The 212,554-nt window shown below is 40.1% G+C and carries 179 protein-coding genes (1 of these 179 cut by a window edge); 92 read left to right on the top strand and 87 right to left on the bottom strand.

The window, feature by feature from the left end; all coding sequences use genetic code 11:
• Positions 1–221: 221 nt before the first annotated feature.
• Together VOI17_RS14090 and VOI17_RS14085 are read right to left on the bottom strand one after the other, a co-directional pair.
• Positions 222–1,190 carry an MBL fold metallo-hydrolase gene (locus tag VOI17_RS14090; RefSeq protein WP_323757861.1) on the bottom strand — a complete coding sequence of 323 codons (969 nt, stop codon included), beginning with the start codon at positions 1,188–1,190 and terminating at the stop codon, positions 222–224.
• A 3-nt stretch (positions 1,191–1,193) separates the two neighbouring features.
• Entirely contained in the window at positions 1,194–1,361 is a 168-nt protein-coding gene (locus VOI17_RS14085) for a hypothetical protein (protein WP_323757860.1), read from the bottom strand.
• A 129-nt stretch (positions 1,362–1,490) separates the two neighbouring features.
• Here VOI17_RS14085 and VOI17_RS14080 point away from each other — a divergent pair, with 129 nt between their 5' ends.
• The 4 genes from VOI17_RS14080 to VOI17_RS14065 are packed head-to-tail and all read left to right on the top strand — an operon-like array spanning position 1,491 to position 4,749.
• Positions 1,491–2,057, top strand: a complete 567-nt coding sequence (locus VOI17_RS14080) for an RNA polymerase sigma factor (RefSeq protein WP_323757859.1) — start codon at positions 1,491–1,493, stop codon at positions 2,055–2,057.
• Between the two features lie 17 nt (positions 2,058–2,074).
• On the top strand, positions 2,075–2,947 hold the full coding sequence (locus VOI17_RS14075; protein WP_323757858.1) for a DUF4097 family beta strand repeat-containing protein: 873 nt from the start codon (positions 2,075–2,077) through the stop codon (positions 2,945–2,947).
• An 8-nt stretch (positions 2,948–2,955) separates the two neighbouring features.
• Entirely contained in the window at positions 2,956–3,753 is a 798-nt protein-coding gene (locus VOI17_RS14070; RefSeq protein ID WP_323757857.1) for a HEAT repeat domain-containing protein, read from the top strand.
• Between the two features lie 24 nt (positions 3,754–3,777).
• Entirely contained in the window at positions 3,778–4,749 is a 972-nt protein-coding gene (locus VOI17_RS14065; protein ID WP_323757856.1) for a DUF4097 family beta strand repeat-containing protein, read from the top strand.
• 70 nt (positions 4,750–4,819) lie between these two features.
• On the opposite strand, the gene VOI17_RS14060 is transcribed toward VOI17_RS14065, so the two are convergent.
• On the bottom strand, positions 4,820–5,758 hold the full coding sequence (locus VOI17_RS14060; RefSeq protein WP_323757855.1) for a carbon-nitrogen hydrolase family protein: 939 nt from the start codon (positions 5,756–5,758) through the stop codon (positions 4,820–4,822).
• Positions 5,759–6,116: 358 nt separating this feature from the next.
• On the opposite strand from VOI17_RS14060, the gene VOI17_RS14055 reads away from it, so the two are divergent.
• Positions 6,117–6,305, top strand: a complete 189-nt coding sequence (locus tag VOI17_RS14055) for a hypothetical protein (RefSeq protein WP_323757854.1) — start codon at positions 6,117–6,119, stop codon at positions 6,303–6,305.
• Between the two features lie 141 nt (positions 6,306–6,446).
• Here the strand turns inward: VOI17_RS14055 and VOI17_RS14050 are convergent, their stop codons facing one another.
• The 5 genes from VOI17_RS14050 to VOI17_RS14030 form a co-directional block, all read right to left on the bottom strand.
• A complete protein-coding gene (locus tag VOI17_RS14050; protein WP_323757853.1) occupies positions 6,447–7,865 on the bottom strand; it encodes a flotillin family protein in 1,419 nt (472 codons plus the stop codon).
• A 10-nt stretch (positions 7,866–7,875) separates the two neighbouring features.
• The gene (locus tag VOI17_RS14045; RefSeq protein ID WP_323757852.1) at positions 7,876–8,457 is read right to left on the bottom strand and encodes a hypothetical protein; all 582 of its coding nucleotides are present in this window, start codon (positions 8,455–8,457) and stop codon (positions 7,876–7,878) included.
• Between the two features lie 121 nt (positions 8,458–8,578).
• Positions 8,579–9,343, bottom strand: coding sequence for a DUF6503 family protein (locus VOI17_RS14040; RefSeq protein ID WP_323757851.1), 765 nt, complete (start codon positions 9,341–9,343; stop codon positions 8,579–8,581).
• 175 nt (positions 9,344–9,518) lie between these two features.
• The gene (locus tag VOI17_RS14035; RefSeq protein ID WP_323757850.1) at positions 9,519–11,714 is read right to left on the bottom strand and encodes a TonB-dependent receptor; all 2,196 of its coding nucleotides are present in this window, start codon (positions 11,712–11,714) and stop codon (positions 9,519–9,521) included.
• Positions 11,715–11,762: 48 nt separating this feature from the next.
• The gene (locus VOI17_RS14030) at positions 11,763–12,074 is read right to left on the bottom strand and encodes a hypothetical protein (protein WP_323757849.1); all 312 of its coding nucleotides are present in this window, start codon (positions 12,072–12,074) and stop codon (positions 11,763–11,765) included.
• Positions 12,075–12,190: 116 nt separating this feature from the next.
• Here VOI17_RS14030 and VOI17_RS14025 point away from each other — a divergent pair, with 116 nt between their 5' ends.
• Positions 12,191–13,009 (top strand): hypothetical protein, encoded by an 819-nt coding sequence (locus tag VOI17_RS14025; RefSeq protein WP_323757848.1) that lies wholly within the window; start codon positions 12,191–12,193, stop codon positions 13,007–13,009.
• A gap of 88 nt (positions 13,010–13,097) precedes the next feature.
• Here the strand turns inward: VOI17_RS14025 and VOI17_RS14020 are convergent, their stop codons facing one another.
• The 7 genes from VOI17_RS14020 to VOI17_RS13990 all read right to left on the bottom strand — a co-directional run bounded on the left by VOI17_RS14020 (position 13,098) and on the right by VOI17_RS13990 (position 22,868).
• Positions 13,098–13,550, bottom strand: a complete 453-nt coding sequence (locus VOI17_RS14020) for a DUF3347 domain-containing protein (RefSeq protein WP_323757847.1) — start codon at positions 13,548–13,550, stop codon at positions 13,098–13,100.
• Positions 13,551–13,670: 120 nt separating this feature from the next.
• The gene (locus VOI17_RS14015; protein WP_323757846.1) at positions 13,671–15,449 is read right to left on the bottom strand and encodes an efflux RND transporter periplasmic adaptor subunit; all 1,779 of its coding nucleotides are present in this window, start codon (positions 15,447–15,449) and stop codon (positions 13,671–13,673) included.
• Between the two features lie 4 nt (positions 15,450–15,453).
• Positions 15,454–16,680 (bottom strand): exo-alpha-sialidase, encoded by a 1,227-nt coding sequence (locus VOI17_RS14010; RefSeq protein ID WP_323757845.1) that lies wholly within the window; start codon positions 16,678–16,680, stop codon positions 15,454–15,456.
• A gap of 3 nt (positions 16,681–16,683) precedes the next feature.
• Positions 16,684–17,175, bottom strand: coding sequence for a TlpA disulfide reductase family protein (locus tag VOI17_RS14005; protein WP_323757844.1), 492 nt, complete (start codon positions 17,173–17,175; stop codon positions 16,684–16,686).
• Positions 17,172–18,563, bottom strand: a complete 1,392-nt coding sequence (locus tag VOI17_RS14000) for a TolC family protein (protein ID WP_323757843.1) — start codon at positions 18,561–18,563, stop codon at positions 17,172–17,174. Before VOI17_RS14000 ends, VOI17_RS14005 begins: the two co-directional genes overlap by 4 nt.
• Positions 18,560–22,306, bottom strand: coding sequence for an efflux RND transporter permease subunit (locus VOI17_RS13995; RefSeq protein ID WP_323757842.1), 3,747 nt, complete (start codon positions 22,304–22,306; stop codon positions 18,560–18,562). The genes VOI17_RS14000 and VOI17_RS13995 overlap by 4 nt, the downstream gene beginning before the upstream one ends.
• A 142-nt stretch (positions 22,307–22,448) precedes the next feature.
• Positions 22,449–22,868: an HYC_CC_PP family protein gene (locus VOI17_RS13990; protein WP_323757841.1), complete on the bottom strand. Its 420-nt coding sequence runs from the start codon at positions 22,866–22,868 to the stop codon at positions 22,449–22,451.
• 117 nt (positions 22,869–22,985) lie between these two features.
• On the opposite strand from VOI17_RS13990, the gene VOI17_RS13985 reads away from it, so the two are divergent.
• Positions 22,986–26,084: a VPS10 domain-containing protein gene (locus tag VOI17_RS13985; RefSeq protein WP_323757840.1), complete on the top strand. Its 3,099-nt coding sequence runs from the start codon at positions 22,986–22,988 to the stop codon at positions 26,082–26,084.
• A 78-nt stretch (positions 26,085–26,162) separates the two neighbouring features.
• Here VOI17_RS13985 and VOI17_RS13980 read toward each other — a convergent pair whose 3' ends face one another.
• The 3 genes from VOI17_RS13980 to VOI17_RS13970 form a co-directional block, all read right to left on the bottom strand.
• Positions 26,163–26,699 (bottom strand): hypothetical protein, encoded by a 537-nt coding sequence (locus VOI17_RS13980; protein ID WP_323757839.1) that lies wholly within the window; start codon positions 26,697–26,699, stop codon positions 26,163–26,165.
• A gap of 191 nt (positions 26,700–26,890) precedes the next feature.
• On the bottom strand, positions 26,891–27,385 hold the full coding sequence (locus tag VOI17_RS13975; protein ID WP_323757838.1) for a hypothetical protein: 495 nt from the start codon (positions 27,383–27,385) through the stop codon (positions 26,891–26,893).
• Positions 27,386–27,513: 128 nt separating this feature from the next.
• Positions 27,514–29,160 carry a S41 family peptidase gene (locus VOI17_RS13970; protein WP_323757837.1) on the bottom strand — a complete coding sequence of 549 codons (1,647 nt, stop codon included), beginning with the start codon at positions 29,158–29,160 and terminating at the stop codon, positions 27,514–27,516.
• 179 nt (positions 29,161–29,339) lie between these two features.
• Between VOI17_RS13970 and VOI17_RS13965 the strand changes: the two genes are divergently transcribed.
• From VOI17_RS13965 to VOI17_RS13910, 12 genes are all read left to right on the top strand, one after another.
• Positions 29,340–30,092, top strand: a complete 753-nt coding sequence (locus tag VOI17_RS13965) for a hemerythrin domain-containing protein (RefSeq protein ID WP_068419025.1) — start codon at positions 29,340–29,342, stop codon at positions 30,090–30,092.
• A complete protein-coding gene (ruvX, locus tag VOI17_RS13960; protein WP_323757836.1) occupies positions 30,092–30,502 on the top strand; it encodes a Holliday junction resolvase RuvX in 411 nt (136 codons plus the stop codon). The genes VOI17_RS13965 and ruvX overlap by 1 nt, the downstream gene beginning before the upstream one ends.
• A gap of 1 nt (position 30,503) precedes the next feature.
• Entirely contained in the window at positions 30,504–31,058 is a 555-nt protein-coding gene (gene def, locus VOI17_RS13955; protein ID WP_323757835.1) for a peptide deformylase, read from the top strand.
• Between the two features lie 268 nt (positions 31,059–31,326).
• Positions 31,327–33,009, top strand: coding sequence for a sodium:alanine symporter family protein (locus VOI17_RS13950; protein ID WP_323757834.1), 1,683 nt, complete (start codon positions 31,327–31,329; stop codon positions 33,007–33,009).
• A 79-nt stretch (positions 33,010–33,088) separates the two neighbouring features.
• Positions 33,089–33,679, top strand: a complete 591-nt coding sequence (rdgB, locus tag VOI17_RS13945; protein ID WP_323757833.1) for an RdgB/HAM1 family non-canonical purine NTP pyrophosphatase — start codon at positions 33,089–33,091, stop codon at positions 33,677–33,679.
• A 17-nt stretch (positions 33,680–33,696) separates the two neighbouring features.
• A complete protein-coding gene (udk, locus tag VOI17_RS13940) occupies positions 33,697–34,329 on the top strand; it encodes a uridine kinase (RefSeq protein WP_323757832.1) in 633 nt (210 codons plus the stop codon).
• Positions 34,330–34,363: 34 nt separating this feature from the next.
• Complete coding sequence (locus tag VOI17_RS13935; RefSeq protein WP_323757831.1) at positions 34,364–34,735, top strand: hypothetical protein; 372 nt, start codon at positions 34,364–34,366, stop codon at positions 34,733–34,735.
• Between the two features lie 149 nt (positions 34,736–34,884).
• A complete protein-coding gene (secDF, locus tag VOI17_RS13930) occupies positions 34,885–37,920 on the top strand; it encodes a protein translocase subunit SecDF (RefSeq protein ID WP_323757830.1) in 3,036 nt (1,011 codons plus the stop codon).
• A gap of 105 nt (positions 37,921–38,025) precedes the next feature.
• Positions 38,026–38,265, top strand: coding sequence for a hypothetical protein (locus VOI17_RS13925; protein WP_323757829.1), 240 nt, complete (start codon positions 38,026–38,028; stop codon positions 38,263–38,265).
• Complete coding sequence (locus VOI17_RS13920) at positions 38,262–38,675, top strand: DUF2721 domain-containing protein (RefSeq protein ID WP_323757828.1); 414 nt, start codon at positions 38,262–38,264, stop codon at positions 38,673–38,675. Before VOI17_RS13925 ends, VOI17_RS13920 begins: the two co-directional genes overlap by 4 nt.
• A gap of 258 nt (positions 38,676–38,933) precedes the next feature.
• Complete coding sequence (locus VOI17_RS13915; protein ID WP_323757827.1) at positions 38,934–39,389, top strand: MarR family transcriptional regulator; 456 nt, start codon at positions 38,934–38,936, stop codon at positions 39,387–39,389.
• 173 nt (positions 39,390–39,562) lie between these two features.
• The gene (locus VOI17_RS13910) at positions 39,563–40,576 is read left to right on the top strand and encodes a GntG family PLP-dependent aldolase (RefSeq protein ID WP_323757826.1); all 1,014 of its coding nucleotides are present in this window, start codon (positions 39,563–39,565) and stop codon (positions 40,574–40,576) included.
• 22 nt (positions 40,577–40,598) lie between these two features.
• Here the strand turns inward: VOI17_RS13910 and VOI17_RS13905 are convergent, their stop codons facing one another.
• Positions 40,599–41,126, bottom strand: a complete 528-nt coding sequence (locus VOI17_RS13905) for a DinB family protein (RefSeq protein WP_323757825.1) — start codon at positions 41,124–41,126, stop codon at positions 40,599–40,601.
• A gap of 195 nt (positions 41,127–41,321) precedes the next feature.
• Between VOI17_RS13905 and VOI17_RS13900 the strand changes: the two genes are divergently transcribed.
• The gene (locus VOI17_RS13900) at positions 41,322–42,269 is read left to right on the top strand and encodes a lysophospholipid acyltransferase family protein (RefSeq protein ID WP_323757824.1); all 948 of its coding nucleotides are present in this window, start codon (positions 41,322–41,324) and stop codon (positions 42,267–42,269) included.
• Between the two features lie 22 nt (positions 42,270–42,291).
• On the opposite strand, the gene VOI17_RS13895 is transcribed toward VOI17_RS13900, so the two are convergent.
• Positions 42,292–44,796: an ABC transporter permease gene (locus VOI17_RS13895; RefSeq protein ID WP_323757823.1), complete on the bottom strand. Its 2,505-nt coding sequence runs from the start codon at positions 44,794–44,796 to the stop codon at positions 42,292–42,294.
• A 736-nt stretch (positions 44,797–45,532) separates the two neighbouring features.
• Entirely contained in the window at positions 45,533–47,425 is a 1,893-nt protein-coding gene (gene htpG, locus VOI17_RS13890; protein WP_323757822.1) for a molecular chaperone HtpG, read from the bottom strand.
• A gap of 268 nt (positions 47,426–47,693) precedes the next feature.
• On the opposite strand from htpG, the gene VOI17_RS13885 reads away from it, so the two are divergent.
• Entirely contained in the window at positions 47,694–47,954 is a 261-nt protein-coding gene (locus VOI17_RS13885; RefSeq protein WP_323757821.1) for a hypothetical protein, read from the top strand.
• Positions 47,955–48,881, top strand: coding sequence for a DUF4221 family protein (locus tag VOI17_RS13880; RefSeq protein WP_323757867.1), 927 nt, complete (start codon positions 47,955–47,957; stop codon positions 48,879–48,881).
• Between the two features lie 10 nt (positions 48,882–48,891).
• Here the strand turns inward: VOI17_RS13880 and VOI17_RS13875 are convergent, their stop codons facing one another.
• The 3 genes from VOI17_RS13875 to VOI17_RS13865 form a co-directional block, all read right to left on the bottom strand.
• Entirely contained in the window at positions 48,892–52,029 is a 3,138-nt protein-coding gene (locus VOI17_RS13875; RefSeq protein ID WP_323757820.1) for a gliding motility-associated C-terminal domain-containing protein, read from the bottom strand.
• A 267-nt stretch (positions 52,030–52,296) separates the two neighbouring features.
• Positions 52,297–53,427: a P1 family peptidase gene (locus VOI17_RS13870; RefSeq protein WP_323757819.1), complete on the bottom strand. Its 1,131-nt coding sequence runs from the start codon at positions 53,425–53,427 to the stop codon at positions 52,297–52,299.
• A gap of 26 nt (positions 53,428–53,453) precedes the next feature.
• On the bottom strand, positions 53,454–58,802 hold the full coding sequence (locus tag VOI17_RS13865) for a gliding motility-associated C-terminal domain-containing protein (RefSeq protein WP_323757818.1): 5,349 nt from the start codon (positions 58,800–58,802) through the stop codon (positions 53,454–53,456).
• A gap of 205 nt (positions 58,803–59,007) precedes the next feature.
• On the opposite strand from VOI17_RS13865, the gene VOI17_RS13860 reads away from it, so the two are divergent.
• Entirely contained in the window at positions 59,008–60,039 is a 1,032-nt protein-coding gene (locus VOI17_RS13860) for a type IX secretion system membrane protein PorP/SprF (RefSeq protein ID WP_323757817.1), read from the top strand.
• Between the two features lie 6 nt (positions 60,040–60,045).
• Positions 60,046–61,293 (top strand): M48 family metallopeptidase, encoded by a 1,248-nt coding sequence (locus tag VOI17_RS13855; RefSeq protein ID WP_323757816.1) that lies wholly within the window; start codon positions 60,046–60,048, stop codon positions 61,291–61,293.
• 3 nt (positions 61,294–61,296) lie between these two features.
• On the opposite strand, the gene VOI17_RS13850 is transcribed toward VOI17_RS13855, so the two are convergent.
• From VOI17_RS13850 to VOI17_RS13835, 4 genes are all read right to left on the bottom strand, one after another.
• Positions 61,297–63,171, bottom strand: coding sequence for a hypothetical protein (locus tag VOI17_RS13850; RefSeq protein WP_323757815.1), 1,875 nt, complete (start codon positions 63,169–63,171; stop codon positions 61,297–61,299).
• Between the two features lie 170 nt (positions 63,172–63,341).
• Positions 63,342–64,376: an NAD(P)H-dependent glycerol-3-phosphate dehydrogenase gene (locus VOI17_RS13845; RefSeq protein WP_323757814.1), complete on the bottom strand. Its 1,035-nt coding sequence runs from the start codon at positions 64,374–64,376 to the stop codon at positions 63,342–63,344.
• Complete coding sequence (locus tag VOI17_RS13840) at positions 64,369–66,072, bottom strand: 1-acyl-sn-glycerol-3-phosphate acyltransferase (RefSeq protein WP_323757813.1); 1,704 nt, start codon at positions 66,070–66,072, stop codon at positions 64,369–64,371. Before VOI17_RS13840 ends, VOI17_RS13845 begins: the two co-directional genes overlap by 8 nt.
• A gap of 55 nt (positions 66,073–66,127) precedes the next feature.
• Positions 66,128–67,258: an 8-amino-7-oxononanoate synthase gene (locus tag VOI17_RS13835; RefSeq protein ID WP_323757812.1), complete on the bottom strand. Its 1,131-nt coding sequence runs from the start codon at positions 67,256–67,258 to the stop codon at positions 66,128–66,130.
• A 61-nt stretch (positions 67,259–67,319) separates the two neighbouring features.
• On the opposite strand from VOI17_RS13835, the gene VOI17_RS13830 reads away from it, so the two are divergent.
• The 16 genes from VOI17_RS13830 (at position 67,320) to ftsZ (ending at position 86,701) form a co-directional block, all read left to right on the top strand.
• A complete protein-coding gene (locus VOI17_RS13830; RefSeq protein ID WP_323757866.1) occupies positions 67,320–68,270 on the top strand; it encodes a lipid A deacylase LpxR family protein in 951 nt (316 codons plus the stop codon).
• 117 nt (positions 68,271–68,387) lie between these two features.
• Positions 68,388–69,362, top strand: a complete 975-nt coding sequence (locus VOI17_RS13825; RefSeq protein ID WP_323757811.1) for a polyprenyl synthetase family protein — start codon at positions 68,388–68,390, stop codon at positions 69,360–69,362.
• A gap of 179 nt (positions 69,363–69,541) precedes the next feature.
• Positions 69,542–70,645 (top strand): CaiB/BaiF CoA-transferase family protein, encoded by a 1,104-nt coding sequence (locus VOI17_RS13820; protein ID WP_323757810.1) that lies wholly within the window; start codon positions 69,542–69,544, stop codon positions 70,643–70,645.
• Between the two features lie 391 nt (positions 70,646–71,036).
• Positions 71,037–71,483 (top strand): division/cell wall cluster transcriptional repressor MraZ, encoded by a 447-nt coding sequence (gene mraZ, locus VOI17_RS13815; protein WP_323757809.1) that lies wholly within the window; start codon positions 71,037–71,039, stop codon positions 71,481–71,483.
• A 7-nt stretch (positions 71,484–71,490) separates the two neighbouring features.
• A complete protein-coding gene (gene rsmH, locus VOI17_RS13810; RefSeq protein ID WP_323757808.1) occupies positions 71,491–72,399 on the top strand; it encodes a 16S rRNA (cytosine(1402)-N(4))-methyltransferase RsmH in 909 nt (302 codons plus the stop codon).
• Positions 72,400–72,409: 10 nt separating this feature from the next.
• A complete protein-coding gene (locus VOI17_RS13805; RefSeq protein WP_323757807.1) occupies positions 72,410–72,793 on the top strand; it encodes an FtsL-like putative cell division protein in 384 nt (127 codons plus the stop codon).
• Complete coding sequence (locus VOI17_RS13800) at positions 72,783–74,888, top strand: penicillin-binding protein (protein WP_323757806.1); 2,106 nt, start codon at positions 72,783–72,785, stop codon at positions 74,886–74,888. Before VOI17_RS13805 ends, VOI17_RS13800 begins: the two co-directional genes overlap by 11 nt.
• A gap of 5 nt (positions 74,889–74,893) precedes the next feature.
• On the top strand, positions 74,894–76,357 hold the full coding sequence (locus tag VOI17_RS13795; RefSeq protein ID WP_323757805.1) for a UDP-N-acetylmuramoyl-L-alanyl-D-glutamate--2,6-diaminopimelate ligase: 1,464 nt from the start codon (positions 74,894–74,896) through the stop codon (positions 76,355–76,357).
• Between the two features lie 17 nt (positions 76,358–76,374).
• Complete coding sequence (gene mraY / locus VOI17_RS13790; RefSeq protein ID WP_323757804.1) at positions 76,375–77,589, top strand: phospho-N-acetylmuramoyl-pentapeptide-transferase; 1,215 nt, start codon at positions 76,375–76,377, stop codon at positions 77,587–77,589.
• Between the two features lie 239 nt (positions 77,590–77,828).
• On the top strand, positions 77,829–79,160 hold the full coding sequence (gene murD / locus VOI17_RS13785) for a UDP-N-acetylmuramoyl-L-alanine--D-glutamate ligase (RefSeq protein ID WP_323757803.1): 1,332 nt from the start codon (positions 77,829–77,831) through the stop codon (positions 79,158–79,160).
• Between the two features lie 22 nt (positions 79,161–79,182).
• Positions 79,183–80,340, top strand: a complete 1,158-nt coding sequence (locus VOI17_RS13780) for an FtsW/RodA/SpoVE family cell cycle protein (RefSeq protein WP_323757802.1) — start codon at positions 79,183–79,185, stop codon at positions 80,338–80,340.
• Positions 80,341–80,342: 2 nt separating this feature from the next.
• The gene (murG, locus tag VOI17_RS13775) at positions 80,343–81,455 is read left to right on the top strand and encodes an undecaprenyldiphospho-muramoylpentapeptide beta-N-acetylglucosaminyltransferase (protein WP_323757865.1); all 1,113 of its coding nucleotides are present in this window, start codon (positions 80,343–80,345) and stop codon (positions 81,453–81,455) included.
• Complete coding sequence (gene murC / locus VOI17_RS13770) at positions 81,452–82,828, top strand: UDP-N-acetylmuramate--L-alanine ligase (protein WP_323757801.1); 1,377 nt, start codon at positions 81,452–81,454, stop codon at positions 82,826–82,828. Before murG ends, murC begins: the two co-directional genes overlap by 4 nt.
• Positions 82,825–83,592, top strand: a complete 768-nt coding sequence (locus VOI17_RS13765; protein ID WP_323757800.1) for a cell division protein FtsQ — start codon at positions 82,825–82,827, stop codon at positions 83,590–83,592. Before murC ends, VOI17_RS13765 begins: the two co-directional genes overlap by 4 nt.
• 89 nt (positions 83,593–83,681) lie before the next feature.
• Positions 83,682–84,989 carry a cell division protein FtsA gene (gene ftsA / locus VOI17_RS13760; protein WP_323757799.1) on the top strand — a complete coding sequence of 436 codons (1,308 nt, stop codon included), beginning with the start codon at positions 83,682–83,684 and terminating at the stop codon, positions 84,987–84,989.
• A 143-nt stretch (positions 84,990–85,132) separates the two neighbouring features.
• Complete coding sequence (gene ftsZ, locus VOI17_RS13755) at positions 85,133–86,701, top strand: cell division protein FtsZ (RefSeq protein WP_323757798.1); 1,569 nt, start codon at positions 85,133–85,135, stop codon at positions 86,699–86,701.
• Positions 86,702–87,338: 637 nt separating this feature from the next.
• Here ftsZ and VOI17_RS13750 read toward each other — a convergent pair.
• The gene (locus tag VOI17_RS13750; RefSeq protein WP_323757797.1) at positions 87,339–87,935 is read right to left on the bottom strand and encodes a ribonuclease HII; all 597 of its coding nucleotides are present in this window, start codon (positions 87,933–87,935) and stop codon (positions 87,339–87,341) included.
• Between the two features lie 54 nt (positions 87,936–87,989).
• Here VOI17_RS13750 and VOI17_RS13745 point away from each other — a divergent pair, with 54 nt between their 5' ends.
• Positions 87,990–88,538 carry an NUDIX hydrolase gene (locus VOI17_RS13745; protein ID WP_323757796.1) on the top strand — a complete coding sequence of 183 codons (549 nt, stop codon included), beginning with the start codon at positions 87,990–87,992 and terminating at the stop codon, positions 88,536–88,538.
• Complete coding sequence (locus tag VOI17_RS13740; protein ID WP_323757795.1) at positions 88,538–89,902, top strand: MATE family efflux transporter; 1,365 nt, start codon at positions 88,538–88,540, stop codon at positions 89,900–89,902. Before VOI17_RS13745 ends, VOI17_RS13740 begins: the two co-directional genes overlap by 1 nt.
• A gap of 19 nt (positions 89,903–89,921) precedes the next feature.
• Here the strand turns inward: VOI17_RS13740 and VOI17_RS13735 are convergent, their stop codons facing one another.
• From VOI17_RS13735 to VOI17_RS13695, 9 genes are all read right to left on the bottom strand, one after another.
• Positions 89,922–90,602, bottom strand: a complete 681-nt coding sequence (locus tag VOI17_RS13735) for a lysoplasmalogenase (RefSeq protein ID WP_323757794.1) — start codon at positions 90,600–90,602, stop codon at positions 89,922–89,924.
• 10 nt (positions 90,603–90,612) lie between these two features.
• Positions 90,613–91,815 (bottom strand): MFS transporter, encoded by a 1,203-nt coding sequence (locus VOI17_RS13730; protein ID WP_323757793.1) that lies wholly within the window; start codon positions 91,813–91,815, stop codon positions 90,613–90,615.
• A 38-nt stretch (positions 91,816–91,853) separates the two neighbouring features.
• A protein-coding gene (gene prfB / locus VOI17_RS13725; protein WP_323757792.1) for a peptide chain release factor 2 occupies positions 91,854–92,931 on the bottom strand; the annotation gives its coding sequence in 2 pieces (ribosomal slippage) (positions 91,854–92,870 and positions 92,872–92,931; 1,077 coding nt in all).
• Between the two features lie 171 nt (positions 92,932–93,102).
• A complete protein-coding gene (locus VOI17_RS13720) occupies positions 93,103–94,602 on the bottom strand; it encodes a RagB/SusD family nutrient uptake outer membrane protein (RefSeq protein WP_323757791.1) in 1,500 nt (499 codons plus the stop codon).
• Positions 94,603–94,612: 10 nt separating this feature from the next.
• Positions 94,613–97,771 carry a SusC/RagA family TonB-linked outer membrane protein gene (locus VOI17_RS13715; RefSeq protein ID WP_323757790.1) on the bottom strand — a complete coding sequence of 1,053 codons (3,159 nt, stop codon included), beginning with the start codon at positions 97,769–97,771 and terminating at the stop codon, positions 94,613–94,615.
• 848 nt (positions 97,772–98,619) lie between these two features.
• The gene (locus VOI17_RS13710; RefSeq protein WP_323757789.1) at positions 98,620–100,119 is read right to left on the bottom strand and encodes a RagB/SusD family nutrient uptake outer membrane protein; all 1,500 of its coding nucleotides are present in this window, start codon (positions 100,117–100,119) and stop codon (positions 98,620–98,622) included.
• 10 nt (positions 100,120–100,129) lie between these two features.
• Positions 100,130–103,288 carry a SusC/RagA family TonB-linked outer membrane protein gene (locus VOI17_RS13705; protein ID WP_323757788.1) on the bottom strand — a complete coding sequence of 1,053 codons (3,159 nt, stop codon included), beginning with the start codon at positions 103,286–103,288 and terminating at the stop codon, positions 100,130–100,132.
• Between the two features lie 453 nt (positions 103,289–103,741).
• Positions 103,742–106,426, bottom strand: a complete 2,685-nt coding sequence (locus VOI17_RS13700) for a valine--tRNA ligase (RefSeq protein WP_323757787.1) — start codon at positions 106,424–106,426, stop codon at positions 103,742–103,744.
• 136 nt (positions 106,427–106,562) lie between these two features.
• Positions 106,563–107,021: an Lrp/AsnC family transcriptional regulator gene (locus VOI17_RS13695; protein ID WP_323757786.1), complete on the bottom strand. Its 459-nt coding sequence runs from the start codon at positions 107,019–107,021 to the stop codon at positions 106,563–106,565.
• 175 nt (positions 107,022–107,196) lie between these two features.
• Here VOI17_RS13695 and VOI17_RS13690 point away from each other — a divergent pair, with 175 nt between their 5' ends.
• The 7 genes from VOI17_RS13690 (at position 107,197) to VOI17_RS13660 (ending at position 114,114) form a co-directional block, all read left to right on the top strand.
• Positions 107,197–108,423 (top strand): Glu/Leu/Phe/Val dehydrogenase dimerization domain-containing protein, encoded by a 1,227-nt coding sequence (locus VOI17_RS13690; protein ID WP_323757785.1) that lies wholly within the window; start codon positions 107,197–107,199, stop codon positions 108,421–108,423.
• A 48-nt stretch (positions 108,424–108,471) separates the two neighbouring features.
• Positions 108,472–109,632: a homogentisate 1,2-dioxygenase gene (locus tag VOI17_RS13685; protein ID WP_323757784.1), complete on the top strand. Its 1,161-nt coding sequence runs from the start codon at positions 108,472–108,474 to the stop codon at positions 109,630–109,632.
• A 6-nt stretch (positions 109,633–109,638) separates the two neighbouring features.
• Entirely contained in the window at positions 109,639–110,778 is a 1,140-nt protein-coding gene (gene hppD / locus VOI17_RS13680) for a 4-hydroxyphenylpyruvate dioxygenase (RefSeq protein ID WP_323757783.1), read from the top strand.
• A gap of 15 nt (positions 110,779–110,793) precedes the next feature.
• Positions 110,794–112,065: a fumarylacetoacetase gene (gene fahA / locus VOI17_RS13675; RefSeq protein ID WP_323757782.1), complete on the top strand. Its 1,272-nt coding sequence runs from the start codon at positions 110,794–110,796 to the stop codon at positions 112,063–112,065.
• Between the two features lie 64 nt (positions 112,066–112,129).
• Positions 112,130–112,528 (top strand): DoxX family protein, encoded by a 399-nt coding sequence (locus tag VOI17_RS13670; protein ID WP_323757781.1) that lies wholly within the window; start codon positions 112,130–112,132, stop codon positions 112,526–112,528.
• Positions 112,529–112,589: 61 nt separating this feature from the next.
• Positions 112,590–113,483, top strand: a complete 894-nt coding sequence (locus VOI17_RS13665; RefSeq protein ID WP_323757780.1) for a flavin reductase family protein — start codon at positions 112,590–112,592, stop codon at positions 113,481–113,483.
• Between the two features lie 31 nt (positions 113,484–113,514).
• Positions 113,515–114,114 (top strand): outer membrane beta-barrel protein, encoded by a 600-nt coding sequence (locus VOI17_RS13660; protein WP_323757779.1) that lies wholly within the window; start codon positions 113,515–113,517, stop codon positions 114,112–114,114.
• A 59-nt stretch (positions 114,115–114,173) separates the two neighbouring features.
• On the opposite strand, the gene bioB is transcribed toward VOI17_RS13660, so the two are convergent.
• Complete coding sequence (gene bioB / locus VOI17_RS13655; protein ID WP_323757778.1) at positions 114,174–115,277, bottom strand: biotin synthase BioB; 1,104 nt, start codon at positions 115,275–115,277, stop codon at positions 114,174–114,176.
• 75 nt (positions 115,278–115,352) lie between these two features.
• Here bioB and folK point away from each other — a divergent pair, with 75 nt between their 5' ends.
• Entirely contained in the window at positions 115,353–115,838 is a 486-nt protein-coding gene (gene folK / locus VOI17_RS13650) for a 2-amino-4-hydroxy-6-hydroxymethyldihydropteridine diphosphokinase (RefSeq protein WP_323757777.1), read from the top strand.
• A gap of 41 nt (positions 115,839–115,879) precedes the next feature.
• Here the strand turns inward: folK and VOI17_RS13645 are convergent, their stop codons facing one another.
• The 4 genes from VOI17_RS13645 to VOI17_RS13630 all read right to left on the bottom strand — a co-directional run bounded on the left by VOI17_RS13645 (position 115,880) and on the right by VOI17_RS13630 (position 121,024).
• Positions 115,880–116,605: a hypothetical protein gene (locus VOI17_RS13645; protein ID WP_323757776.1), complete on the bottom strand. Its 726-nt coding sequence runs from the start codon at positions 116,603–116,605 to the stop codon at positions 115,880–115,882.
• Positions 116,606–116,761: 156 nt separating this feature from the next.
• Positions 116,762–117,634 carry an ACP S-malonyltransferase gene (fabD, locus tag VOI17_RS13640; RefSeq protein WP_323757775.1) on the bottom strand — a complete coding sequence of 291 codons (873 nt, stop codon included), beginning with the start codon at positions 117,632–117,634 and terminating at the stop codon, positions 116,762–116,764.
• A gap of 81 nt (positions 117,635–117,715) precedes the next feature.
• Positions 117,716–118,120: a thiol-disulfide oxidoreductase DCC family protein gene (locus tag VOI17_RS13635; RefSeq protein ID WP_323757774.1), complete on the bottom strand. Its 405-nt coding sequence runs from the start codon at positions 118,118–118,120 to the stop codon at positions 117,716–117,718.
• 51 nt (positions 118,121–118,171) lie between these two features.
• On the bottom strand, positions 118,172–121,024 hold the full coding sequence (locus VOI17_RS13630; protein WP_323757773.1) for a gliding motility-associated C-terminal domain-containing protein: 2,853 nt from the start codon (positions 121,022–121,024) through the stop codon (positions 118,172–118,174).
• A gap of 182 nt (positions 121,025–121,206) precedes the next feature.
• Here VOI17_RS13630 and VOI17_RS13625 point away from each other — a divergent pair, with 182 nt between their 5' ends.
• From VOI17_RS13625 to VOI17_RS13615, 3 genes are read left to right on the top strand one after another with little or no spacing between them, the layout of a single operon-like run.
• Positions 121,207–121,881, top strand: a complete 675-nt coding sequence (locus tag VOI17_RS13625; protein ID WP_323757772.1) for a succinate dehydrogenase cytochrome b subunit — start codon at positions 121,207–121,209, stop codon at positions 121,879–121,881.
• Positions 121,882–121,894: 13 nt separating this feature from the next.
• Positions 121,895–123,904, top strand: coding sequence for a fumarate reductase/succinate dehydrogenase flavoprotein subunit (locus VOI17_RS13620; protein ID WP_323757771.1), 2,010 nt, complete (start codon positions 121,895–121,897; stop codon positions 123,902–123,904).
• Positions 123,905–123,950: 46 nt separating this feature from the next.
• A complete protein-coding gene (locus VOI17_RS13615; protein WP_221405717.1) occupies positions 123,951–124,706 on the top strand; it encodes a succinate dehydrogenase/fumarate reductase iron-sulfur subunit in 756 nt (251 codons plus the stop codon).
• 79 nt (positions 124,707–124,785) lie between these two features.
• Here the strand turns inward: VOI17_RS13615 and VOI17_RS13610 are convergent, their stop codons facing one another.
• Positions 124,786–125,163, bottom strand: a complete 378-nt coding sequence (locus tag VOI17_RS13610) for a MotA/TolQ/ExbB proton channel family protein (protein WP_323757770.1) — start codon at positions 125,161–125,163, stop codon at positions 124,786–124,788.
• Between the two features lie 159 nt (positions 125,164–125,322).
• Here VOI17_RS13610 and VOI17_RS13605 point away from each other — a divergent pair, with 159 nt between their 5' ends.
• The 3 genes from VOI17_RS13605 (at position 125,323) to VOI17_RS13595 (ending at position 127,139) form a co-directional block, all read left to right on the top strand.
• Positions 125,323–126,090: a LytTR family DNA-binding domain-containing protein gene (locus tag VOI17_RS13605; protein ID WP_323757769.1), complete on the top strand. Its 768-nt coding sequence runs from the start codon at positions 125,323–125,325 to the stop codon at positions 126,088–126,090.
• Between the two features lie 106 nt (positions 126,091–126,196).
• On the top strand, positions 126,197–126,787 hold the full coding sequence (locus VOI17_RS13600; RefSeq protein ID WP_323757768.1) for an RNA polymerase sigma factor: 591 nt from the start codon (positions 126,197–126,199) through the stop codon (positions 126,785–126,787).
• Positions 126,771–127,139, top strand: coding sequence for a hypothetical protein (locus VOI17_RS13595; RefSeq protein ID WP_323757767.1), 369 nt, complete (start codon positions 126,771–126,773; stop codon positions 127,137–127,139). Before VOI17_RS13600 ends, VOI17_RS13595 begins: the two co-directional genes overlap by 17 nt.
• Before the next feature lie 104 nt (positions 127,140–127,243).
• Here the strand turns inward: VOI17_RS13595 and VOI17_RS13590 are convergent, their stop codons facing one another.
• The 3 genes from VOI17_RS13590 to VOI17_RS13580 form a co-directional block, all read right to left on the bottom strand.
• Positions 127,244–127,936, bottom strand: coding sequence for a hypothetical protein (locus VOI17_RS13590; protein ID WP_323757766.1), 693 nt, complete (start codon positions 127,934–127,936; stop codon positions 127,244–127,246).
• 50 nt (positions 127,937–127,986) lie between these two features.
• Entirely contained in the window at positions 127,987–128,268 is a 282-nt protein-coding gene (locus VOI17_RS13585) for a DUF427 domain-containing protein (RefSeq protein ID WP_323757765.1), read from the bottom strand.
• Positions 128,269–128,410: 142 nt separating this feature from the next.
• Positions 128,411–129,634: an NADP-dependent malic enzyme gene (locus VOI17_RS13580; protein WP_323757764.1), complete on the bottom strand. Its 1,224-nt coding sequence runs from the start codon at positions 129,632–129,634 to the stop codon at positions 128,411–128,413.
• Between the two features lie 279 nt (positions 129,635–129,913).
• Here VOI17_RS13580 and VOI17_RS13575 point away from each other — a divergent pair, with 279 nt between their 5' ends.
• The 3 genes from VOI17_RS13575 (at position 129,914) to VOI17_RS13565 (ending at position 132,236) form a co-directional block, all read left to right on the top strand.
• Entirely contained in the window at positions 129,914–130,762 is an 849-nt protein-coding gene (locus VOI17_RS13575) for a universal stress protein (RefSeq protein ID WP_323757763.1), read from the top strand.
• A 72-nt stretch (positions 130,763–130,834) separates the two neighbouring features.
• The gene (locus VOI17_RS13570) at positions 130,835–131,188 is read left to right on the top strand and encodes a translation initiation factor (protein WP_323757762.1); all 354 of its coding nucleotides are present in this window, start codon (positions 130,835–130,837) and stop codon (positions 131,186–131,188) included.
• A gap of 127 nt (positions 131,189–131,315) precedes the next feature.
• Positions 131,316–132,236, top strand: coding sequence for an alpha/beta fold hydrolase (locus VOI17_RS13565; RefSeq protein WP_323757761.1), 921 nt, complete (start codon positions 131,316–131,318; stop codon positions 132,234–132,236).
• Positions 132,237–132,238: 2 nt separating this feature from the next.
• Here the strand turns inward: VOI17_RS13565 and VOI17_RS13560 are convergent, their stop codons facing one another.
• The 6 genes from VOI17_RS13560 to VOI17_RS13535 form a co-directional block, all read right to left on the bottom strand.
• On the bottom strand, positions 132,239–132,979 hold the full coding sequence (locus tag VOI17_RS13560; RefSeq protein WP_323757760.1) for an SDR family oxidoreductase: 741 nt from the start codon (positions 132,977–132,979) through the stop codon (positions 132,239–132,241).
• 50 nt (positions 132,980–133,029) lie between these two features.
• Positions 133,030–133,611 (bottom strand): Crp/Fnr family transcriptional regulator, encoded by a 582-nt coding sequence (locus tag VOI17_RS13555; protein WP_323757759.1) that lies wholly within the window; start codon positions 133,609–133,611, stop codon positions 133,030–133,032.
• Between the two features lie 128 nt (positions 133,612–133,739).
• On the bottom strand, positions 133,740–136,001 hold the full coding sequence (locus VOI17_RS13550; RefSeq protein ID WP_323757758.1) for an aminotransferase class III-fold pyridoxal phosphate-dependent enzyme: 2,262 nt from the start codon (positions 135,999–136,001) through the stop codon (positions 133,740–133,742).
• Between the two features lie 37 nt (positions 136,002–136,038).
• A complete protein-coding gene (locus tag VOI17_RS13545; RefSeq protein WP_323757757.1) occupies positions 136,039–136,620 on the bottom strand; it encodes a peptidylprolyl isomerase in 582 nt (193 codons plus the stop codon).
• A 99-nt stretch (positions 136,621–136,719) separates the two neighbouring features.
• The gene (locus tag VOI17_RS13540) at positions 136,720–137,601 is read right to left on the bottom strand and encodes a hypothetical protein (RefSeq protein WP_323757756.1); all 882 of its coding nucleotides are present in this window, start codon (positions 137,599–137,601) and stop codon (positions 136,720–136,722) included.
• A 167-nt stretch (positions 137,602–137,768) separates the two neighbouring features.
• Complete coding sequence (locus VOI17_RS13535) at positions 137,769–138,074, bottom strand: HesB/IscA family protein (protein WP_323757864.1); 306 nt, start codon at positions 138,072–138,074, stop codon at positions 137,769–137,771.
• A gap of 213 nt (positions 138,075–138,287) precedes the next feature.
• Here VOI17_RS13535 and VOI17_RS13530 point away from each other — a divergent pair, with 213 nt between their 5' ends.
• The 5 genes from VOI17_RS13530 (at position 138,288) to VOI17_RS13510 (ending at position 141,690) form a co-directional block, all read left to right on the top strand.
• The gene (locus tag VOI17_RS13530; RefSeq protein WP_323757755.1) at positions 138,288–139,325 is read left to right on the top strand and encodes a glycosyltransferase family 2 protein; all 1,038 of its coding nucleotides are present in this window, start codon (positions 138,288–138,290) and stop codon (positions 139,323–139,325) included.
• Between the two features lie 129 nt (positions 139,326–139,454).
• On the top strand, positions 139,455–139,976 hold the full coding sequence (locus VOI17_RS13525; RefSeq protein WP_323757754.1) for a hypothetical protein: 522 nt from the start codon (positions 139,455–139,457) through the stop codon (positions 139,974–139,976).
• 6 nt (positions 139,977–139,982) lie between these two features.
• Entirely contained in the window at positions 139,983–140,405 is a 423-nt protein-coding gene (locus tag VOI17_RS13520; RefSeq protein WP_323757753.1) for a YkvA family protein, read from the top strand.
• Between the two features lie 38 nt (positions 140,406–140,443).
• A complete protein-coding gene (locus VOI17_RS13515) occupies positions 140,444–141,082 on the top strand; it encodes a thioredoxin family protein (RefSeq protein ID WP_323757752.1) in 639 nt (212 codons plus the stop codon).
• Positions 141,040–141,690, top strand: coding sequence for an NAD-dependent epimerase/dehydratase family protein (locus VOI17_RS13510; protein ID WP_323757751.1), 651 nt, complete (start codon positions 141,040–141,042; stop codon positions 141,688–141,690). Before VOI17_RS13515 ends, VOI17_RS13510 begins: the two co-directional genes overlap by 43 nt.
• A gap of 332 nt (positions 141,691–142,022) precedes the next feature.
• Here the strand turns inward: VOI17_RS13510 and VOI17_RS13505 are convergent, their stop codons facing one another.
• Complete coding sequence (locus tag VOI17_RS13505; protein ID WP_323757750.1) at positions 142,023–143,210, bottom strand: hypothetical protein; 1,188 nt, start codon at positions 143,208–143,210, stop codon at positions 142,023–142,025.
• Positions 143,211–143,271: 61 nt separating this feature from the next.
• Here VOI17_RS13505 and dtd point away from each other — a divergent pair, with 61 nt between their 5' ends.
• The 3 genes from dtd to VOI17_RS13490 all read left to right on the top strand — a co-directional run bounded on the left by dtd (position 143,272) and on the right by VOI17_RS13490 (position 144,984).
• Positions 143,272–143,724 (top strand): D-aminoacyl-tRNA deacylase, encoded by a 453-nt coding sequence (gene dtd / locus VOI17_RS13500; RefSeq protein WP_323757749.1) that lies wholly within the window; start codon positions 143,272–143,274, stop codon positions 143,722–143,724.
• A complete protein-coding gene (locus VOI17_RS13495) occupies positions 143,724–144,068 on the top strand; it encodes a nucleotide pyrophosphohydrolase (protein ID WP_323757748.1) in 345 nt (114 codons plus the stop codon). The genes dtd and VOI17_RS13495 overlap by 1 nt, the downstream gene beginning before the upstream one ends.
• 115 nt (positions 144,069–144,183) lie before the next feature.
• Positions 144,184–144,984, top strand: a complete 801-nt coding sequence (locus tag VOI17_RS13490) for an aspartyl/asparaginyl beta-hydroxylase domain-containing protein (protein ID WP_323757747.1) — start codon at positions 144,184–144,186, stop codon at positions 144,982–144,984.
• A 7-nt stretch (positions 144,985–144,991) separates the two neighbouring features.
• Here VOI17_RS13490 and VOI17_RS13485 read toward each other — a convergent pair whose 3' ends face one another.
• The gene (locus VOI17_RS13485) at positions 144,992–145,690 is read right to left on the bottom strand and encodes a 2-phosphosulfolactate phosphatase (RefSeq protein WP_323757746.1); all 699 of its coding nucleotides are present in this window, start codon (positions 145,688–145,690) and stop codon (positions 144,992–144,994) included.
• A 25-nt stretch (positions 145,691–145,715) separates the two neighbouring features.
• On the bottom strand, positions 145,716–146,810 hold the full coding sequence (gcvT, locus tag VOI17_RS13480) for a glycine cleavage system aminomethyltransferase GcvT (RefSeq protein ID WP_323757745.1): 1,095 nt from the start codon (positions 146,808–146,810) through the stop codon (positions 145,716–145,718).
• A gap of 167 nt (positions 146,811–146,977) precedes the next feature.
• Here gcvT and VOI17_RS13475 point away from each other — a divergent pair, with 167 nt between their 5' ends.
• Both VOI17_RS13475 and VOI17_RS13470 read left to right on the top strand, forming a co-directional pair.
• A complete protein-coding gene (locus VOI17_RS13475) occupies positions 146,978–149,359 on the top strand; it encodes an ABC transporter permease (RefSeq protein ID WP_323757744.1) in 2,382 nt (793 codons plus the stop codon).
• Positions 149,360–149,439: 80 nt separating this feature from the next.
• On the top strand, positions 149,440–149,904 hold the full coding sequence (locus VOI17_RS13470; protein WP_323757743.1) for a nuclear transport factor 2 family protein: 465 nt from the start codon (positions 149,440–149,442) through the stop codon (positions 149,902–149,904).
• A 39-nt stretch (positions 149,905–149,943) separates the two neighbouring features.
• Here VOI17_RS13470 and VOI17_RS13465 read toward each other — a convergent pair whose 3' ends face one another.
• From VOI17_RS13465 to VOI17_RS13445, 5 genes are read right to left on the bottom strand one after another with little or no spacing between them, the layout of a single operon-like run.
• Positions 149,944–151,215, bottom strand: coding sequence for a pitrilysin family protein (locus VOI17_RS13465; protein ID WP_323757742.1), 1,272 nt, complete (start codon positions 151,213–151,215; stop codon positions 149,944–149,946).
• A gap of 5 nt (positions 151,216–151,220) precedes the next feature.
• Complete coding sequence (gene porV, locus VOI17_RS13460) at positions 151,221–152,372, bottom strand: type IX secretion system outer membrane channel protein PorV (RefSeq protein WP_323757741.1); 1,152 nt, start codon at positions 152,370–152,372, stop codon at positions 151,221–151,223.
• A 31-nt stretch (positions 152,373–152,403) separates the two neighbouring features.
• Positions 152,404–155,802: a type IX secretion system sortase PorU gene (gene porU, locus VOI17_RS13455; RefSeq protein ID WP_323757740.1), complete on the bottom strand. Its 3,399-nt coding sequence runs from the start codon at positions 155,800–155,802 to the stop codon at positions 152,404–152,406.
• 20 nt (positions 155,803–155,822) lie between these two features.
• Positions 155,823–156,521, bottom strand: a complete 699-nt coding sequence (gene pssA, locus VOI17_RS13450; RefSeq protein ID WP_323757739.1) for a CDP-diacylglycerol--serine O-phosphatidyltransferase — start codon at positions 156,519–156,521, stop codon at positions 155,823–155,825.
• 3 nt (positions 156,522–156,524) lie between these two features.
• The gene (locus tag VOI17_RS13445; protein WP_323757738.1) at positions 156,525–157,172 is read right to left on the bottom strand and encodes an MBL fold metallo-hydrolase; all 648 of its coding nucleotides are present in this window, start codon (positions 157,170–157,172) and stop codon (positions 156,525–156,527) included.
• Between the two features lie 71 nt (positions 157,173–157,243).
• On the opposite strand from VOI17_RS13445, the gene VOI17_RS13440 reads away from it, so the two are divergent.
• From VOI17_RS13440 to VOI17_RS13430, 3 genes are read left to right on the top strand one after another with little or no spacing between them, the layout of a single operon-like run.
• Positions 157,244–158,296: an FAD-binding oxidoreductase gene (locus VOI17_RS13440; RefSeq protein ID WP_323757737.1), complete on the top strand. Its 1,053-nt coding sequence runs from the start codon at positions 157,244–157,246 to the stop codon at positions 158,294–158,296.
• A gap of 24 nt (positions 158,297–158,320) precedes the next feature.
• Positions 158,321–161,587 (top strand): hypothetical protein, encoded by a 3,267-nt coding sequence (locus VOI17_RS13435; RefSeq protein ID WP_323757736.1) that lies wholly within the window; start codon positions 158,321–158,323, stop codon positions 161,585–161,587.
• Between the two features lie 59 nt (positions 161,588–161,646).
• Positions 161,647–162,528, top strand: coding sequence for a YicC/YloC family endoribonuclease (locus VOI17_RS13430; protein WP_323757735.1), 882 nt, complete (start codon positions 161,647–161,649; stop codon positions 162,526–162,528).
• Positions 162,529–162,600: 72 nt separating this feature from the next.
• Here the strand turns inward: VOI17_RS13430 and VOI17_RS13425 are convergent, their stop codons facing one another.
• The 16 genes from VOI17_RS13425 to VOI17_RS13350 all read right to left on the bottom strand — a co-directional run bounded on the left by VOI17_RS13425 (position 162,601) and on the right by VOI17_RS13350 (position 184,097).
• Positions 162,601–163,263 (bottom strand): energy transducer TonB, encoded by a 663-nt coding sequence (locus VOI17_RS13425; protein ID WP_323757734.1) that lies wholly within the window; start codon positions 163,261–163,263, stop codon positions 162,601–162,603.
• Between the two features lie 72 nt (positions 163,264–163,335).
• Positions 163,336–164,010: an energy transducer TonB gene (locus tag VOI17_RS13420; RefSeq protein WP_323757733.1), complete on the bottom strand. Its 675-nt coding sequence runs from the start codon at positions 164,008–164,010 to the stop codon at positions 163,336–163,338.
• A gap of 147 nt (positions 164,011–164,157) precedes the next feature.
• Positions 164,158–164,832 carry an energy transducer TonB gene (locus VOI17_RS13415; protein WP_323757732.1) on the bottom strand — a complete coding sequence of 225 codons (675 nt, stop codon included), beginning with the start codon at positions 164,830–164,832 and terminating at the stop codon, positions 164,158–164,160.
• A gap of 53 nt (positions 164,833–164,885) precedes the next feature.
• A complete protein-coding gene (locus VOI17_RS13410; protein WP_323757731.1) occupies positions 164,886–165,254 on the bottom strand; it encodes a VanZ family protein in 369 nt (122 codons plus the stop codon).
• A 14-nt stretch (positions 165,255–165,268) separates the two neighbouring features.
• A complete protein-coding gene (gcvH, locus tag VOI17_RS13405; RefSeq protein ID WP_323757730.1) occupies positions 165,269–165,649 on the bottom strand; it encodes a glycine cleavage system protein GcvH in 381 nt (126 codons plus the stop codon).
• Positions 165,650–165,703: 54 nt separating this feature from the next.
• Positions 165,704–172,837 (bottom strand): cell surface protein SprA, encoded by a 7,134-nt coding sequence (sprA, locus tag VOI17_RS13400; RefSeq protein ID WP_323757729.1) that lies wholly within the window; start codon positions 172,835–172,837, stop codon positions 165,704–165,706.
• Between the two features lie 13 nt (positions 172,838–172,850).
• Complete coding sequence (gene ruvA, locus VOI17_RS13395; RefSeq protein WP_323757728.1) at positions 172,851–173,444, bottom strand: Holliday junction branch migration protein RuvA; 594 nt, start codon at positions 173,442–173,444, stop codon at positions 172,851–172,853.
• 108 nt (positions 173,445–173,552) lie between these two features.
• The gene (locus VOI17_RS13390) at positions 173,553–174,656 is read right to left on the bottom strand and encodes a DUF4837 family protein (protein ID WP_323757727.1); all 1,104 of its coding nucleotides are present in this window, start codon (positions 174,654–174,656) and stop codon (positions 173,553–173,555) included.
• A gap of 89 nt (positions 174,657–174,745) precedes the next feature.
• Complete coding sequence (locus tag VOI17_RS13385) at positions 174,746–176,107, bottom strand: lytic transglycosylase domain-containing protein (RefSeq protein ID WP_323757726.1); 1,362 nt, start codon at positions 176,105–176,107, stop codon at positions 174,746–174,748.
• A 14-nt stretch (positions 176,108–176,121) separates the two neighbouring features.
• Entirely contained in the window at positions 176,122–177,546 is a 1,425-nt protein-coding gene (gatA, locus tag VOI17_RS13380) for an Asp-tRNA(Asn)/Glu-tRNA(Gln) amidotransferase subunit GatA (protein ID WP_323757725.1), read from the bottom strand.
• Positions 177,547–177,549: 3 nt separating this feature from the next.
• Positions 177,550–177,756: a Sec-independent protein translocase subunit TatA/TatB gene (locus tag VOI17_RS13375; RefSeq protein WP_068414417.1), complete on the bottom strand. Its 207-nt coding sequence runs from the start codon at positions 177,754–177,756 to the stop codon at positions 177,550–177,552.
• A 167-nt stretch (positions 177,757–177,923) separates the two neighbouring features.
• Positions 177,924–179,111 carry a murein hydrolase activator EnvC family protein gene (locus VOI17_RS13370; protein WP_323757724.1) on the bottom strand — a complete coding sequence of 396 codons (1,188 nt, stop codon included), beginning with the start codon at positions 179,109–179,111 and terminating at the stop codon, positions 177,924–177,926.
• Complete coding sequence (locus tag VOI17_RS13365) at positions 179,098–179,838, bottom strand: DUF4292 domain-containing protein (protein WP_323757723.1); 741 nt, start codon at positions 179,836–179,838, stop codon at positions 179,098–179,100. Before VOI17_RS13365 ends, VOI17_RS13370 begins: the two co-directional genes overlap by 14 nt.
• A gap of 10 nt (positions 179,839–179,848) precedes the next feature.
• Positions 179,849–181,612 carry a tetratricopeptide repeat protein gene (locus VOI17_RS13360; RefSeq protein WP_323757722.1) on the bottom strand — a complete coding sequence of 588 codons (1,764 nt, stop codon included), beginning with the start codon at positions 181,610–181,612 and terminating at the stop codon, positions 179,849–179,851.
• 78 nt (positions 181,613–181,690) lie between these two features.
• Positions 181,691–183,184, bottom strand: a complete 1,494-nt coding sequence (locus tag VOI17_RS13355) for a lipopolysaccharide biosynthesis protein (RefSeq protein WP_323757721.1) — start codon at positions 183,182–183,184, stop codon at positions 181,691–181,693.
• Positions 183,185–183,311: 127 nt separating this feature from the next.
• Positions 183,312–184,097 (bottom strand): enoyl-CoA hydratase/isomerase family protein, encoded by a 786-nt coding sequence (locus VOI17_RS13350; protein WP_323757720.1) that lies wholly within the window; start codon positions 184,095–184,097, stop codon positions 183,312–183,314.
• Positions 184,098–184,281: 184 nt separating this feature from the next.
• Between VOI17_RS13350 and VOI17_RS13345 the strand changes: the two genes are divergently transcribed.
• Entirely contained in the window at positions 184,282–185,733 is a 1,452-nt protein-coding gene (locus tag VOI17_RS13345) for an NADP-dependent isocitrate dehydrogenase (RefSeq protein ID WP_323757719.1), read from the top strand.
• A gap of 79 nt (positions 185,734–185,812) precedes the next feature.
• Here VOI17_RS13345 and VOI17_RS13340 read toward each other — a convergent pair whose 3' ends face one another.
• The 4 genes from VOI17_RS13340 to VOI17_RS13325 form a co-directional block, all read right to left on the bottom strand.
• The gene (locus VOI17_RS13340; RefSeq protein WP_323757718.1) at positions 185,813–186,316 is read right to left on the bottom strand and encodes a hypothetical protein; all 504 of its coding nucleotides are present in this window, start codon (positions 186,314–186,316) and stop codon (positions 185,813–185,815) included.
• 224 nt (positions 186,317–186,540) lie between these two features.
• Positions 186,541–186,834 carry a type II toxin-antitoxin system RelE/ParE family toxin gene (locus VOI17_RS13335; protein ID WP_323757717.1) on the bottom strand — a complete coding sequence of 98 codons (294 nt, stop codon included), beginning with the start codon at positions 186,832–186,834 and terminating at the stop codon, positions 186,541–186,543.
• The gene (locus VOI17_RS13330) at positions 186,819–187,058 is read right to left on the bottom strand and encodes a hypothetical protein (RefSeq protein WP_323757716.1); all 240 of its coding nucleotides are present in this window, start codon (positions 187,056–187,058) and stop codon (positions 186,819–186,821) included. The genes VOI17_RS13335 and VOI17_RS13330 overlap by 16 nt, the downstream gene beginning before the upstream one ends.
• A gap of 253 nt (positions 187,059–187,311) precedes the next feature.
• Positions 187,312–188,262: an NAD-dependent epimerase/dehydratase family protein gene (locus VOI17_RS13325; RefSeq protein WP_323757715.1), complete on the bottom strand. Its 951-nt coding sequence runs from the start codon at positions 188,260–188,262 to the stop codon at positions 187,312–187,314.
• A gap of 223 nt (positions 188,263–188,485) precedes the next feature.
• Between VOI17_RS13325 and VOI17_RS13320 the strand changes: the two genes are divergently transcribed.
• The 3 genes from VOI17_RS13320 (at position 188,486) to VOI17_RS13310 (ending at position 191,185) form a co-directional block, all read left to right on the top strand.
• Positions 188,486–188,752, top strand: coding sequence for a hypothetical protein (locus VOI17_RS13320; RefSeq protein ID WP_323757714.1), 267 nt, complete (start codon positions 188,486–188,488; stop codon positions 188,750–188,752).
• 2 nt (positions 188,753–188,754) lie between these two features.
• Positions 188,755–189,948 carry a glycine C-acetyltransferase gene (gene kbl, locus VOI17_RS13315; RefSeq protein ID WP_323757713.1) on the top strand — a complete coding sequence of 398 codons (1,194 nt, stop codon included), beginning with the start codon at positions 188,755–188,757 and terminating at the stop codon, positions 189,946–189,948.
• 121 nt (positions 189,949–190,069) lie between these two features.
• A complete protein-coding gene (locus tag VOI17_RS13310; RefSeq protein WP_323757712.1) occupies positions 190,070–191,185 on the top strand; it encodes a 6-bladed beta-propeller in 1,116 nt (371 codons plus the stop codon).
• Between the two features lie 61 nt (positions 191,186–191,246).
• Here the strand turns inward: VOI17_RS13310 and VOI17_RS13305 are convergent, their stop codons facing one another.
• Positions 191,247–191,453 (bottom strand): DUF2892 domain-containing protein, encoded by a 207-nt coding sequence (locus tag VOI17_RS13305; RefSeq protein WP_323757711.1) that lies wholly within the window; start codon positions 191,451–191,453, stop codon positions 191,247–191,249.
• 390 nt (positions 191,454–191,843) lie between these two features.
• Between VOI17_RS13305 and VOI17_RS13300 the strand changes: the two genes are divergently transcribed.
• The 5 genes from VOI17_RS13300 to VOI17_RS13280 all read left to right on the top strand — a co-directional run bounded on the left by VOI17_RS13300 (position 191,844) and on the right by VOI17_RS13280 (position 197,811).
• Positions 191,844–192,995, top strand: coding sequence for a 6-bladed beta-propeller (locus VOI17_RS13300; protein ID WP_323757710.1), 1,152 nt, complete (start codon positions 191,844–191,846; stop codon positions 192,993–192,995).
• 34 nt (positions 192,996–193,029) lie between these two features.
• Positions 193,030–194,196, top strand: coding sequence for a 6-bladed beta-propeller (locus VOI17_RS13295; RefSeq protein ID WP_323757709.1), 1,167 nt, complete (start codon positions 193,030–193,032; stop codon positions 194,194–194,196).
• Between the two features lie 108 nt (positions 194,197–194,304).
• Positions 194,305–195,456, top strand: coding sequence for a 6-bladed beta-propeller (locus VOI17_RS13290; protein WP_323757708.1), 1,152 nt, complete (start codon positions 194,305–194,307; stop codon positions 195,454–195,456).
• Positions 195,457–195,469: 13 nt separating this feature from the next.
• A complete protein-coding gene (locus tag VOI17_RS13285; protein ID WP_323757707.1) occupies positions 195,470–196,627 on the top strand; it encodes a 6-bladed beta-propeller in 1,158 nt (385 codons plus the stop codon).
• Positions 196,628–196,647: 20 nt separating this feature from the next.
• The gene (locus VOI17_RS13280; RefSeq protein ID WP_323757706.1) at positions 196,648–197,811 is read left to right on the top strand and encodes a 6-bladed beta-propeller; all 1,164 of its coding nucleotides are present in this window, start codon (positions 196,648–196,650) and stop codon (positions 197,809–197,811) included.
• A gap of 5 nt (positions 197,812–197,816) precedes the next feature.
• Here VOI17_RS13280 and cdaA read toward each other — a convergent pair whose 3' ends face one another.
• On the bottom strand, positions 197,817–198,665 hold the full coding sequence (cdaA, locus tag VOI17_RS13275) for a diadenylate cyclase CdaA (protein ID WP_323757705.1): 849 nt from the start codon (positions 198,663–198,665) through the stop codon (positions 197,817–197,819).
• A complete protein-coding gene (gene folP, locus VOI17_RS13270; RefSeq protein WP_323757704.1) occupies positions 198,662–199,519 on the bottom strand; it encodes a dihydropteroate synthase in 858 nt (285 codons plus the stop codon). Before folP ends, cdaA begins: the two co-directional genes overlap by 4 nt.
• Positions 199,520–199,550: 31 nt before the next feature.
• Here folP and VOI17_RS13265 point away from each other — a divergent pair, with 31 nt between their 5' ends.
• From VOI17_RS13265 to VOI17_RS13255, 3 genes are read left to right on the top strand one after another with little or no spacing between them, the layout of a single operon-like run.
• Positions 199,551–200,099, top strand: a complete 549-nt coding sequence (locus tag VOI17_RS13265) for a DUF1599 domain-containing protein (protein ID WP_323757703.1) — start codon at positions 199,551–199,553, stop codon at positions 200,097–200,099.
• Entirely contained in the window at positions 200,096–201,088 is a 993-nt protein-coding gene (locus tag VOI17_RS13260) for a DoxX family protein (RefSeq protein ID WP_323757702.1), read from the top strand. The genes VOI17_RS13265 and VOI17_RS13260 overlap by 4 nt, the downstream gene beginning before the upstream one ends.
• On the top strand, positions 201,089–201,607 hold the full coding sequence (locus tag VOI17_RS13255; protein WP_323757701.1) for a shikimate kinase: 519 nt from the start codon (positions 201,089–201,091) through the stop codon (positions 201,605–201,607).
• Between the two features lie 7 nt (positions 201,608–201,614).
• On the opposite strand, the gene VOI17_RS13250 is transcribed toward VOI17_RS13255, so the two are convergent.
• On the bottom strand, positions 201,615–203,153 hold the full coding sequence (locus VOI17_RS13250; protein WP_323757700.1) for an outer membrane protein transport protein: 1,539 nt from the start codon (positions 203,151–203,153) through the stop codon (positions 201,615–201,617).
• A 26-nt stretch (positions 203,154–203,179) separates the two neighbouring features.
• A complete protein-coding gene (locus VOI17_RS13245) occupies positions 203,180–204,703 on the bottom strand; it encodes a hypothetical protein (RefSeq protein WP_323757699.1) in 1,524 nt (507 codons plus the stop codon).
• Positions 204,704–204,836: 133 nt separating this feature from the next.
• Here VOI17_RS13245 and proS point away from each other — a divergent pair, with 133 nt between their 5' ends.
• From proS to floA, 3 genes are read left to right on the top strand one after another with little or no spacing between them, the layout of a single operon-like run.
• Positions 204,837–206,315: a proline--tRNA ligase gene (proS, locus tag VOI17_RS13240; RefSeq protein ID WP_323757698.1), complete on the top strand. Its 1,479-nt coding sequence runs from the start codon at positions 204,837–204,839 to the stop codon at positions 206,313–206,315.
• A 44-nt stretch (positions 206,316–206,359) separates the two neighbouring features.
• Positions 206,360–206,836 carry an NfeD family protein gene (locus VOI17_RS13235; protein ID WP_323757697.1) on the top strand — a complete coding sequence of 159 codons (477 nt, stop codon included), beginning with the start codon at positions 206,360–206,362 and terminating at the stop codon, positions 206,834–206,836.
• A gap of 3 nt (positions 206,837–206,839) precedes the next feature.
• Positions 206,840–207,844, top strand: coding sequence for a flotillin-like protein FloA (floA, locus tag VOI17_RS13230; RefSeq protein WP_323757696.1), 1,005 nt, complete (start codon positions 206,840–206,842; stop codon positions 207,842–207,844).
• A 55-nt stretch (positions 207,845–207,899) separates the two neighbouring features.
• Here the strand turns inward: floA and VOI17_RS13225 are convergent, their stop codons facing one another.
• On the bottom strand, positions 207,900–208,772 hold the full coding sequence (locus VOI17_RS13225) for a hypothetical protein (RefSeq protein ID WP_323757695.1): 873 nt from the start codon (positions 208,770–208,772) through the stop codon (positions 207,900–207,902).
• Between the two features lie 55 nt (positions 208,773–208,827).
• Here VOI17_RS13225 and VOI17_RS13220 point away from each other — a divergent pair, with 55 nt between their 5' ends.
• The 5 genes from VOI17_RS13220 to VOI17_RS13200 all read left to right on the top strand — a co-directional run.
• Positions 208,828–209,214, top strand: a complete 387-nt coding sequence (locus VOI17_RS13220) for an FdtA/QdtA family cupin domain-containing protein (protein WP_323757694.1) — start codon at positions 208,828–208,830, stop codon at positions 209,212–209,214.
• Complete coding sequence (locus VOI17_RS13215; RefSeq protein ID WP_323757693.1) at positions 209,211–210,146, top strand: GNAT family N-acetyltransferase; 936 nt, start codon at positions 209,211–209,213, stop codon at positions 210,144–210,146. The genes VOI17_RS13220 and VOI17_RS13215 overlap by 4 nt, the downstream gene beginning before the upstream one ends.
• A 56-nt stretch (positions 210,147–210,202) precedes the next feature.
• Complete coding sequence (locus VOI17_RS13210) at positions 210,203–211,420, top strand: hypothetical protein (protein WP_323757692.1); 1,218 nt, start codon at positions 210,203–210,205, stop codon at positions 211,418–211,420.
• Positions 211,417–212,343 carry a glycosyltransferase gene (locus VOI17_RS13205; protein WP_323757691.1) on the top strand — a complete coding sequence of 309 codons (927 nt, stop codon included), beginning with the start codon at positions 211,417–211,419 and terminating at the stop codon, positions 212,341–212,343. The genes VOI17_RS13210 and VOI17_RS13205 overlap by 4 nt, the downstream gene beginning before the upstream one ends.
• A 126-nt stretch (positions 212,344–212,469) precedes the next feature.
• Positions 212,470–212,554, top strand: partial view of a pyruvate carboxylase gene (locus VOI17_RS13200; RefSeq protein WP_323757690.1) — the 5' end (the start) only. 3,362 nt of this gene lie beyond the right edge of the window; the window shows 85 of its 3,447 coding nt (coding positions 1–85); its start codon is at positions 212,470–212,472; its stop codon lies off the right edge, out of view.

Here is a 212,554-nt window from a genome sequence, read left to right as displayed (position 1 = left end):
GATTAAAATCGGAATCAAAAATAATTAATGATCTTTTGTTAAGGTTTAAATAAGGGGTCGGGGTTCGCTCCGAAGCTTCGGAGCCTCAGCGCCCACCAAAAGGCAGTCATTTATGGCTGCCTTTTTTAGTGTTTATGCACTACGTATATATTCTATATTCGCGCTAAGTAAGAGTGCTCTCTTTTGTTCCGATTCAAAAAGAAGAACGAGTTGAATGTGCTCTAAAACTTTAAAATCTGACCCTCATAAGAAATATTAAAGCCTTTGTCGCGTACCAATTTTGATTCATTGCTATCACTGAAGTTCATGGGGTTGGTGTGGTTAAAATGAATAAAGTGAACTTTGGCCCTGTCTTCGTCAGAGAGTTTGCCAAATAATCCCATGCTTTCTTCCACAAACGGGTGTGGTATTTCGCTCATGTCGCGCCCTTGTATTTCGCCATTTTTAAAGAATGAGGCGTCAAGTAGCGCTATGTCACTTTTACGAATTACTTCAATGATATCTTGATTCCATTTACTCCATTTATCAATGTCTGGAATAAAGATGATAGACTTATCCTTGATTTTAATTTCGTAACCAACGGTTTCTGAAAACTCATCGCGGTGTGGAACGATGAAAGGCGTAACAGAAATACTATTGTTCAGCTGAATGGCGATGCTGTCTTGCTGAGGCTTGATTTCGATATTCTTTAAATCGACCAACTGACTCCAAGGGCCATTTTCTTCCAAGAATGTCTTCATTTTAGGCATGGCATACACAGGAACACCCGAAGTCCCCATTACCTCTCGTCCCAAATGAATAAGTCCAGTATAATGACCAATATGTGCATGGGTTAAGAATATTCCATCCAAAGGGTAATGATTGGTTTCTGAAACATCATCTAACATTTGCAACTGGAGTTTAAAGTCAGGAGTAGCCTCGAAAAGCCATCTTTGTTTTGTAGTAGGATCAACGAGGCCAAGTGCTACTGTATTCTTTGGTCGGGCGCTTCTCTCTTTAATTAATTCCCATTCTTCCTGTTGACCCGCCTGAGGGTAACCAGCATCTTGTGCAACGCCCAAAACTACAATGAAAGGAGCTTCGGTAGGAATTTCTCTTTGAATATTCGTTTCGCTACATGCGGTGAATAAAAATAAAAAAAGAGCCAAAAGAGGCTCAATTTTGATGGTTGAATTTGGTGCTATTTTCATGGCTTAGCTTCCACAGCCTACACAATCAATAGACGAATCCATAGGTTTTACCCCTTTCAGTTTCATCGTTAAATTGTGTATTTGATCTTTAATGTCCATGTCTTTAAACATGTCTCCAGTAAGTTGCGCAGTGAGTGCTTGAATTTCTTGTTCGAGGGTTTCTGTCGTCATTTCCATTGTTCAATATTACTTAGGGTGTATGAATATAGGGCATATCTGAATAAAAACAAAAAAGTGTACCTTGAATGTAACCTTTCTAAAAAGCTTAGGTTTCCCCCATTGAATTCTTAAAACAGACTATTGGACTCTCTCTCTGACAACGCGTTGATGCTACAAGTAAAAGAAGGACAGCTCGATAAACTCGGGTTGTTGTTCGAACGATATCATAAAAGCCTTTATGGTTTTTTCTATCGCTTAACTATTGACCGTGAGGTGAGTGAGGATCTTGTGCAAAATGTGTTTCTACGGATGATGAAATACAAACACACCTACAAAGGAGACGGCCAGTTTAAAACCTGGATGTACCATATGGCCCGAAATCTATTTTCTGATCACTATCGGAAAAATAAGAAGATGGGCTACAAAGAAGATGTAGAAGTGGCTGATAAATATTTCAGAAACGAGAGTAATGCAGAGTCGAATAGAATTCAAAAGGAAGAAATGGATTTGCTGCAGCATGCCATGAATCAACTGACTTTCGAAAAGAAGGAAGTGCTTATACTTAGTAAGTATCAGGAAATGCGATATAAAGACATTGCCGACTTGCTAGGGATTACTGAAAGTGCAGTGAAGGTGCGAATCTTCAGGGCATTGAAGGATTTAAAAATGGTCTATACGCAGTTAGAGGCAACTCCTACTGCGCAGTGAAACAACAAAATAGCTGAATGATGAAAGTGATAAAGTGTATGGTTTTACTTGTGGCATTTTTGCCAGCCCTGATGGTTAAGGGGCAAAGTGAAACTGAAACGGTAAAGAAGAGTTTTACTGTGAAAAATGAAAAGGTAACATGGCTGGCGGTATGTAATATCGAAGGTGATGTTGAAGTGGAAGCTCATGATGGCAACACCATAGAAATTGAAGTGCAAAAACGAATTTCTGGAAAGCAATCTGAGATTGAAAAGGGAATGGAGGAAGTTAAGCTGGATTTTGCCCAAGGTGATGATTTCGTGAGAGCGAGATTTACTACACCAAACAATCAAGTGAGAGAAAAGGATGATCCTTTGGCTTGCGGTTGGGACTGGAATCAGAATCGAGAGCGAGTCGATTACAGGGTAAGGCTTGACTACAAAATTAAAGTGCCTAGAAACATCAGTGTAAAAATTTCTACTGTGAATAATAGTGATCTCTACATTAAAGGAGTGAAGGGAGAGGTGTATGCCAATAATGTGAATGGCGATGTAACGCTGATTGATGTAGAAAGTAATACAAAAGCAAGTACTGTAAATGGTAAAATCGAGGTGAATTACTTGAAGATGCCTGCAGAGTTTGCAGAGTTCCAAACGGTGAATGGGGAGATAGAAATTTCTACTCCAGAAAATTTGGCCGCGACCTACAACTTCGAAACTCAATGGGGAGAAGTATACAGTGACCTAGAGTTCTCTCAAAAGCTATCGCCAAGAATGGTAGCAAATACGGGCGAACGAGGGGGGACAAAATATAAGGTTGACAACTCCAATGGTTACCAAGTAGGTAATGGAGGTCCCAAATTCACATTCAAAACACTGAATGGAGATATAAGGGTGATGAAAGCTAAATAGTGGAAAAGATGGAAGAGAAATATATGTCGATGATTACCGAATATATTGATGGCACATTGACTCCTGAAAGGGAAAAGGAATTTCAACAATACGTTCAAGAAGGACATATTGATATGGCCGAGGTAGAAGGATTGGCAAAACTTCAGGGGGTAATGCTGAGCTCATCGGTACCCGAACCCTCTTCTGCTTTGAAAGAGAATTTCTATCAAATGCTGAATGAGGCAAGTGAAAAGTCATCTCAAGTTGAAAATGACTCTTCTTTATTTGAAAGGATAAAGAGCTTCCTTTTCGGTAACCAGTATGGTAGAATGGCTTTTGGAATAGGGGTGTTAGTCATCGGTCTTTTCCTGGGGACAAACTTTGGGAACAATTCTTATAAGGAAGAGCTCTCCGATTTGAATGGACAGATGGTAGAAATGCGTGAAATGATGATGATGGCAATGCTGGAGAAGGAATCTGTTTCAGATCGACTGAAAGGAGTGCAAATGTCGTCTGAGCTTTCTTCTTCGAATCAAAAAGTAATTGATGCACTTTTCCTTACCCTCAACAGCGACCCAAGTACGAATGTTCGAATTGCTGCGCTGAATACCCTGGCTGAATACGCTAATGATCCTCAGGTGAGGGCAGGATTGGTCAGCAGTATTTCACAGCAGAAATCACCATTGATGCAAGTGAACCTTGCCGAACTGATGGTGAAGCTTCAGGAAACAAAAGCCAAAGATGAATTAAAATCTATTCTGGAAAGTGATCGAACACCAGAAGATGTAAAAGTGACGCTCAAAGAGAGCATTGAAAAAATTATTTAATCAAAGACTCAAATAACAAACAATATGAAAAAGGTAATTATAACATTATTAATGGTTGGTGTGGCTTTTGGCCTCACAGCCCAGAATATTAAAGTTGACCCAAATATTAAAGTTGAAGTGACTCCAGACCTTAAAATGACCGTGGGACCAGACTTTGAAATTGACCTTGGTGCACATATTGAACAAGCCATGAGCAGTATCGAAGGCATGTTCGGAATGGACTTTGGGGATGAAGAAGGGAGATGGAAAGAAAAGTACCAGCAAGACACTGAGGAACTTGAAATTCCTTTAAGCAAACCAGGAGAGAAAGGAAAACTACAAGTTGAATCGCATAATGGAACAGTGAAGGTTTCAGCTTATTCGGGGCCTACGGTGAAGGTAAAGATGATAAAATACAGCAAAAAGGTAGAACGCGAATCAGGTGAAAATGGAATGCGATTATTGAGTAGTGGTGGTTTTAATGTGCAGGCAGAAGAACGCAATAACATCGTGAAAGTAGAAACTGAAGGCTGGAATAATCGAGTTGATTTTGAGATTCAGGTGCCAACTAATTTTAGTCTGGATATAAAAACTTATAACAATGGAGGTATTGAAATTGAGGGCGTGAATGGCGAACACAGTGTAGAAAGTTACAACGGGCCAATTACTTTGAACAATGTAAGTGGATCTGCAAGTGCAAGTACTTATAATGGAGCAGTTAAAGCGACTTTCAAGGCTGTAACGGCAAATGCGCCAATGATTTTTACCACGTACAATGGTGATGTAGATTTGACTGTGCCAGCGGGTACAAAGTTCTCCACTAAGATGAAAACATCAAGAGATATTTTTACTGACTTCGAAAATTTTGCACTGCAAAAAACTACTCCTCAAAAGAGTAAAGAAGCCAATGGTTATAAGGTGAAGTACGAAGATTGGGTGGAAGGAAAACTCAATGGTGGCGGAGCCGAAGTAACAATGGAAACGAGAAACGGGAACATCTATATCCGAAAAGGGTAATTATTAAGGTTATAGCACAAATCACTCTCATTGAGAGTGATTTGTGACCTAATAAATTTTAAAGACCGATTTACTTCGGTCTTTTTTTGTTTACAGTCAGTTCGAAAACATCATGGCGTTGATAATGGCCTGTTACATCTAACGCCAATCGTTCTTCATAACATTTGTTGAGGTCTACCTCGGCTATAAATACACCTTCTATATCCCACTGCGGTTCTAATATAGTTTCGCCACTGGGACCGAAAATACAGCTCCCACCATTTAAAATCATATGGTCTGGTTTGCCTTCAAATTCTAAGGGGAGTTTAAATTCTGAAGGAATATCCTTTACCCTCATGATTTGACCCACACCAACGGCAAAACAACGGCCTTCAAAAGCGTAAGAACGTGTTGCTACTTGTAACATCTCATGAACTTTTGGCCAAACCGCCACGTGAATATGCTCACCCGAATTGTGCATGGTTTGGCGTGTCAGAGGCATCCAGTGTTCCCAACAGATTAATCCACCAATTCTTCCAAAGGTTGTGTCAACAGCTTGCAATCCAGCGCCATCCCCTTGACCATAAAGAAGTCTTTCAGTATGCGTTGGCATTAATTTACGGTGGTGATTGGCCAATTCTCCTTTTTCATTCCAAGTGAGGAGGCTGTTATAAATAGTGCCATTTCCAACTCCCGAATCTACTTTTTCATTGATGCCCATTACGACAACTACGCCTAGCTCTTTGGCCCATTTTCCAATTTGTTTTACTTCTGGCCCGTTCACATCTAAGCTATGTTCATGTGTTCGGGCAAAAACGGTTTTGGTGGCCGGAAAGTCCCAACGGGCATACTCGTCACAATAGTCAATCCAGGCGGGGTAGCCAGTAAACCAAGTTTCGCCAAAAGTAATCAGCTGAGCGCCTTTAGCTGCGGCTTCTCTTAAAAGCGCTTCCACCTTCTGCATTGACTTTTCAACATTAAGGTACTCTGGCGCAGACTGCACAACTCCGATGGTTACTTTCTTATTCATACTGCCATATTACATAATCGCTCAATAAAATGTAAGAGTGGATTATTAGAAAGGAAAAGTTTACTATTAAATTTTATCATCGCGTCATTCAATTGACTAGGAATGAGGTTGGCGAGATGCCAAATTACTATCGGTCACTCGGCACAGCCGAGCGACTGTTAACATGCTTAGGTTCAGAACAGCAGTCGCTGACAGGTAGCATTCAATCTCCAAAACATGCAGGCTTGGTTTTATCATTCGCTAGATGCCAAAACGCTAATTGTCACAGGGTATAGTCGAGCGACAGTAGAAAATTTGGACATTATGTCAGAAAAGAATCGAATAATCCTTTTGGAATGACAATTGCCAAAGTTTAAGTATGTCCAAGTTTAAATTTCAGAAGCTGCTGCTCAAAACATTCGCATTCTTTAGGGTGCTAATAGTAGCTTGGATGGTTGGTATTGCTAATAGTGTTAAGCAGGAAAATCGATTCATGGATGATACCAATTATCAGGTAGAGGTAAATGAAGAACAATCAGATGATGAGCCTTTTGAAGAGTTGCCTTAGAAACCCTGCTGGATTTGGGTGAAATGTAAAACTGTCAAAAACCCAAATTGCTTTTCATCATTCCTTACAGTCTACAGATTGGAATCAACAAAAAAAGCCAAGCCTTTCGACTTGACTTTTAAAGTTCTCACTTGATAAAATTTAGGCTTTATCTTCTTCTTTACCTTTTACTTCTTCTGCCATTTGCTGGATTTCATCAGCAGATTTTCCTTTCAGATAGTCTGGCAACTGCATTCCTGCCATGTTGAACATGTCTTGTAATGGAGGAACTGATTTGTACAATCCAGAAATAAAGTTGGCGGTAGAGTTTTTGCCGTCAGTGGTGTTGCCACCTTCCCAAACAGTAACCTTATCAATCTTGATGTTTTTGATCGCTTCAGTTTGCAACCTTACCAATTCTGGTAGTTTATCAGCAATCAGTAGGAGTACAGCATCTCTAGAATTTTCGCCAGCAGCTTTTACAATTTGTTCCAAACCTTGTGCTTGCTTGGTGAGTACTTCGTAAATACCTTTTGCTTCCGCTTCTTTCATGTAAAGAATGGCATCGGCTTCACCTCTTGCTTTTCTTCTAATCATTTCAGCTTCTGCTTCCGCAGCAATTTCAACGCGCTGCTTATCAATTTGAGCTGGGATTACAACATCAGCGGTCTGGCTCGATTTGTCTCTTTCCGCTCTGGCATTTTCTGCTTGTTGTTCAGCAGCATAAGCTTCTTCTAAGGCTTTGGCTGACTGTACTTTTTCCGCAGCGGTGGCAATTTTTCTTGCCTCGGCTTCTTTCTCCAAACGAAGGGCATCAGACTGTGCTACCTTGATCTTCGCTAAGTTTTCACCCTCTACAGCACTTGCTCCAGCTGCAGCTACTTGCGTACGTTGATCTTGGTGTGCGTTGGCTTGACCAATCAAACCATCACGATCTTTTTCGGCTACGCTCTTAATGGCGTCATTAATGGCTTTTGCAGCCGCTTCTTTACCCAAAGCTTCAATATAACCCGACTCATCTTTGATATCGGTTACGTTTACGTTGATCAGCTTCAAACCAATTTTTTTCAGCTCTTGCTCAACGTTAGAAGCTACATTGGCCAAGAACTTATCCCTGTTAGAGTTAATTTCCTCAATGTCCATAGTAGCAACCACCAAACGTAACTGACCGAAAATAATGTCTTTTGCTAAATCATGAATGTTTTGTTGCGAAAGGCCTAAAAGTCTTTCGGCAGCGTTCGTCATTACACCTTCTTCTGTTGAAATACCAACAGTAAACCTTGAAGGAACATCCACTCGAATGTTTTGTCTACTCAGTGCGTTGGTAAGGTTTACTTCTATAGAAATTGGAGTGAGATCTAGGAAGGCATAGTCTTGGATGACGGGCCAAATAAATGCAGCACCCCCGTGAATACACTTTGCCGATCTACCAGTCTCGGAGCCAGCATTATTGCCTACTTTTCCGTAAACAACTAGAATTCTATCTGAAGGACAACGTTTGTAACGCCTGAAAATGCCGATCAGCATCACAAAGATAAAGACGACCGCAGCGGCAATAATAATGATAAAAGTTTCGCTCATATTGATTAGGTTAATTTTTAGACACTAAAAGTATGTTGTTGTTAATGACGTCTTTTACGTTGACAACCGAGCCCATTGGGATGTCTATTTCGTCATCGGTTATGGCTTCTAGCTCTCTTAAAGAGCCCTGCACCTTAATCAATATTCTCCCTACATTGCCCCTTTCGGCAGAAATGCGCATGTACACTTCACCAATTCCGCCTTTTGCGTTGTTGATGTTCATCGTACCGCTGTCGGTAAGTTTACTGAAAAAGTAGAAAAGTGAGGCCATTATGCTCATCATAATAAGGCCAGATATTGTTGCAATGATTAGCGTAGTAAGGCCGCTATACCCAGAGTCGATCGAGGCTATTCCTGTCCAAGAAAAAATGGTAAAAAAGCCGATGAAGTTTTTAAGGGTAAAAAACTGAAAGCCTGCACCTCCGTCATTGTCCACATCAAAGTCTGCGTCTCCATCAACCTCTACTTCGCCACCCACAAAGGTCATGATCATCTGAATCACAAAGATGATGGAAAATGGAATGGCCAATCCCCAATAAATTTTATGGGTAGTTTCTAGGGCATCCCACCATTCTGAAAAATTAAAAGACATAGCAATAGAATTATATGTCTTAAAGTATTGATTTATTTCCTTAGCATATTCACCTTTTTGTCGAGGTGGTTTAAAACTTAGGGTGAAAGGTTGGTTGAGCAGTTAGCGTCATCCAGCTTGGCTATTTAAGTGAGAACTTGACATCTTCATTGATGATTTCGGAAAGCACTTCAAGCTCACCTGCATGATGCAAGTCGGCAATGTTCATGATGTCCATACGTTCGTCTTCTGGCTTTAAATTCAAATAGTCTTGAATTAGAATCCCATTTACTCTCCTAGGGTTAATGGCTTCGCGAAAACGCATTCCACCTCCATCGGTATGATATAAGTAGGCCAAATAATCCATGCTGTAATCTTCCTTGTCGAACCAATAAAGGAATACATCGTCAAAATCTTCCCCACCGCCTTCTTGGGCAAAGGTCACTTTTACTTCGTAATAGGTTTTGCCTTTGATCTCTTTTTCGCCCACATAAGTTTTATTTACCGCAGCATCATTCAAACCAAATGGTAACCTAAAAAAGTAAATTACGGAGTTAACCGATCGGGTATAAGCGGCCCTATCTTCTTCCGAAATGTCTGTGGTATCCCCATCCGTTAGCCTTACTAAACCGCTATTATTCATCACATCAAAAACCGTTTGGCCAACGCTATCTACTTGTGTACGGGTGTATTCAAACAGACCGCTGCTGTTATTGTAGGTATAGTCAATGTCTCTGAAAGTGAGTGAAAATTCAGCATTATTCAATCCTCCCATGCCATGAAAGGCAATGGCTTCATCAACAATTTCTTGAACTTTAGATTTAGGTTCAGCTTTTTCTGTTTTCTGTGGAGAAGAACAAGCCATGGCAAAGGCAGATAGAAGTAGGGCAGATGTTTTAAGGTTCATTTTTTTAATATTATGAAAGGACTTACGGCTAAGATAAAACAAAGTTAGCGATCTCACCATGAATTGAGCTTTGGTGTAATGTGTCTGACCTAAAGCGAAGAGATATGAGCAGTTCATAAAAAAAATGCCACGCTTCAAATAACTATGAAACGTGGCATTAACTGCGGTTTAGTTTTTAATGATGTTCTGAATGACCGAAATCTATGATGACTCCGAAATTCACGACAAAACCTTCAAGTGGTGCCCAGATATCTAACAACTCAGGATTCATGTCTGAACCCAAATTGATGTTCTCGAACTTAGATTGTCGAGTATCAGAGAAGTTTTCGAAATTACTGTACAGGCTGATGTTTTTGAACTTACGCAACACCATTAAGCCAGTAATCCAGTAATTATCAGTCCTGGTCAAGTCTCTTCGGTATTGCTCGCCTGTGTAATAAGCTTCAAGGCCAATTCGCCATTTCCCCTCTTCTTCATACACCAAAACCGCCCCAATGTTATGCTTGGCCGTTAATGGTTTTTGGTCATTTCTGTTGTCAAATTTCTCTTGCGCATCAATTAAGGCATAATTGAAGAACAACTTGAAATCGTTGTAAGTCAGCTTCAAATTCGTTTCCAAACCTTGAGAACGCATGTGGTCACCAGCGTTTTCAAATCTAAAAGAGTTTGTAAGCGGCACCTGACGAAGTGCCAGAGGATCGTTTAATTGGGTGTAGAAAAACAACTGATTTATACTGAACGTCCAACGTTCACCAATGGAGGTTTTGTAGTTAATATCGAAGTTTCCACCAAAGGATTTTTCGGCATCAAGGCTGGTTAAGTTCGAAGCATCCAAACCTCTGAAGGATAATCTCTCGGTATCTTCTGTAAAGATAGTTGGTGTTTTATAACCCAAACCGCCACCTAATCGATATGAGAATTTCGAAGCAGGATTATAGAAAAGTGCTACTCTTGGAAGTGCAAACCAGCCGTAATCATTATTGTGGTCAAAGCGAACGCCTGATTCAACTGAGAAGTTTTCTGATACTTGCTCTACTTGCTGTATAAAAGCACCTGCTGTAATTTGCTCGTAATTACGATTGTTATTTGTACCGCTATCTTCGGTAAAATTGTCAGAATAAAGGTTAGCACCTAAAATCCATCTGCTTTTGTCTTGTCCAAAAGAATAAGCCGCTTCACTAAAAGTAGCGTATTGCTGGCCGTTAAAAACAAGGTTTGGCTCTTGAATAGTGCGGTCAAAACTCAACAAACTGTTTTTGATTGTGAATGACCTGCTTGCATCCCAATTCTTCTCATAGCTCAATTGATATGAAAGTCTGTTGGTGGTGTTTTCTTGCAAATACGCATTCGCATTACTTTGTTCTGTATCAATGGCGTCTAAGTTTCCGCCTAATCGATCTTCGAAAGTACCGCTCAAAGCAAGCCTAATTTTACTGCCGTCAGAAGGGTAATAAAAGAATGTAGGGTTGAAGGTTAAGGCTTTCGATTCAGGAATGTCAGAGAAGTTATCATCGTTTACATCATAAGCATTTTGCAAACCTCCTGAGGCAAATAAGCTCATTCCAAATTTATCATTTCGCTTGGCATAAAAGGTGTTCACCGTTGTACCTCCTGCCGAAGTTTGGTCTAGCATTAATCTAAACCTTGCTTCGTCTTCTGGCTGAATACTTACCAAGTTTACTAAGCCAGCAATGGCTCCACCACCATATAAAGTGGCGTTACTGCCTTTAATTACTTCCACCTGTTTTAAATCTAAAGGAGGGATTTGCATAATACTCAAGCCACCAGAAAAACCACCGTAAAGCGGAAATCCGTCTTTTAAAAGCTGTGTGTAACGTCCATCCAAACCTTGGATTCTGATGCTTTGATTGGCTGAACTCGGTGAGGTAATCTGCATCTGAATTCCTGTGCTTTCGCGAAGCAACATGGCGATATTGGATGATTTCATTACTGCTTTTTCTTCCAACTCCTCCGTTCCTAAAAACTCAATTCGCGTTGGAATTTCCTCAATACTTCGGCTGGAACGAGTGGCAGTAACAATGGCCACTTCCTCATGCTCTTCAGTGGCAGATTCCATTATGATTTTGATGGTTTCAGTGCCTACTTCGTTAAAAATATAAGTGTTGGTTTGTGTTTCATAACCCACAAAAGAAAAGCGAACTTCAACTTGAGTTCCGCTTAAACCGGTGAGGTTTACATAACCTTGGCTATCGGAAATCCCTCCTTTAGTATCACTTACATAAGCCGTAGCCCCAATTAACGGGGTATTGGTTTCTTCATCGAAAACCTGAAATTGAATGTTATTTTGGCCAATGGCCATATGGGTAAAAAGCATCATTAATACAGATGCTAAAAAGAATCTTTTGATCATTTTTGAATTGAATTTGAATTAAAAATCTAATTGTATACCAAAGTGGAATTAGATTTTCGGGGGATGCCAAATTTCAAAAAGTGGAGGAGTAATGCTTCCCGATACTTCAACTAAAAAATCACCTGGGGGGTCATTTTCTGGCATTTTCGGAAAAACGTAGACAGTAATGAGTGGAATGTGGCAGCAGGCGCAGGCACAAAAAGGAGTGCATGTGTCTGCTTCCTGATGAGAATCAATGGGCTCAGATTCTGCATGAATTCCACTCTCGTTTGCGCAATTGTCTTCTCCCCAACCTTCGGCACAAGGCGTAAGGCTGAAGAAAAGAATTAATAAGGCCATGAAGGTCTTTGACCACTGCATTACGCAAAGTTAATCAATCAAACCAATCAGCACGGTTTATAGTGAAAAATATACTACTAAGGCGCCTTAAACCAAGAACCTCAGCACGTGTCTAAGTGGGATTAAATAAACTACACATGAGAAATATTTTTTTATTGGCGGGTCTGCTTTTTACTTGTCAGGTGATCAAAGCCCAAGGAACTCAGGTTGAAGCAGCTTCTAATGGCGAAGTTTGGACAGCCGAAGAGTTAATCAAAGACGAGAAAACCTCGTTCTTAACAGGGGTCAAAAACGATAATGAAAACTTGTATCTAATTTTTCAAACTGCAAATCAGCAAAGTTTAAATAAGGTAATGCAGGCCGGCATGAGTGTAAAATTAAAGGCCAAGACAAAGCCAAAGCTTAATGCTAATATCGATTACCCCTTAGCTTCTAAGGATAAGTCTAGCGGAATGTTAAGGGCTCAGGGTACGGCAGAGGACAAGGCACTGCTTCAGGAAATGTTATTAGTAGGGTTGTTAGACTCGAAGATTGAAGCAAAACTGAAAGGTTTTTCAAATTTGAATGGAACCCTAGGACTTTACGAGATGAATGATACTCAGCTGATACTTAGTCTCGAAGGAGAAGGTAGAACTAGGTTGTTGAGTTATGAACTGGTTCTTCCATTAAAGGAGCTTTTTGATGGGGAAGTAGATTTGAATACCTTAAGTCAGTCTGATATAGAAATTTCATTTACTGTGAATGCGATGTCACAACCTCAAGGAGGTGGGGGCGGTGGCGCTCAAGCTGGCCCTGGTGGCGGATCAGGTGGCGGAGGCCGCGGTGGTGCAGGAGGCGGAGGTCGGGGAGGTGCTGGTGGTGGACAAACTGGCGATGGTGGCGGTGCATCTTCTGAAAGAGGTGGAACGCTTTCTGAACAAACCGTAAAGATTGATTACAAATTGAAAGCTAATTAGGACTTTCCGAATCCGTATTAGATATAATAAGTATAAGAAATTTTAATTGGGTGGTTATCAAGCCTCAGGCGCTAACCACCCAATTGTGTTATTGACTAATAGTCTCTTGAACGCTTCCACAATGAAGCATTAGATCTCCGAAATAAGGGTTATTCACTTCTTCTTCAGCTGCTAACCAATACGCTCCTTTATTGCCGAAAGCCATTGGGCAATACTGCTTGTAGAGCACAGTTTCAGAGCCACCTGCTTTTACAATAGAATACATATTTGCAGATAGGCCTTCGAATGCGATACGTTGAGTTGCTACATCGGTGCTGCTGGCTATGGCTTTCAAGTCTGCTGTTAGGGCATCGTTGTTGTTCACTTCTAAAAATGCTTTGGCAGTTGATTGCGCTTGTGCAGGATTAGTGGCTACTAGTGCATCTTTTAGTGCTAAGTAGTTTTCTACCAAGTTTACTTCTGCTGTTGACTTTTCTTCTTTGTTTCCTCCACAGGCTACCACTGTGGCTACCAATGCGATTAATATAATTGCTCTTTTCATGTTTTTTTAGTTTTAGATTTTTATTTCGTTGCCGTCATTCTTTCGGTCAAGTCCTTCTTTGTTAAGAAGTCCTTTTCCTCAGAATGACGGTTAATTGTTTGTTTCGTTTTTCTCTATTGACTATTGACCAATCACCGACTCCACACTTCCGCAGGTTAGCATCATATCACCAAAATATGGGTTAATAATGTTTTCATCCTTACTGATCCAAGTCGCTCCTTTGTTGTCGTTTGCCATAGGGCAGAACTGTACGTAGAGCGGATTGTTAATATCAGTACCGAATGATTGAACCGCATTGATTAAAGCCTTAGAAAGATTAATGAATTCCAATCGCTGTTGGTCTCTGTTATCACTTTCCTCAATTTTCTTCAAGCTTTCATTCATTGGGTTCAGTATGGCCATCCAATGCAAATGCCCATCACCTTTGGTAAGGCTCATGTCTACTTTAGACAGTTGCTCCTTCACTTTTGATGCGGCATTTTTAATGGTATTTCCTTCTCCTTCTACCATTTTATCCTTTAGATTGATGTAGGCATTGGCTACGGCTCCAAGTTGCTTTTGGAAAGGAGCCACAACTAGGCTTTTGAAGTCTTTTGATGCTGGTAAAGTCACTACAGGGAAAACAGCGTTAGATGTTCCCTCTGCGTTTTTGCTTGGGCTCATCATGCTTATTTTTCCCTTTAGCTGCGACTCGGAATCTAAAGTAAATGCACCGTTGGTGACCACTTCGTCACCGCTAGATAGACCAGATTTAACCTGATAGTAGTCGCCAGAAGCATCACCCAAGGTGACTTCATTCAGCATAAAGTATTCGTTGCCTTCTTCATTCACTTTGGAATAAACCACTGAACGCTCACCTGTCCATAATACAGCTGACTTAGGTACCATTAGGCCATCGCTTTGTGAATTCATAGCTACTTTTCCCTTTAAGAAAACATCTGGCTTTAATGCACCATTCGTATTATTAACATCCACACGAACTTCTACAACTCGGTTCTTGGCATTTAAAACGGGTTCGATAAAGGCTATTTTTCCAGAAAACTGCTGACTTGAAACTGATCTGGCTGTGAAATCAATGTTCTGACCGAGGTTCAAGTTCTTTAAGTCTTTTTCATACACTTCAAAAACCGCCCAAACTTGAGATAAGTCTGTCATTTCTAGCAAGACACCGCCTTCTTTGAGGTGGTCGCCAGTATTCACCATTTTCTTGCTGATGACTCCATCATAACCTGCCAGCAGATCAAAAGTACGCATGGGCCTATTTGAGCTTTCAATTTCCTGAATCTGCTCCGTGCTCAGTTTCCAATGGTGAAGCTTTTTTCGCGCAGCTTCGAGCAAAACAGGATTTGATTTCTCCACCTTTTTTGCTTCAATCAGTTCCTCTTGGGCAGTAACCAATTCAGGGGAATATAACTCCGCAATTTTATCGCCTTTGCGCACCTGTTCGCCTTCAAAGTTCTTGTACAACTTTTCAATTCGGGCGGCAAAATGTGTGGTTTGCACATTCACCCTGCGTGCATCAGCTTTCACCTTCCCATTCAATACTAACCCTGCATCCATATTTCCGCTTCCGATGATCGAAGTTTGAATATTGGCCAACTGAATTGCCGCATTCGACATCTTCAGCATTTTTGGATTATCGCTTACGCTGTCTTCTTTCAAAGGGATTAAATCCATGCCACAGAAAGGACAAGCGCCTGGTTCCGACTGCCGTACTTGCGGGTGCATGGAGCAAGTCCATAAACCGGAAGCAGTTTGCTCCAATTGATGGCCTTCGCCCTCATGCCCATCAAGTTGGGCAGTAGGGGTGGGGCTTCCTCCTAAAAACAGTGCGCCTATGAGTAGCCCTAAACCGAGGGTTACTAAGCCTGTTATTACAATAGATTTGTTTATTTTCATCGGCTTATAAATTAATTTTTGCTGTCCTCACCATTGAAGTTTCACCAATTTCTGTCCATGAAACATAAACATCTTCCTTGTTGCTGGTGAGCACAGGAAATCCACTGCTTCTTGAAGATGATGATTGGGCTACTTCCATTTTTTGGAGTAACTCTCCTTTTTGATTGTATTGGGCTAACATGATTTGTGCTGCGTCATTTTTTGTTTCCATGTAGCTTACCAATACCGTTTGGTCTGGTAACATGGTTGCTCCTACTCTTCCACTTGTGATTTTTTCACTTACTATAATGGGAGCTGAGAAAGTAGCAGCTGCATCGCTCGAGATGGCAATCTTAACCGTAGGAACACCTCCGCTGGCGGTAAACCAGGCTACGGCAGTATTTTGGCCATTTGAAGTAATGGATGGGCCATTTACAGGGCATCCTGCTATTTTCCAATCATCTGCATTAATGATTTTCGGTGCTGTCCATTCTCCATTTACATAGCGAACGATGGACATGTCTCTGATCTCTTCTTCAGACCTGTTACGGTACACCACAACTGGGCCGTTGTCGGTCATGGTTACAGAGGTTTGGCAACAATCGCAAACACGGTTGTCTAATTCCCATTCTTCCAATATTTCTCCAGCTTTGTTGAAAATGGCCGCTCTTAGCGTCATCGCTCCACCTCCTATACTCATTGCGTGGCCATCTGCACTTTCGTGTCCTTCGCCTTTGGTATACCTTCCGTCTAGCCAAGTAGCAATCATTCTGTCCTTATCCATAGGCATCATGCTTACAAAACCATGTTCTGCAGCTATGTTGTCTTTGTGGGGAATAAATGATTCGCTCCAAGTATCTCCTGAGTTGCTGGCCGTGGAAATTTGCACATCGTAATCGTAGGTGCTTTCTGTTCGTTTTTGCAGCCAGTGCGCAGCCATCCAATCTTCATTTACAGCAATGGATGGGAAATCGGCCCAGTTCAAAAACCAGTTGTCTCCTTCTGCTATCTTTTTAGGAGAAGTCCACTGGCCATTTTCTAATTTAGAAAACGAGAGAACCGCTTTCTTCTCCTTTTTTTCAACCCACGATAAATAGACGTTTCCTGCTTTGTCAGTAAAGAGGTTTGGCTCCTGGCTACCTTCAGCGGCAGGGCTATCAATGTTGGTAATTGTTGGTGCTGCTTCTTTTGCTGGTTGGCATGAAGTGGCTGCAATAACTGCAATGATTAATATTGAATAAATCTTTTTCATGGTTTAATTTTTAAGGTGGGATTTGAACAACGAGATATTTTCGGGGCTATCCCATTCTTTCTCTCCCATGTGTTCATAAACGAGATTGCCTTTTCCATCTATAATGTATGAGGCGGGAAGAGCATAGATATTGAGTGCTTCAAGGCCCATTCCTAATTTGGCAAAATCAAACGTATAGTCATTTTTTGCAATGAAGTTTTCAATCTTATCATGCTCTTCATTCGAAACAGCAATAAATATATAGCCTTCGTTTTCCAATTTGGCTTTAACTCTTTCTATTGAAGGCATTTCTTTCAAGCATGGGCCACACCAAGTTGCCCAAACATTTACAAATGCCATTTTTCCTTCTAAATCTTCCACGGTCAGTGCTTTACCGTCCATGGTTTTTAGATCTAGTTTATCGAAAAATGCCTTTTCTTTTTCCTTTGTAGCACATCCACAGAGTAATATGCTCAGTGCAATGATGGGCAATAGGGCTATGGTTTTTGATTTCATTTGAGTTGGTTTAAGGTTGAACCAGTAAGGTACTCTCTCATATAGAGTGCCTCCCTGTGTTTGATTTTAGATTTGATTTTGGCCAGTTGCAACTGTAATAGTTTTTGTTGTGTGGCCAATAGGTCTTCGAAGTTGCGGTTGTCGTTGGTATATTCGCTTGTCAGAACACTCAGTAGTGTCTGCGTTTTGTTCATCTCACTATCAATCTGAGCGATCTCCTTAAGTGAGGCTTGAATATCGAATTCAGTGGTGTTCCAAATGTTACGAAGCTGGTTTTGCAAACCGTAGTACTGCCCTGTAATCACTTCTTTTTTGAGCTCGGCTTCCTTAATCACCGATTGGTTCTTTTTTCCAAAAATGGGTAGGCTCAAGGTAATCATTGGCATCAACACATCCTTACCATTATCGGGTATGACCATGTCCTGCCGCTTATTTACCATAACATAATCCAAGCCAACACCAATGTTTGGCTTTCTTTTCAGTTGGGCTAGCATCACCTCACTGTCTACCGCTTCTAAACTTGCTTGAATTGCCTTAATCCCTGGCTGATTAACAAGCACAGAGTCGAGTGAGGCCGTATGCTGACGGTCGATTTTCACAGACTCATTTATAGGCACTTCCGTATTTAATTCGCGATTAAGCAAGGTGTTGAAATCGCCTACAAGACTGAGTTTTTTAAGTTCAAGAAGTTCTAACTTGGTTTCAGATTGCTCTACGGTAATTTGTACTCGAACTAAATCTGCCAAAGAGACTAAACTGGCCTCATACTTTGTCTTGGTAATGGGTTCATAAGAACGAAGGATGCTGAGGTTTTGGGTGGTGATTCTTATTTCTTCCTGTATCTCTAAAAGCGTAAGCCATTTGGTTTTTACGTTCAGGAAAAGTAGGTTTTTGGCCTCTACAAACTCTTCAAATCTGGCTTTGGAAATCATGGTGGCTGCCTGCTCTTTTGTTTCGAGCGTGCCTATCCATGGGAACATTTGAGAAATGGACAACCTAAGCTGCTGCGCCCCAACACGGGTTTCTACTGGAGAAATGAAATAGCCAAAACTAAGGGTTGGATCAGGTAAAACGCCTTGCTGATTTACATTTTCTAAGGCAATCAAATATTGATTGTACTTGGCTTTTAAAGAAGGGTTTTGTTCAGCGGCAATCTTGAGATAATCATTAAGAGGGGTCTGGGCCCTAAGGCCCATTCCCATCATTATCCATATACCACAGATATAAAAAAGATTTTTCCAAAGGCGACTCTTAGTTGTTCTTCTCTGTTGAGCGCCAATGATTTGAGTGTTTGAATGTAGTTTAATCGTATTTGATCGAATAGCGCTAATAATAAGAACGGTGTATAAGTGTATATGATATATAAAACTGGATGATGACTGGTTCATAGTGATTTTGATTTTAATGATGAACGGAACTGGGCATCCTTGTAATAGGAGTAAAGCACAGGTACAACAAACAGTGTGATTAGGGCAATGAGCATCCCTCCAAAAGATGGAATTGCCATAGGAATCATTACATCCGAGCCTCTTCCTGAAGAAGTCAAAACAGGCAATAGCGCAAGCAAAGTAGTAGCTGTAGTCATTAAACAAGGGCGTACTCTTCTTTTTCCAGCCTCAATTACTAAGGCTCGGGTTTCTTCCTTGTTTAAGTTTTCTTTTCCTTCAAAAGATTGGGTCAGGTAGGTGGCAATCAAAACACCATCATCTGTGGCAATACCAAACAGAGCAATAAAGCCTACCCAAACCGCTACACTTAAATTGATTGGACTCACTTGAAACAGCTCTCGCATATTGGTGCCGAACAATCCGAAATCAAGAAAACCATCCCAACCATAGAGACCCAACATAATGAAGCCTCCGCCAAAGGCTACCGCAATTCCAGAAAACACCATAAGTGTAACTGGTACCGATTTAAATTGGAAGTAAAGGATCAGGAAAATAACTGCCAATACGATTGGAATAACGATGGCGAGTCGGGCTTCTGCCCTTTGTTGATTCTGATAGTTTCCTGCAAACTTGAATGAAACGCCAGCTGGAATTTTCAACTCACCCGCTGCTATTTTTTGGTCAATCAATTTTTGAGATTGCTCCACCACATCAGTTTCGGCATATCCCGTTTTCTTGTCGAAGATCACATAACCAACAAGGAAAGTGTCTTCACTTTTAATCATTTGTGCACCTTGGGTGTATTCTATACTGGCCAATTGGCCAAGAGGAATTTGCCCATTCGATGTTGTGGGGATCAAGATGTTTTTGAGTGCTTCAGGGTCATCTCTTAATTCTCGAGGGTACCTAACTCTGATCGGGTATCGCTCACGCCCTTCAACAGTTTTGGAGAGTTCCATGCCTCCAACAGCTACTTGTAAATACTGCTGAACCTGTACAACACTTAGGCCATAAAGCGCTAGTGCTTCCCGATTTAAGTTGATCAGCAAGTAGGGTTTTCCTACAATTCTTTCAGCAAAAACCGACTGTGCTTTTACCGAAGGCACTTCCTTTAAAATATCTTCGAGTTGTAATCCAAAAGCCTCAATAGTGGCCAAATCTGGTCCTTTTACTTTTATTCCCATAGGGGCTCGCATACCAGTTTGGAGCATGATCAAGCGGGTTTCTATGGGCTGAAGTTTTGGGGCCGAAGTAACGCCTGGTAGCCGAGTGGCCTCTACAATCTCATTCCAAATATCGTCTGGTGAAGAAATATGGTCTCGCCACTGACGAAAGTAAGAACCGTCTTCATCTGGAATCAGATCGCCCTTTGTATCACGAACAAATGCACCATCTTCCTTTTTAAAGCGAAGTCTTCTTCCGTTTTCATCGGTGAGGTATTCACTCTTGTAGTTGATGATGTTTTCGTACATCGAGATGGGTGCAGGGTCCAAAGCACTTTCTGTTCTCCCCAATTTACCCACCACAGATTCAATTTCTGGAATAGCGGTTACTGCCATGTCGAGGTTTTTCAGCACCTCTATGTTTTGAGCCATTCCGGCATGCGGCATGGATGTAGGCATCAATAGGAAGGAACCCTCGTCCAATGAAGGCATGAACTCTTTTCCAATACCAGGGAAGGTGTGGTTCAGGTTTGAATAGGTTTTGTTTGTGCGAACCGATTCACCGAAAGTGGCAGGAATAAAGCCAAAGACTTTATCGAAGCCCTGCCAAATAGTAATTCCTAATAACACGATGAAGGCAGGAATGACTAGGAACTTCAATCGATTTTGTAGACACCAATCGAGAATTCTTGGGTAGAAATGGATAAACAGATTGAAAAACCCAAGAGTAATTCCGATAATCAGCGCCACGAAAATAAAGTTGACGAAGCCACTTACTTGAACCCCCAATGGCATCCATTCTTGACCCAATAATATTGTAATGGACAATAAGGAAATAGCTATAGTTCCGTATTTCAGGAAGCCTAGAGAAGGGACGTAGTGACGAACGAGGTTTAAAATACCAAAGGCAATCAATACCCATCCCGCAAATGAATAAGAGAGGGTTAAAGCCCAGATTCCAAAAACGATAAGGCCAATATTGAGCGCTAATTTTAGGTTTTTGCCTTTAGGTTTGAAACCAAAGCACCAATAAGCCATTGTTGGCAGAATAACCAAGGCAACGATGATGGCCGCAATCAGTGCGAAACTCTTGGTGTAAGCCAAAGGAGAGAATAATTTACCCTCCGCAGCTTGTAAAGTAAAGACAGGGATAAAACTGACTATGGTAGTTAAGACAGCTGTGATAATGGCCGAAGCAATTTCTTGACTGGCTTCTAAAATTGTTTTCAGAAGTGGCTGGTCCTTCTTCTCATCTAGGTGTTGGGTAATGTTCTCGGTCAGCACAATCCCCACATCTACCATGGTGCCAATGGCGATGGCAATTCCAGATAATGCCACAATATTGGCATCGACTCCAAAGTAGCGCATGGCAATAAAACACATCAGTACTGCGATGGGCAGCAAGCTGGAAATTAGAATAGAAGCTCTTAGGTTAAAGAGCATTACCAATACCACCACTACTGTAATTAGAATCTCTAGCGTTAGCGCCTCTTCCAAAGTGCCGATGGTTTCCTTGATTAACTTGGTTCGGTCGTAGAAAGGCACAATGGTAAGTTTGGAAACGGTACCGTTTGCCAATGTTTTTGAAGGTAAACCTTGACTGATCTCGTCAATTTTTAGCTTTACATTATCAATTACAGCCATTGGATTTGCCCCATAACGGGCCACTACCACACCACCAACAGCTTCTGCTCCCGATTTATCCAAAGCACCTCTTCTGGCCATTGGGCCTAAAGAAACATGAGCAACATCTTTAACTAAAATAGGCGTGTTTCCATTTGCCTTGACAACGGCATTTTCTAAATCCGCTAAGCTTTTGATATAGCCCAAACCTCGGACTAAGTATTCAACGCGGTTAATTTCAAGTGTTTTGGCACCAATATCCTGATTCGATTCCTTGACAGCTTTGACCACTTGATCTAGTGACACTCCGTAACCCTCCATGGCATTCGGATCAATGTCTACTTGATATTCCTTGACAAAACCCCCAACAGAAGCTACTTCCGAAACCCCTTCAGCTGAGGCAAGCGCATACCTTACAGTATAGTCTTGAACTGTTCTAATTTCTTGGGGATCCCAGCCACCTGAAGGGTTTTCGTTTGCATCTCTTCCTTCAATCGTGTACCAGAATATTTGGCCCAACCCTGTGGCATCGGGCCCCAAGGCAGGCTGTACTCCATCAGGTAAAAGCCCTTTGGGCAATGAGTTGAGCTTTTCTATAATTCTACTTCTGCTCCAATAGAATTCTATGTCCTCGTTGAAAATAATGTAGATGGATGAAACTCCGAAAATGGAAGAGCTTCGAATAGTTTTTACCCCAGGAATACCCAATAGGGAAGAGGTAAGCGGGTAGGTAATCTGGTCGTCAATATCTTGTGGCGATCTTCCCGCCCATTCAGTAAAAACGATTTGTTGGTTTTCTCCAATGTCTGGAATAGCGTCTACAGGCACAGGGTCCTTTGGCAGGTTAATATCCCAGTCAAAAGGAGCTGTAACTATACCCCAGGCAACAAAAGTTACCATGAACAGAAAAGTAACTAGTCTGTTCTCTAGGAAAAATTTAATTAGTCTATTGATCATTAATGCTTGCTTTACAATCCGAAAATAACGGTTTGGCTCAATGGATTGAGCGATTCAGCACAGATCTTAGGGTTAGATTTAAAAAAGGAATAGTCTGCCACTTTAAAAAAGCACAGCTAAATCTAACCTATGAAAAGGCCGATTAGGATTGTATTGCAGCAGGGATTTTTAGGGAATGGTAGGTGATATAGAGGTCGGGTTTGGGGATGTCGGGTGGCCCAGTGTTTTTGACTTCTAATATTTCTTCTTGTTCGGCCATAACCACAAGGAATGCACTGTAGGGAACTTCATAAAGAAGATAATAATTGGCATTCAAAATTTCGTTATGAACAGAGGCTTGCTGATTGTCTTCGATTTTGGTTAAAGACCATTCATCCTCACAACAGTCTTTCATGCTTTTATGCATTTCGGCAGACATGTTGCACTTTTTTTCCTGTTGTTTGAATAGCGCAGTTTCCTTTATCATGCCCATACAAACATGTTGTCCAACCAGTATTCCGGTGCTGGCAAGCAAGTAAAGGGTAGTGAATAATATGGTTACTGTTTTTTTCAATCTGGCCAAATATACGGAAGTTTTAGAATATGGTTTAACGAATGGCAAATCCCCTTCTATCCGATACTGTTTCCATTGTTTAAATGGGCTTACTACTTTTCCATTGATCAATCACTATAGTATATCATGAACAAGAAAATTTTATTAACACTAATTGTCTTTATAGGCCTTTTAGGCTCCGTTTCAGCCCAAAAAATCGACATGTCACTACTTGAGGACATGAAACCAAGAAGCATTGGCCCCGCAGGAGCAAGTGGTAGGATAACTGCCTTTGATGTAGAGCTTAATAACCCCAATATAATTTACGCTGGCACGGCCGCTGGCGGTTTATGGTTGTCTGAAAATGGAGGGTCCACTTGGGATGTTTTGTTTGATGATGGTAAGTCGGCCTCAATAGGTTCAATTGCCATTAATCAAAATAATCCGAATGAAATTTGGGTAGGAACTGGCGAAGGAAACCCAAGAAATAGCATGAACAATGGCGCTGGAATTTATAAAACCATTGACAAAGGAAGAACTTGGGAATTTTTAGGATTGGAAAAAACAAACGGTATTCACCGTATTATTCTCAACCCTAATGATCCAAAAATAGCAGTGGTTGCGGCCACAGGTACCCCCTGGGGAGAAAATCCAGAACGTGGTATTTATAAAACCACAGATGGCGGAAAAACCTGGACTAAGACTTTATACATAGATGTAAAAACGGGCGCTGCTGACTTAGTAGTTGATCCCTCTAACCCAAATAAGCTCATTGCAGCCATGTGGGAACACAGAAGATGGCCATGGTTTTTTAATTCAGGCGGAGCAGGCTCTGGTATATTTGTAAGTTTAGATGGAGGAGACACTTGGAATAGAAGAACGGCAGAAGATGGTTTGCCAAAAGGTGATTTAGGCCGTATAGGTTTGGCTTTTGCGCCTTCAGATCCCAACAGGGTTTATGCGTATGTAGAATCAAAATCTAACGCGATTTTCCGTTCAGATGATGGTGGCTTTAAATGGCAACAGGTTTCGAAAGATGGAGATAGAAATATAGGAGGAAGACCTTTTTACTATGCCGATATCTATGTTGATCCAATCAATGAAAATCGAATTTACAGTATCCATTCCACCGTTACCGTTTCTGAAGACGGAGGAAAAACTTGGGGCAGTTTTGTGTCCGGAGGAAAAGTACATACTGATCACCACGCATGGTGGATTCACCCAGAAGACCCTTCTTTCATTTTAGATGGCCATGATGGCGGACTAACTTATACTAGAGACCGTGGTAAGAACTGGCATTTTGTGACAAGCCTTCCTCTAACACAATTTTACCATGTAAGAGTAGACAATGATATTCCTTATAATATTTATGGGGGTGCGCAAGACAATGGTTCTTGGCGTGGCCCAAGTCAGTCATGGTTCAGAGGCGGAATACGCAATTTTTACTGGCAACGACTGAGTACCGGTGATGGCTTTGACATGGCACCCGACCCAAGAGATAATCGCTACGGCTGGTCTATGGGGCAGGGCGGAAACTTGAATTACTACGATCGAGTAACGGGCTTAATGAACAAAGTTCGTCCGGTTCACCCAGAAGGAATTGCTTTGCGCTTTAACTGGAATGCGGCTTTAGAAGTAGATGCGATTGACAAATCTGTGGCTTATTATGGCAGTCAGTTCTTACATAAAACCAACGATCGCGGAGCGTCATGGGAAATAATTTCTCCTGACTTGACTACCAATGATCCGGCTAAACAAGATTACAAATCTGGAGGACTTACTTACGATAATACTGATGCTGAAAATCACACTACCATTACTGCGATAGGCCCAAGCCCTAAGCAAGCAGGTGTAATTTGGGTAGGCACAGATGATGGTAATGTTCAAGTGACCCAAGATGGCGGTAAAAGCTGGAGCAATGTAGTGAGCAACATGAAAGGACTTCCTGCCAATGCATGGATTACGCAGGTTCAACCTTCTGAATATGATGCCGCAGAGGCTTTTGTAGTCATCGATAACCACAGAATGCATGATTGGACACCTTATGTGTATCACACCAAGAACTTTGGTCGTACCTGGACAAGATTAGTTGATGACACAGATATGAGAGGAGCAACCTTGAGTTTTGTGCAAGACCCAATTGAACCAAAGCTGATGTTTACAGGCACTGAGTTTGGCCTTTGGGTAAGTGTAGATGCGGGCACCACTTGGTCGCAATGGACCAACGGATATGGATCACTTCCGACTCAGGACATGGTGATTCACCCAAGAGAACATGATTTGGTGATTGCTACTTTTGGTAGGTCTTTCTGGGTACTGGACGATATTCGTCCGTTAAGAGCAATGGCTGCCATGGGAATGAAGAATTTGATGGATAAGCAGGTACAGGCTTTCGATGCGCCAGATGCTTACAAGGCGTTTATCGGTGAATCTTTTGGCTACCGTGCCAACTTGGTTGGGGATGCCATTTTCGAAGGTGACAATCGTTCACCTAATGCCATGATCTCTTTCTACTTTAAAGGGAAGGATGATAAAACGGAACGTGTTAAGGTTGAGATTCTTGATGACAAAGGAGTAGTTGTGAAAACGATAAATCAAAATGCAAAAAATGGTTTGAACCGTTTTGAGTGGAGGCTAGATTCTGATGGAGCGAATCCATCGGCAGGTCGTTTTTCACGTGGGCCAGATGTTTTCCCAGGTAAGTATACTATTCGTGTGAGCTATAAAAACGAAAAAAGCGAGGCCAAAGTGAATGTTTTTGCAGACCCACGAATAGAAGTGAATACGCAAGATATGATTGGCAAAAGGGCATTTATGGAGAAATATAATCAGTTGCAGAGTACGGTATCCTCCATGACCACCGGTTTGCGAAATGCAAAAGCTGCTGTGGAAAAAGTGAATGCCAGAGTGAGAGAGGAACAAAAATCCGTGGCAGATCCAGTTATAAAACGTGGGCAAGAAATGATTAAAGCCATTGATGAATTGTATTATCAGATTTCTAGCAAACCTGCGCCTCAAGGAAGTTATAGTGACGGAACAGTATTGTCCGCTAAATTAGGTTTAGTAAGAGGAGCAATGCAATCGGTACAATTGCCAATCACCAAAAACGATGAAACGGCAATGAAGCTTATCGAAGCTGCTGTTCCTCCAATGGAAGCCAAGGTAAAAGCGCTTTTAGCCAATGACTTTACGGCTTACAAAAACTATGTTAATGGTTTAGGCCTAAAGCTGATTTCGGACAAGTAGTTTTAAGGGTACAGAAAACACGAAAAAAGGCCAGACTTTCTTGAGAGTCTGGCCTTTTTATTTGAGATTTTTGAAGTACTACCTAATGTAGAAACTCGCCCCTAAAGTGATGTTTGCCAGATTTAAGTTAAAGCTGTAGTTTTCTACACCGTTAGTATTTTTAGCGTAGCCTATCATTCCGGAATTCATGTCAAGGGCAAATTTTGGTGACATAAAGTAGGTCATTCCTGGCGATAGCTTAGCATCTATTGTATCGTAAGTGCCATTTGAGTTTGAAAACCCATAGGAGAAAGAAGGTTCGAGATAGAGGTAGAAATTTTCGACTACGGGTTTATGAAACCTAGCATAGGCACCAACATTGAATATAGTTAAATCTTGAGGTTTAAGACTTGAGAAGCCTAAAATTCCTCCGAGGCTTGTTGTTTCTGAAAGGAACACTCCTGCTTTTGATGAAATCGTTATTCTTGAAGTTTCTCGTGTAACAACTTGTGTTATATATGGTCTTGTTTTATTGTATCCAACATTTCCAGTTATCTGTATATCCCCTTTTTGAATCTGGGCAAATCCAAGAGTACTGACCAGAAGAATCGCCATCGTAAAAATTAGTTTTTTCATGATAATGTCTTTGAGTTTTGGGAATGATTTAACCTTTAGACAGTCTTTTGACAGAAAAGGTCATCTATTTCGGACTACTGGAAAAATAATTATTTTAACGGAATTAATTGACTCTTAACAAGAACATAAAACAAAAGTAGATTAATTAGTGAATTGAGTTTGCTTAGTCGAAAAAAAAACTATGTTTTTAGTTATTGAAGTATTCTCGCCTTAAGAAAATCACTTTCATTCACTGTAGCGTCTTCGCTAGTGTCAGCATCCATATAGATTTTCCAGATGCCATTCATGCGTTTTAAGGTGACGTTGAACTTGCCGTAGAGGTGTTCAGGGTTGAAGCCACTGTAGCGCGTAAGTTTGTATATACCCGTTTCATAAGCCCAATCTCCTTTTTGTATTCGGCTGGTAAAACTGAACTGAATGCGCTGTTTGATTTTATGTTCATTCCAAAGATTGAACATATTGAGGTTAGAATCTTTGTATTCCCTGCCTACTAATATTTTATTTTGATCAATCGGTATTCGGAGTACATCATCTGTGTGGATGTGATTGAAAAGGCTGGCGTTCAAATCCTGATAAGCCTGCATGAAGTTGTACCAAACATCTTTGTTGATTTTGACCTGTTCCGACTGCGCAAATGTATTGGAGTTGCACATGATAAGCATGGCTCCGAGTAAAATCTTCTTCATAATTTAATGACCTTACAAATGCAACGGAGAGGAAGTAGGAATCGTGTTTGAAAGGAAGAAAATTTCGAAATTTAAAAGCCAGAATCATTGAAGTAACTCTGGCTTTTAAAGTATGTGTTGTTCGTTTTCTAGCGCTTTTGAAGCAACAAGCTATTCGATTTGTCTTTCAGTAAAGTTGGGTTTTGGAAAAGCAATAAGGCTTGAGTGTATACCTCGTTGGTCTGATTGTAGATTTTGTAAAAGGCGTTATCGTCATAAATGTCGCGGGCCAATTGTGCTTTGATCAAATAGACTAAAAACTCCTTCGATTTAAGGTATTCCTTTTCTCTGAACCTTACACCATTGGCTTTTCCAATTTCAATCACTTGGTTCAGCATGGCTTCGGTTACCTCAAATTCTTTATTGAATTGCTCAAAGTCCCAATCGTTCAGGTATTTGTTGTTATCCCTATAGTCCAGCGTAAATTCTTTTACAGCATTGCTTGAAAAAAGTCGGTTTACATAGGCTGTAGCGTAAGTTGTATCTAACGGCACAAAGTAGTCTGGCATAATTCCTCCGCCACCATAAACGGTTCTTCCAGAAGTAGTTTCGTACGCCAGGTCTTCATTGAAATGGACGCTGTCTTGACTGAACAACTCACCAGAAACGAAGCGTTGATAATAATCCGAAGCATAAGCCTCTTCTCCTTCACTATAAGGTTTTTGGATTGAGCGTCCGCTTGGCGTATAATATCGGGCAATGGTCATTCGTAATTCTGAGCCATCTTTTAGGTCGAAGGGCAATTGCACCAAACCCTTGCCGAATGATCTTCTGCCGATAATCAAAGCTCTGTCGTTGTCTTGCAAAGCGCCCGCCACAATTTCCGAGGCAGAGGCGCTTCCTTCGTTCATTAATACGGTAACTGGACCTTCTTCAAAAATACCACGTTTGGTAGCCCTTGCCTCAGAATCGTATTTGGACCCTTGGCCTTTCTGACTAACTATTAGCTGTCCGTCAGAAAGTAGTTCGTCAGAAATACCAATGGCTGCACTCATATAGCCACCACCGTTGTTTTGCAGGTCGAGGATCAGCTTTGTCATTCCCTGTTCCTTCAGCTTTTCCAAAGCAGATTTGAATTCAGCATAAGTATTTTCAGCAAACTTGTTTACTTTAATATAGCCCACTTCATCGTCTACCATATAACCTGCATCTACTGAATATTGTGGAATAGCATTACGGATCAGCTTAAAGTCAATTAAGTCATCATCTCCTTTTCTTACGACAGAAATTGCCACTTCAGTGCCTCTTGGCCCTCTGAGTAGGTTGAAAACTTGGTTGTTATCCATGCCGATACCTGCAATGTTTTCACCATCTACTTTCACAATTTTGTCTCCAGCAATAATTCCTGCTTTTTCTGAAGGGCCTCCCGCCAATGGAGTCACAACATATAAAGTATCTCTAAGCAGGTTGAATTCCACTCCGATACCATCAAAGCTCGCGCGTAATTGACTTTCGGCAAGTGCTCTGTCTTGTGGGGGAATATAAATGGTGTGCGGATCTAGTTTGTCCAACATTTGGCTAATGGACTCTTCTAGTAATTCTTCTGTGTCTACTGAATCTACATAGTCGTGCTCAATGTAGTCCATGAGCTGTGTGAATTTTTGGATTGAAGCATTGTACTTGCTATTTCCTCCAGGTGTCGAGAAGCTTGACCCTATCCAGATGCCGATAACCACAGCGGCAGCAAGTAAAAGGGGTAAACGGATTTGATTTTTAGAATTAGGGGTATCACTCACGATGTTGCAAAATTTTGAATTCGGTAAAATTAACTATTTCGTTCAAACAAAATATTCTGTTTGAGCATAGTATGATAGAAACGAAATGCGTTGGTTTGTGTTTAAATAAAAATTTAACTGTGTTCATCAAGGCATAGATCGCTCAAGATTTATTATTTTAGCTGAATAGTCAAATTCAAATGCAAGGTATACAAGAACGTACAATCAATGATTTAGTAGCTGAGAACCATGTTAGGGCTTCGGTACTTTATTATTTTGGGGTTAATTTTTACGACAATCAGGAAAGAACTTTGAAAGAGGTTTGCACCTCTTGCGGTTTGAATATCAAGACTGTCATAAAAAGTTTGGAGTCTGAGCCAAAGAAGTCAGAGGTAAGCGAGCTAAGGCTAATGGCCTACCCAATTGACCTTGTGGTTGAATATTTAAAGCACGCGCATTCAGTGTTCGTGAAAAAACGTTTGGCTTATATAGCGCAACTGATTGACAGTTTGGGCGTGGTGAACTATCGTTACCAAAGCTTGGCCCACGATTTAAAAACCGTATTTCCTTTGTTTGTAGAGGATTTCATCCATCATATTCACGAAGAAGAAGATTCTCTTTTCGTTTACATTCAGCAGCTGAGAGATTTCCTTTCGGGGGAAAATCATGGCACAAAACTTTTCTATACCATGGAAAAGATATCTATTCATGAATTTGCTGTAGATCACGAAGAGCATGAGCATGAAATGGATGGTCTTCGCAAAATCACCAATAACTATACTTATTGCGAAGAGGCTGATTTGCACATTAAAGTGCTTTATGAAGAACTGAAGGCCTTTGAAGAAGACTTACTCATCCACGCCAAAATTGAAGATGATATTTTATTACCGAAAGCGCTTCAATTAGAAAAACTGGTCAAACTTCGTTTTTACGACATTATCAAACAGAATTAATGGGCAGAATCCTCGCCATAGATTATGGCAGAAAGCGTGTTGGCTTGGCTGTTACCGATCCACTTCAAATTATAGCCTCCCCTTTAGATACCGTCCACAGCAAGGATGTAATCCAGTACTTGAAGGATTACGACAAGGCTGAAAACATCGAGTCGTTTGTATTGGGAATGCCCATGAACTTAAACAACCAACCTACGGACGCTACTTTGGGTGCTCAACAATTTGAGAACCTACTTAAAAAGCAATTTCCAGAAAAACCCGTTTATTTGCAGGACGAAAGATTTACCTCCAAAATGGCCATGGACGCGATGATAGCCGGAGGCATGAAAAAAAAGGATAGAAGAGAAAAAGGGAATATAGATAAAATAAGCGCAACCATTATTTTACAGTCCTTTTTGGAAAGCAGATAGCATGATTTACCCAATAGTAGCTTACGGAGATAATATTTTAAGAAAAGAAGCCCAGGAGTTCCATCGAGATTCTGAAGACCTTACGAAGCTGGTTGAAGCGATGTATGACACCATGAATAACGCCAATGGTGTTGGTTTAGCGGCTCCGCAAATAGGAATGTCCAAAAGGCTTTTTGTAATTGACTCTACCAAAATGGAAGAGGAAGAAGGAAAAGGCATTAAGCGCGTTTTTATCAATCCAGAAATTTTGGATGAATATGGAAATGAGTGGGATTTTGAAGAAGGCTGCTTAAGTATTCCTGATGTACATGGCGATATCCTTCGCCCCGAAAAGCTCACCATTCGTTATTTCGATGAACTTTGGAACGAACACGAAGAAGAGTTTGATTCCATGACTGCTCGAGTGATTCAACATGAGTACGACCACCTCAATGGCGTTCTTTTTACTGATTATATCAAAGGATTAAAAAAGCAGATGCTTCGTGCAAAGTTGCTGAATATTTCAAAAGGCACGGTAAAGACAGATTACAGAATGAAATTTCCGAGTAAGAAGTAGCCAAGAGTCCAAAGAGGAAGCTTTTCTGATTTTTGATGGCTTAAGCTAAAGTCGGACGGAACGTCAGACTTGGATATTATTTGAGACTTTAAGATCCATATCATCTGGCCTGACCTTCGGTGCCGACCTAGTAGCAGATGGCAATACGATTCCTAAGTAAAAGCCGACTCCGTTAAAACCATGGATTGTCACTAATATAATTACGGGCTTTGTTGGGAAGCATTAATCCCTATTTTTGTGACTTCCTTAAAAACCATAAAACCGAATTATGCAGCAACTCAACGATTTTCTCTCCACTATAGATAGCTATATCGGTAGTGCAGGATGGTTCCCTTTCGCTTTATTAGGCGTGGGTCTGTTTTTTACTATTTATCTAAAATTCCCTCAAATAAGATACTTCGGTTTTGCTTTTAAAATATTAAGAGGAAAGTTTGATAAGGCTGGAGATCAAGGAGATACTTCTCACTTCCAAGCTTTGACCACCGCGCTTTCTGGCACTGTGGGTACCGGAAATATTGCTGGTGTTGCACTCGCTGTACACTTAGGTGGTCCAGCTGCTTTGTTTTGGATGGTAGTTACTGCTGCTATTGGTATGTGTACCAAGTTTGTAGAAGTTACGCTTTCTCATAAATATCGTGAAGTAGCACAAGACGGCACAATGGCTGGAGGGCCAATGTACTACATGAAGAATAAGTTGAATATGAAGTGGTTAGCGGTAGTTTTTGCTGTAGCTACAGTGCTTTCTTCTTTCGGTACGGGTAACATGCCGCAGATCAACAGTATTTCTTCGGCATTGAAATCAACTTTCGCTATTGAGCCTTGGATGACAGGAGCGGTTTTATCTGTTATTTTAGCGTTTGTTATTATTGGCGGGATTAAAAGAATAGCTTCGGTTACAGAGAAGTTAGTGCCTGCCATGGCTATTGTTTATTTCATCGGCTGTTTCTCAGTGATTTTTGCCAACCTAGAAAACTTGATTCCATCAATCACTTCAATCTTTTCAAGCTTATTCACCACAACGGCAGCTACTGGTGGCTTTTTAGGAGCAACAATAATGTATGCCTTTAACGTTGGGGTAGGTAGAGGTCTTTTCTCTAACGAAGCAGGTCAAGGTTCTGCTCCAATTGCTCACGCATCAGCTAAGGGACATGAGCCAGTATCTGAAGGAATGGTTGCGATTTTAGAGCCATTCATTGATACTATTATCATTTGTTCGATCACAGGTCTTACACTTCTTTCTTCCGGTGTATGGCAAGAAAAACATTTGAATGATTTTGCAGTAACCGATATGTCGATTCTTGCCGGTCATGATTATACTGATGATAATAAGCCAGGTAGGGTAGCCTTAAAAGAGCACTTGTCAGGAGAAAATCCATTACCAGTATTTGATGGAATGCTTCAAGTAGAGAACGGTAAAATTACGAGTGTTGTAACCGTAATTCATGCCCGCTCTTTGGCAGAAGATATTACCGTAAACGAATCTTTTGGAGGCTCACCGCTCACAGGTGAAGTTGAAATCTCTAATGGTAAACCAGTGGATGGAAGTATTTCATTCTATGGTAAATCATTAATCCATAGTGTTCCACTTACTGCTATTGCCTTTACCAAAGGTTGGTTTGGTGAATACGGACAGTATATTGTATCTATTGGTATTTTATTGTTTGCCTTCAGTACTGCCATTTCATGGTCTTACTATGGAGATAGAGCCATGACATTCTTATGGGGCTCAGGTTCCGTGAAATATTATAGAATTGTATATGTGGCTGGTTTCTTTATTGCCGCTATTGCTGACACTACCATCATTTGGACTGTGGCAGCTATTGCCATTGCGGTAATGACCTTGCCTAACTTGTTGGGAATTTTCTTACTGAGAAAGGATATGAAGAGCACCATTGCTGATTACTGGAAAGGGATGAAAGAAGATTACCCTGATGAGAAAACGCCTGAATAATAATTCAGTTTAAAGAGTTTAGGAGCCGTCTTAATTAAGTTTGAGACGGCTCTTTTGTTTTCATTCCATAAATTGCGATATGAAAATTTGCTTTGCTACTAACAATAAGAATAAGCTTGAGGAAATATCTCAGATTTTAGGGGATCAGTTTGAACTTGTGTCCCTAGAACAAATCGGTTGCTTGGAAGAACTGGAAGAAACGCATGATACGCTTGAGGGAAACTCCTTACAGAAAGCGTCTTATGTTTTTGAGCATTATGGCATTCCTGTTTTTGCTGATGACACAGGGTTAGAGGTGAATGGTTTGAATGGAGAACCAGGTGTTTACTCCGCTATGTATGCTGGGCCTGTGAGAGATTCCATCATGAACATGAATAAGGTACTGGAAGGACTTGGAACTGTGGCAGACCGTTCGGCAAAATTCAGAACGGTAATCACTTATATCGAAAACAGTGAGCCAATCCAGTTTGAAGGAATAGTGGAGGGAGAAATTACTAAGGAAGTTAGCGGTCAAGGAGGTTTTGGCTATGACCCTATTTTTCAACCCACTGGCTATGATAAAACCTTTGGGGAATTATCGTCAGAAATAAAGAATTCAATCAGCCATAGAAAAAGAGCCTTCGATAAACTTATCATTTTTTTGAAAGGCAAAGAAGGTAAATCAGTTTAGGTTACTACTTTTGCAAAATGTCTGAGCATAAGCCGTATATCATTGGGATCACAGGAGGGAGTGGGTCGGGGAAAACACGTTTTCTTCGTTCACTAATCGAAAGTTTTGATTCGGGAGTAGCCAGTATTTCCCAAGATGACTATTATAGGCCTCGAGAACATCAATTGGTGGACAAAAATGGGGAGTTTAATTTTGACCGACCAGAGTCAATTGATTACGAGCATTTCGCCAGCGATCTTTTGGCCTTGAGCAAAGGGAATGATGTTGAAAAACAGGAATACACCTTTAATAACCCTAATGTTCAACCCAAAAATATAGTAGTCAAGGCCGCACCAGTCATTTTGGTTGAGGGGATTTTTATCTTTCATTATCAAAAAATTTCTGAATTGATTGACTTAAAAATCTTTGTAGACGCAAAGGATTACATTAAGCTTCAGAGAAGATTAACCCGCGACAGAGTAGAAAGAGGTTATGACGCGGATGATGTGCTTTATAAGTATGAGAACCATATTATGCCATCGTATCAGAAATATATTGAGCCACATAAAGAACACGCAGACATTGTGGTGCCCAATAATACTGACTTTGGAGTAGCCTTAGATGTGGTGAAGGCATTTATTCAGTCGAAAATAAATGAGCATACCGTATGATTGTAAAGTCTATTCTATAAATTTGACACGCTAAATGAAAATATCACCAAAAATATTAGGCATCAAAAGAACCCTCTTCTATGTATTGGGGGTGTTGGTGGCTGTATTTGTAGTGGCCCAAGAGCTCATAGACTACCAGAGTTTAAGGATTGATTTAGCCTCAGAATCAATTGATCAGCAACAAGCCGATGATCAAGGAGATGAAAAGGAGCTTATATATGACTACACTTGTGAATTGGCTTTGCCATCTACAGTGGTTCAGTTGCAAGCCTTTATTCCTGTTTTTATAGGAACAGTAATCAGAGAGTCTGAAGAAAAACAGATTCAATACCCTAGCGTTTCGCTATCCGATTCACCTCATTACAAGAATCTTTTTCGAAAGAAAATATCCCCGAACGCCCCATAGGCATTCTTTCTTATAGCATGAATCTTCTGCTATAACCACACACGCACAAAACAAACTTTATTATATCAGGAGTATCGGAAGCTAGTTGTCATTCATTTAGATAACGAATCTCAGAAAACCTCCAAATGATTAACTAACCATAAACCAAAATGAAAAATAAGAATACCATAGTCCTTTTGACAGTGATCATTACGGCTCTGTGTCTTTATTACCTTGGAATCACCTTTTTCTCAAGAGGAATTCAACAAGACGCAGTTGATTATGCTAAAAATGAAGCTGGTGTAATAGACCAGCAGAAGAAGCAATCATACCTAGACTCTATTTGGAGAGAGCCTGTGCTCAATATTTTAGGTGCAGAGTTCACTTACCAGGAAATCAAAGAATATGAATTGAACCTTGGTCTCGATTTACAAGGTGGAATGCATGTTACCTTGGAAGTTTCTCCTATAGCTATTATAGAGGGGCTTGCTGGAAATAGCAAAGATCCACAGTTTAGAGCAGCATTAGCACAGGCAGATGAAGCGCACAAAACGAACACTCAAGCGCCATACTCAAGCTTATTTGAGACAGCATATGCTGACGTTACCTCTGGTGGGCAGTTAAGCAAAGTATTTGCAAATGCAGCTAACAAGGGCAGAATTGAGTTTGGCTCAACCAATGCTGATGTTATGAAGGTGGTTAACGAGGAGATCGATAACGCTATCGATCGTGCCTTCCAAATTCTTAGAACTAGGATTGATCGATTTGGTACATCACAACCAAACATTCAAAGACTTCAGGGAACGGGTAGAATTCAAATTGAATTGCCAGGTGTAGATAACCCACAGAGGGTAAGAAAACTATTACAAGGTGTAGCCAAGTTAGAGTTTTGGGAAGTTTACGGAACAAGTGAAGTTTCTCCAACGCTTTCTGCTATTAACGATGCGCTGCTGAAAATTGAAGCGTCAGAGAAAACAACGGCACCTACAACTGATTTAGCTTCTGAATTGAAAGCTGAAAGTGCTGATGGACAAGAAAATTCTCTTGAAGATCAATTATCTGGCGACACGACCAACACTGCTGAGGAAGAATTGGCTACTCCAGGTCAATCAAAGTTTTTCTCTTTAATGAGACAAGGTCCCTTTGAAGGTTTATACTACGCTCTAGAAGATACTTCGCAGATCAATAGAGTGCTTAATAACCCAAGCATTACCAGATTATTTCCGAGTACCTTAAAGTTCTTATGGGGAGTAAAACCTGCTGAGGGAACTGAATTACTAGAGCTTTACGCCATTAAAATGGGTAGAGGTGGAGAATCTCCTTTAACTGGTGAGGTAATCACTGATGCTCGTCAATCTTTGGATGCAATGATGAGTCCTGCTGTAAGCATGCAAATGAATGCATTGGGAGCAAAAAAATGGAGAAACCTTACTGGGGCTAACATTCAAAGAAGAGTAGCTATTTCACTAGATAACTATGTTTATACAGCACCTAATGTTAATGAAGAAATTCCAACAGGTAGCTCACAGATTAGTGGGAACTTCACCATTGAGGAAGCAGAGGATCTTGCAAACATTCTTAAAGCAGGTTCACTTCCAGCACCAACTAAAATTGTAGAAGAAGCTGTGATTGGCCCAACTTTGGGTAAAGAAGCACAAAGACAAGGGGTAACTTCAATTTTAGCCGGTTTGGCCATTGTGGTTATTTTCATGATTTTCTATTATGCTAAAGGAGGAATTGTGGCGAACGTAGCTTTGCTTTTCAACATCTTCTTTATTCTTGGAATCTTGGCCAATTTAGGTGCCGCGCTGACCTTGCCTGGTATTGCAGGTATTGTGTTGACGATTGGTATGTCCATTGATGCCAACGTACTTATTTTCGAAAGAATCAGGGAAGAGATGCGAAACGGTATTCCGCTTTTGCAATCGATAGCCTCGGGTTATCAAAAGGCTTACAGTTCTATTATTGATGCGAACGTAACAACTTTCCTTACAGGTGTTATTCTTTACGTTTTGGGTCAAGGTCCATTAAAAGGGTTTGCAGTAACCTTGATGATCGGTATTATCTGTTCATTCTTCTCAGCGGTATTCATTACAAGGGTAATCATTACCTACATGACTAAGAAAGGAAATGACAGTAAACTTACTTTCGATACTCCTTTGTCAAAAGGTTGGTTGAACAATGTTCATTTTGACTTCTTAGGTAAAAGGAGATTGGCTTATCTAATGTCAAGTATTGTGATTGCAGTTGGTATAATTTTAATGGCAACCAATGGCTTGAGATTAGGTGTAGACTTTAAAGGCGGTCGTTCTTATGTAGTGAATTTTGATGAGGCTATGACAGCTTCTGATATCAAAACGTCACTTTCTGGAATGGAGACCTTTGCTAATTCAGGTATCGAAGTGAAAACTTACAATACTGCGAATATGCTTAAGATCACCACGTCTTATTTGATTGAGGATGAATCGGCAGAAGCTGATGCAGCTGTAAAAAGCGCATTGACTGGAGCCTTGAGTCAGATCACCAATAAGACCTTTGTGGATGGAACAGTTGATAATGTAGGGGCTGGCCAGTTTATAATTGGAGGTTCTTCTAAAGTGTCGCCTACCATTGCAGATGATATTAAAAATTCATCACTTGAATCATTTGGTTTGGCCATTGTCGCCATATTCTTCTATATCCTTATTAGGTTCCGAAGATGGCAATTCTCACTGGGTGCAATTATCGCCTTGGTGCATGATTCATTAATTGTATTGTCTGCATTTGCAATTGCGGGCCTATTTGGAGTTAATTTTGAAGTGGATCAGGTGTTTATTGGAGCCTTGCTTACAATCATGGGTTATTCTATAAACGATACCGTGGTAGTGTTTGATAGGATTCGTGAGAACCTGCAGCTTAAAGGCTCAAAAGACTTAGTTGGTACTTTCAACGAGTCAATTAATAGCACCATTAGCCGTACGTTGGTTACTTCAATGACCACTTTGATTGTGGTGGTGGTTCTATTCATCTTTGGTGGAGAGGTGCTAAGAGGCTTCTCTTTTGCTTTCATGGTAGGTATTATTGTAGGTACTTATTCTTCAATATTCATTGCTTCACCAATTGTGGTTGATTTGTCTAAAAAGACTTTAGGTAAAGCAGCTGACAAAGAACAAGAATATGCAAGAGCTAAGGCAAGTGCTAAAGCAGCGGCTTCTGCCAATCAATAGAAATCATTAGATTGAATATATAAAACTTAAAGGTGTCTCATTGAGACACCTTTTTTTGTGCTTACAGTAATAATACTTCATTAGCTTTGTAACATGAAGGCTAAGATGGAAAAGCGAATAGTAGCGGTTCTAGTGATCATCATTAGTGTTTGCTTGGTGTTACAATATGTGGTTGGGGTCCATAACTTCTCTGACCCCGTAATGGCTAAATATTGGATAGAAATTATACTATATCCTACTGGACTAGCGATATTGATTCTTGTTTGGCGACTTACCTTAGATAAGAAGATAGAAGGCAAAGACCAGCGGGAGAAAAAAAATGAAGACTTAAAGCGTGACAATTGAATATAGACATCTCAACTCCTGCATTGCTTTTTCCAGCCATAACGCTCTTGCTATTGGCATTTACCAATCGCTTTGTGGCTTTGGCTACCCTAGCGCGTGGTTTAAGGCAACGGTACTTGGATCATAATGACCCGCCTGCCACGATACTTGGGCAAATTAAGAATTTAAAAGTGCGCTTATTACTCATTCGTAACATGCAGGCACTAGGGATTGCTAGTTTTTTCTGCTGTGTTTTGTGTATGGTACTTATGTACTTGCGCGAGCAACAAACTGCCGACTTTGTTTTTGGAGTAAGTCTTTTTCTCCTACTTGCTTCGCTTACGCTTTCCTTTATTGAAACCCAGATCTCCACCAAGGCACTCAATCTTGAGTTGAGTGATTTAGAGGAGAAGTCAATCAAAAAGATCTGAGAGTATCATTTTTAGTATCTAGTGGGTTAATTTACCTTATCTCAAAATAGGTTAGAATTCCTTTAATTCCTCAATCTAAATCTGATGGATAGGGAATATCATTGCCCTCATATTTATATTATGAGGGATTACATCAAGATATTTATAGAGTGACCCCGAATAATAGGTTAATGTATTTCGGCTTTTCTCGAATGGCCTGATTTTTTTAACTAAAGTACTTGTTTAAACAAGTACTTTAGTTAAATTTACTGACTGCTTATGGATTTCGATAAGACTCTCTTTCATCTGAATAGCAACCTTGGCTATAACCTTTACCGTACCTATTTACTTTTTCATAGAGAGTTGATTAGGGCGCTAAAGAGGTATTCGGTTACTCCAGAGCAATGGCAAGTGTTGATTATGCTGTGGAATCACGGAAGCGTAACGCCTACTGAAATCAGTAGGGTGACGCTTCAGGATTTACCTTCAATTTCTCGCATGATCGTGCGTATGCAGCGTAATGGGTGGGTTGAAAAAGAGAGTAATGAAGCAGACGGAAGGTCTTTTCGGGTAAAACTTACTCAGCGTGGTGTGGAGAGTAAGTCTGAGATGATGATGTCAATGGAGGTACACTTTGCTAAATTTTTAAAAAGTGTCCCTGCGCAAACGAATTACAGCATAAAACAGGAGCTGGTAAAGCTTCGGACAATGCTAGGAGATTACACACCCAAATAATGACAGACGGTCAGGTCATTTTGAAGCTAGTTGAGTTTCAAATCTCTAATGTTTAAGTTAAACGGAGAGAATCCGGTTAGGAGCCTTAGGTTCCTAACCGGGAGATGGCTCAAATAAAAACATTTGCACTTCCTCCCTTTTCCCCCTAGATTCCGATCCTAAAAATTATTCCCTTGATAGATTTACGAAGTGATACCCTAACCAAGCCTACTCCTGAAATGCATGCCGCTATGATGGCAGCCGAAGTGGGTGATGATATGTTTGGTGAAGACCCAACCGTAGCTGCCCTTGAGAAAAAGGCAGCCAACATGTTTGGTATGGAAGCGGCACTCTATTGTGCATCGGGCACCATGACCAATCAAATTGGAATCCGTTTACATACCACTTTGCAGGACGAGGTGATCTGTCATAAATATTCCCATATCTACCTTTATGAAAGCGGTGGGATTATGTCAAACTCGGGAGTTTCAGTTCGCTTGCTTGAAGGCGATCAGGGCAGAATTACGGCAAAAGATGTGATGGCTGCAATTCAACCAGACGATATTCATTCACCCGTTTCAAGAATGGTTTCGCTAGAGAACACCATGAATAAGGGGGGAGGAAGCTGTTATGACTTTGATGAAATTCTGGCTATAAAAAAGGTGTGTACCGATAACGGTTTGGCTTTTCATTTGGATGGTGCCAGACTATTCAATGCTTTAATCGCTAAGAACCAAAAGGCCGAGGATTATGGTAAAGCTTTCGATACCATTTCTATTTGCCTTTCTAAGGGTTTGGGCGCTCCGGTAGGGTCTTTGTTATTAGGGACTGCTGAAAAAATTAAACGTGCTAAACGTGTTCGTAAAGTAATGGGAGGTGCATGGAGACAGGCTGGTTACATCGCAGCTGCTGGTTTATATGCTTTGGAAAACAATATAGAACGTTTGGCGGAAGACCATAAAAATGCTCAGATTATCGCTGACACTTTGCAGAGCTTGAATTATGTAGAAGAGATTTATCCTTGCGAAACGAATATTCTGATTTTTAGAATAAGTGATCGCTATACCAACGAGTCGTTTTTAGCGAAGCTGAAAGAGCATGGTGTTTTGGCCTTTGGCTTTGGTCCTCAGCTGATTCGTTTTGTAACTCATTATGATTTTACCCAAGATCATTTGACAGACCTTTTGCAGGTTTTGAGAAAGCTTTAAAGGCTGATTTTGAGTGTAATTATCAAACTCCTTTCAAATATATTTTAATCAAGTTTCGATGATGGTCTGCATGGTGGATAGTAAAGTACATCATTTCTCGGATGGTAATTTTACCCAGTAGTGGATGAGGGAAAATGAACTCATCTAGTTGCGCTTCAGCCCATTTATCTAGTTTTTGATTTATGGATTCGATATTGTTTTGAAGCTGGTTGATAAGTTTCTCCTTCTGATTAAAATCAACTTTTTGAGGAGTAAAAGCTGCACTGGCCACTCCGCCTAAACTTAAATTTTCTTTATATCGCTCGACTAGCTGATCAAAGGTTTTTGAAGGACGATTGGCTTTGCCAAACTTGAGCTTGATCAGAAACTTCGGTAAGCCCATTCCTTTGTGTAATGGAGAGGTACTTTTAATCAGGTGCTCCATTTGCTGCCCAGCCGACCATTTTCCTTCTGGAGCATATTCAAACTCATCTTTGGTGAGTGAGTCGCAGTTGCTTACAAAGTTTAAATAAGAAGCAGTAAGTGCTCCTTTGATTTGATCTTTTTTCATTGTTTTTGTCCTTAGATTGAAGGTAGGTTTTCTTTCTGTGAAGGACAAAAAGAAAACGGAGCCATCCTTCTGATCGCTCCGCTTTGTGACTAACCAAAACACTTTGTTATATACGACTTTAACTTACGAAGTGAAGACTTTGAGTGGATCTAGCCAAAGGAAGATAATCTTTAACTTTTTTAAATTCAGGGGCGAATGGTCACTAGACCTGCTTTTATACACTATTTATCGCTCATCAATTTTTCATTTGTCTATCTTTGCGCGATGTTTTTGATCAGGCTTATATCATTACTTCCGTTTTGGTTTCTGTATGGATTAGGGAAGGTGATTTCTTTTCTTCTGTATCATACTGTAGGTTATCGTAGAACTGTTGTGCGTGATAATTTGAGTAATACTTTTCCTGATTTAACTAATCGAGAGCTGTTTATAATTGAAAAGGCGTTTTATATTCAATTCACTCAGGTTTTTATAGAGTCGATTAAGGCCTACCGTTTTAAAAGAAAGGATTGGGAAAAGCGTGTGCCGCTTGTTAATTCTCAATTGATGCTTGAATATTTGGATCAAGGTCAACCGGTGATCTTGCTTTCGGGACATACGGCTAATTGGGAATGGCCTGCTTTTTCTATTGGCCAGCAAATGGGTTACCCAATGGAGTTTCTATATAAGCCTGTGAAAAACCCCAAGTTTGACCAATTGATGATCAACCTGAGAACTCGCCATGGTGGGCGTGCACTGCCTAAGGATTCTGCCCTAAGGCAAATTATCAAGCGTAAGAATGAGCCTAGAATAATAGGCATATTGGCAGATCAGTTACCTTCTATTGGTGCTGACAAGTATTGGATCGATTTTCTAAATCAGTCTACAGCTTTTTATACGGGACCTCAAAAGATTGCTCAAATTGTAAACTACCCAGTTTTTTATTCACATACTGAACGTACCTCGGAAGGCCATTATCGAGTAGAGTTCAAACCGGTTAAGTTTCCTCCTTTTCAAAAGGAAGGCCACGATATCGTGCAAAGGTTTGCGGTATTGCTAGAGCAAACTATTCGTGAACACCCTTCTGATTATTTATGGTCACACAAGCGCTGGAAGTACGATCAAAAGAAGGAGCAAGAGGCTTTAGCCTCCAACAAAGAAGCCTAAACAATGAACCATTTGACTTTTTTTATTCATCTCTCAATGCCTCAACCGGGTTTCTATAGGCCGATTTTAGGGACTGGAAACTGATAGTTCCCCAGGCAATAAGCAGTGCGGCACCGCCAGCAATAATAAATACCGTAGCCGTTATTGGGGTTTGGTAAGCGAAATCTGCAAGCCATGTTTTCACCGCATAGTAAGCCAACGGAACGGCTATCAGAATTGCAATAATTACCAGTCGTGTGAATTCGGTACTGAACAGCAGTACGATGTCTTTTACACTGGCTCCTAATACTTTTCTTACCCCTAATTCCTTGGTGCGCTGCTCTGATGTAAACGCTGCCAATCCGAATAAGCCAATACAAGCAATCGATAAAGCCATTACGGTAAAGATATTGAGCACTGATGTCATGCGTTGCTCTGTACGGAAACTGCTTTCAAAATCCCTGTCCATAAAACTGTATTCAAAAGGAAGCCCAGGTTTTATGGCGGCTAATTCAGTTTTTACTTCATCTAATAGCTTAGACATCTTCTCTCCAGAATTAATTTGAGTTGGATCAACCCTGGCTGAAAGAAAAGAGGTGCCAATATCAAAGAGCTCTTCATTTCCTTTGTGCGCAATCATTAATGGAGCGATGGTCATTCTTAGGCTGTTGTAATTGAAATCTTCTACCACGCCTATCACTTCAAATTTTATAGTTTCAGAACCAGGAAAGGTAACGTGCTTGCCTAGCGGGCTATCGGTGTCATAGGTTTCTGGACCACCAAAGCCTAAGGTTTTTGCACCTGAAACATTTAGAATCACAGCAAGTTTATCACTAGCGATATTATCGTCAAAATTGCGACCTACAATAAATTGGGGGCTGAGTAAATCAATATAATCTTCGTCTACCATCACTCGGTTGAGTGTGGTGATATCGTTTTCAGGGCCCTCAGCTTTGTATTTATCCTCATTATAAATATTTGGAGCCACTAGGTCTGAATAACCTACTTGAGTAAATGCGGGGTTTTGCTTCAATCTGTTTTGCAAAGTCACAATGCTCGAAGAATCCATTAGCTCCAGATTATGCACCTGAAGAATATTCTCTTTTTCGAAACCAACATTTAAATTGGCAGTGTAAGTCAGTTGCTTCTGAACAAAGAACGTGGTGATAATAAGCGCAACAGAAATGGTGAACTGAAAAACGACTAGGGTATTTCTTATACCTTTCCCCCTAAAACCATTGCTTACTTTACCTTTTAGAGCCTGAATGGGCTTGAAAGAGGAAAGATAAAATGCTGGATAGCTACCTGCTACAAGACCCAAACCTAAAATGAAAACTAACAATCCAGCTAAAAATAAGGGATTGGATATTGCGGTTTGTAAGGAAAGTGTTTTGTTAGCAATTGTGTTGAACGAATTGATGAACAGTTCGCAAAGAATAAGTGCTATCGTGGTGCCTGCTAAAACGAAAATAACAGATTCGAAAATGAATTGGTTGGCTATTGATTTTCTACCTGAACCGAGCACTTTTCTAACGCCAACCTCTTTGGCTCTTCCGGCCGAACGAGCAGTAGAAAGGTTCATGAAATTAATGCAGGAAAGCATAAGCACGAGGATTCCTACAGCGCCAAATATTTTGACGTAAGCGATACTTCCAGATGGACCGATTCTATTGCCCGTAATAGGAGAATGTAAATAGGCCTCTCGAATGGGTTGCATGGTGAGTGTCCATTTTTTACCATCAGGAATAAATTCAGCATAAGATTCGCCAAAGGCACGTTCTACCGCTGGAGCTGCCCACTTTGGTGGAATCGCCTGGAGTTTCTTGTTTATTTTTTCCAGATTGGCACCTGGATCAACTTTTACATAGGTCACAAAGGTTGTCCAAATCCATGTCCATTGGCGTGCTTCTATATGACGATAGGTACTCATGGAAGTCATCATGTCGAACTGGATATGAGAGTTAGAAGGGATGTCTTCTAGCACCGCTGTTACTTTAAACGGTCCAGCGTTTTCGCCTTGCCTTACTTCTAATATTTTGCCTATGGCCTCTTCTTTCCCAAAATACTTGGTGGCCATACTTTTGGTAATGATAATGCTTAATGGTTCTACTAAAGCTGTTTCAGGATTTCCTTCTAAAACAGGAAATGAGAAAAGGTTGAAAAAATTTGCTTCAGCTGCATATATCTTGGATTCTTTAAATGAAACAGGGTCATCGTTTTTTGGCTCATAAGTAACCAAGTTTTCACCAGAATCATGAATTCGCAAGACCTCAGTAAATTCTGGAATATCTTCACGAAGTGCTACCGCTACTCCAGGGGCAGTGGAGCTAAATTCCGCATCCCAATCGCCCCAAATCATAGGTTGGTTAATGCGGTACACTTGGTCGGCATCTTTGTGGAAATTGTCGTAAGACAATTCCTCTTGAACATAAAGGGTAATTAGTAGGCAGGCGGTAATGCCAATGGAGAGCCCAAGAATATTGAGAATGGTGAATTGTTTGTTTGCGATTGCGTTGCGCCAGGCAACGTTGAACATGTTCTTCAGCATGGGAATGAATTTAGGTATTTCTGCTGGTTTGTTTCCAAAACGAGTGCCAAAACAAAACATGTGTTTAGGGGCTCAAATGAGCATTTTTTAGGCTCTTAGCTTTTTATTTTGTGCCGTAGAGAACAGAAGTGTGCGGTGGCGGACGGTGGAAATGTGTTGAAGTGTTGATGTGGTTATGTACTGAAGTGTTTTGGTGTTAAGGTTAAATCTAGAAGTCATACTGAACTTGTTTCAGTATCTTTTTTGAATAACACGGATAAACGCAACTGTCGCAGGTTCTCCGAACCTGTGACGCTTTCCGCCCTTGTTGGAGTTTTCTCCAACAAGTTGATGAAGTATGGATAATTTCAATCTTAGATTAGCCATGGTATTTCAAGCGCTGGAGAGTGAAGAATGTTATTGCGGTTTGTGGGTGACAACACCCACAAAGGCGGGAGTGCTTGGTTGAAATTAAAGCAACTGTCGCAGGTTTTCCAAACCTGTGACTCATTATGGTTTTTAGGACTCTGTCCGTTTAGCACCAAAGCAATTGATCGTTTTTCGGGGGTAAGTTCTTTTTAACGGGACAGAGTCCCTTTTTAATAGATGTCACAGGTTCGGAGAACCTGCGACAGGAGAGTGCTGATGTCAAATCTAAGCTTCATGCTGAGCCTGTCTTAGTATCAATATCTATAAACACAAAAAAGCCTCAATCCATTGCTGAATTGAGGCTTCTGTTTTTATAAGTTATAGAGAATTACTCGCCTAAAATGGCAGTACTTCTTTTGATGAAATCGGTAAGGGCTTTGCCTTCCAACAAACCTTGAGAAAGTAAGGCCAAATCGAATGCTTGTTTTGCCAAACCTTCTTTGTCGCCTTCTTCACCAGCCTTGATGATTTTGTCCACTAATTTATGGTTGCCGTTTACGGTTACATTATAATTGTCTGGCATTGAACCGAACATGTTGAAACCGCCACCGCCTGTTGCTTGCATGTCTTTCATTCTTCGCATAAACTCAGGCATGGTTACAGAAACTGGAGCGTCTGATGGCGCCAAAGGCTCAATTGCTACCGTGTAAGTTTTGTTATTGATCGCTTTATCGAAAACGCCTTTTACAGCCTCTTTCTGCTCGTCATTGATGACCAACTCGCGCTTTTCATCTTTGTCCACCAGCTTGTCGATGTTGTCGGCATCCACACGTTTAATTTGCGTGTTCTCCAACTTGGTTTCCATGTGGTTAATGAAGTGGCTGTCGATTGGAGTATCCAATACAATCACATCATAACCTTTGTCAACCGCATCGCTAATGAATGAATCTTGCTTCGCAATGTTAGTGGCGTATAGCCAAACCTTATTGTTGTCTTTGTCTACTTGGTTGGCTTCAATATGCGTTTCGTACTCTTTCATTGTAAAGTACTTGCCAGCAGTATTTTTCACCAAAACAAAGTCTTTTGCTTTGTCATAGAATTTCTCGTCAGAGATCATGCCGTACTTCACAAAAAGACCGATGTCTTCCCATTTGCTTTCATACGACTCACGCTCTTTTTTGAAAAGCTCACTCAGTTTGTCAGCAACTTTTTTAGAAATGTAAGTATTGATTTTCTTCACATTTCCATCCGACTGCAAGTAACTACGTGAAACGTTCAATGGAATGTCTGGAGAGTCAATTACACCGTGAAGTAACATCAAGAATTCAGGAACCACATCCTTAGTTTCGTCAGTAATAAATACTTGACGAGAGTAAAGCTGGATTTTGTTTTTCTGTACTTCGAAGTCTTTTTTCAACTTCGGGAAGTAAAGAATACCAGTAAGTTCGAACGGATAATCTACGTTGAGGTGAATCCAGAACAAAGGTTCTTCAGAGAACGGATAAAGCTCTTTGTAGAAGTTTAGGTAATCCTCATCTGTTAAATCATTAGGTGATTTCGTCCAAAGTGGCGTAGTGTTGTTAATGATGTTGTCTTCCTTAACAGTCTTATATTTCTTCTTGCCCTCTTTGTCTTCACCGTCTTCAACCTGCTTGTCTTTCTCTCCAAATTTCACTTCGATAGGAAGGAACTTGGCATATTTGGTAAGCACATTCTGAATACGAGATTCTTCCAAAAACTCAACAGAATCTTTGTTCACGTGAAGCGTGATGGTTGTACCTCTTTCTTTTCTTGTTCCTTCAGTAATTTCGAATTCTGTTGAACCGTCACAGATCCATTTGGCAGGTTCTGCACCTTCTTGATAAGAAAGGGTGTCAATTTCTACGTTATCGGCTACCATAAAGGCAGAGTAGAAACCTAAACCGAATTTACCGATGATTTCTTTGGCATCGCCCGCATCTTTAAACTTCTCTACAAACTCAGTGGCGCCAGAGAAAGCAATTTGGTTGATGTATTTTTTGATCTCCTCAGCCGTCATTCCGATTCCTCGGTCGCTGATGGTAATCGTCTTTTTCTTTTTGTTTACGCTTACTTCTACCCTTACCTCTCCGAGGTCACCTTTGTACTCACCGAGTACGGCAAGGCGTTTCATTTTCTGACTGGCATCAACTGCGTTCGATACCAATTCTCTTAAAAAGATCTCATGATCTGAATAGAGAAACTTCTTGATGATTGGGAAAATATTCTCGGTGTGAATCGAGATTGTACCTTTTTCTTGCATGGCTTATTGTCAGTTTTTTATTCCAACTCCATTAAGACAAAGGCCATACCAAGCTAAAATGGGTGACAGGGTGGCAGGATTACTATAGGGGTAAGGAGGATTTGCTGACTGCTTCATCCATCCTAAGTGGTAATGAATAGGGAATAGAAATGTGCGAATTATTAATTAAAATAAATATGGATTTATATCGTATTGATTAACTTGGTACATAATTAATTCTCATAAAAATCAGCTTAGTGCTTTTCAAATCAATAGAGTTTCATCAATTATGAATTCAGATAAGAAGTATTTTTTAATTATATTTTTACTGCTCTTCTGGAGTTGCTCTACACACAAGGACAATGTAAATGGTGATGCCTTTGGCCAATTTGAACTTGAAAAAGTAGCAGAGAAGGTCTTTTATCTTGACAGTACACTAGCTCCTTTTAACCAGTCCATTTTGACTTTTGAACAAGACGGAACTACCAAAATATCCATCCTTAATCATTTAAATGTAAGCGTCAACGTATTTGATTATGCCACTGGTTGAATAGAGAACCAAATTGGCTTTGAAATTGACGGTCCAGATGGAATTGGGAAAATTTCGAAAATGGGGCACTATATGCAAAATTCAGATTCCATTTTCTTTTTTAACCATTGGCAAAGTAGAGTACACTTAATGAATGCTAAAGGTGAGAAATTACGTTCCTATGATGTTGGAATAGGAGAAGATAGTAAGCAGCAATCTCGACAAGGGTTTTATGTGATGATTTCACCCACTTCCCAAGCTTTTAAAAATGGTAATCGACTTTTTATCCCTGTTCAGAATGCAGGAGCAAATCCTTTTGATGATCACCGACTGATCTATATGTTTGAGTTGAATTTAGAGACAGGAGAAAGGGATTATCATTCACTTCCCCAACCTTTAATGTTGAACAACTTCTGGGGTGTTTTTACTCCATTTGCCTCTTCTTTGGCTTTTAACCCAAATACTCAGCAACTGAGTTTGAGTTACACTAAAAACCCAGAAGTGGACATCATTTCAGTTTCAGATTTAGATAACATTCAAGAAAGTAAGTCTGTAAAATCTGAATACATGGGAGAGTTGAAACCGCTTCCTAAGCGTAACGATACGCCTACTTTGTACGGTTATAGTTTTAAAGAGCTTTCCTCTCTTACCAACATGGAGGGTTTTTATATGAACTTCATTTATGACCCTTATAAGGATGTTTATTATCGCATTGCTCTCCATGAAAGAGCGGTTGAGCAGTATGAGCGAGGTAAAAGTAGTTTTAAGCTTTCAGTCATCGTAACGAATTCAAATTTTGAAAAAATAGATGAACTTGATTTACCTAGAGGTTTATATGAATACCAAACATCCTTTGTGAGCAAGGAAGGCTTGCACCTTTCACGCCAAATTGACTATCAGCCTGATGAGGATCAGTTAGTATTTGATGTGTTTTCTTTGAAGAAATAGGGAAACTAACCTACTTATACATCACCACCCGGCCTTTGGTTTGTGCGGCTAGTTCGGGGTTGATGGGGTCGGAATAATCTATTCTATAGATATATACACCAGCAGGAAGGTCTTTGCCTTCTTGTGTGCCGTCCCATTCACCACCTGTTTCTGATATGAAGATTGGCTGCCCCCATCGGTTAAAAATGGTAATTTGGTAATTGACAATACAAGGAGATATTGGTTTGAACGTGTCGTTAATTCCATCGCCATCTGGGGTGAAAATGTTCGGGACAAATAGACTAGGATAGGTCTCCTCTTTTTTAATTTCTCTAGTAATAGTGCATCCATTAGCATCGGTTACAATCACTTGATAAGTTCCTTTTCCCACATCATAAATAGTAGGGGCATTTACATTTGGATGTGATGACCAATGATAAGTATAAGGAAGCGTTCCTCCGGTTACGGATATTGATATTGTCCCGTCTTGTACTTGTGGACATATATCAACGTTATCGGTAACCGTTAATTCTAGAGCCTCAGGGTCAATTATTTCAACATAATGATTGGAAGTACAGCCGTTGTTGTCTGTAACCACAAGCGTATATCTGCCCGCCAATAAGCCTTCGTAGATTGGTTCATTGCTGGTTTCATCATAATTATTACCACTTAGGCTTCCGTAAAGGTGATAGGTGTAGGGTGCAGTACCACCTTTGGGTATAATGCTCACGCGACCGTCTGCTTCACCGTTACAAAACTTGATTATTTCTACGCTGGCCTCCAGTAGCTCAGGAGAAGTAATTTCAAAAGCTTTCGTTAAGCTACATCCGATTTCATCGGTTACTGTTACTTCATATTGGCCAACGGCTAAGCCACTTACGCTTGGGGCTAACTCCTTACCATTACTCCAACTAATTGTGTAAGGTGCTTTCCCACCTTGAATTGAAACACTTGCTTTACCATCGTCCGCATCGAGACAAGAAAGGTCGATGGTTTGAATATCAAAGGTAAGGTCTTCGTAGATAAGAACGTTGAGTTCTTCTGAGGTACCAAAACATGAGCTCTGAAATAAGGTATAAGACACTTTTCCATTGGGTTGAGTCCAGTTTACTTCAATCTGATTTGTGTTTTGGCCAGAAGTAATCGTACCTCCTTCAACATGCCACTCAAAAGTAGCACCTGTAATTTGAGGTGTATAATAGATTTGGCTTGCTTTTTCTTGAAAACAAACCTCGGTGCTTCCAAAAGGAAGGTCTGGATTTAGTTCGTCTTTGGCTTCTAGTACCACAGCGAGTTCTATGGCAGGAATGGCGCAACTAAATTCATCAGAGACATATACCCTCACCATTGCCTGTAGATTTGGTGGACCCCAGTTAACGGTTACTGTTTCTTGGTTGTCTGCTCCAACAATAGTACCCCCGATTACTTCCCAGTTGTAGAAGTAATCCCCATCTTTTATCAGGGTATACACCATGTTCTGAGAGAATGGACAAAGCGAGGTAGGGCCTTCTATTCGTTCGGCAATTATTTCGTGAACTTCCACTTCTCGAATCAGGGTGTGGGTCGTTAGGCAAATGTCTTCATCGGTAAAAATCTTGGCTGAAATTCTGTAGAGCCCAGCTTCATCATAAGTTTTGGTTACGCTTAGACCCTCAGCTGTGGTGCCATCACCAAAATCCCATTCAATGTGGCTATACGTGTTTTCTAGCCCTGGTTTAAGGTAATTTATACTAAAGTCAATCTCGGAGTTTAAACAGGCATCTTCTTTAACCGTACCTAATTGTTGATCATTGATGATCACTTCAAAGCTAAGGTTATTCAAATTTTGAAAAGGATTTTGGCCATAGCTTGTTCCTAGCCCAAAACCATATTCAGTCACAGTAAATTTTCCTGTGCCTGCTTTAAGTCTATAAGCAATATTTGGTTCTACCGAAACGGTAGCATAGGAGAAGCCGCTGGTCCCTATTTCTGTGAAATTTACTGCACCAGGACTTGGTGAAATACTAAAGTTGGAAACGTCAGCTGTAGGTAAACCAATGTTTAAAAACTGGTTAATGATACCCTCGGTTTCAACAATCTCTACCACTGTTTCTTCAATGCCTTGTTCAAAGGGAGATAAGGTGATGGAAAAAGGAGAACCCATATGTTCACCCAAGTTGAAGGGTACAAATGCACTACAACCGTCTTGAGCTGACGCTTGCTGTGTAACTAGAATGGGTTTGTCGGCTTTGATAAATATTGGATCACCTTTAGAAAGTGAAAACCATTCGCCCTTATCAAGCACCTTTGTTGTAGTGACAAACTGGGTGGTGGTCTTTATAGTAGTATTGTCTTCAGTCGCCATATAACTGTATGAGAATTTTTTTTCATCCCTACCTAAAAGTGGGGTTAAAACATATTCTGTACCTATGGTAGACAAGGGAGAAAGTGATTCTACTACGTGGCTGCTGGCAGCGGGGAATGGGCAGTGACCAAATGAGCGTTTTTGACTTCCTGTATATACAATCACAGGGTTACAATAAATGGGTGGAAGACCGACTCCGCCAGGAGGGGGAGGTGGCCCATTGCTAGGTACTATGGTTTGGTCTTTAGATACTATGATTTCGAGTCCTGTAAGATCGCTTGTCGATTCGATGGTGTAAGTGGACATGGCGTCAAGAAATAAGGCTTTTTCTGTGCCATCAGGGTGAATTATTTTTAGTACAGTCTTGCCTCCTGTAGCTATAATATTTACCTGGCTAGTGTAAGGAGGGTTAAGGCCGCCTTCCCAATCATCAGCAACGATATAGTGATGGCCAGCTGAAATCAAAGGAGTTGCAAGGGTAGCATCGGCACTGAAGGAGCTTGAATTACTAAATGCGAAGATTATTTTATTGTCAGAAATGATTTGGGCAGAAGTGTTGTCATTACCTCCATTTGAAATTGAAGTTGTAATAAGTTTTACTTGCTCCGCTGTTAATTTGAAACTTGATTGACCAATTGGCAGGTCATAGTTTACATTTTGCTTATTCGCAAAATTGACTTCTACAGTGCTAGGCTCATTGGCTCTGAAGTGAAAATAAACTTCTTTTTGAGGTGTGTCATGTGGAAACAAACTCACATAGAATTCCCTGCCCCAACTGTCATTCTGCGCAAAGGAAGAATGGCCTAAAAGGAGTAGAAAAAACAATAAATATGTTTTCCTCAATAATAGCACTAGTAGAATCCGATTGATTTGCTAAAGATATAGAAACGACCGTCATCTCAAAACAATATTATATGGTTGAAAAATGCTCATGAATTATGAGTGAAATCAATTGGAGTGAATTAGGGTAGTGGCTTAGTAACTAGGGCGAAATAAGTCATTAGAAAGGTATAATAGGTTGTTTTTTGAGAATTATATCCTGCTGAAGGAATCTGGAAATTATGGCAATCCAAGCAAAATCAATCTTAATTATTATTTAATTACTCCATATTTATTGAGTATCGGCAGTACTTTTTCCATTGGTAGCTTTTGAATAACATGGTTTTCTCTTCCTTTTGAGGTTTCAGCCATCAAGAGGGAGTTGATAATGGCTTCTTCTGTTGCTTCGATGGTGGCCATAAAAATTGAACTTATGTTGTCATTTCTTAGCACATCACCTGAATCCAGCTTCTCTCTGGTTTGATAGGGGATTCGTATTGATTCTGCAGTGGAAGCAGCTATAACGTAATCGCCACTACCGTTTGAAGCTATTCCTCCAGTTTTGGCCAAGCCCATCATGGCCCTTTTTGCTACACGCTCTAGCTGACGGGAGTCTAATGGAGCATCGGTTAATACAACGATCATACATGAACCATCACTTTTTTTTATGGCACTGGAGAAGGGGTATTGTTCGAGTTCTTTTCCAACGGGTGCACCATTAATGGTGAGTACACCCCCAAAATTGGTTTGTACCAAAACGCCTATGGTATAGCCTCCTAAAGATTCTGGTAATTTCCTTGATGAAGTACCGATACCTCCTTTAAAACCAAAGGCAACTGTACCTGTTCCTGCACCAATATTTCCTTCGGGAACAATACCCGATTTTGCATTTTGAATGGCAGTAATCACGTCACTTTCGGAAATATGCATCCCTCGAATGTCATTTAAATAACCATCATTGGTTTCGCCTACTACCGCATTAACTGATTGTACGTTTTCATTTCCTTTTAAAGCGAGGGTGTATTTTACAGTACCTTGAATACCCATTGGTACACTCAATGTATTTGTAAGAATAATGGGGGTTTCTAGGTTTCCCAACTCTTGTACTTGGCTGATACCAGCCAATTTCCCAAAACCATTTCCTATATATATGGCGGCAGGGACTTTGTTTTGAAAAATATTTCCTGAATGGGGTAGAATGGCAGTTACTCCAGTTCGAATATTATCTCCTTTAGTGAGGGTCTGGTGACCAACTTTTACACCCGGAACATCTGTAATGGCATTCAGGCTTCCTGTAGACATTACACCTATTTCAATACCATAGTCCCTTGCCCTCTTTTTTTCTTGGGCTTGAGTAATGGTAAAAAGTAATAGGAACGATAGAGCGAAAATGTAGCGGTTCATTCCCTAAAATAACAATTATTTACGGACTAACGAACTACTGTAATTGCTCCTCTTTGTTCGAACTCACCTCTTTCTGGTCTGAGTCTATTTCTGAATTTCATCACATAAGGATAGGTGCCTATTGGCACCAGTCTGCCATTGAATTTGGCATTCCATTGGAACTCTACCGTACTGCTTTGGAAAATCAATTCACCCCAACGGCTATAAATGAAAATCTGGAAGTCAGATACAAAGTCATTTGGAATGACCGAGAATACATTATTTGGGGGATTACCTTCAGGCACAATTACGTTAGGAGCAAGTATAACAGGGTCACAGCTTTCAATAATTTCAATTTGATCTACTCTTACGCAGCCTGTGGTCGTGGTCATAGTTACTTGATAAATACCAGCTGCAGTAACAGTCAACTCCTGATCTGCATTTGGATAGGGTTGACCATCTAGCGTCCATTCATAGGTTTCAAAACCAATACCTGCCGTTAAGGTTAGCGCGGTAGAAGAAGTTGGACAATAATATTCGAGGTCAGGTAAAAGTCCTTCTGGAATTCCCTTTCTACGAATCAAAATACTTCTTTCAATAGAGCAGCCATTGTTGTCACCAATGGTAACGGTATAAGGTCCTTCATCACTCACTACCAATGGATTGCCAGTTCCTACTGTTTGGTTATCGCGGGTCCAAGTGAAACTGCTAGCATTGCCAGACAAAACATCCACAGTAAGCGTTATTGGTTGTCCGTCATCACAAGCAGGGCTTGAACTTAAGGTAACTTCTAATTCTTCAGGAAAATCAATGGTTTCCGTGTCTGTTCCAGTACAAGTTAAATCTCCTGCCTCTCTCACTGTAACATCATAAGTACCATCGGCTGTAACAGTAATTCGTTTTGTGTTTTGGCCTGTAGACCAAGAATAGTTGTAGACAGTGTTTGGCTTCTCATTGTTAATTTGAGCTTCTAACACTAAAGTGCCATCGCAAAGGTCTCCATCTCTAATAATAGTTATGTCTGGCTGAACGGTGAGCGTAACAATCACCGACTCAGAAGTAGGGCAAGCTACACCTGGTTCATCGGCTGTAACGGTGTAGGTTCCTGATTCGGTTGCGGTAATACTTGCTGTATTCCCTGCGGGTCCGCTAGGGCCAACCCAAGAATAATTTGTTCCAATGGTAGAGCTAGAAGAGCTAGCTGTTAGGTCTGCCGAAGGAGTAATTGCACAGGCGTTCGTGTTATCAATTGCAATCTGAAGGTTCTGAAAATCTGTTGGTTGGTTTACCACTATATCCGCTGCGGTTGCGGTACAGCCTAAAGCCGTAGAGGTTACCTCAATATTGTAAGTGCCACCTTCGAGGCCAGGAATTACAAAGCCATTAGTTGTAGCGTTTCCTGACAATGGAGTGAAACCCAATTCATTTCTGTTGAGCACATAGGTTACAGGAAAAACCGTGGCGTCATCTAAAGTAATGGTAATACTTCCATCCGCTGTATCACATGTAGCATTGGCTGTAACAACAGGTACAACGATATTGAAATTATTATTCTGAATTTGAATGCCTGTAAGTTCATCCGTGCAGTTTGTACTATTATCAACTACGCTGACAGAATATATACCACCAATTAAACCAGTAACGGTCACATCATTGGGGCCATCTATCGAGCTGTTTTGAGCCACAGTAGCGCCAATGGCATTTCTTACAGTATAGCTATAATTGCCAGTTCCTCCAATATTGAATACAAATCCGCCATCTGGTGCAGGACCTACTTGTGGGCAAATGGCATCTTGAGTACTCACCAATGATAAATTTGGGGAGCCGTTGATGGTTACTACTGTTGAGTCATTGGCAAAACAACCTGGTTCAACCGGGTCTTCAATGGAAACTACATAAGTGAATATACCCGGAACACTACTGTCAACAACAGCTGTTCTTTGGTTTGGAAGTGTGGTTGTGGAATTATCGGGGTTAATTCTAGTCCATATATAGTTGTTGGCATTTACGTTTGGATCCAAGGTTAGCGGTTCTCCTTGGCATATAGTAGCGGTTTCTGGTAACTCAATCTCAAAAGGAGGCGCGGCAAAGATTTCAGCACTAGAAACACAGCCTCCTCCTCCAATACTTGTGATAGTGATGGTATAAATCTCCTCTTCAGTAACGGTATAGTATCGCGTATTGCTCACTACAGCACCTTGGCTATTGGTCCATTCAAAACTTAAGGCTGGGTCATCTGGGTCACCACCTAAAGCATCTAAATCATAGCTAGCCCCCTCGCAAAGCACCACGGCAGTTGGCACTGCTGGCCTTGGTGGAATATCGAATACCTGAATGGTTTGAACGAATGTAGTATCGAAACCACAGCGGTTAGAAATGTTCAACGAAATATCAAATCTACCTGCTTGGCCTTGGGGGAAAACATAGGCAGTATCTTGGCCAGAAGCACTGAATACAGTGGTATTTGCATCATCAATAATAGTCCAGAGAAATTCGTCAATATCAGAGGTTTCTACTCCTGATAATTCTATTCTTTCTTCTACACAGGTACTGTCAGGTGCTGACATTGAAGGCTCCATTGGAGGGTTCACATTGTTTTGAACAAAGTTAGGCAGCCCTAAACGCGAATTACCTGTAGTCAATGGTACTTGCGTTTGGTTGAATACCGAAACTGATAGGGAATCTTCATTTGCATTGATGGAGCCAACAAAAGCTGTTCCTGCCGGATTGCCCGGGATTTCCATGGCTACATACAATTGCCCATCTGGTCCAGTTTGTATAGCTCCGTAGTTTACGGTAACCGTAGCACTGCTGGCAATATTGGTTTTAGATACGAGTCGAGTGGCTTCTGTAGAGGCAGTATCAATTCGATATTCCAAAATCCTGCCTCCTGCGGCCCCACCATTTCGGTTGTTCATGGTAGCAAAAAGCTTTAAACCACCTGGAGAAAAATGAACATCATAAATTTGATCGTTCAAGTTTGATCCACCTTCACTAATATCAATTTGGTATAATAAATCAGTCACCTCTCCAGTGCCTCCATCGAAACTAAATAGCTCAACATAGTCTTCGGCACCTTCAATTAAGGCTACCGCTATGCGAGAACCGTCACCTGAGAATTTCATTCCTGCTTGGCCACTTAATGCATCATTGAGGCTATGAATTGAGCCAACAGAAGATAATACAGGCTGGCCAATTCCTTGGTTAGTAATGGGGTAGGCTCTAAAAGTATTAGTACCGTATTCATGAGCCATTAGCCAATAGCCACCACCGCCCTCTAAGGCAATCAGTTTTTCTGTACTCTTGGTAAAGAGTACATTGTCTTTTGATATTACATCTCCTAATCCATTATCTTCTTTGAGGTCGACAACCGAATATTTTAGCATGAAGGTATTGTCGCCATACACCTCCTCTGTAGTGAAAACATAGAATAGGGTTTCGTCATCTTCGAACGGAACAATGACCACGGATTGCGTTGAGGTGGAGTCTCCTCCAATACCTGTTCCACTTGGCATCACACCATTGTCGGCATTCCATACTGTTGATCCATTGGTGTAGAATAACACTTGCCCATTGGCATCAGATATTGTAGAGGTTCCTTCTGGAGCATCCATGGCATGTGGAATGGTAATACTCCTTGGAGGCGGAGGGAGCCCATCTACCTCATTAAAATCTATTCCTGCCCCATTTCCAAAATACCAAATGTTGGCAGTTGGGTTTTCATCACCATATACTTTTACTTCTACTGTCTCATAAATTGGGCAGCCAGTAGATGGCGTAATTACTACCCAATAGTTACCTGCTTCTGTTACATCAATTGAAGATGTCGTTTCTCCTGTATTCCAACGGTATTCAAATGGGCCGCCAGTTGCCCCTCCTTGTTGTCCTTGCCCACCACTCTCAGGTTCGGCATCAAGTGTCAGTGTTTCTCCTTCACAAATAGTGGTGTCTTGAAGATCAACCTGAATATCATTTTCCATGATTTCACCCATGAGGGTATTGGACATTACTGTCCCTATTCCATCAAATTCTACCGTAAGTGTGGCCATGTACATTCCCGCCTCATCAAAAGTGAAAATAGGGGCAATCGCGTTTGAGCTAATTCCGAATGGTTGAATATCCCAAGAATAAGAAGTTGGAATTGCTGTTGAAGGATCAATACTCGCATAAAACTGAACTGGAGTGTTCATACAATAGTCTCCGTCTTCTGAAATAGTAACCGTTGGCCCTATTGCTGCAGGAGGCATAAACTGCTGAAAATAGTCAGATGAGGGGTCAAATCCTTCAAAAAGAGAAGCCTCATACGCTAAGGCGGTAAGTGCACTGTCTGGCTGATTGATCCGAGCCAATAACCTAGGTCCCACTGCAGTTTCTCTATAAATGTGGTAAAGTGCGCGGTCTGGTGCAAGCATTACACTTTGGCTAGCGCCCATTGGATTACTGAAGACCGGTTCTACAGAAGCCATGGGGTCGGTTAAATCTATTCTGTATAGGTTGCCAGAAGCCGCTAAGTTTCTGCTGAAATAAAGTTTGGTTCCATTGTTTGACCAGCCGATGGAGCCTGATAAGGTTTGGTTCGGTACAAATGAATTAGCCACCGAACGATTGAACATTAATTCAGGAGTATTTCTATTAAAATCTAATATTTGAATGTTAACATTGTTTTTTGGTCTTACCGCAATTTGAGTGCCCATGGGATTCAATGACAAATGTGCTGCCTGAACGTTGGATGTTAAGACCGTTGGAGCGCCTTGTGGGTCGAATGGCTGACCTGCCATTGGTACTTCATGAATTTCGAAATTTCCGTTCGCACTATTTTGGCTTACCAACCAAAATTGGGTCATATCATCAGAAGCTACTGTAAGCATGCCATCGCCTCGATCTATAATTCCTGTTACTTGGTTTTTGCTTCCAATTACAACCGCCCCAGCGGGAGGGCCATTTGCCCTGTTTCCCTGTGAACCCATGTCTATTAAAGTGTAAAGTATTTCACCCGCAGCATTACGGTGGAAAATATAATAGCGAGATTCATTGCCAAGCCCAGGGACAGGGCTCAATGCAAGAGGTTGAATACCATTCGGGTCGGTAGTGAGGCCATTTCCATTTTGCATAATGGCATGGGTGGCATCAAAAATATTAATTCCGTCAGAGTAAAAAAGTAGGTCGCCAGTTGTGGGGTTGGTGGCAGTTATCTTTTCACCGACATTTATCTGCGGTGATTTTCCATCTTCTAAAAATGATTTTGCGGGCTGGGCTTTTCCAAAAACAAGGGCTTGGTCATTGTTGGAGAAATACCAATTATGACGCGTAAAGTTCTGAGCAGATGTCAGTACCGAGAAAGTGATCCCTAGTAAACAGAATAAAATGCGAGTTTTTCTTACCACGCTAAATTTCATATAAGTATAAACACCGAAGCTAAAATACAACCCTATTACGTGGTTAACGGAGTTTTTATTATATTCATCGCTCTTTAAAGTCAGGGCTAAGATAGGAGATTCTAATTGTATGCTAGGCTTTAAGCGTTGGGTTTCGAGGAAAAAAAATAACTTTACGTTTCACAATAGTTTGAGGGTACTCAAACGTTAAAGGTTAAAAGTTTAAATGCGCAAAACTTTATTTTTGCTGATTGCCACTTTGGGAGTAGGGTTGGGACAGGCTAAAGCCCAAGATCCACAGTTCTCTCAATTCTATGCGGCTCCATTGTATATTAACCCTGCTTTTACGGGGGCATCTGGTTTTACTCGCTTAGGGGTTAACTATCGAAATCAATGGCCATCTCTCGATGCTTCTTTCGTCACATTTTCGTTTTATGCCGACCATTATTTGGAAAAATATAACAGTGGGGTAGGCTTTATTGTGACCACCGATCGCGAAGGAGTAGCTGGACTGCAGAGCACTAATGTGGGTTTGACTTACGCCTATCAGCTTAAAATTTCAGATAATATTGTTTTTCGTCCGGGTATTCAGGCCAGCTACTTTATGCGGAATGCTAATTTTTCTAATCTTGTTTTTGCCAGTCAGATTGATCCTGTTAATGGTTTTGACCCTAACTTACCGGGTGAAAATTTAGGAGGTAATAACCTTAATGTGAATTACGTAGATCTTGGTGTTGGCGGAATTCTATACTCGAGAAATTTGTTTTTGGGTGCTTCAGTTCAGCATTTAACTGAGCCTAACCAGTCCTTGTTGGATGGTAATAGCCCGCTTAGTAAGCGTGTTAGTATTCATGGGGGGTACAAAATAATGTTAAAAGAAGGGGCACTAAGAAGAGATCTTACTTATACTAGAAAGGAAAGAAGCATTACACCAATTTTTCAGTATAAAACCCAAGGTGAATTTAGTCAATTGGACGCTGGGTTCTTTTTGCACTTAGAACCCATTAATTTGGGGTTACAATACAGAGGCTTGCCTATTAAAACCTTTGAGAATTTTCCTAATAATGAGGCACTCATTTTCTCTTTTGGGGTAACCACTGACGACTTTAATTTTGGTTATAGCTACGATTACACACTTTCGGAATTGAGCAATGCAAGTGGAGGAGCGCATGAAATCTCTATTTCGTACCTCTTTCAATGGGGAAAACCATTGAGGCTGTCGCGCGATCAATGGAGTATTCCTTGTCCGAAAAATTAAGCTAGAATGTCTTCCTTCCAACTGTTGGTTCTCATTATAGGAATTGTTTTGGTTGATTATTTTTTTGATCTACTGCTCGATTTTTTAAATATGAAATCGGCCAAAGGCAAACTACCGAAGGAAGTAGAAGACATTTACCCTCCAGAGGAATACGCTAAGTCTCAGCGGTATTTGAAAGCCAGATCTAAATTTTCATTTCTTACCACTGCTTTTAGTACTTCACTTACTGTACTTATTCTTGTTTTCGGATTTTTTGGAGACTTACATATTTGGCTTTCTGATCATTTCCAAAACCCTATAGCCCATTCAATGGTCTTTTTTAGCATTTTGTTTATTGTTTCCGATATCATTAATATTCCCTTTGAACTGTACTCCACTTTTGTGATTGAAGAGAAATTCGGCTTCAATAAAACTTCATTAAAAACATTTTGGGTAGATAAGTTAAAGGGCTATTTATTGGCCATTATTTTGGGTGGTGGATTAGGGTATGTATTGTTATGGCTGATTTTTGAATGGCAAGAGCAATTCTGGATATTTGCTCTCATTGTTATTACAGCCTTTTCGCTGTTCATGAGTATTTTTTATACTTCACTTATATTACCCTTATTTAATAAGCTGACACCTTTGGCAGATGGAGAATTGAAAAATAAAATCAATGCCTATGCTGATCGTGTTAAATTTCCGTTGGACAATATATTTGTAATAGACGGCTCTAAAAGATCAAGTAAGGCCAATGCGTTCTTCTCTGGTATGGGAAAGAAAAAGAAGATTGTACTTTACGACACGCTCATTGAAAAACAATCTCAAGAAGAGCTGGTAGCCGTTCTAGCACATGAAGTAGGCCATTTTAAAAAGAAGCATGTGATTGTCAGCATGGCCATATCAATAGTACAGATGGCGATCACATTATACATTTTGTCACTTTTTATTTTTAATGAAAGCCTCTCTTTGGCTTTGGGAGCAGATGACATGTCGGTTCATTTAAACCTTGTTGCGTTTGCCTTATTGTACACTCCGATTTCAAAACTTACGGGTGTTTTTATGAATATGATTAGTAGGAAGAATGAATACGAAGCAGATGCTTATGCTTCCACAACTTATGATCCTGTGCCTCTGCAATCAGCACTGAAGAAGTTGTCGGTAGATAGTCTCAGCAATCTCACTCCACATCCTGCTTATGTTTTTGTGAATTACTCACACCCTACCTTGCTTCAGCGGATTAAGCAGATGGATAAATTCAAAAAAGAAAAATAGTCTTTATTTAAAAATACTTGGAGACGGACGAGTGATTAAGAAATCAGAGAAATTAAAACCGCTGTTTCCTGATAAATCTAAATCTGTCATAGGAATTCCAATGGGAGCATCGGGATAATAGGCCAATCGAATTTCTACTGCTTTAAAAGTGAGGTTGTCATTTCTGATTCTAAAACCTACTCCAATTCCAGTTTGAACTTTTTCTCTAAAAATATGGCGTTGGCCATCGTTGACCATACCCAAATCATAAAAACCAAAAATTGCTAATTTGAAATCTGCGGCTTCAAATGGGGTGAAGCTTACGGTTTCAATGTTGATCAAGAAACGCTGGGTGCCTCTCAATGTATTACTCCCCAAACCTCTTATTCCATTTTTGTCCCTAATGTCGATGTACTCATTTGGAAAACGATCTATACCATAAGTATAATTGATATTAATAAATTGTCTAAATTTCCATTGGTTCAAATCAATTAATGAGCTAAAAAACCGGAAGTCTGCTTTGAATACGCCTTGTTCGAAAATTCGGTTTTTTAGAAAACTTTCTAACGAAAATCCGCCCAATAGATAGCCTAAATTCCCAATATACCCACCGCGCCCTGCTTTACCTCCAAGGAAATAGCGGTTGCCAAATTCAGCCCATTCGTAACCTCCCAGTAATTCAACCTGATAGCCATATGGAATATCTTCCGTTCTGCCATAGCCAAAAATCAACTGATCTTTGAAATACCTTCTTTGTGAAATTCCTATTGACGCAATGGACAATGTGCGGTTATGAAATTGTTGATTTAAGTCAATATCGACTTCTGGCCTGAGTGAAAATTTAATATTTGAGACCCTTCCTGAAAGAATAAGTCGTGTTCGATCATTCAGAACAGGGTCTTTTAAGTTAAGCGGAAAGGCCCTGGCCAGCCAAAAATCCTGATAATCATAACGTTCATTGATGGTTTGAATATCATACTCATCATCAGAAATGATATTTGACAATTCTCTGAAACGAAGCCTCTGGTTGGTGATTTCAATACCTCCTGCAAACTTAATTTTAGGAGAAATAAACGCTCTGCTCAACTTGACGCTGCTAAAATCTTTGTTAACGGTATTTGCATAGTTGGCCTCGAAGGAAATAAATGAGCGCTTAATATTAGGTACCCTATATCGAGCTTGATAACTAAACTTCTGATCTGAACTATTGTCAACAGCGAATCGATTGTCGATTTCATGACCAGACCCAAAAATATTTTTGTGGTTTATCCTTAGAATCCCTGAATCAAAATCTCGTGCTTCAATGTCGAATGAAAGGGCTAAAACGTCTTTAGTGATAATTTCTACGTCAACAATATTCGGGTTGTCTGCTCTGGGGGTTAAGTAAATTCTGGCATCTTTTATATAGGGCAGTTCACGAAGTATCCTTTCGTTATCTGATATCACCAGTGGGTCAACAATATCACCACTAGAGAAGAGTAGGTTATTGAGTATTACGCGTTCTCGAGTATTGAAATTGATTGTATTGCCTGTTTTTTGAACAAATGACTTTGGTCTTTCTTCAGGCTTGTCCATTCGTGTGCCGAGTGCCTTAAGCTTTACTAGATTAATGTCACCTATGATTTTTCCGCCATAGTCTTTAAATGGGTTCTCACTCTTCACTAACTGAGTGGAGTCGATTTTAAAGTCATCTGAAGGTAATGAAAACAGAAGGTCGAATAGCTCTTTTGTAAATTTTCGCTGTGACCACTTTCCATGCAAACGTTGATAAAAATTATCGCTTACCTTATAGAAAACGGTGTCGGGTAAAATGAGTGTGGTGTCTTTGTCAAAGGTAAGTCTGGCATCTTTTAAAATGATAGTGGTGTTTTTTGGCAGCTGTAACGTGTCATATTTCACTTGTTTCTTCTGACCATTAAGCGAAAATGAAGACCAAAAAGTCAAACAAAGAATGATGATATGGTGACTTGTGAGTTTGATAGCCTTAGGGATTAGAGCGCCTTTCTCTTAATATAATTGAAAAAAAGGGAATCCGAATGAATGGGAAGGAGATGTTTTTAGATTGACGGCTAAAGGAAGTCAATGTCGATATTGCCAGGGTATTTCATAAGGTAGCTTAGGCCGTCTAGTGGCTTCATGTCTTCATAAAGAATTTTATAAAGCATATCGGTAATCAATGGTTTTATTCCTTGGGCATCAGCCAATTGCTTAATAATCCTAATGGTATTGACCCCTTCAGCGGTTTCTTCCATTTCAGCAATTGCCTCATTCATGGTTTTGCCTTGTGCTAATTTAAAGCCAATGGTGTAATTACGACTGGTTTGACTGGAAGCGGTTGCCACTAGGTCACCAATCCCTGCTAAGCCTATGAAAGATGATATTTCGCCTCCTAGGGCTTTACCCAAATAGATCATTTCTACCAAGCCTCTGCTGATTAATAGTCCTTTGGCATTATCGCCAAAGCCCAAGCCAGAAATGATTCCCGAAGCAATAGCAATGATGTTTTTAAGAACACCGCAAAGTTCAACGCCTTTGAGGTCTTGATTGCCATAAACTTGAAATTTGTCGGACCTCAATAATCTTTTTCCTTCATTAATCACTTCGTTAAACGGAGAAGCAATCACAGTAGCCGCAGGGTGCCCTAAAGCTAACTCTTTTGCCAAATTTGGGCCTGCCATACAACCCACACGTACAACTACACTTTCCTCCCTGATGACTTCACTCATGGTTCTGATACATGAACGATCCATTTTGAAATCTATAGGAATTTCAGTGGGTAGAATCAAATCTAGGCCTTTAGTGCCATGAATTAAAACATGATAAGGGTGGAGGAAAGGAGCAAATTGGCGCATCATTTCTCTGAAATTCGCTGAAGGAACCACAGGGAATATGACGTTGCACTTTTTGGCTACCTCTTCTAAGCTATTTGTAATGGTAATGTTTTCGCTGAGCTCTTGACCATTTGAAATGCGGGTAGACTTAATTTTTTCTACCGTTTCAGCATTTCGAGCATACAATAATACATTCGAATTCTTGGAAAGAATGTTTGCTACGGCTGTCCCGAAACTGCCTGAACCAATTACTCCAACACATTCCTTAGACATATTTCTCCAGGTTATAACCTACTAAACGGTTGTGATAGTAAAACAGCAAATTTAAATCTTGGGTGTAAATGTCACCTTCTTTGTTCTTGATCAACGGGCGTTTGGCATGGTACATACCCATATTGGCCAATCCATGTGCGATAATTTTGTCTGGATCTCCTGTTAGATAAGGAGAAACGCTGATTTCGCCTTTATTATACATTTCGTGAACCCTTCTTAAAACTGTCTGGAAAACAGTTTTAAACTCCTCGTGAGGGATAACTTGATCCTCTTCTGGAATTCTTAATAAGTTATATAAATCCAGCTTGTTGAATTTCTTCTGGAGCATTTCAAAAGCCACAAAGGCTACTAAATGACTCGCAAATACTTTATTAATACGGTGGAATTCTTCTACAATCCTATCACTCAACATTCGGGTGTATTCATCCTCACGTTGCTGATCATGCGAAATTATTTTCCCGTCTTTAGTGAAATACTCTTGCGTATCTATTTGGCGGCCACTTTTGTCGTAACTATTGCCATCTGTATCAACGTAATTGCCTAAAACATCTAACCCACGGCCAATGGATACAGATATGTCTGACCCCTTGGTGAAGAATTTAAGTAAGAAAGCTGAGATTTTATAAGAAGTCGAGTACTCATCATTTTCGACATAGTAACGTTCTTGACCTTTAAGTCTCAAATATTCACGAATAAGCGAGGGTGCCTCAAGTACGAAATTGTAGTTTAAAGTGACTGGAACAATAAAAATTTTGTGAAGTCCATCTCTTTTTCCTTTCTGATAATTGACACGTTGAGCCTCGATGGCAGTACTTAAAAGCCCCAACTTTAATCTTTTTTCTATTTGGCCTGAACGCGAACGAGTTCCACCAGGGAAGAAAAGACTATGACAACCTTTCTGAATGGCAAGGCTTGAATAGCTCTTCAGGGTTTCTAAGTAGAGTAGGTTTTTTTTTCTTCTATCTACTTTATAAGCCCCAAGGCTTTCCATGAAATAGGCAAATATTCTAATGTTGAAGAGGTTTAGGCCAGCACCATAAATAAAAGCTGGCAGCCCTAAAGCGTTGATTACCCATCCAATTAAAATAGAGTCCAGATTGCTAAAGTGGGTAGGAACCATGATAATTGTCCCTTTTTTGGCTAAGGTGCGCAATTCTTCTACTTCGCCTGTAATGTGAATTTTGTCTTGAAGTGAATATCGGGTACTGAAAATAGACCAAAAACCTCGTGCACGGGATGCATTCAATAGCCTGGCGAAGCCAAAGGTTACTATTGAACGGGCCATTCTAAAGCGGGATTTTTTGAAGTTTCCCGCAATTTCGCTAGCGTAACGTTCAATGATTTCGGATAAAATATCTTCTAAAGTCCCATCAATATCCTCTTTATCGTCATTTGTTGAGATTTCGAGGAGTCTATCCTTAATGGACTGGAGGAAATCCGCTTCATCTGGCGGATCCACTGCCCATGGGTTTCTTTTGACCCTTAGCTTCTCCCTGAAAAGAGTAGTCTCTATCTCTTCAATCAGGCTTGAACGTTTTGGGGTCAGTTTTTTTATACGCTTAATGCTTTCAGCAGTCACTTCTTTAATAAAAGCATCCCTGTTATTGCTCAAGCTTACGACAGGCCACTCGTCAATTCCTCCCGGAACCACCTGGTCGTACTTCTTCTTTACGTAGTCTTTGCCGATTGGCTTCATTCAGTTTTTCAAAACCCCAAAGATATGATAAAAATTGTTCCTCTAGCTTCCGCTTTTAACAAAGTAAGGAATTCAGTCCATGCACCAAGCCCATTACTTCATTTTTACTGTTAAAACTATGTATGCAGATTCTCAAACGTTCTTCCCCTTCTTTCACTGTGGGTGAAAGTATTGGGCGAACATCGAATCCGGATTCCTGAAGTTGCATTGACGTGGATTTGGCTTTTTGGTTGCCAGGAGTAATCACTACTTGTACCGCACTTGTAGATAGATGACGGGGAGGTCGCTGAAAATTAAGGGATTGATTGAACAGAGAAATATTTTCTTTTAGATCAGTAGCTAAACTCGGCTTGCTTTCAAGGAATCGGAAAGCTTCGCGTATTGACAAAAACTCAAAAGCCGATGGTGCAGTAGTATATATGAAGGGACGTGAATGATTTATCATATAATCAATTACAGTATGGTTTGAAGCAACACAAGCTCCATGAATACCCATGGCCTTACCAAAAGTGAAAATTACCGCGTAAACTTGTTCAGTCAAACCCAATTCAGCCACTAAGCCTGCTCCATTCTTAGCAAATACGCCTGTGCTATGTGCTTCATCCACTATTAATTTAGCCCCATATTTCCCTGAAAGCTCGCAAAGTGCTTTTAATGGAGCGAAGTCACCATCCATTGAATACACGGCTTCGCAAGCTATATAAATCTCACCCTCACTTACTTTCAATTTCCGTTCAAGGTCCTCTAAGTCGTTATGCTTAAAAGACATTGATTTAGCTAAACTCAATCGACTTCCATCTTTAATACAGGCATGAGAAAGTTCGTCATACAGAATGGTGTCGCCTCTTTGAGGAAGGCAAGAGAAAAAACCCATGTTGGCGGTATAGCCCGAATTGAAAACAAGGCATGATTCAAAACCAAACAGGGTAGCCAATTCTGATTCCACCTGAGTAGCCAAGACAGAATTGCCCGTTAATAGTCTTGATCCGGTTGCACCATTTTTTGGCGCCAATTCTTCATAAGCATTTAAAATTTGAGTTTTCAAATCCTCTGACCTAGAAAGACCTAAGTAGTCGTTGGAGCTAAAGTCAACAAGCTTTTCGTCAGTCAGTTTTAAGCTTCGTTTGTTACCCAGAGAGGCACGTTTATTCAGTTGCTGCTCAATTCTTAAATTCTTTTTATCCATTTGCTGTTAATACGCTGGCTAAAATTATAAATAATTGAGACTTTAGCGGCTCAAATTAAATATCACTGCAATCAAGTCGCTCTTTATTTTCCTATTCCTACCGCTTACCCTTTCACTTTTTGGGCAAAGGGACTATCGTAGGGCTGAATTCTCATTCACAACAGAGAATGATGTTTACCTAATGAATAGGGATGATGAGTATTATTCAAATGGATTTCTTTTTCATTACCGTTACGTACCAAACAAGCCAGACTCTTCTTTGAACAATAAGGAGATTATTGACATAGAGCTTACTCATAAATTCTATACCCCGAATGACTTATTGTTTGATCAAATTTCGGAATTAGACAGGCCTTATGCAGGCTTATTGTCGGTAGGGATTTCTAAGTCTAAATTCAAAAGCCCGCAATCGAGGTTTAAATATGGACTGGTGTTAGGTACAACAGGTAAGGCTTCGGGGGCGGAGGTTTTGCAAAAGTGGTATCATAATGCGGTGGGGTTTAAGCAACCCAGAGGCTGGCAGTTTCAAATTAAAACGGCTTTGGTACTAAATGCCACTGCAGAATACAATAGGCAATTTACTTTGGTGCCAAAAAGTATGGACTTCATCAGTTCATCGTCAACATCATTAGGTACAGGCCACACGAACATTGCTCAAAATTTCGATTTCCGAATGGGAATATTAAATGCACTGAACAAGTCGCCATTTGTGAATGCAATGATCGGAGAAAATAGTCAAGACCTTGAGAAACTAGGTTATGTGGTATTCGGGTACGGAGTGTCCTATGTATTGCATGATATTACCGTTTCGGGGAGTTTGTTCAATGAAGATAGTCCTCACATAGGAAGGCAGATGCCCTGGGTAAGTACTTTTAGAGCAGGCTGGGCGACTAGTAATGAGAAAATAACATTTGAAATAATGTTCCATTGGTTGAGCAAAGATGTTCAAACTGCGAGCAACGATTCATATATTTCATTTAGCTTTGACTTTAGATTGAAGAATAAAAATTGAGAATAAGCTATGTGTAAATTTTTTTAATGGAGAAAGGTTGTACTTTTCTCCTCAAATAAAGCTTCCCTCACTTTGCCATTGAGGCATTACCTGTTAATATTGTGGCATTCTACTGATATGGCATTAAAGCTTTCCGAAATACAAGCCCCCATTGCGAATGAAATGACTGAATTTGAACAGAAATTCAGGTCGTTCATGAAGAGTAAAGTATTTCTGCTCGACCAAATCATGAGTTACATTGTAAAACGAAAAGGCAAGCAAATGCGGCCTATGTTTGTGTTTTTGGCGGCAGGGGTAACTGGTAAGATTTCAGATAGAACTTACAGGGGAGCATCACTTATCGAGTTACTGCATACGGCCACATTGGTGCATGATGATGTAGTAGACGACTCCAATTATAGAAGGGATTTCTTTTCAATTAATGCCCTTTGGAAAAATAAGATTGCCGTTTTGGTAGGCGATTACTTGCTTTCAAGAGGCTTGCTCTTATCTGTGGATAATGAAGACTTTGATTTTTTAAAGATTGTTTCTAGGGCGGTGCGTGAAATGAGTGAGGGGGAATTGCTTCAAATGGCAAAAGCCCGAAACTTAGATATTACAGAAGATATTTATTATGATGTAATCCGCCAAAAAACCGCTTCCCTAATTGCTTCATGCTGTGCCGTTGGTGCTACAGCTTCGAATGCTTCCCAAGAAGATATAGATAAAATGAGAGATTTTGGACTGAAGGTTGGAATGGCTTTTCAGATCAAAGATGATCTTTTTGATTATGGTACGGAGGAAGTTGGTAAGCCATTGGGGATCGATATTAAAGAGCAGAAAATGACTTTACCGTTGATCTACTCTCTACAAAATGCCAGTAGTAGTACTAGGCGAAAAATCATCCGAACTGTAAAAAGCAAAGGAGATCAGTCTAAAAAAGTGAATGAGGTGGTTGCATTTGTTAGAGCATCTGGTGGAATAGAATATGCCCAGAATGTGATGAACCAGTATTACCAAGAAGCAAAAGAAATTTTAGAAACATTTGAGCCAAGCGTTTACCGAGACTCTCTTTCTCAGCTGGTTACCTACACAATAGAAAGGTCTAAATAAAAAACAACGCCACACTTTGAGGTATGGCGCTGTTCAGTTAGTTAGTAGTAAATTTGTTTGATTGCTATAGCATGATATTAAATCAGTCTATGGCAGATGCTAAAATAACAATCTGTCTTTGAAAAGCCCTTACCTAAAATCTTATTTTTTTTAAAAACCACCAATAGCTTTTAGGACACATGAAAAAACTAAAGATAATTGAGTTGGCTTCCGTTTTGGCTGGGCCAAGTGTTGGGCAGTTTTTTGCGGAATTAGGGGCGGAAGTAATAAAGGTGGAAAGCCCTAAAACTGGCGGTGATGTTACCCGTTCTTGGTTATTTAAGGGGGAAAAGATAAATGGCACCGTTTCGGCCTACTTTACTTCTGTAAACTGGGGTAAAAAGTCATTGGCCATAGACCTAAATAATAAGGAAGAAAGAGCAATGGTCTATCAGCTTATAAAGGGTGCCGATATTGTAATTGCCAGCTACAAGCCAGGGGATGCAGAGAAGTTAGGCGTTGATTACAAGACCCTGAAAGAAATTAACCCAGCACTTATCTATGGACAAATTACTGGCTATGGGCTAGATAATTCCAAAGTAGGGTACGATGCGGTCATTCAAGCCGAGTCTGGATACATGAGCATTAATGGGGAGTTAGGGGCTAACCCCTTAAAAATGCCCGTGGCCTTAATCGATGTTTTGGCTGGGCACCAACTGAAAGAAGCCTTACTGGTTGCCCTTATTGAGCAGATGGAGAGCGGTCAAGGGAAGTTTGTTCAAGTGGCTTTGATTGATGCTGCCGTTAGCGCTTTGGTGAATCAAGGTGCGAATTGGTTGGTGGGGCAGAATCAACCTAAATCTATGGGAAATATTCACCCAAACATAGCGCCTTATGGCGAGCTTTTTATCACTAAAGATGAGCGTCAATTGTTACTGGCTGTAGGTAACGATAAACAGTTTTTAAAACTCTGTAGTGTTCTGGGGATTAATGAGATAAACCGTTTTTCTACCAATCAGGAAAGGGTGGCAAATAGGAATGAATTGAATCAGATGATTTCTGATAAAATTCAACTTTGGACTTCGGGTGAGTTAACAGAAATATTAGCAGAACAACAGGTGCCAGCTGGCTTAGTCACCACGGTAAATGAGGCGCTTGAACATGGAGAGCCTCATTGGTTTCTTAAAGCAGGGAGTCTAACAGGGTTGCGATCTTTTGCAGCTTCCGGTTTCGATCGTCTTTCGCTGAGCCCACCTCCCCAATTAGGTCAGCACAACCATGAAATTCTGAGTGATTTGGACTGATTCTTTAACCAAACTCATCATTCACTTTTGTAAGACTATTTTGGTGTAGTTTTCTTCCCACTTTACTCCACCTATTTGAGAATTCGAGTGGTCAGGTGCTTTTTTGAGTGCTTTCGACTGTATTACTGTTATTTGCGTTTCGCAAGTGTAATCTTTTAGACGATCCTTTTTTCTAAAGCATAACTGCCATAGAGGACACTTTTTCTTTCATAAAACCTTTGTTTTTTCAATTGAGATAAAGGTTTTAACCCTTCGTCTTGTAGTCTGTATTTTTTAGCAATGCTTGTTTTTCTGAATAGAAAAAGATACTTTTCATAAAAAGTGGGGAAAAGTGAGTAAAAGTGGTGAAGTGTGGGAAAAAATCTTACTTTTGTAAAGGTTCAGGTGTGTAATGGCTTTTTTTACAAGTGAATATGATTGTAAGCTCGATGTAAAGGGCAGGTTGGCTTTACCTTCAAAGGTAAGGGCTGCATTGCCGGATAATGCATCAGAAGAGCTTGTGCTAAGACGAGGTTTTGAGCCTTGCTTGGTGTTATATCCTATGCTTGAGTATAAAAAGATCTATGCGAAGATAAAGGGACTAAGCGAATTCAGTGAAGAGTACCGTAGGTTTCAGAGAACTTTTTTTAGGGGAAATGTTGACGTTGAGTTGGACGGAGCGGGAAGAATTAACATTCCTAAAAAAATGATGGAATATGCGAGTCTTGAGAAGGAAGTGGTGTTAGTGGGGTTAGGGAATAGAATTGAAATCTGGAATCCTGACCAATATGAGGAATACCTCATCCAAGACGCAGGCGAGTACTCCAAGATGGCTGAGAAATTTTTGGCAGAAGAATAATTAAACTATGTCAGAGTACCATGTGCCAGTTATGCTTAAGGAATGCGTTGATGGCCTCTCTATCAAGCCAAATGGAACCTATGTGGATGTCACCTTTGGAGGTGGCGGACATTCAACCGAAATTTTGAAGCATTTAAATAGTGAAGGCAGACTCTTTGGTTTCGATCAAGATACAGATGCCCGAGCAAACGCAGATAAAATAGAAAATCGTTCTTTCACATTTGTGCAAGCCAATTTTAGGCACATCAAGCGATACCTCAAATTACATGGGGTAAAGCAGGTAGATGGAATTTTGGCTGACTTGGGAATTTCTTCTCATCAGATTGACGAGCCGATGCGTGGGTTTTCCACTCGTTCTGAAGCTGATCTTGATATGAGGATGGATTTAAACGCTTCGCTGAATGCTAGCGATGTGGTGAATGAATATTCAGAAGAGCAATTGCATAAGCTCTTGGGTATTTATGGAGAAGTAAAAAATGCAAAGACTTTAGCCGCGGCTATTGTTTCAGAGCGTTTTTCAAAGCCCTTCAAAACCACCAAAGATCTGATTCAATTGTTAGATCGATTGGCGCCAAGACATAGAGAGTATAAGTATTATGCTCAGGTTTTTCAGGCCATCCGTATCGAAGTAAATGATGAAATGGGCGCGCTGGAAGAGTTTTTGGAGCAGTCGGCAGAGGTGATTAAGCCAGGTGGTCGGTTGGTAGTAGAGTCTTATCATTCTCTCGAAGATCGAATGGTGAAGAACTTTATTAATAAAGGTAAAGTGTTCGGTGAGGTGGAGAAAGACTTTTTCGGAAACCAGTTGAAACCATTTAATGCGATCAACAGAAAGCCGATAGAAGCGAATGAAGAAGAGTTAGTAGTGAATAAAAGGGCAAGAAGTGCAAAGCTTCGTATTGCCGAAAAAATATAAGTAAACGAAAGTGGCAGCGAATAAATTTAAAGCGAAAAAGAATGATAAATCTAGCACTCGAGGTGGTGGTGGGTTGTTTGGTCTTTTGGCAAAGCTGAAAATTGCTGGAAACTTAGAGACAGGTCTTCCGGTGAAGCACCTGCCAAAAGTGGCTTTCGCATTATTGTTGGGTGTGTTCTATGTTTGGAACAGTCACTATGCTGAAAAGGCAAATAGGAATATTGATAAACTAGAAACCGAGGTTGAGGATTTAAGGGCCGATGTTACTACGCTGGAAGCAGATTATATGTACAGCAGTAAGCAGTCGGAAGTCGCCAAGAACGTAAAAAAACTAGGATTAGAAGAAAGTAAAGAACCGCCATACAAAATTGTTGTAGACAAAAGTGAATATTAAGGAGTCGATATTACTAAGAGTAAGAATAGCTTTTTTAGCTGTGATTGCCTTTGTCTTGGTAGTAATCTACCGGATTGCAGACATTCAGTTTGTTCAAGGCGATGAGTGGCGAAAAGAAGCACAAGAAATTGGGCTGGACTATAAAACAATAAAGGCCACCCGTGGAAGTATTTATGCCGATGGTAATGACTTGATGGCGACCTCACTTCCTTTTTATAAAATTGCACTCGACCCATCGCTTGCAAACGATAATACCTTTAAAACAGGTATTGACTCCCTTTCACTACTATTGTCGAAATTTTTTCGAGATCGCTCTCCTGGTGAATATCGGAAGAAGATCTCGGAAGCTCGACAGTCCCGCAAGAGGTACTTAGTTCTAAATAACAACCTCATCAATTATCAGAATAAAGAGATGATGGAGAAATGGCCAATTTTTAGAGAAGGTCAAATGATTGGTGGGGTAATATTTGATAAGTTCGATGAACGTCATCGCCCATTCAAAACTTTAGCCCAGCGTACAATTGGTGGTGTAAATAAGGATGGAGAAGCTACCGTAGGAATAGAGAAGAGCTACGATCAATTTTTGGCCGGTCAAGACGGGAAAGGTTTATATCAAAGAATAGCAGGGGGTAATTGGATGCCTGTAAATGTAGCTTCAGATGTAAAGCCTAGAAATGGATATGATGTGTTTACAACAATCGACATCAATCTTCAAGATGTAGCTCAGAATTCATTATTGAGGCAATTAGAAAGATTCGAGGCGGCCTATGGCACTGTGGTTTTAATGGAGGTTAAAACGGGTGAAATTAAGGCCATGTCTAACCTTACAAGAACGGAAAGTGGTTCATACGTAGAAGATTATAATTATGCGGTCCAAGGCTTAAATGACCCTGGGTCTACCTTTAAACTTGCCTCCATGTTAGCACTTTTAGAGGCGGATAAGATTGAGCTTACGGATTCTGTTGATACAGGTGATGGAACGGTTAAATTTTATGATCGTTCTATGGAGGATCAAAGTGCTTGGAAGGGTGGGTATGGCAAACTTACTGTGCAGGAAGTATTTGAGAAGTCATCCAATGTGGGGGTTTCCAAATTAGTAGATCAATATTTCGGAAAGAACCCACAGAGATATATTGATATTATTAAGTCTACGGGCTTAGGTCAACCGCTCGACTTTCAAATGATGGGTGAAGGCATTCCATACATTAAGAATACAGATGATAAATCTTGGAGTGGAACGAGTTTGCCTTGGATGTCTGTAGGCTATGAAACTGCCATAACTCCGCTTCAGACTTTGGCTTTCTACAATGCAGTTGCCAACGATGGTAAAATGATTCAGCCCATTATTGTGAAAAGCATTAGAAAGGGAAATCAAATAGTAGAAGAATTCAAGGCTAAAACGCTCGATAAAAAAATAGCATCAAAAGCTACACTAGAGAAATTGAAAATCATGCTGGAAGGTGTGGTGGAAAGAGGTACTGCCAAAAACATTAAAAACGACTTTTATAAGATTGCTGGGAAAACCGGGACAGCTCAAAAATTGATCAACGGACGATATTATAAGCAGCGCTACTATGCGTCTTTTGCTGGTTATTTCCCTGCCGATGAGCCTTTGTATTCTTGCATCGTGGTGATTGATGATCCCAAAGGCTGGAACAGTTTCGGGGGAGATGTTTCTGCACCTGTTTTCAAAGAAATTGCCGATATGATATTTGCCCTTGACCTTGGTTTGCATGATACATTCAAAGAAGAGCGCTTGGCCAAAGAAGGAACTTTCCCTGTAATTAGGGCTGGTAATTATGATGAATTGAACCAACTGTTGAATCAGTTTGGGATTTCAAATCATATGGAAGAAGAAAATACAGAATGGGTAAGGGCCAGTGTTAGCAACAATGCGATTGCTTGGAAATCGAATCATCCTGAGTCTAACCTTGTACCGAATGTAGAAGGAATGACGCTTAGAGATGCGCTTTATATACTGGAAAATAAAGGGTTAAAAGTTAACGTCTCTGGTACGGGCCGAGTGCTTAGGCAATCGATCTCGAGAGGGAAAAGAATAGTAAAAGGAACAACGATCAATATTGAACTAGGTTAATTTAGATGTCTGCACTAAAAGACATATTGTACAAAGTGGGGTTGCAGTCAGTGTCTGGCGATACGGCTGTAGAGGTGGCTGCATTGGCTTTCGACTCAAGAAAAGTGGGCGCCAACACGGCTTTTATTGCTACGCGCGGCACCCAAGTTGATGGTCATGATTATATCGAGCAAGCCATTGAAAAAGGCGCTGCTGCTATTATTTGTGAAGAACTTCCAGAAATACTGAATACCTCCATTACTTACATTCAGGTGAAAGATAGTAGTGAGGCATTAGGTATTATGGCTTCTAACTTTTTCGGTAACCCTAGTGCTAAATTAAAGCTGGTGGGTGTTACTGGCACCAACGGAAAAACAACCTGTGTTAGCTTGTTATTCCAGCTGTTCAAGCAACTAGGTTATAATGTTGGCTTACTGTCTACAGTAGTCAATAAAATCAATGATGAAATAATTGTTGCAACTCACACCACTCCCGATGCTATTCAAATGAATGAGTTGATGGCGAAAATGGTGGCCAAAGGTTGTTCTCATTGTTTTATGGAAGTTAGTTCTCATGCCTTGGTGCAACACCGTGTTTCAGGACTTACTTTTCAAGGGGCAGTTTTCACCAATCTCTCCCACGATCATTTAGATTATCACAAGACTTTCGATGAGTACATCAAAGCAAAGAAAATGCTGTTCGATGGACTTCCTTCCTCTGCTTTTGCTTTAACCAATATAGACGATAAAAGAGGAGCAGTAATGCTTCAAAATACTAAAGCTTCGAAATACCGCTATGCACTAAAAACCATGGCCGATTTCAAGGCAAAGATTCTCTCCAATACCCTTCAAGGTTTGGAATTGGATATTGAAGGCCATAATGTTTGGTTCAAACTGATTGGTGATTTCAATGCCTATAATCTGATGGCGGTTTATGGAGCAGCCATTTTGTTGGAGGAAGAACCAGCAGATGTACTTCAAACTTTATCGGATTTAAACCCAGCGCCAGGTCGTTTTGAACAGGTGCTTACTGATACAGGCATAACCGCTATAGTCGATTACGCCCATACGCCAGATGCACTGGAAAATGTGCTTTCTACCATTAAAGTTTTCCGCAGTGGAAACGAGAAAGTGATTACAGTGGTAGGCTGTGGTGGAAATCGAGATACCACCAAAAGACCTGAAATGGCCAAGATTGCTTGTGAGCTAAGTGATAAGGTGGTGCTTACCTCAGATAACCCGCGATTTGAAGAGCCATTGGCGATTATCGAAGATATGCAAAAAGGCGTGAGCCCGAGCAATTATAGAAAAACACTGGTCATGGCAGATAGAAGAGAGGCGATTAAAACCGCCTGCTCAATGGCCGAACCTAATGATATTATCCTAGTGGCGGGAAAAGGTCACGAAACCTATCAAGATGTAAAAGGAGTGAAATCCGATTTCGATGATAGAAAAGTATTGAAAGACATGTTAAACCTAATTCATAAATAAATAGAAGATCATAAAGTATGCTGTACTACCTGTTTAATTATTTAGATAAAGAATTTGACTTGGTTGGCGCGGGAGTGTTTCAGTACATCTCTTTCCGTGCAGGTATGGCTGTGCTTTTATCTTTATTAATCACCATTACTTTTGGTGAGAAGCTGATCAATATGCTTCGAAACAAACAGGTCGGGGAGAGCATAAGAGATTTGGGTTTAGAGGGGCAAATGGCTAAAAAGGGTACGCCTACCATGGGTGGACTTATCATTATTGCTGCGATTGTAATTCCAACTTTGCTTTTCGCTAAGCTTGAAAATATTTATGTCATCCTTTTGTTAATCACCACTTTGGGTTTAGGCGCTATTGGCTTTTTGGATGATTACATCAAGGTTTTTAAGAAGAACAAGGAAGGTCTTGCTGGTAAATTTAAAGTAGTTGGTCAGGTGGGAATTGGTCTTTTGGTGGGTTCAATACTTTATTTTAATGATGATGTGGTGGTTAGGGAATTCAACCCTATTCCTGAAGTTCAAACAGTTAAAGTTGCATCATCACCAAATTATGTTGACAGCAAATCCACTACTACCACTATTCCATTTGTAAAGAATAATGAGTTGGATTATGACGCATTCAACCCGACAGATAGCAAGTGGGTCACTGCCGCCATTTACATTTTGGTTGTGATTTTCTTTGTTACCGCCATTTCTAATGGTGCCAATATTACGGATGGAATTGACGGCTTAGCTGCGGGAACATCGGCCATCATTGGATTGACCTTGGCGATTTTCGCTTACATATCGGGTAACGCAATTTTCTCAGATTATCTGAATGTCATGTTCATACCAAACTCTGGGGAGCTCGTAATTTTCTGTACTGCCTTTGTGGGAGCTTGTGTAGGCTTTTTATGGTACAACTCCTATCCGGCTCAGGTCTTTATGGGTGACACAGGCAGTCTTTCATTGGGTGGAATTATCGCTGTTTTGGCTCTAGTGCTCCGAAAAGAACTTTTGATTCCTGTATTGTGCGGAATCTTTGTGATCGAAAACCTCTCTGTAATCATTCAGGTGAGCTATTTCAAATACACAAGAAAGAAATATGGTGAAGGAAAAAGGGTGTTTTTAATGTCGCCTTTGCATCACCACTATCAGAAAAAGGAAATACCAGAAGCTAAGATTGTAACGAGGTTCTGGATCATCGGAATTCTGCTGGCAATTATAACATTGGCAACACTGAAATTGAGGTAGTTGATAAGGAAACAGGAAAACAGTCCCGAAGTATCGGGAAGAAAACGGGAAAAAGAATTGAAAAAATTGGGAGTCAGGGAACTCAATTCTCTGAAAAAAAACTCAGCCATAACTGATAACTGATAACTGATAACTGATAACTGATAACTGATAACTGATAACTGATAACTGATAACTGATAACTGATAACTGATAACTGATAACTGATAACTGATAACTGATAACTGATAACTGATAACTTGAAAAGGAAGCTAACCATACTAGGTGCAGGCGAAAGCGGAACAGGAGCAGCATTGCTTGGAAAAGCAAAGGGCTATGATGTGTTCGTGTCTGATATGGGGCAGATCAAAACTCAATATATTCAGGAATTAGAGGCCAATGGTATTGAGTTTGAAAGTGGGACACATTCAGAAGAGCGGATTTTAGAAAGTGACTTGGTGATCAAGAGCCCTGGTATTCCTGAATCGGCTCTTTTAATCAAGCAGCTTCGAGCTAAAGGAAATTTAATCATTGGCGAAATTGAATTCGCAGCTCGGCATACGGCCGCAAAGCTCATTGGTATTACTGGAACAAACGGTAAAACCACTACCACCCTTTTAATCTACCATCTTTTGAAAGAGGGGGGATTTAATGTTGGTCTTGGAGGAAATGTAGGAAAAAGTTTAGCACGTCAGGTAGTGGAAGACCAACACGATTGGTACGTACTAGAACTGAGTAGTTTTCAGTTAGATGACTGCTACGAATTGAAATTGAACGTTGCTGTAGTATTGAATATCACTCCAGATCATTTGGATAGATACGATTACGACTTCGAAAAATATATCGCATCGAAGATGCGCATCTTTCACCTTTTACATCTGGGTGGTCATGCCATTTATTGGAGCGATGACCACCAAATTGGGAAGAACATTTCTAAAGCCGATCGTGGTGTGAAATTTCATCCTTATTCGCTCGGAGGAGACGCCTCTGAGATAACAAATGATAGGTTGTTTTTTACCCCTATAAACGTTGAGATATCCGCCCCCAGAGCAGATATCTCAATAAAGGGGCAACACAATATGCTCAATGCCAAGGCTGCTGGTTATGCCGCAAGCCTAGCGGGAGTAAGTGATGAGGCCATTATTCGTGGTTTTAAAAACTTCAAAAATGCACCGCACCGACTAGAGCCTGTAAGGGAAACTGACGGAGTGAAATATATCAATGATTCAAAAGCGACTAATGTGGATTCTGTCTACTATGCTTTGGATGCAGTTGATGCACCTATTGTTTGGATTGCAGGTGGGGTTGATAAAGGAAATGATTATAGCCTGATTCAGGCTTTGGTACAGAATAAAGTAAAAGGCTTGATTTGCTTAGGCAAGGATAATACGAAACTCTTTACGGCTTTCGAAAACTTAGTGCCCAGCATTCAGGCGACAGATGATTTGATTAAAGCGATTAGAATGGCCAAAGATTTGGCCGTACCGGGCGATACCGTTTTGTTATCTCCAGCTTGTGCAAGTTTCGATTTGTTCAAGAACTATGAAGATCGCGGAGACCAGTTTAGAAAAATAGTAATGGAATTAGCGTAAGGGAAAATCTAAAATTAAAGAAATGATTAAGCTAAAAGCATGGGCCGATAAAAACCTTCAGGGCGATCCCGTCATCTGGGTGGTGGTGCTATGCCTTTCGCTCATTAGTATTTTGGTAGTATATAGTGCTACTGGCTCTTTGGCCTACAAGCAAATGGGAGGCAATACTGAGTATTACCTCATTCGCCATACCATTATGGTGGGTTTGGCCATGTTGGTGATGTGGATTGCACATAAAATCGATTACCGATATTATTCTAAAATCACCCGATACGCGCTGTTTATTTCTGTGCCGCTTTTATTGTACACTTGGTTGTATGGATCAACAGTCAACGATGCTTCAAGGTGGATTGAATTGCCATTTATTGGTTTGCAATTTCAGCCTTCCGATTTAGCTAAAATGGCCTTAATCGCAGGTTTAGCAAGTATGTTGGCCAAAAGGCAGCAAAACATTGCAAGTTTCAAAGAATCCTTGATTCCGATGTTAGCATGGTGTGGCGCTATCTGCGGCCTTATTGCAATGACAAATATTTCGACAGCGATTTTGCTGTTTCTAACCTGCATGCTGCTTTTATTTATAGGCCGAGTACCACCAAAGTATTTGGCCATGCTAATGGTCGTTGGTGCGTTTGTAGGAGTACTTGCCATGAGTTTTGGTCAGCGTGGAGGAACAGCAATTAGCAGGGTAACTGACTTTATAAGCCAAGAAGAAGTTCCTTATCAGGCACAACAATCCTATATCGCTATTGCCACAGGCGGAGTAATTGGAAAAGGGCCAGGTAAAAGTGATCAAAGAAATTTCCTTCCATATCCTTATTCAGATTTTGTGTATGCCATCATTATCGAAGAATATGGAATGATTGGAGGTGTGTTCGTTTTGTTCCTCTATTTAGTACTGCTTTATCGAGGAATGCGAGTAATGGCCAACAGTGACAGGGCATTTGGAGGGCTGCTTTCGGCAGGGCTCAGTTTCGCTATTGTCATTCAGGCCTTGGTAAATATTGGTGTTGTGGTGGGTTTAGGGCCTGTAACGGGGCAAACGTTGCCATTGATTAGTATGGGAGGAACCTCATTACTTTTTACTGGTCTTGCCTTGGGAATTATCCTGAGTGTGAGCCGAGGAGAACAAGAAATATTTTCGCCCATAACAGGTGATTTAAGAAATACAGCTAAAGCATAATAATCATAGAAAAGAAACAACCATATCGAATCATTATCAGCGGAGGCGGCACAGGCGGGCATATTTACCCAGCTATTGCTATTGCTAATGCTTTTAAAGCTCGTTTCGATGATGCTGAAATTCTTTTTGTGGGTGCTGAAGGAAAGATGGAAATGCAGAAAGTGCCAGAAGCAGGCTATAAAATCATTGGTCTTTGGATCAGTGGTTTGCAGCGCAGGCTCACTTTCGACAACCTTCTTTTCCCAGTAAAACTGGTGAATAGTCTAAGCAAAAGTGCAGGGATTATTCGAAGGTTTAGACCTCATGCAGTAGTAGGTGTTGGTGGCTATGCCAGTGGGCCTTTGCTAAGGGTGGCTTTGCGAAAAGGGATTCCAGCGGTGATTCAAGAGCAGAATTCATATGCAGGTCTTACCAATAAACTATTGGCGAAGAAAGTGCAAAGGATTTGTGTAGCATACCCTAGTATGGAACAATTCTTTCCGGCCAACAAAATCGCTTTTACAGGAAATCCAGTGAGAAAAGATATAGTTGATTTATCTGGAAAAAGGGAAGCCGCACTAAAGCATTTTGGTTTTAGTGATGCACCAGTATTGTTGATTTTAGGAGGAAGCCTTGGTGCCAGAACACTTAACGACAGTATGGTGCTAGGTTTAGAAAAATTGAAAGCGGAAGGTATTCAAGTGATATGGCAGTGCGGTAAGTTTTACCATGCTGAAATGAAACAGAAACTAGAAGCTTCAGGAGATGCAAAGAGCATTCTTCTTTTCGGGTTTTTGAAAGAAATGGATTTGGCCTATGCAGCAGCAGACGTGGTGATTTCTAGAGCAGGTGCATTATCGGTTTCGGAATTGAGTATAGTCGCCAAGCCGACAATTTTTGTGCCTTCGCCTAATGTGGCCGAAGATCATCAAACCAAAAATGCGAAAGCTTTGGTAGACAATGATGCTGCCATTTTGGTGAAAGATGTGGAAGCCAGAGAAAGATTAATAGACGAAGCCATTGCGCTGATCCGTGATCAGGAAAAGCAAGAAAGGCTGAGTGAAAAAATAAAGGCATTGGCTAAACCCAATGCTGCAAATGAAATAGTTGACGAGATTTTAAAATTGATATCGTGAAGCTGAGAGACATACATAACGTATATTTTCTTGGGATCGGAGGGATCGGAATGAGTGCTTTGGCTCGATGGTTTAAGCACAATGGTAAAGCTGTGTCGGGCTATGATAAAACGCCAACTGCCCTAACCCGTCAATTAGAAAACGAAGGTATTGCAGTTCATTTTGAAGATGATTCTGCTCTAATCAGTAACGAATTCAAAGCGTCAAAGGCAGATGCTTTGGTAATTTATACGCCAGCTATTCCAAAAGACAATAAGGAGTGGGCTTGGCTCAAGGCGGAAGGTTTCACTATTATGAAACGTTCGCAAGTGTTGGGGCTGATTACCGAAAGCATGATTAGTGTAGCGGTAGCTGGAACGCATGGTAAAACTACTACCAGTTCTATGATCGTCCACTTGATGAAAACCGCAGGCATTGATTGTACTGGGTTTTTGGGAGGAATTGCCACCAATTACGGTACAAACATGGTGATGAATGAGGAAACGAATTCTATCGCAGTAATCGAAGCCGATGAGTTTGATCGTTCTTTCTTAACGCTTCGTCCAGATGCGGCAGTGGTTACCTCTATCGATGCGGATCATTTAGATATTTACGGTGATAAAGACGCTTTGAAAGAGTCATTTGCACTGTTTGTTAGTAAAATAGAAAAGAAAGGTAAACTCTTCGCGAAGCAAGGAGTGGGAAGCCAAATATTAGGAGACGAAAATCGAATCCATCATTCGAGCTATGCTTTGGAGTCGGCTGATATTACAGCTGAAAACCTAAGAATTGAAGAGGCTGCCTTCGTTTTCGATTATAAAACGAGCAAGAAAACGATCTCAGGTATTCGATTGAATGTACCAGGTTTTCACAATGTAGAAAATGCCTTGGCGGCCATTTCTGTAACCAAATATTTTGGTGCAGATGATGATTCTATTCGTGAGGGAATAAGTACTTATAAAGGGGTGAAAAGACGCTTTGAATACATTATCAAGACTGAAGACTTGGTGTATATCGATGATTATGCACATCATCCAGTAGAAATTGAGTCACTATTGAAGTCGGTGAGAGCGCTTTACCCAAATAAAAGAATTACGGCTGTTTTTCAACCACACCTGTTTAGTCGCACAAGAGATTTTGCTCCAGAATTTTCTGAGAGCCTAAGCTTGGCTGACGAGGTGATTTTGTTGGACATCTATCCAGCAAGAGAACAGCCGATTGAAGGAATTACTTCAGACATGCTGCTCGAAAAAGTGATTGCTGAAAAGAAAATAGTTAGTGCCAAAGAAGCACTGATTGAGCAGATTAAGGCTTGGCAGCCCGAGGTGCTTTTAACCATTGGTGCAGGCGATATTGATAAGTTTGTAGAACCTATAAAAGCTGAATTGTCATGAGAGCAAAAGAAACAATTTGGAGGGTAGTAGGAATTACTGGGGCATCTGTCCTTCTAATATCTATGATCAGTTTTATTGATAAAAGGGAATTGGGATACAGAATTGACGACATCGAAGTGGACATAGAAAACACCTATGAGAACTTCTTTATCGATGAAGAGGATGTAATGTCGCTCATCTTCGAAAACAAGGGAGATACCGTTTTGGGTGATGCTTACGGAAGGGTGAGTTTGAAGGAAATAGAGCAAAGAGTAGAGTCGCACAGTTTCGTGAAGGATGCTCAAGTGTTTAGAGATTTAAATGGTCATTTGGTAGTGAAGGCCATTCAGGATAAGCCAATAGCAAGGATAGTTGCTAATAACGGAAAGCAAGCCTATTTGGGTGAGGAGGGTGATATTTTACCAGTTTCTAACAAATATACCGCAAGAGTCATTGTGCTTTCAGGTAAATATATGGATGAGTTGACTGCTCGAAAAAGTATTGAGGGAAACGAGTACGACCACCAACTTTATGATTTGGTTGAATACATCAACAAGGATAAGTTTTGGAGTATGCAGATTGCTCAGTTGATAGTGGGTAAAAATGGAAAAGTAGTGATGATTCCACAAGTGGGAGACCAGAAACTTGAATTTGGTTATGCAGAAAACTTCAAGTCGAAGTTTAAAAGGTTGGAAATTTTCTTCAAGGAAATTATGCCAACAAAAGGTTGGAATACATACAGTAGAGTAAATGTAGAATACAAGGATCAACTCATTTGTGAGTGATCAAAAAAAGGAATTTAAAGTGAAAATGAATGTAGAAGTGACAGGTTTACAATCATAGAAGCTCTGAAATATAAAATACAAACAACGCCATGCAAGAAGATAAAATAGTTGTCGGACTAGACATTGGAACCACGAAGATCTGTGTGATTGTGGGGACGAAAAATGAGTATGGAAAACTCGAAGTATTAGGGATGGGTAAAGCCGTTTCTGATGGAGTAATCCGTGGTATAGTGACCAATATTGATAAAACCGTTATTGCAATCGAAAAGGCAATTGCCGAAGCAAGTGAGCAATCGGGTATTGAAATCAATGTGGTAAATGTGGGTATTGCGGGTCAGCACATTAAGAGTTCTGTGCACCATGGTAGCATCACCCGCGAAGTGGTTGAAGACGAAATTACGGTAAGCGATTTAACTCGTTTATCGAATGATATACACAAAATTGTAATGCCTCCCGGCTGTGAGATAATTCACGTAATGCCACAAGATTACATTGTGGATTACGAAGAAGGAATTAAAGACCCAGTGGGTATGTCGGGTGTTAAGCTTGAAGCAGATTTCCATGTGATTACTGCCCAAACTAATGCCATTAGAAATATCAATAAATGTGTGCGAAGAGCTGGTTTAGAAATTGAAAATTTGATTCTAGAACCGTTGGCATCGAGCATGTCTGTTTTAAGTGACGAAGAAAAAGAGGCTGGCGTTTGCCTTGTAGATATTGGTGGTGGTACTACCGACATCGCGATCTTCCACGATAATATTATCCGACACACAGCGGTCATTCCTTTTGGTGGAAATATCATTACCTCTGATATTAAGGAAGGCTGTAAAGTAATGCAAAATCAAGCTGAACTATTGAAAACTAAATTTGGAAAAGCCATTGCAGAAGAGGCTAATCCAAATGAAATAGTTTCGATTCCTGGTTTAAGAAATAGGCCACCGAAGGAAATTTCAATCCGAAACCTCGCCAATATTATTGAGGCCAGAATGGAAGAGATTATTGAATTGGTACATTCAGAAATTATCACTTCAGGTTATGCCAGTAAGTTGGCTGGTGGAATTGTAATTACTGGTGGTGGTTCACAACTGGGTTATGTAAAACAGTTGTTCGAGTACATGACGGGTATGGATGCCAGAATTGGTTACCCGAACGAACACCTTGGCAAGAGCAAAGTTGAAGCAATCAAAAGCCCAATGTATGCAACCACCGTTGGTTTGGTGCTTTCGGGCTTTAGAGCAATAGATGAAAGAGAAAATCGCTACATGGAAAATCAAGTGGCCTCAGGAAAGAAGACAATGAAGAGCGCAAAGAAAAGCTCAGACTTCTTCAAAGGCCTCATCGATAAAACAAAAGGTTTGTTGATGGATGATTTTCAAGACAAAGGCGGAGAGTACTAGGAAGTAAACAAAAAGTGAATTTGATGCTGTTGGCAATTGGTCATTTAATTTGATGACAGCATTTAGAAATAATGTAAAATAACAAATGTCCGTTTTTGTCTTCGGTCTTCGGACTTCAGGCTTCGGACTTAAACATAATAATCATGGCAGAATCTTATATGTTCGAACTTCCAAAGCATCACAAATCGATCATCAAGGTGATCGGAGTTGGTGGAGGAGGAAGCAACGCAGTAAACCACATGTATAATCAAGGAATTAAGGATGTGGAATTTATTGTATGTAACACCGATGCGCAGGCATTGAAAAGCAGTCCTATTCCTAATAGATTGCAAATTGGCATTGGTCTCACCGAAGGTCTTGGTGCAGGCGCTAGCCCAGAAGTGGGTAAAAATGCAGCTTTAGAAAGCAAAGAAGACATCCGTCAAATGCTGGGTGAAGATACCAAAATGGTATTCATTACAGCAGGAATGGGTGGAGGTACCGGAACAGGAGCTGCTCCGATCATTGCTAAAATAGCACGCGACATGGACCTACTTACGGTAGGGATTGTTACGGCTCCTTTTGGCTTTGAAGGAAGAAAGAAAATGAACGCAGCCAACGAAGGTATTGCTGCATTAAAGGAAAATTGTGACACTGTTTTGGTCATTCTCAACGATAAGCTGAGAGAAATCCACGGTAACCTACCGATCAGTAAGGCATTTGCCGAAGCTGATAATATTTTAACCACAGCCGCGAAAGGCATTGCTGAAATCATTACTGTTCCTGGCTATGTAAATGTCGATTTCATGGACGTTCAAACCGTAATGAAAGGAGCAGGTGCTGCAGTTATGGGTTCTGCTTCTGCCGAAGGCGAAGGAAGAGCACTAAGGGCAGCCGAAATGGCAATTTCTTCTCCGTTACTCAACAGTCAAGATATTTTAGGGGCTAAGAAAATATTGCTTTCTATTATTTCTGGCGAAGAAGCTGAACTTCAAATGGACGAGCTTACTGAAATCACTGAGTACATCCAAGATAAGGCGGGTGATGATGCAGAGGTGATTTTCGGTCACGGTATTGATGTAGAGCACGGGCAAAGCATTAGCGTAACTGTAATTGCTACAGGGTTTGAAACTCCAGTGGTGGAAGCGAGACCAAATACAACTAAGAAAACGGTCATCGATTTAGAGAGTAATCAGCCAATCGAACGTAATGTTGAAAAACCTTCTTTCATTGAGAAACCAACACAATCTTCATTGTTTAGTGCAGGTTTTGAAAAGCCAGAACCGCGTCAAGAAATTGATGAAGTAGAAAATAAGGATGACAGCGATGATGATAACATCACTTCGGGTTATACTTTCTTGTCTAGGTTAGCTCAGAAATATGACATCGAAGAAGTAGGTCCAGAAGCCAATGAGGATCCTGAAGTTCGTTTACGTAATGAACGTGTTGAGCTAGATCACGAAGAGCAGCGTTACAAGGATTTCTTGGAAATGAAGCGCAACAAACTTCAGCAGCAAGCAAGACTAAGAGAAGAGAAATTACGTAGCTCTGGAAATTATCAGATCAAGAATGATGATATAAAAGAGAAACTTGAAGTTCCTGCTTATCAGCGTAGGCAAGTGAGGTTAAATGATGCACCACCTTCATCTGAGAGCAATGTATCACGCTATAACCTTAATGATGACGATGAAATTATGGGCAACAATAAATTTCTACATGACAATGTTGATTGATTAAAATCTTTCACCTAAATATAAAAGACGACCTGCTGCCATGGGTCGTCTTTTTTTGTTGCTGCCCAGCCAACCGTCCAAGGGTTATTATAACCAATCCATAAGATTATAATCAACCTATTTCAGGACGATACAGACTGCTGTTTTTAATTCTCTGTCTTGTGTTGCTGAAAAGGATGCTTACAGCATGACTTGGCTTTGAGCTTGGTGCACGAAATTTTGAATGCTGATAAGCCAGCTACTAAGTCATCCCGTAGGGAACTTTTCACGCCTTACAAGTTGCCTGCTACTTTAAGCGTACTCTTATCTTGTGTTGCTAAAATTCCGAGACTTCGGAACTTACAGCATGACTTAGCTTTGAACTTAGTGCATCAAATGTTTGAACGCTGCTAAGTCATCCCGTAGGCTCCGAGACTTCGGAGTTTTCACGCCTTACAAGTTGCCTGCTACTTTCAGCGTACTCTTATCTTGTGTTACTGAAATTCCGAGACTTCGGAACTTACAGCATGACTTAACTTTGATGTTAGTGCACAGAGTTTTTTAATGCTGATAAGCTAGCTACTAAGTCATCCCGTAGGGGACTTTTCACGAATCACAATTCAAATGCTACTCGAAAGAAGCTTTCCTTGTCTTAAAATCAAAACAACTCCATCTGCTCTGGCAGTAACCTAAAAGACTTTCTATGCAATGGCGTGATGCCTAAATCTCGAATGGCTTGACGGTGCTTTTTGGTAGGATAGCCTGCATTGCTTTCCCAGCCATAACCAGGGAACTGTTGAGCCGCGTGACTCATAATTCGGTCCCTTTCTACTTTGGCCAGAATGGAAGCAGCAGCAATCGATAAATATTTCCCATCACCCTTGATAATACATTCATGGGGAATGCTTTGATAGACCTTAAAGCGATTTCCATCAATAAGTAACAGTTCTGGTTTTATCTTGAGTTGGTGGATGGCGCGGTGCATGGCCAAAAATGAGGCGTTTAGAATATTGATTTCATCAATTTCTTCCGGGCTTACTTCGCAAACGGCCCAAGCCAAGGCTTCTGCTTTGATTTCAATTTCAAGTTGCTCTCTGTGAGCCCTTTTTAGTTGCTTAGAATCATTGAGCAATTCATTCTGATAATCAGCTGGCAGAATAACGGCTGAGGCCACTACTGGCCCCGCTAGGGGGCCACGGCCAGCTTCATCGCAACCTGCTTCAATCTTTCCAGAACCAAAATTTGATAATAACATGCCCAAACTTAAAACTTTGATTTGGATGCTGAAACATATGTCTAATTTTGCGGCATGGAATCGCATAAAAATCCTTGGAAGACTTTAGACGGAAAACTGGTTTATGAGAACCCATGGATTAGGGTCGATGAGTTTAATGTGATCAATCCTTCAGGCGGAAAGGGAATTTATGGCAAGGTGTCTTTTAAAGGGCGAGCTGTGGGTATTCTTCCAATAGACGATGAAATGAATACCTGGCTGGTTGGGCAATATCGATATACGTTGAATGAGTACAGCTGGGAAATCCCGATGGGTGCTGTACCCGAAAACGAAATTTTAGAAGAAGGCGCCAAGCGTGAGTTAAAAGAAGAAACAGGGCTAGATTGCCAACAATTAGAGTTTCTGTGTAAAATTCATACTTCCAATTCTGTAACAGACGAGGTGGGGTATGCTTATTTAGCAACAGGCCTTAAAGAGGGCCAAACTAACTTTGATGAAACGGAAGACATTTCAATCCAAAAATTACCTTTTAGGGAAGCTTTAGAAATGGTGCTCGATGGTCGTATTACCGATAGTTTAAGCGTGGCGGCAATCATGAGGTTCGCCAGAATAAAAGGAATCTGATGTTGGAAAAACTATCGTACAAACAGCATTTCGGTAAAACGATTAACCTTGCTTACCCAGTAATGCTGAGCCAAGTAGGCCACGTTACTGTGGGTATTGTAGATAGTATTATGGTGGGCCAAATTGGCACAGAAGCATTGGCGGCATCCTCATTCGCCAACAATGTGATGATGGTATTTCTCATGTTCGGCATTGGTATGTCCTATGGTATTACGCCCCTAGTCGCTCAAGCGGATGGTGAGGGCGATCGCAATAAAATTATGCGCCTGCTCCGTCATGGAATTGTTTTATGTCTAGGGACCAGTTTAGTATTAGTGTTGTCTGGTTATCTATTGTCTTTTGGTTTTGGGAGTTTTTCTCAACCCGAAGAAGTAATAAGGTTGGGGAAACCATATTTCTATGTCATCCTCTTTTCAATGATTCCGATGATGCTATTTCAGAATTTCCGACAATTTGCTGAAGGGCTTTCTATCACCAAACCGACCATGTTTATTACAATTGGTGCGAACCTTATCAATGTGTTGTTCAATTACCTTTTGATTTACGGGAAGTTCGGTTTTCCAGAATTAGGCTTAATTGGTGCAGGTTGGGGTACTTTAATATCCAGAATTTTTATGGCGGCAGGCATGATCCTTTATGTCGGGAAGAGCCAAAGAACTAAGTATTATAGGGAGGCTTTCAAAATCTTCAATATTACGGCTGCCTACTTTAAGCCCATGCTCAAAATTGGAGTGCCAAGCGGAACCCAGTTTGTATTCGAAGTAAGTGCTTTTGCCGGAGCTGCTTTGCTGATGGGTAAAATGGGCGTTGTGCCTTTGGCGGCACATCAAATTGCTTTGAGCTTAGTTTCACTCAGTTATATGATGGCCACAGGTATTGCAGCGGCTTCTACAGTGCGTATTGGTAACCAAGTGGGTAGAAGGGATGCTTTCAACCTGAATCGCGCTGGCAATACCAGTTTTATGATGGCGCTTATTTTTATGGCCTGTTGTTCTGTAGTGTACATCGTCTTCCATAATTTCTTCCCAACACTCTATATTGATGACCCCGAAGTAATAAGAATAGCTGGTTCATTGATTATTGTGGCAGGTTTCTTCCAGTTGTCAGATGGAGTGCAAGTAGTGGGTTTGGGATCACTTAGAGGAATGTCTGATGTTCGGGTGCCTACTGTAATCACTTTTGTAGCCTATTGGGTATTGGGTATTCCGGTCAGTTATCTTTTTGGTTTTGTGCTTGGCTTTGGTCCTGAAGGCGTTTGGTACGGCCTGCTGACAGGTTTGAGTATTGCCGCCATCACACTCTTTATCCGTTTTAAGGTTTTGGCGAAAAGGAAGGCACTTTCATTCGGAACGAAAGATAAATAGATTGAAGGCGTAATGGCTCTTATTCACTTGCCTTAAGTCCCTTAATAAACTCCACAATTCCCTTCACAATCATAAATTGGGCAATAATATAAGTAAGCATAATGAGGAAGTCTGCTTGTGGAAAAGGGGTTCCAAATTGGTTAATGGCCAAAATGCTATCACTGATGATGAAGAAAAAGGCGCCAATCATAATCCACCAAAAACTGGCTTTGTCTGTTTTTCCCCAGCGCTTGCTGGCGGTAATGCCCATAATGCAAATCACGATGGTATAGAGTAGAGCAGGAATCATCATGTCTCCCAAGCCTGGCTTGATTTGCTGGAATATGACCAGACCGTAAATCCCAAATAACAAATCGTGCCATCTGAATTTTAGTTTTCGGTCTTCCGTGTCTATTAGATTCAGGTTAAGGAAAATATAGACAAGGTGAGCGAGTAAAAATGAAGCCAAACCTAGCAGAAAGAAGATGGGTTGATCATCGGTGAAAATCAGGAAAACATCGCCTAGCAAAGAGAGAAATAGGGCTGCGTTAACAAATTTGCTCAGTACTGTTTTTGGTACTTCACTATTGAAGTAAATCATCAAACCCACCATTAAAAGTGGTTTGGTGAAATCAGCCATGGTAGGAAAATCCATAAGCTTGGCCAACAGGTGGAGAAAGGCAAATGCAAAAAATGGGAGCAGTGTCTTTGGTGTTTTCATGTGTTTTCAGCTAAACTGTATTCTTCACAAACCGTTTTGACCAATTTAAACCAAAAGTAAGAAATAAGAAACCAATAAAGGAAAGTGCCCCGCAAAGCAAAAAGGCTTCGCGAAGGTTTTCAATGTGGTTTGCATAAATAAAACCAGCAATGAGTGCTCCTGAACCAATACCAACTTCCAAAGCAATATACATGGTGGCCAAGCCTTTGCCGCGCAAATGGTCTAAGCTTAAATCAATTGTCCATGCATAAATGGTTGGGGTATTCATGCCCACTGCTACGCCAAACATTACCGCACTCACCATGAGCATGGTTTGAGTATGCGTATAGGCAATAAGAACATCGGAGACGACTATGGCCAGTGCTGCTATTTTCAAAACAATGATTCTACCGTACTTATCGGAAGCCTTACCTGCCAAAAGTCTAATGGCCAAAGAAGCGATTACGAATACAGTAAAAAAAATTCCTTTTTGACCTTGATCGTAACCCAATTGCATGGTGAGGTCGGGCACTAAAGTGAGTACCGCCCCAAATGAAAATGCGGTCAATAGAAAGAGGAGGGAGGGGTTGAATACCCTTGGTTCAATAATTTCATTCCATTTGATTTTGAGTAATCTTGGGTGGAACTTAACCTTGTCTTTCAAAGTCTCTTTCATCCCCGCTAGAATGATCACTGATAGTATTGCAGCGATTGAGGAAGTATAGAACGTCATATCCAAACCATAAGCGGCTGTAATTTTTGGGCCAATCGAAGGGCCAGCGGCCATGCCTAAACTTCCGAAAAATCCAGAGAGTCCCATGGCTTCTCCTCGCCTTGTAGAAGGTACTATATCGGCAATATAAGCCGAGGTGCCTGTAGGTTTAAAGCCTGTGGAAAAGCCATGCAAAAACCTGAGGAGTAAAAGTGCCCAAACGGTGCTGACCATTGGATAGAGAAAGCCCATTACAAAGCATACACTGGCTCCAAAGATCATAACTGGTATTCTGCCAATTGTGTCAGACAACCTTCCACTAAAGGGTCTAGAAAGACCTGCAGTGACCGTGAATAATGAAATAATGAGGCCTTTGTATTCACCTCCGCCTAAGGTGGTGATGTAGTCATACAAATCGGGCACGATCATATTAAAACTACCGAAGAAAAGGAAGGAGCTGAAGCAAAGTAAAAAGAACTGTAAGGTGTAAATGCTGGGCTTTCCTGTCTTTCTTTTGAGCATAGTGGTAAATAAAAAATGGAGCCGAAGCTCCATTCAGTTTATTGTTGCATTAAAAAGGCTTTTATGTAACCGTCTAAGTCACCGTCTAACACGTTTTGAACATCAGTTCGTTCATAACCTGTTCGGGCATCTTTAATTAGTTTGTAAGGGTGTAAAACGTAGTTTCGAATTTGAGAACCAAAATCCACCCTCATTTTTGCGCCTTCCACTATATCTCGCGCTGCATTACGCTTGTCCAACTCAATTTGGTACAATCTAGATTTCAACATAGAAAGCGCCTTTTCCTTGTTGCCCAATTGTGATCGCGATTCTGTGTTTTCAATGGTAATCCCAGTAGGTGCATGTTTTACACGCACACCTGTTTCTACCTTGTTTACATTCTGTCCACCAGCACCACCAGAGCGGAAAGTGTCCCAACTGATATCGGCAGGGTTGATTTCAATTTCAATAGTATCATCAACTACTGGATAGGCAAAAATGGAGGCAAACGAAGTGTGTCTTCTTCCGCCAGAATCGAAAGGAGAAATGCGCACTAAACGATGTACGCCAGATTCAGCTTTCAATAGTCCAAAGGCAAACTCACCTTCAAACTCAAGGGTGCAAGATTTACATCCTGCTACATCTCCAGGCTGATAATGGATTTGCTTCACCTTGTAACCTTTACTTTCGCCCCACATGATGTACATACGCATCAATATTTCGGCCCAGTCGTTACTTTCCGTTCCGCCTGCCCCTGGGTTGATTTCAATCATGGCACTCAGCTGGTCTTCTTCACCACTGAGCATCTTCTTGAACTCAATTTCCTCTAAAATTTCAAGTGCTTTTTTGTACTCCTTTTGCACCTCTTCTTCCGATACTTCACCCATCTCGAGAAACTCGTTAAGGGTGTCAACATCTTCTAAAGCGGTCAAAACGTTTTCAAAGCTGGTGGTCCAGACTTTCTTTAAACGAATTTGTTTTAATACTTTTTCGGCCTCTTTTGGGTCATTCCAGAATTCTGGTTGGGCCGTCACCAGTTCTTCTTCTTCTACTTCACTTTTCTTGACATCGTAGTCAAAGATACCCCCTCAAAGCCGCTACCCTGGCTTTTAAATCTTTCAGCTGATCTGAAGTCATAGTTTGTGATTTTTTGAAGCGCAAAGGTGGTGAAATGTAGGGGATAATTCAAGGTAGATTTGAATATCAATAGAGGTTTGATAAGAGGAGTAGAAAAAAGAAGAAGCCCAATTGATACAATTGGGCTTCTGTAATTTATGTAGAGGAAGATATTAAACCTTCTTCTTGTTATTAATCGTTCTGCACCAAATTAGGGTTGATGTTAATCGCGCTAATTGGGAAGAAGAATTGCCACTGAAGGTCACCAGCAGGAATATCAGTAACTCTAGCCTGAGTAAGGCTGAAGCTACCTCTAGTAGATCTTTTCAATGGTAAATTCAATCTTTTAAGGTCTAAGAAATTGAATCCTTCACCCCAAAGCTCAACTCTTCTTTGAACTAAGATTTCATCTAAAAGCGCTTGTCCAGTATTAGTACTGATTACAGCATTTGGATCACGCTGAGAAACTAGAGAGAATAAAGCAGTTCTAGCAGCAACTTCATTAGCTCCTCCTAAGTGAGCATTTGCTTCAGCTTCAATCAAAATCATCTCTGCAGTACGCATTAGCACTACGTCACCATCTCCAATAGTTCCACTAGGCAATGCTTCGAATTTAGTGTTCATATATGGTGCTTTTCTGAAGTTACTTGGGATGTCAACCGCTGCTTGTTCAGCCGCAGTTACTTTCCAGAAACCTTTTCTAACATCTGTAGAAGAAATCATATCATATAAATCAGCATTGATACACTTAGGGTCGTTTCTAATGTGTGAAGAGCTGTAGTTGTATGACATATAAGCAAAGAAAGAGGCAAAGTATGTTCCTTGATCAGGAATAACTTGGCTAGACCAAATCCAACCTGTTGCACCAGAATTGTTAAATCCTTCTTGGATTTGAGCAGAAGACGTTAAGGCATGGCCTTGTCTTGCTGCTTGCGCAAAAGTAATGGCGTTTGCCCATTCACCTTTGGTTAAAGCAACTCTTGCTAAAAGACCATTTACGGCATTTGCACTAATTTGTGATTTATCCGAGAATGTTACTGTTGAAGCATTCAAGCTTTGTAAAGCAATGGTAAGGTCTGCTTCAATTTGAGCATATACTTGATCCACTGTTGAACGTGATTTTGCTTCCCCAAGATTACTTAAATCATCAAGGTTGATCACAATACCTAACTGGTCATTTACTTGACCTGCTTTGTACCTACCACCGTAGAGTTGAACCATGTTAAAGTGGGCAAATGCTCTGTAAAAGTAAGCTTGACCTTTGATGTTGTTCTTTTCATCATCACTTCCTTCAACATCATCAATTGAGTTGATAATATTGTTAGCGTTTGCAATCATGGTATAGAAGTAATCATACGTATGTCTAACTAATGAGCTTCCGTTGTCTCTATGCTCAAGCCATTGATGCACACCAATGAACCAACCAGAACCTCTTTGTGGGTTCACAACGTCTTGTCCTAAGAAGTCATAGTTGATCATCATGTTGCCGTAACCAGACCTCTCATCTTGAGATCCTCCAACACCGTACATGTGACGGTGAATCCCTTCTAAAGCAGCTCTTTGGTTTGAAATAGTACCAAGTACTTGATCAGCTCCAAGTTGATCCGTAGGGAACGTGTCTAGATATTCTTCATTACATGAGCTTATAGCCAATACAATAAAGAGTAATATTATTTTTGAAATATATTTCATTGTCTTTGTTTTAGAAGTTTAGGTTAACACCCAAGGTTAAAACTCTTGAAGGAGGATAAAGTCCAACATTTTGTGTTCCGTTAAACGTTTCCATAGGGTTCATTCCTTTTCTTGCACTAATGAAGAATAGGTTTTCAGCCGAAACGTAAGTTCTAAGGCTAGAAATTCCTAAGCTTTGAATTGCAGTTTTCTTAAACTCATATCCTAGGTTAATATTTCTAAGGTTTAGAAATGAAGCATCTGTCAACCATCTGTCTGAACCAGCAATGTTGTTGGTATTATTGTTAATAGAAATCCTTGGTACATCTGTAATGTCACCTGGGTTCTGCCATCTGTCTGCAATATCAACGCTAAGAGCTCCTCCGTCAAGAGCACCCATTAAGCTTTGCAAGTTGTTGTCATAAATTTTACCACCAACACTATAAGCAAACATTACAGAAAAAGAGAATCCTTTGTAGGAAAGACTGTTTGTGAATGCGCCATAGACATCTGCAATAGAAGAACCATCATAGTGGTATACTGCATTGTTTTGGTTAGTTGTTACTGGAACTCCATTGATTTCTTTCAAAAGGTTCGCTGGTGTAGATTCTGACTCTGGATCGTAAACGTAAAGTGGGTTACCTGTATCAGGGTCAACGCCATACCAATCTTTTAACCAGAAGTCATAAATTGATCGACCTTCTAAAAGTTTCTTAGAACCAGTAATGATGCCGTTCTCTCTTGAATCTTCAGGAAGCTTGGTGATTTCATTTGAAAGCACAGTTGCATTTAAACCAAAGTTCCACTCAAGTCCACCTGTTGTATTCAAAATGTCAACATTGGCATCGAATTCTAAACCTCTGTTCACCATTTTTCCAATGTTTCTGTTTTGAGAAGTATAGCCTGATTCACGTGGGATTGGCACAGAGAACAAAAGGTTGTCAGAATAACGGTTGAAGTATTCAACAGTACCTCTCACTCTACCTAAAACTTCAAAGTCAACCGCTACGTCAGCAGAAGTGTTCTTTTCCCATTGTAGGTCATTGTTTCCAACACTATAGCTAAAGAATCCAGGGTTGTTTGCATTGTTTTGGCCAGAAGAGTATAAAGTTTGATAAGGGTAGAAACCACCCACATTATCATTACCTGTTTGTCCGTATGATGCTCTAAGTTTCAATTCATCGACCCAACTAACGCCACTAAGGAAAGCTTCTTCGCTCATTCTCCAGCTTGCGCCAATTGACCAGAAGTTACCCCATCTCGCATCTTGTGAGAATCTAGAAGTACCATCTCTTCTGAAAGAGAATGACGCATAGTAACGCTCATCATGGTTATAGTTAATTCTTGAGAAGTAACCTTCTGTTTTATAGCGGTTAACTCTAGAAGTTGCACTTGTGATAGTAGTATAGTTATCCAAAACTGGATTGTCTAAAACAATATAACCTGTTTTTGAAGCAGAGAAATCATTGTTCTTAACGCCATAACTCTCATGACCAGCTAAGATGTCAAAGCTGTTTCTGCTGTCCAATTCAAAAGAATATTCTAAAATCTGGTTAAAGTTAGTAGTGATATCGAAGTTGGCGCTTTTAGTCGCTCTACCTACTGGAATATAATCCCCAACGAAAGGGTTACCATAGAATTGACCATTTGATGTTCCAATGTCAACACTACCGTTGATTTTTACGCTTAGGTTTTTCATTGGGGTTAATTCTACATAACCTACAGTTCTGAAGAACAAGGCTTCATTTAAGCTGTTATTCAAAAGAGATTCCTCAGGAGCTTGTCTACCAGAAGTGTTATTTGGTCTTCTTGGTAATCCAAATCTACCATCCCCTCTGTCAAACGCCTTAGTTCCAAAATCAGGATCAGTAATGTAGTTTCCTTGATCGTCAATAGCATAAACAGGGAAAATAGGCCCCATTCTTCTTGCATTGTAGAAAGCATTAGCGAATCCAGAACCTCCACTGGTTACAGAGTTTGTCATTCTGATATCACCAGAGTTGTTTACTCCAACTTTTAACCAGTCTAGAACGTCAACATTAACATTTGTTCTTAAGGTATATCTTTCGAAATCAGAATTTTTGAAAACCCCTTTTTCATTCAAATAACCAAGAGATACATAGTAATCTGCTCTGTCTGTTGCACCTTTAGCGCTGAAGTTATATTCTTGTCTGTAACCTAATCTTTCAATAGGAGCAAACCAATCTAGATCGTCAGAAGAATATCTGATGCCTGCGTTAGGATTGATAGCACCATCAGCCCCAATAATTTGATTATCGGCAACGTTTGTTGCATTGTAAGCTAAGAAGTCAATTAACTCAGCAGTAGCTTCTGCTCCAGCAGTAACAGGATCTGTTCCTCCAGTTACTTTGTCATTCCTTAGCGCTTCCCAATATGCTTGGTAGTAGCTTAATGGATCAACTCTATCATACTCTTGAATACCTCTGGCTGAAATTCCTTGCTTAGTTGAGAAAGAGAAAGTTGGTGCAGAGTTTTTCTTGCCTTGTTTGGTGGTAATGATAATTACACCATTCGCTGCTCTTGCTCCATACAATGAAGTAGAAGCGGCATCTTTCAAAGTAGAAATTGACTCAATGTCATCAGGGTTAATCCTGTTAATGTTTCCACTAAAAGGGACACCGTCAACGATTAAGAAAGGGGTATTACTACCATTAATAGAGCCAATACCTCTTAGTCTAATGGCAGGGCTATCACCCGGCTGACCTGTTGCTGTCGTTACTTGAATACCAGGGCCAGAACCACCAAGTGCAGAAATAGCATTTGAAATAGGTCTGTCTTTGATTTTCTCAGCTGAAAGCGAAGTCACCGAACCAGTGATACTTTTTGTATCCTGAGTACCGTAAGCTACTACTACAACTTCACCCGCGTCAATAATGTCAGGTACCATCGATACATTAATTGTGGATCTGTTTCCAACAGGCTCTTCTGTGGTTTTGTAACCTAGAAACCTGAATACAAGAACCGCATTCTCAGCATTCACTGATAATGAGTATTTACCGTCCGATCCAGTAGTTATTCCAGTGGTTGTTCCTTTAATGGAAACAGTCACGCCTGGAAAGCTAGAACCGAATTCATCTAGCACAGTACCCTCCACGGTACGTTGCTGGCCCATTACACTGCTACTGACGAGTAGCAGAATGAGCATTAATTTGATCTTAAATTTTAGCATTTATAAGTAATTTATTTGTTTCACGAATAACTCCTAAACAGAGGGGTAACGTTACTTTAACGTAACTGTTAGGTTGTATATTTATTTGTAAGGTATTATTGTAGTGTGAACGGTAGTTTTTTAGATTGTTATTTAAGGATTTTTATTGTTCATTTTCGACCAAATTTAGGTTATTTTAAAATTGTAAATATCTATGGATATATTGGTTTTATTAAATTTATGAGTGGTACTGATATGTATGTCGTTCATCATCAAATAAATACAAGAAATAGGGCTTGTCTGAATAGTTATAATATTGTCGTGATTCATATAATATTTACGACATATCGATTTTAACGCACGAACCTGAAGAGGATTTTGGTTAAAATAAATATGTATATATATGTTTAAAAATTGGTATAAAAATTATGTAAATATTATTTACTTAAATACTTGATTTTAAAGTATGAATTTTCTAATTCATTCCATCTGATTTATATTTCATTTTGGCTGAGATTATCACAAGTAATATTGTAAATATTCAGGAAAGATAAAGGTAATTTCCAAGCCCTAGGATTATGCGATTTTGGTGGACAATAGATGGGGCTGTGAACGTGCTTAAATTGTTGAAAAACCACTACATATTATGATTTCAACGGGTCTATTTGAGGGGGGATATGTCAGTGCCTGTTGGTTTAAAGATCCAGACACTCATAAGTAAGTTTATGTAGCAACAAATGAAAACTGTGCCGGCCATGGGGTGTGAATTTTACCTTGGGTAGGTAGGGGTGGAAAAAGAAGAAGCCCAATTGATACAATTGGGCTTCTGTAATTTATGAAGATGAAGATGTTAAATCTTCTTCGTTTTATTAATCGTTCTGAACCAAGTTAGGATTAACGTTAATTGCACTAATTGGGAAGAACCACTGCCATTGTAAATCACCAGCAGGAATATCTGTAATTCTAGCCTGAGTTATGCTGAAACTACCTCTAGTAGATCTCTGAAGTGGTAAATCTAATCTCTTAAGGTCTAAAAAGTTAAATCCTTCACCCCAAAGTTCGATTCTTCTTTGTACTAAGATTTCATTTATAAGTGCTTGTCCAGTGTTAATGCTAATTACAGCATTAGGGTCACGCTGAGAAACTAAAGAGAACAATGCTGTTCTAGCTGCTACTTGATTCGCTACTCCTAAACGAGCATTTGCTTCAGCTTCAATCAAGATCATCTCTGCAGTACGCATCAATACAATGTCACCATCTCCAAGGGTTCCACTACCAGGTGATTTAAATTTAACATTCATGTATGGATACTTTGCAAAACTACTTGGTAGAACAACTGCTGCTCTTTCAGCTGCAGTAACTGCCCAAAAACCTTTTCTAACATCTGTAGAAGAGATCATATCATATAAATCAGCATTGATACACTTAGGGTCGGCTCTAATGTGCGAGGAGTTGTAGTTGTATGACATGTAAGCAAAGAAAGACGAAAAGTATGTTCCTTGATCAGGGATGATACGACTCGACCAAATCCAGCCAGTTGCAGAATAGTCATTGAAACCTTGTTGAATTTGAGCTGCAGAAGTCAAAGGGAAGCCTTGTCTTGCTGCTTGCGCAAAAGTAATGGCGTTTGCCCATTCTCCTTTGGTCAAAGCAACTCTTGCCAACATACCATTAACAACGTTTTTGCTGATTTGAGATTTGTCAGAGAACGTTACTGTTGAAGCGTTCAAATTTTGTAAAGCAGTGGTAAGATCAGCCCCAATTTGAGCATATACTTGATCCACAGTTGAACGCGCTTTTGCTTCACCAAGGTTGCTCAAATCATCAAGGTTAATTACTATACCTAATTGACTGTTCGCTTGACCTGCTTTGTATCTTTCAGCATAAAGCTGGACAAGCGTATAGTGTGCAAACGCTCTGTAGAAATAAGCCTGACCTTTGATGTTGTTCTTTTCATCATCACTTCCTTCTACGTTATCAATTGAATTGATAATGTTATTGGCATTAACAATAATTGTGTAGTAAAAATTATAAGTCTGATTTACTAATGAGCTAGTGTTCGATCTGTGTTCAAGCCATTGATGCACACCAATAAACCATCCAGAACCTCTTTGTGGGTTCACAACGTCTTGCCCTAAGAAATCAAAGTTGATCATGTGGTCACCATATCCACCTGCTTCATCTTGAGAACCTCCAGAGCCATACATATAGCGGTGGATTCCTTCCAAAGCAGCTCTTTGGTTAACAATAGTACTTAGTACTTCATCAGCGCCAAGCTGATCAGTAGGGGCTGTATCAAGATATTCTTCGTTGCATGAGCTTATAGCCAATACAATAAAGAGTAGAATTATTTTTGAAATGTATTTCATTGTCTTTGTTTTAGAAGTTGATGTTAACACCCAAGGTTAAAACTCTTGAAGGAGGGTAAAGTCCTGCATCTTGTGTTCCATTGAATGTCTCCATAGGGTTCAGACCTTTTTTCGAACTAATGAAGAATAGGTTTTCAGCCGAAACGTAAGTTCTAAGGCTAGAAATTCCCAAGCTTTGAACTGCAGCTTTCTTAAACTCATATCCTAAATTGATATTTCTAAGATTTAGGAATGAAGCGTCTGTCAACCATCTATCAGATGTTGCAATGTTGTTAGTGTTATTGTTGATAGAGATTCTTGGTACATCAGTAATGTCTCCTGGGTTCTGCCATCTGTCGGCAATGTCTACGCTAAGAGCACTACCATCAAGAGCGGCCATTAAGCTTTGCGAGTTGCCATCATAAATTTTACCACCAACACTATAAGCAAACATTACCGAAAATGTAAATCCTTTGTAAGAAAGGTTGTTTGTGAATGCGCCATAAACATCTGCAATAGAAGATCCAGCATAGTGGTATAATCCATTGTTTTGGTTAGTTGTTACTGGAACCCCGTTGATTTCTTTCAAAAGGTTGTTCGGAGTAGATTCTGACTCTGGATCGTAAACGTAAAGTGGGTTACCTGTATCAGGGTCAACACCGTACCATTCTTTCAGCCAGAAGTCATAAATAGAGTGACCTTCTAAAAGTTTCTTGGTACCAGTAATGATTCCATTCTCTCTTGAAGCTTCAGGTAGTTGAGTAATTTCGTTTGTAAGCATTGTTGCGTTCAAAGCAAAGTTCCACTCAAGTCCGCCAGATGATTTTAAAATGTCAACATTAGCATCGAATTCTAAACCTTTGTTCACCATTTTACCAATGTTTCTGTTCTGAGAGGTATAACCAGATTCACTTGGGATTGGCACTGAGAACAATAGGTTGTCAGAATAACGGTTGAAGTATTCAACAGTACCTCTCACTCTACCTAAAACTTCAAAGTCAACCGCTACGTCAGCAGAAGTATTCTTTTCCCATTGTAGGGCATTATTTCCTACGTTATAGCTAAAGAATCCTGCGTTATTGGCGTTGTTTCGGCCAGAAGAGTATAATGTCTGAGAAGGGTAGTATCCACCTACGTTATCATTACCTGTTTGTCCGTATGATGCTCTAAGTTTCAATTCATCAACCCAGCTAATACCGCTCATGAAAGCTTCTTCAGACATTCTCCAGCTACCACCAAGTGACCAGAAGTTACCCCATCTCGCATCTTGTGAGAATCGAGAAGTACCATCTCTTCTGAAAGAGAATGAAGCAAAGTATCGATCGTTGTGGTTATAATTGATTCTTGAGAAAAAACCTTCAGTCTTGTATCTGTCAATCTGGGAGGCGGCTGAAACAATTGTAGTGTAGTTATCTAAAACAGGGTTGTCTAAAACGATATAACCTGTTTTTGCAGCATTGAAATCATTGTTTTTAATACCATAGCTTTCGTGGCCAACTAATATGTCAAAACTATTTCTGGCGTCTAGATCGAATGAATAATCAACCAATTGGTTAAAGTTTGTGGTGATATCAAAGTTGGCGCTCTTCGTAGCTCTACCTACTCCAATGTAATCGCCCACAAATGGGTTGCCATAGAATTGGCCATTTGCTGTTCCAATGTCCACACTGCCATTAATTTTAACACTAAGGTTTTTCATTGGAGTTAATTCCACATAACCTACAGTTCTAAAGAATAAAGCTTCAGTCAAACTATTGTTTAAAAGTGACTCTTCAGGTGCTTGTCTACCAGAGGTGTTGTTTGGTCTAGTTGGTATTCCAAATCTACCATCACCTCTATCGAAGGCTTTAGTTCCAAAGTCAGGGTCAGTAATATAGTTGCCTTGATCGTCAATAGCATAAACAGGGAAAATAGGCCCCATTCTTCTTGCATTGTAGAAAGCGTTAGCAAAGCCAGTTCCGCTACTTGTTACAGAGTTAGTTATTCTGATATCACCAGAGTTGTTTACTCCAACTTTCAACCAGTCTAGAACATCAACATTAACATTTGTTCTTAAGGTATATCTCTCGAAATCAGAATTTTTGAAAACCCCTTTTTCATTCAAATAACCAAGAGATACATAGTAATCTGCTCTGTCTGTTGCGCCTTTTGCACTGAAGTTATATTCTTGTCTGTAACCTAATTGTTCAATAGGAGCAAACCAGTCTAGGTCGTCAGAAGAATATCGTACACCTGCGTTTGGATTGATTGCACCATCGGTTCCGATAATTTGATTGCCAGCAACATTTGTTGCATTGTACTTAAGGAAGGTGATTAACTCATTAGTGGCTTCCGTTGCTGCAACCTCAGGAGTCTTTCCTCCAGTTACTTTGTCATTCCTAAGTGCTTCCCAATAGGCTTGGTAATAGCTCAATGGATCAAGTCTGTCATACTCTTGAATACCTCTGGCTGAAACACCCTGCTTAGTTGAGAAAGAGAAAGTTGGTGCAACATTTTTCTTACCTTGTTTGGTGGTAATGATAATTACACCGTTCGCTGCTCTTGCTCCATACAATGAAGTTGAAGCGGCATCTTTCAAAGTAGAAATTGACTCAATGTCATCAGGGTTAATCCTGTTAATGTTTCCGCTAAAAGGAACACCGTCAACAACTATGAAAGGTTCGTTACTTCCGTTAATTGAACCAATACCTCTTAGTCTGATGGCAGGGCTAGAACCAGGCTGACCTGTTGCTGTCGTTACTTGAATACCAGGGCCAGAACCACCAAGTGCAGAAATAGCACTAGTAATCGGTCTGTCTTTGATTTTCTCAGCTGAAAGTGAAGTCACAGAACCTGTGATACTCTTAGCATCTTGAGTTCCATAGGCTACTACTACAACTTCACCCGCGTCAATAATGTCAGGTACCATTGACACGTTAATTGTGGTTCTGTTTCCTACAGGTTCTTCTTTGGTTTTGTAACCTAAGTACCTGAATACAAGAACTGCATTCTCAGCATTCACTGATAGTGAGAATTTACCGTCCGATTCTGTGGTTATCCCAGTGGTTGTTCCTTTAATGGAAACAGTCACGCCTGGAAAGCTAGAACCGAATTCATCTAGCACAGTACCCTCCACGGTACGTTGCTGGCCCATTACACTGCTACTAACGAGTAGCAAAATGAGCATTAATTTTAGTTTAAATTTTTGCATTTATAAGTAATTCATTTGTTTGCGCGAATAACACCTAAAGGGATGTTAATGTTGCTTTAACGTATCTATGAGGCTGCATGATTTTATAAATGGTATATATTTAGTTTGAATGGATGATATTTGTATTGTCATATTTAAATTTTTATTGTTCATTTATGACCAAATTTATGTCATTTTTAAATTGTAAATATCTATGACGATATTGGTTTTATTAAATTAATGAGAGCTACTGATATGTATATGGTTCATCTTCAAATAATTACAAAAAATATTACTTGTCTGATGTATTATAACGTTATCGCGAAATTTATAATTTTTACGATCTGTCGATTTTGGTGTGATAATTATGTAGGGATACACGCTAAAATATTACCGGGTACGTTTTTGAGATTTTGAACAAAAAAAACAGCCCTTTCGAGGCTGTTTCAATGTTTAATAGAGAACTGGTAACCCTTAACTCAGTCCAGCTAGTTTTTCTTCCAATATCTTTATTTTTCCTTCTGCATCGGCTTGTTTGGCCTTCTCTATGGCTACTACTTGCTCAGGTGCGCCAGCCACAAAACGTTCATTACTCAGTTTTTTCAATACGGAGTTCAAAAAGCCTTTAGTGTATTCTAGCTCTTTCAATATTTCGGTCTTTTCTACTTCAATATCAATCGCGCCTTCTTCCATAGGAATAAAGAATTCATCAGATTTGATGACAAAGCCTAAAGTGCCGCTTACTTTCTCATCCGTATAGGTCAGTTGATCGATGTTCGCTAACTTCTGGATGATGTTAATAAAAGGTTCGTAAGCTTCAGCGTTCTCTGATTTAATTGCTAGGTCCAATGCCTTTTTGGGAGAGATACCCTTTGAAGAGCGCAAGTTTCTAAGGTTAGAAACCAACTCAAATACTATTTCGGATTGCTTGTTTAGTGCTTCATCAGCCCCACCAATGATTGGCCAGGTGGATACAATGATGTCCTGACCTTCAGACCTTTCTCTTAGCTCATTCCAGATTTCCTCAGTAATAAAAGGCATAAACGGATGAAGTACCTTCATGATTTTCTCGAAAAAATTCAAGGTTACTTCGTAAGTAGGTCTGTCGATTGGCTCTCCGAAAGGAGGTTTAATCATTTCTAAGTACCAAGAACAGAAGTCATTCCAAATGAGCTTATAGGTGGTCATTAGTGCATCAGAAATCCTGAATTTGCTAAAATGATCTTCAATTTCTTCTAAAGCGGCATTAAATCGAGAATCAAACCAGCGCACTGCTGTTTGGTTTTCTTGTCCGTTAGATTTACCGCCAACTTCCCAGCCTTTTACTAAGCGGAAAGCATTCCAGATTTTGTTGGCAAAGTTTCTTCCTTGCTCTACTAGCTTTTCATCGTATAGCAAATCGTTTCCTGCTGGAGAAGAAAAGAGCATTCCGGTACGGACTGCATCTGCTCCCAACTCTTTAATCAAGTCTAACGGATCTGGAGAATTACCCAAAGACTTGGACATTTTTCTTCGCTGTTTGTCGCGTACAATCCCTGTGAGGTAAACGTGCTTAAATGGTTTCTCTCCTGTGTATTCGTAGCCCGCAATAATCATTCTGGCTACCCAGAAGAATAAAATTTCTGGAGCAGTCACCAAAGTGGTGGTAGGGTAGAAGTAGTCTAGCTCAGCATTCTTGCCTTTAATGATTTTACCTGTCTCTCTATCAAAACAAGAATCGTCAAAGCCATTGAAAACCGCCATTGGGAACAACCAAGAAGAAGCCCAAGTATCGAGCACATCTTCATCTTGCTTTAGGTCACTGGCAGTCAGTTGTGCATTGCCTGATTTCTCTTTGGCCAAAGCCAATGCTTCTTCTGCTGTTTCAGCGACAACAAAGTCGTTTTCGCCTTCTCCATAGAAGTAAGCAGGAATTTGCTGCCCCCACCAAAGCTGACGGGAAATACACCAGTCGCGTACATTCTCCATCCAGTGGTTATAAGTGTTTTTGAATTTCGAAGGAAGAATCTCCACTTCGTCATTCATCACCACCTCATGCGCTGTGCGCGATATTTCTTTCATTTTGATGAACCATTGCAAAGAAAGCTTTGGCTCTATCACTGTATTTGTTCTTTCTGAACGACCGATTCTGGTTGTAAACTCTTCAAAACCGATGTAATAACCAGCTTCTTCTAAGTCTTTTAACATTACTTTTCGGGCCTTGAATCGCTCCATGCCTACATATTTTGGTACACCACAGTTTTCGTTCAAGGCGCCATCAAAACCGATGGTGTCAATCACTTCTAAATTGTGACGCAAACCAATTTCATAGTCATTCGGATCGTGGGCAGGCGTTACTTTCAAGCAGCCTGTTCCGAATTCGATTTCTACATAGTCATCCGCGATGATTGGAATTTCACGGTTAACGAAAGGCACAAGTGCCGTTTTGCCAATCAAATGTTGGAAACGCTCATCTTTTGGGTTTACGGCAATGGCGGCATCACCTAAAATAGTTTCAGGACGCTGCGTAGCAATAATTACCTTTTCGTCAGAATCCTTAATACTGTACTGGAATTTGTAAAGCTTCGATACTTCATCTTGGTCGGCATATATCACCTCCTCATTCGAAACCGTAGTTTGGGCTTCAACATCCCAGTTGACCATACGCAAGTCACGGTAGATGTATCCCTTATTATATAGGTCTACAAAAACACGAAGCACTGCCTTGTGGTAACCTTCGTCCATGGTGAACGCGGTGCGCTCCCAATCGCATGAAGCACCAAGTTTCTTGAGTTGCTCAAGGATGATTCCACCGTACTTTTCTTTCCATTCCCAAGCATGGGTAAGGAATTCTTCGCGGCTGAGATCAGATTTTTTGATGCCTTTTTCGCGAAGCATTTTCACTACTTTGGCTTCAGTGGCAATCGAAGCGTGGTCGGTACCAGGTACCCAGCAAGCTTCTTTGCCTTCCATTCGTGCTTTTCTGATCAGCACATCTTGGATGGTATTATTCAACATGTGGCCCATGTGGAGCACACCCGTTACGTTTGGCGGAGGGATGACAATAGAGTAAGGTTCTTTTTGTGGGTTTACCTTGCCATGGAAATACCCTTTATCCATCCAGTGGGCATACCATTTATCTTCTATCTCGTTCGGGTTATACTTCGTTGAAAGCGACATGTAATTGTTTGAATAAAATTAGGCTGCAAAAATAGGTGGAATAGTCGGAACACGGAAGTTAGAAGCCAGAAGAATGAAGTTTAGAGGATGAAGAACTTGTTAATTCCTCAATGGTCACTACCATTTCACCTCTTCTTTAAAAACTAAATGCCGTAGTGTGAATGTTTTTGGAGAGCACAAAGGAACTTTGTACTTGTCCCAAATTTGCTGTGGTAGAGAGTTTGCTAAGGATAAAGGTTTCGTATGATTCCATGCTCTTTACCACCACTTTTAAAAGGAAATCGAAGTTTCCAGCAATGTGGTAGCACTCCATTACTTCGGGGTAGGCTTTTATTTCGTCCACAAATTTCTCTAAGTACATGCGGCTGTGTTTCGTAAGCGAAATGGAAATAAACGCAGTGAGCATCAAGTCTAGTTTTTTGCCATCGAGCAAAGCCGCATATTTTCTAATAACTCCTTCTCTTTCCAAACGTTTAATCCTTTCAAATACAGGTGTGGTAGAAAGATGGAGTTGATCGGCAAGGGCTTTTGTGGTGATGCGGGCATCTTCTTGCAGAATCTCTAAAATGCGAATGTCGGTGGCGTCTAACTTCATAAAAGTGGAATTTTCTAAAGATACGTGTTTTTGACTTGCTTTAAAGTGGGATTGCCTAATAATTGGTTATAATAAATGTGAATCGCCTAAATATAAAAATCATTTTAGGAGAAAGGTATTTTGCTCGAATTGTAAAAAGTATATTTGTTAGTATTTGACTATAGTAAAAAGAGATATGGAAGCGCTATTAGCGAAATTTGAAAATAAGAGGCCAGAAATCGTTTTTGAGTGGAAGGATTCAGAAACGGAGGCCGAAGGTTGGGTAGTGATCAATTCATTGCGCGGAGGAGCTGCTGGTGGCGGTACTCGTATGCGTGTGGGTTTGAATAAGAGAGAGGTAGAATCGCTTGCCAAAACTATGGAAGTGAAATTCACCATTTCTGGTCCAGCCATTGGTGGAGCCAAGTCTGGCATCAACTTCGACCCACAAGACCCTAGAAAAGAAGGTGTATTGAAAAGATGGTTTGCTGCTGTAAGTCCACTTTTGAAATTCTATTATGGAACGGGTGGTGATTTAAACGTGGATGAAATTCACGAAGTAATTGCCATGACCGAAGAAGCTGGAATCTGGCATCCACAAGAAGGCGTTTTCAATGGTCACTTTAAGCCAACTGAAGCCGAAAAAATCAACCGTATAGGTCAGCTAAGAAATGGGGTGATCAAGGTGATAGAGAACCCAGAGTACACACCTGATTTGAGCAGGAAATACAAAGTAGCCGATATGATTACTGGCTATGGAGTAGCGGAAGCTATACGCAGCTACTATCAAATTTGGGGGGGCAACTACAAAGAGAAAAGAGCTGTGATTCAAGGCTGGGGAAATGTAGGCGCTTCTGCGGGTTATTATTTGGCTCAAATGGGAATGAAAGTGGTGGGAATTATCGACCGTGAAGGTGGTGTGATGAAACAAGAGGGCTTCTCTTTGGAAGAAATTAAAAACTACTTTTTAAACAGAAAGGGCAACCAGCTTGTTGCAAAAGAGATGATCCCTTTTGATCAAATCAATGAAGAAATTTGGGGCTTAGATTTCGAAGTCTTTGTTCCTGCTGCTGCTTCTCGATTAATTACAAGGCCACAGGTAGACCGGATGATCGAATCGAAGTTAGAAGTGATTTCTTGTGGTGCGAATGTTCCGTTCAATGACCCTGAAATTTTCTTCGGCCCTACTGGGTTGTTCGCAGATGAGAACCTTTCAGTGTTACCAGATTTTATTGCCAACTGTGGAATGGCGCGTGTTTTTGCGTATCTTATGCAGGGAGGAATTGCCTTGACTGATGAGGCGATTTTTGAGGATACTGCCAATATTATTCGAAATGCATTGCAGAAAGTACATGACCTTTCTCCAGAAAAAACCGGTATTTCGAAAAGAGCATTGGAGAATTCTCTTAAGCAGTTAGTTTAATGTTAGTAGGCCTCAATACGTTGAGGTGCAAAATAAAAACAAAGCGATATGCCGTTTTATCATCAATTGGGAAAAATCCCGCATAAACGCCACACTACTTTTAAAAAGGAAGATGGTGGCTACTATTACGAGCAGCTTTTCGGGACTGTAGGTTTTGACGGAATGTCGTCATTGCTCTACCATGTTCATAGACCTACTCAGGTCAAAGAGGTACTTCGTTCTTACGATGTTTCTCCTAAAATTGCGGTGGAGAAGAATATGCTTTCCCTTGGGCTGAAGGGTTTTTCTGTGCCTCCAAAGGCAGATTACTTGGAAAGCCGAACACCAGTCTTGGTGAATAGCGATTGTGAGATTATTCTGGCTTCGCCTACAAAATCTCAAACCGACTATTTTTATAAGAATTCCGATTGTGATGAATTGATTTTCATCCATCAAGGAACAGGAAGGCTACGCACTTTGCTGGGTACTTTAGAGTTTGGTTATGGGGATTACCTGATGGTGCCGCGCGGAATGATTTATCAAATCGAATTTGATGATGAGAAAAACCGCTTGTTCATTGTCGAATCGCATCGCCCGATTTATACACCAAAGCGTTATCGCAACTGGTTTGGTCAGCTTTTAGAACATTCACCTTATTGCGAAAGAGATATTAGAAGACCGCAGAATTTAGAGACGCACGATGAAAAGGGCGACTTTATTATTAAGGTGAAAAAGCAAGGCATGATTCACGAATATGTGTACGCCACTCATCCGTTTGATGTAGTGGGCTGGGACGGTTATAATTTCCCTTACGCCTTTTCAATTCATGATTTCGAGCCAATCACAGGGCGTGTGCATCAACCACCTCCGGTACACCAGACCTTCGAGACAGATGCTTTCGTGGTGTGCTCCTTTGTACCGAGGCTCTATGATTACCATCCAGATTCGGTGCCAGCGCCTTACAATCATAGCAATATCGATTCAGACGAAGTGCTCTACTATGTAGATGGTGACTTTATGAGCCGTAATAACATAGAGAAAGGGCAGATTACATTGCATCCAGCGGGGATTCCGCACGGGCCGCACCCGGGAGCGATGGAACGCAGCTTGGGTAAAAAAGAAACTCAAGAATTGGCGGTAATGGTCGATACTTTTAAACCTTTAAAAGTAACCGAAGCCGCAATGAAATTATTAGTAAAAGATTACCATAAATCTTGGTTAGAAGAATAAAAAATCATGGCAACAGAGAACGCAAATTATCCTGGAGAAAAAATATTTAAGGAAGCAAAAGACTTCCTTCCGATCAATGGAACCGATTATGTAGAGCTTTATGTGGGTAACGCAAAACAGTCTGCTCATTATTATAAAACTGCATTTGGTTTCGAATCAGTAGCTTATTCTGGTTTGGAAACTGGTAATAAGGAAAGTGTTTCTTATGTGCTTCAGCAAGACAAAATTAGATTGGTACTTACTTCACCTTTGAAAAAAGATGGCCCAATTAACGAGCACATCAATAATCATGGCGATGGTGTAAAAGTAATTGCGCTTTGGGTGGAAGATGCCACGAAGGCTTGGGAAGAAACCACTTCTCGCGGAGCGGAATCTTTTATGAAGCCTGAAAAAACCGAAGATGAGTATGGTTATGTGGTTCGTTCTGGAATTCATACTTACGGAGAAACCATCCATATTTTTGTAGAAAGAAGTAATTACAAGGGTGTGTTTATGCCAGGCTTTAAGGCTTGGAAAACTGATTTTAACCCTGCGCCAACTGGCCTTAAATATATCGACCACATGGTGGGCAATGTAGGCTGGGGCGAAATGAACAAATGGTGTGAATTCTACGCCAAAGTAATGGGCTTTGCTCAATTGGTTTCTTTCGATGACAAAGATATTTCTACCGAATACACGGCCTTAATGAGTAAGGTGATGAGTAATGGTACGGGTCGAATTAAATTTCCGATTAACGAACCTGCCGAAGGAAGAAAAAAATCTCAGATCGAAGAATACATCGATTTTTATAATGGTGCGGGTGTGCAACACATTGCTGTGGCCACCAATAACATCATCGAAACTGTGCGTAATTTGAGAAGCCGTGGCGTTGAATTTCTTTATGTTCCTGAAGTGTATTACGATAACATTTTAGATCGCGTGGGTGAAATTGATGAGGATTTAGAACCACTAAAGGAAATGAATATCCTGATTGACAGAGATGATGAAGGTTATTTACTTCAGATTTTCACGAAACCTGTTCTGGACAGACCAACCATGTTCTTCGAAATTATTCAGAGAAAAGGAGCACAATCCTTCGGTAAAGGTAATTTCAAGGCCTTATTCGAATCTATTGAGCACGAACAAGAATTAAGAGGAACGCTATAATTCTTAAAAGACATTATGATTAAAGCAAATAATCCGTCACTTCAATCTTGGGTAGAAGTGGCCAAAGATTCAGACTTTCCCATACAAAATTTACCTTTCGGTATATTCAAAACAGAATACTTGCAGCCTGGTGCTGGAGTAGCCATAGGCGATTATGTTTTGGATTTAACCTATTTATACGAAAATGGCTATTTCGATGGTTTAGGCCTTCCTGCTGGCGTTTTCAATCAAAATTCTTTAAATGCATTTATTGCTGTAGGAAAGAAGAAAACGAGCGAGGTGCGCAACCGAATTTCTGAGCTTTTAGAAAAAGGTAATGAAGAACTTCGTGAGAATGTAGCTGCCCGCGAATTGGCATTGATTCCAAAAGAAGAAGTTGAAATGCTGATGCCTGTTCGAGTACCAAATTATACAGATTTCTATTCTTCTGAAGACCATGCCCGGAATGTAGGCACCATGTTCAGAGGGGTAGATAATGCTTTGATGCCAAACTGGAAACATTTACCTGTAGCCTACCATGGTAGAGCATCTAGCATCGTGGTTTCTGGCACTGAATTCCACAGGCCAAAAGGGCAAACAAAAGCCGATGATGCTGAAATGCCATCTTTCGGGCCTTGTCGTTTGCTGGATTTCGAATTGGAAATGGCATTCATTACCTGTAAAGAAAATGCACTTGGAGATCCTGTTTCTGTAAAAGCTGCGCCAGACCATATTTTCGGCTTTGTGTTGTTAAACGATTGGTCTGCAAGGGATATTCAGAAATGGGAATATGTGCCATTAGGACCGTTTTTAGCGAAGAACTTTGCTTCTCACGTTTCTCCTTGGATTGTTACCATGGATGCTTTGGAAGCCTTTAAAGTGGCAGGTCCAACACAAAACCCAGAAGTTTTACCTTACCTAAAAACTGACGGTGACTTACATTACGATGTCAAATTACAAGTGGCTTTAAAACCAGAGGGAGCAGACGAAACAGTGTTGAGTAATTCCAATTACAAATACATGTATTGGAATGTGAGCCAACAAGTGGCACACCATACTGGCAACGGCTGTAATCTACAAGTAGGAGATATGTATGGCTCAGGAACCATTTCTGGTCCAAAGCCAGAAGAATTTGGTTCGATGCTAGAAATTACTTGGCGAGGAGAAAAACCTGTCACTATGAAAGATGGAACGCAACGTAAGTTCATCAATGATGGTGATACCGTCATTATGCGCGGCCATGCTGAAAAGGATGGAGTTCGCGTTGGTTTTGGAGAGGTAAGTGCTTTGGTGTTGCCTGCTAAATAGAAACCATTAGCGGCCAGAAGCGTAAGGGAGTCGAATTCGGTTATTTTTTACGAAATTAGACAACATGAGAAACAAGAAATCAAAGAAGATTGTAACGTGGATCCTTAGGCTTTTGGCTGCTTTAATTATGCTTCAGACGCTATTTTTTAAATTTACTGGAGCTGAAGAATCCATTTATATATTCAAGCAAATAGGTATGGAACCTTGGGGTAGGTACCTGACAGGGACTGTGGAATTGATCGCTAGTGTCCTTTTACTGACAAACCGTTATGAATTAGGAGCGCTACTAGGACTAGGGACAATTTCTGGCGCCATCTTTTTCCATTTAACCAAATTGGGTATCGGAGTGCAAGGTGATGGAGGTTACTTATTTGCCCTAGCCATTGTGGTTTTTGTGAGTTGTGTCATTACACTATTGATGAATTTTTCACAAATCAAGACGAAGTATTTACCAAACAAATAATAGCAGGGCCTGTTAGTAAGGTGTTCTTCTACTGAATGATTAAAACGCTTAGAATTCAATAATGATGAGAATCGATCCTAAAGAAATCCCAACGGGAAAACTGCATGGCTTGATGTTGGGGACTATTGGTCCACGACCAATCGCATTTGCAAGTACTGTAGATCAAGCTGGGAATGTAAACTTAAGTCCCTTCAGTTTTTTTAATGTCTTCAGTGCTAACCCACCAATTCTAGTCTTTTCTCCAGCAAGAAGGGTACGAGATAACACCACAAAACATACACTTGAAAATGCACTTCAAACCAAAGAAGTGGTCATCAATATTGTGAGTTACGATATTGTGGAGCAAATGTCTTTGGCGAGCACAGAATATGCACAAGGAGTGAACGAATTTGTAAAGTCAGGGCTGACTGCGGTGGACTCTGAAATGGTAAAGCCACCCAGAGTGGGAGAGTCGATTGCTGCGTATGAATGCAAGGTGAATGAGGTGATTTCTCTGGGAGATGAGGGTGGAGCTGGCAATCTGATTATTTGTGAGGTGGTTTTAATGCACTTGAAAGAAGAAATTCTTAATGAACATGGAATGCCCGATCCTGTTAAAGCGGACTTGGTAGGTAGAATGGGAGGAGATTGGTATTGCCGGGCCAATGGAGAAGCCCTTTTTGAATTGCCAAAACCCAATAAGAATTTAGGAATTGGATATGATCAAATCCCTGAGATAATTCAAAATAGTGTAGTACTTTCGGGCAATAATTTGGGGCGTTTAGGGAATATTGAAAAACTTCCTGATGCTGAGGCCGTTTCGGCTTTTGGGACTCGTCCTGAAATAGAAGAAGTAAAATTACGTTTCAAGAATGATCCAGAGTCATTGGAATATCATTTACATACAATGGCGCAAGATTTTTTGAGAAACAATGAATTAGAAAATGCATGGTTAACGCTACTGCAAGTCAATTGAATCTATAAATTAAAACTCTAAATAATTGAAAATGAAAAAGTTCTTAATAATGGGATTAATGCTGGGTATGGTATACAGCGTGTCCGCACAGGTAAATTTTGGCCCAAGAGTGGCACTTATCTCTTCTAACCTCAATGTAAAAGAAGGTGTAGCTAGTGTACAAGAAGGTGATGCTGAATTTGGGTACCAATTTGGCGCTTTTTTGAGGGTGAAAGTGCCTGTGATAGGTCTATATATTCAGCCTGAAGCCCTATTAAGCCAAACTAATTCTACTATCACTTCTGGTACAAGTAATGTTGATTTAAGCTTCAACAGAGTAGACGTACCTGTGATGATAGGAGGTAAAATCGGTCCACTGAGAATAAATGCAGGTCCAGCTTTTAGCTTTTTAACAAAAGCAGAAAGTGATGTCAGTGGTGCCGTTGTAGATATTAAGGATAACTATAGTAATACAACAGTTGGCTTTCAAGCGGGCTTAGGTGTAGATGTTATGAAATTCGTGATTGACCTCAAATATGAAGGAGCGTTAAGCGAGAAATTCGGTGAAACAATTACTGCTGGTGGTAGCTCTTTTCAAACTGATGAAAGAAGCAGCCAAATTGTATTAGCTGTTGGATTCAAGTTATTCTAAGAGCGGATTATCTAAAGAATAAACCTCAGACTGAGGTATAAAGTAAAAAAGAAAGGAAGCTATAAAGCTTCCTTTCTTTTTTTATTGGCCTTTTTGGTGGCATCAACATTCTTTTCGATTCTGTGGCCAGGTCGTGACCATTTCGCTTTTTCTGCTTCTGATGGTGTCATTTCATCAGGGTTAACTGGGGTAGGCTTGGCGCCTTTGGCATAAGGCTTCATAGGGTTCAACCCTAAAATATTAAAAAGCTCCATGTCCTCATTCACATCCGGGTTTGGAGTGGTCAATAGTTTGTCTCCAGCAAATATAGAACCTGCTCCCGCTAGAAAACAGAAAGCTTGACCTTCTTTACTCATTTCTGTTCTTCCAGCAGAAAGACGAACAGTTGTTGACGGCAATACGATTCTTGTGGTAGCCACCATTCTAATCATATCCCAGATAGGAATCACTTGCTGATCCTCTAAGGGAGTTCCTTCTACGGCTACCAATGCGTTAATTGGGACAGATTCTGGCTGAGGACTCAAAGAAGCCAAAGCGATCAGCATTCCTGCTCTATCTTCAATGGATTCGCCCATGCCTATAATACCGCCAGAACAAACGGTAACGTTAGTCTTTCGCACATTTTTTAAGGTTTGAAGACGATCGTCAAAACCCCTGGACGAAATAATTTCTTTATAATATTCTTCTGATGAATCTAGGTTGTGGTTGTAGGCATACAAGCCAGCTTCTGCCAAACGCTGTGCTTGGTTCTCAGTAAGCATTCCTAGGGTACAGCATACTTCCATGTCCAATGTGTTGATGGTGCGCACCATGTCGAGCACTTGCTCAAACTCTGGTCCGTCTTCCACATTCCTCCAAGCTGCGCCCATACAAACGCGTGAAGAACCAGTTGACTTGGCCCTTAAAGCTTGTGCTTTCACTTGACTCACAGTCATCAAATCATTGGTTTCGATATCTGTGTGGTAACGAGCTGCTTGTGGGCAATATGCGCAATCCTCTGGGCAACCTCCAGTTTTGATGGAAAGCAAAGTGCTGATTTGCACTTCTCTTGAATTATGGAATTTTCTATGAACCGTTGCCGCCTCATATACAAGTTCAAGCAACGGCTTGTTGTATAATTCAACAATCTCCTCTTTCGTCCAGTCGTTTCTGATTTCGCTCATTCTCCAAATTTATGAGCTGGCAAATTAAGTAGGTTCACTATCAACTCCAATAAGCAAATAGTATATTTGCCAGCTATGGGCGACATCTATTTATTGTTAGGTACCAATTTGGGCGATCGAGAAAATAATTTACAGGTTGCCAAGGAGCAACTTACTGCACATCAATTGACCATAAAGCAGGAGTCTTCAATTTATGAAACCGCTGCTTGGGGTATTGAAGATCAACCTAGTTTTCTAAATCAAGTGGTGATTGTAGATAGCGATAAGAATCCTGAGCGTATCTTAATTATCATCAATATCATTGAAGCTTTAATGGGACGTGTGCGTAACGAGAAATGGGCACAGCGCTTAATTGATATTGATATACTCTATTATGGGGATATGGTGGTGGATAAACCCAGATTAAAAATACCTCATCCTGAAATTCAAAACAGGAGGTTTACATTGGCTCCTTTGGTTGAATTGGCTTCTGACTTTAAGCATCCAATTAATGGGAAAACGCAATTGGAAATGTTGGAGGAATGCCCAGATAAACTGAGGGCAGAAATTTTTAAGGCTTAATTTTGAAAACACTAGCCTAGCTTGAAAATGGAAAGGGTAGTTTAAAAGAATTGCTTAAACACTTTGATCATGTCAGTCTCATCTCCCCATTTGAGTTTATTCTTTTTCACGAAATCTTGAATTTCACTATACTGACTACCTGAAGCCATAGTTTTAAAGCCTTTCTTGTTTAAGGAAACATCTTCATATAAATCTGAGTCTTTTCTGAAAAAATAATTAATCTCTACTCTGTATTTGTCCTCTGGCACGGAAACGTATCTTAACTGACTATCTGCGGGGACAATGCGTTTAGTTTCTTGCTTAAGAATGGAAAATTTTTCACTCTCAAATAGTATTTCAAAAAATGGCAGTTCGTTTTTTAACTCCTTAAAATCGCTTGTAAATTTTCTCACAAAAGATTTGGTTTCCGTACCATAGAGTGTGAATCCCGCGATCTCTTCGCTTTCAACTCTAAAAGGATTGTATTCTTTACTAAGCTTGAAAACTAATGCATTTATATTAGCATCGATATTTAACAGCATTGAATCAGCCCTTTGTTCTGTCTTAAAGCTAATGGTCCCGAACTGCCAGTCTTTATAGACGAGTGGGCTTCTTTCAAAGTCTAAATCATATTGTGTCATTCCAACTAGTTTCTGACCTTTTAATGCGGCATTTTGCTGTGAAATCAAAGTGTTTTCAAGCTGCATGGCCTTAATTTCAGATGTGTATTGCGCAGAAGCGTCAAAGGATAAACATAGAATTGAGAGGGTTAATAAATACCTTGACATAGCTGTAATTTTTAGATACTGTGGTTTCTTCTCTAATCTAAGCAAAAGCCTAGGTTTTGGACAGGCCTTGGTCGGACAGGGTTTTAAACGAAAAATTCCTTCATTGGTTTAATGAAGGAATTTTGGTGACTCTGAAGACTGTAGGGTAGTTTTCTGCTAGATGCTTGACACCTCGGCTTCTCTATGAATTTTTTTCACCAGACCTTGAAGTACTTTTCCAGGGCCAGATTCAGTAAAGTGGGTTGCTCCATCGGCTACCATGGCTTGCACAGATTGCGTCCAACGTACTGGAGCGGTCAATTGAATCTTTAAATTCTCTTTGATTTCGTTAATGTCCGATGATGCTTTGGCAGTTACATTTTGATAGATAGGACATTTGGCTGGATTGAATTGCGTTGCGTCAATTGCTTTCTCTAATTCCTCACGTGCAGGCTCCATTAAGGGGGAGTGGAAAGCTCCTCCCACGGGAAGAGGAAGTGCTCTTTTTGCTCCGGCTTCTAGTGCTGCGGCACAAGCCAGTTCAATACCTTTATGAGAACCTGAAATAACCAACTGACCAGGGCAATTATAATTGGCAGCTACCACCACTTCATCTATTGATGCGCATATTTCTTCCACTTTTTTATCCTCTAAACCAAGAATTGCTGCCATGGTAGAAGGATTGATTTCGCATGCCTTTTGCATGGCTAAAGCTCTTTTGGACACAAGTTTTAAGCCATCTTCAAATGACAAAACACCATTCGCTACTAATGCAGAAAATTCACCTAATGAATGACCTGCAACCATGTCAGGTTTGAAATCTTCTGAAATCAATGCCAACACGACTGAATGTAAAAAAACTGCAGGTTGTGTTACTTTGGTTTCTTTAAGTTCTTCGGCAGTGCCGTCAAACATAATATCGGTGATTCTGAAACCGAGTATTTGATTGGCAGACTCTAAAAGTGATTTTGCTTTTTCTGAAGAAGAGTATAGGTCTTTGGCCATTCCGGGAAATTGGGCACCTTGACCAGGGAAAACGTATGCGTTCATGGACGATCTGATTTTTTGAGAAGGTAAAACTAATTCTACTTTGGTTGTCAAGCAAAAAATGAATCAAATAAGCGCTTGAGCTTAAACAAACCTCTGCTTTAATTCAGGAGTGGGCATTCGACAAGAATCCTGCTTTCCAAACCATTTATAGCGGTTTTTACCAATAATATCATAAACTCCGTGTCGAATAAAAGGAGGGATAATAATGAAGATATAAAGGAAGGGCCAGAGTCCTTTTAATTTTTTGGCGATGCGTAATGCGGCCGAACTTTTTCGATAAATCTTACCATTGCTGAGCAGCACTAAACTGTCAAACTCTTCTTGATTAAAGCCCAGTTCCTTGAGTTTAGTCTGGCCAAAATCAGATTGAAGTGCTGCGAACTTGAAATGCTTCTTCGGATCCCTATCGATTATGAAATTGACAGAACTGTTGCATAGGTTACAAACACCATCGAAGAGCAAAATGTCATGTTCCTGATTTTCCATAGTTGTTTGCATACCATTGAGACAATTAGAAGGCGATTAAAGTTTCAGCGATTACCTTACAATTTTAACCCAGTTTTTAAACTCCATGGTTTCTTTTCTTGGGTTGAAAACATCAAAAGTAACGATGGCCTGATAGTAATAGGTGCCTTCTGGCAATTCTTTTCCACTACTATCGCGTCCATCCCAATCAATAAAGTAGTTTGGTTCTACGGTACTTTTAGTACTATAGCTATAAATTTCTTTGCCACCCCAACGGTTGAATACTTTAAATTCAATAGCTTTTACAAAGCGTGGGCATTTCCCATTTGGTCTATCAAAGGCCCTAAATGTGTCATTTGATCCATCTCCATTTGGAGTGAAAGTGTTTGGCAATTCATAATTAGGACAGTTATCGAAACAGACTGCTGAACTCAAACTACTTTCGTTATTGGAGCGATCAACAGAACTAATCTTGTAACAACCTTTGAATGAACTTAGGCCAGTATGCGTGAAAGTTGCATCTCTTGAATTTCCCACCAGTTTGAATGTGCCTTCTGCCCCAGTTGGAGAAAAGTAAATGTTATAACTGGCGATATCTCCGTCAACATCATCGGCCGTCCAGCTCAGTGTGTTTGAGAAATTAGTGAATGCACAACCTAGATTTTCGAGAGCAGCACAGTTAGGACTGTCCAATACAATTAAACCGTTTATTTGCTCAGCACCATCGGGTACGTCTATTTCTGGCTGTTCCGGTGCTACACTGTCGTTAGGCTGAACACATAACTTCTGCGAATCATTAATAAGGGGTGCAGGAATAAGGTCGTTACCATAACTCCCTTGAGTAGTTACTATGTAGCAATACTCTCGATCATCAAGCAATGGTATATTGTTAAAGCTTCCATCGTCAAAATAAATAAAGCCACGATCGGTTACTTTTACGCTGTCAATCAAGACGAAATTATTTTCATCAATTGCCGCTGCATCGGTGCGGTTTCTCATAATATAATGGTACGGGTATGCCTGCACCTTGTTTGTCCAAGGCACACTGGCTTCCCATTTTAATTCAACAGCTTTCACTAAGCCTAGGGCACTAAGCCAAACTGAGGAAGCTACTGCGGAGCTATCAATTAGATTATCACCAGCATCATAAAATCTAACTTGGTAGTGATAAGGGATATCTCTAGTGTCTAGTCCAGTGTCGGTATAAGATGTGTCAGTTGTAGAAGTTACAAGTGTGCGCCCTGCGGTACCTGTATACCCCTCGTATCTAACTAATTCGTACCTGAATGGAGGTGGGAAAAGGGCTTGGTCTATCTCAAGTGGCGAAGTCCATTTTACAAACATTTCGCCATTGGTTTCGCTGGTTTCTTTTACAGAAACATTTGTGATGACAGGCACATCAATGGGGATCAAAGTACAGGTTTCAATAGAGGCATAACTCGTTCCTCCTTTTGGGAGTGGAAATTCAGCAACAATTCTATAGCAATAGTTGACCCCAGGTCTTACATTATTGGTATCAACATAACTGGTTTGATTGATAGGTACCTGATCAATTAGTTCATAACCCGATCCATCTGGGATTCCAAGGTTGCAATTCTCAGGATCAAAATCGAAGGTGTCTATCTTCCTATAAATTTTCATAACAGGACTCAAGTTTCTTCCTAGGTAATTATCCCAAGTCAGTTGGATAGATCGAGCATCTGCAATGGCAGAATTTAACCCTGTAGGAGCTGGAGCCACAACGGTGACATACCAACTCGCAAATTCGGTTAATGAAGGGGCGTCAGGGTCTGTAGGTTTGTCTGATACTTTAAACTGAATTTCATAAGGCCTTTCTCTCACATGAGAAAAATCAGTCTGCCATCTGAATAATTGGTTTACTGGTTGAGTTTTAAATGCCGGCTCGGGAGTAAACTCTGCAGCATTTGGTTTTAAATCAAAAACACCACCAAAGGCTTCCACTAAAACTTTATTATTATCAGGGTCTGTTCCTCTGATCACAGCCTCCAACATAGCACCTGCCTCGACACAGGTGTCTGCTGGTATTTCTAATTCTGGTCTTTCATTATCACAGTCTTCTATGAGGATCTGCATGTCGCGGGTCACGTAACCAAGTAATTCATGCTTTCCGGTGATTTCAGAATAGCGCCATTCTTCTACTATAAATGCCGCATTATATTCTCCTGCAATCATAGGAGCGTCCCAAGTGAAAGTACCAGTAATTGGGTCAATCTCAAACTTGGCAGGACTTCCGCCATTTTCTCTCATTGTAGAAACTGACGGATCGTTTAACGGCACATAACCGTTTACTTCTACACCCCTATCTTGCAATAAAGGAACCATTCTGTAAGCCAGACTGTCTCCATCAGGATCATATGCTCCTGGGTTATGGACAAACCTGAAGCCTATGCATCCACGATCGATTGGTGGGACTGTTAATTGAGGAGTAGCGTTGACATCTAGTCCTGGGTCTATTCTAAGTACAGTCTCAATATGAAAAGGAACTTGTTTTGAGCTTCCTCCATTGATATTTAAAATCTCATCATTTCGGTTTTGTTCAGTGTAACTCACCACATAGACTCCTGGCCCATCAAAAGTGTGCTCAAATTGGAAGATGGTCATGGCTGTTTTATTTCCAATGAATTTTTCCTCAAAGAAAACCGCAGCTTCAATAAACTTTTGGCGATTTCCCCCCTTCAATGAGCCAATAGTCCGACCTTGGCCAAAATCAAGCATGCCTCCGTCTGCTACTTGTACTCCAGAATCAGTGTCGGAATAGATTACTATTGTAAACCTAAATTTTAAGCTCGTTTGCGAAATTCTAACGGCTGTGATTTCACCAGCCCTTATGTGGGTAGCCCATGCTTGAGCACTGGCCAATATTAAAAACGAAATGATAAAGAATGCTTTTCTCTGTAACCCCATGCAATACCTTGGTTTCTGCTTTAACGCAATATCATTAATAACTTATACTTCTGAACAAAAAAACTTTACAATCTGTTTGATTCATGAATTCTAATTTAGAATGCATTCAAATAAAAGAGCCATTTGATTACTAACGATTGCAAACTTAACTTTGGCTACCAAATTTAATCTTAAATAAATTAATGAGCTGGTTAAAACAAACCTTTACGAGTTCCATCGGCAGGAAATATGCCATGGCGCTCTCAGCCCTTTTTCTAGTTATCTTTTTACTTCAACACTTCATTATCAATTTCACCTCAGTTCTGAGTGAAGATACTTTTAATGAAATTTCTCATTTTATGGGAACCAACGTGTTGGTGCAGTTCGCTCTTCAGCCAGTGCTTATTATCGGAGTGATCTATCACTTCGTAATGGGCTTTGTGTTGGAAATTCAAAACAGAAATGCACGTGCGATTAAGTATGCGATGAACAAAGGAAGCGAAAACTCTACGTGGTTTTCGAGAAACATGATTTACTCAGGCCTTGTAATCCTTGGTTTCATAGGACTTCATTTCTATGATTTCTGGATTCCAGAGATTTCGCACAAGTACATTGAAGTGTTGCCCGAAGATTCTACAAGGTATTTTGGCGAAATGGTAGAGAAGTTTCATGAGCCATGGAGAGTAGGATTATACGCTTTGAGTTTCGTTTTCCTTGGACTTCATTTAATGCACGGTTTCCAATCGGCATTTCAGTCGGTGGGGGCAAGGCATAGCAAGTACACGCCTACCATTAAAAAATTGGGTACGCTATACGCCATTGTAATTCCTGCGGGTTTTATTTTCATTGCGCTGTATCATCATCTAACTGCTCTTTAATTCATAAGTAGCCATGACGAAATTAGATTCTAAGATTCCAGAAGGTCCTATTCAAGACAAATGGACGAATTATAAAAATAATATTAAGCTTGTAAACCCAGCCAACAAACGCGCTATTGATGTAATAGTGGTGGGGACTGGGCTTGCGGGTGGTTCTGCTGCAGCAAGTTTGGCCGAATTGGGTTACAACGTAAAAGCATTCTGCTACCAAGATTCACCTAGAAGAGCACACTCAATTGCGGCTCAGGGTGGTATTAACGCAGCCAAAAACTATCAAGGCGATGGTGATTCTACTTATCGACTGTTTTACGATACCGTTAAGGGTGGAGATTACAGATCTAGAGAAGCCAACGTTTACCGTTTAGCAGAGGTCTCTGCCAATATCATTGACCAATGTGTGGCCCAAGGTGTTCCTTTTGCAAGGGATTACGGTGGGTTGTTAGACAACAGGTCTTTTGGTGGGGTTCAAGTTTCAAGAACTTTCTACGCCAAAGGGCAAACAGGGCAGCAGCTACTTTTAGGTTGCTATTCTGCCATGTCTCGCCAAATTGGTAAGGGAAAAATCAAAATGTACAACCGTCATGAGATGTTGGACATTGTGAAAGTAGACGGAAAAGCCAGGGGTATTATTGCAAGAAACTTGGTGACAGGAGAGATCGAAAGACATTCTGCTCATGCGGTGGTAATCGCATCTGGAGGTTACGGAAACGTATTCTTCCTTTCTACGAATGCAATGGGCTCTAACGTTTCTGCAGGTTGGAAAGTACACAAAAAAGGAGCGTTCTTCGCTAACCCTTGCTATACTCAAATCCACCCCACTTGTATTCCTCAGCATGGAGATCAGCAGTCTAAATTGACTTTGATGTCTGAGTCATTGAGAAATGATGGAAGAATTTGGGTACCGAAAAAGAAAGAAGATTCCGAAGCGATTCGAGCAGGCAGGTTAAAGCCAACTCAGATTGCTGAAGCTGATAGAGATTATTACTTAGAAAGAAGATATCCTTCTTTCGGTAACCTAGTACCAAGAGATGTAGCTTCAAGAGCAGCGAAAGAACGTTGTGATGCTGGTTACGGTGTTGGTACAAACGAAACAGGTGAAGCAGTTTACTTGGACTTCTCTTCAGCCATTATGCGCTACGGACAGGAACAAGCCAATATTCAACATATTCACAATGCTTCTGATGCTAAAATCAAGGAGTTGGGTGTTGATGTAATTGAGAAGAAATACGGTAACCTTTTCCAAATGTATGAGAAGATTACTGCCGATGATCCATACAAGACGCCAATGAAAATTTACCCAGCGGTACACTATACCATGGGCGGTGTTTGGGTTGATTATAACTTAATGACCACGATTGAAGGTTGTTACGCCATTGGTGAAGCAAACTTCTCAGATCATGGCGCCAACCGACTTGGAGCTTCGGCTTTGATGCAAGGTTTGGCCGATGGTTATTTTGTTCTGCCTTATACCATTGGTGATTATTTGGCCAATGATATTAGAACAGGTGAAATTTCTACTGACTTACCAGAATTTGTAGCGGCAGAAAAAGAAGTAACTGATCAAATTGAATTCTTTATTAATAATAAAGGAACAAAATCGGTTGACTACTTCCATAAGCGCTTAGGTAAAGTAATGTGGAATAAAGTAGGTATGGCCAGAAATGCCAAAGGCTTAACTGAAGCTATTGCTGAAATCAAAGAAATCCGTGAGGAGTTCTGGAAAGAAGTGAAAGTACCAGGTAGTGCCGACAGCATGAACCCTGAATTGGAGAAAGCAGGCCGTGTGGCCGATTTCCTTGAATTGGGTGAGTTATTCGCTAGAGATGCACTGTTGAGAGAAGAATCTTGTGGAGGCCATTACAGGGAAGAGTATAGCACAGAAGAAGGTGAAGCCATGCGTGATGACGCAAACTTTACTCATGTTTCTGCTTGGGAATTTAAAGGAGAACCAGCAGACGCTGTGTTGCATCAAGAGACTTTGAATTACGAGAACATCGAGCTCAAAACCCGTTCATACAAATAATTAATTGAGAATTTAAGAATCAGAAAATATGTCAACAGCAAACGGATTGAATCTAACACTGAAAGTTTGGCGACAAAAGAACGATAAAGCAAAAGGCCAAATGGAAACCTATCAGGTATCTGATATTTCTCCAGATAGCTCTTTCCTTGAAATGATGGATATTCTCAATGAAAAATTGATCAACGATGGGGGCGACCCTGTTGCTTTTGATCATGATTGTAGAGAGGGTATTTGTGGTAGCTGCTCAATGTTCATCAATGGCGAAGCCCATGGGCCTGGTAGAGAAATTACTACTTGCCAATTGCACATGCGTGAGTTCAAGAATGGTGAAACGATTTATATAGAACCATGGAGAGCAAAGGCATTTCCAGTAATCAAGGATTTGGTGGTGGATAGAGGTGCATTTGATCGTATTATGGCCGCTGGTGGTTTTGTGAGTGTTAACACTTCCGGAAACACCCAAGATGCCAATGCTATTCCAATTCCAAAGGCAGATGCCGATAAGGCTTTTGATGCCGCTACTTGTATTGGTTGCGGAGCCTGTGTAGCCTCTTGTAAAAACTCTTCAGCCATGCTGTTTGTTTCTGCCAAAGTATCGCAGTTTGCACTATTGCCACAAGGTAAAGTAGAAGCAAAAGAGCGTGTACTGAACATGGTACAACAAATGGATGATGAAGGTTTTGGTAACTGCTCTAACACAGGAGCATGCGAAGTGGAATGTCCTAAAGGCATTAGCCTAGAGAATATCGCGCGTATGAATCGTGAGTACATGAGTGCCAGCTTTACAGCCGACAAACAATAAAAAGATAATTTGATTAAATAATTAATCCCCAGTCTAGCAATAGGCTGGGGATTTTTGGTGTTGTAGGGAAGCTGAACTCTTACTCAATGGCCACTTTATTGGCTTTCGCGCTTAGCGCAAAATAAATGAGTAACGACAAAACGTAGATCATCAGTCCGTAGATAGTCGGGATGAAAGTGAGTTTCAAACCCCCGGCTAATACTCCTGGGTGAATATCGCCTGCCGCTTCAATGGCCTGAAATGCACTTGTCAAATCAAGAGCGCTGGCGAGTATACCTATAATGAGCGCAAATAAACCAACCTCCTTTATGAGGCTTATCTTTCGTTGGGAATTCTCATTCACCTGATTGGCCAAAACGTTTTTAGTACTAAAAACCGACAGAACGATCATGATTACGGCAACGATCGTTTGTATGCCCATGAACAATTTACTTCCTAAAAAAAATAACTCTAGCATAGTTTGAATATTTAAGGGTTAAAGCTTGCTTTCAAAGCTATTAAGGAAGCTCTACAATGGGTAAGTCATATCCATCTGTATACCTGTCGTTAGTCGATATTTGGCTTAAAATAGTAAGAAAGTAGCGGAATTAGTTGGCGTTTTACTTAATCTTGGATAATGATCAAGCATTATCGTCAAGTCATATTCTGGGTATTTATATTTGCTTTTTTAAACATATTGTTTGGTTTGAAATGGAGTAATTATCTTGATTCCTTTTACTTCACCTCTATGCTTATGCCTGTGGCGATTGCCACTTCTTATTTTTTCAACCTTTTTTTGGTGCCTCGGTACCTCGAAACCAAAAAGCACTTTTGGTTTATACTCTATACTTTTTACACCGTTGTAGTCTCTGTTTTTTTAACTGGGGTAATTGCCATGGGGGCATTTATTTTTCTAACTGACTTTGATAAGAATCGGATGAGCCCTATTGCTGGGGACGTATTACAGTTAGGAGTCATTATCTACTTTGTTGTGATTTTGTTCTCTTTTATACGGGTATATCGATCAAACCTTAAGCATGAAGCTAGGATGGCTGCTTTGGAAGAAGTAAATCAGAAAAACCTTTTACAGATCATCACAGTAAGGTCAAATAGAGAAGCTATTTCAATTGCGATTGATGATATTCTCTATGTGGAAAGCCTTGCCGATTATGTCAAAATCAATACAACTACCGGAGTTACTATTACAAAGGAAAAAATAAGCGGATTAGAGAAAGTGCTTCCAGAGCGGTTTATTCGAGTTCATCGATCTTATCTGGTGAATAAAAATAGAATAGAAGCCTTTGGCCACGATTATGTCAAAGTTCAAGCCCAACAGCTTCCTGTGGGTAGAAAGTATAAAAAGGAGGCTTTGGAAAGTATGAAGAGTGACAATATACTGTCGTAGTAAAAATGTCAGGTTTTAACACCTAACATGTTTTTCTTCTTCCAAAAATGAACCATTCAAAAAATCAGACGTCTCTTGCTGCGAGTTATTTATAATTTATAGAATAATGGAAGCAGATCACAATCAGGGAGGTAACGAAATCCAAGAAGAGTTTTGGGTTTTACGTTGTCAGGCTGGTGATGAGACGGCTTTCCGACAATTATATTTTCGATACAAACCCAGAACCTTTGCTTTTTTAAAGGGCTTGGTGAAGGGAGTTGAGGCAGAAGACTTGAATCAAGAGGTGTGGTTGACGGTTTACCGAAGAATTACTTCTCTGACCAATACTAATGGCTTTAGAATGTGGCTGTTTCAGGTGGCCAGAAATAGGGCCTTAGACTACTTCAGGCAAAATAAAAAATTACTGGAATTACAGGAGGCTACGCAAGTAGCTCCAGAGGAGAGGGGAGAAGAACAGCCCTTTTATGATGGAGAAGATGAAGAGCTAAAGATCAGGCTTAGGGCATGTTTGGAAAAACTTCCACAACGACACAGAGAGGTTTTGATTCTAAGTTTTTTGGAGGGAATGGACTATGAAGAGATCGGACTAATCACCGGTTGTTCAATTGGAACGGTAAAGTCCAGAATGCACCATGCAAAAATGAAACTCAAATATCTGATAAACATAAAAATAGGAGACGATGACAAAGATGAATGAAAAATCAAAAGACGCGATCTGGAAAATGATTGACCGCGAAAAGAAGAAAGATGTTTTTGTAAAGCGCATAAGCAAAATGGGATGGACTGGTACAGTAGTCATGCTGCTTTTTTTCCTCACAATTACCTTAATTGACCTGAGTAGAATGGTGGGGCTGTACGGTGAGGGCATGGTGTCACGCCAATCTGTAATCAATACTGTGGTACCATTTGCTATAGTATTAGGGGGCTTATGTCTGATTATAGCCATACTCAGTACCATAGGTGTGTTCTTAAGAATGCGAACCACAAGTTTACTGGAAATTCAACAGCGATTGGCCAATCTCGAGCAGATGGTGGTTGCCAAGAAGTAATTTTCTGCTTTGACAATAAGCGCTGATACTAAACGTGTCAGGTTTTTAAAACCTGACACGTTTTTCTTAGTAGGAATGAGTTGAAACCTGAACTATGGAAAAGGTTATATGTCTTTAGTAAGGTGTTCAAAAAAATCAGTGTTTAAAACTTTGGGCAAGTCTACCGACTGGTCTAGGTAAACGGTATTCTTGTCCATTTTAGGGTTCTCGAAGGAGAAAAAGAATCGCTCATTTTCACTTGTCATTCCGCCCAAAATGTTGACTAAATCTTCGTCCGCATATACAATGAAGAATAGACTGAGGTTTTTGCTTCGTTGAAACCCAAAAGTATTATCGGTTCCATAGCTGTTTGCTATAAATTGAGCAATGAACATTAAATCGGCAATGCTATCAACTTGCGTTAAGTGAACAATAATAGTTTTTCCCTTATCGTGAATTGCGAACTCAATCGAAGCCCCATTTTCGATATGAGAAAGGGCTTCTTCGATATCTGTTCTAATTACTGAATGCGCAAAATCACCTTTGATTATAATGAAGTTAGAAAACTCAGAAGTATCTAGCTTGAGTTTGTTTTGACTATTATTACCCATCATAATCCTTTCGAAATGCGTGGATTTAGATACCTCCTTTTGGTTTTTCCTACTAGGAAATGGGAGAAGGAAAAGCCGAATTGGCTGGGATATTGCCCGCATGGTACCATAAAAGAAATTACGAATAATCTCTAATGGACTCTTTAAGAAAACTACTATACCAATAACAAGCAAGGATATCAGAGCTATGTTCAGAAAGGTCTCCATTTGGCGTTTGAAGTTCTATGATTAAAATGTAGCCCTTAAGGTACTAATGTTTACTCTTCAACTTTCACCCCTCTCCAAAAAGCCACGTAGTTCTTTATGCCTTTGGCCATTTCTTTGGTTTCTGGGTAGAACCAAGCCGCATCTGGATTTTCACTACCATTTACTTCAATGGTATAATAACTCGCTACACCTTTCCATGGACAGGTGGTGTGTGTGTCTGTTTTTGTGAAGTATTCTTTTTTGATTGAATCGTGAGGAAAATAATGGTTTCCTTCAATCACAATTGTGTCTTTGCTTTCTGCAATTACTTCTTCGTTCCAAATGGCTTTCATAGGCTCTAAATTAAAATTGAGGTAAGCATTTCCGTTTTCAGGAATACTTACCTCAATCTAACCCACCACATTGTCTGGTGGTTCAAAATTTATTTACCAAATGTCGGGGAGTGAACAATCGAACAAAGCCCGCTATACTGATTTAGCCTTTCAGCTTGGCTTCTTCTTTCTTGATTTCCGCCTCTAATTCTCTTTCTTTATATACTGCTTGCTCTACCGCATGGGCCACAACATCAGCCAATGAAGTGTCTAGCGCTGAAGGAATCACCTGATCTTTTGTTGGGTGCTCAACGCTTTTCGCAATGGCAAAAGCTGCTGCCAATTTCATTTCAGTGCTGATGGTTTTTGCACGCGCCTTTAATGCCCCCTTGAAAATACCAGGGAAAGCCAAAACGTTATTAATCTGGTTAGGATAATCACTTCTGCCTGTACCTACAATGGCTGCTCCGCCTTTAAAAGCTTCTTCTGGGTGAATTTCAGGTTCAGGGTTGGCCATGGCAAAAATGATAGGATCTTTGGCCATGTTCTGAATGTCTTCTTTGGTAAGTACATCTCCTTTACTTACTCCAATAAATACATCGGCTCCCTTTATAATTTCATGAATATCGCCTTCAACATCTTGGAAGTTGGAGTATTTCAAAAGTTCAGTTTTGGCTGAATTCAGTTCGTGTCTTCTTCTGTGAATAGCACCTTGGCTATCGGCAACAATCAGTTGTTTAATGGAGACACAAAGTTCAGACTCAACATTATAGCAACGCAAAAGCTTGGCAATCGCTATTCCGGCAGCACCAGCTCCATTAATCACCACTTTCATGTCTTCTACTTTTTTGCCCACTACTTTAGCAGCATTGATCAAAGCGGCTAGGGTTACAATGGCAGTTCCATGTTGGTCATCATGAAAAACAGGAATACCAAGGTCTTGTAGTTTCTCTTCAATAATAAAGCTTTCGGGTGCTTTAATATCTTCTAGATTTATGCCTCCAAAAACTGGCGCTATTCGTCTGATCGTATCAATAATATCATCGGTATCTGTACAATCCAAGCAGATTGGGAAGGCATTTATTCCTGCAAATTTTTTGAATAGCATGGCTTTTCCTTCCATCACAGGAAGCGATGCCAAAGCACCTATATTACCCAAGCCTAAAACTGCTGTTCCGTTGGTGACCACGGCAATGGTATTGCCTTTAATGGTCATGTCATAAGCCAGTTCTGGATTTTTCTCAATTTCTAAACAAGGTTGGGCAACTCCTGGGGAATAAAGCAAAGAAAGGTCTTCCTTGCTATTGACATCCATTTTATTCGTGATTTCGATTTTACCTTTAAGGTCGTTATGTAGGGTGATGGATTTTCTATAAACTTCTTTCATATTCGTGTTTTCCGCTTTTTCAATTGTTCTCCCTCATTGGGTAAACGGTCGCAAAGTTAGGGATATCATCGCGATTAGCCGCCAAATATTTTTCTTCTAATTTATTAAATATTGACTACCTACGATTGTAGCTGTACCTTATTTGGGTTTTGCGTTTGGATGCGGACACTACGGTTTAGAGATAAGATCAGTTCAAAACATGACGTACATCATCAAAATTATCTAACCATTTTCGGTAATTCATGGTTGTTAATTAGTAATCAATAAAAACATAAAGCCATGAAAACCATTCTCGTACCTATAGATTTTTCTGAACAATCTAAACATGCTTTAAATTTTGCTGCTCAGCTGGCCAGAAAAGGTAAGCTTCAAATTCAAGCCATTAATATTATTGAGGGGCCTCAAAGCCACACTTTCAATACAATGGGGGAAGGTTTTGCAAATGAGTCAGAGGATTATTTTTTTCTAAAACAGCTGCTTGAGAAGACCAAAGAAAACATGGCCAACCTAATAGGGAGTAAGGCATATTCAGGGATTGATATTGCCGGATCTGTGGAGATTGGGAATCCATACCAGAGTATTTCAAAAGCAATTGCCGATCATAAAGCTGATTTGGTTGTGATGGGCTCTAAAGGCGCAAGTGGTATTGATGAAGTTTTAATTGGGTCGAATACCGAAAAAGTAGTGCGTCATGCCAAGTGCCCAGTGATCACCATCAAGTCAGAGGTTAAACTGCATGAGATTCAAAACATAGTATTGGCGACTAACTTACGTGAAGTACAGTCAAGGTTGATTGAGGAGCTTAAAAAGCTACAAGCTTTAACTGGGGCAAAATTGCACTTGGTTAAAATTAATACGACTAACGATTTTCATACGCAACGTCAAATGCAGGATGAGTTTGTGAGGTATATCAACGACCACCAATTGGCCAATGTGCATACTGCAATTTATAATGAGACTTCTGAAGAAGAAGGGATTTTGGCCTATGCGGAAGACGTAAATGCAGATATGATTGCCATTGGCACACACGGACGAACTGGTTTGTTGCATTTATTGAGTGGAAGTATTGCCGAGGATTTGGTGAATCATTCCCAAATCCCAGTATGGACGCTCTCTAGGAAGAAATAGGGATCCACGGATTCAAAACCAGAATTTCAATACAGAAAGCCCGAAATTGCTCTGGCTTTCTTATTTTTGAAAATGGCCAAGAAAAGTAATCGAGATAAGGGGCGTTCGGGTGTAGTTTATTCTACCAGTGATGATTTTCAATACGAATATGATAATGACTCCACCCAAGAAACGCTAGCACCTAGTGCTCAAAAGTTAAAGGTGATGTTAGACAAAAAAAGCCGTGGAGGTAAGCAAGTAACGCTTGTGGAAGGCTTTGTTGGAACGGATGACGATTTGAAAGAACTGGGTAAACTGCTCAAGCAGAAATGTGGTGTAGGCGGCTCGGCCAAAGAGGGTGAGATTTTAATTCAAGGAGATTTTAGAGATAAAATACTCCAGTTACTTCAATCTGAAGGCTACAATGTCAAAAGGGTAGGTGGATAAAGGACGTCTTCTGAATTGACTTTATCACGGTCAGTATGAATGATTGAGCTATTTTTCGCATACTGCTTTTCATACTGAGGAAGGAAGGATCTTGAAAAGGGAAGTTTTTTAATCAACATTAGAATTTATGAGAACTCTATTTTTACTCGTCACTTCCTCTGTATTGCTTGGCTGTCAGTTCAGTAAAGAGAAAATTCTCACTTCCTCGGGCTTTCTAGAAATTAATGGTTCTCAAGTATTCTATAAAACCATGGGGCAGGGTGAACCACTAGTGATTGTGCATGGTGGTCCTGTGCTGGATCACTCTTATTTACTCCCTCATTTAGAAGAACTGGCCAAAGACTACCAACTTATATTTTACGACCAAAGGGCATGCGGTCAGTCTTCCGTAGAGGTTGAAGCTGCTACCATGAACTTAGTCGGTTTTGTAGAGGATATCGAGCAAATCCGGCAAGCTTTGCAGCTAGATAAAATTAATTTGTTTGGTCATTCTTGGGGCGGGTTACTGGCCATGAAATACGGGGTCAAGTATCCGGAGAACTTAAATAACCTCATACTCTCTAACGCTATGGCTCCTAGTGTGATTGACTGGCAATTGGAGGACGGACGCGTTTCAGAAAAGGTAACGAATAAAGACAGCAAAGATCGACAAGTAATCATGGAGTCGGGCGTATTGCAAAGTGCGAATCCTACAAAAGCAATTGAAAAACTCTTGCGTATATCGTTCCGTCCACAAATGTATGACACTAGCAATTTGAGTAACATCAAACTCTATGTCCCACAAGATTATATGCAGCGAAGTCAAGTCTTTAGCTCGCTAGGGACGGATTTGACGGATTTCAATCTTTATCCCGATTTGAAGAAAATTATTTGTCCGACCCTGGTTATTTATGGCAGCGAAGAACCAGCCGCAAATCTTCATGCTCAAAAAATGGCAGATAGTTTTTCGAATGGCCAACTATCCATCATCCAAAAATCTGGTCACTTTCCTTTTGTGGAAAACCAAAAGCAGTTTTTTGCTGTCGTTCAAGACTTTTTAAGGAAGTAACATCAACTAAGGTTGTTGATTTTCTTTAGTGCAAAACTCGGTGCTACTCTAGATAGTGCATAAAGAATTTTCACTCCGGCCACCTTAATTTCAGTTTGACCTTTTCTTAACCCTTCAAGCATTCCTTCTACCGCTTTTTCTACTGGAATGGCAATTTTAGGAGGATTGCCTTTATGCCATGGTGTATTTACTACTGGCAATAGTATTTCGATTACTTCAAGGCTTCGTTTCGAAGATTGAATTCGGAGCACTTGAGTAAAGGAATGTAAAGCAGCTTTTGTCGCACTGTAAAATGGATAGGCTGCGCGGGGTGAATAGACCAAACCTGAAGTGATGTTAATCACTGCGGGGTTTGGGTTTTGTTCTATTAATGGAGTGAAGAGTTTAGTGAGTGCAATTGGGGCCATTAGATTCACCTGGATTTCCTTTTTCGCCACCTCGAGAATGTTTGCTGTTGCATGAAAATCAAGGGTATGGGTAATGGCTGCGTTGTTCACCAATATATTGCAAGCAGCGTGTTTCTCTTTGACCCAATCAAAGAGTTGCGAAGGGCCTTCTTCTTGAGATAAGTCGCAAGCTAAATAGTCGATAGAGGGCATTTGAGCTTTTGCCCTTTCTAGTTTTTGAAGTGAGCTACCACAAATCAATACTTTATTGTTGAGTTGGATTAACCTTTGGGCAAGCTCCAGCCCAACGCCTGAACTTCCTCCAGTAATCAATACGGTGTTGTTTTTAAGTCTCATCTTTTTTTGACAAAACTAGGCGCTGTAAACCTTCAAAACATTGACCTAGGTTAAGGCTGTTCTTTTTTTCTAACTCGGCTTAAGGATTCAGGCGCTATTCCTAAATAGGATGCGATCATATGCTGCTTCAGTCTGTGCTCAAGATTTGGGAAACGCTCTAGGAAAATTTGATATCGACTTTCAGCGTCCAAAAATAATAGCTCCCTTTCACGGGCTTCCTTCATAATGAATGCTTTTTCCAATACTTTAATCAACAGTTCATTCCAACAGGGATTACTTTCTTTCAACTTGAGCCAATCAACATAACTGATGGCTAACACTTCTGAATTCTCAAGCGCCTCAATAGAAAAGTGTGAAGCTTGGTTCAATACCATGGCGGAATAGGCACTTACAAAGCTGTTCTCAGGCATAAAAACCTTGGTATACTCTTTCCCTTCTTGGTCGGTATATAGAAAGCGGAATAGGCCCTGAGTAACAAAGCCGAAGATCTTTGGTGTTTCTCCGGCCTCAATAAAACGAGCGCCTTTCTTCACTTTAATTGGCTTTGTTAATTTTAGAAATTCTTGAGCTTCAGAGTCGGGTACTCCTCTAAACCATGGGCTTTGGATTACTTTTACTGTTGGATCACTCACAGGTATTAGTTTTTAAGGTATTTAAAACGGAGAATTGGAACCTAATCTACATTTTTGGTTAATCTCTTTTCCCTTTTTTTTAGAAAATGCTTCACCTTTTAGTAAAGTGGTTTAAGAGATAAATCCGATTAGTTAGAACCGTTTAAAAGCACTAGCCTCATTTCATCCACCACCTGATCTACGTTCGATTTTGTAAAACACAAGGGTGGTTTTGATTTGATAACGCTGTCGTATGGGCCGTCTGTGCTGACTAAAATATGCCGGTTCCGAAGCTCATTTTTGATTTGCTGTGCGAGCTCAGTGTTCGGGGTAAGCTGATCATCCTTGATAAATTCCACACCAATAAAAAGTCCTGAACCACGAACGTCACCAATGGTAACAAACTCATGTTGAAGTTGCCTAAGTTGATCCATGAAATAGTCACCAACCATCAAGGCATTCTGCTGAAGCTGTTCTTCTTCAATCACATCCAGTACAGCCGAACCAATGGCGCATGAAACAGGGTTGCCACCGAAGGAGCTGAAGAACTCCATGCCATTGTTGAAGGCCTCTGCAATAGCCTCGGTAGTCACTACCGCACCCATAGGATGCCCGTTACCCATTGGCTTCCCTAATATTACAATGTCAGGCACTACACCTTGTATCTCGTAACCCCAAAAATGACTACCCATTCTGCCAAAGCCAGTTTGAACTTCATCGCTAATACAAACGCCACCTTGGGCACGAATGGCAGGATAAACTGCCTGTAAATAACCCTTAGCCAAAGGTACCTGACCACCACAGCCGATGATTGGTTCTGCAATAAAACCTGCCACACCGCTTTCATGATTTCTAACTTTCTGAAGTAGATCGTTGGCATAGGCCACGCCAGCTTCACCATTATTGTTCCGGTAAACCCCTCGGTAAGTGTCGGGAATGGCCGCTTCTATAATGTGGCCTGCTTTGCCTTTCCCACCTTTGCTTTGGTACTTGTAAGGGCTAATGTCAATACCCATTCGGGTATTGCCATGGTAGCCGTGTTCCATTACCACCATGCCTTGCTTTTGCGAATAGGTTTGCGCTAAGCGAACGGCCAAGTCACTGGCAGCAGAACCTGAATTAACGAAATAGACTTTGTTTAACGTAGATGGGAATTTAGAAAGGAGTTTTTCGGCATATTCCTGCAAAGGGTCATATAGATACCGCGTATTCGTATTCAATTTTGCCATTTGTTTTTGGCCGCTTTCTACCACACGTGGATGTTGATGACCAACATGCGGAATGTTATTATAAGCGTCTAAGTAGCTGTTTCCATATCGGTCGAACATGAATTGAAAAGCTGCTGATTCCATATAAATTGGCGTTGTATAGGAAACGGACAGGATTGGGCTGAGTGAAGAATGTCTTCGTTCTAATACCTCATCAATTTTCGGGATCTCTTGCAAGGGAAGACCAGCCGCTTTTCGGAATTCATTTTTCGCCTTGACTGGATTAATGGCAGCCCATTTTTTGAGTAAATCCCAGGCAGGTTTTTCACTGATAGTGATGTACTCACTGTCGGGCTTTAACTTCTTTTCATGAGCCGATTTACATACGCTCATAATCAAACGTCCGGCAATGAGGTAATAAAGGAGGTCGATTTCCTCTTCCAGAAGTTCCAAAGTAGCAGTATATCCCTCTATAATAGGGAGCGCAGAAGCGATGGGGTCATCCTTTCCAAATACTGAATAAGTAATGGCAATGGCCAACTCATTGATCAGGGGCGTGAATGCGGAATCTCCAAAATCGATTATACCTGAAACCTTATCTCCATTGACCAAAATGTTCCAGTCATTGGCATCGTTATGAATGACGGATTTTCTCAAATTGGCCAACTTCGGATAGACTTGCTGATCCCATTGAAGAAAAAAGTAATCCACTAATTTCCTTTCGGCTGGGTTTGAAATGTCGGTTCGCAAAGCCCTGCATTGGTTGATATGTTGAAGGTCCCAGTCTAACTTTCTAGCCTCAATACCTGCGATTCTATAGTCAAGTAATGATTTATCGATCTCCGCCATAAACTGGCCTAATGAATGGAGTAGAGCAGGGCTTTGAGTTACCTCGGCTAAAAAATCACCTTCCACAAAAGTGAGTAACCTAAGTAGTTTTGACTCAGAACCTACCTCCGCAAGTGTAATGAGTTCCCCATTTAAATTAGAAATTGGTTTGGATACGGAAGAGGCATCTAAATGACTGAGGTGTTGGATCATGGCAGTTTCTGCCAGAATATCCTCTTTGGCTCCTATTGGGTAAACCTTGAGTACGAAAGTACCTTGCTTTGCATCCACTCTATAGTTGGTGCTGATATACCCCTCCATTTTTTGAAGGTTTACGTCACTTAAGTTGTAATGCAGAAATAAAAGTTCTTCCATTGGTAGTTCTACTTTAATTTAGGGATGTAAGTCAATTTTACTCCTTAATTATTTCAATCGACTGAACCTTAACCTTCTCTACCAAGTATTGATTTTTGTCTTCTCGTTGTTGAATTTTTTTCACGATATCCATCCCCTTGGTCACCTTACCGAAGGTGGCGAAACCTTGTCCATCAGGATTTCTTTTTCCTCCGAAATCCAGTGAAGGTTGGTCTCCAATACAGATGAAAAATTCGGCAGTAGCTGTGCCTGGCCCAACACGTGCCATGGATAAAACACCGTCTTTGTGTAGAATTCCTGTTTTCTCGGTGGTTTCGTGCGCAATGGCAGGAAAAGAAGTCACCGAACGATTGTATGATATTCCACCTTGAATCACTTCAATCTTCACATCATTGTTCGGCTGATTGTCCATTCTTACTGTGCGGTAAAAACTGGCGCTATCAAACTTATTGGCCTCTATGTATTTGATAAAGTTTGCTACGGTGATAGGAGCTTTATCGGGGTAAAGCTCGGCCAAAATGGAACCTAACTCGGTCTTGATTTCAATGTTTATTACTTGGGCTTTGAGACTAAAAAATGAAGTCAGAAGCAGCAACGCAAAGAGGAATGGTCTTTTCATAGCAAATCGTTTGATAGTATGAAAGGTATGTTTTTTAATAAATAATTGGTCAGAAAATTTAGCCAAATACTCGTTAGGTCATTTGAATGGTGAAAAAATCTAAATACAATTGGCTAAGATCTCAGCAGCCTTTGGGTTTAGCCTAAACCAAAGCTCCGGTTCAATCATTTCTAATTCGATAATGGCCAGTTCATCATTGTTATCGCGGATAATATCTACTCGAGCCAAAGATGGGCTTGGGCTACAAACCGACACTGCCTTTTCAGCGAAATCCATTTCCGCTTGCGTGGGCTGATAGTCGTGGACGCTACCACCAAAGTCATCCTGTACACGGAAATCGCCCGGCTTGGCGACTTTCAACACCGCATGGGTAAACTGACCACCCATGACCATTAAGGATATTTCGCCCTTAACAATATTCTTCTGAAAAGGCTGAAGCATAAAGGCTTCGTTCTGAATTAACTTTTGAAAAATGGCCTCATGCGTCTCAATATTGTCCGCATTCAGTTTGTAAGTATGGCGCGATGCGCCTGACACACATGGTTTTAAAATGGTTTCTTCCCAACCTGTTAAGACCTGTAGTTCTTTCAAAGAAGGGATTGTACCTTTTTCAATATAGTATGTTTCAGGAATGTTAATACCACGCTTTTGCAGATCGCCCAAATAATGCTTATCCATATTCCAGCGCACCAAGTCTACGGGGTTGATCAGGGTGCTTTTCTCTGAAACCAAATCAAGCCACTGCTGCCATTCTTCAAAGTGATCAAAGTAATCCCATGTAGTTCTGATCAATACTTTATCCGTGCTGCTCCAATCAAAATCTGGATCGGACCAAGACTTACGTACTACTTTAAGCCCTTTCTTTTCGAAAGCAGAAAGCACGAGTTGATCTTCGGTAAGCACATTCTGTATGTAAGGGGTAATGTTTTTAGGAGCTACATACTTATCGCAGGTAGCGATTACAATATCGAATTGAGCCATGGTGATTATTTATGGCAAATATAATTTCATTCGCCATACACGAAAGATTTTTCTACTGTAAATTATATGCCTTTGTAACTAGAGAAATCCTTGCTTGCTTTTGCGTTTGATGCGCAGCTATTGCCTAATGATTTAAGGAATTGGGACGACTGTTTTCGTGGGAGTTATTACTCTTCCTTATCTGGATTAACGAAAGTAAAACCTCTGGCATCGGCTCCTTCATAAAAATCAACCTCTAAGCCTAGTAAATACATGGTTTGACGCTTTTCAACATGCACATTGACTCCGTCTACTTTATAAGTGATGTCGCCCTCTTTGGGTTTATCGAAGCCCAGTAAGTAGCCCATGCCACCACAACCAGAACCACCTTTGACGCCAATCCTCAAACCATACCCTTCAGGAATGCTCTTGGTTGACATAATGCTTTTTACCTCTTCCAAGGCTTTTGGGGTAATGCTTACGGGCTCTAACACTTGCGACATAATCTATCGTTGTTTGAAATGTAAACTTAGTCAGATTTGAGAATGTTCCCTTCCTTCCATTTAAGTTGTTGAATAACTTTTTGGTACGATATTCTTTTCGCTCTGTCGGGTTCGGAATATATCAATATAAGTGCTTTTGCACCTTTATTTCGGTAATTTCAATTTTCCTGAATTCGGCATTCACAAAACCCGCTGAAAATAAACATGCATTCTAATCACTCAAATAGCCCTGGCACTTCGCCATTGGTGTCCATTATTATGGCCGCCAAAGATACTGCGCCCTACTTACACGAATGCATAGATTCCATTATCGCTCAGTCATACACGAACTGGGAATTGATTGCGGTAAATGATCATTCTTCTGACGAAACGCCTAATATTTTAGAGGCTTATGCTCAAAAAGATGAACGCATCAAGCTCTATCATACCGAACGCAATTTCCTGATTCCCACATTAAAGCATGGCTATGCTTTTGCACAAGGTGAATTGATCAATCGGATGGACTCTGATGATATTATGCCGCCAGATAAACTGCAAGTACTGGTGGAGGAATGGCAGAAGTTTGGAAAGGGAACCGTGGTAGCTGGAGGCACGGCTCATTTTGTGGTTGAAGGAGATGTGGGTGAAGGTTTTTTACGTTACGACCGCTGGCTAAACGAAATTGCTACCGATGACAATCATTACCAGGAGATTTACAAAGAATGCACTATTCCTTCTCAGTGTTGGCTAATGCACAAGGACGATTTTGATGCGGTCGGGGCTTTCAATCCAGAGGTGTATCCAGAAGATTATGACTTGTGCTTTCGGTTTTACAAGCATGGATTAAAAGTGATTGGCTTAAACAAAGTGATGAATCATTGGCGCGATCGGCCTGATCGGATTTCAAGAACTTTGGAGGTGTATAAAGACAACCGCTACTTCGATTTAAAACTGCGTTATTTTTTCGAGCTCGACCGTGACGAATCTAGGCCATTGGTACTTTGGGGTGCGGGCACTAATGGGAAAAATATGGCGAAACTTCTTCAGGAAAGAAATCAGCCATTTTATTGGGTGTGTAATAATCAGAAGAAAATAGGTTTAGAAGTGTATGATGTGCTAATGCGACATGTAAGTTTTATACAAGAACTCGAAAACCCGCAGATTATGGTCGTTGTGGCATCGCCAAAGGGGAAAGAGCAGATCAGAAAGCGATTAGCGGACTATAAAAAAAAGCCGGTTACAGATTTTTGGTTTTTCCTTTGACAAGATTGCTCTTCATTTCAAACAATGAAAAAATGAATTTCTAGTTACATCAATGGCTTTGGACAATAATCTCATTATTTTCACTCACAATTTCCGAGAGCCTAACAGAATGTCGCTTTAAAAATGAATATGGAATACCTTACCGATTTAATTCAAATCTTAGTTCCAGCGGGTCTGGTGCTTTATGCTGTGTACTTAATCGTCAGAAGTTTTCTGCAAAAGCAATTTGACGCTCAGCTGATTCAACTTAAGATGAAGACTACAGATACGGTTTTGCCCATTCGACTTCAAGCCTACGAACGCACTTGTTTGTTGTTAGAACGCATTTCACCCAATAATATGCTGCTTCGCTTCAGCAACCCCGGCATCAATGCTTTTGAGTTCCAGCATTTATTGTTGAATGAAATTGGGGAAGAACTAAACCATAACCTCTCGCAACAGGTTTACATGAGTGATGAGGCGTGGAAGCAAGTACGAGATACGGTGAACATTATCATTGCTATTATTCAAGATGCTTCCCAAGAAATGAAGGCCGAGAACAATGCCATTGATTTATCGCAGGCAATCTTTGATAAAATGATGAAATTAGAGAGTGATCCTGTTGGCGATACGCTCTCTTTTGTGAAAAGTGAAATTAGACAAGTTTTTTGATCGTGTATGAGTAAGGAGAAGGATTTAAACGAAAGAGAAGAGCGGTTTTTTGGCAAAATGAAGGCCAAAGCAGGCAAGATTGTTAATGACCGCGTAAAGCTGAAGGAGCTATTGGCAGACACCCAGAAAAAGATGGAAGCCAGTGGTAGTGATGATTCGTTGAAAGATAAAATCGTTGAATTTCTGTCCTTGATTATGCGCATGATTTCGAGCTATGTAAAGGGTGTTTATACCGAAACCCCATGGCAAACCATTGTTATGTTTGTGGCTGGCTTAATTTACTTCATTACCCCAATCGATGCAATCCCCGATTTTATTCCAGTAGCCGGACTTATCGATGATGCCACCGTGCTGGTTTGGCTAGGGAAAAGCTTTAGAGATGACGTTTCCCGCTTTAAAAAATGGGAAGACGCGAACGATTCTGAATAGCCTTTGGTTTCCATATTGTCATCCAAAAATCATGACTTATGGAAGCTGTTATTACCAACCAATTACTTGAAAATGCCTTGAGCTATGAGCAATATTTAAGCTTGCTCAGTGGCTTATTAATGGACGAAAAAACGACTGGAGAAAACCAGTCGGAGGCCATGCTTAATTATGCGCGAATGAACGACAAGCGCATGAAAAAATGGACGAAAATTGGAAAGCTGAGTCCCGAAACTCAAGAGCGCCTGCTCAACATTAAATCTCCCCTCACATTATTAGTAATAACAGAAGGCTGGTGTGGCGATGCTGCTCAAAATTTGCCCTTCATCTACAAAATGACGCAGCTGAATCCGCTTTTAGAAATGAAGATGATTTTGCGTGATGAGCACCCAGAAGTGATTGACCAATTTCTTACCGATGGGGGTCGTTCAATCCCGAAAGTTATTGCGGTGAATCCTGAGGATTTAACCGTATTAGGCGACTGGGGGCCAAGACCAACTTTAATTCAGAATGAATTTTTAGAAAATAAGAAGACGCAAGAGCGTACTTCGGATGAATTTGCAGTGTATTTACATTTATGGTACGCTCAAGATAAAGGCATAACTCTACAGAATGAATTTTTGGCTAAATTAGAGTTATGGAACAAAAAACAGCAATCGTTGCCGGTGCAAGCGGACTGATTGGCCGGTCACTCACTCAGAATTTATTGAACAGCAATCAGTACGCTAAGGTCATAGCGCTGGTTAGAAAACCGTTGGGGATTTCGCATGAGAAATATGCCGAACTCAACATTGATTTCGATCAGCTAGAAACCATGGAAGATTTCCCAAAAGCAGATGATATTTTCTGCTGCTTGGGAACGACCATAAAGAAAGCTGGATCGAAGGAAGCTTTTTATAAGGTGGATTTCACCTACCCTTACCATTTGGCAGAAAGGGCATTAAAGTCTGGTGCCGAAAGGTATTTCTTGGTGTCAGCCATGAGCTCAGATAAAAATTCACGGTATTTTTACAACCGTGTGAAAGGTGAGTTAGAAGACAAACTCTCATTTCTCGCTTACCGAACCATCTACATTTTTAAACCAAGCCTACTCCGCGGTAATCGCAGCGAAAGCCGACCTGCAGAAAAGTTTGCGCAGCTGATCACACGTATTATTCCTTTTGTTGGTCCATGGAAAAAGTACCGCCCCATCCATGCAGATAAGGTAGCGGACGCCATGATGAAAGTGGCCTTGCAACACGATAAAGGCTGCTATTATTACCAGTCAGAAATTATGCAGAAGATGTGATGAGGTTCTTTCGCGTTTGATTTTAATTTCGAATATGACCAAAGCAAGTAAAAGTCCCATCGGGACGCCCTGCTTGTAGAATGATGGATTCAATATTAGTTTTAGAGCTCCGTAGGAGCGGCCTGATTGGGTCAGAAATATGGATTAAACACCGGGTCGCCCCTCTGGGGCTTATGTATATCTTTTTCCTATTATCTACAAACAGGGCACCCCTCTGGGGTTTATTGGGTTGAATTTCATTCTAATTGTGAGTTTGAAAGTCGTCTTGCGTTTAGCTACATTGTCAAGAGTCCCATCGGGACGCCCTACTTGTAGAATGATTGGTTTCAATATTAGTTTTTGAGCTCCGTAGGGGCGGCCTGATTAACACGATAGCCAATGAATGTGGCAATAACCCCATAACACAAATACATCAACACAATACTCGTATTGGCAAACTCAGGATACCAACTTTCCCATAATTCCATTTCAAAAGCGGGGTCAGGAAGGTGCTGGTGAAGCATCATTAGCGGAAGGGATAAAAGTCCAAGAATCAACAATGACTTGGTCTTTATTTCACGCAGCTCATACATCATCCATGTGGCAATAAAAGGAAAACCGAGATAGATAATGCGGGTCATATCGCCACCCGCTAAAATACCGAAAGCTAAATAGGTAAGCGTAAAAATCAGAAGCACATTTCGGGTATTGTCGTAACGATTGGTCAATACATACTTTCTTCCAGCCAAAAACAAAGCAGGCCCAAAAGCCACTAACATGGCCACCAACCAGCGCACAATTTCAAAAGGGTGGAGGAAGACTTCTTTGGCGTGGTAGAGCAAGGTGATGATGGCACCTTTTCCTTCTTCAATGGGAGGGAAATAATGCGCGATTGAGAATTTAGTAATGAGTGAAAGCGCAACAGCCGAAATTAGTATTGGAATGGGATAGTAGCCTTCTTCCGTTTTTCGGTTGTGCCAAATACCGTGAGCCGTGAGTATGATGACTAAGGCCAAGAACGATTCTTTTTGAGCCGTTGCAAAAGGAGCTAGAATCAGTAGCCAAACGAATTTTCTTTTCAAAATAATGAGTAAAAGCAAAGTCTGAAAAAGGTAGAGCGGAAGATCAACCGTAACAGGATCGAAGGTATTCAAGCGGATGATGCCCGTCCAATGAAAGAGCAGCCAGAAAAAGCCTGCGATAAACCATTTTAGTTCGAAACCCATTTGGCGCCAAAGCGCAAATAGTGCGATGATAGAAGCCAAAGTGAAAAATAAATTCACCCATTGGAAATCTTGAATCATATTTCCAGAGTCGATTTGAGCGGCCAGCCAAGGCACTAAAACTCGTCCGTTAAATGGAAAAGGAACTTGATAACTATCTTCTAAACCCACAAAATAGTGGTAAATATGCGTGTAGTCGTTTCCATCAAAAGCAGGCGCTAAACCATAAGTGATGGGCGCTTGTGTGTTTTTATAGAAAAGGAAGGCAGCCACAGTAATGCTTAAAAAAATGGCCAGCCAAAATAACCTAATTCGCATAGTTTGAAATTTAGCTAAATTACTTGAATCCTATTTTATTAATGGGGTTTTTTGCATTGATATGATCGCAGTGATACAACATGTTTCCGAATCATCGGTAACCATAGACGGCCAGGTGAGGGCTGCTATTGGAAGAGGTTTAATGATTTTAATTGGCATAGAAGAAGCCGATAATCATGAGGATATTGAATGGCTCAGCCGTAAAATAGTGAATATGCGCATTTTCGAAGATGAAGAGGGCGTAATGAATAAAAGCTTGATTGATGTAGATGGTGAAGCCTTAGTAATTAGCCAGTTTACGCTGCATGCCAGTACTAAAAAGGGCAATCGACCTTCATACATTAAAGCAGCGAAGCCCGATGTAGCCATTTCGCTTTATGAAGCGTTTAAGTTACAGATGGCTGCGGATTTAGGGAAGCCTATTGGCTCAGGAGAGTTTGGTGCAGATATGAAAGTGGCCTTGATAAACGATGGTCCGGTAACTATAATAATTGATACTAAAGACAAAAAATAATGACTGAGCAATCGAAAGGAATTACTGCCGTTCAAAAGGAAGTTGACAATTGGATCAAAGAGTTTGGTGTTCGCTATTTCAATGAGCTCACCAATATGGCGCAATTAACGGAAGAGGTTGGGGAGGTTGCTCGAATTATCGCACGCAGGTATGGGGAACAGTCTGAGAAAGAGTCAGATAAGGGTAAGGATTTAGGTGAAGAACTGGCCGATGTAATGTTTGTTGTGGTCTGTTTGGCCAATCAAACAGGAACGGATTTACAAGCCGCATGGGATATTAAGATGGAGAAGAAGACGCAAAGGGATAAAGACCGACATAAGAACAACGAAAAATTGAACTCATAATGTTTTGAACAATTAATGTGGGAATAGGGTTGAACTTTTTGTGTGATACAGGTGTCAATAGGTTAAATTTTTAACAACTTTAGGTACCTTTTTTAATTAAAATCACTACTGAGTTATGATCATTTTACAGATTTTAGGTGTAATTCTTCTAGCCTTTATTTTGCTGAATGTGATTCTCTATTTTGTAGAGCCCAGCCTTATTGCTGTTACATTTTCATTGGTACTGCGTGTTTTTAAAAAGAATCCACCCATCGTTGATTTGGATGAATTCTTCCCAGATCACCAACTTTTAAAAGACAACTGGAAAGTCATTCAAGAGGAACTTTTTAAGGTGTTGAAGAATGAAAACAACATCCCTAAATTTCACGAAGTAGATAAAATTCAAAGATTCGTCTCTGACAAGGATAAGTCTGCTTGGCGAGTGTTTATGTTTAAAGCCTATGATAATTGGCAAGCAGCCAACTGCGAGAAAGCTCCAAAAACTGCGGCACTATTAAAACAAATTCCTGGAATTACCACCGCCATGTTTTCCATTATTGGCCCTAGAAAACATATTCCGCCACACAACGGATTTTATAAAGGCGTCTGGCGCTATCACTTGGGCTTGGTGATTCCCAAAGAAGGTGAATGCTATATTATTGACGGTGGACAACGCTACGACTGGAAAGAAGGGGAGGATGTACTGTTCGATGACACCTTCCAACACGCAGTTTGGAACAAAACCAATGAAACCAGAGTGGTCTTGTTTTGCGATGTGTTTAGAAACGACTTGCCGAAGGCTTTTCAACCCATCAACCGCTGGGTATATGGTTTAAGGGAAAGGAGCAATAGGCTGAAGAATGTATTAAAGAATGCAGAAGTTCAAGTGGATTTAGACCCAGAAGAAATTGAAAAACCTTTAGTAAAGCAGGCTTAGTCGGTTTTTATGCAATGAGTTCCGAACCAGTTAATTTCGGCACAACATTGAATTCGTTCAGTCTGGCACAATACTCAATGTCTTCTCTGACATTGAATTTAGAAAGTCTTGCAGCATGGTTACTTCTGTTGATGTAATAAGCAAGATCGGTAGCCATGGACTGGTATAAGAAAAAAGCGCATAGTGCTGAATCGCTTTCCAATTCAGCATTTTGCTTTAATGCATTGCAAACCGCCCCTGCAAAAAGACTATCCTCCAGGTTATACCTTCCTTTCCAGCCTGCGCAAAAAAGGAGAATATCGTTTTGTGATTTCATCAGATGATTTACTACAGCATTGAGGTTAAGAAAAGAACCAATGATTACTTCTTTTGCATTTCTTGAAAGCTCAATCGCATGTGTGCCATTGGTGGTGGTGGTGGCTACTTTTTTACCTTTTAATTCAGGTTTCATGTAGTCAAATGGAGAGTTACCGATATGGAATTGCTCAATTTTTTCTCCACCACGTTCACCCGCCATGATATAGCCTTGCTTACCCAGCGCCTCACATTCTTCAATGGTGGCAACAGGAGTGATTGATTGTATACCCGAACCCAATCCGGCCACCATACACGAAGTAGCCCTGAGGATATCAATGACTACTACGGTTTTATTTTCAACCTCAAATTGGTGGATAAGGTCAGGGGTATAACAAACGTCTATTTTCATGTACTAGTGCTAAATGTAACTGCAATTAAGCTTTATAAAAGGGAAGTTTAATCACTTCGGCCTTAAGCTTTCTATTTCTTACTGCTACAAAGATTTCAGTGCCTACTTTCGAATTTTCGAGCGTTACATAACCCAATCCAACTCCGTAACCTAATGAAGGTGACATGGTACCAGAAGTGACTTCTCCAATAGGGTTTTCGTTGGCATCTTCAAGTGCATAATGGCTTCTTGGAATACCTTTATCGATCATTTTGAAAGCAACAAGTTTACGCTTAACGCCTGCTTCTTTTTGCGCTTGAAGGTTTTTAGAATTGGTAAATTCTTTGGTGAATTTAGTTACCCAACCTAATCCCGCTTCTAATGGAGAAGTTTCGTCAGTAATGTCGTTGCCATAAAGGCAATAGCCCATTTCTAAACGTAGTGTATCTCTAGCACCAAGTCCGATTGGTTTAATGTCATAAGCTGCACCTGCTTCGAAAATGGCATTCCACACTTGCTCAGCATATTGGTTGCTCACGTAAAGCTCAAAACCTCCAGCGCCAGTATAGCCTGTAGCAGAAATGATTACATGTTCTACACCTGCGAGAGGTCCAACCACGAAGTTGTAAAATTTAATATCTGATAGGTTTACAGAAGTAAGCGACTGAAGCGCTTCAACCGCTTTAGGGCCTTGAACAGCAAAAAGAGAGTGGCTGTCCGACACGTTCTTCATGATCGCGCCTTTTGTATTATACTTGCTGATCCAGTTCCAATCTTTTTCAATATTGGAAGCATTTACAACCAGCATATATTTCTCGTCCTTGAATTTGTAGACCAAAAGATCGTCAACTACGCCACCATCTTCATTTGGCAAGTAAGAATATTGCGCTTGGCCATCTACTAATTTAGACGCATCGTTACTCGTTACGCGTTGAATAAGGTCAAGGGCTTCTGGGCCTTCCAAAACAAATTCACCCATATGAGAAACGTCAAAAACGCCAACGCCATTTCTCACAGTGTTGTGTTCCTCTAAATCAGATGAATAACGAACAGGCATGTTATAACCTGCAAAGGGTACCATTTTAGCTCCAATCTTTTCGTGGAGATCGTTAAGGGCGACTTTCTTCAATTCCATTTCCATAAGGCGATTTAATTTGTTGGCAAAAGTAACAATTAGATCATAAAAACAACGCCTCAAGGAGAAGGTATCGGGTTGCACTTTTTGATGCGAGGTTGACTATTGAGTTAAAAGCAACCTTTGTTTAAGTTTTTGCATCTTTGAATTACTCAAATCAAAACAATAAGGTCATGTTCGAAAATTTTTTCAAAGTTACGGTTCGGAGCTTACTGAAAAGTAAGCTCTTTGTATTCATTAACATTGTGGGGCTAGGGTTGGCCTTAGCCTGCTGTATTGTGGCTTTTCTCAATTATGAGTTTGCCACCACCTTCGATAAGCAACACACTAATTATGATGAACTCTATCAAGTCTCTGTACGGATAGATCAGAATGGTAGTCAGGTACCATTCGGTTTTGCTCCAATGCCTTTAGGTACGGTCATTAAATCAGAAATTCCAAGTATTGAACGCGCAAGTAGGTTTGAAAGGGCAGGGGTTACAATCAAGAGGGACAACAATGTTTTCAACCGAACGATGGCTTTTGTGGACCAAGACTTTATGGAGATGTTCACTTTCCCCATGTTATATGGAAGTGCTGAGAGCTATCACGAGCTTTCTACGGTTTTGATTTCTGACCGAGCGGCTATTGCCCTGTTCGGAAGAGAAAATGCGGTTGGTGAAACCATTGAATTGGTGCTTACTGGAAAGCCTAATATTCTACTGACAGTGGGAGGCGTTTTTGAAGAACCAGGTCTGAAAAGCACTCTACAGTTTCAGCTGGTTGCGGATTTCGAAAATTTCTACCGTAACTTTAATGTGAAAAAAGATGACTGGAGTCAATTCACAGATGGCTTGTTTATTCAAAGCAAAGACCCCGCTATTGTGGAAACGGCTCCGGCACTACTACAAAAATATGCTGCTGTTCAAGCAGAGGTGAAAAAGGACTTACCTGCCAGTGGGTTTTGGGTGCAAACCATGGATGAAATCGCTTTCAACGGAAGAGATTTGAATGGGACCAACTTAGGGAATGAAGCACTTCATCCTGCACATATTTTGGTGCCAAATATTATGGCTGTGCTCATTCTGCTTTTGGCCTGTTTCAACTTTACCAATACCGCTATTGCGATGTCCAATAGAAGGTTGAAGGAAATAGGAATAAGAAAAACAGTTGGTGGGTCTAGAGCGCAGTTAGTAATTCAATTTTTAGGAGAAAACTTGGTTTTGTGCTTTTTAGCACTGCTATTGGGGCTGTTGTTTTCTTTGTGGCTGGTGCCAAAATACAGTGATATGTGGCCCAATATGGATGTTTACTTAAGCCTTCGTAACAATCCAGGTATGATTATTTTCTTAATCTCCAGTCTTGTGCTAACTGCTCTTTTAGCGGGCGGTTACCCAGCTATTTTTGTAAGTCGATTCCGTCCAGTGGCTATTCTTAGAGGGAATCTAAAGGTAGGTTCATCCAGTATCTTATCTAAGGTTTTACTTGGGTTCCAAATGCTGATTTCAGTAATGGCTTTGGTTTTTGGTTTTGCATTTGTCCAGAACTCTAACTTTCAAGAGGGCTTAGATTTGGGTTATGATCGAGAGGGCATTTTGATGGTGCCTCTCAATAATTCAAATGAAGCAGAGAGGTTTAGGGCAGCAGTTCAAACCAACCCTTTAATACAGGAGTCCGCCCTTACAAACGGACATGTAGGGTGGAGTTCTTACCAAAGGCCTGTGAAAACAGAAGGTAATGAAGGGCAAGTAACTATTCTGGATATTGGGCTCAACTATATGGAAACGATGGGCCTTAAAGTAGTAGACGGGCGTTCCTTTACTTCTGAAAATCAAGAGACTGATAAACAGAGTGGGATTGTGATTAATCAAAAAATGGCTTCTCGTTTTGGATGGGAAGAGCCAATTGGTCAGCAAATTACGATGAACGATAGCCTCAGGTACACTGTGGTGGGTATGGTGAAGGACTTTTATACTTTTGGTCTGTGGGCACCCATTGAGCCGATGATATTAAGGCTCAGAGATGACAAGGATTTATCTATGCTCATCACTAAGGTAGACCCTAAGAAAGCTGGTGCAACAATGGACTACCTTGAATCTACGTGGAGTGAAGTGATCAAAGATAGGCCTGCTAGAGTTTATAGTCATGAAATCAATGTCCTTGGTGAGGCCAGAGATGTGAATAAGAATATTGTAACGATGTTCTTGTTTCTAGCCTTAATAGCCGTTGTGCTTTCTGCCATCGGACTCTTTACCCTTGTCTCTATCAATATTCAAAGTAGAACCAAAGAGATCGGTATCAGAAAAGTACTAGGCGCTTCTATTGCTAGAATTACCACCTTAATTAACAAGCCATTCTTGATCATTGTAGGTATTGCGTCAGTGTTGGGAGGAGCGGTGAGCGTTTATTTTGCGGGGATGCTGATGGGTAGTATCTGGACTTATCATGTAACTCCGGGCTTAATAAGTGCACTAATACCCATTTTGACTATTCAATTGATTGCCCTTCTTTCTATTTCAGGCAAAGTGATTAAAACAGCAAAAAGAAACCCCGTGGAATCATTAAGATACGAGTGAGAGATTTGTGAGAAGATATTATGTAACCTAAAACTATAAATTCAGTTATAGTTATGTAATCACTAACACAAATATCAATTATGAAAAAAGGTCATTACTTACTGGTTATCATTTGTCTCTTGGGTTTATCATCTTTTGCTTTCATTAAACATGAAGCAAAAGACAGGGCTGAAGAAGAGGCAATCAAAGATTTAGTATTGAAGTCGTATGTGCATGGAGCATTCAATGAATTGGATCCCGAAGCCATGAAGAAGGGTTTTCACGAAGACTTTGCCATCTATTCAGCCAAAGGTGAAAGCATAAGTAAATACCCCATTGCTACTTGGGCCGATGGTGTCGCGAAAAGAAAAGCCAATGGCTATGATGCTAAAGATCCGAAGAACAAATGGGAGCATAAATTTGCTTCGGTGGATGTTACTGGCGGTGCAGCTCAAGTGAAAATCGAGCTTTTTAACCAAGGTAAACAGGTGTACACCGATTACCTCAGTCTAATAAAATTTGAGAGTGGTTGGCGAATTGTTGCCAAAGTGTATAACCAACATTAGAAAATGAAACACCCTAATCTGAAAAAGGTTAGGGTTTTTTTATGCCTTCTCTGGCCCAGCAATACAAGTATAAAAGCTGTCGGGTTGAAGATGGGTATTTACCATTTCGGAAATGTCTTCGCTAGTTACTTGGTATACAGCGTTTAAGTACTGTTCGTAAAAACTCATGTCCATGCCTTGGAAATACACAGCCTTAAATTTCTCCATGATGGCAAAAGGCGAATTTACAGAGCCAGCAAATGAACCAGCCATGTAGTTTTTTACTGTTTCCAATTCATTTTCGCCAACAGGTTCTTGCTGAAGCTTTACAATTTCTTTGAAAACTTCGTCAATAGTCGCTTGCTCGTTTTCGCCATTTACATCTGTACCAATACTGAAGTAGCCTTCTTGATTTAGGGAATAGAGATGTGAATGAATGCCATAAGTGAAGCCTTTTTCTTCGCGAATATTTTTCATTAAGCGCGAGCCAAAGAAACCACCAAAAAGCTCGTTGGTTACCGTGAACTTCATGTAATCAGGGTGGGTGCGATTAAAGAGTACTTTCCCGATTTTTATGGACGACTGAACAAAAGCGGGTTTCCTAATTTCATTTAAGTGACCAACCGTGTTGGCAATTTTGTATTCAGGTAAGTCTACTTTTTTTATTTGGTTTTTGCCGAAGTTCAACTCAATAACTTCATGGAAATTATCGGGTAGTTTCCCAGAAACCATAATGTCGAAATCCCTAAAGTTTGAAGCGAAAAAAGCTTTCACTTCTGCCAGTTGAACGGCCTGTATTTTTTCAACGCTGTTACTTTTCCCATAAGGATGATCTAGCCCAAAAAGCGAACTTCTCAACGCTACCGAAGATAAATAGCTGCTTTTTTCGAGGTTTAGTTTTAGGCGTTGAACCTCTTTTTTCTTTAATGTTTCAAACTGTTGCTCGTCAAAACTAGGGTTGCTTATTACTTCTGAAAGAAGAGATAAGTTTTTGTCGAAGAACCTGGAAAGGCCGTAAAATGAAATTGTACTCTGATCGAAGCCTGGGGAGAATTCAGCAAAACTGCCTATGAAATCAACGGCTTCGGCCAACTGATGAGCATTGCGGTTTGTAGTCCCCTCATTTAGCATTTTAAGTGCGAATGAGATCATGTTGTAGTTTTCCGCAAACCAACTACCGCAAGGAATTACTAAATCTATTTTAAAGACTTCTACAGCCGAATCATTCAAATAGAAGACTTTCCTTCCGTTTGAAAGTGCTGTTGAATGGACTTGGGGAATAGTAACTTTTTTGATGGGCTTAAAACCCGGAGCGATTGTTCTATCGAGCATTCGTTTTACTTGGCTTTTTTGTCAAGGTTGTAAGTAAGTCCAAAACGCAAGGTTTCGGCCAAAGGATGTTCTTGTAAGGTAGGAACCAAATAAGCGAAATCAATCCCTAATTTTTTTACTTTAAAGCCCACACCCGCAGTAAAATACTTTCTGTTTCCTTTGTTTTGGTGTTCCGAAAAATACCCAGCTCTGATCGCAAAAGTCTCTTTGTATTCATATTCGGTACCGAAAGAAATCATGATTTCTTGAAGTTCTTCATTAAATCCATTTGGGGCATCGGCAAAAGAACCAAACATACCTCCAATTAACGACTTATCTCTGTGGCTACCGTCCGCTTGAGGAGTAGGTACCATCAACTTATTGAAGTCTAAGGCAAAAGTGATCTTGTTGTAAGGATCAAGGAAACTAGCCAAAGCAGCTCCTAATCTTAAATTCGTTGGAATGAAATCTTCTTCATCGGCTGTGTTATATGAAATTTTCGCTCCAATGTTTGAAATAATACCTCCAAAGGAAAGCTGACTTTGCTTGTCTAACACATTCATTTCCGTTTTATAATACACTCCAATGTCAGCTGCAATACTGGTGCCTGGTTTTGGGTCCATTACTGGGCTCGTGGTAATGTTTCCAGAAAGGTTAGAGTGGATAAATTTACCTGAAACACCAATACTTAAATCGTTGCTCAACTTTCGTGAGTAGGTACCAGCAATGGAGAACTCTCTTGGGTTAATCATCTGAAGATTGTTGCCAACTCCATCAGTAAGCTGAATGTCTCCCAAGTCAAAATAGGTAAGGGCCATTCCGAAAGCCTGATTGTCATCTATTTTTTTGTAGCCAGACAAATAAGAGATAGACATGTCGTCTACAAACTTGCTTAACCAAGGTGTGTATGAAAAAGCAAAACCGTAATCATTGTTAATGAAAGCGAGTTTTGCAGGATTCCAGTGGATAGTATTGGAATTAGGTGCGGTGGCTGCTCCAACATCTCCCATCGCTCCCGAAATTGGATCTGGAGCAATGGCTAGAAAAGGAACCGCAGTAGTGATTACGTTCTTTTTGGTGTCCTGTCCTGAAATTACCCCTGAGTTTTGGGCTATAGCTGGAAGCGAAAAAATGACGGCTAATACCAGGATTACTACGATCCTAATGTTAATTTTCATGTAATTTTTTTTCAAAGATACTATTATAAAACTAATATGAAATAATAAGTTTTTTGCGCTTGGTGTACGTTTTTCCGTTGTTTTTGGACATTAAAACAACATTGTAAACGTAGATTCCTTTACCCAATTTAACCCCGAAATTGTCTAAACCATTCCATTCAATGCTTTCTGTGTTTGAACCTACTTCAATGTCTGAATGTATTGAAATAACTTTCTCTCCTTGAGCATTTATGATCTCAATCCATAAATCCAATGGTTCGCCTGCGCTGTTATGCGAAATATTGAAAGTGGTATTCTCTATCAACGGGTTAGGGTAGCTGTTTATTTCTGTGATGATTGTGGAATTTTCATTCGTCACGGTAAATTCAAACATTTTCTTAGTCAGGTTATTGTAGTTGTCCCAAGCTTTAATCTCTAAGGTGTTGATGCCCAAAGGCAAGTCTCGCATTGGGAACAGGGCTTCTCCTTTTCTGAAATTATCTTTATCAGCATCATAAAAGCTATTTAAATTGTAAGTCACCGAATCGTTTAGCGTAACCGAAAGGTTTTGACCAATCCCATTTTCTGAAATGTTGATGCCGCTTTCATCGAACAACTTAAGAATAAGCGTTGCATCTCGCTTTAACACTGGTCTGATGACAGGGGTAGAGTCATTAATAAAAGTCCTGATACTAGGTGGGATATTGTCTTCGTAAAGGTTTTGGGCCGTGCCTCCTAGTATGAAATCGATTTTAGCTCCGAAAGCATCTTCAGGACTACTCTTATTTAAGGCATACATGCTCATCTTCCCGCTACCATATTGATAGTTGATGTTTTTAGGTACTACAAATTCAACAGTGAAAGCCCCATTGATTACTGATGCTTGTCCATTGAAAAGTTGACCATTACGCTCTAGGTATTTAAATTTATCACTTTCAGTACCAATCGTTTGCAAAGTGTTTCGTTTGTCGAAAAGACTAAAAGTGAGTTCACCATTAAAGGTTTCTATTTGCTTGCCATTCGACTCAATTTGACCTTCAATTCTCACCCTTTCTAGTGCACTTATTGTATCTGCTTTGGCAGCAGGTGATTTGCCATTGATACTCGTAATGGTAATTTCGTTTTTAGGGTAGGCCAAACGCATGCTTGGGTCACCTAGAAGGATGAAATTTCGGTTGTTAGCTCCATTCAGAGCATTATTTTTCGTAAAACGAATGATGTCGCCAAGCCTTTGGAAATTACCATTAGGCTGTTCTAGAATGGTCTTATAAAGTGCTAGGTTCAAGGCGTAATTGGAAGAAGAAAACACAGGACGCGCAGTGGCCACCAAAGCAATTGCTCCACCATCTTCTTTGAAGATTATTTTTTCGCCACCTGAAAAAATAGAAGGGTCATCGTTTCTGGCAAACTCACATGTAGCGGTTACCAATAAAGGCAGTCGGTTAGTGTTTTTCCAGTCGTCAATGGATTCGGTGGTTAAAATACGCTCTTGCATCCAGCCAGTCTCTGCGCCATGTCCAGTGAAGTTCATAATCAAAACTCCTTGCTCAACAGCATCTAACAATGCTTTTTCAGCCTTGGGCGATGATTCTCCATTGGGCGATCGGATTTGCTCGTAAGCATCAAGGTAAATTTTTCGCACATTAAAGCCCGCATAAGTGGTATCTACCAGCGTGGCCAATTGATCCGCATCGCGCTGATGTAAATTATTGTCACCATCATCGGCAACAAAAACCAATCTGCGTCTCCAATCTCCAATACTCGCTGTGGAGGTTTGATAATTAATGATTTTATCAACAGCGGTCTTGGCTTGTGCTAAAGTAGTGCTCGGAATTCGGCCCATTCCAATGTCTGACGTATGATCACCCGCTCTGCTTTCCACCCACTCTCCTTCGTCCTCTTCTAGAAAACCAAAATAGTCATCTGAAGAATAGGAGGTTAATGGGTGAATTGAACTTCTGGATTCATAAGTGGGAACGAAGTTAGAGTTGCTTTCAATTCTACTTTTGTAATCATAAGAGCCTTTACCAAAAAGTAGTAAATACTTGAGTTGATCATTTTGTATCTTCAAGTGACGCATGAAATCACGGATGGCAGTTATGTCTTGCCTCCCTGCGGAAAACTCGTTGTACACCTGCTGTGGTGTAGCGACTAAAACCGAAAGGTTGTCTGCGCTTCTTCTAAAGGATGCTAGCCTTTCCGCTTCGGTTAAAAACTCTGGTGCGGAAATAATTACCATATCTGGTGTTGCACTTCCTTTTAAATCTTGATTTGCCAAGGGTGCAAATTTTGTAGGAAGCGGCTGTAATGCCGCTTCAAACATGGCATATTCGTGAAGTTGATCTGAAAAAGCACCAAATCGAATTTCTGAACCACTTAAATTAATCGTTTGACTTTGAACTACCAATGGGTTGGTAATGTCCCAAACCATCAGGTTCTGATTCGCTTCAGAAATTTTGAAAGTGGTTAAGGCTTGAGCCAAGGACTTTGCGCTTCGAAATAAAATTAAGCTGCCTGTATATTGAAGTTTGGTCGGAATATCCATCAGGAAGTTGTCTAAGTAAGCCACAGCTCTATTGGATCCGCTTGGGTTGAAACTGAGCTTAAGGCTAAGCTGACCTGAACCAGAGAAATTAGAAGAACTGATTTCGAATACGTCCGATGCTTCATTTCCCTTAATCCCATACCGCGTATCTTGAATGGGCGAAAAGTCAAGCTGACCAATGGATTGACTGTTCAGACTTGCACTCATGGAAGTAATATTGAATGCTTGACTTAAAGCATCCAATTGTACTTTGATTTGCTCGTTGGCCGCTAAGTTGGAAAGCGGAAAATCGAATCTCAGTTCATTATTTGTACTAAAGCTTTCCCCGTACCATTTCCTTCCTGAACCGAGAATGTTTTTGGTGTCCGTTTCGTGCCTAATAATTTTGTTGTAAGAACTTACCTCTGGCAAGTTGGTGCCTAAATTCGGAAGGCTTTCAATACGTAGACCTTTGCTGTTTTTTACGGTGATGAAGTAATGAACTTCATCAGCATAGAGGTTTTGAATAGATTCAAAATTCTTGGTTGTTGGGTTGAATCGAAGTTCATTTACTCGGTCTACATAAAAAAGAATGTAATCCCCAGCGTTGAAAGTAGCATCGCTTTCTCCAGCGACAAAAATAGAGGTTTCTTTCAGGCCTTCCCTTTGTATCGAAATGGCTTGTGGAAGCATTCCTCCATTACTCCCATAAATAGCAATGTTCTGCGGGTTTATCGAGCCGATGTCAAAACCCATTTGACTTAAAGTACTTTGATCGATCCGGTAAACGCCTTCTTTGTCGAAGCTCATTTTCACCCATTTACCAGTGGCTAAAACGCTCGAATTTTGGGCAGTCGCATTCCCTACAAATACCTGAATGAAAAAGGCAATGAGCAAGATATGTTTTGATCGTAATCGACTGGCCATTTCTTGAAGCTCAACGCTATTTAAACAGTTTTCTTATGTGCAGGCTGGGTAAGCAGCGAAAGCAAAAGATAGACAACAATGATTAAGGGTACTGCGGCAGTTTTGAATATCACAATGAGCACAATACTCAATAAAATAAGCAAAAAACGCTGCCAGTTGTCTTTTACGGTAAAGTTTGAAAATTTGAAAGAAAGTAAGGTAACTGGGGCAACCATTAATAATGAAAAGACAATAGCACAAGTGAAAAGCACCCATTCGTTGGCCAGAAAGCCACTCATGAATGTATCGCCAATAATAATTAAAGGAAGTGTGCTGGTAAAAATCCCGTTTGCAGTGGTGGTTAAACCTGTAAAGCTTGTCGTTTGATTTTCGTCAACATTAAACTTTGCCAAACGCAAGGCAGAAAAAACAGCAATGAGTACGCCTGCATATTCAAGTGGCGAATCAATTTTACCCACCAGCATATGATAATATAGAATAGCAGGAAGCAAACCGAAGGTAATGAGATCGGCCAATGAGTCCAGTTGTTTCCCGATTTCAGATTGGGCTTTAAGGATTCTTGCTAAAAAACCATCCAAGAAATCGAAGCCAGCGGCCAACCAAATCAGGTAACATGCAGTAGCTATTTCTCCCTGAAAAGAAAGAATAATACCGACAGTTCCGCAGCTTAAATTTGCTAGGGTAAACAGGTTTGGGATGGCTTTTTTGATTGGTTCCAAAGGTTATTTTTTAAGAGCGCAAAATGGGTTGGTGGCTTTTTCATCTCCAATGGTGGTTGGGCCGCCATGCCCTGGGTAAACTACCATGTCATCATCAAACTTAAAGAGTTTGGAGTGAATACTTTTAATTAGAGTGTCAAAATCGCCTCCAGGTAAATCGGTTCTTCCGATACTTCCTTCAAAAAGTACATCGCCACCGATACAAACATTTTCTTCTTCGTTCACAAAAACAATATGGCCGGGCGCATGACCTGGAGTGAAGTAGACTTTAAGTGCGCTTTTACCAAACTTGACAGTGTCGCCTTCCTTTAGGAATTTGTCTGGTTGCGTTGGAGTGTAATTTTGAAAACCATAATTAGCTGCATAGACACCCACAGACCTCAAAGTATCTTCATCATGTTCACCAATAATGAGATCAACTTTGAATTTTCGTTTCACGAAATCATTCCCTAAAACATGGTCGATATGACCGTGTGTATTCAAGAGTGATTTCACCTTTAGGCCTTCACTTTCAATAAATTTAACCAATTCGGCCTCTTCATCCTTCTCATAACAACCAGGATCTATAATTACCGCTTCCTTTGTTTCGTCAAACAAAACATAGGTGTTTTCCATAAAGGGATTAAAGGTGAATGGCTTGATCTTGATCATAAAATACTGTTTTGCTCAAATTTCATTTAATAATAGCCATTATTCAAAAAATGTTGGTTTAAATTCGGCCAATGTTAGTGGATTATATTCTGGTAGGGCAGGGGTTGGCTGGAAGTATCTTGGCCAATCACTTGATAAATGCGGGTTGTAGTGTGATGGTTTTTGACGATCCGTTGCTTTCCAATTCCTCTAAAATTGCGGGAGGCCTTTATAATCCAGTGACTGGCCGTAAGATGGTTAAAACTTGGAATGCAGATAACCTATTTGGCTATCTGACAGATTATTATCCTAAACTTCAACAGCAGTTAGATGCCGATTTCGTGAATGATATCCCTATCTACCGACCGTTTATTTCTCCTGAAGAACTAAATGAATGGATGGGTAAAAGCGCTGATATTGATTATTCTTCGTATGTAAAGGCAGTTCATAATAGTTCGGCATACGGAAATCAAGTCAACGATGATTTTGGAGGGATTCTGTTAAATCAATCAGGCTTTGTGGATACGGGTAAACTTTTGGATGCTTCAAGAATATTTCTGGAAGAGAAAAAGTGTTTAACACAAACGTATTTCAATCCTGCAGATTTAAAGCTAGATGAGGGTTTTGCCAGTTATCAGGGTATAAAATGCAAGTCAGTGATTTTCTGCAATGGTCATAAATCGCTTGAGCAACAATATTTTGGTTGGATTCCGTTAAGGCCTGTAAAAGGCGAACTCCTGATGATTAAGACGGAGGAAGATTTAAGGGTAATTCATAACAGGGGTGTTTTTGTTATTCCATTAGGAAACGGAATTTGCAAGGTGGGCTCTACTTATGACCATAAAAATTTGGATGAAAATCCAACCATTGAGGCAAAAAACGTGTTAGTACATAAATTGAATGAACTGGTCAAATTTTCTTATAAAATTGAGTACCAGTTGGCTGGCGTAAGGCCCGCGACAAAAGATAGAAAGCCAATAATTGGTCAACATCCAGAATTTAAAAGTTTGATTTCTTTTAATGGATTTGGCACAAAAGGGGTTTCTCTTATACCATATTATGCTATGCAGCTCACGCAGCTTTTAACAGACGCTGGCAGTATAGATGATGAGGTTAATATTGAGCGTTTTTTTTCGTTATATTAACAGTCTTTTCTGAAAAGAAGATATATGCTTAAATCTCTACGTTACCCATTCATATTAGCCTTTTTAACCATTGGCTTTTTGTCTATTCCTTATTCTTCTAAGGCGCAGGTATATCGTGAAGTGTATGGGCAAAACAGAATTCAATACAAATACTTTGATTGGCAGTATTTAAAGTCGAACAATTTTGAGGTTTATTTTTATGAAGGTGGCGAAGATGTGGCCAAAAAATCAATTGCCTATTTAGAGTCTGAATTCAGTAGGGTTACCGAAACTATTGGTTTTTTTCCATACTCTCAGACAAGAATATTTTTATATAATTCCATCGCTGAAAAGCAGCAAAGCAATGTTGGTGTAAGAGGAGATGATTTTACAATTGGCGGTCAAACTGACTTTGTTAAATCTCAGGTAGAGATTGCTTTTTCGGGTGATTACACTTCATTTAAAAAGGAGTTGATCTTTAATTTCACCAAAATGTTGGTGGAGGAAATGTGGTTTGGTGGAAATCTGGCTGAGATGTTTCAATCTTCTTTTTCATCACCAATCCCCAATTGGTTTATCGATGGTATTTCTGCTTATGTAGCCTATGGTTGGACGAAGGAGTCTGACGACATGGCCAGAGAGTATGTTTCACAGGATGAGCCCGTCAAATTTTCGAAATTAAGCAAAGAGGTCAATTTACTATTAGGCCAGTCCATTTGGAGCTTTATAGCTCAGACCTATGGTAAAAGAGATATTTCAAATATTCTGAACTTAGCCAGAATAGTGAAAGACGAAGAGAGCAGTATTTCCAAAACATTGGGAGTTCCTTATAAAGACTTTATGACTGGGTGGAAAGCCTATTATTCCCAAATGAATACTCGAATTTTAGAGAGTTATAAAAGGCTTCCAGAAACACAAGTCATTTCTAGTAATCGATCCAAAACATCGGTCATTAGTCATTTGAAATTTAACGGTGAAGGCTCATTGCTGGCCTATGCTGTCTTTGATAAAGGGAAGTATGAAGTTCGAGTGATCAATATGACTTCTCAAGAGGAGGAGGTGATTTATAAAGGAGGAATGAAACTGTTATCACAAGAGGTAAATGACAATTATCCCCTCTTGAGTTGGGTTGATGAATTTACTTTAGGCATTGTGGCCAATACCGAAGGCAGGAATACAGTAACAATTAAGAGAGTTGGAGCAAAAGGACAACAGGTTTTGGCCATTCCTACTGTGGGGCAAATTCAGAGTTTTGAATTTAAGCAAGGGGGGAGACTGGCCGCTTTAACTGGGGTAGTAAATGGTAAAAGTGACGCTTATTTGTTTTTGGTGAATAGAGGCACAATCAGAAGGATTTCCAATGATAGCTATGACGATCGAGATATTAGCTTTTTGCCCGAATCCAATGTGGTATTGTTTGTTTCAAACCGACCTAGTGATAGTGTTTATGTAGAAGGGCCAGCTGCTTTGAAAGATGTTGAATCCAACCAGTTTAATGTGTTTAGTTATGATTTGGACTTGGTAGATAGTGTTTATGGTAAGTTAACCAATTCTCTTTCGGTTGAATCGAAACCCGTTGCTAAGAACCTGAATGACGTTTATTATTTAAGTGATCAACAGGGGGTGAATAATCTTTATTTGCACACAATCAACGATTCGATCAGTAAGCAAATGAGTAATTATAGCTTAGGAATTAAGGAATTTTCTCTCGATCCTAATAATAATCGAATTGCGTTTATCTCCACTATTGACTCTAAGGATGTGATTTACTTGGAAGACCTAGGTAATATCCAGCATGTGTTTACGCCTGTAACCCCTAGAAGAGAACTTGAAAGTATTCGTATACTTACTGAAATCAGGAGAAAGAGATTGTTGAATACAGAAAACATTGATAGTCTTGAAAAGACCTTAAAAAGCACAGAAATACCAAAGCAGCCGAAAATTGATTCTTTAAAAACGGGTGCAATTGATACGGAAAACTATGTCTTTAAAAATGAGTCCAAAGTAAACTCTAAAGATTATAAGTTTGAAACACCAGTGTCTGATGATCTGGGATCGAGTAGGTCGTTTTTAAGCCTATACCAAAATAGGGGATTAAAAAACACAATAGAGGGTCCTTCTGTGTACGAATCACGTTTTCAAACCAATAATATTGTGACATCATTTGTAATTGACGAACTGAGGGCTTTTTCTCAGTTATTAGAAATTCAAATGAATGACTATCTAGAAAATCATAGGTTTCATGGAGGAGCATTGATTCCTTACAATTTCAATAGTGGATACGATGTTTTTTTAGAGTACGATTATCTCAAAGAAGCCATTGATGTAAAAGCTAAGTATTATCGAAAATCTATTGTCCTAAGAGATAATACTACTCCTCAGTCGCAACGCTATAACCTCAATAGATTTGAGCTCGGAGCGGCTTTGCCTTATAGTCCTTACCTAAGGTTTGAAGTCAACCCATTTTTTGAACAAACCAGGTATATTGATTTAGATTATCTTCTGTTGCTTAATGCACCTGCAGGAATTCAGGCAGAAAAAACAGCGAATTATTTGGGGCTGAAAACGAGTGTTGTTTTTGATAATAGCTTGACGGGTGGTGTGAATATTCACGAGGGAACAAGAGCTAAACTCAGCTTTGAGTCTCATTCAAAGCTGAATAAAAATGCGATTGGCTTTAATAAAATTGAAGCGGATGTTCGCCATTATGAAAGAATTACTAAGGGAGTTTATTTGGCAGGAAGATTATTCTTTGGCCATTATGGTGGAAAAGCACCTAAGGCTTACTTACTTGGCGGAGTAGATAACTGGGCGTTTAATAAACGTGAAGCAGTAGAAGGCACGGAACCCGACCCTTTTATTCTGCAAAGTCTTAATGACAACAGCGATATCCTATTTAACCAATTTACTAACCTAAGAGGTTATTCCTATAATACGTTTCAGGGCAGCACCGTTTTGACTTTCTCAGGAGAACTTAGGCTGCCTGTAAATCAATTTCTAGCCACATCGGAGACCAAATCAAGTTTTATTAGGAACCTTATGTTTCTTGGCTTTTATGACGTTGGTTCTGCTTGGTACGAAATTTCTGCCTTTAACGCTCGAAATGATGTAAATACAGAGGATATTGAACTTCCAGGCTCTCCTTTTTCTGGTGTAATTAATGATTTTAGTAATCCTTGGTTACAAAGTACTGGGGTAGGAATGAGGACGATGCTTTTTGGCTTTTTCTCAAGGCTGGACGTGGCTTGGCCGATCCGAGATTTCGAAGTAGGAAATCCTAAACTTCAAATATCAATAGGTTACGATTTCTGATTCCTTTTTGAGATTGGCTGAATAGGTTTAACTTCGCGGGTTGTTTAAAACAAATTTCCATGCTTAAATCAATGACGGGCTACGGCCTATCTAAGGCGCAGAAAGGCGCTATGCAAGTTTCAGTTGAAATTCGCTCACTCAATTCTAAATTTCTTGATGCTCAAATTCGTCTACCAAGACATTTGCAAGACAAGGAACTTGAAATCAGGAATATATTGAATTCAGAGTTGGTTAGAGGTAAAGTGTCGGTGAGTATCGAAATGAGCTCAGACGATGCCGAAGCCTCAAAACAAGAGGTGAATCATGTCTTGTTCAAATCTTATTATAATGAATATGACCAGCTTGCCACTGAAGTTGGTGCAGAAAAGAGAGATCTTTTTAGGCTGGCTTTACACAGCCCAGAAGTAATGTCTGGCTCCGGTATTAATGAAGAGCTAATTGCCGAGCAATGGGGTTTCACTAAAGAGAATTTAATTGCTGCCATTGTGCATTGTAATCAATTTAGAGAGCAAGAAGGTGCAAAACTTCAATCTGAGCTTGAATCTTATATTCAAAATATTGGAAATTACTTGAATGATATCAAGGCAGTCGAAGGCGAAAGATTGGTGTCTATAAGAGAACGAATCGAAGGTCACCAAAAAGATTTGGTAGGGTCAGACCAGTTTGATGTCAATAGATTCGAACAAGAAATGATCTACTTTATCGAGAAACTGGACGTGAGTGAGGAGTTTGTTCGATTGAATGCACACCTTGATTACTTTTTGGAAATTTTAAAGGAGGCTAATTCGCAAGGGAAAAAATTGAATTTTATTTCTCAAGAAATTGGAAGGGAGATTAATACCATTGGCTCTAAGGCTAACTACGCGCCTATGCAGCGTTTTGTTGTGTGTATGAAGGATGAGTTAGAGAAAATCAAAGAGCAGCTCTTAAACATCATCTAAGCTTTGATGTGATTGAGTTGACGAGTTATATAAAAGGCCTGCTGCGGTAGCAGGCCTTTTGTGTTGTATGAATTAATTGAGTTTGAAATTTATCGTCACCTGTCTAGGCGATTTGACTGGAATTCCTCTCTGCAGACCCGGATTCCAACGTGGCGATTTGCTAAGCACACGAATGGCTTCTGCATTGCAATCTTTACTAATGCCTCTGATTACTTTTAGGTCAGAGATTTCGCCATTAGCCGCTACATAGAATGTCAGTACAACTTTCCCTTCGATTCTCGACTTTTGAGCATTTTTAGGGTATTTGAAATTCTTATTTAAGAACTTCACCCATGCTTCAGTTCCTCCAGGAAAGGAAGCTTGTTTTTCCACAGCGATAAATGGGTCTTCCGCTTTTTCGGGCTTCTCTGCTATAATTTCATCAGGCTCTAGACTTTCAAAATTATCGGGGTTTACTTCAAAGGTAAAGTCTATGATTTCATTCAGCTCTTCTACATTGGGAACCTCCAATAGTACAGGCTGTTGAATAGGTTTTGGCGGCTGCTGGGCCGTAATAGGAGGCTCATCAAATAGCCAAATGAGCTGTCCGTCAGTGGGTAAGATGGGGGGCTGTGTTGGAACAGTTTTGTATTCAAAAGCCGCTAGGCTAAGCCCCAAACTAATGGTTAATCCCATGAAGAGAAAAAGAGGTCTCTTTCCTTCAATATCTACTTGCGTGTTTTTTTTAATTTCCATGATGTTGTATTTAAACTAAATATATAGTTAATAAAGTGCTAAAAGAGCCCAAGTTCATTGGGCTCTTTGGTTTTACTTAAGTTGGAAAAGAATTCGAATTGACATTCTGGACTTAACAGCTCTACCTCTTTGCTTTCCAGGGGTCCATCTTGGAGATGACTCTAATACCCTAATTGCTTCTTCATTACAGCCTCCTCCAATTCCTCTTGTTACGGTGATATCTGATATTTTACCTTCTTTGTCCACAACAAAGGATAAAAATACTGATCCATCAATCCCCATTCTAGCGGCTGAGCGAGGGTAATTCAAGTTTTTCTTTAGGAACTTGGTCCATTCACCCTGACCACCTGGGAACTTTGCCTGCTCTTCAACAATCAAGTGTATTTCGTCAGCCACTTCTTCTTCGGGTTCTTCTTCAAAAACAATTTCTTCAATCTCAGTTTCTTCATTGATTTCCACATCCAAATTGATCTCGATTTCTTCTTCAATCTCTTCTTCGTCTGGGATTTCTATAATTTGAGGTTGCTGTTTTGGCGGAGGAAGTGGTGGTGGTTGTTCGGTGGGTGGGATTTCAATTAAATCTTCAAAATCGTCAGTTGCCATACCTAGGTCCATAAGGTCACCCTTTTCGTACTGCTTCCATTCAAAGGCTGCAAAGGTAATTCCAAGGCTAACCAACAAGCCAATAGCGAGGAACAAGCTTGATTTCCTGTTAATATCTGCTGAAGGAGATTTTTTAGTTTCCATAGTTTTATAATTTAGAGTTGAAAAATTCTACCACTTTCTTCAAAGATGTGTACCTGTGAAAGTTAATAACTAAACATACTCAATATAAAACTAAAAAACTAGTTATTGTGTAACTAAAAAAGCCCAAGGTCATTGGGCTTTTTTAGTTTACTTAAGTTTGAAAAGAATTCGGATGGCCATTCTTGATTTAACGGCTCTACCTCTTTGCTTTCCAGGAGTCCATCTTGGAGACGACTCTAATACTCTAATTGCTTCAGCATCACAGCCTCCACCAATTCCTCTTGTTACGGTAATATCTGACAGCTTACCTTCTTTGTCTACAACAAAGGATAAGAATACTGATCCTTCAATTCCCATTCTTGAAGCAGAACGAGGGTATTTTAGGTTTTTCTGTAAGAATTTATTCCATTCAGCGTCACCTCCAGGGAATTCAGCATTGTCTTCAACAATAAGGAAAATTTCATCTCCCACTTCCTCTTCAGGTTCTTCTTCAAAAACAATTTCTTCTACCTCTTGTTCTTCAGTAATTTCCACATCCAAATTGATCTCTATTTCTTCCTCGATCTCCTCTTCGTCAGGAATCTCAATGATTTGAGGTTGCTGTTTTACTGGGGGTGGGGGTGGTGGTTGTTCGGTTGGTGGGATTTCAATTAAATCTTCAAAATCGTCAGTAGCCATACCTAGGTCCATCAATTCACCTTTTTCAGTTTTTTTCCATTCAAAGGCAGTGAATGTAATACCAAGGCTCACTAGCAGACCTATTGCTAAGAATAGGCTGGACTTTTTGTTCAAGTCTGCTGACGGAGTCTTTTTAGCTTCCATAATCTCTTTTAGTTACACTTTTAAAACTATGACATTAGTTTGGTATTCGCAAACTAATATCTCATAAAAGTAGAAAAAACTACGACACCTACAATAGCTCCAATTGTATTTGCGAGCAAATCGTATATATCTGTCATTCTACCGGGAACAACGGACTGCAATAATTCTAAAACCAATCCATAAACTACGCATATAGTTAACGAACTCAACAGGTATTTGTTTTCAAGCCGTACTTTGTTCTTATTGTTTCTTTTACCCAGAAGTACTAAAAAACTTAGAATTCCAAAGACACCCAAATGGGCAATTTTGTCATATGAAAGTAATTTAGACTCTGGAAAAGAATCTTGTGGCAATAACATCAATACTGCCAAAACTATGGCCCAAGATAGGCTTGCCCAATACTGTTTAATAAACGAAGGCATTAGGCAAATTGGATCTATTGACCGATTAATGCTTTGTAAGTAGCCGCATCCATAAGACCTTCTACTTCTGAAGGATTACTCATGGTGATTTTGATCATCCAACCTTCTCCGTAAGGATCAGAATTCACCGTTTCAGGCGCGTCTTCAAGCTGGCTATTAAATTCTTTTACTTCACCCGAAAGTGGCATAAACAGGTCAGATACGGTTTTTACGGCTTCTACAGTACCGAATACCTCTTCTTTGTCAAGCGAATCTCCTTCTGTTTCAATTTCAACATAGACGATATCGCCTAGTTCGCTTTGTGCAAAATCAGTAATTCCAACTGTTGCTTCATCTCCTTCAACCTTTATCCACTCGTGATCTTTGGTATACAATAAGTTTTCTGGTATGTTCATTTCTCTAAAATAAATTCGATCAAAAATAAACGGAATATTGTGAAAAGTAAGCGTTTATTGAGACAAACTAAACCTAATTCTTCCACCAAAGGCAGTTCTAGCATTTAAGAAGCTTGTAGTCACTCTTGGTTCGTTTATATTCTTTTCAAAATAGAAGGCAACTTGGAGCGCATCGCTCACATTGTATTCTAATGTTGGGCTAAGTTGGAAGATTTTGATTCCCTCTGTAACGATACTGGATTCGCCAATTCTTCGCTGAACGGTTTTGCTATCACGTATGCTAAATGTCATGTTAAAGCGCAATTCGTTAGGAAGGGTTTCTTTTCTTCCTCTAATCCTGAAAGGGATTTTTACTCCTGCTTTTGTATAACCTAGCGTTACGCTGATATCGCTTGCCGATCGTTCTGTAACTTGAATATTAGACAAGTTGAGTGCAATGTTTCTTTCTTTGGAGTAATTGACGTCCAGATTCCAGCTATTGGTAGTTTTGAGGTTTATTCCTACCAGAGGCGAGAATTTCTCTGTAAGCACCACCTGTTGTGAAGTAAAGATGGGCACCAAATTACCGTCTTCATTGAACTGATTGGCCAAACCATAATCGTTTAATTGATTTTCCAAAGTGAGGTTGGATGTGTATAGGGCTGAGTTGATGTAATTGCTTACGCTGTACTGGCTACTGTAAGAATGTGTAAGGCTTACTGTACTGAACAGCTCTTTTATGGCATCAATTTTTGTTAGACCACGGTAGTTCATCGCCCAGCCTGGAATGGGAAGTCGAGGGAAAGCTGAAGTTTTGATTTCATCTGGGCTTTGCCCAGAATAGGCTGCTAAAAATGCTGGGATCACTACATCTTGCGAATTGACATCATAATTCCCTGAATCATTAGATTGGTCTAATCTCGATTTTAAAATATTTCTGTAAGTTTCAAAATTAGCAAATAGAGGTGAGTCATCATTGTTATCATCTTTTTCAAAAGCTGTTTTGAACATATTGTAAGAAACAATATAAGTACCCGTTCGATTTGGGTTGATGCTTAAGAATTCACCTGCCACATCGTCTCGTCTAAATATTTCCTGATAGTTTTCAGAGTGTGTTTTTCTTCCTGTAAGTGTTACCCTAAAATCGCCAAAAGGTTCTAATACCGTGGAGTAGTTGAAACTCATGTTTTTATCTTGGGTGAATGGGGCGGTCAGGAATGTACTCTGAGCATATAGCCCATCTCTGGCGAGTTGCGTTCGTATGGCAGCGTCTTGGCTACCTACAATAAAGCCGAGACTTGGACTTGTCATCTCTTTATCTAGCCCAAAAAGGAAAACGTCCGGCATATAACCCGGTAAAACGGTTCCTTGGGCTACCGAGTAATCAAAAGTGGCACTTCTCACCATCATAACCGCCCTGAGTAATGCCTTAAGTGCAGGCATCTGATCAATGGTCTTTTTTTGTTTGATAGAATCGTTTGTTGCTAATCCAGTAGGGCGGACCCTGCTTCGTGTTGGGGAGTTTATTTTCTTTAGCAGCCCAATGTTGTTATAGATCTTCTGGAAATCAATTTTGCCATTTAATTTGACTACGCGTGTGTTACCTGCGTAATTCCCTAAAGTATCGGCTTGACCAATGGCGCCAGCTTTCCAATTGTAGGTAGAAGCATAACCTACAGTAGAGTTTAGCCAGTTTGTAACGGGTATTTTTTCAAATGGTAGGGTATAGCTTGAATTGATTGTGTGTGTGTAATTCTTTATTCTTCCGAAGTTTTTGAAATTGGTCCATACAGAGTCCTTTTTTACTTCTGTATTAATATCCCCCTCTGGTTCATCAATAATGGCATTTACATTGGCAAAGTAATCTAGTGTCAAAGCTTTAGTTAGGTTCCAGTTTACAGCATAGCTTCTATCAAAAGTGAAAGATTTTTCAAAATAGGGGTCTATTCCGTCAGTGTTGAGGTCTGAGTTTCTTAACTGAGTTTTAAGAAAGCTTCGATTTACATTTCCATTGATAGTAATAGAGTTTGGTACCACATTGAAATTGACATCTTTAATAACTTGAAGCCATTTTGAACTCAAGAATCCAATGTTCTTGAATGGTTCTATAAACCATTCTTTAGGTTGATAACTGTAAGTAACAGCCCCTCTATAATTCTTGTAATCATAAGAAGCAGTATTAATGTTACTTCTCGTTATTTCATTATAAGCATAGGTGAAACTTAAATTCTCTATATCATAGATACGTTTTGGTGCATCTGCGCTTACCCTTCTTTTTCGAACATTAGAGAAGTTAAAACTCCTTCGTTTTGATTGATCAACCACCTTGTCATAGTAGGAGTCACGTTCTTCCTTGGACTCAAAAGAGTTAAGCACATCTTCAAGTGGTAAATCTGGGTCAAGAGGGTCGTATTGTGGAATGGCTCGTGAATTTTCTAAACTAAAATAGGCAGGGAGCTCAATGCCCCAGTTTTCTGGAAAGAACTTGCCTAGTTTAAGACTAGTGGAGATATCATACTGCGTAGTGTTTTCTCTACTTCTTTCAGAAATTTTGTCTGCTATTCCGCCAAAGCCAATAGATGAATGTCTTACTGATGCTGAAACGTTTCCGAAATCGGCCAACTGGGCATCGAACCTTGCATTGGCAGCTATACCTGATTTTGAGTCAAAATCTGTTACACGAAGCTCGTTGGCCCAAATGCAAAAACTCTTTGGTTCCAAATCTGGTGAACTCGGGTTTCTGACCCCAATCATTAGGGTTTGAACAGAACTTAAATCTGGTCGGCCAACTACTGTAATGTTGTAGCGACCTACTGTTTCGGTATAAGGTAAGCTTAGGTTGGCATTCCTGGCGTTTCGCTTTGACTTCACTTCATAAAGGCTACTAAAGGCCAAGTCGATTTCATTTTCTTCTGGCCAAATATCCAGAGGGGAGAACATCCCTGAAGGCGTCATGGTTAAAGGCACTTCGATCTCATAATAGTTTTCAGTAAAGTCGGTACCCAATCTTAGGAAGGCCGTTACCTCTCCTGGAGCAAGGTTATCTTGGCTGTCTCCATGTAAGAACATTTTGATTCTTCCATAGTTAACCATGTCTTGGCTGACGTTTTTGAATACCGCACGTGCATCTTTATCCCTCAGGTCTTCTACACAAAGCTGTAACGACTGCTCATTACGTCTTCTTTCGACAGCAGAGGTATTGTCTCTATCGCGTTGAATACCAGGAGGCAACACATAAGGAGGTCTGCCTTGACTGCCTTGGCTGTTTTCTTCAATTCCAACTACAGAAACCGTGAAGTTAGGGTCTGATGGTTCTGGAATTTCATTCAAATCTTTTTCGAATAGGCTTTCTTGGAATGTTCTCCACTGGCTTCCTACCAATCTGAAATTCACGAATCTAAGGACCACAGGTTCTTCAAAATCTGTAAAATAGGTACGCATATAACGAATGGACTTAAATCCATTGATGTTTCCTTGGACATAGTCTGGTTTTCTTACAGGAATCCTGAAAAGATACCAATTGACAACATCTCCATTGTCTCCAACAGCATTTGAAACCTTATCTACAATATTATTTTTTCCTACTTCGAGTTGTCCAGGTTTTAAGTTTAGCTCATAACCATAATATTCTTCTAGGTCGTTTAGAGTATTGTCTCGGTTCAAATCCTCATTGTCGGGTAAGTTGGTGGATGATGGGGTGTAAAGTTGATTTCCGTTATTTACTGGGCTGTTCCCTTCCAGTCCATTAAAGTTTTTATATCGCTCCAGCACTTTGGCGTCTTTTACGTCTAAATCGTCTCCCAAATAATACTGGAAATTATCGGCTGAGGGATCTGCTTCAATTTGCTGTTTGGCAGTACTATTGACATTAAGTGAACTCAAATAATTGGCAAAAAAGGTAAGCTCATCAGAAGACTTTAATCCGTCTAACCCTACATCTTGATTTGCCCTTGCTTCCCCCGAATTGTCAAAAGCTGGATTCAAGTAAGGCTGGCGTGTAACTCGGCCCCACTCATTTTCTACTACATTTTCAATACTTGGATCTCCATTGGCGGGAAGACCTTGCTCGAAAGCATGTCGTTCATCTTTCATTAGATCCTCCGAAATACTACCGAGGTTTAAGATGAACTTACCCCCTGTTGTATTTGCTTTCGGAGTATTGATTCCATCATCAATAAACCCTCTTGGGTTACCTGGCGTGCCGTTGGTTGAATTGATAAATGGATCCATCATCCAAAATTCGATGTATTCAATATTGGTTTTATCAAAATCAACTTCATTCGAAATGGCTCGTGTAATGGCCCCAAAGTTTGATTTTGGATTAGGTAGAAAGCCTTCTGAGGTCAGGTAGGGGTTGTAATTATATATACCTCTTTCCGATGGGTAATAGGCCAAGTCGAAAGAAGGCTCATTCACAATGATTTGTTGTGCATCTCTTTTAATTACTTCATTCTGACCAACAGAACGCACATAATGGTTTTCTAAATCTATGGAAGTAATATTCTCCGGTCTCGACCTCCCTGTGTTTCTGTAGATTACATTATCAATGGTATACCAAGCCACTTTCGCCCTTTTATAGTTGGCGCCAAGTCGATTGGCCGTTTCATTGCTTTTGTCGAACCTGTTGTCATCTGTTTTGGGAGTGGCTCCGAATTTCCAACTGGTAGGGTTATTCAAACTGAATGGCGTAACAGTAGACTCAAAATCGTCAATATAAGAAGTGCCAACCCCCTCCACTTTATTGGAAGTGCCTGGGATAAGCTGCGCCATTTCGCCACTGAAAGTAATGGTAGAAGGGGCTTTGGTATCAATGAAGGGTAACGCATCCACCATTCGGGTAAGCAAACGAGATTCATCACTATAATTTACATCGAGCCCCCAAACGGTATTGTTTACGGGTTCATTGCCAATACCTACTCTGGTCATTTGCGGACGCTCATTCAAATTGAGGAAGGTAAAACCAAAATTAGTTTTTGGGTTGAGAACATAGTCCAGCCGTGTTCCAACCAATGTGCGCGACTGAAAATTAAATAGGTCGGCTTTTTCATAATTCACCCTGATTTTCTTTCCTGAATTTAGAATGGAAGGGTTGATAATATTCACTTTCCCTAATGAGTAATCTACGGTAAAGTCTGAGCCTTCTTGGAGTGGCGTATTTCCAGCGGATACTTGTACACTACCCGGTGCTATTTGAAAAGCATTGAGGTTAATTTCGTTTGAGGAACCTGATTGTAGACTTCCTTTGATATAAAATTTATTGAGTCGAGATACCAATTCGGCATCTGCTTTGGTGGTGCGGTAAAGAGTATCATAGACATATTTATCTACTAAGAATTGTTCTCCTGTAGCAAATTTACTCTCTAAGGTTCGCCCAAAAGGTTCGAGCACAGGGAATAACATATATCCACGTTCGGTATTGATTGTAATGTCTTCTACAAAGTCAAAATTGGCATCTGGCTGAGGGTCTCCGCTTTGGTTGAGTTTGTCCAAACCAAAGGTTCTGATGAGTGGGACATCTTTGGTGTTTTCACCTTCGTGAAGACTTGGGTTGTCAATTCCTGTTTTGTCGTCCCGATAAATTACCCTGAGCTGAAAGGCTTCTTTACTAATATTTGAAGCGTTGAGGTTATAGATATTTTTCATCATCAGATCCCATGTGGGTACTCTAGTGTTGATTTTACTTGGGCGAAGTAGTTTCAAGAAGATGGCCTCACTTTCTGCTCTGTTTTGATAGTCCTCTGTCAGCTCTCCAACTTTATATCTTCTTCCTTGGTAATTATATTCGTAGGAAACGGCCAATACTTCATCGCTTTGTAATTGTCTACTCAATGAAATAAACCCGAGCTGACTGTTAAAATAGTATTCGGATGGATCAAGTTTTCTAGCGCCTGTCACTCTTTCAAAGTCGAGGGCTTTTTCCAAGCCTTTTTCATTTTCCAATACGGAACTCAGTTGGTCGGCTTGACGCAAACGTGGGTCGTTAATTAGGTTTTGATATAAGCTGTTGGCATCGTTGGTCGTAGGTGAATTTGGTGTGCCATTTCCCACAAAAGCGTTGTTTTCTCTATATATCTTATCGCCTTCACCCAAATCCATGAAAGCCGCAAAATTTCTAAGTGTTTGTGTGTTGTTGGTTCTGTTGAGTACATAAACTTCGACCCTTGTTACTTGCAGACCAGAGATTACTGAAGGGATGCTTCGCAACCAGTTTTCATAATTATCTCTAAAAAACTGACCTAAGAAGAAGTGTCTGTTTTCATCATAATCTGAAGCCCTGATTTCAAATTCATTTCTTTGAATTCCTCCTTCAATTTCGATAGACTGAGATTGGCCACGTTGCGTGGCTGCCAAAGTGGTGACATATAACCGTCCAAATTGTAATTGGGTTTTAAAGCCAAAAAGGTTTTGAGCACCACTGATCAGGCTATTGGCTACTGGTAAACTCACATCACCGAGTTCAATGGTCTTGATAATATCAGATTCTAGCCCAGCGAACTCTACTTTTAGCTGATTCTCAAAATCGAAGGAATTACTGTTATCAAAGTTGGCTCCGATTTTGAGTTTGGAACCGATTGTTCCTTGCAAGCTCATTTCAATATTCTGGTCAAACTCGAACCCACCCGTTCGCTGTTGTCTGATGGGGATTGCTGGGTTGTCTACTCTTTGGAACTGCCCTCCAAAATCTAACTGCACAAAGCCACTGGTTTGAATGTTGATTTCGTCCCCGCCAAACAGTCGATCAAAAAATGGGCTTAAGGCAATAGGAGGGATAAGTTGTCCACGGTTGCTCACTGCGCTTTCTCCATCCTGTGCCTTTGCTTTTTCGGCCAAAAATTCTCTGGTTCCCTGTTCTTCTCTTTCTTGTAATGCAACATTAAATGGAATGAACATAGGAGGACCTAAGAACTGACTACCAAACTTTTCACTATACACTAAGGATTTACTTGTATCTAACTGGTATTCTCGATTGTAAAAATTGAGGTTATTAAAAAGTAGTGGTGATTTTAATCTCCTATTAGTGAGTGGATCACCAACACGGAACCTTAATCCAAAGTTAGGGTATGATACTTTTTGGTATTGAGTCGTGTCTGAACTGATTCTAGTCGTATCCTGAGTTTGCTGTTCATGGGCATAGGTTTCAGTGGCACCACCTAAAAAGGTGAGCCCAATCAAAATCAGGAGTAATATTTTGACGGTTTGATTGATCAAGTCTTCCTAAAAATCAGGCAGCTTTCAGTGCCAGTTTGATCAATTCTTCAAGGGAAATTTGACCTTCAGAATTTTTCAAAATTTTGTCAATACTTTTTTGTGCAGCCACCTTATTGATGCCTAGAGTTACTAACGCAGCTAAAGCTTCGTTTCTTATAGTATTAATTGAGGAAGAGGTAATATTTCCACCCCCTATATCATTTGACTCTTTTCCTACTTTGTCTTTTAGCTCTAAAATTACCCTTTGAGCCGTTTTGGCACCTACACCCTTTACACTTTGAATTGTGGCCACATTTTCAGTGGCAATGGCATTCACGATTTCTGAGGGGCTTAATGATGATAAAAACATGAGGCCTATGGATGGGCCAATGCCTGAAATGGAAATTAATTGAGTAAACAGTTTTTTTTCAGGTTCATCGGCAAAGCCGTAAAGCACTTGAATATCTTCCTTAACATGGAAATAAGTAAAGAGTTTGCACTGTTCTTCGTCCTTAATGTGGGAGTAGGTATTTAGCGATATTTTAATTTCATAACCAACTCCTTGAATATCAATGATTACAAAAGTTGGGTCCTTATAGGCAAGCTTACCTTTTATATATGCAAACATAGATTCTGATTGTGACTTGAGTATAAAAAAAGGCAAGTTGAACCTGCCTTCGCTTAAATTTAAGAATATTCAAGTAAAATCAATGTCGGCAATCCTAAAATAGCCGATTTAGGATGGATTATCTACTGCTCTGAATGTGGTCAGTATTGATTCCATTTGTCGGATTAGCTCACGGTGTGCTTCGTTCGGATGAATAATAAAGCCCTCGATGTAGTATAGTCTGTTCGTTTTCTCGTCCACAAAAGTATAACTGATAAAAGTGCCTCCAACAGAATAATTATTTGTTTTCCATGCACCACGCATCTCCACGGTGTATTTTCCATCGAAAGTAATATCTCTGAAAACAGGTCGCATAAATTCCGTTTCGGTAATCATGAAGGATTCTTTGTTGTCAGGATCACCATAGATGTACTTTTTTCCTACTTCGTTTCGGAGTTTTATAACATTTTCATGGGTGAATTCATCCTGAGATTTGTAGTCTTTAAAATAGACGAAAATATTTTTACTTGGCCCTCTGGAAGGTAAATAACGTGACCACATAAAGTCATCAGCAGTGGTGGCCAATTCAAAACCCACAGGGATTTTAATGTAATAATTAAATTTGTTTCTGATTTGATCAGAAATGGCTCTTGAATCAATAGAGGATCGAATGTCAGTGGCCAACCTTTCTCTTTCAGCCATATTGAAGTAGTTTCTGATAATCCCTCCATTTTCTTTCAAATGATTGATTAAATCCTGATCAGTTTTACCAAATAGGTTAAGTATCTTTTGCCCTTTGGCGTACTGATTTTCAGAAGTATTCATGAACAAATCTGACTCATTTGCTATTCGGTCTTTAAAGCTATCCGGAAGAATGCCTTTGAGATATTTGTCCGCAGGAGTAGTGCCATCGAGGGTGGTTATGTACACCACATTTCTTGAAAGTTGAAAAATTCTATTGTACTGAAAGGGCTCGATAACTCGTGTGGTGAATGACGGTTCTGTTCTGTTTAAACCAGGTACAGAAGCGTGAAAAACTTCTTTCAAGGCTTCTCCGAGTGGGCCTTCCCACTTCTCTTTGTTCATCACAATCACTAATTCCCCAGATTGCCCTGTAGCATCAGGTAAAAGGTTGGGGTTCATTTTTTTTGATTCCTCACCTTCTTGATCCGATTTGCTTCCGCAACTTGATATGGATAGGAGAATCAGTGCTAGAAATAAGAGCTTTTTCATAAACTATTAGTTTAGTTGGTTGTGTCAAGAAAGGTAATATGAAATGGATTTGCAAACAATATCTACTAAATATTTAGTTGGCAACTAACTTAACCTATTTTCAGCTTCATTCCTGGTTTTAGGCTGCTAGTGTTCAGGTCATTTAACTCTTTAATTCGCTCAATTGTTAAGCCTTCATACATTCTTGATATATCCCACAATGTATCTCCAGGCTCAACCGTATACTCCTTCGAATTAGGAATAGGCTGATTCAAGACTCTTTTTGTAGAGACTACTGTGTTGTTTGAAAGAAAATCTGGACCTGTGTAGATGTCCAGTTTTTGGCCCACCTTGATCATTGACCCTTTTATGTTGTTCCATGCCCTTAGGTCTTCAATTCGCACTTGGTGTTTTCTAGCAATAGTGCCCAATACATCACCACTTGATACTCTGTAGCTCACTTTTTCTTTACCGAAAGTACTACCTGGCATATTGGAAGCCATTTTTTCAAATTCCTTTCGTCCTTCCTCGGCCTTTACTAAAATGTTTTCACGATTAGTTTCAAATAATGCCATTCCATCTCTTGGGATTTTTAGTTTAAAACCTTTAGCATTGGCAGGAAGGGCTCCTTTCTTGATGGCTGGGTTTAGTTTTTCTATGGTGTTCAAATCCATTCCGCTTTCTTCTGCGAAGGCCTTCAAGTACACGAATTGGGTTACTTCAACTTCTTCAAAGTCGATAGGGTATAGAATGTTATCAACAAATAAATTATGTTCGTCCGCATATTCCATCGCATATAAAATGGCTGCGAACTGTGGTACATACGATCTTGTTTCTCTTGGTAAATATTTATAAACTTCCCAGAAATCATCCTTGTTAGATCGCCTCATGGCCCTTTGCACATTGCCGATACCACTGTTGTAGGCAGCTAGTGTCATTTTCCAATCTCCTAAAATGCCATATAACCATTTGATGTATTGACAGGCAGCCTCAGTAGATTTTTCTGGATCCATTCGCTCATCAATGTACCAGTCAATCTGTAATCCTTGCTGTTTTGCCGTAGGGGACATAAACTGCCATAAGCCAACGGCTTTGGGGCCCGAAGTAGCTATAGGGTTTAGCCCAGATTCAATAATTGGTAAGTATTTAAGCTCTTCAGGGAGGTCGTATTTCTTAAGGTACTTTTCGAAAATAGGGAAGTAGATTTCTCTACGTCTAAGCATTTCACGTGTGTACTCTCTGTTTCTCACCGTAAAGTAATTAATAAACGCCTTGACCTGATCATTGAAAGAGATGTCGATTTCAAGGTCTAGATTGTTATAACGGCTTTGTAGTTCTTCATAAGAAAAGTCAGGAGCATAGTCGTAACTAGGCTTGAATTCTTCTGGTATGGTATCGTTGGTTGCATAGCCCTTTTGCGCAAAGGAAAATGAGATAATTAGCAGTAATAATACCCAGTGTAATCGCTTCATTGTATAGCGTCTGTTCAAATGTTTTGAATCAAGTTTCTCGAAAATGCAAAAAGTTTGGCTTCTTGAAAAGCCGCGGATATAATTTGTAGACCAATAGGCATTCCTTCTTCATCTTTTCCAACAGGAATGGATATAGCGGGAAGCCCAGAGATGGAGGCTTGCACAGTAAATAAATCGGCCATATAGACTTCAATCGGGCTTTTAGTATGTTCTCCCAATTTGAACGCAGTAGTTGGTGTCGTTGGTATGATAATAAAATCATATTCCGAAAGAATTTTTTCCGTAGCCTCTTTTATTAACTTTCGAGCCTTCTGTGCTTTCGTAAAATATGCATCGTAATAATCGGCACTTAATACAAAAGTCCCCAACATAATTCTTCTTCTGGCCTCCTCTCCAAAACCTTCTGTTCTAGAGTTTTTATATAGTGATTCTAGGTCAGAAATATCCAAACTTCTATGGCCATAACGAATGCCATCGTAACGGCTTAAGTTTGAACTTACTTCGGCTGTAGTCAGAATATAATAAGTAGGCAAAATATAATCGAGCAAAGGAAAGCTCACGGCTTCAACCGTATGTCCTGCTTCTTTTAAGTTAGTAATCTGACTTTCAAAAGCAGCTTTAATCTCTGATTGAAGTGCTTCCGTTTCAAGTGCTTCTTGTAAATAGGCTACTTTGAAGCTGCTTTTATTTTCTAAGCCTTGATAATAATTGGGTACTTCTCTGGAAGAAGAAGTCGAGTCGTTTTCGTCTTTTCCAGCGATCACCTCCAATACTCTAGCACTGTCTTCAATACTCTTCGAGAAGATGCCGATGCTATCGAAAGAGGAGGCATAGGCCAACAGTCCCCAACGTGAAATTCTTGAATAAGTGGGTTTGAGCCCCACTACGCCACAAAATGCTGCAGGTTGCCTTACAGATCCTCCAGTGTCAGTGCCAAGAGAAATATGGCACATGTCGGCTTGAACAGCAACTGCAGAGCCTCCAGAAGAGCCTCCAGCTACTTTGCTTTGATCAAGCGCGTTTTTAGCAGGTCCATAAAACGAATTCTCATTGGATGATCCCATCCCAAATTCATCACAGTTTTGGCGTCCTATTAAAATGGCGTCTTCCTGAAGGAGTTTTTCAACGGCTGTCGCTGAAAATTGAGATTCAAAATTTTGGAGAATTTTACTTGCACCACTGATTTTGTGGTCTTGGTAGCAGATTAAATCTTTAATGCCAAAAATTAAGCCGGCAAGTTTGCCGGCTTTGTTTTCTTTGATCTTAAGATCAATAATATCTGCCTTTTGCAAAGCTTCCTTACTGTAAACTTCTACAAAAGCATTTAGATCCGAATGAACCTTAATGTTATTTAAATAGTGTTCAACAAGCGCTTTGCAAGAAGTTATTCCAAGTCTAATATCTTTTTGAATCTCATCAAGAGTATGATAAGATTTCAATTATTAATTAGCTTGTTTATCAATTTCTTTACCTGCATCGTCTACCTCTTTCTTAATTTCTTTGGTAGCATCTTTGAATTCTCTGATGCCTTTTCCCATTCCTCTTGCGAGATCTGGAATTTTCTTAGCACCGAAAAGAAGTAAGATAACAAATACGATGAAAATCATTTCTGGAGTTCCTGGCATACCTAGTGCGAAAATTGTTTGCATGATTACCTACTTTAAAATTTAGACTTCAAAGATAGCTAAAAACTATCTAGGAAGTAAAGGGATTCGTGTTTGTTGTGTAAACGGAATTTAATTGCTAGGGTTAAAATCTGTTGACTTTATTTTTTAACAAGCGATCAATTCCCATTTAAATGAACATTAAGGACGCTTTATTTTGTTCGTTTTTGAAGCCATATTTCTGGATTCAGGGTTGCTTTTTCGAAATGAACCCTGAACTTGACCTGAGAGATATTGTCTTTATCGGTAAGCACTTGCCCTAGGTTTTGCCCTGCCTGAACTTGATCTCCCTTTTTAATAACGACCGTTTTTAATTTTGAGTATACCGTAAAATACTCTCCATGTTGAATCAATACACTGTTTCCTAATCCTGGGACAGACAACACGCTACTTACCTTCCCTGGGAATACAGCCTTTACCATAGCGTTTTCAGAGGTTTGAATATCCACCCCAAAGTTATTAATGGTAATTGTTTTGATAGTCGGGTGGCGGTGTTCACCAAATTTGGAAGAAACAAACCCCTGATCTACAGGCCAAGGCAGTTTACCTTTTTCTTTGGCAAAGGACTCTGTAAGCTTTGTCATATCAACTGAACCTAGCAAAGCTGCCTTTCTTTCTTCTTCAATAATTGCTTCAATACGCTCCGATAATTGCTTTTCAGCCTTTTTTTGCTCTTCTAGTTCTTTCTTAATCCTTTGCTCGTCTTGGGTTAGCTTGGTGATTAAATCTTTTTGATCTCCCCTGAGCTCTTCAAGTTTATTGCTTTCTGTAAGCTCATCATTAAGTAGCGACTGCTTGCTTTTTCTCTGGCTTTCAATTTCCGCAATTTGCAAACCGATACTGCTTTGAACAATTTGGATTTGATCTGCTTGTTTTTTTCGTGCTTCAGAATACTGTTTGATGTACTTCATTCTCATGAACAGCTGATTGAAGGTGGAAGAGGCAAAAAGGAAAGTCATCTCGTTAAAGCCTTTGCTGGTTTTTTGAGTGGTGTAGATCATTTCTGCATACTCTTTTTTAAGCTGCGAAAGGTCATTTTCCATCGCTTGGATAATGGCAAGATTTTCAGAAATTTCACTGTCCAGCAAACTCACTTCGCCTTTGATGGCGCCAATTAAAGAAGAACGGGTTTGAATCTGCTCATTAAGTGCTCTTAAGCGCCCTATACTGCTATTTTTCTTGGTGGAAGTTTGAGAAAGGATACGTTCAGTTTCCTGTATTTTCTTTAGAATTTCACTCTTCTGAGTTTCTAATGTCTTTCTCTGGTCTTGAGCTGCGCTGTCAAAACCTGTAAATAGGAAAAATATAGAAAGGGTTAAAAATACCCTATTTACGCTCATAGCTCTCTGGTATACTAAAAGGAAATGTAAGTGGATCTTCTTCAATTCTGGCCCTGTTGTGCTCAATATCTATCGTAATTTCGCCTTTTTTATTGTCTTTGAAGTATTGTAATACCATATCTGCTTTAAAAGCGAACACAAACTGTTCAAGCATATTGAAATCAGTATACTTTAACTCAAGCGTGTTTTTACTCTTTACTGTGCTTGCAGTAAGCTTTTCTAGCTTTTTGGTTTTGTTACCAATTTGGTTCATTAAAGTAAGGTCTCCAATTCTTTGAACAATCGTGAACTGATTAGCTTGGGCAACAATATCGTCTTCTTCGCTTTGGGCAATTGGCATGTCTCCAATGAGCACAGATTGAAAAAGGTCGAAATTCAATTCAAAATTAAATTTTTCACTTAGTCCTTGAAAGCTGTAGGCATAATAGGTTTTGTTCACCCTGTCGATCATAATGAGCGAATCTTGGGTGATTATTCCTCTGGCACCTTCAATCCCCAAACCTGGTGTTAGTCTGAACCAGATCAAACTATCTTTTCTTACACGAATATCGGCAGTGGCTTTGGTCTTCGATTCTCCATCCTTAAACTTAAACTTAGTTTTGGTTGAGAAGTATTCAAAAGGAATTTCAGCTACTTGAAATTCTTCTTTAACTCTTGTGTTTGTACCTAGGAAAGTGCTTTTACACGACTCTAAAAAGAAAGCCGAAAAAACAATGAGGAGGAGCAATGCGGCTCTGTTAATAGTACTTTTTGTCTGCAATTTTTTTGTCGATTTTATCGGAAGTATTCCCTGTGTTTTTCGCTTTTTTCCATTGCTCAACAGCCGCATCAATTTGGTTTAACATAAAAAGATTATCGCCATAAACTTCTAAAAGCCCTCCAGTAATATTGGCTGGGTTTTGCTTTATAAAATTCTCAATCAACTGTTTTGCTTCTGCAAATCTACCCAATTGAAACAAAACCTTAGCTTTCACATGAAATAAATCACCATCCAATGGATATTCCTTGATTAAGTCATCTGCAAGTACAAGTACATCTTCAATGACTTTCTGCTCTTTACTTTCATTTAAGTAGCGTAACATAAGATTAATAGCCTCTCTATCCGCTTTACCTGAAGCAACGGGGATTTGAAATGTTGTTCGGTTCTCTTTGATATTTTCTTCTTCCAGTGCAAATTCTAGTTTCTTTGATCTGATCTTGTTCGTCAAGGACTCATCATTTCTGGCCAATTTTAAGGCTTGATCGAAAGCCATGTTCGCTTCTTCTTTATCTCCTTTGCTACTGTAAAGCTGGGCGCTTCCGTAGTAATAATAGAATAGGCCTTGGTTAGGGAAATAGCTCAAAGCATCTTCGCTATTGATAAGTAAGACGTCCCAAGAGTTTTGATTATAAGCCTTAGTCAGCAGTTGGTTCCAAACTTCGTAGTCAGATGGATTAAGGTCCTTTAGCTGATTTAATGCAGTGAACGCTTGCGTTTCATAGGCCGCCTTATCTTGCGAATTCGCCTTTTCAGCCAAAGCGCTATAGACTTTTTCTCCCGTTTTAATCACTTCAACATCGTTGGGATATATAGAGTACAGCGTTTTTTGTTGCTGATCTAAAAAGGAGAGCGAAATTTTGTCCGATCCTGTTGCCGATAAGTTGGACATTAATAGAAGTTTCGAGCTAAGGTCTGCTTCTTTATCCATCATGATTTCTGAAATCATTGGCTTAGCCGCCTCAAAATCACCTTCTTCTAACTTTAGGTTAATTAAGAGGAAATTAGAAGATGTCGATATTTTTGTTGAATTGAGAATGTCTGCCGCTTCTGTTTTATTACCCGTTGAAGCCAGTAAATCAGCGTACTCTAATTTATAACTTTCATTTCCAGGGAAGTCTTCCGTTAGTTTTTTCAGCATGTTCAATGCTTCTTTTTTCTTTCCCGCCTGAAGGAGTAACTCCTTTTTTTGAGTGGTGAATTTATTGGGGGTATTGTATTTTTCTTCTGTTAACTCAAGCATTTTGATAGCTCCATCGTAATTGCCTAAACCCACATATACATCAGCGAGATCCAATAAATACTCGCGATAATCCGTAGCGTTTTTAAGCATCAGTTCATACTCTGAAGCGGCTGCTTGCAGGTTGCTCTGCGACTTATGGAGTTGTGCTGCAAGGATGTAATAGAATTTATTGTCGGGCTTAATCTCTTGCGCCTTCTTAATTGATTTCAAACCGTTGTCATACTTTCTTTGGATTAAAAAGATTTCACCCAATTTAAAGTAAGCCGCATGGTTGTCTTTATCGATTTCTAAGGATTGCTCTAGAAAAGCGATGGCCCTTTCATAGTCTTCTAACAGGTAGAATTTCTGGGCATCGATCATTAAGTATTCAGCATTGGCCCTTTCGTATTTAGAAACCTCTTTGCTCTCTTTTCCCTTCTTTTCTTGCGCAATAGCTTCAGTGCTACTACAAAACAGTAACAGGGTGAAAATGAAGGGGTAAAAACGGAGGTATTTGTTCACAATATTCTTCAATTCTTCAAGAAACGCATTTTAAGTGGGCTATGTTTAAGCTTTCTGATGAATGTAAGAACAGTTATTTTATTGGCGTTTTTCAACTGTTTTGTACTTAAAACCACGTCCTTCCAAAAGATAAATAGCAACAAAAAAGGCAAGTGTAACAAATATGTCTATTCCATATTGACCCCATGCGTTGGAAATTGAAATTAGGTTTGATCCATAAATTACCCCAACAGCAATGATCAAATACAGAAATAACTTTTTGAAATCGTAAGGTATAGGGAAGACTTTTCGGCCTTTATAATAGCACATGGCGCACATTACTGCGTAACAAACCAATGCTGAAATGGCAGATCCAAAATACCCAATGGAAGGGATTCGCACCAGCCACAAATGTCCAACAAGCGTGATTAACGCGCCTATGGCTGTGAAATAGGTACCATAAATGGTTTTGTCTTTGATTTTAAACCACACACTGAGGTTTACATACACGCCAAAAAACAGCTTCCCAATCAATAACACTGGCAATACATAGAGTGCGGCTTTGTATCCCGGTCGGCCTAAAAAGACATCCGCTATTAATTCAATGTTTACGGCAATGGCCACCATAATGGCAATATTGAATACCACAAAATAGTGCATCACTTTGGCGAATAGCGTTGGTGCTTCCTTGTTTTCAGCATGAGAGAAGAAGAAAGGCTCACCAGCATAGCGGAAGGCCTGTATTCCAAGCATCATCAATACACTCAGCTTAAATGCACTACCGTATACTCCTAGCTCCTTCTCTGGATTATCAAAAAGGAAGCTAAAAAGGATGGTGTACCCTTGATCATTGAACATGGCCGCCAATCCCATTAAGAAAATAGGGAATGAGTAAGCCAAAATAGGTTTGAATGCCGACCATTTAAATCGGATTCTGATTTGCCCCAATTCTTTAAACAGCATTGGGATGTACAAGCTATTAGCAATAAGGTTGGCAAGGAAAATATAGCCAACACCCATTTCTGGATTATATATTTTTTGAACCCAAGGTTGTAAGACGGTTAAATATTCTCCATCGGCAATTGCGGGAAAGGCCAATAAGAACAGTAAGTTCAAACCGATGGTGACGGCAATTACAGTAAGTCGAATTACCGCAAATTTTATAGGTCGATCATCCAATCGCAGTTTTGCAAAAGGAATTGAAACGATGGCATCTATAAATACGATGACGGCTAAATACTGTAAATATTCTGGATGATCCGAGGCGGCTGTGAAATTTGCTAGCGATGCAGCATCGAAATAGATGAAGCCAGAGAAAATTATACTGGTGAATAGAATAGCCGTTGCCGTATAATGGTAGGCATCAATGGACTTGTTTTTCGTTGTAAACCTGAAAAACGAGGTTTCTAAACCGTAAGTGTAGATAATGTTCAGAAAAGCAGCAATACCATAAAGGTGGATGACTACACCATATTCTTGTTCTGGAAGAATTCTGGTATAGAACGGCACCAAAGCAAAATTGAGCACTCTGCCCAAAATGCTACTGATGCCGTAATAAGCCGTTTGGCTCGCCAATTTTTTGATTTGACTCATAAAGCGAAGCTAAAAGAATTTATGCTTTGAGCCATAAATGAATTTACGATTTAGGATTTTTGATTGAACGCCAAACCATTTATAATGTTATGCTTTTTCGTTAAATCCTGCATTTTGAACTAGCTTATTATTCTCCCTTAAAATCTGGCTTTCTTTTCTCCAAGAAAGCGTTTGTGCCCTCATTGAAATCTTCGGTTTTCACACAATTAGCAAAACTATTCGCCTCAGTCTGGTAGCCATCAATGTCGTTTGTATAAACTGCATTAATACATTCGATTACCATTCCAACAGCCAAAGGTGCTTTGCTTGTGATTCTGCCAAGAAGTTCTTCTGCCTTTTGAAGACCAGCAGCTTTACTTTCAACTACATGATTTACTAAACCCAAGGTTTTTGCTTCGTCAGCTTTCACCATATCGCCAGACATGGCCAGCTCAAATGCTTTTCCTTTACCAACCAATTGAGTCAGTCTTTGCGTTCCTCCAAAACCAGGAATGATGCCAAGGTTTACTTCTGGAAGACCGAATTTCGCATTTTCAGTAGCGATGCGGATGTGGCAAGCCATGGCCAATTCACATCCTCCGCCTAATGCAAAACCATTCACTAAAGCGACTACCGGCTTATGGCAGTTTTCTATACTGGCAAAAACTTCTTGTCCCTGTTCTGAGAATTTTCTTGAGTTTAATTCTGAAAGTTCGGCTATTTCGGAAATGTCCGCGCCTGCTACAAAAGCTTTTTCACCTTCTCCAGTAATGATTACTGCCTTAATATCGGCCGAATCGTAAATCTCCTGGAAGGCCTCTCCAATCTCTTCAACAGTCTTGATGTTAAGAGCGTTTAGCTTGTCGGGCCTACTAATGGTGAGGTAAACGACCCCGTCTTTATTTTCGAATTTTATATTCTGGTATGAGTCCATTGCTAAGTTGAGTAAGGTGCAAAGATAGTAGCAATGTGAGAAAACTAAAAAGGCTAAAGCAAGGTTAAGTGTTTGAATCAAAATATATGATGAGCGGAAGGCGATAAATTTGGCTTTTAATTCCTTTTAAAACCTTCCTTTGATACCTTTGCAGCCGTTCAAGAAAAAACACATTCAAGCACTTATGGAAACACAAAATAGAATTACAGTCGCTTATGGTGATGGAATTGGTCCAGAAATTATGGATGCCACCATTCGTATTATGGATGCCGCCAATGTAGGTTTGGGCTATGATGTGATTGAAATCGGTGAAAAAGTGTACAAAGCAGGACATAAATCAGGCATCAGCCCTGAGTCTTGGGAAACACTGAGAAAGAATAAAGTCTTGCTTAAAGCACCTATAACCACACCTCAGGGTGGTGGTTATAAGAGTTTGAATGTAACCATCAGGAAATCCCTTGGATTATTTGCGAACGTTAGGCCATTTAGAGCTTACCCTCCATTTGTGCCGTCACACTTCCCTCATATGGATTTAGTGATTGTTCGTGAAAACGAAGAAGATTTATATGCTGGAATCGAGCATCAGCAAACGAGTGAGGTTGTTCAGACTTTGAAATTGATCTCAGAGCCAGGTTCAGAAAAAATTATCAGATACGCTTTTGAGTATGCCAGAGCATATGGTAGAAAAAAAGTAACCTGTATGACCAAGGATAATATTATGAAGCATACTGATGGTATGTTCCACAGAATATTTAATGAAGTAAGACTTGAATACCCAGAAATTCAGTCGGATCATTGGATTATTGATATTGGATCGGCTGTAGTAGCGGCTCGTCCAGAGTCTTTGGACGTAGTGGTGACCTTGAATTTATATGGAGATATTATTTCTGACATTGCTGCGGAAGTAGCAGGTTCAGTGGGAATGGCAGGTTCGGCCAATATTGGAACAAATTATTCTATGTTCGAAGCCATTCATGGCTCGGCACCAGATATTGCGGGTCAGGACATGGCCAATCCATCTGGTTTGTTGAATGGTGCATTTATGATGCTAGTTCAGTTGGGTAAAGCCGATAAAGCCGAGTTAATCCAAAATGCTTGGTTGAAAACTTTAGAAGACGGAATCCATACAGGTGATGTTTATAGACTGAACCGAAGTGTGAAGAAAGTAGGCACTAGAGAGTTTGCCGATGCCGTAATCGAAAGATTGGGTCAAGTACCTGAGAAATTGAAAGCGGTAAAGTATAACCCAGATGTGAAAATTCAAGTGGTTGTGCCTGAAAAACCAGCCAAGAAGAAAGAATTGGTTGGGGTTGATGTATTTATCGATTGGAGAGAAGGTACGCGTGATGCCAATGAAATTGGTGATCGATTACTGAAAAACGTTTCTACTGATAAATTGAAATTAGACCAAGTATCGAACCGTGGTGTGGTGGTTTACCCGAATGGAATGGACGAAATTTTTAAGTCAGACCATTGGAGATGTAGATTTACACATCCAGAAGGAGGGACGCTAGATAATGCCGATATTATTGAAATTCTAGAGCGTGTTCAAAAAGAAGGTTTCGACTTTATTAAAACAGAACATTTATATCACTTCGATGGCGAAAGAGGTTATTCTTTAAGCCAAGGAGAATAGGAAGATTTTATCTTGATTAATTTTCACGAATGTCTTGGGCCTGCTTTTGGCTCAAGACATTTTTTTTAACCCTGTTTTATCAAAAATTCTCATCTGTATTGATGCTATACTTACCACTGTCCTTCAACGGGTACTCTTGATCGTTTTCATCCTTAAAGATTACATCAAAAGAAATCTGCCACTGGTTATCATTGGTTTTTGAAGCAGAAATAATTGCTTTTTGTAAGCTGAACTCACTAAATGAACAAAAACAGGACCTACGATAAGCCGCATTGATTACCCCATCCTCATCTCTATTAGTACTATTGTAGGTAAATGAAGTGCTGCCTTTAGGTATTTCTAAATAGAAATACTCAAACAATTCATCATCGGCAATGTCTTCATCTTCTTCGTGTACATAAGTGTATCTAAATACCATGTTTTCTCCTTCTGAAACCACTGGTATCTGAGGGTTATCAGGCTCGTATGTTATAAACTCTAGTTTACGTTCTTTTTGGAATTCTCTATATACGCGAGATGGAGTTACTTTTTCGCAAGAAGAAAGAACGGTTAGGAGTAAAATAGGAGCAATTAGTTTTTTCATACCTGTTTAGACACGGGTAACCTAGATTAGGTTGGCTGGAACAATAATCAATTAGGGTTTTAATGATTTAGGTGCTTACCTAATCTCGTGTTAAGTCACCTCGCAGAGGTCTTTTTCAGTAACACAGATAAGAAGACTTTTCAAACGGACAGCGTCCTTGTATTCATAGTTGGTCACAGGTCCTGCCTAAGGGCAGGTAAATCGGAGAACCTGCGACAGTGGGGTCAAAACTTTATTTTTTGAGGATCTTGTCGACTATCCCAAAAAGACAAAATATGCAGCGATTCGTCTTTGACCTCATAGAAAATTAAGTAGTCACGAATAATTTTAATTCGAACATTAGGGATGTCGGTTTTACGGCCAACATCAGGATTGGAGATAATTAAGTTTATTGCTTCTTTGATCAGCGTATTGAGTTTTAAACTGTAGGTTTTGCTTTTGTTACGGTTGAGCCAGTATTCAAGAACTGATTTACGTTCTGCCTGTGCTTTTGGAGACCAAATTACTTGCTTAACCATTGGTCAATTTCATCATCGGCTTTTTCAGACGAAATGCCATTTCCTTTAGAAATCATTTGTTGTGATTCAGCAACCACTTGTTTTTGAGCATCAGACGTTAGATAAATGGTGTCGTCAAAATTAACAGCTAAAAGTCTGTAAACTTCCTCAAGTACATTAGGGTCTGTAATAGATTTGATCTTTTCAATCAGTCTATTGACATGCTGTTCTTCGGATTGAATCATGAAATCAAGATATAAATAATTTCAGAAGATTCCTGATTAGATTGGGATTAAGACATTTTTTTGAGTTCTAGTTTCGTCAAAAAGATAAACTCCCAAAGAAAAACTGATGATTGTCTGTCATTCGTCTTAATAATAGCGGACAGAGTCCTTGTGTCCATAAGTAGTCACAGGTTCAGAGAACCTGCGAAAGTAGGCTGGGTAGATAAATCGGAGCACCTGCGACAGTGGTGACTAATGACTAATAAACCAATCCCTAAAACTTATCCAAAATTGGTGGTAGGTTCTCAAGGATGTCTTCAGTCATGGCATCAAGGCTGAAATCGTGTTTCCAACCCCAATCTGCTCTGGCTTGAGAATCGTCAATGGTGTTTGGCCAGCTATCGGCTATGGCCTGACGGAAGTCTGGCGCATAATCGATTTCGAATTCAGGCATTTGCTTTTGAATAGAGGCTGCCATTTCTTTTGGCGTAAAGCTAATGGCCGACAAGTTGTAGCTAGAGCGTACTTTCACTTGCTCTGCTGGTGCTTGCATTAAGTCGATGGTCGCCTTAATCGCATCCGGCATATACATCATTGGCAAGGCCGTGTCTTCTTTCAAGAAACAGGTAAATTTCTCTCCCTTTAATGCTTTGTGATAAATCTCTACAGCGTAATCTGTGGTTCCACCACCTGGTAATGATTTGTAGCCGATAAGTCCTGGGTACCTAATGCTTCGAACGTCCACACCGTATTTCTCGAAGTAGTACTCACACCATCTTTCGCCAGCGAGTTTACTAATGCCATACACGGTATTGGGGTCTTTCTCGCAGAATTGAGGCGTATTGTCCAGAGGGGTGTTCGGCCCGAAAACGGCAATAGAACTTGGCCAGTAAATTTTGTCTAGTTTTTTCTCTTTGGCCAACTCCAACACATTCAATAAGCTGGTCATGTTCAAGTTCCAAGCCCATTGAGGGTTAGATTCGCCTTTGGCAGAAAGGATGGCCGCCAAATGATAAATCTGTGTGATCGAATGTCTTTCAACAACTTCCTTTAACTGAGCCGCATTCATTACATCTAGTTTTTCGAAAGTAAAACCAGCAATGTTGGCGTGAGGCGAAGAAATGTCAGAAGCAATGATGTTTTCGTTTCCAAAAACCTCACCGAGCGCAATAGTCAGTTCCGATCCTAATTGTCCACTCGCTCCGATGATAAGTACTCTAGTCATTTGCTTCTTAATTTTAGTTGTAATCGTTGAATCAGAAATCTATTCTTCTTTTTCTGCTTTAAGAATAGAAAGTTTCTGAACGGTAGGAAGACCTTGAGGAGGTTAAATCCTCATAACTCGCTACCACTTTGTGCTGCAATATTAGTGAATGCAATAGAATAAGTAAAACCTTTGCCGACACGAATAGTCGTTCGGAACCCATATTTTTTATATTTGCATTGCAATGGAAATCAAGGGCTTTGAAACTTATTTAAAAGACAAGAAAATTGACTCGGCTGCTTTTCAAAAAGGGCAACCAGAACAATGGTCTAAATTCAAAGCTTTGTATGACCAAATGCACCCAAATAGCTTTACAGCTCAGAAATTATACCTGATCAATCCCATTAGGAGAGCATTTCCATTAAAAGAAGAAGCGCCTGAAAAGGCAGCGACAACTGTGCAAGCCGCTCGACCTAAAGTGATGATGAGACCAAAACCGAAAACAAATTAATTATGTTCGATACACTCCAACCCAAACTTCAGGCTGAACTAGCAGAGATCAAAGAAGCCGGACTTTATAAAAAAGAAAGAATTATTACGACTCCCCAAGCGGCCGACATCAAAACTGCCGATGGAAGAGAAGTAATCAACTTTTGTGCGAATAACTACTTAGGTCTATCTTCTCATCCAAGGGTGCTTGAAGCGGCCAAAAAAGCCATCGATACCCATGGTTTCGGTATGTCTTCGGTTCGTTTTATTTGTGGAACACAAGACATTCACAAGGAGCTAGAGCAAAAGATTTCAGAATTTTTGGGCATGGAAGATACCATTCTTTATGCTGCGGCTTTCGATGCGAATGGTGGTGTTTTTGAGCCATTGTTGGGTGCCGAAGACGCAATTATTTCAGATGCGCTAAACCATGCTTCAATTATTGATGGTGTGCGTTTGTGTAAAGCGATGCGCTTCCGTTACGATCATAATGACATGAACAGCCTTGAGCAGCAATTGAAAGATGCGGATGCTAAGGGAGCACAAAATAAAATCATTGTTACTGATGGTGTTTTCTCAATGGATGGCACGATTGCACAATTGGATAAAATCTGTGATCTGGCCGATAAATACAAAGCTTTGGTGATGACAGACGAATGTCATTCAACAGGCTTTATGGGCAAAACAGGTAGAGGTGTTCATGAATTCAGAAACTGCATGGACCGTGTAGATATTATCACTGGTACATTGGGTAAAGCTTTGGGTGGTGCTTCTGGTGGATTTACCTCAGCAAAAAAAGAAGTGATCGAAATTCTTCGTCAGCGTTCAAGACCTTATTTATTTTCTAACACTTTGGCGCCTTCTATTGTGGGGGCATCCATCGCGGTATTCGATATGCTTTCTGAAGCCACCACTCTTCGCGATAAATTGGAGGAAAACACCAAGTACTTCAGAAGTAAAATGACCGAAGCTGGTTTTGACATTAAGCCGGGCGAACATGCCATTGTGCCTGTAATGCTTTACGATGCCAAATTGGCCCAAAAAATGGCCGATGCACTTTTAGAAAAAGGCATTTACGTAATTGGTTTCTTCTTCCCTGTAGTGGCTAAAGGCCAGGCGAGAATTAGAGTTCAAGTTTCTGCGGGGCACGAAAGACATCACTTAGACAAAGCCATTCAAGCCTTTACCGAAGTGGGTAAAGATTTAGGAGTGATTTAACAAAACCAGTCCGTTCATCACTATTTGAATATGCGGTATAGTCTGTTGTTGATTATATTGCTATATGCAGAATATTTATGATCAAATAAAGCTAATTCGTTGTCTACAAATCTTAGCTATCATGTGCCTTTTCTCTGCTCAAGTTATTGGGCAGGGAAAAGTCTCGGACTCCTTCGTGTCTTATGACCTGAGCAAGAATGATCGAAAAATCAAACTCACTGACCTCATTGACGAAGTTGAGTTCATCAATTTAGAAGAGACTCAGGAGTCTTTACTGGGGAGCGTTGGAGGTGTTCATGTAGTTGGAGATAAGTTCGTGTTTATGGGCGATAGATTCAAAGGCGACATCTTCGTATTTAGCACCCAAGGTAAATTCATCAATCGAATCAACCGACAAGGAAGTGCTCCCGAAGAATATCCTGCAATCAAAGACATTTGGATAGAAGGCGACTTAATAGCTGTCCATACCTCTTTAAAAGACATCAAACGCTATCGGCTCAACGGTGATTTCGCGAATAGCAGTAAACTGAAATTGACTGCGGGGCATGCTTTGGGTAATTCTGGAAACTACTTCCTCGATATGAACTTCAACAGTCTTGAAGATCAGTCCAAGTATAAAGTGGTAAGACTTGATGGGAATATGGGCATTACTGGAAAGTATTTGCCATTTACGAAAGCTCCCGTTGCCACCATGTTTTCACCAAGTCCACTGTTTGAGTATAAGAAGTCAATTGGATACTATAGGGCATACTCTGATACTGTCTATTTTTATCAGAAGGATAGATTCGTTCCATTTATACATTTCGAATTTGGCAACAATTGGCATTGGGACAATTACGACCCGTTTGGTCCGGATGTAATCAAAGGCTTAAGAGATGGGGAGAAGGTTTGGTCGATTAAGCCTAAAGTAGGTTCACGGTATATTATTACCTCATCACTCTATGGAAAAAGTGGCAAGCTAAGGTTGGAACATGTGATTGACAGAAGAAATGCTGAAACCATTCTCATTGATCTTGAAAGAACTTCTAAAAAAGAATCCTTTGATTTGGAGGTTAGCCATTGGGAGTCTGATGACACTTTTTATGCATTTCTTCCTTCAATGGATGCCGTTGGTTTGGTAACTGAAGCTAGTGCAAAAAATTGGTCTTTCCGTGGAGGTACCAGTTTAGAAGAAATAGCCTCGTCCGAAAACCCAGTTTTAGTGCGCATTCGTATCAAGGACTTTTCAAAAAAATGAAAATCTCTTATGGTTTTTAGTGAAGAGGCCATTGGATTCAATCTGATGGCCTCTTTTTATGTTACTTTTTTGCCGGACAAGTATTGAGTCCTACAAGCGTATAAAGTGGGCAAAAGCTCACCAAGCTGGTCAGAAGAAATACTGCCGCCAAAACTAGCAATACGGTGCCCAATGTGCCCGTCACTATGTTGCTAAAATAAAGTATCGCAATCGCAACTACGAGTAAAATTCTTACTGCTTTATCTGCACTTCCCATGTTCTTTTTCATAATCTCAATAGTTAGATGGTTTCTAATAAAAGCACAATCCCTGTGATGATTATCAGACACAAGCCGCAAACGATCAGCAGCTTAAATGCTTTTGCTTTCATATCATGAAGTTAGTGGGTATCCCTTTACCGAATAATGATATAAGTCATGTTGAGAGCAGATTTAATCACGGTTTTTTTCAGACCATAAAATGGGAATGGCCTTGATTTGGCTGTGAGTCTATTTGAGCAAGCTGTTGTGTTTTTTCCCTTATTTCAATAGAAAACTTTAGAATACACAATATCAAATTTGATCTGCTATTTTTTTGATACGACTATTCTTTTAGTTATTCTTGTTAGTGAATGTTTGGCTCATTAATCAAGTTCAAACTTCCTTCAACATTAAAAAACTATGAAGCAGTTTAGCCTATTTTTTCTCCTACTGTTGGTCACATTTTCATGCTCAAAAAACACTTCTGAAGAAGAAATTGAAGCCGTAGTGGTTACCGATGATTTTAAGTCCTACCGTCTGGATATGGATCTCCCTGTAGAGCGTTTTTCCGATTTAATTGAATCGGTGGAATTGGTGCGGATGGAGGAAACCGATAACTCATTATTGTCTTATATCTATGCCATCGATCATACGAAAGGCGAATTGGTGTTCACCAGTGGAAGAGAAGATGATGTATTTGTTTTTGACTCTAAAGGAAATTTTGTTCGCAAGATCAATAGGAAAGGAGAAGGCCCAGAGGAGTATTTGAATATCACAGATTTGTGGTTAGAAGGAGATACATTGGCCATTTACTCGATGAACAAATCTACCGTTATGCGCTATAATCTGGAAGGCGACTTTATTCGATCGGAAAGATTGCCAGCATCTCCTGGTCATGTTCTTAGTTATAACAAGGGTTATGCGATGGATATGAATTATCGCCCTATTAACGATACTTCTCGCTATAGATATGCGACACTGGATAGGAACTTAAAACCAAACGGAATGTATTTGCCAGTGGACAATCGAATGGCAATTGGGATTTCTTTAAGCACCAACTCAGTAGCACCTTATAAGAATGGGGTGATACTTCATAGGGCGATGAGCGACACTGTTCATTATATGAGCGATAAAGGCTTTACTCCACTCTTACACTTGAACTTTGGTAACGATTGGTACTGGAAAGAGAGCCGAGATGTTACAGAGCAGTTTGTTTCAGAAATGGGAAACACTGAGAAGGTTTGGTCTGCCGATGCCAAGATTGGAGCAAATCGAATTTGGGTGCTACCATATACAGGTTCCGTTGAAGGGAGGGTATCACCAAATTTTTTTATTGACCGTGGCGCAGGAACTGTTCATAATGTGGATATGAGAAAAGCAGATAAGTCTAACAGTGTGGCAATCGCCCTCCGCTGGGACAATGAACAAATGATATTTACCATTCAATCTCCAGACGTAGCCTCTTTTCTCTCCGAGCTTAACGAAGATCAAATCAAATTCCGTCCAAGCACCACTTTAGAAGAAATCGAATCTTCCGAAAACCCAGTGTTGATGTGGGTGAAGTTTAAGTAGAGAGTAGATAGTATTGAGTAACTAGATTTTAGAAATGAAGAATAAATTATTCAGTTTTTTGATCCTTGTGCTTGTTTTAGGCTGCGCTGAAAAGGGAAGGGTTGATGACAAGGAGGTCACGGACTTGGACGACTTCAAATCATATCATCTCGATTTGGATTTGCCCAAAGAGAATTTTATCGACATGGTTGAATCAGTAGAGTTGATGCAATTCGAAGAAACCGATGAGTCGCTTTTATCTACAATCCGCAAAATCAATAGGCTCGATGATGGCTTTGTCTTTCATACAGATAAAAAGATGGGGACGGATGAGCATATGACAATCTACTTTTTTGACGAAAATGGAAATTTCAAGAATAAAATAAACCGACAAGGTCAGGGGCCAGAAGAGTATGGATCAATCGAAAGTTTATGGATAGAGAGCGGCTTGGTCACGGTGTATTCAATGCCCAAATCGGTAATCTATCGTTACACTCCTGAAGGCGATTTTGTCGACTCACGTAAATTACCCGATCAACTTCGGGTTGGAGATATTCGGCCCTATAAGGATGGCTACGTTGCTGAAATGAATTACCTCCCTATCAATGACACCTCTTATTACAAATTCGCGAAGCTGGACAAAGATTTGAAGCTTGAAAAAGCATTTCTGAAATACGACAATGCTCCTGATGAAATGCCGTGGTTTATTGCTTACTCAACAGTTATTCCCTACCAAGATGGTGTGCGGCTTTTCAGGGTTTTCAGCGACACTATTTACGCCTATACAAATGATAAACTCGCTCCTTTGGTGCATTTTGATTTTAAGGAGAATTGGTTTTGGGCAGACAAACCTGAACCTACTTCTGAGGTTTGGCAGAAAGTAGAAGCCGAGAATAAAGCTTGGACAATAGGCATGTCGATTGGGCAAAAATACATTTATGCAGATGCCTTGATTGGCTATTCGCATTGGGAGTATTTTTTAATTGACAGAATGACTGGTAAGGTCAAGCGAATGGGAATGCCGAAGGGCAAATCTGTGAGTGAAGAGTTTTACTATCTGGGCTGGGAGGAGGATAGATTGATGTTCTCTGTCACCACAGCCGATGTTCCTAACATTTTATCAGCCTTGGATGAAAATCAAATCAATTACCGTGAGGGCACTACTTTAGAAAAGATTGAGTCCTCTGAGAATCCAGTGCTGGTATGGGTGAAGTTTAAATAGTGTTTTCATGCCTGACTTTGAGTACAAGGAAATCAGGATTGAATACATGAATTATGTTGTTGAAGGCATATAACTATAATATTGAGCTTTGAGTACTTATTTTAAAGTATGAAAATATTTTATATAAGACTTACCGCCTGTTATGCTTTGTTTTTTTTCGGTTTAATGTCCTGCTCTAACAAGAGCGAAAAGGAGAGTATTTTAGCAAAAAACATCGATGATTTTAGATTCTACTCCATAGATCCAGAAAAAGCACCCACTTCTTTTTTTGATTTGGTTGAAGAAGTGGAGGTGATGAGGCTAGAGGAAACTCCTGAATCTTTATTAACCAATCTGGCCTTTATCGGTCATTCTCAAGGCCAGTATTTTGTGGCTGGAATGTCTAAACCAGATATTTTTGTTTTTTCCGAAACAGGAGAGTTGGTCAGAAGAATCAACCATAAAGGTGAGGGGCCAGAGGAATATATAAGGTTTAGTAATTTTTGGGTGAAAAATGGACGTATTGGGTTATATTCTTTAGGTCGTTTTATTATACAGTATGATTTAGAAGGGGTGTTTTTAGCCAAAGAGAATCTTCCAATTTCCCCCTTTCATGCTTACCCTTATGAGGGAGGTTATGCATTGGACTTAAGTCAAACTTTTACTGAAGGGCCTGTCCATCACAGTATTATGTTGCTTGACTCAGCTATGAGGCTTAGGTCAATGATGAATCCATCAAAACGGCATGAAGTAGGCCTTATTGGAGCCAATAGTTTTGCAGACTATAAAAATACAATAGTTTACCATGACCCATTCAGTGATACTGTTTTTGTTTTGGAGGATAAGGATGCCAGACCTCTGTTCAGCCTTGATTTTGGAAGTAAGTGGGGCTGGAAGGATGATGCTGATCGTTTAGATCGGGTTAAAAATAGGGAAGTAATGAGGAACAAAGAATTGGTATGGACAATTAAGCCTTACGTGGGTTCAGAAACTATATTAGCCTCTTATAGAAACCACACAGGTTATGTATGGATTGATAGGAAAACTGGTCTGTATGAAACCATTGACTTTTCCTTGGAGAATCAAGAAACGCTTGGGCTCTTGCCTATTCAATGGGATGGAGATAGAATTCTTTGCAGCTTACCATCTACAAGTGTAGCTTTTCTTATTGAAGAATTAGGGGAGGATAAGGTGAAATTTCGCCAAGGCACTACTTTAGAAAAGATTGAGTCCTCTGAGAATCCAGTGTTGGTATGGGTGAAGTTTAAGGAACTGAAATAACAATTTAGAATATATGAAACGAGTTTTTCCAGCACTATTAGTTGCCGCATTGTTTACCGCCTGTGGTGGTCAAAAAGAGAATACTACGGAAGAGAAAAATCAAGCCAATGACGAGTTTAAAGTGATTCCTTTGTCCATCGAATCGGAGAAACGGAAACTCTCTGAAATGATTGAATCCGTTGAAATAATGGGTTTGGAGGAAACAGATGAAGGATTGTTGAGCGGGGTATATAATTTTTCTCAAACAAGCGACAGAATCGTTTTCCCTAGCGGATCAGAGGGTGATGTTTTTGTTTATTCTAATGAAGGGAAGTTCGTTTCCACTTTCAATAGAAAAGGTGATGGGCCTGAAGAATATGGAAGCTTGCAAAACCTTTGGCTAAAAGACGACACATTATTTATTCATGATGGTCAGCGCGGGAACGTTAATAAGTATGACTCTGAAGGAACTTATCTAGGTCAACTAAAACCGAGCGTTAAGTCTACCCATCTGTATCCATATCAAGGCGGCTATGTAGGTGATATGAGTGGAATACCGATCAACGATTCGCTTAAATTTAATATCGTTTTCTATGACGGTCAGTTGAAGATTGAGGGGATGAAGAACCCATATAAAGACGTAGTGCCTTTTCCTATTGTGAGTAGCGTAAACAGTTTGGCGGCTTATGGTGATGACCTCTTGTACAAGGGGATTTTTGGGGATACCATTTTTCATATTAGTGATAAATCTATCAAGCCATTGCTCAAGCTTGATTTTGGCTCAGAATATTTATGGAATGATGAAGAAATGAGGGCTGATGGGCAAAAGGCGATGAATAGTATCCAGGAAAGCGGGAAAGTATGGATTTTCAATCCTAAGGTGGGTAATTCAAAAATTTATATGAGCTTCAATACAGGTTTTTCAGAAGCATTCTGGCTGCTGGTAGATCGAAATTCAGGTAAGTATTATCAAATAGACAATAAAAAGAATGCGGAAGAGAATTATGCTTTTGTCTCTATTCGATGGGAAGGAGACATATTGCTCGTTAGTGTGAATTCTTACGATTTGGCCGAATTTATAAAGGAAATTGGTTCTGAAAACGCAGCTTTCAAGAAAGGGAGTACGCTAGAAAGTATAGAATCTTCAGAAAACCCAGTATTATTGTGGGTGAAGTTCAAAGACTTTAACTAGTCAGTACAAACAATTTAAGAATGAAATTGAAAGTAAAAGCAGCATTACAATTCGTTTTAGTAGGCCTTTTGGCCATTTCGTGTTCAGAAAGTAAGTCAGAAAATACCACATCAGTTGCGGTAAATGATGACCAGTTTCGCGCCTATCCGATTGATGTGGGAAATAAACTTACCGCATTAGCAGATATAATTGAGAATGTTGAAATCATGGCTTTGGAAGAAACAGAAGAAGCCAAGTTGAATGATATTTTATCGTTTGAAAGAGGAGATGATGGTAAGCTTTTTTTTACTACTGCCCGAAAAGGAGAGGTTCTTACTTATACCCAAGACGGGAAATTCATTAATGAGTTTAGCCATAAAGGGAGTAGCTTAAAGGAATATCAGTTCATTCAAAGCTCTTGGACAAACTCAGACTCTATCTCCATCTATTTTAATAAGCGTTTGGTAACCTATAATATTGAAGGCGAAGAGATCGATCGCATCAATCTTCCTTTCAAACCGACACACTTGTTTCCATACCAAGACGGATATGTGGCCAATATGAATTACTATCCTTATCAAGACAGTCTTTTTTACAACGTTCTTTTTATGGATAAGGAGTTTAATGTTGAAGCCATGGCAAACCCAAATACAGGACTTTTGAGGGTGCCGATGCTTTTATCAATTAATAGCTTTAAACCCTATAAGGAAGATTTGACATATCATTCAGTATTAAGTGACACCATTTTCTATTTGAAAGACAAGGGGAGCAAAACAATAGCTCAAATAGACTTTGGCAAGGATTGGTTTTGGAATGGAGAAGGCGTGACAATGGATGATCCAAGCATGATGAGTCGCATTCGTGAAGAAGGACTAGTTTGGGCGATGAATCCTTTTGTAAACGATGAGCTGATTTATCTTAATTACTATACCTCTCTTACCAACCATTCTCAATTAGTATTGAATAGGAGGACTAGGGGCTATGAAATATTAGATTTAAAAATGGAGGATGATCAACAATACTCGCTTGCTCCTTTGGCTTGGGAAGGTGATAGAATGTTATTTAGCCTCCAACCAGAAGATTTACCTCAACTGCTAACTGACCTAGGTAAGGAACGTTATAAGCTGCATGATGGGACAAGTCTGGAAGGAATAAAGTCTTCTCAGAATCCTGTACTTCTTTGGGTGAAATTCAAAGAGTTCTAGAAGAGTTAAGAAGCGGCTTCTAAGTTTTCTTTTTTACCTGTTTCTGGAGCTTCCTCTTCTTCCTCACTCAGGTATTTGTTGAGCTTCTTTCGAATTTCTGGTGCGGAAAGGTTACTGAATATTTTTCCGTTTCTAGCGATTGACATTTGTCCAGTTTCTTCTGAAACGATAAGGATGAGTGTATCGGTAGCCTCAGACATTCCCAATGCCGCTCTGTGTCGTAAGCCGTATTGGGCTGGTAGATTTTCATTTTCGCTTACTGGCAAAAGGCAACGAGCCGCTTTAATTTTTCCTTCATACAGAATCACGGCCCCATCGTGGAGCGGGCTGTATTTATTGAAAATAGAAATCAGTAACCTTTTAGAAATAAAGGCATCTAAAAGGTCACCAGAATCGGCATAAAACTTTAATTCTGTATTTCTTGAAAACACCATCAAAGCTCCAGTGTTTGAACCTGATAGGTTTTTTGAGGCCTCAATTACTGCAGTGAGGTTCATGTTAATCTTGGGTTTCTTTTTCCGCCAAATCAATAGCGATTCAAAGACTCCATTTTTTCGGAATGAAGTTTTACCTAAAATAAGCAAGAATTTTCTGATCTCTTGAGAGAAAATAATAATGGCAGCCAAAACACCTACGCCCATAAACTGGCCTAAAATACCAGCAAGTAATTCCATTTGGGCAGCCCTTACTACTAAGTAAATAAGGTAAAGCGAAAGGAAACCGATTAGAACCCGAACAGCTACACTACCCTTTAAGAGCTTGTAAACCTGATATAGCAATACACTTACGAGCAGGATGTCGATAATATCGACCCATCGTACGTCCAGAAATCCTATTTTAAAAGCGTAAATCAAGGATATATTGCTTTATATAATTGAACTGTTTCTACAGCGGCTTTTACATCGTGTACTCTAAGTATTGAAGCACCATTAATAAGTGCTGCCATGTTTAAAGCCGTAGTGCCATTGAGTGCTTCCTCAGCCGAAATGTCTAAAGTTTTATAGATCATAGACTTTCTGGATAAGCCAGCGAGTAAAGGTAACCTCATTCCTTTAAAATAATCCAAATTTTGGAGAATCTCATAACTCTGTTTCGCAGTTTTCGAAAAACCAAAGCCAGGATCAAGAATAATGTCCTTCACTCCCATTTTACGTAGCTTTTCTACTCTTTCGCTAAAAAATAAAGTAATGTCTTTTAATAGATTTTTGTAATCGGTATGATTGACCATGTTTTGAGGAGTACCCCTCATATGCATCATAATGTAGGGCACATTTAATTTGGCTACTGCCTCAAACATTTCGGCATCCAAAGTTCCACCAGAAATATCGTTGATGATACAGGCGCCTTGGTCAATTGCAATCTTGGCTACCGAACTTCTAAAGGTGTCGATAGAGATATAGGCTTCTGGAAATTCTTTGATGACAAGGGCTATCGTTTTACTGATACGCTCTGTTTCTATTGCTGCACTTATGTCTTCAGCATTAGGCCGAGATGAATAACCACCGATATCGAGAATGAGAGCACCATCTGCCAACATGGTTTCTGCGGCAGAAAGAATTTCTTTTTCGGTGTTTTGCCGGCCAAGGGAATAAAAGCTATCGGGGGTAATGTTTAAAATACCCATTACTGCTGGCCTATCGAGCGAAACTAGATTTCCACGTAAGTTCAATGTCTTTTTAACCTGAAATATTTTATCTTTCGCTTTCAAAAATTCCCTTTAGCAATTAAAATCACTCAACTTGAAGGAGCAAACGGTAGGCGAATATAAGCAAGTTATAGAGGCCTGTAAAGACATATTTCTTAAGAAAACCAAAGATTACGGAACGGCATGGAGAATACTCAGGCTGCCCTCTATCACCGATCAGATTTTTATCAAGGCCAAGCGTATACAATCCATTCAAAATAAAGGAAATCAGAAGGTAGGGGATGATATCGCTGGAGAGTTCATTGGGATTATAAACTACTGTGTTATCGCCCTTATTCAAATGGAATTGGGTGAGAATGACCCTTTCGAAATGGAGGTGGAAACTTTGGAACCCTTGTATGACGAAAAGATAGAAAGCACTTTTAATCTGCTAATGGACAAAAATCACGATTACGGTGAAGCTTGGCGTGATATGCGTGTAAGTTCTATGACCGATATTATTCTAATGAAATTACTGCGAGTGAAGCAGATTGAAGACAATCAGGGGCAGACTATTATTTCTGAAGGAATTGATGCCAATTATCAAGACATGATCAACTATGCAGTGTTTTGTTTGATCTTAATGAAATTTTCAAAATCATGAAACTATTGACCACAATTTCAAGGTATTTGGTTGGAGCACTTTTTATTTTCTCTGGCCTTATTAAGATCAACGATCCCGTTGGAACACAAATAAAATTGGAAGAATATTTTACCGTTTTCTCGGTAGATATTGCTCCATTTTTTGAAGCACTAAAACCAGCTGCATTATTCCTTTCAGTTTTACTTTCCACTCTTGAAATTGTACTCGGGCTTGCTGTTTTATTGAAGTATAAACCGCAAATCGTGACCAAGTTGCTTTTGGTTATGATCGTCTTTTTTACCTTCCTCACTTTTTATTCGGCCTATTTCAATAAAGTAACCGACTGTGGTTGTTTTGGGGATGCTATAAAGCTTACTCCTTGGGAGTCGTTTACCAAAGATATTATTCTGTTGGTCTTAATTCTGGTGCTGTTCTTTAATCGGAAGAAGGAAGAGATTACCTCAGCCCTTAAAAACAAGTCCATTGCCTTGGCAGGGGCGCTTGTATTTTGCTTGGTGATTTCATTTTTAGCCATTGCTCATTTACCTTTTATTGATTTCAGGGCCTATAAGGAAGGTACTCACATTCCAACCGAGATGCTGCCGCCACCGAATGAACCAAATGAGGTGCCGAAGATTACCAACTTTGCCATGTGGAGCGATACGGCAGATGAAACTCAGAATATTTTGACAGGAAGAAAATTATTGGTGGTCATTCATGAAGCCGAGAAAACGAATGAGAAATCATATGTCGATTTGAACACTTTGATTAGTGCACTAGGAAGTGAAGTGGAGGTAATTGCCCTTACCTCCTCGTCAGGTGAACAGTTTGAAACATTACGGCACAGTGTTCAATTGGCCATTCCTTATGTATACTCTGATGCTACTTTACTCAAAACCATGATTCGTTCAAATCCGGGATTGGTGCTTGTTGAAAACGGAACCATAATTAAGAAATGGCACAATAATGATATTCCGTCTGCCAGCGATTTAATGTCGAACTTCAGATAGATGAGTCAAGTCCATAGGATTTATTTAGTAGGATTGCCAGCCTCTGGCAAAACAACAATGGGTAAGCAATTGGCGGAGCACTTGGGTATCCAGTTCATAGATTTGGATGCTGAAATTGAAAAAGTTGTAGGCCAATCTATTCCTGATTATTTCAGTTTTCAAGGGGAAGGAAACTTCAGAATCAAAGAAAAAGAAACCCTAAGAAACATTACTGCCGCAAATGAACAATTTGTGATGGCTACAGGAGGTGGAGCACCTTGCTTTCATTTCAACATGGATCACATGAATGAAACCGGGACTACCCTATTTTTAGATGTGAGCCCTGGAGATTTGGCCTTAAGAATATTAGATCAGGGCGTTGAAAAAAGGCCATTATTCAAAAGCTACGATCAACAAGATTTGATTCAAGAAGTGCGTGATTTAGCGGAAAATAGACTGGCCTTTTACAATGAGGCCAAAATAAAAATACGAGACAACCGAATCACATTGGATAAGATTATCTCGTATTTGAAGTCTTAAAATAGACCTAGAAATTCAACCCGAAAGTCAGTTTGGCATTTGTGAAATTGTGCTTGATCGTTGTCAATGGTGAGTCTTCAAGTACCGCCATTCTATAGCTTCTAAATGACTCATCGTATTTGGTATTGACAAGAGCAAAGTCAAAGAAGTATTTGCCCATATTGATTCCTAATCCTCCTGAGACGATCTTTTTTGATCTATCTAAATCTACTCCGTCAAAATTACTCTTGTAAGGGTCGCCATAATTTGCATAACCTACTCTAAACCTGAACATTTCGTAGCGGTATTCCCCGCCTAGTTTGATGTTGGTTACAGAGTTGTAAATGTTTTCAATTGTGGTGTTATCATTTCCAGAAAAGAAATCACTTGACGATACATTTGCGTTCGCATAATTTAAGTGCTCAATATCGGCAGTGATAAAGCCATTTTTGTTGAAGAAAAAGGCCAGCCCAGCGTTAAGCTTTGCAGGTGTTCTTAAATTGAAGGTGGAAACAAATATGTCAGTGGCCGTTTGTAAAGTGTTCAAAACAGTGTCCTCTAATATCAAACGGTTATTCTGATCATCTCTGAAATTTGAAACATCGTAATTGTTCCATTCAGAAGTGTATACATTATCGCCTTCCTCATTGAAACTATAAAAAGTAGGAGAGGTATAAGATAGACCGACTCTTAATACATCTACTGGACGAACAATCGCGCCAATATTGAAGTTCACTCCCGTTCCGTTTAATTCTAGTCTTTCATCAATTGTAAATGAAGAAAGCGGTTCGTTATTGAAGCTTTCAGTATAAATTCTACTGTTCGAATAGTTAGAAGATGTAATCCCCATTCCAGCGCCTAAATATATTTTATCATCAAAATTGGTTCCGTAGGCAATGTTCACTTGATCAGTATAGCCTTTGGTTCTAATTGTTTCGGTTTGTGTTGGGAAACCCAGTACTGGTGAATGATAAAGTGTTTGGTCATTCGGATCGGGGTTGATGATGTAATGATCATATCCAGTTTGAGCAATCCCATTGAGTTCATCAGGAAAAAAACCGTCTGCCTGCTGAAGCATATTGTCGATAATGGAATTATCCCCATTGTAGCCACTTGATAGCACGTTCCTATTAAAGTCGTTGATTCTATTATAGGTGATGGCCAATGAACCACCTCTAAATGAACCTGGGATTAAATCCCCTTTATTGAAATTGATCACTACGCCTAAATTGGCAATGGAGAACTTATTAGCTTCATCCTTATTGGTGCTGCCAAAGGAATCGCCCTCAGTTTGTAATGAAGAGAAGCCTGGGGTGAAAGTAAATTGAGACCTATTGAATACGCCTAGCCCTGCGGGATTATAAATGGCAGAACTAATGTCGCCCCCTAACACCGAGCCTGAACCAGCCAAAGCTGAGAACCGTGCTGTTCCAAAATTCTGCAACTGACTATACCTTAAGGCATCGTTATAATAGCCAAAAGATCCTTGTTGAATCTGTGCCTGAGAGGTTTGAAATAGGCAAACCACGCCAAGGCTTATCATAATAAGCTTTATTCCAAGTTTCATGTTTTGTGAGTTTTTTGTGAGTATTACTAATTACCTCTTCCGCTTCTTGATGAACTACTTTTAGTTGAGCTTGAGCTACTACTATTACCAGATCTGCTGCTAGAACTAGAGCTTCCACTTCTTGAAGAAGAACTGCTAACCGTTCCAGATGATCTACTACTCGAAGATGAGCTGCTATTGCCGCTGCTTCTACCAGAAGAAACTCCGCTACTTCTAGATGAACTAGAAGAAGACCTACCGCTCGAAACGCCTGAGCTTCTGCTGCTACTTGAAGAGCGGCTATAACTTGGTGTAGCTGACCTTGTAGAGCTTGATCTGCTGAATAAGTTACTGTTTGATGAGCTACTTCTTCCTGAAGTAACTCGAGAACTTGATGCTGACCTAGAATCCGCATAAGTTTGAGATCTACTGCTTCTCGCGTTACTACTTCTAACTACGTTTGAGCGTGTTAATCGGCTATCATTTGAAAACTGATAAGCATTAGTGTTTACTCTAGAGCTTCTCGCATTACTAGATGAAGTAGCTGTTGAGCTATTTCTTCCGCCAACTACTTGAAAACCATCTGAACCCGCTGCTCTTGACCCTCTGGCTCCTAAATCACTGGCATATCTTGACGAACGTGTATTAGGCGTTGAGCCATTGATAGCATCAGTTCTAACGCTGCTTACAGAAGTTGAGCTTATCCTACCGCCTCTTGTTATATCTCTGCCATCTCGGTTTATCAAATTTCCATCATTGTTATAGTAATAATTACTGGTGTAATACCTGTTAGGGTTGTAATAAGGTGGGAATCTGTTCCATCTGTCCCAGCCATAAGGAGGGTAACGACCATAGTTAAATGAGCTGTAGTATGGTGAATAGTAACCACCATAGCTCCAGAATGGGTCATATACTGGCGCCCAAAATAGATTTGATGGGCGATAGAAGTTATTTAAACTAACAAATGACATACTTACACCGAAACCATGGTAAAACGAACTTGCTCCAAATAAATCTAGACCAACTCTCGGTACAGTTCCTCCGTTTCTCCTGCTGCCATATCTACCTGATAGGTAGTTGTTCATTCTGAAATCACGGTTTAAATAGTATTGTTCATACCAAGCCAATTGAAATTGGAAATCATTCACCATAAGCTTATTGAAACTCCATTTATCCCAGTCTGTATTCCAATCTAGAGGCAATTCATAGTACTCTAAATTTTCGTTTTCATAGTCATAAATAAAGTCATCGTAGTTCAAGTCTCTGGCTTGCTTAACAATGGGGCCTTCCTCATAATAAACTACTTCTCCATCTTGGCTATTGTTGTATTTACTTACCAATGTAGGATCTACCGATTCGCTTGAATAATCGCCTAACGAAAATGCTTTTTCGTTGGATGACTCAATTTCTTGTGTCGATTCAATAATCGTTGGTTTACTGGTTCTGTCTGCTGATGTAAAGTATACATCATCATACTCTTGGGTAGATTGAAATTGGTTTGGTGAGCATGCAAACACGGTAAGCATGCTAAGTGGTGCCATTAAAATTCGGATGTAGTCTCGTTTTTTCATGATGTTTCCTCCTTGGCTTTTTTAAGTTAACGTGTATTTATCAAAATTGGTCGATAAAATAATCGAATGATATATCTTTGTATCAACTATTTTAACAACCATTAACAAACAAGATTCATACCAAACAACTGATATGAGCAAAGGATTACCAAAAAGAAGTGAAGATTACTCATTGTGGTACAATGAACTGGTAAAAAAAGCAGATTTAGCTGAAAACTCACCCGTTCGTGGTTGCATGGTGATTAAGCCTTATGGCTTTTCCATCTGGGAGAAAATGCAGGCAGAGATTGATCGAATGTTCAAAGAGACAGGGCATGTGAATGCATACTTCCCTCTTTTCATTCCGAAATCATACCTGAGTAAGGAAGCAGATCACGTAGAGGGTTTCGCAAAGGAATGTGCAGTAGTGACTCATTATCGATTGATGAATGACCCGAATGGAAATGGAGTAGTGGTTGATCCCGATGCTAAATTAGAAGAAGAGCTTATTGTGAGACCGACTTCTGAAACAGTGATATGGAGTACTTATAAAAACTGGGTTCAGTCTTATAGAGATTTACCGCTTCTTATTAATCAATGGGCAAATGTTGTTCGTTGGGAAATGCGCACGCGTCTTTTCTTAAGAACAACCGAATTCCTTTGGCAAGAGGGACATACAGCGCATGCTACCAAGCAAGAAGCTATTGACGAGTCTGTGCAAATGATGAACATTTATGCTGAGTTTGCTGAAGAGTTCATGGCGATGCCTGTGGTAAAAGGGATAAAATCCGAAAGCGAAAGGTTTGCGGGTGCTGTAGAAACCTATTGTATCGAAGCTTTGATGCAAGATGGGAAGGCACTTCAAGCTGGAACTTCTCACTTCTTAGGGCAGAATTTCGCAAAGGCTTTCGATGTAAAGTTCGCCACCAAAGAAGGAACTCAAGAATACGTTTGGGGTACTTCGTGGGGAGTGAGCACTAGATTAATCGGAGCACTGATTATGGCGCATTCAGATGATCAAGGCCTGGTGCTTCCTCCAAAATTGGCTCCAATTCAGGTGGTAATTGTACCTATATATAAAGGAGAAGAACAGCTTCAAACCATTTCTGATAAAGTAGCAGAACTAACCAAAGGCTTAAAAGCCAAAGGTATTTCTGTTAAATTCGATAACAGAGATACTTACAAGCCTGGTTTCAAGTTTGCTGAATGGGAATTGAAAGGTGTGCCGGTAAGGTTGGCTATAGGCCCGAAAGACTTAGAGAGCAACACTGTTGAAATTGCCCGAAGAGACACAGGTGTCAAGGAACTTTTCAATTTAGAAAATAACTTGGCGGATAAGGTGGAAGCTTTATTGGACGAAATTCAGAGTTCTATTTATCAAAAGGCATTCGACTTCAGAGCGGAAAATACCACTGAAGTTGATACTTATGATGATTTCAAAAAGGTGCTTGATGGTCAAGGCGGTTTCGTTTCTGCCCATTGGGATGGTACTTCTGAAACGGAAGATAAAATTAAGACAGAGACCAAAGCGACTATCCGTTGTATTCCTTTAGATAGAAAGGAAGAAGTAGGAGTTTGTATCTATTCTGGAAAACCATCAACAGGTCGAGTACTTTTTGCAAAGGCATATTGATGTGAGTAAATAATAGTATATTCGAAAAAGTTTAAACAGAGCTCATGAGCGATTGGATAACAATAATATTACTTGTCGTAATTGGGTTAGCATTAATCTATGTGGAACTGCTTTTTGTTCCCGGGACTACCATTGTTGGAGTTGTAGGTTTTTTGTTGACTTGTGTGGGGGTGTATTTAACCTATGAAAATCACGGGTCAACCGCTGGTAATTATGTACTTGTTGGTTCTTTTGCCGTGTCAGCTATCGCTATTTACTTTAGCTTTAAGTCAAAGGCATGGGAACGCTATTCACTCAAAGGTTCAAATAACACCAAAGTGAATGACGGGTATTCTGAAGGGCTTGTCCTAGAAATGACTGGTGTTGCTATTTCGGATTTGAAACCCATTGGCAAGGCTGAATTTGGAGAGAAGACTTATGAAGTAACTTCTCCAGGCTTTCACATTGAGTCGGGGAGCAAAATTAAGATTACCCATTTAGTGGGTAACCGCATTACAGTAGATTTATTAAATAATAACTAAGATATGCAGGATTACATTGTTTTGATAGCGGTTGGAGCGGGCATAGTTGTCTTCTTCTCCTTTTTTTATTTTGTACCAGTTGGACTCTGGATTACCGCCAGATTCTCTGGTGTAAGAGTGAGTTTATTGGCGTTAGTATTAATGCGAGTAAGAAAAGTGCCGCCAAGAATTATTATTGATTCAATGATTACTGCAACAAAAGCAGGGCTTGAATTGACTACAGATGAATTGGAAACGCACTACTTAGCGGGAGGCCATGTGCCATCAGTAATTAAGGCGTTAATTTCTGCCGACAAAGCAAACATCACATTGGGCTTTAAGCAAGCTACAGCAATTGACCTTGCTGGTAGAGATGTATTTGAAGCAGTTCAGATTTCAGTAAATCCTAAAGTAATAACTACACCTAAAGTGGCAGCTGTGGCAGCCGATGGTATTCAGTTGGTGGCTGTAGCAAGAGTGACAGTGAGAGCGAACATTCAGCAATTGGTGGGTGGAGCTGGTGAAGACACGATCCTAGCTAGAGTAGGGGAAGGTATTGTAACCTCTATTGGTTCTGCGGCTTCACATAAAGAAGTGTTGGCCAATCCAGATAAAATCTCGAAACTAGTATTGAGCCGTGGTTTGGATGCTGGAACTGCATTCGAAATTTTATCTATCGATATTGCCGATGTGGACGTAGGGGTGAACATTGGAGCGATACTTCAAACTGACCAAGCACAAGCCGACTTGAAAGTAGCTGAAGCAAAAGCGGAAGAAAGACGTGCAATGGCCGTGGCCGAAGAGCAAGAAATGAAAGCCAAGTCGCAAGAGGCAAGAGCTAAGGTAATTGAAGCGGAAGCGGAAGTTCCTAGAGCATTGGCTGAAGCATTCAGAAGCGGTCGTTTAGGAGTTATGGATTATTATAAAATGGAAAACATTCAGGCCGATACGGACATGAGAGAATCCATTGCCAATCCAGAACAAAAGGCAACTACACGAAGAAAGCCAGACGATAAGGATAAAAAATAACAATCTCCTTTGAGAAAACAAAAATGGGCTGTCCTTTCGGGCGGCCCATTTTTGTTTATATGCTTATGAGAATAAGCGCTGTAATAGCAAGTACTATCCCTATAATATTCAGTTTGCTAGGGTATTCTCTGAAAATGAAAGCGGCAAAAATTGTTGAGGCAATGATGATTCCGATGTTCAATACAGGATAAAGTACTGCGCCATTATTGTCGAAAGCAGAAAGCGCTTTGATTTGAAAGTAGATTGAAAAATAATTTGGAATACCGAGGTAAAGGCCGCCTATGATGTCTTTTTTGGTCACCTTTATTCTCCTTACCAAAATCAAGATGCTGCCAATAATAAAGGCAGTACCAAAAGTGATTATAGGGTAAATGCCTTCTATATGCGCTTCAATTAGGTTTTGGCTGGCGTAATTTAACCAAGTGTCCAGCGCTCCTCCCAATAAAAATACAGCAAAGGGTAAAGCCACATAGCCAATAGATAATGGTTCTTTTACCTCTAGCGATATCTTTTTCTTCGATACCAAAAAGATGGCTACAAAAGCGGTAACAATACCAATGTAGTTCCAAGCCCCCAGTTCGGAAGTCCCAATTTTAAGAATGAACAAACTAAATAGAACTGGAATGGCAAGTGACATTTTGGTGGCTACTGTAGCCACTGCTAGACCTCTCAATTGAGTGGTTAAGGCCATAAGGTAAAATGTGCCTATAAATAATAAGCCTAATGCTGATGCGCTATAGAACCAAGGTTGATCAAATGCGATATTTGACTTGATATGGCTAAAACCGACATAGATGCTTCCAGTAATTACACAAACCAAATAATTGGTAACAATGGCAGGAAAGGTGTTGATTTTAAATCGTGTAAACGACCTAAATGAGAGGAATACTGCAACATTGCCAAGTATAGCGAGTAGAAGGTAAAGCATACCGCGCGAAGATACAGAATAGATTAATTGTTACTTTAGTGAATAAATAACTGCTGTGAAAAAACCTGAAGTGTATACATTCGATTCGAAACCCGATTTGAGGGGGAATCTTACTTTTTTAGAAGAACTGAAGAGCATTCCTTTTGAAATCAAGCGCGTGTATTGGCTGTATGATTTGCCTGAACAACAAACGAGAGGAGACCATGCACATAAAACAGGTGAACAGGTAATTATTGCCATTAAGGGTAAGATTCAGGTTTTATTAGAGTCGATAAAAGGAGATTTTTTTAATTGCACTTTAGACAAAGCCGACAAGGCACTTTACATACCACCCATGTGGTGGGGTAAAATGATTTTCAGCAAAAACACCATAATGATCGGACTTGCTTCTGATGAGTTCGATGAAAATGATTACATACGAAAACGTTCTGAGTTCAAATGAGAAACCTGAAAGTGGCTGAGGTTTTACCAGAAAACACCAAAAAAGGATTTTCTGAATTGCTTTATACACAGCCTAATTTTCTTGTCGGCAACAATCTATTACCGCAAATTCATTTCTATTTATTCGATCCCGTAGCGGTAATAGGGTTAGGCCATATTGGTTTTTCTTTAGAAGAAGGAACTGTATTCAGTGCCTACCGAGCTCCCTTCGGTGGCTTTGCTTTGGCCGATGATTTGACAAGTACAGAAATCACTTTCTTTATTTTTGAAGTACTGAGAAAACTCAAAGAGCAAGGAGTGACTTCAATTCAAATGAAATTGGCCCCCTATTGTTATTTCGACAATACACTCTTGTTGAAGGAGAACTTGGTTTATGCTGGTTTTGACTTAGAAGAAAAACTGGAATATCAAGCCATTCCGATTAATGATCAAGCTTTTGAGCTTGGATTAGCCTCAATGGAAGTCAGGAAATTAAAAAAATGCCAAGAGGCTGGCTTTGAGTTCAGCAGGCTTCCAAAGCACAAGTTGGCTGATGTATTCGATTTTGTGAAAAACCAACGTCAGGAAAAGGGTTATGAATTTTCAATGGAATGGCCACAAATGAAATTGGCTCAAAAAGTAAACCCTGAAGCATATATTCCCTTTGTTGTGAAAGATGGCGAACGAATCATTGCAGCCACTGTTGGTATTCTGGCTTCCGATCGTGTTCTTTATAATTTCTCTCCCGCACATCATTCTGAATATGACCCGTTGAGTCCCAATGTATTGCTCACAGAAGGGCTTTATGATTTTTGCAGAGCGGAGGGATTAAACTACCTTGATTTAGGTACGTCTTACCTCAACGGTAAGATAAACAAAGGGCTTTGGCAATTTAAGTCGCACTTAGGGGGGCAGAGTTTTTTTAGTTACAGTTTTAGGAAAGCCGTATCTTAGCATTAAATCTTTTGCTGTTGGCGTCTCAATTCTTTAAAAGTTCTCGGTGGTCATTCTTGGCAGTTGTATTTCGCGCCATTGGTGGACTTACTATTAATAAACTCTTTGCCGTTTTCTTCGGCACCAACGGTATCACCCTACTTTCTCACTTTCAGAATCTAACTTCATTATTTACACTGCTCCCTTCAGAAGGAATTAATAGAGCAGTCATGAAACATTGGTCCGACCCTAAAGCCAGTGAAGCGAGCAAACACAAGCTATGGCAAACTGGCTTCTGGATAAGCAACCTGATTTTCATAGTGGTTTTTGCCATGCTCTATTTTTGGTGGAAGGATTACTTTTTTGGTCGATTTGTGGAACATTATAGCGTTGGTCAGTTTCTAACCATTTTTCTGCCCGCAATCTTTTTAATGCTGATGACGGGTTTGCTCAATTCAGTGATTCTTTCTTTTCGTGATGTAAAAGGCTATGCCCTTGTTAGTATTTCTGGAATCCTACTTTTAGTAGCAGTAGTGTTTTGGTCGGTAAATTTGGGAAACCTCGATCAAGCACTGCTCAGTTTTGTGGTGGGTTACGCACTCATGTTTTTTTGTTCGTTGATCTACTTTATTCTGAATAGAAATAAGATCAAACTTTCCATAGGCTTTCCTGATAGCGCTTCACTAAAGAAAATTAGCCAATTTGTACTTATGGCTATCAGTTCCATTGTCTTTGGCAAACTGCTGGATTTCATGGTTCGCGATTATGTAATTGAACTTTATGGTTTAGACCGAACAGGTCTTTGGCAGTCGGTGACAAAAATGTCGAGTAGTTATTTGCTGGTGTTCAGTGGGACAGTAGGTGTTGTGTATTATCCTAAAATGGCCTCACTCATTCATGACGAAGCTGCCTTAAGAAGCTACGTACTCAAAGTGATGGGCTTTGTTGCGTTTGTAACAGTTATTTGTTTGGGTATTTACTATCTAAATAGTGAGTTTTTATTGAATCTGTTCTTTGCCAAAGGTTTTGATAGAGCCGCATACCTGGTTCGGTTTCAAGCTATTGGTGACTTCTTTTGTATTCTTTCTTATCTCTTAGCGTATTTGCTTTCGGCCAGGGTGCAGACCATAAAATACATTGTGGCACAGCTATTCTCGGCACTCATTTATGTGACATTGGTCTATTTACTTATGGGTCGGTTTAATCTGGAAGCACTTACATTGGCTTACTTATGGCGTTATATTGGATTCTTCCTTATCCTCATTCTGTTTAACAGGAAATTCTTATTTAAATGAATCCACTCGTTTCGGTAATATGTATTTCCTATAATCATGCTCCCTATATAAAAGAGGCACTGAACTCTGTTTTTAATCAAGTTCACACTGAAATTGAAGTGATAATTCTGGATGACGGAAGCTCTGATAAAAGCAGGGAAGAAATACAAAAATACATTGAAGAGAAGAGCGAAGTAGTTTTCATTCCCAATACAAAGAATGAAGGCTACACTCGAACTTTCAACAAAGGTTTGGCCTTAGCAAAAGGAAAGTACGTTGTTGATTTCGCTTTAGATGATGTGATGCTCCCTAATTTTTTAAGTGAAAGTGTAAAACGGCTGGAGATTTTGGGTGAAGAATACGGAGTGAGTTTCTCTAATGCGGACTACATCAATTCTGAATGCAAAGTCATCGGTAATCACAACAAAACGTTGTTCGATAAAAAGCTGATTCAAGAAATTCCGCAAGGCGATATTTTTGAAATGGTGCTCAAACGATATTTCATTTGTACGCCAGCCATGGTCATCCGCAAAAGTGTTTTCGATCGAATGGGAGGCTATGATGAAGGCCTATCCTATGAAGATTTTGATTTTTGGCTGCGTTCTTCCCGTCACTATAAGTACACTTTTATAGATGAGGTTTTGATGCAAAAGCGCAAGCTGAAAAGTAGTATGTCAATGGCACGATACAAACACAGAGAGAATGAACACATGCTGTCAGTACTTGCCGTTTGTAGAAAGGCATTTAGCTTGTGCAAAAGCAAATCAGAGTTAGATTCACTTTATGAAAGACTGTCCTACGAACATCGGCAATGCATTCGCTATCAGGTCTTTGATTTAGCTGATCAGTACATTGTTTTGGTGAAGAATATAGGTAGAAGTGTCTTGAAATTACAGTTGGTTGGCCTTTTGATTCGGTTAGGATTTGATAAAGGCCGAGTTTAAAAACTCCATTTTTTATATGTTCTGAACTAGAAGTGTTTTTATGATTCCTCCAAATCATAATGGCGCGTTTATAGCCGATTATCACATATTCTGTTAACTTACCTCTTTAAGAACACCCTTATCTTTATGGAGCTCAAAATCAATAAAATCAAAAAACTATTGGTCGCCAATCGTGGCGAAATTGCCATCCGTGTTTTACGTGCTGCTTCTG

It is taken from the genome of Roseivirga sp., from assembly GCF_034669765.1.
GTDB lineage: Bacteria > Bacteroidota > Bacteroidia > Cytophagales > Cyclobacteriaceae > Roseivirga.
Note: the sequence above shows the minus strand (reverse complement) of the source record. Positions and strands in the feature narration are given on the sequence as shown.

Bases quoted from the DNA above. Each gene is read 5' to 3' on its own strand.
- VOI17_RS14020 (WP_323757847.1), bottom strand. From the start codon at position 13,550: ATGAAAAGAGCAATTATATTAATCGCATTGGTAGCCACAGTGGTAGCC.
- VOI17_RS14035 (WP_323757850.1), bottom strand. From the start codon at position 11,714: ATGATCAAAAGATTCTTTTTAGCATCTGTATTAATGATGCTTTTTACC.
- VOI17_RS13570 (WP_323757762.1), top strand. From the start codon at position 130,835: ATGGCCAAGAAAAGTAATCGAGATAAGGGGCGTTCGGGTGTAGTTTAT.
- VOI17_RS13635 (WP_323757774.1), bottom strand. From the start codon at position 118,120: ATGGAAAATCAGGAACATGACATTTTGCTCTTCGATGGTGTTTGTAAC.
- VOI17_RS13465 (WP_323757742.1), bottom strand. From the start codon at position 151,215: ATGCTCGATAGAACAATCGCTCCGGGTTTTAAGCCCATCAAAAAAGTT.
- VOI17_RS14075 (WP_323757858.1), top strand. From the start codon at position 2,075: ATGATGAAAGTGATAAAGTGTATGGTTTTACTTGTGGCATTTTTGCCA.
- VOI17_RS13255 (WP_323757701.1), top strand. From the start codon at position 201,089: ATGAGTCAAGTCCATAGGATTTATTTAGTAGGATTGCCAGCCTCTGGC.
- VOI17_RS13425 (WP_323757734.1), bottom strand. From the start codon at position 163,263: ATGGAAATTAAAAAAAACACGCAAGTAGATATTGAAGGAAAGAGACCT.
- VOI17_RS14040 (WP_323757851.1), bottom strand. From the start codon at position 9,343: ATGAACCTTAAAACATCTGCCCTACTTCTATCTGCCTTTGCCATGGCT.
- fabD (WP_323757775.1), bottom strand. From the start codon at position 117,634: ATGAACGCATACGTTTTCCCTGGTCAAGGTGCCCAATTTCCCGGAATG.
- VOI17_RS13505 (WP_323757750.1), bottom strand. From the start codon at position 143,210: ATGCGAATTAGGTTATTTTGGCTGGCCATTTTTTTAAGCATTACTGTG.
- VOI17_RS13585 (WP_323757765.1), bottom strand. From the start codon at position 128,268: ATGAAAGCCATTTGGAACGAAGAAGTAATTGCAGAAAGCAAAGACACA.
- VOI17_RS13245 (WP_323757699.1), bottom strand. From the start codon at position 204,703: ATGAAAAAACGAGACTACATCCGAATTTTAATGGCACCACTTAGCATG.
- htpG (WP_323757822.1), bottom strand. From the start codon at position 47,425: ATGCAAGAAAAAGGTACAATCTCGATTCACACCGAGAATATTTTCCCA.
- VOI17_RS13965 (WP_068419025.1), top strand. From the start codon at position 29,340: ATGCAAGGTATACAAGAACGTACAATCAATGATTTAGTAGCTGAGAAC.
- gcvT (WP_323757745.1), bottom strand. From the start codon at position 146,810: ATGGAAATGGAATTGAAGAAAGTCGCCCTTAACGATCTCCACGAAAAG.
- VOI17_RS13740 (WP_323757795.1), top strand. From the start codon at position 88,538: ATGTTGGAAAAACTATCGTACAAACAGCATTTCGGTAAAACGATTAAC.
- VOI17_RS13685 (WP_323757784.1), top strand. From the start codon at position 108,472: ATGCCGTTTTATCATCAATTGGGAAAAATCCCGCATAAACGCCACACT.
- VOI17_RS13745 (WP_323757796.1), top strand. From the start codon at position 87,990: ATGGAATCGCATAAAAATCCTTGGAAGACTTTAGACGGAAAACTGGTT.
- gcvH (WP_323757730.1), bottom strand. From the start codon at position 165,649: ATGAACATACCAGAAAACTTATTGTATACCAAAGATCACGAGTGGATA.
- VOI17_RS13375 (WP_068414417.1), bottom strand. From the start codon at position 177,756: ATGCAAACAATTTTCGCACTAGGTATGCCAGGAACTCCAGAAATGATT.
- VOI17_RS13645 (WP_323757776.1), bottom strand. From the start codon at position 116,605: ATGTCAAGGTATTTATTAACCCTCTCAATTCTATGTTTATCCTTTGAC.
- VOI17_RS14045 (WP_323757852.1), bottom strand. From the start codon at position 8,457: ATGTCTTTTAATTTTTCAGAATGGTGGGATGCCCTAGAAACTACCCAT.
- VOI17_RS13250 (WP_323757700.1), bottom strand. From the start codon at position 203,153: ATGAAACTTGGAATAAAGCTTATTATGATAAGCCTTGGCGTGGTTTGC.
- VOI17_RS13715 (WP_323757790.1), bottom strand. From the start codon at position 97,771: ATGCTAAAATTTAAGATCAAATTAATGCTCATTCTGCTACTCGTCAGT.
- VOI17_RS13470 (WP_323757743.1), top strand. From the start codon at position 149,440: ATGAAAAAAGGTCATTACTTACTGGTTATCATTTGTCTCTTGGGTTTA.
- VOI17_RS13445 (WP_323757738.1), bottom strand. From the start codon at position 157,172: ATGATCAAGATCAAGCCATTCACCTTTAATCCCTTTATGGAAAACACC.
- VOI17_RS13765 (WP_323757800.1), top strand. From the start codon at position 82,825: ATGAGAGCAAAAGAAACAATTTGGAGGGTAGTAGGAATTACTGGGGCA.
- VOI17_RS13690 (WP_323757785.1), top strand. From the start codon at position 107,197: ATGGAAGCGCTATTAGCGAAATTTGAAAATAAGAGGCCAGAAATCGTT.
- VOI17_RS13695 (WP_323757786.1), bottom strand. From the start codon at position 107,021: ATGAAGTTAGACGCCACCGACATTCGCATTTTAGAGATTCTGCAAGAA.
- VOI17_RS13205 (WP_323757691.1), top strand. From the start codon at position 211,417: ATGAATCCACTCGTTTCGGTAATATGTATTTCCTATAATCATGCTCCC.
- VOI17_RS13225 (WP_323757695.1), bottom strand. From the start codon at position 208,772: ATGCTTTACCTTCTACTCGCTATACTTGGCAATGTTGCAGTATTCCTC.
- VOI17_RS13320 (WP_323757714.1), top strand. From the start codon at position 188,486: ATGGAAATCAAGGGCTTTGAAACTTATTTAAAAGACAAGAAAATTGAC.
- VOI17_RS13370 (WP_323757724.1), bottom strand. From the start codon at position 179,111: ATGAGCGTAAATAGGGTATTTTTAACCCTTTCTATATTTTTCCTATTT.
- VOI17_RS13625 (WP_323757772.1), top strand. From the start codon at position 121,207: ATGAGCTGGTTAAAACAAACCTTTACGAGTTCCATCGGCAGGAAATAT.
- VOI17_RS13420 (WP_323757733.1), bottom strand. From the start codon at position 164,010: ATGGAAACTAAAAAATCTCCTTCAGCAGATATTAACAGGAAATCAAGC.
- VOI17_RS13545 (WP_323757757.1), bottom strand. From the start codon at position 136,620: ATGAAAAGACCATTCCTCTTTGCGTTGCTGCTTCTGACTTCATTTTTT.
- VOI17_RS13750 (WP_323757797.1), bottom strand. From the start codon at position 87,935: ATGTTATTATCAAATTTTGGTTCTGGAAAGATTGAAGCAGGTTGCGAT.
- VOI17_RS14000 (WP_323757843.1), bottom strand. From the start codon at position 18,563: ATGAACCAGTCATCATCCAGTTTTATATATCATATACACTTATACACC.
- VOI17_RS13950 (WP_323757834.1), top strand. From the start codon at position 31,327: ATGCAGCAACTCAACGATTTTCTCTCCACTATAGATAGCTATATCGGT.
- VOI17_RS13485 (WP_323757746.1), bottom strand. From the start codon at position 145,690: ATGAAAATAGACGTTTGTTATACCCCTGACCTTATCCACCAATTTGAG.
- floA (WP_323757696.1), top strand. From the start codon at position 206,840: ATGCAGGATTACATTGTTTTGATAGCGGTTGGAGCGGGCATAGTTGTC.
- VOI17_RS13900 (WP_323757824.1), top strand. From the start codon at position 41,322: ATGGTCACTAGACCTGCTTTTATACACTATTTATCGCTCATCAATTTT.
- VOI17_RS13915 (WP_323757827.1), top strand. From the start codon at position 38,934: ATGGATTTCGATAAGACTCTCTTTCATCTGAATAGCAACCTTGGCTAT.
- VOI17_RS13580 (WP_323757764.1), bottom strand. From the start codon at position 129,634: ATGAAAGAAGTTTATAGAAAATCCATCACCCTACATAACGACCTTAAA.
- VOI17_RS13975 (WP_323757838.1), bottom strand. From the start codon at position 27,385: ATGAAGAAGATTTTACTCGGAGCCATGCTTATCATGTGCAACTCCAAT.
- VOI17_RS13665 (WP_323757780.1), top strand. From the start codon at position 112,590: ATGATGAGAATCGATCCTAAAGAAATCCCAACGGGAAAACTGCATGGC.
- VOI17_RS13280 (WP_323757706.1), top strand. From the start codon at position 196,648: ATGAAATTGAAAGTAAAAGCAGCATTACAATTCGTTTTAGTAGGCCTT.
- VOI17_RS13825 (WP_323757811.1), top strand. From the start codon at position 68,388: ATGGCATTAAAGCTTTCCGAAATACAAGCCCCCATTGCGAATGAAATG.
- secDF (WP_323757830.1), top strand. From the start codon at position 34,885: ATGAAAAATAAGAATACCATAGTCCTTTTGACAGTGATCATTACGGCT.
- VOI17_RS13410 (WP_323757731.1), bottom strand. From the start codon at position 165,254: ATGCCTTCGTTTATTAAACAGTATTGGGCAAGCCTATCTTGGGCCATA.
- rdgB (WP_323757833.1), top strand. From the start codon at position 33,089: ATGAAAATTTGCTTTGCTACTAACAATAAGAATAAGCTTGAGGAAATA.
- VOI17_RS13295 (WP_323757709.1), top strand. From the start codon at position 193,030: ATGAAGAATAAATTATTCAGTTTTTTGATCCTTGTGCTTGTTTTAGGC.
- VOI17_RS13595 (WP_323757767.1), top strand. From the start codon at position 126,771: ATGACAAAGATGAATGAAAAATCAAAAGACGCGATCTGGAAAATGATT.
- VOI17_RS14090 (WP_323757861.1), bottom strand. From the start codon at position 1,190: ATGAAAATAGCACCAAATTCAACCATCAAAATTGAGCCTCTTTTGGCT.
- VOI17_RS13780 (WP_323757802.1), top strand. From the start codon at position 79,183: ATGATTAAGCTAAAAGCATGGGCCGATAAAAACCTTCAGGGCGATCCC.
- VOI17_RS13660 (WP_323757779.1), top strand. From the start codon at position 113,515: ATGAAAAAGTTCTTAATAATGGGATTAATGCTGGGTATGGTATACAGC.
- VOI17_RS13730 (WP_323757793.1), bottom strand. From the start codon at position 91,815: ATGCTCAAAAGAAAGACAGGAAAGCCCAGCATTTACACCTTACAGTTC.
- VOI17_RS14005 (WP_323757844.1), bottom strand. From the start codon at position 17,175: ATGAAATCAAAAACCATAGCCCTATTGCCCATCATTGCACTGAGCATA.
- VOI17_RS13610 (WP_323757770.1), bottom strand. From the start codon at position 125,163: ATGCTAGAGTTATTTTTTTTAGGAAGTAAATTGTTCATGGGCATACAA.
- VOI17_RS13905 (WP_323757825.1), bottom strand. From the start codon at position 41,126: ATGAAAAAAGATCAAATCAAAGGAGCACTTACTGCTTCTTATTTAAAC.
- VOI17_RS13630 (WP_323757773.1), bottom strand. From the start codon at position 121,024: ATGGGGTTACAGAGAAAAGCATTCTTTATCATTTCGTTTTTAATATTG.
- VOI17_RS13415 (WP_323757732.1), bottom strand. From the start codon at position 164,832: ATGGAAGCTAAAAAGACTCCGTCAGCAGACTTGAACAAAAAGTCCAGC.
- VOI17_RS13390 (WP_323757727.1), bottom strand. From the start codon at position 174,656: ATGAAAAAGCTCTTATTTCTAGCACTGATTCTCCTATCCATATCAAGT.
- VOI17_RS14025 (WP_323757848.1), top strand. From the start codon at position 12,191: ATGAGAAATATTTTTTTATTGGCGGGTCTGCTTTTTACTTGTCAGGTG.
- VOI17_RS13530 (WP_323757755.1), top strand. From the start codon at position 138,288: ATGCATTCTAATCACTCAAATAGCCCTGGCACTTCGCCATTGGTGTCC.
- VOI17_RS13835 (WP_323757812.1), bottom strand. From the start codon at position 67,258: ATGGATAAAAAGAATTTAAGAATTGAGCAGCAACTGAATAAACGTGCC.
- porU (WP_323757740.1), bottom strand. From the start codon at position 155,802: ATGGCCAGTCGATTACGATCAAAACATATCTTGCTCATTGCCTTTTTC.
- VOI17_RS13840 (WP_323757813.1), bottom strand. From the start codon at position 66,072: ATGAAGCCAATCGGCAAAGACTACGTAAAGAAGAAGTACGACCAGGTG.
- VOI17_RS13885 (WP_323757821.1), top strand. From the start codon at position 47,694: ATGAATTCAGATAAGAAGTATTTTTTAATTATATTTTTACTGCTCTTC.
- VOI17_RS14070 (WP_323757857.1), top strand. From the start codon at position 2,956: ATGGAAGAGAAATATATGTCGATGATTACCGAATATATTGATGGCACA.
- VOI17_RS13550 (WP_323757758.1), bottom strand. From the start codon at position 136,001: ATGGAAGAACTTTTATTTCTGCATTACAACTTAAGTGACGTAAACCTT.
- VOI17_RS14055 (WP_323757854.1), top strand. From the start codon at position 6,117: ATGTCCAAGTTTAAATTTCAGAAGCTGCTGCTCAAAACATTCGCATTC.
- hppD (WP_323757783.1), top strand. From the start codon at position 109,639: ATGGCAACAGAGAACGCAAATTATCCTGGAGAAAAAATATTTAAGGAA.
- ruvX (WP_323757836.1), top strand. From the start codon at position 30,092: ATGGGCAGAATCCTCGCCATAGATTATGGCAGAAAGCGTGTTGGCTTG.
- VOI17_RS13720 (WP_323757791.1), bottom strand. From the start codon at position 94,602: ATGAAATATATTTCAAAAATAATATTACTCTTTATTGTATTGGCTATA.
- VOI17_RS13475 (WP_323757744.1), top strand. From the start codon at position 146,978: ATGTTCGAAAATTTTTTCAAAGTTACGGTTCGGAGCTTACTGAAAAGT.
- VOI17_RS13575 (WP_323757763.1), top strand. From the start codon at position 129,914: ATGAAAACCATTCTCGTACCTATAGATTTTTCTGAACAATCTAAACAT.
- VOI17_RS13700 (WP_323757787.1), bottom strand. From the start codon at position 106,426: ATGTCGCTTTCAACGAAGTATAACCCGAACGAGATAGAAGATAAATGG.
- VOI17_RS13590 (WP_323757766.1), bottom strand. From the start codon at position 127,936: ATGGAGACCTTTCTGAACATAGCTCTGATATCCTTGCTTGTTATTGGT.
- VOI17_RS13855 (WP_323757816.1), top strand. From the start codon at position 60,046: ATGTCTTCCTTCCAACTGTTGGTTCTCATTATAGGAATTGTTTTGGTT.
- VOI17_RS13520 (WP_323757753.1), top strand. From the start codon at position 139,983: ATGAGTAAGGAGAAGGATTTAAACGAAAGAGAAGAGCGGTTTTTTGGC.
- VOI17_RS13490 (WP_323757747.1), top strand. From the start codon at position 144,184: ATGATCATTTTACAGATTTTAGGTGTAATTCTTCTAGCCTTTATTTTG.
- VOI17_RS13985 (WP_323757840.1), top strand. From the start codon at position 22,986: ATGAACAAGAAAATTTTATTAACACTAATTGTCTTTATAGGCCTTTTA.
- VOI17_RS13350 (WP_323757720.1), bottom strand. From the start codon at position 184,097: ATGGACTCATACCAGAATATAAAATTCGAAAATAAAGACGGGGTCGTT.
- proS (WP_323757698.1), top strand. From the start codon at position 204,837: ATGAGCAAAGGATTACCAAAAAGAAGTGAAGATTACTCATTGTGGTAC.
- porV (WP_323757741.1), bottom strand. From the start codon at position 152,372: ATGAAAATTAACATTAGGATCGTAGTAATCCTGGTATTAGCCGTCATT.
- VOI17_RS13860 (WP_323757817.1), top strand. From the start codon at position 59,008: ATGCGCAAAACTTTATTTTTGCTGATTGCCACTTTGGGAGTAGGGTTG.
- VOI17_RS13710 (WP_323757789.1), bottom strand. From the start codon at position 100,119: ATGAAATACATTTCAAAAATAATTCTACTCTTTATTGTATTGGCTATA.
- VOI17_RS13430 (WP_323757735.1), top strand. From the start codon at position 161,647: ATGCTTAAATCAATGACGGGCTACGGCCTATCTAAGGCGCAGAAAGGC.
- VOI17_RS13540 (WP_323757756.1), bottom strand. From the start codon at position 137,601: ATGGCTCAATTCGATATTGTAATCGCTACCTGCGATAAGTATGTAGCT.
- VOI17_RS13440 (WP_323757737.1), top strand. From the start codon at position 157,244: ATGTTAGTGGATTATATTCTGGTAGGGCAGGGGTTGGCTGGAAGTATC.
- VOI17_RS14015 (WP_323757846.1), bottom strand. From the start codon at position 15,449: ATGAAAATAAACAAATCTATTGTAATAACAGGCTTAGTAACCCTCGGT.
- VOI17_RS13345 (WP_323757719.1), top strand. From the start codon at position 184,282: ATGGAAACACAAAATAGAATTACAGTCGCTTATGGTGATGGAATTGGT.
- VOI17_RS13260 (WP_323757702.1), top strand. From the start codon at position 200,096: ATGAAACTATTGACCACAATTTCAAGGTATTTGGTTGGAGCACTTTTT.
- folK (WP_323757777.1), top strand. From the start codon at position 115,353: ATGGGCGACATCTATTTATTGTTAGGTACCAATTTGGGCGATCGAGAA.
- VOI17_RS13325 (WP_323757715.1), bottom strand. From the start codon at position 188,262: ATGACTAGAGTACTTATCATCGGAGCGAGTGGACAATTAGGATCGGAA.
- ruvA (WP_323757728.1), bottom strand. From the start codon at position 173,444: ATGTTTGCATATATAAAAGGTAAGCTTGCCTATAAGGACCCAACTTTT.
- kbl (WP_323757713.1), top strand. From the start codon at position 188,755: ATGTTCGATACACTCCAACCCAAACTTCAGGCTGAACTAGCAGAGATC.
- VOI17_RS13795 (WP_323757805.1), top strand. From the start codon at position 74,894: ATGTCTGCACTAAAAGACATATTGTACAAAGTGGGGTTGCAGTCAGTG.
- VOI17_RS13330 (WP_323757716.1), bottom strand. From the start codon at position 187,058: ATGATTCAATCCGAAGAACAGCATGTCAATAGACTGATTGAAAAGATC.
- VOI17_RS13620 (WP_323757771.1), top strand. From the start codon at position 121,895: ATGACGAAATTAGATTCTAAGATTCCAGAAGGTCCTATTCAAGACAAA.
- VOI17_RS13895 (WP_323757823.1), bottom strand. From the start codon at position 44,796: ATGCTGAAGAACATGTTCAACGTTGCCTGGCGCAACGCAATCGCAAAC.
- VOI17_RS13515 (WP_323757752.1), top strand. From the start codon at position 140,444: ATGGAAGCTGTTATTACCAACCAATTACTTGAAAATGCCTTGAGCTAT.
- VOI17_RS13435 (WP_323757736.1), top strand. From the start codon at position 158,321: ATGCTTAAATCTCTACGTTACCCATTCATATTAGCCTTTTTAACCATT.
- VOI17_RS13670 (WP_323757781.1), top strand. From the start codon at position 112,130: ATGAGAAACAAGAAATCAAAGAAGATTGTAACGTGGATCCTTAGGCTT.
- mraZ (WP_323757809.1), top strand. From the start codon at position 71,037: ATGGCTTTTTTTACAAGTGAATATGATTGTAAGCTCGATGTAAAGGGC.
- VOI17_RS13995 (WP_323757842.1), bottom strand. From the start codon at position 22,306: ATGATCAATAGACTAATTAAATTTTTCCTAGAGAACAGACTAGTTACT.
- ftsZ (WP_323757798.1), top strand. From the start codon at position 85,133: ATGGCAGAATCTTATATGTTCGAACTTCCAAAGCATCACAAATCGATC.
- VOI17_RS13235 (WP_323757697.1), top strand. From the start codon at position 206,360: ATGAGCGATTGGATAACAATAATATTACTTGTCGTAATTGGGTTAGCA.
- VOI17_RS13735 (WP_323757794.1), bottom strand. From the start codon at position 90,602: ATGAAAACACCAAAGACACTGCTCCCATTTTTTGCATTTGCCTTTCTC.
- VOI17_RS14085 (WP_323757860.1), bottom strand. From the start codon at position 1,361: ATGACGACAGAAACCCTCGAACAAGAAATTCAAGCACTCACTGCGCAA.
- mraY (WP_323757804.1), top strand. From the start codon at position 76,375: ATGCTGTACTACCTGTTTAATTATTTAGATAAAGAATTTGACTTGGTT.
- VOI17_RS14060 (WP_323757855.1), bottom strand. From the start codon at position 5,758: ATGAATAAGAAAGTAACCATCGGAGTTGTGCAGTCTGCGCCAGAGTAC.
- rsmH (WP_323757808.1), top strand. From the start codon at position 71,491: ATGTCAGAGTACCATGTGCCAGTTATGCTTAAGGAATGCGTTGATGGC.
- VOI17_RS13980 (WP_323757839.1), bottom strand. From the start codon at position 26,699: ATGAAAAAACTAATTTTTACGATGGCGATTCTTCTGGTCAGTACTCTT.
- VOI17_RS14050 (WP_323757853.1), bottom strand. From the start codon at position 7,865: ATGAGCGAAACTTTTATCATTATTATTGCCGCTGCGGTCGTCTTTATC.
- VOI17_RS13215 (WP_323757693.1), top strand. From the start codon at position 209,211: ATGAGAAACCTGAAAGTGGCTGAGGTTTTACCAGAAAACACCAAAAAA.
- VOI17_RS13495 (WP_323757748.1), top strand. From the start codon at position 143,724: ATGACTGAGCAATCGAAAGGAATTACTGCCGTTCAAAAGGAAGTTGAC.
- VOI17_RS14010 (WP_323757845.1), bottom strand. From the start codon at position 16,680: ATGAAAAAGATTTATTCAATATTAATCATTGCAGTTATTGCAGCCACT.
- VOI17_RS14065 (WP_323757856.1), top strand. From the start codon at position 3,778: ATGAAAAAGGTAATTATAACATTATTAATGGTTGGTGTGGCTTTTGGC.
- VOI17_RS13525 (WP_323757754.1), top strand. From the start codon at position 139,455: ATGGAATACCTTACCGATTTAATTCAAATCTTAGTTCCAGCGGGTCTG.
- VOI17_RS13705 (WP_323757788.1), bottom strand. From the start codon at position 103,288: ATGCAAAAATTTAAACTAAAATTAATGCTCATTTTGCTACTCGTTAGT.
- VOI17_RS13560 (WP_323757760.1), bottom strand. From the start codon at position 132,979: ATGAGACTTAAAAACAACACCGTATTGATTACTGGAGGAAGTTCAGGC.
- VOI17_RS14030 (WP_323757849.1), bottom strand. From the start codon at position 12,074: ATGCAGTGGTCAAAGACCTTCATGGCCTTATTAATTCTTTTCTTCAGC.
- VOI17_RS13290 (WP_323757708.1), top strand. From the start codon at position 194,305: ATGAAAATATTTTATATAAGACTTACCGCCTGTTATGCTTTGTTTTTT.
- bioB (WP_323757778.1), bottom strand. From the start codon at position 115,277: ATGAGCGAAATCAGAAACGACTGGACGAAAGAGGAGATTGTTGAATTA.
- VOI17_RS13605 (WP_323757769.1), top strand. From the start codon at position 125,323: ATGATCAAGCATTATCGTCAAGTCATATTCTGGGTATTTATATTTGCT.
- def (WP_323757835.1), top strand. From the start codon at position 30,504: ATGATTTACCCAATAGTAGCTTACGGAGATAATATTTTAAGAAAAGAA.
- VOI17_RS13510 (WP_323757751.1), top strand. From the start codon at position 141,040: ATGGAACAAAAAACAGCAATCGTTGCCGGTGCAAGCGGACTGATTGGC.
- ftsA (WP_323757799.1), top strand. From the start codon at position 83,682: ATGCAAGAAGATAAAATAGTTGTCGGACTAGACATTGGAACCACGAAG.
- dtd (WP_323757749.1), top strand. From the start codon at position 143,272: ATGATCGCAGTGATACAACATGTTTCCGAATCATCGGTAACCATAGAC.
- VOI17_RS13820 (WP_323757810.1), top strand. From the start codon at position 69,542: ATGAAAAAACTAAAGATAATTGAGTTGGCTTCCGTTTTGGCTGGGCCA.
- VOI17_RS13300 (WP_323757710.1), top strand. From the start codon at position 191,844: ATGAAGCAGTTTAGCCTATTTTTTCTCCTACTGTTGGTCACATTTTCA.
- VOI17_RS13865 (WP_323757818.1), bottom strand. From the start codon at position 58,802: ATGAAATTTAGCGTGGTAAGAAAAACTCGCATTTTATTCTGTTTACTA.
- VOI17_RS13305 (WP_323757711.1), bottom strand. From the start codon at position 191,453: ATGAAAAAGAACATGGGAAGTGCAGATAAAGCAGTAAGAATTTTACTC.
- VOI17_RS13385 (WP_323757726.1), bottom strand. From the start codon at position 176,107: ATGAAGCGATTACACTGGGTATTATTACTGCTAATTATCTCATTTTCC.
- VOI17_RS13285 (WP_323757707.1), top strand. From the start codon at position 195,470: ATGAAACGAGTTTTTCCAGCACTATTAGTTGCCGCATTGTTTACCGCC.
- VOI17_RS13845 (WP_323757814.1), bottom strand. From the start codon at position 64,376: ATGTCTAAGGAATGTGTTGGAGTAATTGGTTCAGGCAGTTTCGGGACA.
- VOI17_RS13340 (WP_323757718.1), bottom strand. From the start codon at position 186,316: ATGAAAAAACTAATTGCTCCTATTTTACTCCTAACCGTTCTTTCTTCT.
- VOI17_RS13935 (WP_323757831.1), top strand. From the start codon at position 34,364: ATGAAAATATCACCAAAAATATTAGGCATCAAAAGAACCCTCTTCTAT.
- VOI17_RS13310 (WP_323757712.1), top strand. From the start codon at position 190,070: ATGTGCCTTTTCTCTGCTCAAGTTATTGGGCAGGGAAAAGTCTCGGAC.
- VOI17_RS13355 (WP_323757721.1), bottom strand. From the start codon at position 183,184: ATGAGTCAAATCAAAAAATTGGCGAGCCAAACGGCTTATTACGGCATC.
- VOI17_RS13565 (WP_323757761.1), top strand. From the start codon at position 131,316: ATGAGAACTCTATTTTTACTCGTCACTTCCTCTGTATTGCTTGGCTGT.
- VOI17_RS13925 (WP_323757829.1), top strand. From the start codon at position 38,026: ATGGAAAAGCGAATAGTAGCGGTTCTAGTGATCATCATTAGTGTTTGC.
- VOI17_RS13600 (WP_323757768.1), top strand. From the start codon at position 126,197: ATGGAAGCAGATCACAATCAGGGAGGTAACGAAATCCAAGAAGAGTTT.
- VOI17_RS13870 (WP_323757819.1), bottom strand. From the start codon at position 53,427: ATGAACCGCTACATTTTCGCTCTATCGTTCCTATTACTTTTTACCATT.
- udk (WP_323757832.1), top strand. From the start codon at position 33,697: ATGTCTGAGCATAAGCCGTATATCATTGGGATCACAGGAGGGAGTGGG.
- VOI17_RS13335 (WP_323757717.1), bottom strand. From the start codon at position 186,834: ATGGTTAAGCAAGTAATTTGGTCTCCAAAAGCACAGGCAGAACGTAAA.
- fahA (WP_323757782.1), top strand. From the start codon at position 110,794: ATGATTAAAGCAAATAATCCGTCACTTCAATCTTGGGTAGAAGTGGCC.